Source organism: Bradyrhizobium sp. 164, from assembly GCF_023073715.1.
In the GTDB taxonomy this organism is placed as follows: domain Bacteria; phylum Pseudomonadota; class Alphaproteobacteria; order Rhizobiales; family Xanthobacteraceae; genus Bradyrhizobium.
Genome location: NZ_JADPKA010000083.1, coordinates 114,391 through 341,937 on the forward strand (window position 1 = coordinate 114,391; position 227,547 = coordinate 341,937).

General features: G+C 64.6%; 203 protein-coding genes, 1 other RNA gene, 4 pseudogenes and 1 riboswitch (2 of these 209 cut by a window edge). Of the genes and pseudogenes, 108 read left to right on the plus strand and 100 right to left on the minus strand.

Annotated features, from left to right (window positions below):
• From IVB01_RS25730 to IVB01_RS25765, 8 genes are all read left to right on the plus strand, one after another.
• On the plus strand, positions 1 to 311 hold the end of the coding sequence (locus IVB01_RS25730; RefSeq protein ID WP_247278499.1) for a UvrD-helicase domain-containing protein. 2,260 nt of this gene lie to the left of the window's left edge; the window shows 311 of its 2,571 coding nt (coding positions 2,261-2,571); its start codon lies beyond the left edge, outside the window; the stop codon is at positions 309 to 311.
• Positions 312 to 402: 91 nt separating this feature from the next.
• Positions 403 to 819 carry a hypothetical protein gene (locus IVB01_RS25735; protein WP_247278498.1) on the plus strand — a complete coding sequence of 139 codons (417 nt, stop codon included), beginning with the start codon at positions 403 to 405 and terminating at the stop codon, positions 817 to 819.
• Positions 819 to 1,487 (plus strand): OmpA family protein, encoded by a 669-nt coding sequence (locus tag IVB01_RS25740; protein WP_247278497.1) that lies wholly within the window; start codon positions 819 to 821, stop codon positions 1,485 to 1,487. The genes IVB01_RS25735 and IVB01_RS25740 overlap by 1 nt, the downstream gene beginning before the upstream one ends.
• Before the next feature lie 172 nt (positions 1,488 to 1,659).
• On the plus strand, positions 1,660 to 2,178 hold the full coding sequence (locus tag IVB01_RS25745; protein ID WP_247278496.1) for an Mpo1-like protein: 519 nt from the start codon (positions 1,660 to 1,662) through the stop codon (positions 2,176 to 2,178).
• Positions 2,179 to 2,208: 30 nt separating this feature from the next.
• Positions 2,209 to 3,240 carry an NAD-dependent epimerase/dehydratase family protein gene (locus tag IVB01_RS25750; RefSeq protein WP_247278495.1) on the plus strand — a complete coding sequence of 344 codons (1,032 nt, stop codon included), beginning with the start codon at positions 2,209 to 2,211 and terminating at the stop codon, positions 3,238 to 3,240.
• A 27-nt stretch (positions 3,241 to 3,267) separates the two neighbouring features.
• Entirely contained in the window at positions 3,268 to 3,894 is a 627-nt protein-coding gene (locus IVB01_RS25755) for an isoprenylcysteine carboxylmethyltransferase family protein (protein WP_247278494.1), read from the plus strand.
• A gap of 170 nt (positions 3,895 to 4,064) precedes the next feature.
• The gene (locus IVB01_RS25760) at positions 4,065 to 4,274 is read left to right on the plus strand and encodes a hypothetical protein (RefSeq protein ID WP_247278493.1); all 210 of its coding nucleotides are present in this window, start codon (positions 4,065 to 4,067) and stop codon (positions 4,272 to 4,274) included.
• Positions 4,275 to 4,416: 142 nt separating this feature from the next.
• Positions 4,417 to 5,718, plus strand: coding sequence for a sorbosone dehydrogenase family protein (locus IVB01_RS25765; RefSeq protein ID WP_247278492.1), 1,302 nt, complete (start codon positions 4,417 to 4,419; stop codon positions 5,716 to 5,718).
• 4 nt (positions 5,719 to 5,722) lie between these two features.
• Here the strand turns inward: IVB01_RS25765 and IVB01_RS25770 are convergent, their stop codons facing one another.
• A complete protein-coding gene (locus IVB01_RS25770) occupies positions 5,723 to 6,547 on the minus strand; it encodes an aspartate dehydrogenase (RefSeq protein ID WP_247420289.1) in 825 nt (274 codons plus the stop codon).
• A gap of 142 nt (positions 6,548 to 6,689) precedes the next feature.
• Between IVB01_RS25770 and IVB01_RS25775 the strand changes: the two genes are divergently transcribed.
• Positions 6,690 to 7,763, plus strand: a complete 1,074-nt coding sequence (locus tag IVB01_RS25775) for a tartrate dehydrogenase (protein WP_247278491.1) — start codon at positions 6,690 to 6,692, stop codon at positions 7,761 to 7,763.
• 155 nt (positions 7,764 to 7,918) lie between these two features.
• On the opposite strand, the gene IVB01_RS25780 is transcribed toward IVB01_RS25775, so the two are convergent.
• Both IVB01_RS25780 and IVB01_RS25785 read right to left on the minus strand, forming a co-directional pair.
• Positions 7,919 to 8,860 carry a LysM peptidoglycan-binding domain-containing protein gene (locus IVB01_RS25780; RefSeq protein ID WP_247278490.1) on the minus strand — a complete coding sequence of 314 codons (942 nt, stop codon included), beginning with the start codon at positions 8,858 to 8,860 and terminating at the stop codon, positions 7,919 to 7,921.
• 180 nt (positions 8,861 to 9,040) lie between these two features.
• Positions 9,041 to 9,475 (minus strand): MarR family transcriptional regulator, encoded by a 435-nt coding sequence (locus tag IVB01_RS25785; RefSeq protein WP_247278489.1) that lies wholly within the window; start codon positions 9,473 to 9,475, stop codon positions 9,041 to 9,043.
• Positions 9,476 to 9,593: 118 nt separating this feature from the next.
• Here IVB01_RS25785 and IVB01_RS25790 point away from each other — a divergent pair, with 118 nt between their 5' ends.
• Positions 9,594 to 10,772: a cytochrome P450 gene (locus IVB01_RS25790; protein ID WP_247494980.1), complete on the plus strand. Its 1,179-nt coding sequence runs from the start codon at positions 9,594 to 9,596 to the stop codon at positions 10,770 to 10,772.
• On the opposite strand, the gene IVB01_RS25795 is transcribed toward IVB01_RS25790, so the two are convergent.
• Positions 10,769 to 11,488 (minus strand): hypothetical protein, encoded by a 720-nt coding sequence (locus IVB01_RS25795; RefSeq protein WP_247278488.1) that lies wholly within the window; start codon positions 11,486 to 11,488, stop codon positions 10,769 to 10,771. The genes IVB01_RS25790 and IVB01_RS25795 overlap by 4 nt on opposite strands.
• 289 nt (positions 11,489 to 11,777) lie before the next feature.
• On the opposite strand from IVB01_RS25795, the gene IVB01_RS25800 reads away from it, so the two are divergent.
• The 4 genes from IVB01_RS25800 to IVB01_RS25815 all read left to right on the plus strand — a co-directional run bounded on the left by IVB01_RS25800 (position 11,778) and on the right by IVB01_RS25815 (position 15,637).
• Complete coding sequence (locus IVB01_RS25800; protein ID WP_247278487.1) at positions 11,778 to 12,701, plus strand: ABC transporter ATP-binding protein; 924 nt, start codon at positions 11,778 to 11,780, stop codon at positions 12,699 to 12,701.
• The gene (locus tag IVB01_RS25805) at positions 12,698 to 13,459 is read left to right on the plus strand and encodes an ABC transporter permease (protein ID WP_247278486.1); all 762 of its coding nucleotides are present in this window, start codon (positions 12,698 to 12,700) and stop codon (positions 13,457 to 13,459) included. The genes IVB01_RS25800 and IVB01_RS25805 overlap by 4 nt, the downstream gene beginning before the upstream one ends.
• Before the next feature lie 339 nt (positions 13,460 to 13,798).
• A complete protein-coding gene (locus IVB01_RS25810) occupies positions 13,799 to 14,584 on the plus strand; it encodes a L,D-transpeptidase (protein WP_247278485.1) in 786 nt (261 codons plus the stop codon).
• A 69-nt stretch (positions 14,585 to 14,653) separates the two neighbouring features.
• Positions 14,654 to 15,637 (plus strand): glycerophosphodiester phosphodiesterase, encoded by a 984-nt coding sequence (locus tag IVB01_RS25815; protein ID WP_247278484.1) that lies wholly within the window; start codon positions 14,654 to 14,656, stop codon positions 15,635 to 15,637.
• 134 nt (positions 15,638 to 15,771) lie between these two features.
• Here IVB01_RS25815 and IVB01_RS25820 read toward each other — a convergent pair whose 3' ends face one another.
• Complete coding sequence (locus IVB01_RS25820) at positions 15,772 to 18,051, minus strand: fused MFS/spermidine synthase (RefSeq protein ID WP_247494981.1); 2,280 nt, start codon at positions 18,049 to 18,051, stop codon at positions 15,772 to 15,774.
• A 268-nt stretch (positions 18,052 to 18,319) separates the two neighbouring features.
• Here IVB01_RS25820 and IVB01_RS25825 point away from each other — a divergent pair, with 268 nt between their 5' ends.
• Positions 18,320 to 19,930 (plus strand): NAD(P)/FAD-dependent oxidoreductase, encoded by a 1,611-nt coding sequence (locus IVB01_RS25825; RefSeq protein ID WP_247278482.1) that lies wholly within the window; start codon positions 18,320 to 18,322, stop codon positions 19,928 to 19,930.
• 271 nt (positions 19,931 to 20,201) lie between these two features.
• Here the strand turns inward: IVB01_RS25825 and IVB01_RS25830 are convergent, their stop codons facing one another.
• Entirely contained in the window at positions 20,202 to 20,366 is a 165-nt protein-coding gene (locus IVB01_RS25830) for a Flp family type IVb pilin (RefSeq protein ID WP_247278481.1), read from the minus strand.
• Positions 20,367 to 20,520: 154 nt separating this feature from the next.
• Here IVB01_RS25830 and IVB01_RS25835 point away from each other — a divergent pair, with 154 nt between their 5' ends.
• Complete coding sequence (locus IVB01_RS25835; RefSeq protein WP_247278480.1) at positions 20,521 to 21,408, plus strand: 50S ribosomal protein L11 methyltransferase; 888 nt, start codon at positions 20,521 to 20,523, stop codon at positions 21,406 to 21,408.
• Positions 21,409 to 21,474: 66 nt separating this feature from the next.
• On the opposite strand, the gene IVB01_RS25840 is transcribed toward IVB01_RS25835, so the two are convergent.
• A complete protein-coding gene (locus IVB01_RS25840) occupies positions 21,475 to 21,654 on the minus strand; it encodes a hypothetical protein (RefSeq protein WP_247278479.1) in 180 nt (59 codons plus the stop codon).
• 187 nt (positions 21,655 to 21,841) lie between these two features.
• On the opposite strand from IVB01_RS25840, the gene IVB01_RS25845 reads away from it, so the two are divergent.
• Both IVB01_RS25845 and IVB01_RS25850 read left to right on the plus strand, forming a co-directional pair.
• Complete coding sequence (locus tag IVB01_RS25845; protein ID WP_247278478.1) at positions 21,842 to 23,671, plus strand: aminopeptidase P family protein; 1,830 nt, start codon at positions 21,842 to 21,844, stop codon at positions 23,669 to 23,671.
• Between the two features lie 302 nt (positions 23,672 to 23,973).
• Positions 23,974 to 25,245: a multidrug effflux MFS transporter gene (locus IVB01_RS25850; protein ID WP_247278477.1), complete on the plus strand. Its 1,272-nt coding sequence runs from the start codon at positions 23,974 to 23,976 to the stop codon at positions 25,243 to 25,245.
• A 145-nt stretch (positions 25,246 to 25,390) separates the two neighbouring features.
• Here the strand turns inward: IVB01_RS25850 and ligA are convergent, their stop codons facing one another.
• Positions 25,391 to 27,541, minus strand: coding sequence for an NAD-dependent DNA ligase LigA (gene ligA / locus IVB01_RS25855; protein WP_247278476.1), 2,151 nt, complete (start codon positions 27,539 to 27,541; stop codon positions 25,391 to 25,393).
• A gap of 112 nt (positions 27,542 to 27,653) precedes the next feature.
• Between ligA and IVB01_RS25860 the strand changes: the two are divergent.
• Positions 27,654 to 27,940, plus strand: a pseudogene (locus IVB01_RS25860) (GIY-YIG nuclease family protein).
• Between the two features lie 88 nt (positions 27,941 to 28,028).
• Here IVB01_RS25860 and recN read toward each other — a convergent pair.
• From recN to rsmH, 18 genes are all read right to left on the minus strand, one after another.
• Positions 28,029 to 29,702 (minus strand): DNA repair protein RecN, encoded by a 1,674-nt coding sequence (recN, locus tag IVB01_RS25865; RefSeq protein ID WP_247278475.1) that lies wholly within the window; start codon positions 29,700 to 29,702, stop codon positions 28,029 to 28,031.
• A 13-nt stretch (positions 29,703 to 29,715) separates the two neighbouring features.
• The gene (locus tag IVB01_RS25870) at positions 29,716 to 30,606 is read right to left on the minus strand and encodes an outer membrane protein assembly factor BamD (RefSeq protein WP_247278474.1); all 891 of its coding nucleotides are present in this window, start codon (positions 30,604 to 30,606) and stop codon (positions 29,716 to 29,718) included.
• Positions 30,607 to 30,848: 242 nt separating this feature from the next.
• Complete coding sequence (lpxC, locus tag IVB01_RS25875; RefSeq protein ID WP_247420297.1) at positions 30,849 to 31,811, minus strand: UDP-3-O-acyl-N-acetylglucosamine deacetylase; 963 nt, start codon at positions 31,809 to 31,811, stop codon at positions 30,849 to 30,851.
• Positions 31,812 to 32,175: 364 nt separating this feature from the next.
• On the minus strand, positions 32,176 to 33,972 hold the full coding sequence (gene ftsZ / locus IVB01_RS25880; protein WP_247278472.1) for a cell division protein FtsZ: 1,797 nt from the start codon (positions 33,970 to 33,972) through the stop codon (positions 32,176 to 32,178).
• A gap of 90 nt (positions 33,973 to 34,062) precedes the next feature.
• Positions 34,063 to 35,385: a cell division protein FtsA gene (gene ftsA / locus IVB01_RS25885; RefSeq protein WP_247278471.1), complete on the minus strand. Its 1,323-nt coding sequence runs from the start codon at positions 35,383 to 35,385 to the stop codon at positions 34,063 to 34,065.
• A complete protein-coding gene (locus IVB01_RS25890) occupies positions 35,382 to 36,410 on the minus strand; it encodes a cell division protein FtsQ/DivIB (RefSeq protein WP_247278470.1) in 1,029 nt (342 codons plus the stop codon). Before IVB01_RS25890 ends, ftsA begins: the two co-directional genes overlap by 4 nt.
• 345 nt (positions 36,411 to 36,755) lie before the next feature.
• The gene (locus tag IVB01_RS25895) at positions 36,756 to 37,742 is read right to left on the minus strand and encodes a D-alanine--D-alanine ligase (protein WP_247278469.1); all 987 of its coding nucleotides are present in this window, start codon (positions 37,740 to 37,742) and stop codon (positions 36,756 to 36,758) included.
• Positions 37,743 to 37,847: 105 nt separating this feature from the next.
• Positions 37,848 to 38,768: a UDP-N-acetylmuramate dehydrogenase gene (gene murB / locus IVB01_RS25900; RefSeq protein ID WP_247278468.1), complete on the minus strand. Its 921-nt coding sequence runs from the start codon at positions 38,766 to 38,768 to the stop codon at positions 37,848 to 37,850.
• Positions 38,769 to 38,772: 4 nt separating this feature from the next.
• Positions 38,773 to 40,176 (minus strand): UDP-N-acetylmuramate--L-alanine ligase, encoded by a 1,404-nt coding sequence (gene murC / locus IVB01_RS25905; protein WP_247278467.1) that lies wholly within the window; start codon positions 40,174 to 40,176, stop codon positions 38,773 to 38,775.
• A gap of 123 nt (positions 40,177 to 40,299) precedes the next feature.
• Entirely contained in the window at positions 40,300 to 41,400 is a 1,101-nt protein-coding gene (murG, locus tag IVB01_RS25910; RefSeq protein WP_247278466.1) for an undecaprenyldiphospho-muramoylpentapeptide beta-N-acetylglucosaminyltransferase, read from the minus strand.
• Between the two features lie 164 nt (positions 41,401 to 41,564).
• Positions 41,565 to 42,716: a putative lipid II flippase FtsW gene (gene ftsW / locus IVB01_RS25915; protein WP_247278465.1), complete on the minus strand. Its 1,152-nt coding sequence runs from the start codon at positions 42,714 to 42,716 to the stop codon at positions 41,565 to 41,567.
• Positions 42,717 to 43,332: 616 nt separating this feature from the next.
• Positions 43,333 to 44,733, minus strand: coding sequence for a UDP-N-acetylmuramoyl-L-alanine--D-glutamate ligase (gene murD, locus IVB01_RS25920; RefSeq protein ID WP_247278464.1), 1,401 nt, complete (start codon positions 44,731 to 44,733; stop codon positions 43,333 to 43,335).
• Positions 44,734 to 44,740: 7 nt separating this feature from the next.
• Complete coding sequence (gene mraY, locus IVB01_RS25925; protein ID WP_247278463.1) at positions 44,741 to 45,844, minus strand: phospho-N-acetylmuramoyl-pentapeptide-transferase; 1,104 nt, start codon at positions 45,842 to 45,844, stop codon at positions 44,741 to 44,743.
• A 170-nt stretch (positions 45,845 to 46,014) separates the two neighbouring features.
• Entirely contained in the window at positions 46,015 to 47,394 is a 1,380-nt protein-coding gene (gene murF / locus IVB01_RS25930) for a UDP-N-acetylmuramoyl-tripeptide--D-alanyl-D-alanine ligase (RefSeq protein ID WP_247278462.1), read from the minus strand.
• Positions 47,391 to 48,848, minus strand: coding sequence for a UDP-N-acetylmuramoyl-L-alanyl-D-glutamate--2,6-diaminopimelate ligase (locus IVB01_RS25935; protein ID WP_247278461.1), 1,458 nt, complete (start codon positions 48,846 to 48,848; stop codon positions 47,391 to 47,393). Before IVB01_RS25935 ends, murF begins: the two co-directional genes overlap by 4 nt.
• Positions 48,849 to 48,931: 83 nt before the next feature.
• A complete protein-coding gene (locus tag IVB01_RS25940; RefSeq protein ID WP_247278460.1) occupies positions 48,932 to 50,686 on the minus strand; it encodes a penicillin-binding protein 2 in 1,755 nt (584 codons plus the stop codon).
• Positions 50,683 to 51,075: a hypothetical protein gene (locus IVB01_RS25945; protein ID WP_247278459.1), complete on the minus strand. Its 393-nt coding sequence runs from the start codon at positions 51,073 to 51,075 to the stop codon at positions 50,683 to 50,685. Before IVB01_RS25945 ends, IVB01_RS25940 begins: the two co-directional genes overlap by 4 nt.
• A 3-nt stretch (positions 51,076 to 51,078) precedes the next feature.
• Positions 51,079 to 52,068, minus strand: a complete 990-nt coding sequence (gene rsmH, locus IVB01_RS25950) for a 16S rRNA (cytosine(1402)-N(4))-methyltransferase RsmH (protein ID WP_247278458.1) — start codon at positions 52,066 to 52,068, stop codon at positions 51,079 to 51,081.
• 444 nt (positions 52,069 to 52,512) lie between these two features.
• On the opposite strand from rsmH, the gene IVB01_RS25955 reads away from it, so the two are divergent.
• On the plus strand, positions 52,513 to 53,376 hold the full coding sequence (locus tag IVB01_RS25955; RefSeq protein WP_247278607.1) for an N-acetylmuramoyl-L-alanine amidase: 864 nt from the start codon (positions 52,513 to 52,515) through the stop codon (positions 53,374 to 53,376).
• Positions 53,377 to 53,468: 92 nt separating this feature from the next.
• Here the strand turns inward: IVB01_RS25955 and IVB01_RS25960 are convergent, their stop codons facing one another.
• Together IVB01_RS25960 and IVB01_RS25965 are read right to left on the minus strand one after the other, a co-directional pair.
• Positions 53,469 to 54,704 (minus strand): RNA polymerase sigma factor, encoded by a 1,236-nt coding sequence (locus IVB01_RS25960; RefSeq protein ID WP_247494993.1) that lies wholly within the window; start codon positions 54,702 to 54,704, stop codon positions 53,469 to 53,471.
• A 132-nt stretch (positions 54,705 to 54,836) separates the two neighbouring features.
• Positions 54,837 to 55,190 carry a YciI family protein gene (locus tag IVB01_RS25965; protein ID WP_247459037.1) on the minus strand — a complete coding sequence of 118 codons (354 nt, stop codon included), beginning with the start codon at positions 55,188 to 55,190 and terminating at the stop codon, positions 54,837 to 54,839.
• A gap of 149 nt (positions 55,191 to 55,339) precedes the next feature.
• Here IVB01_RS25965 and rnpB point away from each other — a divergent pair.
• Positions 55,340 to 55,770: RNase P RNA component class A (gene rnpB, locus IVB01_RS25970), an RNA gene on the plus strand.
• 163 nt (positions 55,771 to 55,933) lie between these two features.
• Here rnpB and IVB01_RS25975 read toward each other — a convergent pair.
• Complete coding sequence (locus IVB01_RS25975) at positions 55,934 to 56,647, minus strand: alpha/beta hydrolase (protein ID WP_247278456.1); 714 nt, start codon at positions 56,645 to 56,647, stop codon at positions 55,934 to 55,936.
• Between the two features lie 74 nt (positions 56,648 to 56,721).
• On the minus strand, positions 56,722 to 57,150 hold the full coding sequence (locus tag IVB01_RS25980) for a DUF983 domain-containing protein (RefSeq protein ID WP_247278455.1): 429 nt from the start codon (positions 57,148 to 57,150) through the stop codon (positions 56,722 to 56,724).
• A 79-nt stretch (positions 57,151 to 57,229) separates the two neighbouring features.
• Here IVB01_RS25980 and IVB01_RS25985 point away from each other — a divergent pair, with 79 nt between their 5' ends.
• On the plus strand, positions 57,230 to 58,600 hold the full coding sequence (locus IVB01_RS25985) for a PLP-dependent aminotransferase family protein (protein WP_247278454.1): 1,371 nt from the start codon (positions 57,230 to 57,232) through the stop codon (positions 58,598 to 58,600).
• A gap of 7 nt (positions 58,601 to 58,607) precedes the next feature.
• On the opposite strand, the gene IVB01_RS25990 is transcribed toward IVB01_RS25985, so the two are convergent.
• Entirely contained in the window at positions 58,608 to 58,880 is a 273-nt protein-coding gene (locus IVB01_RS25990) for a hypothetical protein (protein ID WP_247278453.1), read from the minus strand.
• 230 nt (positions 58,881 to 59,110) lie between these two features.
• On the opposite strand from IVB01_RS25990, the gene IVB01_RS25995 reads away from it, so the two are divergent.
• Entirely contained in the window at positions 59,111 to 59,854 is a 744-nt protein-coding gene (locus tag IVB01_RS25995) for a sulfite exporter TauE/SafE family protein (protein WP_247278452.1), read from the plus strand.
• A 48-nt stretch (positions 59,855 to 59,902) separates the two neighbouring features.
• On the opposite strand, the gene IVB01_RS26000 is transcribed toward IVB01_RS25995, so the two are convergent.
• The 4 genes from IVB01_RS26000 to IVB01_RS26015 all read right to left on the minus strand — a co-directional run bounded on the left by IVB01_RS26000 (position 59,903) and on the right by IVB01_RS26015 (position 66,867).
• Complete coding sequence (locus tag IVB01_RS26000) at positions 59,903 to 61,309, minus strand: MATE family efflux transporter (protein ID WP_247459038.1); 1,407 nt, start codon at positions 61,307 to 61,309, stop codon at positions 59,903 to 59,905.
• 53 nt (positions 61,310 to 61,362) lie between these two features.
• Positions 61,363 to 63,162 carry an ABC transporter ATP-binding protein gene (locus IVB01_RS26005; protein WP_247278451.1) on the minus strand — a complete coding sequence of 600 codons (1,800 nt, stop codon included), beginning with the start codon at positions 63,160 to 63,162 and terminating at the stop codon, positions 61,363 to 61,365.
• Positions 63,163 to 63,751: 589 nt separating this feature from the next.
• Positions 63,752 to 65,338 carry a DHA2 family efflux MFS transporter permease subunit gene (locus tag IVB01_RS26010; RefSeq protein WP_247420351.1) on the minus strand — a complete coding sequence of 529 codons (1,587 nt, stop codon included), beginning with the start codon at positions 65,336 to 65,338 and terminating at the stop codon, positions 63,752 to 63,754.
• 212 nt (positions 65,339 to 65,550) lie between these two features.
• The gene (locus IVB01_RS26015; RefSeq protein WP_247278450.1) at positions 65,551 to 66,867 is read right to left on the minus strand and encodes an HlyD family secretion protein; all 1,317 of its coding nucleotides are present in this window, start codon (positions 66,865 to 66,867) and stop codon (positions 65,551 to 65,553) included.
• Between the two features lie 192 nt (positions 66,868 to 67,059).
• Here IVB01_RS26015 and IVB01_RS26020 point away from each other — a divergent pair, with 192 nt between their 5' ends.
• Entirely contained in the window at positions 67,060 to 67,695 is a 636-nt protein-coding gene (locus tag IVB01_RS26020) for a TetR/AcrR family transcriptional regulator (protein WP_247278449.1), read from the plus strand.
• Between the two features lie 55 nt (positions 67,696 to 67,750).
• Entirely contained in the window at positions 67,751 to 68,086 is a 336-nt protein-coding gene (locus IVB01_RS26025; RefSeq protein ID WP_247278448.1) for a DUF6665 family protein, read from the plus strand.
• Positions 68,087 to 68,135: 49 nt separating this feature from the next.
• On the opposite strand, the gene IVB01_RS26030 is transcribed toward IVB01_RS26025, so the two are convergent.
• On the minus strand, positions 68,136 to 69,347 hold the full coding sequence (locus IVB01_RS26030; protein WP_247278447.1) for an extensin family protein: 1,212 nt from the start codon (positions 69,345 to 69,347) through the stop codon (positions 68,136 to 68,138).
• Between the two features lie 455 nt (positions 69,348 to 69,802).
• Between IVB01_RS26030 and IVB01_RS26035 the strand changes: the two genes are divergently transcribed.
• Positions 69,803 to 70,579 (plus strand): DUF2147 domain-containing protein, encoded by a 777-nt coding sequence (locus IVB01_RS26035; RefSeq protein ID WP_247278446.1) that lies wholly within the window; start codon positions 69,803 to 69,805, stop codon positions 70,577 to 70,579.
• Positions 70,580 to 70,742: 163 nt separating this feature from the next.
• Here the strand turns inward: IVB01_RS26035 and IVB01_RS26040 are convergent, their stop codons facing one another.
• Together IVB01_RS26040 and asd are read right to left on the minus strand one after the other, a co-directional pair.
• Entirely contained in the window at positions 70,743 to 71,300 is a 558-nt protein-coding gene (locus tag IVB01_RS26040; RefSeq protein ID WP_247278445.1) for an NUDIX hydrolase, read from the minus strand.
• A 58-nt stretch (positions 71,301 to 71,358) separates the two neighbouring features.
• Positions 71,359 to 72,222, minus strand: coding sequence for an archaetidylserine decarboxylase (gene asd, locus IVB01_RS26045; RefSeq protein ID WP_247278444.1), 864 nt, complete (start codon positions 72,220 to 72,222; stop codon positions 71,359 to 71,361).
• Positions 72,223 to 72,257: 35 nt separating this feature from the next.
• Between asd and IVB01_RS26050 the strand changes: the two genes are divergently transcribed.
• A complete protein-coding gene (locus IVB01_RS26050) occupies positions 72,258 to 73,922 on the plus strand; it encodes an aminotransferase class III-fold pyridoxal phosphate-dependent enzyme (protein WP_247278443.1) in 1,665 nt (554 codons plus the stop codon).
• A 197-nt stretch (positions 73,923 to 74,119) separates the two neighbouring features.
• Here IVB01_RS26050 and IVB01_RS26055 read toward each other — a convergent pair whose 3' ends face one another.
• The 3 genes from IVB01_RS26055 to IVB01_RS26065 form a co-directional block, all read right to left on the minus strand.
• Positions 74,120 to 74,779, minus strand: a complete 660-nt coding sequence (locus IVB01_RS26055; RefSeq protein WP_247494982.1) for a hypothetical protein — start codon at positions 74,777 to 74,779, stop codon at positions 74,120 to 74,122.
• 241 nt (positions 74,780 to 75,020) lie between these two features.
• Positions 75,021 to 75,710 carry a methyltransferase domain-containing protein gene (locus IVB01_RS26060; RefSeq protein ID WP_247278441.1) on the minus strand — a complete coding sequence of 230 codons (690 nt, stop codon included), beginning with the start codon at positions 75,708 to 75,710 and terminating at the stop codon, positions 75,021 to 75,023.
• A 33-nt stretch (positions 75,711 to 75,743) separates the two neighbouring features.
• Complete coding sequence (locus IVB01_RS26065) at positions 75,744 to 76,796, minus strand: glycosyltransferase family 1 protein (RefSeq protein ID WP_247278440.1); 1,053 nt, start codon at positions 76,794 to 76,796, stop codon at positions 75,744 to 75,746.
• Positions 76,797 to 77,069: 273 nt separating this feature from the next.
• Here IVB01_RS26065 and IVB01_RS26070 point away from each other — a divergent pair, with 273 nt between their 5' ends.
• The 3 genes from IVB01_RS26070 to IVB01_RS35750 all read left to right on the plus strand — a co-directional run bounded on the left by IVB01_RS26070 (position 77,070) and on the right by IVB01_RS35750 (position 78,675).
• Positions 77,070 to 77,786: a L,D-transpeptidase gene (locus IVB01_RS26070; RefSeq protein ID WP_247278439.1), complete on the plus strand. Its 717-nt coding sequence runs from the start codon at positions 77,070 to 77,072 to the stop codon at positions 77,784 to 77,786.
• 100 nt (positions 77,787 to 77,886) lie between these two features.
• On the plus strand, positions 77,887 to 78,312 hold the full coding sequence (locus tag IVB01_RS26075) for a c-type cytochrome (protein ID WP_247278438.1): 426 nt from the start codon (positions 77,887 to 77,889) through the stop codon (positions 78,310 to 78,312).
• A gap of 258 nt (positions 78,313 to 78,570) precedes the next feature.
• On the plus strand, positions 78,571 to 78,675 hold the full coding sequence (locus IVB01_RS35750; RefSeq protein WP_346015506.1) for a hypothetical protein: 105 nt from the start codon (positions 78,571 to 78,573) through the stop codon (positions 78,673 to 78,675).
• Positions 78,676 to 79,023: 348 nt separating this feature from the next.
• On the opposite strand, the gene IVB01_RS26085 is transcribed toward IVB01_RS35750, so the two are convergent.
• Entirely contained in the window at positions 79,024 to 79,302 is a 279-nt protein-coding gene (locus tag IVB01_RS26085; RefSeq protein ID WP_247278437.1) for a hypothetical protein, read from the minus strand.
• Positions 79,299 to 80,093, minus strand: coding sequence for a DUF899 domain-containing protein (locus IVB01_RS26090; protein WP_247449839.1), 795 nt, complete (start codon positions 80,091 to 80,093; stop codon positions 79,299 to 79,301). Before IVB01_RS26090 ends, IVB01_RS26085 begins: the two co-directional genes overlap by 4 nt.
• 150 nt (positions 80,094 to 80,243) lie before the next feature.
• Here IVB01_RS26090 and IVB01_RS26095 point away from each other — a divergent pair, with 150 nt between their 5' ends.
• The 8 genes from IVB01_RS26095 to IVB01_RS26130 all read left to right on the plus strand — a co-directional run bounded on the left by IVB01_RS26095 (position 80,244) and on the right by IVB01_RS26130 (position 89,943).
• The gene (locus IVB01_RS26095) at positions 80,244 to 81,464 is read left to right on the plus strand and encodes a helix-turn-helix domain-containing protein (protein ID WP_247278435.1); all 1,221 of its coding nucleotides are present in this window, start codon (positions 80,244 to 80,246) and stop codon (positions 81,462 to 81,464) included.
• A 29-nt stretch (positions 81,465 to 81,493) separates the two neighbouring features.
• Positions 81,494 to 82,132, plus strand: a complete 639-nt coding sequence (locus IVB01_RS26100) for a PQQ-binding-like beta-propeller repeat protein (protein ID WP_247449837.1) — start codon at positions 81,494 to 81,496, stop codon at positions 82,130 to 82,132.
• Between the two features lie 141 nt (positions 82,133 to 82,273).
• Positions 82,274 to 83,842, plus strand: a complete 1,569-nt coding sequence (locus IVB01_RS26105; protein WP_247278433.1) for a DUF4403 family protein — start codon at positions 82,274 to 82,276, stop codon at positions 83,840 to 83,842.
• A 114-nt stretch (positions 83,843 to 83,956) separates the two neighbouring features.
• Positions 83,957 to 85,066, plus strand: a complete 1,110-nt coding sequence (locus IVB01_RS26110) for an ABC transporter ATP-binding protein (RefSeq protein WP_247494983.1) — start codon at positions 83,957 to 83,959, stop codon at positions 85,064 to 85,066.
• Positions 85,067 to 85,141: 75 nt separating this feature from the next.
• Positions 85,142 to 86,200: an ABC transporter substrate-binding protein gene (locus tag IVB01_RS26115; RefSeq protein ID WP_247278431.1), complete on the plus strand. Its 1,059-nt coding sequence runs from the start codon at positions 85,142 to 85,144 to the stop codon at positions 86,198 to 86,200.
• A 280-nt stretch (positions 86,201 to 86,480) separates the two neighbouring features.
• On the plus strand, positions 86,481 to 87,743 hold the full coding sequence (locus IVB01_RS26120) for an ABC transporter permease (protein WP_247278430.1): 1,263 nt from the start codon (positions 86,481 to 86,483) through the stop codon (positions 87,741 to 87,743).
• Complete coding sequence (locus IVB01_RS26125) at positions 87,740 to 88,570, plus strand: ABC transporter permease (protein ID WP_247278429.1); 831 nt, start codon at positions 87,740 to 87,742, stop codon at positions 88,568 to 88,570. The genes IVB01_RS26120 and IVB01_RS26125 overlap by 4 nt, the downstream gene beginning before the upstream one ends.
• 158 nt (positions 88,571 to 88,728) lie before the next feature.
• On the plus strand, positions 88,729 to 89,943 hold the full coding sequence (locus IVB01_RS26130) for an ABC transporter substrate-binding protein (RefSeq protein ID WP_247278428.1): 1,215 nt from the start codon (positions 88,729 to 88,731) through the stop codon (positions 89,941 to 89,943).
• A gap of 97 nt (positions 89,944 to 90,040) precedes the next feature.
• Here IVB01_RS26130 and IVB01_RS26135 read toward each other — a convergent pair whose 3' ends face one another.
• Complete coding sequence (locus tag IVB01_RS26135) at positions 90,041 to 90,565, minus strand: PRC-barrel domain-containing protein (protein WP_247278427.1); 525 nt, start codon at positions 90,563 to 90,565, stop codon at positions 90,041 to 90,043.
• A gap of 238 nt (positions 90,566 to 90,803) precedes the next feature.
• Between IVB01_RS26135 and IVB01_RS26140 the strand changes: the two are divergent.
• Positions 90,804 to 90,988: pseudogene (locus tag IVB01_RS26140) on the plus strand (two-component sensor histidine kinase); the annotation flags it as partial.
• Between the two features lies 1 nt (position 90,989).
• Here the strand turns inward: IVB01_RS26140 and IVB01_RS26145 are convergent.
• Positions 90,990 to 91,190 carry a hypothetical protein gene (locus IVB01_RS26145; protein WP_247278426.1) on the minus strand — a complete coding sequence of 67 codons (201 nt, stop codon included), beginning with the start codon at positions 91,188 to 91,190 and terminating at the stop codon, positions 90,990 to 90,992.
• Positions 91,191 to 91,418: 228 nt separating this feature from the next.
• On the opposite strand from IVB01_RS26145, the gene IVB01_RS26150 reads away from it, so the two are divergent.
• From IVB01_RS26150 to IVB01_RS26185, 8 genes are all read left to right on the plus strand, one after another.
• On the plus strand, positions 91,419 to 91,997 hold the full coding sequence (locus IVB01_RS26150; RefSeq protein ID WP_247278425.1) for a lytic transglycosylase domain-containing protein: 579 nt from the start codon (positions 91,419 to 91,421) through the stop codon (positions 91,995 to 91,997).
• Between the two features lie 155 nt (positions 91,998 to 92,152).
• Positions 92,153 to 92,281, plus strand: a riboswitch (TPP riboswitch).
• A complete protein-coding gene (locus tag IVB01_RS26155; protein ID WP_247278424.1) occupies positions 92,269 to 93,279 on the plus strand; it encodes an FAD-dependent oxidoreductase in 1,011 nt (336 codons plus the stop codon). (Overlaps the previous riboswitch by 13 nt.)
• The gene (gene thiS / locus IVB01_RS26160) at positions 93,270 to 93,467 is read left to right on the plus strand and encodes a sulfur carrier protein ThiS (RefSeq protein WP_247278423.1); all 198 of its coding nucleotides are present in this window, start codon (positions 93,270 to 93,272) and stop codon (positions 93,465 to 93,467) included. Before IVB01_RS26155 ends, thiS begins: the two co-directional genes overlap by 10 nt.
• A 153-nt stretch (positions 93,468 to 93,620) precedes the next feature.
• A complete protein-coding gene (locus IVB01_RS26165; RefSeq protein ID WP_247278422.1) occupies positions 93,621 to 94,403 on the plus strand; it encodes a thiazole synthase in 783 nt (260 codons plus the stop codon).
• On the plus strand, positions 94,390 to 94,998 hold the full coding sequence (locus tag IVB01_RS26170) for a thiamine phosphate synthase (RefSeq protein ID WP_247278421.1): 609 nt from the start codon (positions 94,390 to 94,392) through the stop codon (positions 94,996 to 94,998). Before IVB01_RS26165 ends, IVB01_RS26170 begins: the two co-directional genes overlap by 14 nt.
• A gap of 170 nt (positions 94,999 to 95,168) precedes the next feature.
• Positions 95,169 to 97,067 carry a phosphomethylpyrimidine synthase ThiC gene (gene thiC, locus IVB01_RS26175; protein ID WP_247278420.1) on the plus strand — a complete coding sequence of 633 codons (1,899 nt, stop codon included), beginning with the start codon at positions 95,169 to 95,171 and terminating at the stop codon, positions 97,065 to 97,067.
• A 124-nt stretch (positions 97,068 to 97,191) separates the two neighbouring features.
• Positions 97,192 to 97,749, plus strand: a complete 558-nt coding sequence (locus IVB01_RS26180; RefSeq protein ID WP_247278419.1) for a mismatch-specific DNA-glycosylase — start codon at positions 97,192 to 97,194, stop codon at positions 97,747 to 97,749.
• Between the two features lie 235 nt (positions 97,750 to 97,984).
• The gene (locus IVB01_RS26185) at positions 97,985 to 98,635 is read left to right on the plus strand and encodes a glutathione S-transferase family protein (RefSeq protein ID WP_247278418.1); all 651 of its coding nucleotides are present in this window, start codon (positions 97,985 to 97,987) and stop codon (positions 98,633 to 98,635) included.
• A gap of 98 nt (positions 98,636 to 98,733) precedes the next feature.
• On the opposite strand, the gene IVB01_RS26190 is transcribed toward IVB01_RS26185, so the two are convergent.
• Entirely contained in the window at positions 98,734 to 99,168 is a 435-nt protein-coding gene (locus IVB01_RS26190; RefSeq protein WP_247278417.1) for a hypothetical protein, read from the minus strand.
• Between the two features lie 441 nt (positions 99,169 to 99,609).
• Here IVB01_RS26190 and IVB01_RS26195 point away from each other — a divergent pair, with 441 nt between their 5' ends.
• The 3 genes from IVB01_RS26195 to IVB01_RS26205 all read left to right on the plus strand — a co-directional run bounded on the left by IVB01_RS26195 (position 99,610) and on the right by IVB01_RS26205 (position 100,903).
• Positions 99,610 to 99,993, plus strand: a complete 384-nt coding sequence (locus IVB01_RS26195) for a RidA family protein (protein WP_247278416.1) — start codon at positions 99,610 to 99,612, stop codon at positions 99,991 to 99,993.
• Between the two features lie 157 nt (positions 99,994 to 100,150).
• Positions 100,151 to 100,411, plus strand: a complete 261-nt coding sequence (locus IVB01_RS26200) for a hypothetical protein (RefSeq protein ID WP_247278415.1) — start codon at positions 100,151 to 100,153, stop codon at positions 100,409 to 100,411.
• 240 nt (positions 100,412 to 100,651) lie between these two features.
• Positions 100,652 to 100,903 carry a hypothetical protein gene (locus IVB01_RS26205; RefSeq protein WP_247278414.1) on the plus strand — a complete coding sequence of 84 codons (252 nt, stop codon included), beginning with the start codon at positions 100,652 to 100,654 and terminating at the stop codon, positions 100,901 to 100,903.
• A gap of 89 nt (positions 100,904 to 100,992) precedes the next feature.
• On the opposite strand, the gene IVB01_RS26210 is transcribed toward IVB01_RS26205, so the two are convergent.
• Positions 100,993 to 101,478, minus strand: coding sequence for a J domain-containing protein (locus IVB01_RS26210; protein ID WP_247278413.1), 486 nt, complete (start codon positions 101,476 to 101,478; stop codon positions 100,993 to 100,995).
• Positions 101,479 to 101,589: 111 nt separating this feature from the next.
• Here IVB01_RS26210 and fabG point away from each other — a divergent pair, with 111 nt between their 5' ends.
• The 3 genes from fabG to IVB01_RS26225 all read left to right on the plus strand — a co-directional run bounded on the left by fabG (position 101,590) and on the right by IVB01_RS26225 (position 103,575).
• Positions 101,590 to 102,357 (plus strand): 3-oxoacyl-ACP reductase FabG, encoded by a 768-nt coding sequence (fabG, locus tag IVB01_RS26215; RefSeq protein ID WP_247494984.1) that lies wholly within the window; start codon positions 101,590 to 101,592, stop codon positions 102,355 to 102,357.
• Between the two features lie 340 nt (positions 102,358 to 102,697).
• Positions 102,698 to 102,946, plus strand: coding sequence for a helix-turn-helix domain-containing protein (locus IVB01_RS26220; RefSeq protein WP_247278411.1), 249 nt, complete (start codon positions 102,698 to 102,700; stop codon positions 102,944 to 102,946).
• Between the two features lie 107 nt (positions 102,947 to 103,053).
• The gene (locus tag IVB01_RS26225; protein ID WP_247278410.1) at positions 103,054 to 103,575 is read left to right on the plus strand and encodes a collagen-like protein; all 522 of its coding nucleotides are present in this window, start codon (positions 103,054 to 103,056) and stop codon (positions 103,573 to 103,575) included.
• An 8-nt stretch (positions 103,576 to 103,583) separates the two neighbouring features.
• On the opposite strand, the gene IVB01_RS26230 is transcribed toward IVB01_RS26225, so the two are convergent.
• Both IVB01_RS26230 and IVB01_RS26235 read right to left on the minus strand, forming a co-directional pair.
• Positions 103,584 to 103,796 (minus strand): hypothetical protein, encoded by a 213-nt coding sequence (locus IVB01_RS26230; protein WP_247278409.1) that lies wholly within the window; start codon positions 103,794 to 103,796, stop codon positions 103,584 to 103,586.
• A gap of 97 nt (positions 103,797 to 103,893) precedes the next feature.
• Positions 103,894 to 104,160 carry a DUF2277 domain-containing protein gene (locus tag IVB01_RS26235; protein WP_247278408.1) on the minus strand — a complete coding sequence of 89 codons (267 nt, stop codon included), beginning with the start codon at positions 104,158 to 104,160 and terminating at the stop codon, positions 103,894 to 103,896.
• Between the two features lie 124 nt (positions 104,161 to 104,284).
• Between IVB01_RS26235 and IVB01_RS26240 the strand changes: the two genes are divergently transcribed.
• Entirely contained in the window at positions 104,285 to 105,346 is a 1,062-nt protein-coding gene (locus IVB01_RS26240; RefSeq protein WP_247278407.1) for an alpha/beta fold hydrolase, read from the plus strand.
• A 231-nt stretch (positions 105,347 to 105,577) separates the two neighbouring features.
• Positions 105,578 to 106,180 (plus strand): MSMEG_1061 family FMN-dependent PPOX-type flavoprotein, encoded by a 603-nt coding sequence (locus tag IVB01_RS26245; RefSeq protein WP_247278605.1) that lies wholly within the window; start codon positions 105,578 to 105,580, stop codon positions 106,178 to 106,180.
• Between the two features lie 69 nt (positions 106,181 to 106,249).
• Here the strand turns inward: IVB01_RS26245 and bfr are convergent, their stop codons facing one another.
• From bfr to IVB01_RS26260, 3 genes are all read right to left on the minus strand, one after another.
• The gene (bfr, locus tag IVB01_RS26250) at positions 106,250 to 106,738 is read right to left on the minus strand and encodes a bacterioferritin (protein ID WP_247278406.1); all 489 of its coding nucleotides are present in this window, start codon (positions 106,736 to 106,738) and stop codon (positions 106,250 to 106,252) included.
• Positions 106,739 to 106,874: 136 nt separating this feature from the next.
• On the minus strand, positions 106,875 to 107,147 hold the full coding sequence (locus IVB01_RS26255) for a (2Fe-2S)-binding protein (protein ID WP_247278405.1): 273 nt from the start codon (positions 107,145 to 107,147) through the stop codon (positions 106,875 to 106,877).
• A gap of 160 nt (positions 107,148 to 107,307) precedes the next feature.
• Entirely contained in the window at positions 107,308 to 107,583 is a 276-nt protein-coding gene (locus IVB01_RS26260; RefSeq protein ID WP_247473290.1) for a hypothetical protein, read from the minus strand.
• A gap of 105 nt (positions 107,584 to 107,688) precedes the next feature.
• Between IVB01_RS26260 and IVB01_RS26265 the strand changes: the two genes are divergently transcribed.
• Positions 107,689 to 108,012 carry a hypothetical protein gene (locus IVB01_RS26265; protein WP_247278604.1) on the plus strand — a complete coding sequence of 108 codons (324 nt, stop codon included), beginning with the start codon at positions 107,689 to 107,691 and terminating at the stop codon, positions 108,010 to 108,012.
• A 211-nt stretch (positions 108,013 to 108,223) separates the two neighbouring features.
• On the plus strand, positions 108,224 to 108,505 hold the full coding sequence (locus tag IVB01_RS26270) for a hypothetical protein (RefSeq protein WP_247278404.1): 282 nt from the start codon (positions 108,224 to 108,226) through the stop codon (positions 108,503 to 108,505).
• A gap of 77 nt (positions 108,506 to 108,582) precedes the next feature.
• Here IVB01_RS26270 and IVB01_RS26275 read toward each other — a convergent pair whose 3' ends face one another.
• Positions 108,583 to 109,809: a lytic murein transglycosylase gene (locus IVB01_RS26275; RefSeq protein ID WP_247278403.1), complete on the minus strand. Its 1,227-nt coding sequence runs from the start codon at positions 109,807 to 109,809 to the stop codon at positions 108,583 to 108,585.
• A 7-nt stretch (positions 109,810 to 109,816) separates the two neighbouring features.
• A complete protein-coding gene (gene ettA / locus IVB01_RS26280; RefSeq protein ID WP_247278402.1) occupies positions 109,817 to 111,466 on the minus strand; it encodes an energy-dependent translational throttle protein EttA in 1,650 nt (549 codons plus the stop codon).
• Between the two features lie 233 nt (positions 111,467 to 111,699).
• Here ettA and IVB01_RS26285 point away from each other — a divergent pair, with 233 nt between their 5' ends.
• Both IVB01_RS26285 and IVB01_RS26290 read left to right on the plus strand, forming a co-directional pair.
• The gene (locus tag IVB01_RS26285; protein WP_247278401.1) at positions 111,700 to 111,915 is read left to right on the plus strand and encodes a hypothetical protein; all 216 of its coding nucleotides are present in this window, start codon (positions 111,700 to 111,702) and stop codon (positions 111,913 to 111,915) included.
• Between the two features lie 131 nt (positions 111,916 to 112,046).
• Positions 112,047 to 113,009 carry a D-2-hydroxyacid dehydrogenase family protein gene (locus IVB01_RS26290; RefSeq protein ID WP_247278400.1) on the plus strand — a complete coding sequence of 321 codons (963 nt, stop codon included), beginning with the start codon at positions 112,047 to 112,049 and terminating at the stop codon, positions 113,007 to 113,009.
• Between the two features lie 55 nt (positions 113,010 to 113,064).
• Here the strand turns inward: IVB01_RS26290 and IVB01_RS26295 are convergent, their stop codons facing one another.
• Both IVB01_RS26295 and IVB01_RS26300 read right to left on the minus strand, forming a co-directional pair.
• Entirely contained in the window at positions 113,065 to 114,033 is a 969-nt protein-coding gene (locus IVB01_RS26295; RefSeq protein WP_247278399.1) for an NAD-dependent epimerase/dehydratase family protein, read from the minus strand.
• Positions 114,034 to 114,195: 162 nt separating this feature from the next.
• A complete protein-coding gene (locus tag IVB01_RS26300) occupies positions 114,196 to 115,389 on the minus strand; it encodes a L,D-transpeptidase (protein ID WP_247278603.1) in 1,194 nt (397 codons plus the stop codon).
• Positions 115,390 to 115,756: 367 nt separating this feature from the next.
• On the opposite strand from IVB01_RS26300, the gene IVB01_RS26305 reads away from it, so the two are divergent.
• On the plus strand, positions 115,757 to 116,563 hold the full coding sequence (locus IVB01_RS26305; protein WP_247278398.1) for a hypothetical protein: 807 nt from the start codon (positions 115,757 to 115,759) through the stop codon (positions 116,561 to 116,563).
• A gap of 2 nt (positions 116,564 to 116,565) precedes the next feature.
• Here IVB01_RS26305 and sseA read toward each other — a convergent pair whose 3' ends face one another.
• From sseA to IVB01_RS26320, 3 genes are all read right to left on the minus strand, one after another.
• On the minus strand, positions 116,566 to 117,420 hold the full coding sequence (sseA, locus tag IVB01_RS26310; protein ID WP_247278397.1) for a 3-mercaptopyruvate sulfurtransferase: 855 nt from the start codon (positions 117,418 to 117,420) through the stop codon (positions 116,566 to 116,568).
• Between the two features lie 244 nt (positions 117,421 to 117,664).
• Complete coding sequence (locus tag IVB01_RS26315) at positions 117,665 to 118,078, minus strand: rhodanese-like domain-containing protein (protein WP_247278396.1); 414 nt, start codon at positions 118,076 to 118,078, stop codon at positions 117,665 to 117,667.
• A gap of 132 nt (positions 118,079 to 118,210) precedes the next feature.
• Positions 118,211 to 119,386, minus strand: coding sequence for a VWA domain-containing protein (locus IVB01_RS26320; RefSeq protein WP_247278395.1), 1,176 nt, complete (start codon positions 119,384 to 119,386; stop codon positions 118,211 to 118,213).
• Between the two features lie 113 nt (positions 119,387 to 119,499).
• On the opposite strand from IVB01_RS26320, the gene IVB01_RS26325 reads away from it, so the two are divergent.
• Together IVB01_RS26325 and IVB01_RS26330 are read left to right on the plus strand one after the other, a co-directional pair.
• Positions 119,500 to 119,745 (plus strand): GlsB/YeaQ/YmgE family stress response membrane protein, encoded by a 246-nt coding sequence (locus IVB01_RS26325; RefSeq protein ID WP_247278394.1) that lies wholly within the window; start codon positions 119,500 to 119,502, stop codon positions 119,743 to 119,745.
• A gap of 96 nt (positions 119,746 to 119,841) precedes the next feature.
• The gene (locus IVB01_RS26330; protein WP_247278393.1) at positions 119,842 to 120,684 is read left to right on the plus strand and encodes a MoxR family ATPase; all 843 of its coding nucleotides are present in this window, start codon (positions 119,842 to 119,844) and stop codon (positions 120,682 to 120,684) included.
• A 1,147-nt stretch (positions 120,685 to 121,831) separates the two neighbouring features.
• Here the strand turns inward: IVB01_RS26330 and IVB01_RS26335 are convergent.
• From IVB01_RS26335 to IVB01_RS26350, 4 genes are all read right to left on the minus strand, one after another.
• Complete coding sequence (locus tag IVB01_RS26335) at positions 121,832 to 123,478, minus strand: GMC family oxidoreductase N-terminal domain-containing protein (RefSeq protein WP_247278392.1); 1,647 nt, start codon at positions 123,476 to 123,478, stop codon at positions 121,832 to 121,834.
• 111 nt (positions 123,479 to 123,589) lie between these two features.
• Positions 123,590 to 124,189, minus strand: coding sequence for a GNAT family protein (locus IVB01_RS26340; RefSeq protein ID WP_247278391.1), 600 nt, complete (start codon positions 124,187 to 124,189; stop codon positions 123,590 to 123,592).
• Positions 124,190 to 124,395: 206 nt separating this feature from the next.
• A complete protein-coding gene (locus IVB01_RS26345) occupies positions 124,396 to 125,322 on the minus strand; it encodes an SMP-30/gluconolactonase/LRE family protein (protein ID WP_247278390.1) in 927 nt (308 codons plus the stop codon).
• 142 nt (positions 125,323 to 125,464) lie between these two features.
• Positions 125,465 to 126,298: an AraC family transcriptional regulator gene (locus IVB01_RS26350; RefSeq protein ID WP_247278389.1), complete on the minus strand. Its 834-nt coding sequence runs from the start codon at positions 126,296 to 126,298 to the stop codon at positions 125,465 to 125,467.
• A 176-nt stretch (positions 126,299 to 126,474) separates the two neighbouring features.
• Between IVB01_RS26350 and IVB01_RS26355 the strand changes: the two genes are divergently transcribed.
• Entirely contained in the window at positions 126,475 to 127,578 is a 1,104-nt protein-coding gene (locus IVB01_RS26355) for a mandelate racemase/muconate lactonizing enzyme family protein (RefSeq protein ID WP_247278388.1), read from the plus strand.
• Between the two features lie 9 nt (positions 127,579 to 127,587).
• On the opposite strand, the gene IVB01_RS26360 is transcribed toward IVB01_RS26355, so the two are convergent.
• Positions 127,588 to 127,944, minus strand: coding sequence for a hypothetical protein (locus IVB01_RS26360; protein WP_247420449.1), 357 nt, complete (start codon positions 127,942 to 127,944; stop codon positions 127,588 to 127,590).
• Positions 127,945 to 128,129: 185 nt separating this feature from the next.
• Here IVB01_RS26360 and IVB01_RS26365 point away from each other — a divergent pair, with 185 nt between their 5' ends.
• Complete coding sequence (locus IVB01_RS26365; RefSeq protein WP_247278387.1) at positions 128,130 to 128,354, plus strand: hypothetical protein; 225 nt, start codon at positions 128,130 to 128,132, stop codon at positions 128,352 to 128,354.
• A 292-nt stretch (positions 128,355 to 128,646) separates the two neighbouring features.
• Here the strand turns inward: IVB01_RS26365 and IVB01_RS26370 are convergent, their stop codons facing one another.
• On the minus strand, positions 128,647 to 129,303 hold the full coding sequence (locus tag IVB01_RS26370) for a glutathione S-transferase family protein (RefSeq protein WP_247278386.1): 657 nt from the start codon (positions 129,301 to 129,303) through the stop codon (positions 128,647 to 128,649).
• Between the two features lie 165 nt (positions 129,304 to 129,468).
• Between IVB01_RS26370 and phaZ the strand changes: the two genes are divergently transcribed.
• Positions 129,469 to 130,692 (plus strand): polyhydroxyalkanoate depolymerase, encoded by a 1,224-nt coding sequence (gene phaZ, locus IVB01_RS26375; protein WP_247278385.1) that lies wholly within the window; start codon positions 129,469 to 129,471, stop codon positions 130,690 to 130,692.
• A gap of 4 nt (positions 130,693 to 130,696) precedes the next feature.
• Here the strand turns inward: phaZ and IVB01_RS26380 are convergent, their stop codons facing one another.
• Genes IVB01_RS26380 through IVB01_RS26405 form a run of 6 tightly spaced genes read right to left on the minus strand, consistent with a single transcriptional unit; the run spans position 130,697 to position 138,425 of the window.
• Complete coding sequence (locus IVB01_RS26380) at positions 130,697 to 132,565, minus strand: ABC transporter ATP-binding protein (protein ID WP_247494985.1); 1,869 nt, start codon at positions 132,563 to 132,565, stop codon at positions 130,697 to 130,699.
• 9 nt (positions 132,566 to 132,574) lie between these two features.
• Positions 132,575 to 133,501 (minus strand): glyoxylate/hydroxypyruvate reductase A, encoded by a 927-nt coding sequence (locus tag IVB01_RS26385; protein ID WP_247278383.1) that lies wholly within the window; start codon positions 133,499 to 133,501, stop codon positions 132,575 to 132,577.
• A gap of 6 nt (positions 133,502 to 133,507) precedes the next feature.
• The gene (locus IVB01_RS26390; protein WP_247278382.1) at positions 133,508 to 134,836 is read right to left on the minus strand and encodes an FAD-binding oxidoreductase; all 1,329 of its coding nucleotides are present in this window, start codon (positions 134,834 to 134,836) and stop codon (positions 133,508 to 133,510) included.
• Positions 134,837 to 134,876: 40 nt separating this feature from the next.
• Positions 134,877 to 135,752: an ABC transporter permease gene (locus IVB01_RS26395; RefSeq protein WP_247278381.1), complete on the minus strand. Its 876-nt coding sequence runs from the start codon at positions 135,750 to 135,752 to the stop codon at positions 134,877 to 134,879.
• A 3-nt stretch (positions 135,753 to 135,755) separates the two neighbouring features.
• Positions 135,756 to 136,706, minus strand: a complete 951-nt coding sequence (locus tag IVB01_RS26400; protein WP_247278380.1) for an ABC transporter permease — start codon at positions 136,704 to 136,706, stop codon at positions 135,756 to 135,758.
• Between the two features lie 27 nt (positions 136,707 to 136,733).
• Positions 136,734 to 138,425 carry a peptide ABC transporter substrate-binding protein gene (locus IVB01_RS26405; RefSeq protein ID WP_247278379.1) on the minus strand — a complete coding sequence of 564 codons (1,692 nt, stop codon included), beginning with the start codon at positions 138,423 to 138,425 and terminating at the stop codon, positions 136,734 to 136,736.
• Between the two features lie 219 nt (positions 138,426 to 138,644).
• Here IVB01_RS26405 and IVB01_RS26410 point away from each other — a divergent pair, with 219 nt between their 5' ends.
• Positions 138,645 to 139,277 (plus strand): cupin domain-containing protein, encoded by a 633-nt coding sequence (locus IVB01_RS26410; RefSeq protein WP_247420462.1) that lies wholly within the window; start codon positions 138,645 to 138,647, stop codon positions 139,275 to 139,277.
• Positions 139,278 to 139,331: 54 nt separating this feature from the next.
• Here the strand turns inward: IVB01_RS26410 and IVB01_RS26415 are convergent, their stop codons facing one another.
• Positions 139,332 to 140,357, minus strand: a complete 1,026-nt coding sequence (locus IVB01_RS26415; RefSeq protein ID WP_247494986.1) for an AraC family transcriptional regulator — start codon at positions 140,355 to 140,357, stop codon at positions 139,332 to 139,334.
• Positions 140,358 to 140,544: 187 nt separating this feature from the next.
• Here IVB01_RS26415 and IVB01_RS26420 point away from each other — a divergent pair, with 187 nt between their 5' ends.
• From IVB01_RS26420 to IVB01_RS26430, 3 genes are all read left to right on the plus strand, one after another.
• Complete coding sequence (locus tag IVB01_RS26420; protein ID WP_247278376.1) at positions 140,545 to 140,994, plus strand: cupin domain-containing protein; 450 nt, start codon at positions 140,545 to 140,547, stop codon at positions 140,992 to 140,994.
• Between the two features lie 105 nt (positions 140,995 to 141,099).
• Positions 141,100 to 142,590 (plus strand): NAD(P)/FAD-dependent oxidoreductase, encoded by a 1,491-nt coding sequence (locus tag IVB01_RS26425; protein WP_247494987.1) that lies wholly within the window; start codon positions 141,100 to 141,102, stop codon positions 142,588 to 142,590.
• Positions 142,591 to 142,682: 92 nt separating this feature from the next.
• Positions 142,683 to 143,747 carry a hypothetical protein gene (locus IVB01_RS26430; RefSeq protein ID WP_247278374.1) on the plus strand — a complete coding sequence of 355 codons (1,065 nt, stop codon included), beginning with the start codon at positions 142,683 to 142,685 and terminating at the stop codon, positions 143,745 to 143,747.
• Positions 143,748 to 143,782: 35 nt separating this feature from the next.
• Here the strand turns inward: IVB01_RS26430 and IVB01_RS35755 are convergent.
• Positions 143,783 to 143,860 (minus strand): annotated as a pseudogene (locus IVB01_RS35755) (amino acid ABC transporter substrate-binding protein); the annotation flags it as partial.
• A 129-nt stretch (positions 143,861 to 143,989) separates the two neighbouring features.
• Between IVB01_RS35755 and IVB01_RS26435 the strand changes: the two are divergent.
• On the plus strand, positions 143,990 to 145,183 hold the full coding sequence (locus tag IVB01_RS26435; protein ID WP_247278373.1) for an efflux RND transporter periplasmic adaptor subunit: 1,194 nt from the start codon (positions 143,990 to 143,992) through the stop codon (positions 145,181 to 145,183).
• A gap of 40 nt (positions 145,184 to 145,223) precedes the next feature.
• On the plus strand, positions 145,224 to 148,382 hold the full coding sequence (locus IVB01_RS26440) for a multidrug efflux RND transporter permease subunit (protein ID WP_247278372.1): 3,159 nt from the start codon (positions 145,224 to 145,226) through the stop codon (positions 148,380 to 148,382).
• A gap of 196 nt (positions 148,383 to 148,578) precedes the next feature.
• Here IVB01_RS26440 and IVB01_RS26445 read toward each other — a convergent pair whose 3' ends face one another.
• Positions 148,579 to 150,840, minus strand: coding sequence for a cation:proton antiporter (locus IVB01_RS26445; RefSeq protein WP_247278371.1), 2,262 nt, complete (start codon positions 150,838 to 150,840; stop codon positions 148,579 to 148,581).
• A 509-nt stretch (positions 150,841 to 151,349) separates the two neighbouring features.
• Positions 151,350 to 152,522 (minus strand): MFS transporter, encoded by a 1,173-nt coding sequence (locus IVB01_RS26450; RefSeq protein WP_247278370.1) that lies wholly within the window; start codon positions 152,520 to 152,522, stop codon positions 151,350 to 151,352.
• 59 nt (positions 152,523 to 152,581) lie between these two features.
• On the opposite strand from IVB01_RS26450, the gene IVB01_RS26455 reads away from it, so the two are divergent.
• On the plus strand, positions 152,582 to 153,382 hold the full coding sequence (locus tag IVB01_RS26455) for a helix-turn-helix transcriptional regulator (protein ID WP_247278369.1): 801 nt from the start codon (positions 152,582 to 152,584) through the stop codon (positions 153,380 to 153,382).
• Positions 153,383 to 153,673: 291 nt separating this feature from the next.
• Positions 153,674 to 155,026: a malonyl-CoA decarboxylase gene (locus IVB01_RS26460; RefSeq protein ID WP_247278368.1), complete on the plus strand. Its 1,353-nt coding sequence runs from the start codon at positions 153,674 to 153,676 to the stop codon at positions 155,024 to 155,026.
• Positions 155,027 to 155,513: 487 nt separating this feature from the next.
• Here IVB01_RS26460 and IVB01_RS26465 read toward each other — a convergent pair whose 3' ends face one another.
• The 6 genes from IVB01_RS26465 to IVB01_RS26490 all read right to left on the minus strand — a co-directional run bounded on the left by IVB01_RS26465 (position 155,514) and on the right by IVB01_RS26490 (position 159,849).
• Positions 155,514 to 155,801 (minus strand): GIY-YIG nuclease family protein, encoded by a 288-nt coding sequence (locus IVB01_RS26465; RefSeq protein WP_247278367.1) that lies wholly within the window; start codon positions 155,799 to 155,801, stop codon positions 155,514 to 155,516.
• Between the two features lie 218 nt (positions 155,802 to 156,019).
• Positions 156,020 to 157,189, minus strand: coding sequence for a mandelate racemase/muconate lactonizing enzyme family protein (gene tarD, locus IVB01_RS26470; protein WP_247278366.1), 1,170 nt, complete (start codon positions 157,187 to 157,189; stop codon positions 156,020 to 156,022).
• 144 nt (positions 157,190 to 157,333) lie between these two features.
• Positions 157,334 to 157,576 (minus strand): DUF3297 family protein, encoded by a 243-nt coding sequence (locus tag IVB01_RS26475; protein ID WP_212431912.1) that lies wholly within the window; start codon positions 157,574 to 157,576, stop codon positions 157,334 to 157,336.
• An 11-nt stretch (positions 157,577 to 157,587) separates the two neighbouring features.
• Complete coding sequence (locus tag IVB01_RS26480) at positions 157,588 to 158,064, minus strand: glutathione peroxidase (protein WP_247278365.1); 477 nt, start codon at positions 158,062 to 158,064, stop codon at positions 157,588 to 157,590.
• 2 nt (positions 158,065 to 158,066) lie between these two features.
• Positions 158,067 to 159,467 (minus strand): amidase family protein, encoded by a 1,401-nt coding sequence (locus tag IVB01_RS26485; protein WP_247278364.1) that lies wholly within the window; start codon positions 159,465 to 159,467, stop codon positions 158,067 to 158,069.
• A 124-nt stretch (positions 159,468 to 159,591) separates the two neighbouring features.
• Positions 159,592 to 159,849, minus strand: a complete 258-nt coding sequence (locus tag IVB01_RS26490) for a hypothetical protein (protein ID WP_028177529.1) — start codon at positions 159,847 to 159,849, stop codon at positions 159,592 to 159,594.
• A 247-nt stretch (positions 159,850 to 160,096) separates the two neighbouring features.
• Between IVB01_RS26490 and pqqA the strand changes: the two genes are divergently transcribed.
• The 10 genes from pqqA (at position 160,097) to IVB01_RS26540 (ending at position 170,103) form a co-directional block, all read left to right on the plus strand.
• Positions 160,097 to 160,177, plus strand: a complete 81-nt coding sequence (gene pqqA / locus IVB01_RS26495) for a pyrroloquinoline quinone precursor peptide PqqA (protein WP_007595659.1) — start codon at positions 160,097 to 160,099, stop codon at positions 160,175 to 160,177.
• Between the two features lie 129 nt (positions 160,178 to 160,306).
• Positions 160,307 to 161,236, plus strand: coding sequence for a pyrroloquinoline quinone biosynthesis protein PqqB (gene pqqB, locus IVB01_RS26500; protein ID WP_247278363.1), 930 nt, complete (start codon positions 160,307 to 160,309; stop codon positions 161,234 to 161,236).
• Positions 161,233 to 162,012, plus strand: a complete 780-nt coding sequence (gene pqqC / locus IVB01_RS26505) for a pyrroloquinoline-quinone synthase PqqC (RefSeq protein ID WP_247278362.1) — start codon at positions 161,233 to 161,235, stop codon at positions 162,010 to 162,012. The genes pqqB and pqqC overlap by 4 nt, the downstream gene beginning before the upstream one ends.
• Positions 162,013 to 162,024: 12 nt before the next feature.
• A complete protein-coding gene (pqqD, locus tag IVB01_RS26510; protein WP_247278361.1) occupies positions 162,025 to 162,336 on the plus strand; it encodes a pyrroloquinoline quinone biosynthesis peptide chaperone PqqD in 312 nt (103 codons plus the stop codon).
• The gene (gene pqqE, locus IVB01_RS26515; protein WP_247278360.1) at positions 162,333 to 163,532 is read left to right on the plus strand and encodes a pyrroloquinoline quinone biosynthesis protein PqqE; all 1,200 of its coding nucleotides are present in this window, start codon (positions 162,333 to 162,335) and stop codon (positions 163,530 to 163,532) included. Before pqqD ends, pqqE begins: the two co-directional genes overlap by 4 nt.
• Positions 163,522 to 164,508 carry a prolyl aminopeptidase gene (pip, locus tag IVB01_RS26520; RefSeq protein WP_247278359.1) on the plus strand — a complete coding sequence of 329 codons (987 nt, stop codon included), beginning with the start codon at positions 163,522 to 163,524 and terminating at the stop codon, positions 164,506 to 164,508. The genes pqqE and pip overlap by 11 nt, the downstream gene beginning before the upstream one ends.
• A gap of 13 nt (positions 164,509 to 164,521) precedes the next feature.
• Entirely contained in the window at positions 164,522 to 165,199 is a 678-nt protein-coding gene (locus tag IVB01_RS26525) for a DUF4286 family protein (protein ID WP_247278358.1), read from the plus strand.
• 235 nt (positions 165,200 to 165,434) lie between these two features.
• Positions 165,435 to 167,234 (plus strand): FAD-dependent oxidoreductase, encoded by a 1,800-nt coding sequence (locus IVB01_RS26530; RefSeq protein WP_247278357.1) that lies wholly within the window; start codon positions 165,435 to 165,437, stop codon positions 167,232 to 167,234.
• Positions 167,204 to 169,051 carry a 2-oxoacid:acceptor oxidoreductase subunit alpha gene (locus tag IVB01_RS26535; protein ID WP_247278356.1) on the plus strand — a complete coding sequence of 616 codons (1,848 nt, stop codon included), beginning with the start codon at positions 167,204 to 167,206 and terminating at the stop codon, positions 169,049 to 169,051. The genes IVB01_RS26530 and IVB01_RS26535 overlap by 31 nt, the downstream gene beginning before the upstream one ends.
• On the plus strand, positions 169,048 to 170,103 hold the full coding sequence (locus IVB01_RS26540) for a 2-oxoacid:ferredoxin oxidoreductase subunit beta (protein WP_247494988.1): 1,056 nt from the start codon (positions 169,048 to 169,050) through the stop codon (positions 170,101 to 170,103). Before IVB01_RS26535 ends, IVB01_RS26540 begins: the two co-directional genes overlap by 4 nt.
• On the opposite strand, the gene IVB01_RS26545 is transcribed toward IVB01_RS26540, so the two are convergent.
• On the minus strand, positions 170,104 to 170,553 hold the full coding sequence (locus IVB01_RS26545; protein ID WP_247278354.1) for a DUF4399 domain-containing protein: 450 nt from the start codon (positions 170,551 to 170,553) through the stop codon (positions 170,104 to 170,106).
• Between the two features lie 17 nt (positions 170,554 to 170,570).
• Entirely contained in the window at positions 170,571 to 172,088 is a 1,518-nt protein-coding gene (locus IVB01_RS26550; RefSeq protein ID WP_247278353.1) for an SUMF1/EgtB/PvdO family nonheme iron enzyme, read from the minus strand.
• Between the two features lie 325 nt (positions 172,089 to 172,413).
• On the opposite strand from IVB01_RS26550, the pseudogene IVB01_RS26555 reads away from it, so the two are divergent.
• The 5 genes and pseudogenes from IVB01_RS26555 (at position 172,414) to IVB01_RS26575 (ending at position 174,777) form a co-directional block, all read left to right on the plus strand.
• Positions 172,414 to 173,018, plus strand: a pseudogene (locus tag IVB01_RS26555) (hypothetical protein).
• Positions 173,019 to 173,322: 304 nt separating this feature from the next.
• Entirely contained in the window at positions 173,323 to 173,646 is a 324-nt protein-coding gene (locus IVB01_RS26560) for a metalloregulator ArsR/SmtB family transcription factor (protein WP_247449812.1), read from the plus strand.
• Positions 173,643 to 174,074 (plus strand): SRPBCC domain-containing protein, encoded by a 432-nt coding sequence (locus IVB01_RS26565; RefSeq protein ID WP_247278351.1) that lies wholly within the window; start codon positions 173,643 to 173,645, stop codon positions 174,072 to 174,074. The genes IVB01_RS26560 and IVB01_RS26565 overlap by 4 nt, the downstream gene beginning before the upstream one ends.
• A gap of 42 nt (positions 174,075 to 174,116) precedes the next feature.
• Entirely contained in the window at positions 174,117 to 174,320 is a 204-nt protein-coding gene (locus tag IVB01_RS26570; RefSeq protein WP_247278350.1) for a hypothetical protein, read from the plus strand.
• Between the two features lie 13 nt (positions 174,321 to 174,333).
• Positions 174,334 to 174,777 (plus strand): DUF1801 domain-containing protein, encoded by a 444-nt coding sequence (locus tag IVB01_RS26575; RefSeq protein WP_247278602.1) that lies wholly within the window; start codon positions 174,334 to 174,336, stop codon positions 174,775 to 174,777.
• 227 nt (positions 174,778 to 175,004) lie between these two features.
• Here the strand turns inward: IVB01_RS26575 and IVB01_RS26580 are convergent, their stop codons facing one another.
• From IVB01_RS26580 to IVB01_RS26590, 3 genes are read right to left on the minus strand one after another with little or no spacing between them, the layout of a single operon-like run.
• Positions 175,005 to 176,540, minus strand: a complete 1,536-nt coding sequence (locus tag IVB01_RS26580; protein ID WP_247278349.1) for a SpoVR family protein — start codon at positions 176,538 to 176,540, stop codon at positions 175,005 to 175,007.
• A complete protein-coding gene (locus IVB01_RS26585) occupies positions 176,537 to 177,814 on the minus strand; it encodes a YeaH/YhbH family protein (protein WP_247278601.1) in 1,278 nt (425 codons plus the stop codon). The genes IVB01_RS26580 and IVB01_RS26585 overlap by 4 nt, the downstream gene beginning before the upstream one ends.
• Before the next feature lie 19 nt (positions 177,815 to 177,833).
• Positions 177,834 to 179,777 (minus strand): PrkA family serine protein kinase, encoded by a 1,944-nt coding sequence (locus tag IVB01_RS26590; RefSeq protein WP_247278348.1) that lies wholly within the window; start codon positions 179,775 to 179,777, stop codon positions 177,834 to 177,836.
• A gap of 838 nt (positions 179,778 to 180,615) precedes the next feature.
• Between IVB01_RS26590 and IVB01_RS26595 the strand changes: the two genes are divergently transcribed.
• Genes IVB01_RS26595 through IVB01_RS26620 form a run of 6 tightly spaced genes read left to right on the plus strand, consistent with a single transcriptional unit; the run spans position 180,616 to position 188,155 of the window.
• Complete coding sequence (locus tag IVB01_RS26595) at positions 180,616 to 183,465, plus strand: bifunctional transaldolase/phosoglucose isomerase (RefSeq protein ID WP_247278347.1); 2,850 nt, start codon at positions 180,616 to 180,618, stop codon at positions 183,463 to 183,465.
• Between the two features lie 13 nt (positions 183,466 to 183,478).
• Positions 183,479 to 184,477 (plus strand): phosphogluconate dehydrogenase (NAD(+)-dependent, decarboxylating), encoded by a 999-nt coding sequence (gene gnd / locus IVB01_RS26600; protein ID WP_247278346.1) that lies wholly within the window; start codon positions 183,479 to 183,481, stop codon positions 184,475 to 184,477.
• Between the two features lie 44 nt (positions 184,478 to 184,521).
• Positions 184,522 to 186,033, plus strand: coding sequence for a glucose-6-phosphate dehydrogenase (gene zwf / locus IVB01_RS26605; protein WP_247278345.1), 1,512 nt, complete (start codon positions 184,522 to 184,524; stop codon positions 186,031 to 186,033).
• Entirely contained in the window at positions 186,033 to 186,782 is a 750-nt protein-coding gene (pgl, locus tag IVB01_RS26610; RefSeq protein ID WP_247278600.1) for a 6-phosphogluconolactonase, read from the plus strand. The genes zwf and pgl overlap by 1 nt, the downstream gene beginning before the upstream one ends.
• The gene (locus IVB01_RS26615) at positions 186,769 to 187,299 is read left to right on the plus strand and encodes a gluconokinase (RefSeq protein WP_247278344.1); all 531 of its coding nucleotides are present in this window, start codon (positions 186,769 to 186,771) and stop codon (positions 187,297 to 187,299) included. Before pgl ends, IVB01_RS26615 begins: the two co-directional genes overlap by 14 nt.
• Positions 187,300 to 187,342: 43 nt before the next feature.
• Positions 187,343 to 188,155 carry an HAD family hydrolase gene (locus IVB01_RS26620; RefSeq protein ID WP_247494989.1) on the plus strand — a complete coding sequence of 271 codons (813 nt, stop codon included), beginning with the start codon at positions 187,343 to 187,345 and terminating at the stop codon, positions 188,153 to 188,155.
• A 184-nt stretch (positions 188,156 to 188,339) separates the two neighbouring features.
• On the opposite strand, the gene IVB01_RS26625 is transcribed toward IVB01_RS26620, so the two are convergent.
• Together IVB01_RS26625 and malQ are read right to left on the minus strand one after the other, a co-directional pair.
• Positions 188,340 to 190,139, minus strand: coding sequence for a glycoside hydrolase family 15 protein (locus IVB01_RS26625; RefSeq protein ID WP_247278342.1), 1,800 nt, complete (start codon positions 190,137 to 190,139; stop codon positions 188,340 to 188,342).
• A gap of 18 nt (positions 190,140 to 190,157) precedes the next feature.
• Positions 190,158 to 192,119: a 4-alpha-glucanotransferase gene (gene malQ / locus IVB01_RS26630; protein ID WP_247278341.1), complete on the minus strand. Its 1,962-nt coding sequence runs from the start codon at positions 192,117 to 192,119 to the stop codon at positions 190,158 to 190,160.
• A gap of 205 nt (positions 192,120 to 192,324) precedes the next feature.
• On the opposite strand from malQ, the gene IVB01_RS26635 reads away from it, so the two are divergent.
• The 6 genes from IVB01_RS26635 to treY are packed head-to-tail and all read left to right on the plus strand — an operon-like array spanning position 192,325 to position 206,328.
• Positions 192,325 to 194,271: a maltotransferase domain-containing protein gene (locus tag IVB01_RS26635; protein ID WP_247278340.1), complete on the plus strand. Its 1,947-nt coding sequence runs from the start codon at positions 192,325 to 192,327 to the stop codon at positions 194,269 to 194,271.
• An 11-nt stretch (positions 194,272 to 194,282) separates the two neighbouring features.
• The gene (gene treS / locus IVB01_RS26640; protein WP_247278339.1) at positions 194,283 to 197,576 is read left to right on the plus strand and encodes a maltose alpha-D-glucosyltransferase; all 3,294 of its coding nucleotides are present in this window, start codon (positions 194,283 to 194,285) and stop codon (positions 197,574 to 197,576) included.
• Positions 197,569 to 199,707, plus strand: a complete 2,139-nt coding sequence (gene glgB / locus IVB01_RS26645) for a 1,4-alpha-glucan branching protein GlgB (RefSeq protein WP_247278338.1) — start codon at positions 197,569 to 197,571, stop codon at positions 199,705 to 199,707. The genes treS and glgB overlap by 8 nt, the downstream gene beginning before the upstream one ends.
• A gap of 3 nt (positions 199,708 to 199,710) precedes the next feature.
• A complete protein-coding gene (gene glgX / locus IVB01_RS26650) occupies positions 199,711 to 201,789 on the plus strand; it encodes a glycogen debranching protein GlgX (protein ID WP_247494990.1) in 2,079 nt (692 codons plus the stop codon).
• Positions 201,786 to 203,540: a malto-oligosyltrehalose trehalohydrolase gene (gene treZ, locus IVB01_RS26655; RefSeq protein WP_247278336.1), complete on the plus strand. Its 1,755-nt coding sequence runs from the start codon at positions 201,786 to 201,788 to the stop codon at positions 203,538 to 203,540. Before glgX ends, treZ begins: the two co-directional genes overlap by 4 nt.
• Position 203,541: 1 nt before the next feature.
• Entirely contained in the window at positions 203,542 to 206,328 is a 2,787-nt protein-coding gene (gene treY / locus IVB01_RS26660; RefSeq protein ID WP_247278335.1) for a malto-oligosyltrehalose synthase, read from the plus strand.
• A 2-nt stretch (positions 206,329 to 206,330) separates the two neighbouring features.
• Here treY and IVB01_RS26665 read toward each other — a convergent pair whose 3' ends face one another.
• Positions 206,331 to 206,645: a polyhydroxyalkanoic acid system family protein gene (locus IVB01_RS26665; RefSeq protein ID WP_247278334.1), complete on the minus strand. Its 315-nt coding sequence runs from the start codon at positions 206,643 to 206,645 to the stop codon at positions 206,331 to 206,333.
• Between the two features lie 178 nt (positions 206,646 to 206,823).
• Between IVB01_RS26665 and IVB01_RS26670 the strand changes: the two genes are divergently transcribed.
• Positions 206,824 to 206,988, plus strand: coding sequence for a DUF3309 family protein (locus IVB01_RS26670; RefSeq protein WP_018318514.1), 165 nt, complete (start codon positions 206,824 to 206,826; stop codon positions 206,986 to 206,988).
• A 123-nt stretch (positions 206,989 to 207,111) separates the two neighbouring features.
• On the opposite strand, the gene ligD is transcribed toward IVB01_RS26670, so the two are convergent.
• Positions 207,112 to 209,796 carry a DNA ligase D gene (gene ligD, locus IVB01_RS26675; protein WP_247278333.1) on the minus strand — a complete coding sequence of 895 codons (2,685 nt, stop codon included), beginning with the start codon at positions 209,794 to 209,796 and terminating at the stop codon, positions 207,112 to 207,114.
• 116 nt (positions 209,797 to 209,912) lie between these two features.
• On the opposite strand from ligD, the gene IVB01_RS26680 reads away from it, so the two are divergent.
• Entirely contained in the window at positions 209,913 to 210,797 is an 885-nt protein-coding gene (locus tag IVB01_RS26680; protein ID WP_247278332.1) for a Ku protein, read from the plus strand.
• Between the two features lie 49 nt (positions 210,798 to 210,846).
• Here the strand turns inward: IVB01_RS26680 and IVB01_RS26685 are convergent, their stop codons facing one another.
• The 6 genes from IVB01_RS26685 to IVB01_RS26710 form a co-directional block, all read right to left on the minus strand.
• Positions 210,847 to 211,536, minus strand: a complete 690-nt coding sequence (locus IVB01_RS26685; RefSeq protein WP_247278331.1) for a response regulator transcription factor — start codon at positions 211,534 to 211,536, stop codon at positions 210,847 to 210,849.
• Positions 211,533 to 214,256 carry a sensor histidine kinase KdpD gene (locus IVB01_RS26690; protein WP_247278330.1) on the minus strand — a complete coding sequence of 908 codons (2,724 nt, stop codon included), beginning with the start codon at positions 214,254 to 214,256 and terminating at the stop codon, positions 211,533 to 211,535. The genes IVB01_RS26685 and IVB01_RS26690 overlap by 4 nt, the downstream gene beginning before the upstream one ends.
• Before the next feature lie 37 nt (positions 214,257 to 214,293).
• A complete protein-coding gene (locus IVB01_RS26695) occupies positions 214,294 to 214,896 on the minus strand; it encodes a K(+)-transporting ATPase subunit C (protein WP_247278329.1) in 603 nt (200 codons plus the stop codon).
• Positions 214,897 to 215,004: 108 nt separating this feature from the next.
• The gene (gene kdpB / locus IVB01_RS26700) at positions 215,005 to 217,119 is read right to left on the minus strand and encodes a potassium-transporting ATPase subunit KdpB (protein ID WP_247278328.1); all 2,115 of its coding nucleotides are present in this window, start codon (positions 217,117 to 217,119) and stop codon (positions 215,005 to 215,007) included.
• A 17-nt stretch (positions 217,120 to 217,136) separates the two neighbouring features.
• Entirely contained in the window at positions 217,137 to 218,840 is a 1,704-nt protein-coding gene (gene kdpA, locus IVB01_RS26705; protein ID WP_247278327.1) for a potassium-transporting ATPase subunit KdpA, read from the minus strand.
• A gap of 111 nt (positions 218,841 to 218,951) precedes the next feature.
• A complete protein-coding gene (locus tag IVB01_RS26710; protein WP_049823729.1) occupies positions 218,952 to 219,041 on the minus strand; it encodes a K(+)-transporting ATPase subunit F in 90 nt (29 codons plus the stop codon).
• Positions 219,042 to 219,633: 592 nt separating this feature from the next.
• On the opposite strand from IVB01_RS26710, the gene IVB01_RS26715 reads away from it, so the two are divergent.
• The 4 genes from IVB01_RS26715 (at position 219,634) to IVB01_RS26725 (ending at position 222,886) form a co-directional block, all read left to right on the plus strand.
• Positions 219,634 to 220,101, plus strand: a complete 468-nt coding sequence (locus IVB01_RS26715; RefSeq protein ID WP_247278326.1) for a hypothetical protein — start codon at positions 219,634 to 219,636, stop codon at positions 220,099 to 220,101.
• A 246-nt stretch (positions 220,102 to 220,347) separates the two neighbouring features.
• The gene (locus IVB01_RS35515; protein WP_256464592.1) at positions 220,348 to 220,476 is read left to right on the plus strand and encodes a hypothetical protein; all 129 of its coding nucleotides are present in this window, start codon (positions 220,348 to 220,350) and stop codon (positions 220,474 to 220,476) included.
• A 170-nt stretch (positions 220,477 to 220,646) separates the two neighbouring features.
• Positions 220,647 to 221,282 (plus strand): uracil phosphoribosyltransferase, encoded by a 636-nt coding sequence (gene upp, locus IVB01_RS26720; RefSeq protein ID WP_130216606.1) that lies wholly within the window; start codon positions 220,647 to 220,649, stop codon positions 221,280 to 221,282.
• Positions 221,283 to 221,314: 32 nt separating this feature from the next.
• Positions 221,315 to 222,886: an AMP-binding protein gene (locus IVB01_RS26725; protein WP_247278325.1), complete on the plus strand. Its 1,572-nt coding sequence runs from the start codon at positions 221,315 to 221,317 to the stop codon at positions 222,884 to 222,886.
• 33 nt (positions 222,887 to 222,919) lie between these two features.
• On the opposite strand, the gene IVB01_RS26730 is transcribed toward IVB01_RS26725, so the two are convergent.
• On the minus strand, positions 222,920 to 224,086 hold the full coding sequence (locus tag IVB01_RS26730; RefSeq protein WP_247278324.1) for an acyl-CoA dehydrogenase family protein: 1,167 nt from the start codon (positions 224,084 to 224,086) through the stop codon (positions 222,920 to 222,922).
• A gap of 228 nt (positions 224,087 to 224,314) precedes the next feature.
• Here IVB01_RS26730 and IVB01_RS26735 point away from each other — a divergent pair, with 228 nt between their 5' ends.
• Together IVB01_RS26735 and IVB01_RS26740 are read left to right on the plus strand one after the other, a co-directional pair.
• Positions 224,315 to 224,767: a MaoC family dehydratase gene (locus IVB01_RS26735; RefSeq protein WP_126255091.1), complete on the plus strand. Its 453-nt coding sequence runs from the start codon at positions 224,315 to 224,317 to the stop codon at positions 224,765 to 224,767.
• A complete protein-coding gene (locus tag IVB01_RS26740) occupies positions 224,767 to 225,618 on the plus strand; it encodes a CoA ester lyase (RefSeq protein WP_247420958.1) in 852 nt (283 codons plus the stop codon). Before IVB01_RS26735 ends, IVB01_RS26740 begins: the two co-directional genes overlap by 1 nt.
• Positions 225,619 to 225,690: 72 nt before the next feature.
• Here IVB01_RS26740 and IVB01_RS26745 read toward each other — a convergent pair whose 3' ends face one another.
• From IVB01_RS26745 to IVB01_RS26755, 3 genes are all read right to left on the minus strand, one after another.
• On the minus strand, positions 225,691 to 226,074 hold the full coding sequence (locus IVB01_RS26745) for a hypothetical protein (protein ID WP_247278322.1): 384 nt from the start codon (positions 226,072 to 226,074) through the stop codon (positions 225,691 to 225,693).
• 150 nt (positions 226,075 to 226,224) lie between these two features.
• Complete coding sequence (locus IVB01_RS26750; RefSeq protein ID WP_247494991.1) at positions 226,225 to 227,016, minus strand: fumarylacetoacetate hydrolase family protein; 792 nt, start codon at positions 227,014 to 227,016, stop codon at positions 226,225 to 226,227.
• Between the two features lie 125 nt (positions 227,017 to 227,141).
• On the minus strand, positions 227,142 to 227,547 hold the 3' portion of the coding sequence (locus IVB01_RS26755) for a trypsin-like peptidase domain-containing protein (protein WP_247278320.1). 698 nt of this gene lie beyond the right edge of the window; the window shows 406 of its 1,104 coding nt (coding positions 699-1,104); its start codon lies off the right edge, out of view — the gene reads right to left on this strand; its stop codon occupies positions 227,142 to 227,144.

Sequence of the window (227,547 nt, forward strand, 5' to 3'; positions counted from 1 at the left end):
GCAACCGCGGCGGTCAAGGTCGCAATGGCGGTGGCCGCGGCGGTTTCGAGGAAGAGACCGCCTCGTTCTCGTCTTCCTCCTCGCCCGATTTCGGCAGCTTCTCCTCGCGCCGCCGCGGGCCCCTGACCATCGAGGGCGAGCTGGTCGCCAAATCCACCGGCACGACGTCCGAATTCTCGCTGGAAGACCGCGTCTTCCACCAGAAATTCGGCTACGGCCGCGTCACCAAGATCGACGGCAACAAGCTCACGATCGCCTTCGACAAGGCCGGCGAGAAGAAGGTCGTGGACAGCTTTGTGCAGCGGGCGTGAGCGCCCGTCCCTGTTGCAGCGGTGTTACGCCGCCGCGTTTCTTCCGCTCGCCCCTTGACCATCACGAACTTCCCCGTATCAGATGAAGCCCATGGTCCGGGGCTCCATCACATTGATCGTGCTTGCATTGGGAATGCCGCCGCTCGCAGCGGCGGAGACCATGAGCTTTGGCGATGCGATCGGCAAGCTGGCGGCGAGTTGCGGCGCGGAAATCGTCGCCAATTGCCGCGGCGTCAATCCGGACTCGACCCGCCTGAAGGAGTGCCTGTCGCGCAACCGCGACGTGCTGTCGCCGCAGTGCCAGAGCGACTATCTCGGCGTCTTCGACGCCATCCAGAAACGCGTTTCGGCGCGCGTCACGGTGGCGAACGCCTGCCAGCGCGAGATCGTCAAGGTCTGCGGCGGCTCGACCAGGGAGACCAGCAAGTCGATCCCCTGCCTGGTCTCGACCCCCAAGGGCATCAGCAACAATTGTCTGAAGGCCATCGACGACGCGGGGTATCGCTGATGCGCGCGAAGGGGCTCTCCACCGCCGGACTAGGCATCGCGCTGAGTTTCGTCCTGCTCGCGAGCGCGGCCGGCGCGCAGACGGCGGCACCGACCCGCGACGACATCGTCGGCAAGCTCAACCATTTCGAGGAAGCCGCCGAGGTCGATCTTCCCGCGCTGAAGCAGCAGGTGATGGAGCGCGCCAAGGCCAGGATCAAGAATGATCCCGGTCCGGTGAACCGGCCGTTGATCGCGCCCGATCTTGCCAAGCTGCCCGCCTTCAACGCACAGATTCAGTTCGACGCCGACACGCCGATCATCCAGCCGGCGTCTTACCAGACGGTGGGCCGCATCGCGGACGCATTGGTGCATTCCTCGCTGCTCCCCTACACGTTCCTGATCGTCGGCCATGTCGAGTCCAATTCGAAGACGCGCGAGGCCAACGCGATCCTGAGCCAGCGCCGGGCAGATGCGATCCGCGACGTGCTGGTGAACACGTTCAAGATCTCGACCAAACGGCTGCATCCGATCGGCCTCGGCGAAGAGCAGTTTCTCGACCGGGCCAAGCCGACGTCCGCCGTCAACGGCCAGTTGCAGATCCTGACCTATGCCAAGTTGCCGGAAGAGCCTGCGCACCCTGCTGCGGCACCTGCGCCTGCGGCGAAAAAGCCCGCCAAGAAGCGCTGAGCGCGTGCATCCCAGCGTCCGACGGAACCCTTTGAAGTTTTGACCATTTTGTGACCTGTCTCACAGCGCAACAGCACGGTTTCGCGCGACAATAGGGCCGGTTTGTGACCGCCCGGTCAGGTGCTATAGGCTTTTTTCGTCCTTCCCCGACCCTGTGCTGAACGAGAGCGAGATGGCTGGCTATTTTCAACGCCAACTGGCCGACTACGTCGAATATCATCGCGATCCCTGGAACTGCGCGATGCACGTGGTCGGCATCCTGCTGCTGTTCACCGGCGCCGTGCTGCCGCTGACCCTCGTGCATGTCTCCGTCTTCGGGATCGAGGTCAGCTTGGCGGTGATCATGGCGCTGCCCGTGCTGGTCTACTGGCTGATGCTGGACGCCGGGATCGGGTTCGCCATCCTGGTCTCGATGATCGTGCTGCTTTCAGTCGCAACCGCAATCGGCAATCAGGTCTCGGTCGCCATGATGTGGTCGATTTTTGCCGTGCTGATCGGCATTGGCGTCGCAGCGCAGATTGTCGGTCACAAGGTTTTCGAGGAACGGCAGCCGTCGATGGTCGATCACCCCACGCATTTCCTGCTTGGACCGATGTTTGTCATGGCGAAATTATTCATTGCATTGGGCTTCCGTCGCGACCTTGCCGCGATTCTGGCGCCTCTTCCGGCCAATTCCCTTTCGACCCGATAACTTCCAGAAGCGAAACAGCAAACCGTCTTCATGGCTCTCGTACTGGTTACCGGTGGCAGCGGCTTCATCGGACATCATCTCGTAGAAGCGCTCCGCGCCCGCGGGCAGCAGGTGCGTGTCCTCGATGTCCGGCCGACGGCCGCGGCGCACGCGGACGTTGAATATGCCCATGGCTCGGTGCTCGACCGCGATGCGGTCGATGCCGCGCTGACCGGCGTCGATCAGGTCTATCACCTCGCCGGCCTTCCCGGCATGTGGGTCGCCAACAAGCAGGACTTTCATGAGGTCAATTGCCGCGGCACAGAAATCGTGCTCGCGGCCGCGATGAAGCGCAGCGTGTCGCGCTTCCTGCACTGCTCGACCGAATCGATCCTGTTCCCCTATTCCGACCTCAACGGTGTTCCCGCCGAAGAGGCTCTGCAGCCTGCCGAAGCGATGCCCGGCGCCTATACGCGCTCGAAGTCGCTCGCCGAGCATTGCGCCGCAAAGGCCGCAGCAAGTGGCTTTCCGCTCGTGATCGGCACGCCGACCATGCCGATCGGTGCCGCCGACCACAATCTGACGCCGCCGACGGCGATGCTGTGGTACTTCCTCCAGAAGAAGGTGCAGCCGCATCTCAACTTCCTGGTCAACCTCGTCGACGTCCGCGACGTCGCCATGGGCCTCGTGCTGAGCATGGAACGCGGCCGGGTTGGCCAGCGCTACATTCTGGGCGGCGACTGCGTCCCGCTCGGCAACATCCTGCGGATGATGTCGGCGATGAGCGGCCGACGGCAGTTTCCAATCATCGTGCCCGGCAGGATCGCCGAGCTCTCCGCGATCATGCTCGAATACATCGCCGATCGCATCACGCGCCGGCCGCCCAACGGCACTGCCGAGGGCGTGCGCATTGCGCTGGCCGCGAGCGACCTCTCGATCGGCAAGGCGCGCACCGAACTCGGCTATTCGCCGCGTCCGATCGAGCCTGTGCTGCGCGAAACCATCACCCATCTTCTCGCCCGCAACGGTCAGTCGGCCTCCGGCTCGCTCGAGCATCACGCGCTCTCCTCGCGCGCGAGCTGAGCTCTCGGCCCAACGCAAAGAACCTTCATGTCCTTCGATTTCAGCAAGCTTCTCTCTGTCGCCTGGGGTGGTTGGACCACGACCTGGCCGACGCAACTGCTCGCCCTGATCTGGCTCGCCTGGCTCGTAAGCTGGGTCGGCGCCTCGTTCTGGCAGGGCCGCACCCAGAAGCAGGTGATGACGCTGGAATCCGGCCGCTATCGGATCCCGATCCTGGTCGGCGGCATCCTGTTCACGCCCTGGACGGCCGAAGTGCTGAACGAGAAGCCGCTCTGGGTGTTCAGCAACACCGGCGTCTACATCACGGCCCTGATCGTGCTCGCCGGCATCTCCTTCACCTGGTGGGGGCGGCTGCATCTCGGCAAGTTCTGGTCCAACACCATCACCCATAAGGAAGATCATCGCGTCGTCGACACCGGCCCCTACGGCATCGTGCGCCACCCGATCTACACCGGCCTGATCGCGGGCATGCTGGCGACCGGCATCGCGGTCGGCACCGTCACCGCAATCCTCGGCGCCATCCTGATCTCGCTCGGCATGTGGCAGAAGGGCCGGATGGAAGAGGTGTTCCTGTCGAAGGAACTGGGCGAAGACGCCTATGGCGCCTATTGCCGCCGCGTGCCGATGATTATTCCGTTCCTGTCGCCGCGGTGACGTAACCAGCCGCCATATCCGCCGTTGTCATCCTGGCGAAAGCTTGGCTTTCGCCAGGACGACGCTGGGGAAGCAGTGCGTGGGACCGCATCAACCCTGCCTGTTATGAGGAACCACCGCTCCCTGCGCCCGTTACCCACGACGCCTGCAACTAGCCGCAGAGCATCGCCATGTCTGATGCCTACGATTATTTTCGCGAGCACGCGATTGCCGCCGTCCGTAAGGCGCGGGCGTTGCCGCCCGGGCGGCCGAAGCGAAAGCAGCGCACGGTGGCGCGGGTCTATCACCTCCTGTCCAAGGAGGCCGCGCTTGCGCCGAACATCCATCATCTCGATGATTTTCGCGCGGTACGGCGGCTCGAGCGGCAGATCGGCCGCTGATCTCCCCGCACAGCCCGTCGGCGCTCGTCCCATGCAAATTCGATCGGCTGCCATTCCAATGGAATAGACCCTGACGACGCACCGCACAGGTTGACGTCCGAGCCGCCAGCCAGTTGGATGCGCGCGCAAACAGGGGCTTCTCATGACGTTTTCAGGCATCTTTGCGCAGTTCGTTGCGCTCCTCGGCGGCATCGCGCTGCAATGGCGGAAGCTATCGGGCACCGAGCCCGCACCCGCCTGGGGAGAGAAGCCAGCGATCCCCGAGGCCAAGCCGCAAGGCACGATCCCGACGCTCAAGATGCCGACCGCGCGCGGCTGGAGCGCGGGCCAGAAGCCGTCCGTCGCGCCCGGGCTCCAGGTCAATGCGTTTGCGACCGGCCTCGATCATCCGCGCTGGATCGAGGTGCTGCCCAATGGCGATGTGCTGATCGCGGAAGCGACGCAGATCGCCAGCCCTCCGCGCACCGTGTTTCACTACGCGATGCAAGCGACGATGCGGCGCGCCGCCGCGCTCGGCGTTTCCGCCAACCGCATCACGCTGCTGCGCGACAGGGACGGTGACGGCGTTGCGGAGGTTCGCGGCGCCTTCATGGAAAACCTCCGCCAGCCGTTCGGCATGGCGCTGGTCGGCGACACCTTCTATGTCGGCAACACCGACGGCGTGATGGCGTTTCCCTATGTCGCGGGCGCCGATCGCATCACTGCGCCGGGCAAAAGGCTCACCAATTTCAAGCCGGGCGGCCACTGGACCCGTAGCCTGCTTGCGAGCCCCGACGGCAAGAAGCTCTATGCCGGCGTCGGCTCGCTCAGCAACATCGCCGAGATGGGGATGGAGGTCGAACAAGGCCGCGCCGCGATCTATGAGCTCGACCTCGCCGCCGGCGCGCATCGCATTTTTGCTGCCGGCCTGCGCAATCCGGTTGGCCTGGCTTGGGAGCCCACGACGGGCGTGCTCTGGACTGTCGTCAACGAGCGCGATGGGCTCGGCGACGAGACACCGCCGGACTATCTGACCTCGGTGCGCGACGGCGGTTTCTATGGCTGGCCCTATTGCTACTGGGGCAAGACGGTGGACGACCGCGTGCCGCAGGATCCGGCGATGGTCGCCAAGGCGCTTCAACCGGACTATGCGCTCGGCGGCCACACCGCTTCGCTCGGCCTGTGCTGGATGCCCGCGGGCACCCTGCCCGGCTTCCCGGACGGCATGGTGATCGGTCAGCACGGCTCGTGGAATCGCAGCAAGCTGTCCGGCTACAAGGTGGTGTTCATCCCGTTCGAGAACGGTCGTCCCTCCGGCCCCGCGCGCGACATCCTCTCGGGCTTCCTCGCGCCCGATGAGAAGGAATCCTACGGCCGCCCGGTCGGCGTCGCGATCGGCCCCGACAAGTCGCTATTGATGGCCGACGACGTCGGCAACGTGATCTGGCGCGTGACGGGCGCTTAGAGGATCACGTCCCAACGCAGAGCGTAGCGCGCTGCTTGCGCAGCAGCGCGATCACCGACAGCGCCGTGATCAACCCCGTCTTGGGATTTTCGGACGGGATGTTCTCGATTCCCATCGAGAAGCGTGCGGAATCTGCCTCAACCTCGATGCGGTGAACGTTGCGCGTCACGGTCGGGTCGGCCCAGATCTGCACTTGGGTGCGATCCGGCCCGACGCCGGCAAGCGACAGCGCGACCGCGACGTTGAGATTGGCCGGGAAACCCTTTGCGGCCTCGCGCGCGGTGCCTTCGAATAGCTTGAGCGGCTCGCGCAGCTTGTCGATATCGATGCTGTTCTCGAGGATGAACGGCGCGCCCTTCAAGCCGTCGATCGGCTTGCGCGTCACCATCTTCACCGAATGAATGGTGCCGATTGCGGCCGCGTTGACGGCGTCGAGCCCGATCAGCGCGCCGGTCGGCACGATGATGCGGCCGCCATTGGCGCGGGCGACATCGACGAGATCGAAATTGTCGAGCAGCCCGCCGACGCTGACCACGAGCGCGGCCTTGCCGCGCCTGACCGCGGGCTCGACGATCTCGCGCAGATGCCGGCTCGGTGCACATTCCACCACGATGTCGGCGGCATCGCCGAGCTGATCAATCGATAGCACGGATGGTGCCCGCCGCAGGCCGCTGAGAAACGCCCGATGCTTGACGGGATCGCGCACCGCCACCGCCGACAATGTCAGTCCCTCGATGCCTTGATCCAACGCAGATGCGATCTTGGTGCCGATCGAGCCCAATCCCGCGATGGCAATCCGCAAATCGCTCGAAGCCTTATGTTCGGTCATCGCATCCCACTTTCTGGCTGGATTGATGTCATAGCGTATCGTTTTCTGTATAAGCCAGTGCGAATTGAGTTCGCCTTACCGATCCCCGGCATGGCGTGGACTGTGATCCGCCGCCGCAATCCCACTGATACGGAGTATTCTCATGCGCACCCATTCGATCGCAGCCATTCCCGCCGACGGGATCGGTCCCGAGGTCATCTCGGCCGGAATCCGCGTGCTGGAGGCTCTGGCAAAACGCAGCGGCGACCTCGCCTTCAACGTCAAAACGTTCGACTGGGGCTCGGACTATTACAAGAAGCACGGCGTGATGATGCCGGCCGATGGGCTCACCGAGCTGAAAAAATTCGATGCGATCTATTTCGGCGCGGTCGGTGCGCCTGACGTGCCTGACCACATCACGCTGTGGGGGCTGCGCCTGCCGATCTGCCAGGGCTTTGACCAATACGCCAACGTGCGGCCGACAAAAATCCTGCCGGGCGTCGCCTCGCCGCTGCGCAATGTCGGCGTCGGCGATCTCGACTGGGTGATCGTGCGCGAGAATTCGGAAGGCGAATATGCCGGCATGGGCGGCCGCGCCCACAAGGACCTGCCGGAAGAGGTCGGCACCGAAGTCGCGGTCTTCACCCGCGTCGGCGTTACCCGGATCATGCGCTATGCGTTTGAGCTCGCGCGATCGCGTCCGCGCAAGCTGCTCACGGTCGTGACCAAGTCGAACGCGCAGCGCCATGGCATGGTGATGTGGGACGAGATCGCGGCCGAGGTCGCCGCTGATTTTCCCGACGTCAGCTGGGACAAGATGCTGGTCGATGCCATGACGGTGCGCATGACGCTGCATCCGAAGAGCCTCGACACGATCGCGGCGACCAATCTCCATGCCGACATCCTCTCGGATCTCGCCGGCGCACTGGCGGGCAGCCTCGGCGTGGCGCCGACCGGCAACATCGATCCGCAGCGCCGCTTCCCCTCGATGTTCGAGCCGATCCACGGCTCGGCCTTCGACATCACCGGCAAGGGCATCGCCAATCCGGTCGCAACGTTCTGGACCGGCGCGCAGATGCTCGAGCATCTCGGCGAGAAGGATGCGGCGAGCCGACTGATGGCCGCCGTCGAGCGCGTCTGCGCAGCCGGCGTGCTGACACCCGATGTCGGCGGCAAGGCGACGACGAAGGAAGTGACGGATGCCGTGATCGACGCGATCCACGGGTCGAACGTCTGATCGCCACTCTCCGTGATGGCCGAGCTTGTCCCCGGCCATCCACGACCTTTTCGTGCGGCACCAAGAACGTGGATGCCCGGGACGAGCCCGGGCGTGACGAATTTGCGGAACAGCCGGACGCTCAATGAATGCTGCTTTCGCAGCGATGATGCGCTCTACCTCCGCCCCGCGGGAGCCGCCGGCGGCGTCGCCATCGCGGCGGCCGGCGCCGGAGGGGTGAGGTGGCGCGGAACGATGATGGTCTGGCCCGGGACGAGCTGCGCGTTCTCCGGCAATGAATTGCTCTGCGCGAGCGACCACAGCGGCACGCGGTTGGCAGCGGCGATGCTCTCCATGGTGTCGCCCCGACGAACCGGCAGCCGAACTCCGCTATCCCACAACTCGACCAGTGCATCGCCGGGCACGAGATAGCGCAGCGGCACGGCATCAGCCTGGGCCTGCGGTGGGATGCGCGGCAACTGCGTCACCATCTCGACGATCTGGCGATGGATGTCGTCGGACTTCTCGATGTTGATGTGCGAGACGCGCGCGTTTTCCTTCAGATCATAGCTCGCGTAATGACCGCGAAAACCGGGCACCGCCACGACATCGCCGCCCCCCAGCACGCTGTCGGACAGGAAGATGTTGATGAAGCGCTCGACATTGAGCGGGACGTCGCCGGTCGCATGCGCGGGATCGATGGCGATGACGAGGCTGATCGGGACGTTCTCCTTCGCCGCCATTTCGGAGATGACGATCGAGCACAGCCCGCCCATGGAATGGCCGACCAGCACGATCGGTGCCGCCTTCTCCTTGTAGCTGGCGATGACACGGTTGCCGATCAGCCGGCACAGGGTGAATTCATAGACATCGGCCGAGAAGCCGGCCTGGGTCAGTTTCTCGCCGAGCCGGTCCATGCCGGTCGAGAAGATCGGGCCCATGGCACCACGGAACAGGTAGACCCTCGGCGGCGGCAATGGCTCGAACGGGGGCGGCGGCGGCGCGGCGGGGACGGCCGCGGTGGCCTTGGACTTGGCCGGTGAGGTCGCGGCCACGCCGCTGCTCATGGCGAGCAGCGCAACCGCGGCCAGCGCGACTAGTCGCCTCAAACGAATCATCAGTCCACCAGTCCCACCACGGAAGGCAACGGCCTTCCCTGCCGGGCTTAGTGACCACCGATTGGGTGGATTTTGGGGCACGGAACCGGCTGCGGCCCCTCGCAAATCCATCGAGCTGCCGCGTATCCGCGGGAGATGACAGGCTTTGCGACGATCGGCCTCAGGCCGGCGTCGCGAGAGCTAAAGCGGCAGAATCCGGTTCAATAGGTCGAGCAGCGTGCGCTGCTCCGCGTCGCTGAGCGGCGCCAGCATCCTTTCATTGTAGGGCTGCGTCAGCCTTGCCCCCTCCTGAATGAGCTTTGCGCCCTTTGGCGTCAGCATGAACTCGACGGCGCGGCGATCCGACTTCGAGCGGTTGCGCTTGATGAAGCCGGATGACTCGAGCTCGTTCAGGATCTTGATCAAGTTCGGCAGACGCAGGCGGAGCAGGCTGGCAAGGCTGCTGGGGGGAACGCCGGGATTGTCGCGAATGACGACGAAGATCGCATAGGTCGCGGGCGTCAGGCCCAACGCGGCGAACTCCTCGTAGAAGCCTTCGAAGAACTTCAGCTGCGCCAGGCGCAGCATGAAGCCGGGTGTCCGCTGCAGCGCCCGCAGATCCAGCGATGTCTCCAAGTCGACCTCCACTTGGGATCTGCTGAAGGTCGTCGCCACGATCAAGGCGAGGACGCGTTCCGCTCCGAGAGCGACGGTCAGTGCCCGCTGGCGAAGCAATAGCGGTTGGGAGCTGACCATGAGCGGCATTGCATCGAGTCCGGTCGACCCGTTTGCGCCCGATTTCCTGATCGACCCCTATCCCGCCTATGAGGCGTTGCGCGCGCTCGGGCCTGCGTTCGCACTGGAGCGTTACGGCGTGTGGGCCATGGCAGGCTGTGCCGAGGTCGAACCAGCCCTGAAGGACTGGAAGACGTTCATCAGTGGCGAGGGCGTCGGGCTCCACGGCATGAACCCGGCACTCCCGAAGCCGCTGACGCTCCAGATCGATCCTCCCGACCACGACAAAGGCCGGCGGGTTCTCGGCCGTACGCTGTCTCCGGGTCTCGCAAGAAAGCTGCGCGAGACGTTTCAGCGTGAAGCAGAGAAGAAGGTGTCGGAGCTTATCGACAAAGGCACATTCGATGCCGTAACCGATCTCGCCGAAGCCTATCCCATGAAGGTGTTTCCGGATGCGATCGGCATCAGGCCGGATGGCCGTGACAAGCTGCTGGCCTGGAGCACGTTCGTGTTCGACAGCTTTGGCCCTGACAACGAGATGCTGGCCGCATCGCGGAAGGAAGGTCTCGCCGCCCAAAGCTGGATCATGGAATGCTGCGCGCGAGATGCGCTACGGCCCGACGGGCTCGGCATGATGATCTACCAAGCGGCCGACGAGGGCGAGATCAGCGAGCACGAGGCAACGCATTTGGTGCGGCCGTTCCTTACCGCGGGGATCGACACCACCGTCAACGGAATCGGCAACACCCTGCTTGCGCTAGCCACCCATCCGGATGAATATCGCAAGCTGCATCACAAACCGGAGTTGGCGCGCAATGCTTTCGAGGAAGGACTGCGCTACGATTCACCGGTGCAGACGTTCTTCCGCACCACCTCGCGCGATGTCGAGATTGGCGGCGGCGTGATCCCGGCGCATCGCAAGGTGCTGCTGTTCATGGCTTCCGCTAACCGCGATCCCGCACGCTGGGACAGAGCCGACCGCTTCGACGTCGAGCGGGTTGCGACGGGCCATGTCGGCTTCGGCGCCGGCATCCACGCCTGCGTCGGCCAGATGATCGCGCGCCTGGAAGGCGAATTGATCTTCAGCGAGCTCGCAAGGCGCGTGAAGACCATCGAGCTCACGGCAGAGCCGAGGCGCAGGCTCAACAATTCGCTGCGCGGCCTTGCGAGCATGCCGGTGCGGGTGATGGCGGCCTAGTTCCTGGCCGGAGCCGCTGCGGCCGCCGAGCGCGCTGACCGCGGCACACCGGGCTCCGCGACCGGCACAGCCGGGGCGCGCGAGCGCATGATCGCGGCGTTGATTTCCGCGATGACGCGGCGCTGGATCGCCTCGTTCTTGTCGATCGAGATGTGGCCAACACCGGTGCCGCGAACATCGACATTGTCAAGCTTGCCCCGCAGGCCAGCCGCGGCCCGCACCGGCTCGCCGGGACCATCGCCGATATAGATGTTGATGTAGCGCTCGGCGCCGGTCGAGAGCTTGGTCTTGAACACGGAGTCGAGGCCTATCGCGAGCTTCACGGGAACGCCGAGCTGGTTCAGCTTGGCGATCATGTCCGGCAGCGCGGTCGCGCCCGAGGAATGGCCGACCAGGATGATGGTCTTGAGGCGGCCGGCCTTGTAGGCGGTCGCCGCTTCATCGGCGAGCGAGGACCACGAGACGAAGTTGGCGACGGTCACCGGGATGCCCTGCGCCTGGAGCCGGGCGCCAATCGTGTCGAGCCCGAGCGAGAAGATGTTGAGCACGCCACGAAGCAGGTAGACATGCGTGGTCGCTGCCGCTGCCTGGCTCGGCGCGGCCTTGGCGCCGGTCGGGCTTATGGCAACAGCTGACAGCAGAAGCAGGCCCATCGCCCACATGCGGAGGGCGGGCAACTGGCTGGCGCCGGCGGTGTGACGGCCGTTCGGTCTCATCGATGTTTTCCCTGGGGACAATACGCTTCGCGATTGGTCGGAATCGTAGCCACGGCCCGCTCGCAGACGCAACAAAGAGCCGCGTGAGCGACAATCTTAGCCGCGCTCCGTGACCATCGCGCAACACTTGGCTGAAACCTGCCACTGAAGGGCCTGTTTTGAGACCATTTTTCTCTGAGCAATTGCGACCCGGCAACGGCGTTCCTATCTCATGGCTCCGCTGACCCGCCCTCCCGGGACGGGTTCCAGCCTCCCTCCCCAGCCTTTGCCCCTCAGCCTTGCGGCCATCATGTCCTCTATCATTTCCGTCGCCAATCTGTCGAAAACCTATGGGTCCGGCTTCAAGGCGCTCAAGAACGTCAGTCTCGACATCAAGCGTGGCGAGATCTTTGCGCTGCTCGGCCCCAACGGCGCCGGCAAGACCACGCTGATCTCCATCATCTGCGGCATCGCCAACCCGAGCGAGGGCCGCGTCCTCGTCGCCGGCGAGGACATCCAGACCTCCTACCGCAAGGCGCGCTCTCTAATCGGCCTGGTGCCACAGGAGCTGCACACCGATGCCTTCGAGAGCGTGTGGGCGACCGTGAGCTTCTCCCGCGGCCTGTTCGGCAAGCCGAAGAATCCTGATCACATCGAGAAGGTCCTCAAGGACCTCTCGCTATGGGACAAGAAGGACAACAAGATCATCACGCTCTCCGGCGGCATGAAGCGCCGCGTGATGATCGCAAAAGCACTGTCGCACGAGCCGCAGATCCTGTTCCTGGACGAGCCCACCGCCGGCGTCGACGTCGAGCTGCGCAAGGGCATGTGGGAGGTCGTGCGCGGCCTTCAGCAGTCCGGCGTCACCATCATCCTCACCACGCACTACATCGAGGAAGCCGAGGAGATGGCCGACCGCATCGGCGTCATCAACAAGGGCGAGATCGTGCTGGTCGAGGACAAGACGACCTTGATGCAGAAGCTCGGCAAGAAGCGGCTGACGCTGCATTTGCAGGGCAAGCTCGACGCGCTGCCGCAGAGCCTCAGCCATTATAAGCTCGACCTGTGCGATTCCGGCGCCACGCTGGTCTACGACTACGACACCAAGGGTGATCGCACCGGCATCACCAGCCTGCTCAGCGACCTCCGCACCGCCGGCATCCGTTTCAACGATCTCGACACGACGCAATCGTCGCTCGAGGACATCTTCGTCGATCTCGTGAGGACGTCATGAATCACCGCGCCATCCGCGCCATCTACCTGTTCGAAATGGCGCGCACCTGGCGCACGCTGCTGCAAAGCATCGTCTCGCCGGTGGTCTCGACCTCGCTCTATTTCGTGGTGTTCGGCGCCGCGATCGGCTCGCGCATCAGTCAGGTCGAGGGCGTCAGCTACGGTACCTTCATCGTGCCGGGCCTGATCATGCTCTCGGTGCTGACGCAGAGCATCGCGAATGCCTCATTTGGCATTTACTTCCCGAAATTTACCGGAACGATCTACGAAATCCTGTCGGCGCCGATCTCCTATTTCGAGATCGTGCTCGGCTATGTCGGCGCCGCCGCGACCAAGTCGATCATCCTCGGCCTGATCATCCTCGCCACCGCCGGGCTGTTCGTTCCATTGCATATTCACCATCCGGTCTGGATGCTGGCCTTCCTGGTGCTGACGGCGGTGACGTTCAGCCTGTTCGGCTTCATCATCGGCATCTGGGCCGACGGCTTCGAGAAGCTGCAGATGATCCCGATGCTGGTGGTGACGCCGCTGACCTTCCTCGGCGGCAGCTTCTATTCCATCGACATGCTGCCGGCCGGCTGGCGCACGGTGGCGCTGCTCAACCCAGTCGTCTATCTGATCTCGGGCTTCCGCTGGAGCTTCTACGAGATCGCGGATGTCAGCGTGTCCGTCAGCGTCGGCATGACGCTGGCATTCCTGGTGGCCTGCCTGATCGTGATCTGGTGGATTTTCCGCACGGGGTATCGGCTGAAGAATTGAGCCTGCCGTCATTCCGGGCGTGCGAAGCACGAGCCGGAATCCATCGTGCAGCAGAGTTGGTCGATGAATAGATTCCGGGTTCGCCACTGCGTGGCGCCCCCGAATGACGAGGTGGGGTACCAATTGCCCCTTTGCCGGCGTTGTGAATCCACGTCCGGCTCGCGAAAATGTCAGCGCTGCCGGGCGCCGTGCGGCACAAGACGGCCTTGCTTACATCAGGCATGACGTTAACGATGGACAGGCAGGCCACTGGAACCAACGCCGAATGACAGGCATAATGCACGCCGGGGACGGAGAGCCGCGGCGCCTAGCGTGAACAGGCCGGAGGCCGGAAGTCAGATGCGTACATTTTTGATTGCTTTCACATCCCTGATGCTTTTGAGCGCGGGCGCCGCGCACGCCAAGGTCGAGATCACCGTCGACAAGGACAACCAACAGATGACCGTCGCCGTCGACGGCGTCGCGCGCTATCACTGGCCGGTGTCGACCGGCATCCCCTCGCGCGAGACGCCGAACGGCGCGTTCCGCGCCTTCCGCATGGAAGAGGATCACTACTCCAAGGAATTCGACGACGCGCCGATGCCGCACGCGATCTTCTTCACCAAGGTGGGGCACGCCATCCACGGCACCGATTCGGTCGGCCGGCTCGGCTCGCCGGCTTCGCATGGCTGCGTGCGGCTGTCGCGTCAGAATGCCTCGACGCTCTATGCCTTGGTGCAGCAACAGGGCGTGCTCAACACCACGGTGACGTTGACCGGCTCGGCGCAGGTGGCGCTGGCGCGCAATCCGCGCGGCCGCAATCCCACCGCCGTCGCCCGCGCTCCACAGCCCGCCGAAGAACAATACAGTGCCGCAGGCGATCCCGTGAACTTGACGCCGCCGGCGCAGCCCGCCCGCCGCTACATGCCGCAGGACGACAATTACATCTATCCGGCCGACGGCAGCGACACCGGCGCACGCTATCCGGCGCCGCGCTCGGCCAGCCGCCCGCTCTATGACGCGCAGGTCTATCAGCAGCAGCAGCCGCGCCCCTATTACGACCAGGGCTATAGCCAGCAGGGCTACTCCTATCAGCCACAGCCCCGGCACGTTTATCAGCCGCGGGGCTATTATTATCAGAACTGACGCTCGCAACCATTTCCGCCAACCGCGCTCGGCGATCAGCACGACCAACAGATTGCCATTCGAGGCATCATGCCGCCACGTGCCACGACCATTCTGCCTGTGCTCTGGGCTTTGCTAGCGGGACCGGCGATGGGATTCGACCTCGAAGCGCATCGCGGCGGGCGGGCGCTGCTGCCGGAAAATACCCTGCCGGCCTTCGCCAACGCGCTGTCGATGGGCGTGGACACGCTCGAGCTCGACGTCGGCGTGACTGCCGACGGCGAAGTCGTCGTCTCGCATGAGCGCGGGCTCAATCCGGATCTCACGCGCGGCCCCGACGGGGCCTACATCACTCCGCCCGGCATGCCGTTCGTGAAACTGCGGCTCGACGAGGTCAGGACCTACGACGTCGGCCGGATCCGGCCGGATAGTGGGTACGCAAAGCAATTCCCCGATCAGCGCGCCTTACCGGGGACACGCATTCCCACCTTGAGCGAGCTGTTCGCGCTGGTGCGCAAGTCCGGCAACATGCGCGTGCGCTTCAACATCGAAACCAAGATCGATCCGAACCATCCGGACGAAACGCTCGACCCGCAGGCTTTCGTCACCAGGCTGCTCAGCCTGATCGAGGCCGAACAGTTTTCCGAGCGTGTCATGATCCAGTCGTTCGACTGGAGAACGTTGCTGCTCGTGCAGCAGCAAGCACCGAAAATACCAACCGTGTACCTCACGCTCCAGCGCGGGTCAGGCCAGACGGTGGCGCTCGACAAAGCCACCAACTGGACGGCGGGCTTCAGTCCTGCGGATCACGGCGGCTCGCTGCCGCGGACGATCAAGGCCGCCGGTGGCGCGGTCTGGTCGCCTTATTTCGGCGATGTGACCGGGGCGCTCATCTCGGAGGCCCGCGGACTTGGGTTGCGCGTCGTAGTGTGGACGGTCAACAAGCCCGACGACATGGCGCGGATGATCGAGCTCGGCGTCGATGGCATCATCTCCGACAGGCCGGACCTGTTGCGGCAGATCGCCGGCGAGAAGGGAATTGCGTTGCCGGCGGGGACGCCGGTGGCGCCGTAAGGTTTATCCGTCTTCATGGCCGGGCCTGTCCCGGCCATCCACGCGTTCCGTCGTCGTCCGAAGAACGTGGATGCCCGGCACAAGCCCGGGCATGACGACCTCTTGTGGATCTGCGCGCCATACCTTCGCCTGCCCTACTCCCCGTCCCGCAAGCGCCGATACAGCGCACCCAGAATATTGGAATAGTCGTCGGTCCAGACCCGCATCCTGTCGTCAGCTTCGGTCTGCTCCCATGACTTCGAGGAAGCGAGCCTGCCGATGTCCGCCTCCTCCCGCGCGGAGATGACGACGTCGGTCGAGAAGATGTAATCGGAATCGCGCCCGGAATCCTCGTTGAAGACCCAGCTCGTGAGATCGTTGGCATCGGCAATGCCGACCACGACGGTCTCGAGATCGAGATGCCGGTTGGAGACGTGCATCACCACGGCGCCATACGGGGCGAGCTTGTCCTTGTAGATCTTCATCGCCTCCTTGGTCGCAAGGTGAATCGGGATCGCATCGGACGAATAGGCATCGACAATGATGAGGTCGTAGGCGCCGTTGGGCTCCTTTGCGAAGGTGAGCCGCGCATCGCCGATCACCGGCTTCATATCCGGCAGGCAGCTCGAGATGTAGCGGAAATTCCTGGGGTCGCGCGCTGCGTCGACCATGGATTGGTCGATCTCGAAGAATTTCCAACTCTCGCCGGGTTCAGCAGCACAGGCAAGCGTGCCGGAGCCGACACCGATCGCAGCAACCTTCAGTGGCGCGCCCTTGCGCTCGCGGATCGCGCTGACCGCCTGACCGATGCCGCCGTCCTTGTGATAGTAGGTGATCGGCTCGGGCCGGCCGACGACCGGCGTGCCATCATTGTTGCGGAAGCGCTCCGCGCCGTGGATCGTGGTGCCGTGCATCAGCACGTGGAAATAGCCGCCGGGCGTCACCACGATCTTGTGCACGCCGAAGAAGCTGCGCACCGTCGTGACGCGTCCCTCGTCTGCGGGATAGACCCGGATCAACGCCAACGCGAGGGCGACGGTCGCAAAAATCTTCCAGCGGCCGGCATTGAGCGTCAGCGCCAGAAGAGCTGCCAGCCCGCCGACGGCACCGGCGATCCAGACGCGATGGTCCTCGAACCAGGTCGAGAGGTCGCCCGTCGTAGTGGAGGGCGCGACGAGCGCCACCGCGAGCGCGGCGAGCGCCGGCCAGTACCATTTGACGATGCCCGCCAGCCGCTCGTTCGCCGACGGCCGGCATAGCGCGGCGAGCGCAATCAGGATCGGGTATTCGGCGATCCACGAGAAGGTGAACGGCGCGACGAGCCCTGCGAACAGGCCGCCGACCATGCCGCCGAACGACAGCGCGACATAGAAGCCGGTGAGATATTTGGCTGCCGGCCGCGTCCGCGCCAGTTCGCCGTGGCAGGCCATGGCGATGAGGAAGAAGCACAATTGATGACCGCCGAGCGTGAGCAGCAGGTTCTGCTCCCCGCCGAAAGCCAGCAGGACAACCACGCCCGCGATCGCGACCGGCTGGAGCATCAGCATCCATTTGTGCGGCAGCAGCGGACGCGACTGGAACACGACGACCCAGGTGAGCAGATACAGGGATAACGGCAGCACCCACAGAAGCGGTGCCGCCGCGACATCGGTGGAGATGTGCGCGGTCACCGCGATGAGCAGACCCGACGGCACCGCGGCCAGGAAGATCCAGCGCAGCCGCGTCACCAGACCGGGCGCCGGCGCATTGACCTCCTCCGCTCGCGCATCGACCACCGTCAGCTGCGGCGAGCGCAACAGCAGCACGCCGCAGGCGGCGATCAGCAGGATCAGGAGGCCATAGCCGGCGGTCCACAACCGGTTCTGCGTGTGCAGCGTGAACATCGGCTCCAGCAGGAACGGATAGGACAAAAGCGCGAGGAAGCTGCCGATGTTGGAGGAGGCATAGAGGAAATAGGGATCGTGCCCGGCGGGATGGCCGGTGCGGACGAACCAGGCTTGCAACAGTGGATTGTTGGCGGCGAGCGCGAAGAACGGCAGGCCGATCGAGACCACGAACAGGCCGAGCAGCCAGACCGCATAGCCCGAAGCGGGCGGCTCGCCATAGGCGGAGGCGATGCCGAGCGGCAGGGTCGCCAAGGCCGCGATCAGCAGCACCAGATGCACTGCGACCGGAACGATGCGGCTTTTGACCTGCATCAACAGATGCGCATAGGCGTAACCCGCCAGCAGCAGCGACTGGAAGAACACCATCGCGACCGACCACACCGCCGGCGAGCCGCCGAGCCGCGGCAGCACCATCTTGGTGAACAGCGGCTGCACCGAGAACAGCAAGAGCGCGCTGACGAAGATCGCGGCGGTGTAGACCGTCAGCAACAGCCGGTTGCGTGATGAGGACGGCTGCTCCGTGGCGGCGGGTTGCACGATCGAATCCATGGAAGCTCCGGCAAAAGCGTTTTCCAGCGAAGTGGGCACCGGTTCGCGCGACAGAACGCGTCGGACGATGCCCCCGGCGGGCGCCGGACGGCCGCAATGGAGCACAAGGCGCCTGAACGGGCAATAAAGGCGCTCCTGATGTTGCGGCGAGGAATGCTTGATATACAGATGTCGTACGGGGCGATGCGAAGCATCGAACCTGGAACCTCGAAATTCCGGGTTGCGCTCCGCGCGCCCGGAATGACGGTGGATTGGACTTGAACACTTCATGACAGAAACCGACGTCGTCATCATCGGCGCTGGCCATAACGGCCTCACCTGCGCAGCTTATCTCGCGACGGCAGGTCTACGCGTGCGCGTGGTCGAGCGCCGCAAGGTGATCGGCGGAGCGGCGGTCACAGAGGAATTTCACCCCGGCTTCCGAAATTCGGTCGCGGCCTACACCGTGAGCCTGCTCAATCCGCAGGTGATCCGCGACTTGAATCTTGCGGAACAAGGCTTGCGCATCGTCGAACGGCGCGCGCAGAATTTTCTACCCGCACCCGACGGCAGCTATCTCCTCACCGGCGAGGGGCGGACGAAGGATTCCGTGGCGCGGCTGAACGCGCATGACGCCGATGCGCTCGACGGTTTCACGCGCGAGCTGGAAGAGATTGCCGACGTGCTCAGGCAGTTCGTGCTGCGCGCGCCGCCGAACCTGCTTGACGGCTTTGGCACGAGCGCGATCCGCGAGGCCGTGAATGCGTTAAAGACGGCCAACATTCTGCGTGGGCTGACGCTGGAGCAGAGCCGCAGCCTGCTCGACCTCTTCACCCGCTCCGCCGGCGAGATGCTGGACGAGCGTTTCGAGCATGATCTTGTCAAGGCGCTGTTCGGTTTCGATGCCATCGTCGGCAATTATGCCAGTCCCTACGCGGCGGGTTCGGCCTATGTGATGCTGCATCACGCCTTCGGCGAGGTGAACGGCAAGAAGGGCGTCTGGGGCCACGCCATCGGCGGCATGGGCGCGATCACGCAGGCGATGGCGCGCACTGCGCGCGATCGGGGCGTCGCGATCGATACCGACGCGGGCGTGCGCGAGATCATCGTCGAGCGCGACCGCGCGGTCGGCGTAGTGCTGGAGAACGGCACCGCCATCCGCGCCAAATATGTCGCAGCCAACGTCAACCCAAAACTGCTCTATACGCGGCTGGTTGCGGCCGACGCCCTGCCCCAAGACTTCCTCGCCCGTATCCGGCACTGGAAGAATGGCTCCGGCACCTTCCGCATGAACGTGGCGCTGGACCGCCTGCCCTCGTTCACGGCGCTCCCCGGTCAGGGCGATCATCTCACCTCGGGCATTATCCTGGCACCGAGCCTCGGCTACATGGACCGCGCGTATCACGATGCGCGCGCGCAGGGCTGGAGCCGTGAACCTGTCGTCGAGATGCTGATCCCCTCGACGCTGGACGGCACGCTGGCGCCCGAAGGCAAACATGTCGCGAGCCTATTCTGCCAGCACGTCGCGCCGGAGCTTCCCGATGGAAAGTCCTGGGACGACCATCGTGACGAGGTCGCCGATCTCATGATCGCGACGGTGGACAAATATGCCCCGGGCTTTGCGGCGAGCGTGCTCGGCCGCCAGATCCTCTCGCCGCTCGATCTTGAGCGGCAGTTCGGCCTCTTGGGTGGAGACATCTTCCACGGCGCGCTGACGCTGAACCAGCTGTTCTCGGCGCGGCCGATGCTGGGCCATGCCGATTATCGCGGCCCGCTGAAAGGCCTCTACCATTGCGGCTCCGGCGCCCATCCTGGTGGCGGTGTCACCGGCGCTCCCGGCCACAACGCCGCACAGGTGATCTTGAGGGATCACCGGTCGCTGTTCGGAAGCCGTGGATAGGTCTGTGGACGAGCTGTGGATCGCCTGTCGAGATGCCTGCGCACGGCGGAGCGCCACAGGCTGGTCGATAGGCGGTGGAGAACTGCGGGGCCACTGCCGGAAAAGTCCGTGGATAGGCGTCGTACAAGGTGCGGATAACCTGTGGAGACTGCTCGATAGCCACATGTCGCAAAACGACCTCGCCCGCCAGGGGGTAATCCCCCTCGCGGGCGCTGGGTCAAAAACAGCCTATGAAGAAAAGTAGCCCCCGCTGGGAAATGGGAGGCGGAAATTACTTCAAAGAGGTGCTAATCGAACCGAACTTCTCGTTCAGGCTGGTGCCCAGGCTGTTCACCACGGTGATGATCGCGAGGGCAATACCGGCTGCGATCAAGCCGTATTCGATCGCAGTTGCACCGGACTCGTCCGACCAGAACTTCTGAACCATGCGCTTCAAGATTTGCCTCCGTTCCATTTCAAGCTGTGTTGGCGCCGCCAAACATCCGGAAATTTACGGCATGCGACCTACGGTCCGGTTAATCTGAGAGCTGCAACTTGTGCTGAAAATTGGGACTAAAAACTGCAAAAATTGAACCCGACGGAACCTTAGAATGCAGCCCGCCCCTACCCATCGCGCCAGCTTCTCGATCGGCAGCGAGGCCGCCGCCAGGCGTGTCGTCGACCTGCTCACCGAGGTGTTTTTCGAGGGGGATGCGGCGGTCGCTGCTTTCGAGCGGCCGGACGGCCGATGGGACGTCACCCTGCATTTTGCCGCCGCGCCGGACCAAGCATGGCTGCGCGAACTGGTTGCAACTTCAGCAGGAAATGAGATCGCACAGACGCTAGCCTTCGATATCGTCGAAGCCAAGGACTGGGTCAAAGCGAGCCTGGAAGACCTCGTCCCCGTCCCGGCCGGCCGTTTCGTCGTGCACGGCAGCCATGACCGCGACCGCGTGGCAGCGAACAAGCTCGCCATCGAGATCGAGGCGGCGCTCGCCTTCGGTACCGGCCACCACGGCACGACCCGCGGCTGTTTACTGCTGCTTGACCATGTCCTGAAGAGTTCCCGGCCGCGCAACTTGCTCGACCTCGGTACCGGCACCGGCGTGCTGGCGATTGCAGCCGCGAAGGCGTTGCATCGGGCGGTGCTTGCCTCCGACATCGATCCGCCCTCGGTGCGGGTGGCGGCCCAGAACGCGGCGCTGAATGACGTCGGCAACCATGTGCGGGTGATCCGCGCCACCGGCTTCGCCGCGGCGGAGTTCGGCAAATGGGGTCCGTTTGACCTGGTGTTGGCCAACATCCTCGCCAATCCATTGCGGCAATTGGCGAGTCCGATGGCGCGGCATCTCGCAGCCGGCGCCTACGTCATCCTCTCCGGCCTGTTGACGCATCAGGCCACCGCCGTGATCGCCGCCTACCGCGCGCGCGGCCTCGTGCCGCTGCGGCACCTGCGCATCGAGGGATGGAGCAGTCTGTTGCTGCGGAAGATGGGGTGACTGGTCGAAGCTGCCCTAGGTTGGGCCAAGCGCAGCGTGTCCACCAACCTCATTCGCGAACGCCCACTACTCCCCCGGCTTCTCGTTCTGGCGCGTCGCGCGCTCGTCCTGCAACGCCCGCCTCGCGCGGCGTTCGGCGAATCGATCGATCATCTGGCTGATGAGGCCGCGCGGCTTCTTCGGTGTCGCCGTAGCCGGCGCGCGGCGCACCGGCGGCGAAATCTTCTCAAACGTGAATGATGGCATCGTGTGTCCCCTCGCCGTTGAGATGAACCACCTGCTCGAATTTCCCTGTTATCCGGACGAAGCGCAACTGCCGCACCCTTTACTCCACTCAATTCGAATGGAACCATTTCAAGCACAGTCCATGCCAGATGCGACGCAAATGCGTCTAGATTGCGGACTGATCCCCATCATCCTAAAGTGATCCACCATGTTCGAAGCGCACTTCCAAACATTCGAGGAGCCCGAGGCCGGCGTCGCATTGGCGGCGCGCCTCGCTGCGCTCCGCGAAGAACTCGCCCGCCGCAAGCTGACAGGGTTCGTGATCCCACGCGCCGACCAGCAGCAGAATGAATATGTGCCGCCGTCGGAAGAGCGGCTCGCCTGGTTGACCGGCTTCACTGGATCGGCTGGATTGGCGGTGGTGCTGACCCAGGAGGCCGCGATTTTCGTCGATGGCCGCTATACGCTCCAAGCCGCCAAGCAGGTCGATGCCAGGGCTTGGGCGGTGGAATCGCTGATCGATCCGCCGCCGGAGAGCTGGGTGTCGGCGCACTTGAAGCCCGGCGAGCGCCTCGGATTTGATCCATGGCTGCACACTTCTTCAGCAGCCGAGCGCCTGTCCGCTGCCTGCGGCAAGGCCGGCGCCGAGCTGGTTGCGGTCGACAACAATCCCGTCGACGCGATCTGGCAGGACCGACCGCAACCTCCCCTCGCGCCGGTGACCGTGCACGGAATGCAACATGCCGGTCTCACTGAAGCCGACAAGCTGACCCAGATCAGAGCCGAGATCGACAAGCTCGGCGTCGACGCGCTGGTGGTGTCGGACAGCCATGCCGTGGCCTGGACCTTCAACATCCGTGGCGCCGACGTTGCGCATACGCCGCTGCCGCTGTCCTACGCGCTGGTGCCGAAGGACGGACGGCCAACGATCTTCATCGACCAGCGCAAGCTCTCCAACAGCACGCGCGACCATCTCGAACAGTCCGCCGACGTCCGTGAGCCCGATGCGATGGCGCCGACGCTGATGGCGCTCGCCAAGAGCGGCGTCGCAATCGCGCTCGACAATGCCACCGCAGCCGACGCGCTCAGCCGGCTGATTGCAGGCGCCGGCGGCAAGCCGGTGCGCGGCAGCGACCCGATCGCGCTGCTCAAGGCGGTGAAGAACGCAACCGAGATCAAGGGCACGAAGACGGCACATGTGCGCGACGCCGTGGCGCTGGCGCGCTTCCTCGCGTGGATCGATCGCGAGGCACCGAGCGGCAAGCTCACCGAGATCGACGCGGTCGAGGCGCTGGAGACATTCCGCCGCGACACCGGTGCGCTGAAGGACGTCTCGTTCCCGACCATCTCGGGCACTGGCCCGAACGGCGCCATCGTGCACTACCGCGTCACCCGCAAGAGCAACCGCCGGATCGCCCCCGGCGACCTGCTGCTGATCGATTCCGGCGCGCAGTATGAAGACGGCACCACCGACGTCACCCGCACGATGGCCGTGGGCGAACCGACGGCGGAGATGCGCGACCGCTTCACCCGCGTCCTGCGCGGCCATATCGCGATTGCGCGCGCGGTCTTTCCCGACGGCACCACGGGCGCGCAGCTCGATACGCTCGCGCGGCAATATCTCTGGGCCGCCGGCGTCGATTTCGAGCATGGCACCGGCCACGGCGTCGGCAGCTATCTCTCGGTGCACGAGGGGCCAGCGCGGATCTCGAAGCTCGGCACCACGCCGCTGAAGCGCGGCATGATCCTGTCCAACGAGCCGGGCTACTATAAGACCGACGGTTTCGGCATCCGCATCGAGAACCTCGAACTGGTGGTCGCCGCCGACATCAAGAGTGCCGAGAAGCCGATGAATGCATTCGAGACGCTGACACTGGCGCCGATCGACCGCCGACTGATCGATGTGGCGATGCTGGCCAAAGACGAGCTCGATTGGCTCAATGCCTACCACGGCCGCGTCCGGACCGAGGTGCGGCCGGGGCTGGACGAAGCGACGAAGACCTGGCTCGATCAGGCGACGGCGGAGCTGAGGGCGTAATGCGCATGGCGCCGCACGCGCTACGCAACTCTCCTCGCCCCACCGAGCTGTCATGCCCCGCGAAGGCGGGGCATCCAGTACGCCGCGGCGTCTCCGCATAGCACGACTGCCTCTGGAATGCTGGATTCCCCGCCTTCGCGGGGAATGACAACTAGAGTGGCGCACGGGCAACGCGCCCAATCGATCGCGATCACCCTCACCATAACCCTCCCGGAATCCGTATAGCCGCATTCCGAAACACCGATATCCGCCTTGCGCGAGCAAGCTACAGTCCGACTCGCATTTTGAAGAGACGGATACGCATGCACGGCATGATCAGCAAGCCGCCGGGAGCGGCGACCCTCGCGACGTCGCGCTTGGTGCTGCTGCTCTTGGTGGTCATGACCGGGATCGCGCCGATCTCGCTCTACATGCTGGTTCCGGCACTGCCGGTGCTGGCGAGCAATTTCGGCAGCGACATCTCGATCGCGCAGATGACAGTGTCGCTCTACATGGTCGGCATCGCGCTGTCGCAGCTCATCATGGGGCCGCTGTCGGACAGGTTCGGCCGGCGCCCGGTGCTGCTTGGAGGGCTGGCGCTGATGATCGCGGCGAGCGTTGCCTGCATCTTCGCGCAAAATCTGCCGCAGTTGATCGCCGCGCGCTTCTTCCAGGCATTGGGCGGAGCCGCCGGCATGGTGGTGAGCCGCGCCATCATCCGCGACATCTATGAGCGCGACCGCGTCGCCTCGATGATCAGTCTCGTGGTCGCTGCTCTGATGATCGGACAGATGGTCTCCCCGCTCACCGGCGGCTTGATCGAGACCGCGTTCGGCTGGCGCGCGATCTTCTACGCCATCACGATCGCCGCGATCATCGTCGCCGTCGGCATCGCCGTCGCACTGCCCGAGACGCGCCGCACCCGTGCCGCCGGCAGCGGCTTTCGCCGCGACGTCGGCATCCTGATCCGCAACCGCGCCTTCGTGGGTTACGTGATGTGCCAGGTGCTGGCCTCGCAGATCATCTTCACCTTCGCCGGCGGCGGCCCCTATATCGTGGTGACGCAGATGGGCCGCAGCAGCGCGGAATACGGCGCATGGTTTGCGACGACGGGTTTCGCGTATCTTGTCGGCAATCTGCTTTGCGTGCGCTTTGCGCCGCGGCACTCGCTGGAGAAGCTGATCTGGTTCGGGCTTGCCCTCCAGCTCTGCGGCAGCCTGCTGAACCTATTATGGAGCTTCGCCGGCTGGAACGAAGCGCCCGGCTGGCTGTTCGGCACCCAGATGATCGTGATGGTCGGCAATGCCTTCGTGATGGCGAATTCGGCCGCCGGCGCCATCAGCATCCGTCCCGAAGCCGCCGGAACCGCCTCGGGCGCGATGGGCTTCCTTCAACAGGGTATCGGCGCACTGATGTCGCAATTCGGCGCCTATCTCGGCGGCCACTCCGCCACCACGCTGCCGCTGACCTCCGCGGTCCTCGCGATCTCGCTGCTCTGCGCCTGCATGATGATATTCGTCGTGCCCCACCGGGAGATGGTGGTGAGCGAGACCCTGATCGGGCAAGCGGAAGAGGAAGAGAGCGGGATGATGTGAGGGACGGCTTGCCGCCTCGCGGTCATCGCGAGCCGACGGTTCCGCGCGAAGCGCGGCCCGATGATAGGCTCCGCGAAGCAATCCAGACCGTCGCCGCGGAAAGACTCTGGATTGCTTCGCTGCGCTCGCAATGACGAAGAAAACCTCATTCGCCGATCAGCTTCAGCCACTCGTCCTCGGTCAGCACCTTGACGCCGTGCTTGTTGGCTTCCGCGAGCTTCGAGCCTGCGCCGGGACCGGCGACCACGAGATCGGTCTTCTTCGACACCGATCCCGACACCTTTGCACCCAGCCGCTCCGCGGTTGCCTTGGCCTCGTCACGCGTCATCTTTTCCAGCGAGCCGGTGAACACCACGGTCTTGCCGGCGACGGCCGAATTGCTCTTCGGCTTCTCGGCGTCGACGATCTCGACTTCCTTGGTCAGCCGCTCGACGATGCCGCGATTGTGGCTCTCGCCGAAATAGTCGGCGATGCTCTTGATCACGGTGTCGCCGATCTGGTCGAACGCGTCCATGTCCGCCATCGCCTCCTCGTCGCCCTTGGCGACCTTGAGGCAGGCGTCGTGAAAGGCGTCCCAGGAGCCGTAGCCGCGTGCGAGGGCCAGCGCCGTGGTCTCACCGACATGGCGCATGCCGAGCGCATAGACGAAGCGCTCCAGCGCGATTTTCCGGCGGCTCTCGATGGCGTCGAACAGATTTCGCACCGACGTCGCGCCGTAACCCTCGATCTCTTCAAGCTTGAGCTTTGAGTTGCGCTTCTCCAGCGTGAATATGTCGGCAGGCTCCTTCACCCATCCCTCGTCGAAGAAATACTGGAGCTGCTTCTCGCCGAGACCGTCAATGTCGAAGGCGCGGCGGGAGACGAATAGCTTGAGATGCTCGATCTTCTGATAGGGGCAGGCGAACTCGCCGGTGCAGCGGGCGCGCGAGCCCTCCTCGCCGGTCGCCGTCTCCTCACGCACGACGTCGGTGTGCAGCGGACACGGGCACTTCTTCGGGAAGTGAAATTCCTTGGCGGTCTTCGGCCGCTTGTCGAGGACGACATCGACCACCTGCGGGATGACGTCGCCGGCGCGTTGAATCACGACCGTATCGCCGATGCGGATGTCGCGGCCCTCGCGCAGCACCTCGCCCTTGTTGCCGATGCCCTTGATGTAATCCTCATTGTGCAGCGAGACGTTCTGCACGATCACGCCCCCGACACCGACCGGTTCGAGCTTGCCGACCGGCGTAAACGAGCCGGTGCGGCCGACCTGGATCTCGATGTCGCGCAGCACGGTCATGGCACGTTCGGCCGGGAATTTGTGCGCGATGCCCCAGCGCGGCGTGCGCGAGACGAAGCCGAGCCGTTCCTGCCAATCGATACGGTCGACCTTATAGACGACGCCGTCGATGTCGTAGTCGAGTTTTGCGCGCTGCTCCTCGATTGCGTGATGGAACGCCAGCAGCTCCTCGACGGAGTGACACAGCTTGGTCAGCGGATTGGTCTTGAAGCCGCAACGCTCGAACCAGGCGATCATGCCGCTCTGCGTGCCCTCGGGCATCGCGCTCATCTGGCCCCACGCATAGGCGAAGAAACCGAGCGGACGCGAGGCGGTGATGGTGGGGTCCTTCTGCCGCAAGGAGCCTGCGGCCGAGTTGCGCGGATTGGCGAAGACGGTGCCGCCCTCCGCCTTCTGCCGCTCGTTGAGCGCCAGGAACGCCATTTTGGTCATATAGACCTCGCCGCGCACCTCACAGATGTCGGGGACGTTGCGGCCCTTCAGCTTCTGCGGCACGTCTTCGAGCGTGCGGATGTTGGCGGTGACGTCCTCGCCCACCGCACCGTCGCCGCGGGTTGCGGCGGTGACGAGCTCGCCGCCCTCATAACGTAGTGACATCGAGAGACCGTCAATCTTCGGCTCGGCGGAGAAATTGACCTGATCGTCGTCGAGCTTCAGGAAGCGCACGATGCGGCCGACGAAGTCGCGCACGTCCTCTTCGGCAAAGGCGTTGTCGAGCGACAACATCGGGACGGCATGCCGCACCTTCCTGAAGCGGCCCGACGGCGCCGCGCCGATCTTCTGTGACGGCGATTCCGCGCTGACGAACTCCGGAAAGCGCTTTTCGATGGCATTGAGGCGCTGGCGCAGCGCGTCATATTCGGCGTCGCTGACGGTGGGCGCGTCCTCTTGATAGTAGCGCCTGTCGTGCTCGCCGAGCTCAAGCGCGAGCCGCATGTGCTCGACCTTGGCCTGCGCCTTGGTGAGCTCGGCGACGTCACGAAGCGGTGTTGCTTTGGATTTTGCTCTGACCATTATACTTAAGGTTGCGTCTCGTCGTTCCGGGATGGTCCGGAGGACCAGACCCGGAACCTCGAGATTCCGGGTTCGCACGTCGTGCGCCCCGGAATGACAGTGGGAGGGGCTCGTGGCTTATTACGTCTATATTCTAGCAAGCCGACGGGATGGGGCAATCTACGTCGGCATCACCAATGACCTTGTGCGTCGCGTCTATGAGCATCGAATCAAGGCGGTGCCGGGCTTCACGACCAAGTACAACATCACACGGCTGGTCGGTTTGAGACTTATGATGATCCAATAGCTGCAATCTCACGCGAGAAAGAACTCAAGAAGTGGAAGCGGGTCTGGAAAACTCAGCTGATCAAGAAGGAGAATCCAAACTGGAATGATCTCTACGAGTCGATCTGCAAATGACGCGTCATTCCGGGATGGTCCGCAGGACCAGACCCGGAATCTCGAGATTCCGGTTCGGCTCTTCGAGCCGCCCCGGAATGACGGATAACTAAGCCGTCGCCGCCTTGAGCAGCCGTTCCGCGGCCGCCCTGGCTTCGGCCGTGATTTCCGCACCCGCCAGCATCCGCGCGATCTCCTCGCGGCGGTGATCGGCGGCCAGTGCGTTGACGCGGGTGGCGACGCGCTTGCCCTTGTCAAGGGCGTCCTTGGATATCAAGAGGTGCTGGTCGGCGCGGGCGGCGACCTGTGGGGCGTGGGTCACGGCCATCACCTGGACCTTGCCGGCAAGCCGCGCCAGACGGCCGCCGATGGCGTCGGCGACCGCCCCGCCAACGCCGGTGTCGATTTCGTCGAACACCAGGGTCGGCGCCGAGCCGCGATCTGACAGCACGACCTTAAGCGCCAGCAGGAAGCGCGAGAGTTCGCCGCCGGAGGCGACCTTCATCAGCGGACCCGGCTTGGTACCCGGATTGGTCTGCACCCAGAACTCGACGCGGTCGAAACCCTGCGGTCCCGGCGCGGCCTCGTCGGTCTCGACCTGAGTCATGAATTTTGCGCGTTCGAGCCTGAGCGGCGCGAGCTCGGCATTGACCGCCTTGTTGAGCTTCTCCGCCGATTTCTGCCGCGCCAGCGACAATTTCTTGGCGGCGGCCGCATAGCGCGCATCCGCCTCGATCGCGGCCTGCTCCAGCTTCTTCAGCTGCGAGGCACCGGCATCGATCAGCGCGACGTCGGCGGCATATTTGGCGGCAAGCGCGGCGAGCCCGTCGACCGGCGTCGAATATTTGCGTGACGCCGCACGCAAAGCGAAGAGCCGCTCCTCGATGCGCTCGAGCTCGGCGGGATCGAAATCGGTTGCCGCCAAGGCCGCCTGAAGGTGCTGGTCGGCTTCCTCCAGCGCGTTGATCGCGGCGTCGATCGCTTTCACCGCGGGCTCGACCAGCGCCGGCGAGTTGACGCCGCGGCGCTCCAGCCGTCGCACCGCGGCGGACAGCGCCGCGACCGGCGAATGATTGCCGCCAACCGCCTCCTGCGCCTCGCGCAAATCGGAGGCAATCTTCTCGCCCTGCATCATGGTGGTGCGGCGCGAAGCCAGCGATGTCTCTTCGCCGTCCTTGGGCGCGAGCTGCTTCAGCTCGTCGGAGGCATGGCGCAGATAATCTGCCTCGCGGGCGGCGCGCTCCATGCCGGCGCGGTGCTCCTCAAGCCCGGTGTTGGCGGTGCGGCGCGCGTCCCATAGCATCTCGACCGCGGCGACGTCCTTTTCGAGGCCGGCGAAAGCGTCGAGCAGGCGACGATGGGTGGCGGCATCGACCAGCGCACGCTCATCGTGCTGGCCGTGGATCTCGACCAGGGCGGCGCCCACCGCCTTCAGTGTCTGCACGCTGATCGACTGGTCGTTGATGAAGGCACGGGTGCGGCCATCGGCGAGCTGCACGCGGCGGAGAATCATCTCACCGGTATCGTCCAAGCCGTTCTCGGCCAGGATCTTCGTCGCGGGGTGATTTTTGGGGACATCGAACACGGCGGTGACCTGCCCCTGCTCCGCACCGTGGCGCACGAGGCCGGCGTCGCCGCGGCCGCCGAGCGCCAGCGCAAAGGCATCGAGCAGGATGGATTTGCCCGCACCGGTCTCGCCGGTCAAAACCGCAAGGCCGGTGGCGAATTCGATATCGAGCCGTTCGATCAGGACGATGTCACGGATCGACAGACGCGCCAGCATGGAACCAAATTTCCTAGCCGAGACCCATCTTCTTGAAGGTCCGGCTGATCCAAGACCCCTGATTCTCGCTCGGTTCGAGACCGCCGGATTTTACAAGATTATAGGCGTCCTTGTACCAGCGGCTATCAGGAAAATTGTGCCCGAGCACGGCCGCCGCGGTCTGCGCCTCGCCGACGATGCCGATCGCCATATAGGCCTCGGTGAGCCGGAACAACGCCTCCTCGACGTGGCGGGTGGTCTGGTACTGCGTGACGACGGTCTTGTAGCGGTTGATCGCAGCCGTGTAGTCGCGCTTCTGCGCGTAATAGCGGCCGACATTCATTTCCTTGCCGGCGAGCTGGTCGCGCGCGCCCTCGATCTTGGCCTTGGCCGAGGTGGCGTATTCCGAGTTCGGATATTTGCGCACTACCTCTTCCAGCGCGGCAATGGCCTTCTCGGTGCGGGCTTGGTCGCGGCTGATGTCCGGGATCTGGTCGTAATGCGAGGCGGCGATCAGGTATTGTGCATAGGCCGCGTCCGGGCTGCCGGGATGCAGCGTGACATAGCGGGTGGCGGCGCCGATGCAGCCGTCATAGTCGCCGCCCTGGTAGGACGCGTAGGCCGACATCAGCAGCGATTTGCGGGCCCATTCGGAATAAGGATGCTGGCGGTCGACCTCTTCGAACTTCTTGGTCGCCGCCTTCATGTCCTTCTTCTCGTTCATGAGGTACAGGCCCTCATTGTAGATCTTGTCGGCGGGCTCCTCGACGAAGGTGTCGTCCTTGGCGGTGAACTTGTCCCAGAGTGCGCCGGTGCCGCAGCCGGCCAGCGGCAGCGCGAGCAGGATGAAGGTGACGGCGTGAAGCAGGCCGCGGGCTCGAGACGAGACCGGGAGATATCCGCGCGTCATACGCTGTGCCGACATGAGTTTTGCCTTGACGCCCTGTGATGCGGTGCCCGCCAGCCCATGACCCCCGTCATGGGCGCGAAATGTGACCGTGGTGCCTGCCATACGACCACGCCGATCTATCCGAAAAACGATCGTTACCAACCGGATAGGCAGGCATTTCGCCCGGATTAAGGCGAACGTGCCGCAATGCTAGTCGATCATGGTTACCAGGAATTTCCCGGGGTCGGTCGCAAGCCGTGGCTGCGACAACAGGTCTGTCAGGACACGTCCGGCCCGTAGGCTGCGGCGATCCGGCCGCCGACGATACCGCGACCAACTTCGCCCTGCGGACGCGTGGTGCGGCGGGCCGTTTCGCCTTCGACCACCCGCCAGGCGGTACGGTCGGCCAGCAGCGCGGTCAGGACGGCATGGTTGAGCTTGTGGCCGCCACGCACCGAGCGGTAGGCGCCAAGCAGCGGCAGCCCGGCCAGCGCGAGGTCGCCGATCACATCCAGCACCTTGTGGCGGGCACATTCGTCGGCATAGCGCAGGCCCTCGGTATTGAGCAGCCGCTCGTCGTCGAACACGACGGTATTGTCGAAGGAGGCGCCGAGGGCATAACCCGCGCTCCAGAGCCGCGCGACATCGCCCATCAGCCCGAAAGTCCGGGCCCGGCCGACTTCGCGGCGGAAACGTTCGGGGCTGAGGTCGAAGGCGTAGCTCTGCTGGCCGATGACGGGGTTGGTGAAGTCGATCTCGACCTCGGTGCGGAACCCATTGGCGTAGGGCCTGATCTCGCCGAAGGAGTCGCCGATCTTCACCGAGATCGGCTTCAAAACCTGAATGAAGCGGCGCTGGGCCGATTGGGTGACGATGCTGGCCTGGTCGATCGCGGCAATGAAGGCGGCGGCACTGCCGTCCATGATCGGCACTTCGGGCCCGTCGATCTCGATCGTGGCATTGTCGACACCCATCCCGCGCAGTGCAGCAAGCACATGCTCGGCGGTGGAGACCAGCGGGCCGTCGCGATCGCCGAGGACGGTGGCGAAGTCGGTCGCGATCACCTGCTCGGCGGTCGCTTGAACTTCGCGGTCACTTCCCTCAAGCCCGGTGCGGACAAAAACAAAGCCCGCGTCGACAGGCGCAGGCCCAAGCGTGAGAGTGACGGGAAGACCGGAATGAACGCCCACGCCTGCCACCGAGGCTTGCGCACGAAGCGTTGTTTGCCGGCTAAATTTCATCAGGAACCCGCCCCACTACGACCACCGCGACTTATACGAGACCCGCCCGGCCGGCCAGTGCCGACGTCCCGCGAATCCGTATCCCCAAGTCACGGGCAAACCATAGTCACTGCCCCAAACAGCGCCAACTCACGCTTTTTTACCGATTGTTACCCCAAACCCGCCGTATTCGCGCCAAGGCTTAACCAAATTGCACTGAGGTCTGGGGGCCGTCATAGGCAGTTTCACTGAACCATCAACTGCGGAATTAATGATTTAAAATCAGCTACTTAGTCGTGCAATCCGGGCATGGACGGGACAAAAGAAAAGGTCCCGGCAAACGGGTTGCCGGGACCTTTTTTCGTCTGGCTCGGTGTAACAATCCTCAGGTCGCCTGCCGCCGCAGGAAGGCCGGGATATCAAGATGGTCGTCTCCCTGTGGCGCCGGCGCAACAGGCGCGGGACGACCGTGCATGTCCAAGCCCTGCGGCGCCGGACGGCGGGCATACTCCGATACCGGCTCGCTCGTCGCGATCTGCTGCGCGACGGTCTTCTGCGGTCGGCGCTCGGGCAGCGGTGGCATCGCGGGACCAGCGGTGCGGGCGGCGATCGGCGCTTCGCTCTCCTCGTCGCGACGGCCGAGGCCGACATTGGCGAGACGCTGGAGCAGCGACAGACGGCTCTTCTGGGGGGTCTCTTCCTCGACCTCGCCGCGGGCCTGGCGAATCTCGGCTTGGGCCGGCATCGGCAGTTCCTCAAGGCGCGGCATCCGCGGCGCGCGAACCGGCGGGCGCTCGGCCTGTGGCGGGATGAAGTTTTCGGGCGTCATCGGCTCCTGCATCGCGATCGGGGCCTGCTCCGGCTCCGGGAACAGGGTCGGCTTCTGCGCGATCGGGCGCACGGTGACATCGCCGTAGGTCTGCACCGGCGCGGGCGCCTGCGGGACGTCCGCGACGGCGGCGGCGATGGCGGCGAGCGCAGCGCGCTCGACGTTCTGACGGGGCGCGGCACCGGCCGGAGCCGGCGCGGCCGCCGGGGCCTGCGCGTCGAGCTTCTGGGCGCGTTCGGCAAGACGCTGATTGTCGGCACGGAGCCGCGCGGTCAAATCGGCAAGACGGCTCTCGGCAGCGACGGCCGGAGCAGCGGCGGCCTGCTGTGCCTGCGGAGCCGGGTTCGCGACAGGAGCGGAGGTCGCCTGGCTGTTGCGGGCGATCGCGGCCTGCTCGATGCCGGTGGCAACGACCGAGACGCGGATCAGACCATCGAGCGCTTCGTCGAAGGTCGCGCCGACGATGATGTTGGCGTCCTGGTCGACCTCCTCGCGGATGCGGGTCGCGGCCTCGTCGACCTCGAACAGAGTGAGGTCCTTGCCGCCGGTGATGGAGATGAGGAGGCCCTTGGCGCCCTTCATCGAGCTATCGTCGATCAGCGGATTGGCGATGGCAGCTTCTGCGGCGGTCAGCGCGCGCTTGTCGCCCGACGCCTCGCCGGTGCCCATCATCGCCTTGCCCATCTCGCGCATGACGGCGCGGACGTCGGCGAAATCGAGATTGATCAGGCCTTCCTTGACCATCAGGTCGGTGATGCAGGCAACGCCGGAATAGAGCACCTGATCGGCCATCGCGAAGGCGTCGGCGAAGGTGGTCTTCTCGTTGGCGACCCGGAACAGGTTCTGGTTCGGGATGATCAGGAGCGTGTCCACGACCTTGTGCAGCTCGTTAATGCCCGCCTCGGCGGTGCGCATGCGGCGGCCGCCCTCGAAGTGGAACGGCTTGGTCACGACGCCGACGGTGAGAATGCCCATGTCGCGCGCGGTCTTGGCGATCACGGGTGCAGCGCCGGTGCCGGTGCCGCCGCCCATGCCGGCAGTGACGAACACCATGTTGGCGCCCGAGAGATGGTCGCGCAGTTCGTCGATCACCTCTTCCGCCGCCGCGGCGCCGACGTTCGGCTGCGAGCCGGCGCCGAGGCCTTGGGTGACCGCCGTGCCCATCTGCACGATGCGCTGCGCTTTCGACATCGTCAGCGCCTGCGCGTCGGTGTTGGCGACCACGAAGTCGACGCCCTGGAGGCCCGCCGTGATCATGTTATTGACGGCATTGCCGCCGGCGCCGCCGACGCCGAACACGGTGATCCGGGGCTTCAGTTCGTGAATATCAGGAACATTGATGCTGATGGTCATGGTTGCTGCCTCTCGATCACGCGCGCGTGGGTTCGCCCCGGCCGGCGGCCGCGGGAGTTGGTGAAAATCGACAATTGCGGAAAGCAGTCATCAGAAGCCCTCGCGTAGCCATCGTCCGACCTTTCCGAAGTATCCGCCGGTCCCTGTCTTGACCTGCTGCCGCGTATGCCGCGGTTCGACATGTTCGAGGTGAACATATTGCGGGTAGACGAGAAGTCCGGCCGGCACCGCGAACGCGGCGTTCTTCGCCTCGTTGGGCAGCCGACCGAAGCCGAGCGGACGTCCGACCCGCACGGGCCGGCCGAGAATTTGGGTGCCGAGCTCGACGAGGCCGGTCAGCTGCGAGGCGCCGCCCGAGAGCACGACGCGGCCGTTGGGCTCTGAGGCGAAAGGCGAATCCTTCAGCTTGTCCCGAACCATTTCGAAGACTTCCTCGGCACGGTGCTTGACGATGTTGGCGATCGTGGCGCGGGAGACGATCTGCGGCAGATCCTGCTCGTCACCGGCTGTCGGCACAGACATCAGCTCACGCGAGTCCGATCCGCCGGTGATAACGGTCCCGTATAACGTCTTGATTCGCTCGGCATCGGCAATGGTCGCGGAGAGTCCGCGCGCAAGATCCATCGTGATGTGTTGCCCGCCGACCGCAAAACCGGCCGCATGCACGAAACGGCCGCCGGAATAGACGGCGATCGTGGTGGTGCCTGCGCCCATCTCGACCACGGCAGCGCCGAGATCGGCCTCGTCATCGGTCAGCACCGACAGGCCGGCGACATAGGGGCTTGCCGCCATGGCTTCGACATTGATGTGGCAGCGCTCCACTGCCAGCATCAGGTTCCGCGCCACGGTGGCGTCGCAGGTGACGACATTCATGTCGACGCCGAACTGGTGCGCGACCATGCCACGGGGATCGCGGATGCCCTTGACGCCGTCGAGGGTGTAGCCGACCGGGAGCGCGTGCAGCACGGTGCGGCCTTCGCCCGTGGCATGGCGCATGCCGGTCGAGGTGACGCGGCTGACATCGGCCGGGGTCACAGCGCCGCCTCGGATGTCGGCGGCAGCCTCGACCAGCTGGCCGGAGAGCCGGCCGCCGGAGACCGACAGCAGCACGGACTCGACCCGCACCTTGGCCATCGTCTCCGCGAGCCCGACGGCCTGTCGCACCGCCTGCTCGCATTCGGTCAGGTCGATCACCGCGCCGGCCTTCATGCCGCGCGACTGGATCTGGCTGTAGCCGATCAATTCCACGGCATGGGTGCGGCCGCGCAACGCCTCGCTCGGCGGCGACGGCTTCAGCCGCGCGATCATGCAGGCGATCTTGCTGGTGCCGATATCGAGGCAGGCGACGATGCCGCCGCGTTTGTGCGGCATCGGGCGTGTCTTCGGCGTCTGGGTGCGATCGAGACCGGTCATGCGGAATCCCCGGCCTTCTTTTTCTTCTTGTCCTTGAACTGCTCCTCGCGCGCCTTGGCGGCGTCGTCGGACAGCTGCACCACCAGACGATCAGGCAGGCGCATGTCGACAGCGACGATGTCGCGGGAGAACAGCCTGTCCTCCTTGTCGAGCTTGGACAGCATCGCGAGCGCGTTGCCGACGTCCTGCTCGGGCAGGCGGATGTCGAGACCGTCCTTGAGCCTCAGATTCCAGCGCCGCTCGCCGACATAGATCGCGGCTTTCGTCACCGAATTGACCTGCGGATAACGCGCCAGCAGGGCGAGGAAATCGCGAGCCTGCGCCTCGGCGCCCTTGCCGACCACGAGCGGCAGCGACAGGAAGCGGCGCGAGACATAGGGTTCGAGCACGGCGCCGTCATCGGCGATTACGGAGAGCCGGCCGGCCTCCTGCCACAGCGCGAACGGCTTACGTTCGGTGAGCTCGATCATGAGCTGGCCCGGATAGAGCTTCAGTACGGTCGCGTCCGCAATCCAGGGATTGGCCTTGAGCTTGTCGCGCACCGCCTCGGCGTCGAGGAACAGCAGCGAGGAGCGACCACTGACGCCGCCAATCGCGAGGATCTCGTCCTGGGTCAGCTGCTTGCGGCCGTTGATCACGACGGAGGTGATGCGGAAGCCGGCGGAATTGGCTAGCGCGTTGCGGGCATCGTTCACCGCGGTGATGAAATCCTGGAGATGGCCGCCCTTGACGATGCCGAAGCCGCAGCTTCCGATCAGGAGCAGCACGGTCATGCTGATCCCGACCCGGCGCGGCAGATAGCGCTCGACGAGCGCGACCACACGCGGCGGCGGCTCGCGCTCGACGACGGCCTTCACCCTGGCCTTGGTCTTGATCTTGTCCTTGGCGGCGGCGCGCGCCTCGGCGTGCTTGTCCTGCACCCACTCGCGCAGAAGCACGACCGCTCCGATAGCGGCCGCTTTCAGGTCAGCTTGGGGCCTCAGCGATCTCAGAAGCGACCGGGTGAGGCTTCCTGCACCATCCATTGCACGAGCTCAACAGTTTGCCCGCGACATCGCGCGGATCCTGGCGAACATGACGTCTCGGGCCTGCCGGACCGGGAGGCTGGTCTTCAGAAGAAAACCTCTCCCCTTCAAAGCGTTCGCTGGAGGTGACATCACCCGCAACAGCTCACGCGCCGGCAACCAAAGCGCCATATGCGCCGCCAGCGTTAACCTTCGGACGTCCTGGTAAACAAAAGGTAAAATTCGTTAACGCGGGATGCTTTTTGCCTCGCGATGTGAGGCATTTATGCCGCGATGTCCGGCATTTTGCCGGCTTTCGGCCCCAAATCGGGTCGTTTCGGCGGTTCGGCCGTTAACCAGTCCTAATTATTTCCGGGCCCGCCGCTCGGCGAGCTCGATCAGGCCGCGCAGGAAGTCGACGAACGCGATGCCCTCGGCCTTCAACGCCTTGGGGTAGAGTGAAGAGTTGGTCAACCCGGGGAGCGTGTTGGTTTCGAGATAGACGAGGCCCTTGTCCGAGACGATGAAGTCCGAGCGGGAATAGCCATCACAGGACATCGCCCGATGCGCCAGCATCGCCTGCTCCCTCAGCGCAGCGGTGATCTCGGGTGCAAAACGGCCCGGGCAGATCTCCTGGGTCGACTTCGAAAGATATTTCGCGGCGTAGTCGAAATTGCCCTCGCCCGGAATGATCTCGATCGGCGGCAGCGCGATGATCGAGCCATCGGTGCGCTCCAGCACGCCGCAGGTCGCCTCGACGCCGGCGACGTAGGGCTCGATGACGTACTCTTCGTGCTTCGCCGCGTTGCGGACCGCGACGAGATCCTGCTTGGCGTTGACGAAGATCAGGCCGTAGCTCGATCCGTCGCGCGCCGGCTTTGCGATCAGCCGGCCGTATTCGGCGAAAGCCTCGTCGATGTTGTCGAGCGCAACGTTGGCCGGCGGCGTCACGCCGCCGAGCGCAGCAAACCGCTTGGCCGCGATCTTGTCGAAAGCGAGATGCGAGGAGGCCGAGCCCGATCCGGTGAAGGCCACGCCGCGCGCCTCGCACATCAGCTGCAATTCGCCGTTCTCGGCACGCCCGCCATGCAGGCCGAGCACCAGCACCCGGCCTTCCGCCTTGGCCTGGTCGAGCGCCTGCGCCAGCGGAATGCCGCGCGTACCGGGCTTGAACTCGTCCTCGAACGGACGGGCATGGTCGAGCAACTGCTTCGACTGCACGACATGCACCTTGTCCTCGACATCCCACCACCACAGATCGGCCTCGGGCAGCGCCTGGTGCAGCGCCTGGGCCGAGGCGACCGAAACCAGACGTTCGCGGTTGGAGCCGCCGAAGAGGATGGTGATGCGCATGGTGTCTCGTCGCCTCTGTCTTTTTGTCATTCCGGGGCGCGCAAAGCGCGAACCCGGAATCTCGAGGTTCCGGGTTCGGCGCCGCGCACCGCCCCGGAACGACAATTATACGGAAACCCCGATCCGCTTGATTTCCCAGTGTAGCTCAATTCCGGAATTCGCCTTCACGCGTTCGCGCACGGTCTCGCCCAGAGTCTCGATATCGTGCGCGGTGGCCTCGCCGGTGTTGATTAGGAAATTGCAGTGCATCTCCGAGACCTGCGCTCCGCCGACGCGCAAGCCCCGGCAGCCGGCCGCGTCGATCAGCTTCCAGGCGGAATGGCCGGGCGGATTCTGGAAGGTCGAGCCGCCGGTCTTCTCGCGGATCGGCTGCGCGGTCTCGCGATGGCTCTGCACCTCCGCCATGCGCGCGCGGATCGCATCGGTATCCCTGATCTCGCCGCCAAATCGCGCGGAGGTGAAGATGATGGACGGATCGACCCCGCTGTTGCGGTAGGCGAATTTCATCTCGGCATTGGAGAAGACATGCTTCGTGCCGTCGCGGCCGACGCCTCGCGCCTCGATCAGCACGTCCTTGGTCTCTCCGCCATTGGCTCCCGCATTCATGCGCAGCGCGCCGCCGATGGTGCCGGGAATGCCGAAATAGAATTCGAGGCCGCCGATATTGGCGGCGGCCGCGACTTCCGCCACGCGCTTGTCGAGTGTCGCCGCACCCGCGGTGACGACATCGCCGCTCGCGCTCGTCTCGCCGAAGGCGCGCGGTGCAAGACGAATCACCACGCCCGCAATACCGCCATCGCGCACAATAAGGTTGGAGCCGACGCCGACGACATAGACCGGAATGTCGGTAGCGAGATGCGCAAGAAAGTAAGCGAGGTCGTCTTCATCCGCCGGCGTGAACAGCACCTGCGCGGGACCGCCGACGCGAAACCAGGTGAGTTCGGCCAGCGACTGATTGGCGAGCAGCCGACCGCGCAGTTGCGGCATCGCGGCTCTGAGTGAGGGCGTGATGTCGGGAAATTCCACCGCCCTACCCCAGCGCCTTCAACTCATCCGGCAAGGAATATGCCCACTGTGTGATGTTGCCGGCGCCAAGGCACACGACGAGATCGCCTGATTTCGCCAATCCCTTGACGATGCCGGCGAGTTCCGACGCCGCCGGCAGCGGAATCGCCTCGCGGTGGCCGTGGGCGCGCAGGCCTTCGACGAAATGGTCGCGATCGATGCCTTCGATCGGCGCCTCGCCGGCGGCATAGACGTCGGCGACGATCACCGCATCCGCATCGTTGAAGCAGGTGCAGAATTCCTCGAACAACGATTGCAGGCGGGTGTAGCGATGCGGCTGCACCACGGCGATTACCTTGCCGGTGTAGGAATCGCGCGCCGCTTTCAGCACGGCGGCAATCTCGACCGGGTGATGGCCGTAATCGTCGATGACGGTGACGCCGTTCCACTCGCCGGTCTTGGTGAAGCGCCGCTTAACGCCGCCAAAGGCTGCGATGGCACTGCGGATCTTGTCATCGGGAACACCGAGCGTGTGCGCGACCGCAATTGCCGCCGCCGCATTCGAGGCGTTGTGCCGGCCCGGCATCGGCAGCGCGAGGTCGGCGATCTCGTGCACAGCCCCGCTCTTGCGGTCGCGGATCACGACCTTGAATTTCGAGCCGCCGCCGCCCGCCGTGAGGCCGACCAGCCGCACGTCGGCTTGCGGATTCTCGCCGTAAGTGATGATGCGACGATCCTCGATCCTGCCGACGAGGCTCTGCACCACGGGATGATCGATGCACATCACGGCAAAGCCATAAAACGGCAGGTTCTCGACGAAATGACGGAACGCATCCTGCACGGCATCGAAGGTCTTGAAGTGATCAAGATGCTCGGGGTCGACATTGGTGACGATGGCGACATCGGTCGGCAGCTTCAGGAACGTGCCGTCGCTCTCGTCGGCTTCCACCACCATCCAGTCGCCGGCGCCAAGACGTGCGTTGGATCCGTAAGCATTGATGATGCCGCCGTTGATCACGGTCGGATCGAGCCCGCCGGCATCGAGCAGCGCTGCGACCATCGTGGTCGTCGTGGTCTTGCCGTGGGTGCCGGCAATCGCGACGCAGCTCTTCAGCCGCATCAGCTCGGCCAGCATCTCGGCGCGACGCACCACGGGAATGCGCCGCTCGCGCGCAGCCATCAGCTCCGGATTGTCGCGCTTGATCGCGGTGGAGACCACAACGACCTCGGCGCCGTCGACGTTCTCGGCCTTGTGGCCGACCGAGACTTTCGCGCCCTTCTTGCGCAGACGGTCGAGATTGTAATTGTCGGCGGCGTCGGAACCCTGCACGGCATAGCCGAGATTGATCAGCACCTCGGCGATGCCGCTCATGCCGATCCCGCCAATCCCGACGAAGTGGATGGGTCCGATCTCGCGCGGCAGTCTCATGCTCTGTTCCCTGACCTCGCCGCCCGCGAAGGCGGCATCTGGCGAAGGTCACGGCCAAATCAGCCGCGCGCCTTTCCTACTGGATGCCCCGCTTTGGAAGGCGATGACAAGGGCTTTTTCGCGTCAGATTCCCGCGACTTTGACCACCAGATCGGCGAGCCGCTCAGCCGCATCGAGCCGGCCCGCGCTGCGGGCCGCTTCGGCCATGGCAGCAAGACGCCCCGGCTCGGCGGCGAAGGCGGAGATTTCGGCGGCAAGGCGATCCGAGCTGAACTCGGTCTGCGGGATGCGGATGGCGCCATCGACCTTCGCCAGCACGCCGGCATTGGCGAACTGGTCCTGGTCGATCGAGCCGGGGAGCGGCACCAGGATCGAGGGCCGCCCGATCGCGGCAAGCTCGGCGACCGTACCCGCGCCGGAACGCGACACCACCAGATGGTTGGAGGCGAGCCGTGCCGGCAGATCCGTGAAGAAGGGTGCGAGCTCGGCCTTGATCTTGAGCTTGTCGTAAACCGCGCGAACGCGATTCATGTCCTCCTCGCGCACCTGCTGGGTGAGGACGAGGCGGCTCCACAGCGCAGGCTCGAGCCGCTCGATCGCGCCCGGCACGATGTCGGCCATGATGCGCGCGCCCTGGCTGCCGCCAACGACGAGCAGGCGCAGCGGGCCGCTCACTTCAGGCGCGACATATTTCACCGCTGCAGCCGCGAGGATCGCGGGCCGCATCGGCGTGCCGACCGTCGTGGTCTTGCCCGATAGCGCCGGATCGCGGTCGAGCACGCCGGGCAAGGACGTCGCGATGGCGCGGACGCGGCTCGACAGGAACCGGTTGGCGCGGCCGAGCACAGCGTTGGCGTCGTGGATGATGCCGGGCACGCCGGCGAATTTTGCCGCAACCAACGGCGGCAACGTCGGATAGCCACCAAAGCCGACGACGGCAACGGGCTTCAATCGCTTGATCAGAGTGTAGGCGGAAAGCGTGCCGGCGGCGAGCGTGAGGCCGGCATAGGCAAGCTGGAACGGATTGCGACCGCGCGCAGTCTCGCTGCTCACCACGTCGATCATGTCCTTGCTGAAGAGGCCGCTATAGCGCAGTGCGCGCTCGTCAGTGACGAGGCGGACGCGAAAGCCGCGCCGGATCAATTCGACGCCGAGCGCCTCGGCCGGGAACAGATGGCCGCCGGTGCCGCCCGCGGCGAGAAGAATCAGGGGGGACGTGTCCATAACTGCCCTTTTACAAGTCCTCCGCTGTCATTGCGAGCGCAGTCGGCCGGACTACCAGTTCCTCATCCTGAGGAGCGCGGAACGCGCATCTCGAAGGATGAAGGCCCGACCGGTGGCCGCGCCCTTCGAGACGCTGCGCGAAGCGCGGCTCCTCGGGCTGAGGATCACGCGTAGCTGCGCATGGCCTCGGCGTGGCCGCTTGCCTCAACCTCGGTGCGCGGACGCAGCCGCGTCAGCGCCAGCATCATGCCGACGCCATACGCCAGCGACACGATCGAGGAGCCGCCATAGGAGATGAACGGCAGCGTCATGCCCTTGGCAGGGATGAGCTGGAGATTGACGGACATGTTGATCGCCGCCTGCACGCCGAACAGGATGGCAAGGCCAGAGGCCGCAAAGCGCGAGAACATGTCCTCATTGGCATAGGCGCGCGACAGCGTGCGGATGACGACGAAAGCGAACAGCGCCAGCATGGCCAGGCACAGAATGATGCCGAACTCTTCGGCGGCGACCGCGAACACGAAATCGGTATGGCTGTCCGGCAGGCTGCGTTTTGCTATGCCCTCGCCCGGTCCGAGCCCGAACCAGCCACCATTGTAGAAGGCTTCCATGGCAGTATCGACCTGGAAGGTGTCGCCAGAGGCCGGGTTCATGAAGCGCCTGATGCGACCCGCTACATGGGGAACAAAAAGGTAGGCGCTGAACAGGCCGGCCGCGCCCAGGCCTGCAAGCCCGAACACCCAGACCATGCGCATGCCGGCGATGAAGAACAGCGAGCCCCACACCATCAGGATCAGCATGGTCTGGCCGAAATCCGGCTCCATCACCAGCAGCGCGACCAGCATCAAGAGCAGCACCAGCGCCATCGAGGTCGCCGGCATCTCCGGCCGCCTGGTCGATTCCGCGAACAGCCAGGCGGCGATGACGACGAACGACGGCTTTGCGATCTCGGAGGCCTGGATGTTGACGCCGAGCAGCGTGATCCAGCGCCGCGAGCCCTTCACCTCCGGGCCGATAGCGAGCGTGAGCACGATCAGGATGATGCTCGCTGCGAAGATGATCAGGGCCGAGCGGCGGATCGCCCGCGGCGAGAGGAAGGAGACGCCGACCAGCACCAGGCAGGACGGCGCCAGGAACAACACATGACGGCCGAAGAAATGGAAGGGATCGAGGCCGATGCGGGTCGCAACCGGCGGACTCGCCGCCAGCGACAGGATCACCCCGGTCAGCATCAGCGCCAGGATGGCGCCCATCAGCGGCTTGTCGACGGTCCACCACCACTCGGAAAAGGGGGTGCGTTCTTCACGGGAGAGCATGGGCGGCCGCTTTCGGACAGAGATAGTCCATTGGTCGCCGAGGTTGGTTACCGGGGGGTTAATGGAAGTGGATGAAGTTGTGAACAGTCTCGTGCCCCGGACGCAGCGCAGCGCGCCGCCTCTTCGCGGCGTGGTGCGCTGCTGAGCCGGGGCCCAGCGGCTTGTGGGTCCCGGCTCTGCGGAGCGTCACTTCGTGCCGCACCGCGTCCGGGACACGATAGCGCTACTCGTAATTGATCGTGATGTCCCCCGCGCGCTGATCGCGCTTGTAGACCTGGTTTGGACCGGGAATGAAACCGATCCTGACAGCCCGCTCATTACTCCAGGCGACGACGGGATCAAGGTGCCCGCGCACACTAAGAAACGTCGGCGTACTCTCAGGCGAGAACGTCCGACCGCGAGCCACGATGCTGGCCTGCGTGCTGTCGGGTACCGTGGCTCCGCACTCCTTCCAGACCACGACAACCAGCTTACTGCCGCTGGGGGAAGCGAACGACGCGGCACGCGCCGAATCCGCTCATGACGTTGTCAATGAGGACAGCAAAGAAGAAACCCGCGGCGACCGGGACAGCAAGAGCAGCGACGATAATTCCAGTCCAGCGTCGCCGCGACATCCTCACACCACCGGCTTCACGCCCGGCAGCGCCTGCACCAGTTCGCGGAACTTGGTGCCGCGGATCTCGAAATTGCGGTACTGGTCGAAGGAAGCGCAGGCGGGCGACAGCAGCACGACTGCGTCGGTGAGCCCTGAGGCTTCCGCATCGCGCGCGGCATGCTCGACCGCGACGTCCAGCGTCTGGCTGATCTCGTGCGCAACCTCGCGGCCGAGCGTGCCGGAGAATTCCTGCGCGGCCTCGCCGATCAGATAGGCCTTGCGGATACGCGGGAAGAAGGAGGTCAGGCTGGTGATGCCACCCGCCTTCGGCTTGCCGCCGGCGATCCAGAAGATGTCGGCGAAGGACGACAACGCGTGCGCGGTGGCGTCGGCGTTCGTTCCTTTGGAGTCGTTGACGAACAGCACGTTACCGCGGCGACCGACCTGCTCCATGCGGTGCGCAAGGCCGGGAAAGCTGCGCAGGCCGTTCTGGAGCACATCAAGATTGATGCCCATCGCGAGCGCAGCGGCCGCGGCGCAGGCCGCGTTCTGCGCATTGTGCTGGCCACGCAGCGACCCGATACCGCCGAGCGCAGCGACTTCGCTGCGGGCGCCACCCGAGGTGCGCACGATGTTCCCGTGCTCGACATGGATGCCGCTCGCCAGCGGGTTCTTGACGGAGATACGCACTACGTTCTTGCCGGCGCGGTCGAGCCGGTCGGCGATGTCGCGGCAAAACCCATCGTCGACGCCGACGATCGCGGTGCCGCCCGCCTGCACACCGGCGACGAGACGCTCCTTCACCGCGGCGTAATGCGCAATCGTGCCGTGGCGGTCGATGTGGTCCTCGCTGACATTGAGCAGGATGCCGACGGAAGGATCGAGCGAGGGCGCGAGGTCGATCTGGTAGGAGGACATCTCGATGACGTGGACGCGGCCCATGCGCGGCGGCTGCAGCGACAGGATCGCGGTGCCGATATTGCCGCCCATCTGGGTGTCGTAGCCGGCCACTTTCGTCAGGTGCGCGATCAGCGCCGTCGTGGTCGACTTGCCATTGGTGCCGGTGATGGCGACGAACGGGGCATCCGGCGCGTGGCGGCGCCGCTCGCGGCAGAACAGCTCGATGTCGCCGATCACCTCAATGCCGGCCTCGCGCGCCTTCAAGACGCTCCAATGCGGCACCGGATGGGTCAGCGGCACGCCGGGCGCGAGCACCAATGCGGCAAAACTCGCCCACGAGATGTTGCGCAAATCCGCGGTGACGAAGCCGGCTTGCGCCGCCTTGGCGATGTTCTCGGCATTGTCGTCGGCGGCGATCACCTCGGCGCCACCGGCTTTCAACGCATGGCAGGAGGCGAGCCCCGAACCGCCGAGGCCGAACACAGCGACAGTCTTGCCGGCAAAGGACGTGACCGGAATCATCGATCCATCACCGCAGCTTCAGCGTCGACAGGCCGGCGAGCGCCAGCATCACCGAGATGATCCAGAAGCGGATCACGATCTGCGGCTCGGTCCAGCCGAGCTGCTCGAAATGGTGATGGATCGGCGCCATCCTGAAGATGCGTTTTCCCGTGAGCTTGAACGACACCACCTGCACGATGACGGAGACCGCCTCCAGCACGAACAGGCCACCGATCACCGCGAGCACGATCTCGTGCTTCACCGCCACCGCGATGGCGCCGAGCATGCCGCCGAGCGCGAGCGAGCCGGTGTCGCCCATGAAGATCGAGGCTGGCGGTGCGTTGAACCAGAGGAAGCCGAGACCGGCGCCCAGCAATGCGCCGCAGAGCACCGCGAGCTCGCCGGTACCGGCGACATATTTGATCTGGAGATAGTCGGCGAACACGGCGTTGCCGGCGAGATAGGCGATCATCGCAAAGCTCGCCGTCGCGATCATCACCGGCACGATGGCAAGCCCGTCGAGGCCGTCGGTGAGGTTCACGGCGTTGCCGGCACCGACAATGACGAAGGCGCCGAACACGACGAAGAACCAGCCGAAATGCAGCACGGTGTCTTTCAGGAACGGAATCGTCAGCGCGGTCGACGCCGGATCGCGATTCAGCCGCACCAGCGCGTAGCAGGCAACCAGCGCGATCACCGCCTCGATCAATAGGCGAAGCTTGCTGCCGAACCCGGTCGTGGTCTGCTTGGTCACCTTGAGGTAATCGTCATAGAAACCGACGAAGCCGAAACCGAGCGTCACCGCCAGCACGATCCAGACATAGGGGTTGAGCGGATTGGCCCACAGCACGGTACCGACGGTCAGGCCGGACAGGATCATCAGCCCGCCCATGGTGGGCGTGCCCTTCTTGGCGAGGTGCGATTGCGGACCGTCGGTGCGGATCGGCTGGCCCTTGCCCTGACGGATGCGCAAATGATCGATGATCCAGGGACCGAACAGGAACACGAACAGCGCGCCGGTGACGATGGCGCCGCCGGTGCGGAAGGTGATATAGCGGAAGACGTTCAGGAAGGTGCGAAACGCACCGAATCCCGGAAATGTGTTGGAGAGCTCGATCAGCCAGTAAAACATTCAGACGGTCCTATGACGCCTTTGCACACGCGGCCTTGGCTTTGTTGTTGGCCTCAACGTGCTCACGCGCATTCGCTGGTTTTCATCATCGGATCGGTCGCGACCTCAGGGAAAACGGACGGTTTTGCGCCGCAAAGGGCGGGATTCGGGAGCAGCGCCTTCCAAGCAGTTTACGCCTTTGCCTGCAAGGCGGCCACCAGGCCCGGCACAAACTTGTTGACCCAGAACATCTTCTTGCTGCCCTTGACAACCACGACGTCGCCTGCCTTCAGCAGGCTCGCAACCTCGTCCGGCTTCAGCGTGGCGGGATCGTCGTGCCAGCCGAGGCCCTTGCCTGATGGCAGCACGTCGAAGAGGTGGCGCATCAAGGGGCCGACACAATAGACGCCATCGATACCTTCGAGATGCTTGGCAAGGCCGGTGTGGTAGGTTGGCGCGTCAGCGCCCAGCTCCAGCATGTCGCCGAGCACCGCAATGCGACGGCCGCCGGTCACGTTGCGCGCCTGCAAGCTTTGCAGCGCAGCTGCGATGCTGGCCGGATTGCCGTTGAAACTGTCGTCGATCACGGTGATACCGCCGACCGCCTGCTCGACGCCGCGGCCGGTCATGATGCCGACCCGATCGAGCTTGATCGCGAGCGTCGCCGCATCGAGGTTCGCTGCGCGGATCGCGGCGAGCGCGGCCAACGCATTCTGCACGCGGTGCGGCGCGCCCGGCGTCAGGCTGAAGGCGATCTCCTTCTTGCCGAGCCTGGCCACGACCTGCCAGCTCTCGCCGTGCGGGGCGTGCGCGACTTCATGCACCTCGGCATGCTCACCAAAGCGCACCACCTTGCCCTTCCATTCCGGCGCCTTGATCCCGGCGGGCAACACCAGCACGCCGTCCTCGGGCAGGCCACGTACAATCGACACCTTTTCGCGCGTGATGGCTTCGAGCGAGCCGAGCTTTTCCAGATGCACCGGCTGGACATTGACGACGAGCGCGACCGTCGGCCGGGTCAACTCGCTGAGCCGCGCGATCTCGCCGGGCTGGTTCATGCCCATCTCGACGACCCACACGCTGGCATCTAGCCTCGCATTGCACAGCGTCAGCGGCACGCCCCAGAAATTGTTGAAGCTCGAGGGGCTGGCATAGGCGTTGGGATAAGCGGCCAGAAACTCCTTGGTGCTGGTCTTGCCGGCGCTGCCGGTCAGCCCGATCACCGCACCACGAAAGCGCGTGCGTGCGGCGCGCGCGAGGCCCCAGAGGCCGTCGATCAATGTGTCCTTCACGACGATCTGGGGAATGCGGATGCCCGCGATCTCGTGCGGCACGATCATCGCGACCGCTCCGGAAGCTTCCGCCTTGTCCGCGAACTCCCAGCCGTCACGCGCGCTGGCGAAGGCGGAGACGAAGCCGCCGCTCGGTGTTCCGCTCAGCGCGACGAACAGGCTGCCCGGCTTCACCAGGCGGCTGTCCTGGGTGACGAAATCGATCGGCGTATCCGGGAACGATCCGCCGACGCCCAGCGCACGCGCCACCTCGGCAACCGTCCATATCGGCGCGCTCATGCAACCCTCGATGCTAATGCGGCGGCGACCGCCTCGTGATCACTGAAGGGCAGCACCTCGCCACCGACGATCTGTCCGGTCTCGTGGCCCTTGCCGGCGATGAGCAGCGCGTCGCCCTCCTGCAAGTCCTCGATCGCCGCGCGGATCGCAGCAGTGCGGTCGCCGATTTCGCGGGCGCCCTTCGCGGTGGCGAGGATCGCCGCGCGGATCGCTTCCGGCTTCTCGCTGCGCGGATTGTCATCGGTGATGATGATGCCGTCGGCGTTCTCGGCCGCGATTTCGCCCATGATCGGCCGCTTGCCGGCATCGCGATCGCCACCGGCGCCGAACACGACGACCAGCTTGCGCCTGGCGTAGGGACGGAGCGCCTGCAAAGCTTTCGCCAGCGCATCGGGCTTGTGCGCATAGTCGACGAAGATCGGTGCGCCGTTGCGCTCGCCGACCCGTTCGAGACGTCCCTTGGCGCCTTCGAGATGTTCGAGGCTCGCGAACACATCGGCTGCATCGCTGCCTGTGCCGATGGCAAGGCCGGCCGACACCAGCGCGTTCTCGATCTGGAACTCGCCGACCAGCGGGAGACGGACCGCGTAACACTTGCCGCGATGCTCGATCGCGAGCGCTTGCGAAAAGCCCTCGACCTCGGCGCCGGCGAGACGAATGCCCTCGCTTGCCCCGTCCCCATTGCGGCCGACCGCCATCACGCGCAGGCCGCGCGCCTTCGCTGCGTCGAGGACGTCCGCCGAGCAATCATGATCGGCCGAGATCACAGCCGCGCCGTCAGGGGCGACCAGCTCGCGGAACAGCCTGAGCTTGGCCGCAAGGTAATGCGCGACGGTCGGATGGTAATCCATGTGGTCGCGCGAGAGATTGGTGAAGCCGGCGGCCGAGACGCGCACGCCGTCGAGGCGGTACTGGTCGAGCCCGTGCGAGGACGCCTCGAAGGCGAGATGCGTGACGCCGTCGCGCGCGATGTCGTCGATCTGCCGGTGCAGCGCGATCGGATCCGGCGTCGTCAGCGAGCCGTAGACGGTGTGCTTGGGCGAGACGAGACCGATGGTGCCGATGCTGGCGGAGGCATGCCCCAGCCGCTCCCAGATCTGGCGCGTGAACGCCGCAACCGAGGTCTTGCCGCTGGTACCGGTGACCGCGGCAATCGTCGAAGGCTGCGCAGGGAAGAATTTTGCCGCCGCCAGCGCCAGCGCACGACGGGGGTTGGCGACCGTCACGAACGGCACCTTGCGGCCATCAGGCGCATGATCGCCGACGACGGCCGCCGCGCCGGCCGCGACCGCAGCATCGACGAAGCGCGCACCGTCCGTCTTGCTGCCCGCAAGGGCGAAGAAGAGATCGCCCGGCCTGACCTGCCGGCTGTCGAGGGCAAGGCCGGTCACATCGAGCGCCGCGGCAGCGGGCTCAATTACGACATCATTGCCTAGCAGTTCGCGCAGCTTCATGGTCTTCCAGCCGACACGCCGTGCCGGAAAGCCGAATCTTCGGAAAAGCCCGACTCAGCAGCGGCAATGGCCTACCCGGTTGATTACTGGGTTGTTCTGGATGCTGCAAGAATAAGGCGGTCCGCAGGCGGCAGATCGAACCGGGGCTCGACGCCCAGAAGCGGCGCGATCCGCTCGATCACCTTGCCGCCGGTCGGCACCGCGTTCCAGCCCGAGGTGATGAAACCCTTCGTTTCAGGAATGGCCTGCGGCTCGTCGAGCATGATCAGGACGTGATATTTCGGATCGTCGCAGGGCAGGATGGCGGTGAACGAGTTGAGCACACGCTTCTTGGCGTAGCGGCCGTTGATGACCTTCTCGGACGTGCCGGTCTTGCCGCCGACGTAATAGCCCTTGATGTCGGCGGTCTTGGCGGTACCGATCTCGGCATTGAGCCGCATCAGATACCGCATCTTGTCGCTGGTGTCCTGCTTGATCACGCGCTTGGCCAGCGCCGCCGCTTCGGCTTCGCTGCGCTTCATGAAGGTCGGCGGAATGAGGTAACCGCCGTTCACCAATGCATTGATGCCCATCACCGCCTGGAGCGGCGCCACCGAGAGGCCCTGGCCGAACGCAGCCGTGACCGTGTTCAGCTCACTCCAGCGGCGCGGGATCAGCGGCGCCGCGCTCTCCGGCAGCTCGGTACGCAGCCGCGTCAACTGGCCCATCTTGGCGAGAAACGCCTTATGCGCCTCGACGCCCTGGTTAAGCGCGATCCGTGCCGCGCCGATGTTGGACGAATAGGTGAACACTTCCTTGGTGTTGATGAAGCGCCCGAGCGGGTGGCTGTCGTGGATGGTGAACTTGCCGTAGTGCAGGTTCCCGCGCGCATCCCACGACGAGTTCAGATTGATCTTGCCGGAATCGAGCGCCATCGCCAGCGTGAACGCCTTGAAGGTCGAGCCCATCTCGTAGACGCCGGTGGTCAGGCGATTGATGCGGTCGGGGTCGTGCGCTTCCTTCGGATTGTTGGGATCGAAGTCCGGCAGGGACACCATCGCCACGATCTCGCCGGTCTTGACGTTGGAGACGATACCGGAGGCGGCCTTGGCGTGAAACTTGTCCTTGGCCTTCAACAGTTCGTCGCGGAGCGCATGCTCGACGCGCAGATCGACCGAGAGCTCGATCGGCTTTTGCAGCCGGTCGGTGGCAAAGCCGGCGCGGTGGAGATCGGCGAGCCCCTGGTTGTCGAGCCACTTCTCGAGACCAGCGATGCCCTGGTTATCGATATTGACGAGACCGATCAGGTGGGCGACCTCGTTGCCGGTCGGGTAGACGCGCTTGTTCTCGCGCAGGAAGCCGATGCCGGGAATGCCGAGCTTGTGGATGTCCTGCTGCTGCTTCGGCGTGACCTCGCGTTTGAGCCAAACGAAGCCCTTGCGCGTCTTCAGGCGCTCGCGCACCTCGGCCTCGTCAAGATCGGGGATGGTGGCGGTCAGAAGCTCGATCGCCTCGTCCTTGTCGATGATGCGGCGCGGCTCGCCGAACAGGCTCGCCGCCTTGACGTCGGTTGCCAGGATCGCGCCGTTACGGTCGACGATGTCGGGCCGCGCGGTTGCGACCACCTCCTGCGCCGCGGCGCGGCGGGCACCGTGAGCGTCGGCCCCGATCGCGAACATCACGAGGCGGCCGCCGATCAGGGCGTAGACCGAGGCGAAGGCGAGCATCGCCAGGCCAACGCGCGCGCGCGCCTTCGCGGCGCGATCGACGTTGCGCCCGTAGAGCAGGCTGCGGATCAGCCGCTGCCGCCAGGGCTCGGTGGGCTTTTCTGTGGGTTTTGCCGGGATCGGAGCGCTCATTGATTGTCCTCCGGCTGAGGCACGGAGCCCGTCACAGTGTCGGGATCGCTCGCGGCTTCGATAGTATTGAGCATCGCTCCGATCGGGTCGGGCTCGCCCGGCCTGAACATCCGCGGCGGGCGCTCCGGCAGGTTCTTCAGCGAGTCATATTGCGTGCCGTTGACCGGCTTCAGCGATAGATGCCGGTCGGACAGTCCTTGCAGGCGCAGGGGCGCATCGAGCTTGGCCCATTCAGCGCGCAGCGAGGCGATCGCATCGCGCTGCTCCCGGATCTCCGCATGCAGGCGCAGCACCTTCTCGGTGCGCGCGGTGGAGTCCATCTTGATCCGGTAGACATGGGCTGCCGCGAAGATCAGCGCGCCGATGACGAGGAGGTGGATGAAGCGCATGCGCTAGCCGCCCCTCATGACGTCGGAGAGTCTTGGCCAGGACGATGGCTCGCCATCATGATGCGCGGGCGCCGAGGTACGCTCGGCGGCGCGCAGCTTTGCGGAGCGCGCACGTGGATTGAGCGCAACTTCGTCCTCACCGGCGACGATCGGCCGCCGCGTCAGCAGCTGGAAGCTCGGCGCGGCTTGCGCCACCTCTGGCAGATGCCGCGAACCGCCGCCGCTCTTGGAACGTGAGGCGAGAAAATTCTTGACGATGCGGTCTTCCAGCGAATGGAACGAGACCACGACGAGGCGGCCGCCGGGCTCGAGCACGCGCTCGGCCGCAGCGAGCGCCGTCTGAAGTTCCTCCAGCTCTTCGTTGACGAAGATGCGCAGCGCCTGGAACGTCCGCGTCGCCGGGTGAATGTCCCCGGGCTTCGAGCGCACGACCCTGCCGACGAGATCAGCGAGTGCGCGCGTGGTCGTGAACGGCGTCTCCTGCCGGTCTGCCACGATGGCGCGGGCGATGCGCCGCGAATGCCGCTCTTCGCCGAAGAGATAGATGATGTCGGCTAGATCGCCTTCGGAAGCGCGGGCGACGACGTCTGCCGCGGTCGGCCCCGTCTGCCCCATCCGCATGTCGAGCGGTCCGTCGAGACGGAAGGAGAAGCCGCGGCCGGCCTGATCGAGCTGCATCGAGGACACGCCGACATCCATCACGACTCCGTCGATCGCCTCGACGCCCTGCCCCGCGCAGACTTCGGCGAGGTTCGAGAAGCGATCTTCGACCAGCGTGAGCCGGCCCGCGGAGCGTTCGACGAGTTCGGCACCGCCAGCGATCGCAGTGCGGTCACGGTCAATGGCAATGAGCCGGGTTCCCGGCACGTCGAGAATGGCACGGCTGTAGCCGCCGGCGCCGAAGGTGGCGTCGACATAGATGCCGCCCGCGCGCGGGGCGAGATGGTCAACGGCCTCGCGGCCGAGAACGGGAATGTGCGGAGCCGAGCTCATGCGCCACGCCTGCCGAACACCCAGCCCGGCGTCGATGCCAGATTGGGGACGAAGCAGCCCATGACGCCTCGAATGATTCTGCGTCGCGGCGGTTCCACGACAAAGCCCTCGTCTAGCACGGTTCCCAAGCCCGGCTGTCCCGGGCCGCAAACCCAGTGTTCCCAGTGGAATTTGTCGGGCAGCCATGGGATTTCGAGCCAAAATACGCTTTGGCCGCCTCCGGACGCGGGTCGGCTCTTCATCTCTGAGTAACGGCCCTTAGCGTTAAGAAAGCGTTGATCGGCTCGCGACAAGTCGAAAAGGTGACGCCGTGGTGATGCTTCATCCACACACATGCGCCAAAATGCATCCGTTAACCGCGCCGCGCGATTGCGCGCGGCCGAAGGGTAAAGGAATAGTAAAGAGAAGGGCTTGGCCCACACTCTCGTCCAACTCGAGCTGTTCATGCCGTCCGGTTCGTCCACGCCGTCTGGAGCTGATTCGAAGCGTCAACGCGTTCTCCCGGTTCCCAAAGCCGCGGCGGGCATGCGAACGTTCGATCCCGATTCCTCGATCGTCTCCGACATCATCCCCTCGCCGAACCATGGCGAGCGCGCCAAGGGACGGCAGCCCGACATGATCGTGCTGCACTACACCGGCATGCCCGATGTCGAGGGCGCGCTGGCGCGGCTGTGCACGGCGGGGACCGACGTGTCGGCGCACTACGTCGTGCTGGAGGACGGCCGCATCGTGCAATGCGTGCCCGAGGCCAGGCGCGCCTGGCACGCCGGCGTCTCGTCCTGGGCCGGCGAGGATGACATCAACTCCTGCTCGATCGGCATCGAGATCATCAATCGCGGCCATGACTGGGGCTATCCGGAGTATCCGCTGCGCCAGATCGCCGCCGTGATCGCGCTATGCCGCGGCATCATGCTCCGCCGCAAGGTGCCGCCGCACCGGGTGCTTGGCCATTCCGACGTCGCACCCGCGCGCAAGAAGGATCCCGGCGAAAAATTTCCGTGGCATTCGCTGGCCAATTCCGGCGTTGGCCATTGGGTGACGCCCGCCCCGGTCGTGCGCGGCGAGAGCCTGATGCTTGGCACCATCAGCGACGCCGTGCTGAGCATGCAGCAGGCGCTCGCCCGGTACGGCTATGGCGTGCCGCTGACCGGCAAATACGACGCCGCGACAATGGAAGTCGTCACCGCCTTCCAGCGCCACTTCCGCCCGGCGCGGCTGGATGGTATCGCCGATCATTCGACGCTGTCGACATTGCAGGCGCTGCTGGCGAGCTTGCCCGCGGAAGGGACGGCGGTCGCGTCGAAGTGATGGCATAGCCGTCATTCCGGGGCGCACGACGTGCGGACCCAAAATCTCGAGATTCCGGGTTCGATGCTTCGCATCGCCCCGGAACGACGGTGCTAGTTACCCATCTCCTTGATCCTTCGCGCGTACAGCCGCCGCAGCGGCTCCAGCTGCGTCGCCTCCGTCGCCGCGCGATAAGCTTCGCGCGCCTCGTCCTTGCGGCCAAGCCGCCGCAACAGATCCGCGCGTACGGCGGGCAACAGCTCGTAGCCAGCGAGCCCGCCGCGGGCGGTGATCGCATCGACGAGAGCGAGCGCACGTGAAGGACCATCGACCATCGACACCGCCGCGGCATGGTTCAGCTCGATCACCGGTGACGGGTTGACGCGCAGCAGGACCTCATAGAGCCCCGCAATCTGCGGCCAATCGGTCTGCGCAAAGCTGGTCGCGCGAGCATGCAACGCCGCGGTCGCGGCTTGCACGGCATAGGGATGCGGCCGGCCCGGCACGCGCAGGGCGTCATCCACCAACCGCAGGCCTACCTCGATCTGCGCGCGGTCCCACAGCCCGCGATCCTGCTCTTCGAGCAGCACAATATCGCCGGCCGCTGTCTCGCGCCCGGCGCGGCGCGCGTCGTGCAGCAGCATCAAGGCCAGCACGCCCTTCGTGCCGGCGCGATCGGGCATCAACCGGTCCAGCAGGCGGCCAAGCCGGATGGCCTCGGCGGCGAAATTGGGCCGCATCAGGTCCGCACCCGACGTCGCGACGTAGCCTTCGGTGAAGACGAGATAGATCACGGCGAGCACGCCGTCGAGCCGCAGCGCCAGCGCGTCGCGCTCGGGCACTTCGTAAGGAATACCGGCAAGGCGGATCTTCTGCTTGGCGCGAACGAGCCGCTGCGCCATTGCCTCCTCGCTGACGAGAAAGGCGCGCGCGACCTGCGCGGTGGAGAGCCCGCAGACGGTGCGTAGCGTCAGCGCAACCTGGACTTCGGCTGCGAACGCGGGATGGCAGCAGGTGAAGATCAACCTGAGCATGTCGTCGTCGAGCATGGCCGGCGGCTCGTCAGGCGCTTGCGCATTCAGCTCGAGCTCATGCACCAGCGCTTGCTGCTTGCCGCGAAAGACGGCCTGACGGCGAATGCGGTCGATCGCCTTGTTGCGCGCGACATTGACCAGCCAGGCGCGCGGATTGTCGGGGATCTCGCATGCCGGCCAGCGTTCCAGCGCGACGGCAAAGGCATCCTGGAGCGCATCCTCAGCGAGATCGAAATCGCCGACGAGGCGGATCAGCGTGGCCAGCGCCCGCCCCGCCTCGTCACGAAAGATGGCTTCGATCTCGGAAGGGGTCATGCGATCACCACCTCCAACGTCATTGCGGGGCGTTGCGCCAGCGACGAGCCCGGAATCCATAATCCGGATCGTGGTCATGGATTCCGGGCCTGCGCCTTGCGGCGCATCCCGGAACGACGAGGGTGCGATCATTCACTTGTCATAGACCCAGATCGGCCGCACCTCGATCGATCCGATGCGCGCGGAGGGAATCCGCGCCGCAATCTCGATCGCGGCATTCAAATCCTTGGCTTCGACCAGATAGTAACCGCCGAGCTGCTCGCGCGTCTCCGCGAACGGGCCGTCAGTCGTCAGCGTTTTGCCATCGCGCACGCGCACGGTCGTCGCCGTCGTCGTCGGCTGCAAGCGGTCGCCGGCCTTGAAGTTGCCGCTCTGGATGATGGATTGCGTGAAGGCCTGATATTCCGCCAGCATCTTCTGGCTGGTCGCCGCATCGTTCTTGGCGTACTCGACCTCGTTCTGGTAGATCATCAGCAGATACTGCATTGCTTTACTCCTGTGGTTCGGCTGTGTTGCCGACATCCAGTCGAACGGGGCACGCACCAAACGACATCTTCAGGATAAATTATTTGAAGCCCGCACGCGCGGCGATATCGGCTTGACGGAACCGTCACAAATGCTCCATGCGTAAGCCGTCAGTCGGCCGGACGGCCGCTCCGGCAGGGGCCGAAAGGCCGCCGGGGAGGAAAGTCCGGGCTCCCTTGACATGCGGTGCCGGATAACGTCCGGCGGGGGTAACCCCAGGGAAAGTGCCACAGAGAACGAACCGCCCGCCTTCGCCCCTTCGGGGCTTCGGCGAGGTAAGGGTGAAAAGGTGCGGTAAGAGCGCACCGCGGATCCGGCAACGGAGCCGGCATGGCAAACCCCACCGGGAGCAAAACCGAATAGGGACGGCACAGCGGGCCGTTCGCGCAAGCGATAACGCCGCGGGGCAATGTCAGGCCCGCCGTCCGGGTAGGTTGCTCGAGGCCATGTGCAAACATGACCCCAGAGGAATGGCCGTCACGTACCGTTCGCGCAAGCGGGCGGTGCCTTACAGAACCCGGCTTACAGGCCGGCTGATATCTTGCAACGAGGGGTTCGGCGTGAATGCGCCGAGCCCCTCACCATTTTAGAGGTGTCATTCCGGGGCGATGCGCAGCATCGAGCCCGGAATCCATCGGGCAGCAAATTCAGGCGATCGATGGATTCCGGGCTCTCGCTTCGCGAGCCCCGGAATGACGAAGACACTAACCGACGATCTCTTGCAACACCGCCATCAGCGCCTCCGGTGCAGTCACATTCGGCGCGTGGCTGGCGTCGAGCTCGACATAGCGCCAGCCATCCTCGCTCTTGGTACGCCTCGCAAACTGCCCGAATACATCGCCGGGCGGAATGCGCGTGCAATAAATGTAGCTGCGCGGCACTGTCGCATCGCCGTGCGCGAGCTTCAGCCGCGCCTCGAAGCACTTGATCGGCATTGGGACGCGGCGCGCATTGAGCCAGTCGAGATCGGCCTGCGGCGTGTCAGGCGGCGGTGGGTTTGGCGGGATGCGGTAGCCGTCACCGCCGGCGGCCGCCCTTCGCATCGGCTCGCGCCCGCCTTCGTTGAGGTCGAACAGCGACTGGCCGTCACGGGGCACGAAGGCATCGAGATAGATCAATTGTGTCACGCGCTCGCGTGCGCGGTCGGCGACGCCGGTGGCGACCATGCCGCCATAGCTGTGGCCGAGCAGAACGATGTCGCTGAGGTCCTCGAAAGCGATGACGTTAAGGATGTCCTGGATATGCGTGTCGAGATCGATCGAACGACTTGCCAGATGCGCGCGCTCGCCGAGACCCGTGTAGGTCGGCGCGACCAGCCGGTGGCCGGCCTGCGCCATCAGCGGGTGCATGTTCTTCCAGGCCCAGCCACCGGACCATGCGCCATGACAGAGCAGAAAAGTCTTCGAGCGTGCGGACATCGGCGTTTCCATCGTTCTTGTTTGTCCGACGGAGTGTAACGGCCGAACGCGCGATGTAAAACGCTGCGGCCGCTTTAGGCCCCGCGCGTGTCCGCCCTCACCAACACCGGTGCAAGCGCATTGCCTTCGCGCCGCAGCTTCTTCGCCTCGAAACCGTGCATGCCGAGTTGCCATTGCAGCCCGACGATGGCCCCCTTGGTCGGTTGCAGTAATGCGAGCGACGCGAACAGCGTCACCGGCAGCCACACCGCGAGTTGCAGCCACTCCGGCGGCGCATAGGCGGTCTCAACCGCAAGGATCGCCGGCACCACGAGATGACCGACCACGACCATCACGAGATAGGCCGGAAAGTCGTCTGCGCGCTGGTGCAACAGCTCCTCGCCGCAATGATCGCAAGCGTCAGCCACTTTCAGGAAGCGGCCGAACATGTGCCCTTCCCCGCAATTCGGACATTTGCCGGTGAAACCGCGCCACATCGCCTTCGCCAGAGAGACCGTCGCCATGACCACACCTCTTCCTTTTCCACGATCCATACAATAATGTATTGCATCCATACATTCAAAGGATATGGAGCCAAATTGCATGGATTGGACCCCGACAATCTCCGAGCTTTCCGGCCCGCGCTACCAGCGTATCGTCGAGGCCATGGAGGCCGACATCGCCGCGGGCCGACTGGTGCGCGGCCAGCAATTGCCGACACAGCGCGCGCTCGCAAAAGCGCTCGGCATCGACCTCACCACGGTGACGCGCGCCTACACCGAGGCGCGGCGCCGCGGCATCATGGAGGCCCGGGTCGGACAGGGCTCGTTCGTGTCGGAGACCAGCGCGCGCCGCGCGGTCGACCTGCCCCACCCAGTCGCGATCGACCTCTCGATGAACGTGCCGCCACAGCCGCTGGAGGCACAGCTCGACGAGCGCATCATCGCCGGAATGGGAGCCATCCGCGCGCAATCGGGCCTGACGGCGCATCTCAACTACCAGCCGCCCGGCGGCAGCGCACATGAGCGCGAGGTTGCGGCACGCTGGATGCGCGCCCGCGTTGCGCATGCGCATGCCGACAAGCTCGTGATCTTTCCCGGCGCGCAGACGATCCTGTTCAACCTGCTCAGCCATCTCGCACGGCCCGGCGACATCGTTCTGACCGAAGCGCTCACCTTTCCCGGCATCAAGGCCGCCGCGGCGCGGCTTGGTATCAAGCTCGTCGGCGTCGCCATGGATGACGGCGGGATCCTGCCCGACGCGCTGGCAGACGCTTGCCGCACCCACAGGCCGAAAGCCGTCTATCTCATTCCGACGCTGCACAATCCGACCACGGCGACGCTATCCCCCGAGCGGCGCAGCGCGATCGCAAAGATCATCTGCGATGCCGGTACGACACTGATCGAGGACGACGCCTACGGGCTGCTCGACCGTTCGGCATCGCCGATCGCGAACCTCATTCCCGAACGGACCTATCTCGCCACCACGCTGTCAAAATGCATCGCGCCGGCGCTTCGCGTCGCCTATCTGCTGACGCCCGACAACGATGCACAGCAGACGATGCGCAGCCATTTGCAGGCCACCGTGCAGATGCCGGCACCGCTGATGGTGGCGCTGGTGACGCATTGGATCGAGACCGGCATTGCCGATCGCATCATCGCCGCCATCCGCAACGAAGCGGTTGGCCGCCAGCAGCTCGCGCAGCGCGCGCTGAAAGGATTTCAGTTCCTGGCCAGGCCCGCCGCCCATCATCTCTGGCTGAGGCTGCCGGAGGGCCGGTCCGATGTCGCGGGGCATCTCTTGCGGAATGGACTCGCACTGGTCGCCGGCGAAGCCTTCACCGTCGATGGGATGCCGCCGCATGCGGCGCGAGTCTCGCTGGGCGCAGCGCGCAACAGGGCGGAATTGACCGAGGCGCTGCGCATCCTGGTCAGCGCGCTGCACAAGCCGGCCGACACCAGGCAGATCGTCTAGCGAAAACCTATCGATGCTGACGGCGATGGCGCGCGCGAAGCGCAGGCACAGCGGGTGACGGATAGGCCTGCGATGCATAGGCGTCGCGCGGGATGCCCTGCTGGCCGAGCGCGGCGCGCGCTGCCGGCGTGAGCTGTCCGCCATTCAGCACGTCGCGGTCGGGATGGGCGGCCTGATAGGCCGCAGGTTCGGAAAGCTGCGCCTGCGCTATTGTCGGCATCAAGGCCGCCGCCGACATCAGCGCGGCCGCAACGGCAATGTTCATGCGGGTCACCGTCATTCTCCATCATCTTGTGCGGGACTGACCGAACGGAGCGCACGATGGCGTCGGACGGGCCGCAGGATTGAAGTACTGAAGTACGACCGTCATGTAGGCGTGTCTTTCGCGAAAGCCCGAACCCCGTAGATCACGCTTGCGTGCAGCACGGATTGACCGGCACGGCAGCAAGCGTGCTATGCGGGCGCTGGTGATCAACAGTTCGGGATCGCCATTGCAACAAGGATGATCCGTTGGAAACGCTCACCTACGTCCTGCTGTTGTTCGGCGCGCTGGCCGGCGGCTTCGTCTCGGGACTGGCCGGCTTCGGCACGGCGCTGATGGCGCTCGGCATCTGGCTCTACGTCCTGCCGCCATCGCTTGCGGTGCCGTTGGTGCTGATCTGCTCGGTAATCGCCCAGACCTCGACGCTGCCGTCGATGTGGAAGAGTTTTGACCTCTCGCTGGTCTGGCCGTTCCTGATCGGCGGGCTGGTCGGCGTGCCGCTGGGAACGATGATGGTCGCCTCGGCCGACCCAAAAGTTTTCAAGCTGAGCGTCGGTGTGCTGCTTCTGATCTTCTCGAGCGCGCTGTATCTGAACAAGAGGTCGCTCGCGATCAAATTCGGCGGCAGGATCGCAGACGGCGCGATCGGCTTTGCCGGCGGCATTCTTGGCGGCCTCGCCGGATTGTCGGGGCCGCTGCCGATCCTGTGGGCCAACATCCGCGGCTGGAACAAGCACGAGCGGCGCGGCATCTTCCAGCTCTTCAATTTCACGGTGCTCGCGACCGCGCTGGCGTTGCAGACCGCGTCGGGCCTCGTCGCTTTCAAGGTGGTCTGGCTCGCGCTGGTCGCCTTTCCGGGCACGCTGATCGGCGCATGGGCCGGCGCACGCGTCTATCACGCGTTGAGCGACAAGCATTTTGGCGATGTCGTGCTCGGCCTTCTGTTCCTGTCCGGCCTCGGCCTCGTCTCGAACAGTGTTGGTGCATATTAGCCCCACGGCGCCGCAAATTATCCGGCGCCGCTGGGGAGGTGACTGCCGCTACGCAGGCGCACGCGCGGGAGGTGCAAGAGAGTCAGCTTCGACCTGCCCAGGAGCCCCGACCTGCCGGAGCGGCGCCAGGCGCCTTTCGAACTCGCGGCGTAACAACCACAAGCTCAGCGCAGCCTGGAGCGTCGTCGCTGCGATCGACAAGTACCACACGTGCTCCATGCGGAAGCCGGGCCGCGTTGACAGCCAGATTGCCGGCAAGGAATAGGTGAACACGCGCGTCGCCGAGCTCAAGAGCACCGGCTTGGTATTGCCGAGGCCCTGGAACATGCTCGAGCAGGTGAAGATCAGGCCCTGCGCCACCATGTTGAGCGAGATGATCCGCAGGAACAGGAAGGCGATCTCCATCGTCTCCCGGTCGTTGGAGAATCCGGCGAGCAGCAACTCCGGCTTCGCTTGCGCAAGGATCATGAAGCCGATCATCACGGCTGTGGTGATTAGCGCCGCCTTGACGAAGGTCTCCCGCACGCGCGCGCCGTTTGCGGCGCCGACGTTCTGGCCGGCGATCGGCCCGGCCGCGAGTGCGACCGCAAGCGCCGGCATCTGGATCAGGCCGAGCACCCGCTGCCCGATGCCGAATCCCGCCTGCGCCGCCGCACCGAAATCGCGCAGCACGTAATAGACCACGGCCATGAAGATGAACATCATCGCGAACTCGCCGCCGGCCGGCAGACCGACATTGAGAATGCGCTTCAAATGGCGCGGCTGCGGGCGCCACTGCGCCGCGTTGAACGCGACGTAGCGCTCGACCTGGCGGAAGTACGCGAGCAGCATCAGAACGCCGATCGCTACCGCGATCGAGCTCGCCAGCCCGGCGCCGGCAACGCCGAGCGGATAGCCCGTGCCCCAGCCTGCGATCAGCACCGGCGCCAGCGCGATGTTGATGACCACCGCGAGCGCCTGCACCAGCATGGCGGGACGGACAATGCCGGTCGCGCGCAGCGCAGACGCCATCACCTGAGTGGCAAACTGCAGCGCGAGCGCGGGCATGAACCACAATAGATAGATGGTCCCCGCCTCGATCGTGGGCTGATCCGCGGCGATCGAACGCATGTAGAGACGCGACAAAGCTGCGCCCGCGGCCAGGGTCAGCAGGCCGAACAGCACCGACAGCGCGATCGCCTGGTTGAAGATCAGATTGGCATCCTGCCGATCCTTGCGTCCCACGGCGTGCGCGATCAGCGCCACCGTGCCGACGCCGAGCACCTGCATCAACGCGTTGACGAGAAATCCGGCATTGCCGGCCGTGGCGACACCCGCGACGGCAGCATCGCCCAATCCCGAGACGAAGTAGAGATCGACCAGCTGGCAGACCATAATCGTGATCATGCCCACCATGATCGGCGGTGCCATGGCCAGGATGTGTCTCACGATGGGGCCGTTCGTCAGGTCTTTCATGTCATTCACCTCCGGCGGCGTGGCGTCGGGACTTCGCCCCGCCGCCGCGCGCCTCATTCCGCTGCTGCGATACGTCCGAGCTCCACCACCTGCCGTTCGAACAGGCCGCGATAGATGCCCCCTCGCTTGCCCGCGAGCACGGCATGCGTGCCCTGCTCGACAATCTCGCCGCGATCGAACACCAGGATGCGATCGAGGCTCTTCACGGTGGACAGCCGGTGCGCAATCACGATCGAGGTGCGGCCTTTCATCAGCCGCTCCATCGCCTCTTGGATCAGCGCCTCCGACTCCGAATCGAGGCTCGAGGTCGCCTCGTCCAGGATCAGCACCGGCGCATCCGCCAGGAAGGCGCGCGCCAGCGCCACGCGCTGCCGCTCGCCGCCCGACAACTTCACGCCGCGCTCGCCGACCAGCGTGCCGTAGCCCTTGGGCAGGCGCAGAATGAAGTCGTGCGCGTTCGCAAGCCGCGCCGCCTGCTCGATCGCCTCCAGGCTGGCGCCCGGCCGGCCATAGGCGATGTTTTCGGCGAGCGAGCGGTGGAACAGGATCGGCTCCTGCTGCACGATCGCGATCTGGCTGCGCAGCGATTGCTGCGTGGCGCGCGCGATGTCCTGCCCGTCGATCAGCACGCAGCCACTGGTGACGTCGTAAAGCCGCTGCACCAGCTTGACGAAGGTCGTCTTGCCGGAGCCGGAGCGGCCGACGAGGCCGACACGCTCGCCGGCGCGGATCGTCACCGACAGCCCGTCATAGAGCGGCGCGCGGTGGCCGCCATAATGGAACGTGACGTCGTCGAACACGATCTCGCCGCCCTCGATCGCGATCGGACGCGCATCGGAAGCATCCGCAATGCCGATCGGCTCGTCGTGGATCGCCACCAGCTCGTCCATGTCGTTGACCGAGCGCTGGAGATTGTTTATGTGCATGCCGACGTCGCGCAAATAAGCGTGGATGACGTAATAGCTCGTCAGCACATACGTGACGTCGCCGGGCGAGGCATGACCTGACATCCACAGCAGCACCGAGCCGCCGATCACGGAGGCGCGCAGGCACAGCAGCAAGGAAAGCTGCGACATCGCCGTGTAATTGTAGCGAAACCAGGTCCGCCGCACGCGCACGCGCCAACGGTTGATGACGCGCGCGAGCCGCGCATCCTCGCGCGCTTCGGCACCGAACGACTTCACCACGGCGTTGCAGGTCAGCGCGTCCGCCAGCGTGCCTCCGACCTTGGTGTCCCAGGCATTGGAGACGCGGGCTGCCGGCGCGATGTAGCGGGTCGAGAACACCACCGTGATGGTGACGTAGACGACCGCCCCGAGCGCGATCACCAGGCCGAGCGAGGCCCAGTGCACGCCGAGCAGGACCATCGACCCGATCAGCACGACCAGCGAAGGCAGAAGCGCGAGCAGAATGGTGTCGTTGAGCAGGTCGAGCGCCCACATGCCGCGGGTGATCTTGCGCACCGTGGAGCCGGCAAAGGAGTTCGCGTGCCAGTCGGTCGAGAAGCGCTGCACGCGCGTGAACGCGTCCTGCGCGACGTCGGACATGGTCGTCAGCGTGAACGGCACGATCGCCTGGAGGCCGACGAGCCGCAACACCATCGAGGCCGCGCCCAGCGCCACGATGGCGCCGAACGCCGTGAGCGCCGCGTGGCGCGCGTCCGGGTCGGACGGGCCGCGCGTCAGCGCATCGACCAGATGCCCTGAGAACACCGGCATGAACAGGTCGGCGAGAGTCGCGCCCAAGACGCCGCCGGCCACAACGAGGCCGCGCCCCGGCTGCTTCAGCCAGTGGCGGAACACGAAGGGCAGCACCACGCGAATTGCGGCGGGCTTTTTAGACAGAGCGGTCATGACATCATCCGGCCGCACGCGCGGGCCGGCTCCATCGATGGACACAGACCGGCCACGAGGGCCGAGACGGCGTCACTCAAAACTGACTTTGACTTGGGAAGCGGAGCGATCGGGGCGCTTGGTCGAAACCTTGGCCCAATCGAAGCTGGCGGAAAGGGCCTCTACGAGGCCAAGCACATACCGAGCCAGAACATCGAGCGCGGGCGTGCGATCTGCGAATGCGTCGAAGTCATGCAAATCCCTCCCGGCTCGATTGAATGAGGTGCGCTTTATAGATGTGTCGCAAGCGCTTTGCAACGGGGCTCGCGCGAGATCACGCACGAGTGTTGCAATTTGGTACGCGACGCCGTCCGCATCGCTGGTTGCGCGCTGCCACCCCAATCTTCGCCGTCATGCCCCGGCTTGACGGGGCATCCAGTACGCCGCGGCGAATGTGGTGCGAGAGCGAGCTCTGCAACCGCCTGCCTCTGGAATACTGGATCGTCCGGTCCCGGCTCCGCCAACGGCTTCGCCGGGCATTCGGTGTTGGGCCGGCGAAGCTTCAGCGAAGACGGCAAGCCGGCGATGACACCGAACACGCGGAGTTGCGTCAATGCGCGTCGCCGCCGGCACCAAACGGCGAAGGCGGCTTCTTCAGCAGCGCGACCAGGAGGCTGAGCGCGAGATAGAACAGCGTCAGCACGAAGAAGGCGTCGCCAAAGCTCATCACCACGGCCTGGCGATGAACCAGCTGGGAGAGCTGCTTCATGGCCATCAGCGTGGCATCGCCAAGCCCCTGAAACTTCTGCATGAACATGGTCAGCGTTTCGGTCGCGGTCGCATTGCCCCACGTCACGCGCTCCTGGAGGCGGGTGATGTGGAGGTCGGTGCGATCGTTGAGTACGGTGTTGATGACGGCGAGGCCGAGCGCGCCGCCGAGATTGCGCATCAGGTTGAACACGCCGCTCGCGTTCTTCACCTTCTCGGGTGCCAGCGTACCGAGGGCGACGTTGTTGGTCGGCACCATCGCGAACATCATGCCGATGCCGCGCAGGATCTGCGGCACCAGTAGTTCATAGAAATCATAGTCTCGCGTCATCCAGGTCATCTGGTAGGAGCCGAGCGCGAACACGACAAGACCGAACGCGATCATGTAGCGCATGTCGACCTTCGCCATGAGCCGGCCGACCAGCGGCGCGACCAGGAACATGGTGATGCCGGAGACGAACATGGTGTCGCCGATCATCAACGCGCTGTAGCCGCGCACTTCGGCGAGATAGCGCGGATAGATATAGGTCAGGCCATAGAGCCCGATCCCGATGCAGAACTGCAGCGTGCAGCCGACGGCGAAATTGCGGTCCGAGAAGGTGCGCAAGTTCACGATCGGCTCGGCCGCGGTGAAGACGCGCCAGAAGAAGGCGATTCCCGAGATTGCACAGATCCAGGCGCAGATCGCGACCGAGGTGTCCTGCATCCATTCATATTGCGGCCCCTCCTCCAGCACATATTCGAGCGTGCCGAGAAAGCCGGCCATGAACAACAGGCCCCACCAGTCGAAGCGGTCGAGCAGTTCGAGATGCGGCTCGTCGAAATCGACCAGCGCCAGCACGCCGACGGTGATGCCGATGCCAGGCAGAACGTTGATGTAGAACAGCCAGTGCCAGGACATCGCGTCGGTGATGTAGCCGCCGACCGTCGGCCCGATCGTGGGTGCGAGGGTCGCAACAAGCCCGATGATGGGGCCGACGATGTGGAATTTCGAGCGCGGAAACACGGTATAGGCCGAGGCGAATACCGTCGGGATCATGCCGGCGCCGAGGAATCCCTGGAGCGCGCGCCAAAGGATCATCTCCTCGATGGTGCTGGCAAAGCCGCAGAGCAGGCTCGAGGCGGTGAAGCCGGCCGCCGAGATCGCGAACAACAGCCGCGTGCCAAAGGCGCGCGACAGGAATCCCGAGAGCGGAATGGCGATGACCTCGGCTATCAGATAGGCGGTCTGGACCCAGGAGACTTCGCTGGAGCTCGCCGACAATCCGGCCTGAATCTCACTCAAGGAGGCCGAGACGATCTGGATGTCCAGGATCGACATGAACATCCCGAACACCATGATGATGAAGGCAAACAGCCGCTTCGGCGCGATCCGCTCGGAAGCCGGGGCCGCCATCATGGCAGGTGAAGCAGTGGTGGTGTCGGCCATTCTCTTACCCGGCTCGCGCGAGAGTGCGCGGTCCACCTCTCCCCATCGGGGAGAGGTCGATTTGCGCAGCAAATCGGGTGAGGGGCCGCAGCTCCCACGAGAGAGCGTAAGCCCTCACCCGGATCGCATCTTGCGATGCGATCCGACCTCTCCCTTCGGGAGAGGTGAAGGACGAAGCGGCGCTCGTCTTGAACATGATTCGCCTACCGGCACTACTGCGGGTGAACCGCGATGGGATCGTCGAGATCGACCTCGCTGTCGGCGTCGGCGGCACCCTTGTTGGTGTCGACGGTCGCGTAGACCGACATACCGGCGCGGAGCAGGTTCTGCTTCGCCACCGATTTCGGCACGCGGATGCGCACCGGCACGCGCTGCACGATCTTGGTGAAGTTGCCGGTGGCATTGTCAGGCGGCAGCAGCGTGAACACCGAGCCCGCGCCCGCCGCGATGCTATCGACGACGCCGGAGAACTTGCGCATGCCATAGGCATCGACCTTGATCGTCACCGGCTGGCCGGGGCGAATGCGCTTGAGTTGCGTTTCCTTGAAATTGGCGTCGATATAAACGTCGTCGAGCGGCACGATGTTGCCGAGGCGCTGGCCGACCGCGACGAAGTCGCCCGTATTGACCAGGCGATTCGAGAACGTGCCGTTGACCGGCGCGCGCACCGCGGTGAATCCGAGATCGCGCTCAGCCTTGGCGAGCGTGGTCTTGAGCTCGGCGAGCTGCGCCTGCGCCTCGGCCTGCTGCGCCTTGGCGACGTCGACATTGCTGACCGCGACGTCGTAGGCGGCCTGCGCGGCCTTGACCGCGGCCGCGCCCTGGTCGCGTCCGGCTTCCGAGCTCTCGAAGGTGGCGCGCGAGGCAAAGCCCTTGCTGCTCAGCGCCTGCTGGCGCTCATAGTCGAGATCGGCACGCTTGAGGCCCGCTTCAGCCGAGACGAGCTGCGCCTTTGCTTGCGCGACCTGGCTATCGAGTGCTGCGACCTGACGGCTGATGCGGTCAATCGTGGCCTGCTGGGTCGCGATCTTGGTCGCGGCGGCATCGACTGCGATCTTGTAGTCGCCGTCGTCGATGCGGAAGACGACGTCGCCCGCGCGCACCGGCGAGTTGTCGCCGGCCAGGACCGCGGAGATGTGACCGGCGACGCGCGCACCGAGCATGGTGTTGTTGGCACGGACATAGGCATCGTCGGTGGAGATGTAGAAGCGGCCGACCAGCGTGTAGTAACCGGCATAGCTCGCGACCGCGAGCGCCAGCAGCAAGCCAACCCCCATCAGGACGAATTTGCGTTTGCCGGATTTGGGCGCGGCGGCAGCAGCGCTATGGGCAGGGGCAGCCCTGTCGGTCGCGGGCTTCTCGGCCACCTCGACGCTGCGGTGCTCGTTTTCCTCGACCACATGAGAGCGCAATTTCTCAGCCAGGACGGCGGATTTCTCGGGCGCAGCGTCACCGCTCACCTGCTCCGGCGTCGTCTCCACCGCTTCCTGGCGAAGGACGCGCGCAGCCTGGTCTCTCGATACGGCCATAAAGGCCTCCCCAAAAGCGCGAGCAGGGATGGCCGCCACGGCACGCCCCTTTTTCGCTCGTCCTAAATACCTTGACCGAACGGTTCGGTCAATCTACATAATATTCCCGGTGTCATCTTAATAGCCCGAATCCTTTATTCGGGTTTCATAGCCCCAGACGCGGATCCAAAAACCTTCCGAGACCCTAAACCAATGGTTGTAGCTGCCAGCGAACGTCTTCACATCGTCCCGGAGGAGGACAGCTCCAAGCGACGTCAAATCCTGGACGGTGCTCGCAAAGTGTTCATGGCTCTCGGTTTCGACGGCGCCAGCATGGGCGAGATCGCGCGCGCGGCACAGGTTTCCAAGGGCACGCTCTACGTCTATTTCGCCGACAAATCCGCGCTGTTCGAAGCCATTCTCGAAGAGGAGGCGCTCCAGCACGGCCAGGTCGTGTTCAATTTCGATCCCGCGCGCGATGCCGAGACCACGCTAAAGGATTTCGGCCAGGCCTATATCCATTTACTCTGCCGGCCCGGCGGCGGATCGGCAATCCGCACCGTGATGGCAATCGCCGAGCGCATGCCCGACGTCGGCCGCCGTTACTATGCGCGGGTGCTGGACAAGACCATCCACCGGTTGTCCGATTATCTCAAAGCCCATGTCGCTTCCGGCGATCTCGATATCGACGATTGCGATCTTGCCGCCTCGCAATTCATGGAACTGTGCAAGGCCTCGCTGTTCCTGCCGTTCGTCTTCCAGGCTGCTCCCGCACCGTCGCAAGAGCGCATGACCGAAGTCGTCGATAGCGCGACGCGGATGTTCCTCGCGACGTATCGGGCGAAGTAACCGCAAGCGGGCTACGCGTTGCGCAGGCGCGTCGCGGGCGGTTATATTTGCGTCCATGCCTCGTGATCTTCGCCCCCCTGTCGATATTCTCCATTATGAGATCGTCCAGGAGCAGGCCTCGGCGCTTGGACGAATGGGCCGCGCGCTGGAACAGAGCCTCACGCGTTTGCGCGAGTTCGACGCCGCCCACGCGGCCTCGGGGGTACCGGCCTCACTGCAACCGGCCAGACGTAGGCTGGTGCATGAAGCCGGCCATGCGCTGTGGATGTTCGTAGTGCAACGCGAGGCGTCCGGTCTTCGCGACAGCCGCCACATCATGCGAACCTACAACGTCCCTGGCGAGGTGCAGCGGTGCATGGGCCTCCCGCCGTCGAAGCCGGTCTCGAAATGACTTGCTGGCGGGCTACGACCCCATCGTAGCCACGGGTTTTGCGCAAGCCTCAATCGTCGGCGTACTCGTCTTCTTCGCGCTTGTGCGCGGCGCTCTTGCGGCCGAGCGAACCAGTCACGGAAGGATCGCGTGCATTCGCATAGGGGCTGCGTGACTGCGCACGCGCGGCGACCTCATCGCCGGAGACGGCGGCGGGCTGGCAGATCAGGCGACGGCTGGCGCGGCGCATCAGATCGACGTGGATGTGATCGTAATGATAGACGTTGGAGCCGGGCGCGAGCACCGTCGTGAAATGCGCGCAGGCACCGGACTGCACGTCGCGCAAAAATCCCTGCTCTTCCGGCATGCCGCGCCAGCCGTCCTTCACAGTGACGCGGCGGCCGTCGGCGAGCACGAAGGCGGAAATATCGAGCGCATTGCCGAAGGCGTGCTCGGAAATGTGGGCGCGCGAGTTGCCGTTCATGCCACGGCAGGAATAGGCGGAGATCTGCTTGATCTCGGCGACGCGGACGCCGAACCAGCGCATGGCCGAGGGCTGCACGGTGTCGGCGAGCCAGCGGTCGAGCTCGGACACGATCGGACAGGCCAGCGTCGCGGTCGGCTTGATCGCAACGGGACCAACGGCGGTAACGGGATTGCCCTGCGCCGGGCCAAGACGCGGCAGCGGCTGCTGCGCGGGCGGTTGCCCGTAGGGTGCCGCACCGGCCGGCCGCGCCGGATAGCTCGGCGCGTTCATGTAGCGCGCGGCCCCCGCGGCATCGGTGCCCTCGGGCGGCAGATCGATCTCGTCTTCCTGCGGCACCACGCCGGGCGCGTTCAGCGACATCGGTCCGGTTGAAGTGCCATAGCCGGAAGGCTGCTGCAGTGCGCTCTCCGGATAGTTCGATCGCGGCGGGTGGGAGGGTGCCGGATAATTCTGGCTCTGCGGATAGTTCGATCGCGGCTGCGTGACCGGCCAGCGCGGCTGGTTGCCGATGCTCACCGGCGGACGCAGCTCCTCGTCGGCAAAGCCATAGCTGCTGGAGGCTTCGCCGATGGCGGCGACCTTCAGCGGAAATTCGGCGCCACATTGGCCAGGGCCGGAGATCGGATCGATGCGGACGATGTCCGCACTCTCCTTGACCGCTCCCGATTTCAGGCACGCCGCTTCCGCCTCGGCCCGCCACGGTTCGCGTTCGGCCTGGAAGAAGCCGCGTCCGCAACCCGCAAGCGAAACAAGGACGAAGGAGCCGACGAGATACAAACGAACTCCGCGCGTCATGAACGCACGTTCGGTGAATTTACTTAAAGACTCTTCAACGTGTCGTTTCAGCCTTCTTTAACCATGCCGGCCCGCGTGCGCCGAAATGCTGCCAGACTGAGCGACAGGACGACTGACTTTTTCGGAAGGAGACTCTCTGTTAACCATAAAGCTCGCGCAACGCGGCGCGACAGCGGGAGCGATCTCATGACGTTCGCCGGCAGACTAAGCATTATCACCGCGTACCTCGCCATGGCCTTCGTCGGCGCCATCGTGCTCGGCATCATATAGGGCCGCGCTCCATCTCATGGATCGTTACCGACATTAGGCCAAGATAGCCGAATGTGCGCCGGCTCACGCAGGCGACGGCCAGATGTAGTGATGTCCATCACGGAAGAAGGGACAGCCGGGGCGTAGGGTCGAACTACGCTCAGTCCACCAGCGACATCAGTCCATACGGGGACACGGAGGTTATCATGAACAAGCTCACCATCGCCGCCACGGCGCTCTTCCTTGCTTCGACCGCCGCCGCGCATGCCGGCAATTCGATCTCGTTCCAGATCGAAGGCCAGCACATCCGCATCGAGACGCCGCGCAATTGTACCTCGCTCAATTGCGTGACCATCGTGGCGCCGGGCCTGTCGGACAAGCCGATCAAGCTGAACAACATCAACCTCAAGGGCCTGGGCGGCTCCAAGGATGATGACGTCGACACCACGCCGGCTCCGGCGACCACGAATGCGCAGCCCGCGCCGGCTCCGGTGCAGCAGCAGCCAGTGCCACAGGCGCCGGTCCAGGCAGCTGCGCCCGCCGCAACGGACCCGACGGCTCCCGGCACCCCGTCCGCCGGCCTCGACACCACGCAGCCTGCACCTGTTGCGGCGCCTGCTCCCGTCGCCGCACCCGCTCCCGTTGCTGCTGCTCCCGCGCCGGCCTCGGCTCCGGTTGCCGCGGCGGCCGTGCCGGCACCAAACTCGCCGATCGGCGTGTGGGCGACCGAGGAGAACAAAGGCAATGTCCGTGTCGAGCAGTGCGGCGCCAATCTCTGCGGTTATGCCGTGAAGACCAACGAGCGCATCCTGATCAACATGAAGCCCGACGGCTCGAAGTGGAGCGGCCGCATCCACGATCCCAACTCTGGCCGCAATTACGACTCGACCATCGCGATGAAAGGTCCGAATGCAATGCGCGTGCAGGGCTGCGCCTTCGGCGGCATGTTCTGCGGCGGCCAGACCTGGAAGCGCGTGAGCTGACACCGAAGGTGTCATCCTCGATTGCGCAATGCCAGCTTAGCTGCTTGCGGCGTACAGCCGGGCAGCATCCAGCTTCAAGGCGGATTCCCGCTGTCGCAAGGAGCTGGCGTTACTCGCGACCGCACTAACTTGCGGATGCCGTCTCGACCAGCGTGCGGCGCGCTCACGCCTCGCCGCGCAGCCACGCCCTCACCTTCTGCAACAGGCCGTGCCGCAATTCGTCGACCGAGGCGGCTTCGGCTGGTGTCAGTGTCTGCAAGGCCGCATCGATATGATCGGCCGGCGCCGTCGGCTCGGGCGAAGGCGCAACACCGGCAGCGGCGAGCGCAATCGGACCGATCTGTGCCAGGAACGCGCGCTCATATTCGCGCGACAGCCGCGCGATTGCGTCGTCCAACGTCAGCCAGTCCACCGCCTTGATGTCGTTCATCGGTTTGCGGACCGGCCCGCCATCGGCCTCCATACGCCAGAAATGCACGACCTTGGTGCGCCCGCCCGATTGATAGCCCAGCGTGCCCAGAAATTCGTGCACCGCGATCTCGTGCCCGGTCTCTTCTAGCACCTCGCGATGCGCGGCCTCCTTCGGCGTCTCGCCGTCGTCGAGCTTACCCTTGGGCAAGACCCATTCGTTGCGCTTGCGCTGGCGCACCACGGCGATCAGCGGCGTCGAACCTCGCCGCAGCACGATACCACCCGCCGCCATCACCGGCACCCGCGCCATCACTCACATCCAGTTGTCCCCGCGGACGATATAGGCGGCGGGCGCGGCGGATTGAAGGCTACTCTCTCTTCAGCAGCGCTTGACCGGCGCGGATGCGCGTGCCCTCCGTGATGCCGTCGCAGAACGTGAAATCGCCGGGCGCCAGGATGATGATGGTCGAGCCGTGCTCGAACCAGCCGAGCTCCTCGCCTTTAATCACGTTGACGTCGCAGGGAAAATTGACGGGGCCACGGGTCTGCCCGTTCAGCACCATGTCGAGAAAGTGCAGGCGGATGCTCGCGACCAGGATGGCGGCGACCGGCACCAGCGTCACCGCCTCGCCGGTCGGCAAATGCGTGCGAATGACCGCGCGCTCGTTCTTGCAGAACAGCCGCTCGACGCGCTTCAGCGCGATGGGGTTAACGTTCCAGACGTCGCCATGGATCAGCGTGACGCGCTCGATATGCGCATCATAAGGCGCGTGGAAACGGTGATACATGCTCGAGGTCAGCCGCAGCGTGACGAAGCTTCCATTGCGGTGCTGGTCGACCAGAGCGGAATCGCCGACGAGATCGAGCAGCGAATAGGGCGCGCCTTTGACCTGAAACAGTTCGGTGTCGACGATCCGGCCATGGGCGCCAACAATGCCGTCGGAGGGGCTCGCGACCACCGCCGGGTCCGGATCGAACGGCCGCAGACCCGGCTTGAGCTCCCGGGTGAAGCAGTCATGCAGACTCTTGAAATGGGCCTTGCGCGCCTCCGACAGGTCGAGGTCGGAGAACAGCTTCCACAGCGCGATCGAGAAGTCCCGCACAAACGGGTTCTCGATCTTGGAGAACCAGCCCATGAAGCGGGTCAGGGCCGCGCGCGGGATGCGGTTGGTCAACAAGAAGTTGAGGTCTTCCTGCTGGGTGAAAGAGGCGATGAGGGCTTTGACTGTCATGAATCTGTCAGCTCGCGGGGTTAGCGCTTGTTGTCATGGAAACGACACTCCCGATTCTCTCGATGTCCGTGGCCGCCGCAGCGTCCGCTGCCGCCGCCTTCCCGAAGCTCAAGGCGCGCATCGAGCTCTCCCGCGCCAAGCACCGCTCGCTCTCCGGGCATTCCAAGATGTCGCGCCGCGTGGCGCGGCTGATCCCGTTCTACGAGTTCGGAAACGACGACTACTTCTCCTGCGATGGCGCGCCGGCGAACATCGCGGCTCAGCGCAAGGAGGGCTTCTTCCGCCTCGCCGGCCTCTACGCCGAGCGCTATCCCAGGGGACGCGCGATGACGAAGGAGGCCGCGGAGAGGATCTCCGATCTGAACTTCACCGAGAGCTACCGCGTGCCGTTCCAATTCTCGCGACTGGTCCGCGAGCATCTGGGCACCTCGACCTTCATGGAATCCTCGCGCGGCGTCACCGTCACGGATGTCGACGGCAACAGCTTCTACGACCTCACCGGCTCCTACGGCGTCAACATCTTCGGCAACGACTTCTACAAGGACTGCATCGAGGGCGCCGAGAAGCGCGCGCACGCGCTCGGCCCCGTGCTCGGCCCCTACCATCCCGTCATCCTCGACAACGTGCAGCGGCTCTGCCGAATCTCGGGCCTCGACGAGGTCTCGTTCCACATGTCCGGCACCGAAGCCGTGATGCAGGCGGTGCGGCTCGCGCGCTACCACACCAAGCGCACGCATCTCGTCCGCTTCGCCGGCGCCTATCACGGCTGGTGGGGCGACGTGCAGCCCGGCGTCGGCAATCCGATTCCCGCGCACGAGACCTACACCCTCGCCGAGATGTCGGAGAAGACCCTGCACGTGCTGCGGACCCGCAAGGACATCGCCTGCGTGCTGGTCAACCCGCTGCAGGGCCTGCATCCGAACGCCAATGCCCCCGGCGATTCCTCGCTGGTCGATTCCTCCCGTGGCGGCAATTTCGACCGCGCGGCGTACACCGAGTGGCTCAAGAAGCTGCGCGAGGTCTGCGACCAACGCGGCATCGTGCTGATCTTCGACGAGGTGTTCGTCGGCTTCCGTCTCGCCGCCGGGGGAGCCCAGGAATATTTCGGCGTGCGCGCCGACATGGTGACTTACGGCAAGAGCCTCGCCGGCGGCCTGCCGGTCGGCGTCGTCTGCGGCAGACGCGAATTGATGCGCCGCTTCCGCGACGACCGTCCCGCCGACATCTGCTTCGCCCGCGGCACCTTCAACTCGCATCCCTACGTCATGATGGCGATGGACGAGTTCTTGAGCCGCCTCGCCAGCCCCAATTTCCGCGCCGTCTATGACGGGCTGGAGGCGACCTGGAACGGCCGCGTCCAGAAGCTCAACCACATGATGACCGATGCCGACCTGCCGGTGCGGTTCGCCAACTTCTCCTCGATCTGGACAGTGAAATACACCACCCCGTCCCGCTACAACTGGATGCTGCAATATTATCTGCGCGCCGAGGGCCTGGCGCTGAGCTGGGTCGGCACCGGACGGCTGATCTTCAGCCTCAACTACACCGACGCCGATTTCACCGAGGTCGCCGAGCGCTTCGTCCGCGCGGCCGAAAAGATGAAGGCCGACGGTTTCTGGTGGCACGACGGCGCGCTCACCAACAAGAGCATCAAGCGGCAGATCCTGAAAGAGATGCTGGCCACGCGGTTCGGGCGTTGAGGCCGATTCTTTCCACATAACCACCGTCATTCCATGCGCAGCATCGAACCCCGAATCCTGGGATTCCCGGTTCGGTCCTGCGGACCGTCCCCCGCACGCGGGAAGAGGCGAAGACGCCCCCAAGACGTGGATGCCCGGGACGAGCCCGGGCATGACGCAAGCATCAGACATCAGAGTATTGGATATGCGCAGCGCGCTCAGGCGTGCTGCTCTTCGAGCGTCGGCTCGCCGATGAGGCCCAGCGTGTGCTCGGGGTTGAGGTGCAGGCCGGGGTCCATCAGCTCGCCACGCATCAGCGCGAGCGGAGCCTTGCGATAGAGCATCAAATCATGGAACGGATCGGTCAGGATCTTGGTCATCCAGACGAGACCGGTCTCGACGTCGCGGATGAAGAACAGGTGCACGGTACGGAACAACAGACCGCCGCCACCGACCACGAGCCAGATCTTCGCGACCTGCCGCATGAAGTCGGCCGCGCTCGCCCAGGGCGTGAACAGGCCGAACAGCGTGGGATCGACGAACAGCACCAGCGGCGAGAGCGCCCAGATCGCCATCAGCACCACCTTGCGCTGAAGGTTGTAGCCGACCTTGATCTCTTCCTTGTGCTTGTGCGTCGCCTGGTTGATGTGGTCGTAACCGTGCGGCTCGAAGAAGAAGTGACCGGCCTGGCGCGAGGTCATCGAGACCAGCCAGCCGACCAGCGCGGACACTACGGGGTCGATGAACAGCCAGACATAGGCAAAGAGAAAGCTCAGCGCGCTGACGAAGTGCAGGCTCTGATTGATGCGGCTGTGGTGATAGTAGCGATGGTCGTCCCAGCGCTGGATGCGCAGCTGCTCGAGATAATTCTTGATCATGCTCTTCCCCAAGATGCTTTCGGGTACGGGATTTAAACGGATTCGATGTAGGCCGTGTGACATCATCATCTTGTCATGTGACGATGTGCAGCGGCGCGATGACGCACGGTCACTCTCTCCCCTCACCCTGAGGCGCTTGCCTAGCAAGCGTCTCGAAGGGGCGAGGCCCGTCTGCAGCAGGCGGGACTTCATGGTCCGAGACGGCGCTTGCGCCTCCTCACCATGAGGGGCAACAGCAATGCTACGCCGCCTTGGCGACGTCGACCTTCCGGAAGCGCACCAGCGAGAAGTGGCCGAGCGGCGGAATCAGACGGCGCTCGGCGAGCTCGATGCCGCGTGCGCCGGCCAGCCACTTCGCATAGCGCGACCAGGCGAACTCGGCGGTGCGGAAGCCGAGCGGACGCACCACTGGCTGCAGCTTCTGCTCGATGAAGCGGCGCATGCCGGTATCGGCGCTGACGCGGGTGAGGATGATCAGCTCGCCGCCCGGGCGCAGCACGCGGACGAATTCGTCGAGCGCCTTCTCCGGATTGGGCACGGCGGTGACGACGTATTGCGCCATGACGACGTCGAAGGAGTTGTCGGGGAATTCGAGCTTCTCGGCGTCCATCACCGCGAGGCCCTCGACGTTCTTCAGCTTCTGCTCGCTCACGCGGCGGCGCGCCTTATCGAGCATCGCCTCCGAGATGTCGGTGCCGAAGATGCGCAAGTTCGGCGCGTAGAGCGGCAGCGAGATGCCGGTGCCGACGCCGACCTCGAGCACCCGCCCGCCGATCTTGTTGGTGGCCGCGATCGCCGCCTGCCGGCCCTTGGCGAAGACGCCGCCGAACACGAGGTCGTAGACCGGCGCCCAGCGGTCATAGGCCTGCTCGACCGTGCCGCGGGTGAGGTCGAGCTGCTGCGTGCCGTCAAGGTTCATGATCTTAGCCATCGATGAGGTTCTCGCTGTGGTTCAAATGGACGATCAACCGCGCACCGGCCGCCGCGCCATGCGAGGCGAGGCGCGCAAGGTGCGGCTGGGCTGAAGTGAGGTGAGATTGCCGACGAACTGGCGCGCGCTGTTTTCCCAGGAACGCTCCAGCGCGAAGTTGCGGCAGGTCTGGCGCGACATCGTGAGCGCGCGCAGGCACGCGGTGCGCAGATCATGGTCGATCGCGCCGATCGGATGATCGGCGATGACGTCCTTGGGGCCCGTCACCGGGAACGCCGCAACCGGCGTGCCGCAGGCGAGCGCCTCGAGCTGCACCACGCCGAAGGTGTCGGTCAGGCTGGGAAACACGAAGACGTCGGCGGCGGCGAGGTGCGCGGTGAGATCCGCCGCCTTCTTCTCGCCGAGGAAGACGGCGCCGGGATATTTCTTTTCCAGCGCAGGCTTCTGCGGGCCGTCGCCGACGACGACCTTGGTGCCGGGCAGGTCGAGCGCGAGGAACGCTTCGAGATTCTTCTCCACCGCGACCCGGCCCATCGTCATGAAGATCGGCCGTGGCAGGTCGAGAGCTGCTGGGCTGTCGGGATGGAACAGCTCGGTGTTGACGCCGCGCGTCCAGAAGCCGAGCCGCTTGAAGCCACGTTCAGACAGCTCCTGCCGCAGCGAGGGCGTCGCCACCATGGTCATCGCGGCGGCATCGTGAAAGTGGCGCAGCACGGCATAACCGATGTTCGCGGGGATGCCGGTCCGCACCGAAACATATTCGGGAAAGCGCGTTGTATAGGATGTGGTGAAGGCGAGCCGGTTGCGCCGGCAATAGGCCCGCGCGGCCCAGCCGATCGGGCCTTCGGTCGCGATGTGCAGCGCCTCGGGAGCGGCCTTCTCGATCCGCCGTGCGATTTCCCTGAAACTCGGCAACGCGATGCGCAGGCCCGGATAGGTCGGCAGCGGCCATGACGGAAAACCGTCCGGGGTCAGGAAGTCGATCTCGACATCGAGGGCCTTGGCCGCGCTCGCCAGCGAGGTCAGCGTCCGCACCACGCCGTTGACCTGCGGATGCCAGGCGTCGGTCGCGATTAATACCCGCATGGGACAATCCCGAGAGTTTGATGATTCTCGGTTTCCGACCATCAACGAAGGATATTTCAGGCGTATGACGTCACAGAAGTGTCGGCGCTCTGTTTTGTTCGTTAACGGGCCCGCGCGGCCACGAAACTGTCATGAAACAATTCTTGCCGCCCCGAAGCCGTTTTCGGTTTTCCACGCAAATGTCCCGAAATGTTTTGCCGTTAGTGATCACCCCAACGGAGCACCGAAACGGTGCCGCGGTGATCAACAACACCGAGCAAACAGGGGCGATCAATGATCAATCTGGACACGTTCAAGAACTATTCGCGCGCCGTTGCGATCAGTGCAGTCGCGATCTCTGCAATCGCGTTCGCAGGTACAGCCGACGCTGCGCCGGTGCAACTCTTCCCCTTCTTCCAGCCGCTGCCGCCGATGACGGCGCCGCAGCCGCTCCAGCCGTACCAGCCCTACCAGACGATGCCTTATCAGGCCGCGCCGTCCGAGGATCAGGACGCGGTCGAGATGCCGGCCCGCTTCCGCCGCCAGACCGTTTCCTACGCAACGCGGGAGGCGCCAGGCACGATCATCATCGACACGCCCAACACCTATCTCTACTACGTGCTCGGCAACGGCCAGGCGCTGCGCTACGGCATCGGCGTCGGCCGCGACGGCTTCACCTGGTCCGGCATCCAATCGGTGAGCCGGAAGGCCGAATGGCCGGCCTGGACTCCGCCGCCGGAAATGATCGCCCGCCAGCCCTATCTGCCGCGCCACATGGCCGGCGGCCCCGGCAATCCGTTGGGGGCCCGCGCCATGTATCTCGGCAGCACCATCTACCGCATTCACGGCACCAACGCGCCCGAGACCATTGGCAAGCACGTCTCGTCCGGCTGCATCCGCATGACCAATGACGACGTCACCGACCTCTACACCCGCGTCAATGTCGGCACCAAGGTCATCGTGCTGCCGATGACGGAGCGGCGAGCCGAGCTTGGAGCTGCGACGCGCTGAGCGACAGGACATTGTGACGCAAACGGCCCCGGAACCCACCGGGCGCCGTGTTCGTTTGCTCTCGACATCCCGAAGCGCGCTTGCTGCAGCGCGATCCCTGATGGAGGCGCAGATGCAAGCACGCCGGCAACGTTCGTCAAGGGCATGGCTGCGCGCGATCGGCACCGGGGCATTGACGTTGTTCTTGTCACTGCCCCTCTCGCTCGCGCAGCAGCCGGCGAGCGACGACGCAGCCCAGCAGGCCTTCAACAATTCCTGCCGCACCTGCCACTCCATGAAAGAGGGCGACAATCGCCTCGGTCCCAATCTTAACAAGATCGTCGGACGCAAGGCCGGCGCGCTGCCGAACTACAATTACTCGTCGTCGATGAAGGAAGCCGGCTTCATCTGGGACCAAGACAAGCTCACCCGCTTCATGGTCAAGCCGGACGAGGTCGTGTCCGGCCACAAGATGCAGCCCTATGGCGGCATCTCGGCGGAGGAGGCGGCCAAGGTGGTTGCGTATCTGCAGGCAGCTTCGCAGTAACGACCTAGGCTAAGCGCGTCATTTTTGCTTGGTGTCGGTGATCGTGGCTATCCTTCGAGACGCCGCCTGCGGCGGGCTCCTCAGGATGAGGTCGGACTACGCGGCCGCCAATCCATACGGAACCCTTGCACCAAACTGCAGATGCCCGTTAGCCTCATCCTGAGGAGCGCGCCCTTGCGCGCGTCTCGAAGGACGAGGCGTTCACGATGACCGAAGGCGTACCTCTACATTCTCAGATGCGCCGATGGCAGTTACTACATCGGCACAACGCGCACCGCGCTCGACATCAGGGTCGCGCAGCACAACGCCGGCACGTTCGAAGGCTATACAAAGGCGCGTCGGCCCGTGACGCTGGTCTTCTGACAATGGTTCGATCGCATCACCGAGGCGATCGAATGCGAACGCAAGCTCAAGAAATGGAGCCGCGCCAAGAAAGAAGCCTTCATGCGCGGCGACCTCGCCGAGCTGCATGAGTTGGCGAAGCGCGGATCACATCATCCTTCGAGACGCCCGCCTGCGGCGGGCCCTCAGGATGAGGAGCGGAGTTCGCGGCAGCGCTCTAGCCCCGACTCTGATGCCGATTAGCCTCATCCTCAGGATGAGGGCGCAGGTGTGGCAGCAGTTTCAACGGGCCCGATGCCGATTAGCCTCATCCTGAGGAGCGCGCTTGCGCGCGTCTCGAAGGACGAGGCGTTCACACCGGGCGGTGCGTTACCGCTCGCCGCCGCGCCTTCGCTCCGCAATCAATCTCAGCCACGCCGCGGAATGAAACGCGCTCATCAACAGATACATCGGAAGCATGCCAACGAGCACGGATCCTTGTCCCGCGGAGCAGAGCATGTCCGCCGCACCGCCGCCGAGCGCGGCGGTCAGCAAGGCCATGATCGCGAAGGTCGGCGTGGCCGCCAGCCCCAGCCATCGGGCGAGGTGACGCGCGGCCGCGACGCTGTCGCGGTTGACGCTGGCGGCCGCGCTTGCGGCAGCGGTCATTTCCGTTCTCCCGCAGCCTCCTCGCGAAAAGCCTTCTCGCCGGCGGTCGAGATCTCGACCCACTTCTCGTCGGGTGCTGCACCTTCCGTGTAGCTGTCGTGCCAATTCCACCATTTGTAGGTCGGGGTCTGCGGATAGCCTTTCGGCGAATCCTCCCAGACCTCCTGGCGGCCGAGCGGCGTGATGTCGAGATAGTTCCAGGTACCGCCCATCTGCTCATCGCCCCGGCTCTTGACGAAATAGGTGCGGAAGACGCGGTCGCCGTCACGGTAGAACACGTTGGTCCCGTGCCATTCGTCAACGCCGAAATCAGCATCGAAGCTGTCAGTGATGGTGACCCAGGGCATGATCCAGCCCATCCGCTGCTTCAGCCGCGCGATATCGGCCTGCGGCGCGCGCGAGGCGAAGACAAGGGTGGTGTCGCGGGCATTGAGGTGCGCGACATGGGCGACCTGGTCGGCAACCATGGAGCAGCCCCGGCACGCATGGTCGGGCCAGCCGAACACCCCCGGCTCGAAGAAGGCACGGTAGACGATCAATTGCCGCCGGCCCTGGAATAGGTCAATTAGACTGAGCTTGCCGCCGGGGCCCTCGAACGCATAGGTTTTGTCCACCGCCATCCAGGGCATGCGCCGCCGCTCGGCGGCCAGGGCATCGCGGGCACGGGTATGCGCTTTTTCCTTTACGAGCAGTTGCTGACGGGCTGCCTCCCAGTCCTGCGGCGACACCACAGGCGGTGTTTGCATGGCGGAATGTGCGTTCGTCCCTGCGTTCTCAACTGATGTCATCATGGCTCTCCAAACCTCTTGCCTGGGCGATCATTCCGCATCGCGTTATGACAGACGCGGAACCCCTGGCCCTTCACCGCACATCGTCGGTCGTAAACTGTTTCTGGCATCTCGCGGTTGCGGAGTGGGAGTAACAAGTGTGGCGGGATTAGAATGGAGTCGCTGATCACGGCCGCGGCGCGCGCGCTCGAGGCGGGCGATCCGCTCGGTGCGCTGAACCGCGTTGCGCTGCGCAACGACGCACCGTCGCTGGCGCTGCGCGGCATCGCGATGGCGCAGCTCGGCGATTTCGCCAAGGCCAAGACGCTGCTGCGGAGCGCCGCACGCGCCTTCGGTCCGAGAGAGGCGGTGGCGCGCGCAAGGTGCGTCGTGGCCGAGGCCGAGATCGCGCTGGTCTCGCGCGACCTGAGCTGGCCGGCGAAGACGCTCGCAGCGGCGCGCGCGACACTCGCAAGGCACGGCGATCTCGCCAATGCCGCCCATGCCGGTCACATCGAGGCCCGCCGCCTTCTTCTGCTCGGGCGCCTCGACGAGGCCGAGCGCACGCTGGCGGAGCTCGGCGCAGGCGCTCTTCCGCCTGCGTCTCAGGTCATCCGTGAACTCGTGGTCGCCGGCATCGCAATCCGGCGGCTCAAAACCAAAGTTGCGCGCGCGGCGCTCGACCGCGCCGCCGACGCGGCACGGTCGGCTGGGATTCCAGCGCTGACGGCCGAAGTCGAAGGCACGAACCTCGTGCTCGACACGCCCGCGGCGCGCCTGATCGCACGCGGCAAGGAGCATCCGTTGTTGCTCGGACAGGTCGAAGCGCTGGCGGCGTCTCAAGCGCTCGTCGTGGACACGTTCCATCACACCGTTCGCAAAGGAGGCATCGTCGTGTCGCTGGGAACGCGGCCGGTGCTGTTCGCGCTCGCCCGCCCCCTGGCGCAGGCGTGGCCCGCGGACGTGTCCCGAGAGGCTCTGATGACCGCCGCGTTTCGCGCTAGGCACGTCGATGAATCGCATCGCGCCCGGCTACGGGTCGAGATCGGTCGGCTCCGCGCCAAGCTCAAGCCTCTTGCCGATGTGAGCGCGACCAAACACGGCTTTGCGCTGACACCGCGCAAAACGCGACAGGTTCTTGTGCTGGCGCGTCCGGTCGAGGAGAAGCACGCCGCAGTGCTCGCCTTCCTGTCCGACGGCGAGCCCTGGTCGAGCTCGGCGCTCGCGCTGGCGCTCGGAACGAGCGCCCGCACCGTGCAGCGGGCCCTCGACGATCTGGCACGATCACACAAGGTGCAGTCCTTCGGACATGGCCGGGCGAAGCGTTGGATGACCCCGCCCGTCCCGGGTTTCCCGACAGGCTTGTTACTCCCCACGCCGCTCCTGAAGACGTAGGGTGAGGTCACATCACAGGGATCGAGCACATGAAGCGTACAGCCGCCGAGATCATCAAGGAGTATGGGCCTTTCGCGGGCGTCGAAGCCGTGCATGGCGTCACCTATGACGGCAAACATGTCTGGTTCGCGTCCGGCGACAAGCTGAACGCGGTCGATCCGGCCGACGGCAAGATTGCACGCTCCATCGATGTCGCCGCGCATGCGGGAACGGCGTTCGACGGCCGGCACCTGTTCCAGATCGCCGAAGATCGCATCCAGAAGATCGACGCCGCCACTGGCAGGGTGCTCAGCACCATTCCGGCGCCCGGCGGCGGTGGCGATTCCGGATTGGCCTGGGCCGAAGGTTCGCTCTGGGTCGGGCAATATCGCGAGCGCAAGATTCATCAGGTCGATCCCGAAACGGGAAAGGTCCTCCGCACCATCGAGAGCAAGCGCTTCGTGACCGGCGTGACCTGGGTCGATGGCGAGCTCTGGCATGGCACCTGGGAGAACGAAGAAAGTGACGTGCGGCGGATCGACCCCGATACGGGCAAGGTTCTCGAGCAGCTCGACCTGCCCGCCGGGACGATGGTCTCAGGTTTGGAGTCGGACGGCGGCGATCGCTTCTTCTGCGGCGGTGGCGGTCGCGGCAATGTGAGGGCGATCCGCCGTCCCCGACGCAGCTAGCCTCGCGATAACGATTTGAACGCGCGGCAACGGGGCGTTCGCAGCCGTTAACCTGTTCGCCCCAATTCCACCCCACCTGTGCGCTCTAGCGCCCTCCGCGCCAGCCCTGTAAAACCCCCGTCGGGGCGGCTTGGGGGATTGATGCGACTGACGTTGAATCTGAAGACGATCCTGATCGCCGTCGCAGTGCTCGCGGCGTCGTTCTTCATCAGCCTGAAGGCAATGGACTTGCTGTCGCCGCGCGTGACCAATTCGGCGCCGACGGTCGCGCAACTGCCGCCGTTGCCGCCGGCCTCGAAGAGTTCCATCGTGATCGCGCCGGTCGCGATCGCGCTGTCGGTGATCCGCGAGCAGGCCGAGAAGGCTTCGCCGCGCAATTTCGCAGGAAAGGCCGACAACCCGATCTCGCAGATCCTGGAGAACGCCGACATCGGATGGACGGCGGCGCGCGGACCGATGGCGGCAACAGGCGACAAGGACGTGCTGACGCTGTCGACGCCGCTCACCGGCAGGCTGAACGTGACGGGATCGCTGTCCTCGAAGGCCACCGGCGCGCTTGGCGACGCGCTCGGCAGTGTGCTCGGCGGCGACGCCGCGAAACGGATCGGCGCGGTCAACATCAAGAACCTGAACGCCAGCGCCGAGATCAAGGGCAACGTGGTCGTCACCTCGCGCCCGAAGCTCGCGGCCAACTGGTATCTCGAGCCCAATCTCGGCGCCCAGGTTAACCTCGGCGACACCAACGTTGCCGTCGCGGGCGCCAAGGTCAACGTGCCGGCGCAGGTGAAGCCATTGATCGACAAGAATGTCGGCGAGCAGATCAACGCCGTCTCCGAGCGCATCCGCAACGATCCCTCGCTGCGGGAGAATGCCAGGGTGCAATGGGCCAAGGCGTGCCGCTCGATCTCGCTGCAAGGCTCGGGCTCATCGGCCGCACTGCCGCCGCTCTGGCTCGAGATGAAGCCGGTGCGCGCAATCGCGGCGCAGCCGCGCGTCGATGCACAGGCCGTGACGCTGCTGCTCGGCCTCGAGGCCGAGACACGCGTGACCTCGACGCCGACCAAGCCGGAGTGTCCGTTTCCCGACAAGATCTCGATCGTGCCGCCGACCGGCACGGGCGTGAACATCGGCGTGCCGATCGACGTGCCCTTCACCGAGATCAACAAGCTGATCGCGGCGCAGATGGTCGGCCATACCTATCCCGAGGACGGCTCCGGCCCGGTCGACGTCACTGTCAAGACCGTCAACGTGACCCCCTCGGGCGACCGCCTGCTGATCTCGCTGCTGGTGCGCGCCAAGGAGAAGAAGAGCTGGTTCGGCCTCGGCGCCGAGGCGACCGTGCACATCTGGGGCCGGCCGATGCTCGACCAGGCGCAGCAAACGCTGCGGCTCGCCGACATCCAGCTCGCGGTGGAATCCGAGGCGGCGTTCGGTCTGTTAGGAGCCGCGGCGCGTGCCGTGGTGCCGCAGATGCAACAGGCCCTGCTGCAGAAGGCGACGCTCGACCTGAAGCCGATCGCCGCCAACGCCCGCGAGAAGATCGCAGCCGCGATCGCCGACTACCAGAAGAGCGAGGATGGCCTCAAGGTCGAAGCCAAGATCGACAGCCTGACGCTTGCCGACATCGCCTTCGATTCCAAGACCCTGCGCGTCGTCGCCGAAGCCGGCGGCTCGCTGAAGGTGGTTGTGACCAAGCTGTCGGGGATGTAGCCCGCCTTCGCTCGTCGCTTGCACCGCTGGCATTCTCATCGGAGGATGCTAAGCTGTTCCTCGCAAGCTCGAACGAGGCGCTGACAGCATCGTAGCTGATAACGCGAGGACGACATGGAAGCCGGCATGGTCACGCCTGCGCCGGCACTGGTACGCTTTTCAGGCATTCAGAAGACCTACGATGGCGAGCACCTCGTGGTGAAGAACCTCGACCTCGAGATCAAGAAGGGCGAGTTCATTACCCTGCTCGGCCCGTCGGGCTCGGGCAAGACGACCACGCTGATGATGCTCGCTGGCTTCGAGGTTCCGACCCATGGCGAGATCTACCTCGCTGACCGGCCGATCAAGAACGTGCCGCCGCATAAGCGCGACATCGGCATGGTATTCCAGAACTATGCCTTGTTTCCGCATCTGACGATTGCGGAGAATATCGCCTTCCCGCTATCCGTTCGCAAAATCAAGAAGGCGGAAGCGCAGGAGCGCGTCGGCGCGGCGTTGCGCATGATCAAGATGGAAAGCCTGGCGCACCGACGGCCCGGGCAGTTGTCCGGCGGTCAGCAGCAACGCGTCGCACTGGCCCGTGCGCTGGTCTTCAATCCGCAACTCGTGCTGATGGACGAGCCCTTGGGCGCGCTGGACAAGCGCCTGCGGGAACAGATGCAGCTGGAGATCAAGCAACTTCACGAGACAATGGGCATCACGATCGTCTACGTGACCCACGATCAGAGTGAAGCGCTCACGATGTCGGATCGTATCGCCGTATTCAACGACGGCATTGTGCAGCAGATCGATACGCCCGACTCGCTTTACGAGAATCCGGTGAACAGCTTCGTCGCCCACTTCATCGGCGAGAACAATGTGCTGGCTGGCACTGTCGAAACGATCGAAAATGAATATTGCCGCGTCGCGTTGGCCGGTGGCGGCGCCGTGACCGCGCGGGCGGTCAATGTATCACGCGCAGGCGCATCGACTTCCCTGTCGGTGCGGCCGGAGCGGATCTCCATTGTCCCGGATGGCACCTCCAGTGACGGACCGAACCGCCTGCCGGCCAAGGTGCAGAGCACCATCTATCTCGGCGATCACGCGCTGGCTGTGCTCGATGTCGCCGGCAATTCGGAGTTCATGGTCAAGCTTCAGCCCGTGGCGCATCACAGTCTGAGACAAGGCGAAAGTGTGTCGATCACCTTTCGGCCGGAGGACTGCCTGGCCCTCGATCCCGTCTGATCCACCCTGCAGCCTTCATCCAAAACAAGCGGTCGGGCATCTCAATGCAACTCACATGAAGAAGGAACAAGGACCATGCTGAACCGCAAGATTGGCAAGATTGCCTTGGGTTTCGCCGCGGCGCTCACCGCCAGCGCCGCGCTGACGACAATGTCGCAGGCGCGTGACCTCACCGTCGTGTCGTGGGGTGGCGCATATCAGGATGCCCAGAAGAAAGTCTATTTCGAGCCTTTCAAGAAGGCGGCCGGGATTGCGATGAACGACGAGTCCTGGGACGGCGGCATCGGGGTGCTGCGCGCCAAGGTGCAGGGGGGCGCCGCCACATGGGATGTGGTCCAGGTCGAAAGCGACGAACTCGCGGTCGGCTGCGAGGAAGGCCTGTTCGAGAAGTTGGATTATTCCAGGATCGGCGGCGAGTCCGCCTATATCCCACCGGCGGTCAATCCCTGCGGCGTCGGCGCGATCCTTTATGATTTCGTTCTCGGCTACGACAAGGACAAGCTGAAGGAGGTGCCGAAAGGCTGGGCCGACTTCTTCGATACCAAGAAGATTCCCGGCAAACGCGCCTTGCGCCAGGGCCCGAAGACCACGCTGGAGATCGCTCTCATGGCCGACGGCGTCGCACCGAAGGACGTCTACAAGGTGCTGGCGACCGACGAGGGCATCGATCGCGCCTTCAAGAAGTTGGACACGATCAAGGGCGACCTCGTCTGGTGGAAAGCCGGCGCCCAGCCGCCGCAATTGCTCGCGTCCGGCGAGGTGGCGATGACCTCGGTCTACAATGGCCGCATCGACACCGCGAACAAGAACGAGAAGAAGAACTTTGGCATGGTGTGGGACGGAGCGCTCTTCACTCTCGACAGCTGGGTCATCCTGAAGGGGAGCCCGAACAAGGACGCCGCCTACAAGTTCCTGGACTTCGTCGGCAAGGCGGAGAACCAATCAAAATTGTCGGAGAACATTGCTTACGGCACCTCGAACAAGGACGCAGCCGCGCGGCTACAGCCCGCCGTTCTGAAGGACCTGCCGACGGCGTCTGACAACATCAAGAACGCGGTCGAGATCAACGTTGCCTTCTGGCTCGAGAACATCGACCGCCTGACCGAGCGCTTCAACAAATGGGCGGCGAAGTAGCGCGCGGCGGCAACCGACTTACGCAGCAGGTAGAGGGTGCGTGGCGGACAACTCGCCCGTGGCGCATCCTTCGAGACGCCCGCCTTCGGCGGGCCCTCAGGATGAGGTCTGAGTCTGTGGCAGCGACCTTACAGGCACCTATGTCAATAAGCCTCATCCTGAGGAGACCGCGAAGCGGTCGTCTCGAAGGACAAGGCGCTTGCACCGGCCGCTCCAAAAGGCCACATGCGATTGACCTACCCAAATTAGCGAGGGATATCCGTTCAAAGGGGCTCTTGCCGTGACGGATGCGCTCCTGACCGGCGCCAATGCGTCGACCGAGGTGCCGCTCAAGCGCCGGCTGAGGCGTGCTGAGCGGACACGGCAGGTCAAGGCATTGGCGCTGGTGGCACCGCTTCTCGTCTTCCTGCTCTTCACGTTCGCCGGGCCCATCGTCGGCATGTTGTGGCGCTCGGTCGAGGACAGCGAGGTGCGCCAGGTCTTCCCCCACACGGTAGCTGCTCTGGCCAGTTGGGATGGCAGGGACCTGCCAGACGAAATGGCTTATGCGGCGCTGGCCAGCGACATCCTGGCGGCGCGCGCCTCCGGCACCATCGCCATTGCGGCCAAGCGGCTGAACTACGCATTGAATGGCTTCCGCACGATCCTGACCAGCACGGCACGCAATCTGAAGGCGGTGCCGGAGCCCGGCACGGCCAAGGAGACGCTGGGCAAGATCAATCCGGCCTGGCGCGAACGCGCCACCTGGACGACGATCAAGGACGCCAGCGGTCCGGTGACCGGCTTCTACCTTCTGGCGGCGCTCGACCTGACGCGAAACGCGGACGGCGCGATCGTCGCGGCCCCGCCGGATCAGGCCATTTACCGCGATGTTTTCGCCCGCACCTTCCTCATCAGCATCAGCGTCACGGCACTCTGCCTGATCCTCGGCTTCCCGGTCGCCTACCTGCTGGCGACGCTGCCGCCCGGCCGGTCGAACCTGCTGATGATCTTCGTCCTGCTACCGTTCTGGACTTCGCTTCTGGTCCGCACCTGCGCCTGGATCGTGCTGTTGCAGAGCAAGGGCGTCGTGAACGACAGCCTGCACTGGATTGGCATCATCGACGAGCCGTTGCGCCTGATCTACAACCGCTTCGGTGTCTGCGTGGCGATGACCCACGTTCTCCTGCCGTTCATGATCCTGCCGCTGTACAGCAGCATGAAGGCGATCTCGCCTGCTTACATGCGTGCCGCCGCTTCGCTTGGTGCGCCACCGCTGACCGCTTTCCTGCGCATCTACCTGCCGCAGACCCTGCCCGGCATCGGCGCGGGAAGCCTGCTCGTCTTCATCCTGGCGCTCGGCTATTACATCACGCCGGCCCTCGTCGGCGGCGCCGCCGATCAGATGATCAGCTACTTCATCGCGCTCTACACGACCGAGACGGCCAATTGGGGCCTTGCCTCGGCGTTGGGCGCGGTGCTGCTGCTGGTCACTCTTCTGCTCGCTCTCGTCTACGGAAAGCTGGTGCATGGCCAGCAGGTTACGGGAGGAATGAAGAATTGAGCGACAATTCCCTCCTCCGCACGACCAGCCAGCGCATCGCGTGGACCGCGACAATCATTGTCTCCACGCTGGTGTTCATCTTCCTGATCGCGCCAATCCTGGCGATCATGCCGCTGTCCTTCAGCTCAGGCTCCTACTTGACCTATCCGCTGCCCGGCCTCTCCTTGCGCTGGTACGACGATTTCATCAATTCGCCGCGCTGGATGAATTCGCTCAAGAACAGCATGATCATAGGCGTCGCTTCGACCGTGCTATCCATGGTGCTCGGCACATTGGCCGCCCTGGGACTGGCGCAGTGGAGGAGCCGGTTCAAGCCGCTCGTGCTGGCCTTCGTGCTGTCGCCGGTCGTGGTACCCGGCGTCATCACCGCGGTCGGCCTGTATTTCTTCTTCGCGCCGATCGGACTGACCGGCAGCTATCTCGGCTTGATCCTGGCCCATACGGCGCTGGCGACGCCGTTTGTGGTGATCACGGTCGGCGCGACGCTGCAAAGCTTCGACACCAACCTGGCGCGCGCCGCCGCCTCACTCGGCGCCTCGCCGCTTCAAGCGTTTCGCCGCGTGATCCTGCCGCTGATCCTGCCCGGCCTGGCGTCGGGTGCGCTGTTCGCCTTCGCGACCAGCTTTGATGAGGTGGTGATCGTGCTGTTCATGGCAGGTCCCGAGCAGCGCACCCTGCCGCGCGAGATGTTCGCCGGCATCCGCGAGAACATCAGTCCCACGATCACGGCAGCGGCGGTGGTGCTGACGGCGGTATCGGTCATCCTCCTCGCTACCCTGGAAGGCTTGCGTCGGCGCAACGAACGGCTCAAGAGCAGCAGCGCCTGACCGGCGTCGCCAAGCGATCTCGAAGAATTCCCTATTCCCCGCTCAGCCCCCGCCTTTTTGCATTCCGCTACGGCGCTCCTGGCTTAGCCGGCGGTGCCGATTGCGGCTAGAACAGGCGCGCAACAACACCCAAACAACAACACGCAGGGAGAAAGAACGTGCAAAAACTCATCGCCGCGGTCGCAGCGGGCTTCACGCTTGCCGCAACATGCAGCACCGCACAGGCCCAGATTTCCGATGACATCGTCAAGATCGGCGTGCTCACGGACATGTCGAGCCTCTATGCGGACGCGACCGGCAAGGGCTCGCTCGCCGCGGTCGAGATGGCGGTCGCTGATTACGGCGGCAAGGTTGCGGGCAAGCCGGTTCAGGTCGTCGCCGCCGATCACCAGAACAAGCCCGACGTCGGCGTCAACATCGCCCGCAACTGGTACGACAACGACAAGGTCGACGCGATCTTCGACGTGCCGACGTCCTCGGTGGCGCTGCCGGTCTCGGCGCTGACACGCGAGAAGAACAAGATCCACATCAATTCCGGCGGCGGCTCGTCCGACATCACCGGCACCGCCTGCTCGCCCAACACGGTGCACTGGACCTACGACACCTATGCGCTGTCGAACGTCGCCGGCAAGGCGATGGTCAAGCGCGGCGAGGACAGCTGGTTCTTCGTCACCGCCGACTACGCCTTCGGCATGGCGCTCCAGCGCGACGCCGCCAACGTGGTGAAGGAGAGCGGCGGCAAGGTGCTCGGCGAGGTCCGCCATCCGCTCAACTCGTCGGACTTCTCCTCCTTCCTGCTCCAGGCCCAGGCCTCCAAGGCCAAGGTGGTCGCGCTGGCGAATGCCGGCGGCGACACCACCAACGCCTTGAAGCAGGCTTCCGAGTTCGGCCTGACCCAGGGCGGCCAGAAAATGATCGCGCTGTTGCAGGAGATCACCGACACGCATTCGCTCGGCATCAAGGCGACCCAAGGCCTGATCGTCACCGACGCCTTCTACTGGGACATGAACGAGGAGACGCGCGCCTTTTCCAAGCGCTTCAACGAGAAGGTCGGCCACATGCCGACGATGATCCAGGCCGGCCTCTACTCGGCAGCCATGCACTATTTGAAGGCGATCGACGCCATCAAGTCCGACGAGGCGCCGAAGGTGATGGAGGAGATGCGCAAGACACCGATCAACGACTTCTTCGCCAAAGGTGGCAAGATCCGCATCGACGGCCGCATGGTCCACGACATGTATCTGTTCGAGGTCAAGAAGCCCGAGGAATCCAAGGGCGAGTGGGACCTCTACAAGCTGATCGCCACCGTGCCCGGCGACGAGGCTTTCCGTCCGCTCGACAAGGGCGGCTGCCCTCTGGTGAAGGGGCATTGAACTGCGTCGTCATACGCAAGTTCGCCGCAATGACGAAAAGACACGACAGCGCGCCCGGGAAAACCGGGCGCGCTTCGTTGAGGCGTTTAGAAGTTCATTACTCCGTGTACTTGAACTCCGGCATGTTCTTCAGCTCGTCCTTGCTGGCGTTGAACACGGCGTGGTCCGGATACCATTTCGACGCCGACGAGGTCGTGGTCGTCGCGGTCTTGTCGGTGCCGGTGGCTGCGCCAGTCGTCGTGGTCGCAGCCGGCCGGCCGGGCGGGTTGGTGGCTCCTGTGCCGGAGTAGGCGACGGCCTCGTTGACGAACTTCAGCTTCTCATAGGGCACCGCGACCAGATGCTCGCCCATGCCGAGGAAGCCGCCGACGCCGATCACGGCAATCTTGATGTTACCGCTCTTGTCCATCAAGAGGTCGTTGATCGAGCCGATGTTCTCGTTAGCCTCGTTATAGACCTTGACGCCCGACATTTTCGACACGCGCCACTGGTCGGACGCGCTCGTCGTCGTGGCGGCGGCCGCGGTCGGCGCCTTGTCGGTGGTGGCGGGCGGCGTTTGCGCGAACGCAGCGGTCGCGAGCAGTGCTGTGCCGGCAAGGCCGGCAACGATCGACTTCATCATGTTGTCCTCTCCTTCGACAGAAACCTTGTGCGGAGAAAACAGCGCTGATCACGCCCAGTTCCGTGCGGGCGGCAATTTCGTCGCGCGATGCGCGAGCCGAAAAGCGCCCAGGGCATGTTCCTGCGTCACCCAGGAACATATTGCGGCGCACCGTTCCGACGATCATGCGCGCCGGTCGACGTGCTGCTGGTCGAATCCGTCGTGGACGACGAATCCGCAGAAGCATCCTCCGGCGGGCAAGATGCTGGAGCCGTTCGTGCGCGGCGACGACGCCTCCACCATGGACGCGCCAACGGCTTCGGGCTTGGCCCGTCAATCGCGCTCGCCCATGGCCGCGAGTTGTCACTGCATGACCGCGAGCCGCATGGCTTGATCGTGCGGATGCAATTGCCGGTGTGGCAGGAGCCGCTGCTGGCGGCGTAGCTCAAGCCGCGAGCGGCGGGTGCTTGATGGCGTGCTCATCGAAGATCGCCACCGCCTCGAAGCGGTAGCCGCAGGCGTGGCAATTCCAGAGATAGGAAACGCGGCCTTCGCCCGGCTCGATCCAGTCCGGGAACGGAATCGGCGTGCCGCACTGTGCACAGGGGTTCTGCGTGGGAATGTCGTCGATGTCTCGCGGGGTCATGGACGTCCTCCCGAATGCTGTTTTGAAAGCGATTTTTGGGCGGAGACACGAATGGACAGACCAGCTGTCGCGTAAGGCGCTCTGCCAGCTCCAAGCTTAACGTGAGTTTGAGTCGTAAAAGCGACGGCCCAACGAAAATCGCCGAAGGCGGCGTTTCGCCACATCATCGCCGTGTTCCCACGGCCTAACCCGCATGGGTGCAGGTCCGTTCTGCCAAGGAATATTTCGATGAAAATTTTACGCGTTGCCGCGCTGCTCGCAACCGCACTGATTTTGCCGCAGGGCGCATTCGCCGGCCAAGCTGAATACGCCGAGATGGTCGCAGCCCATGCCCGCGCCAACGGCGTGCCGGAGGCGCTGGTCCACCGCGTGATCATGCGCGAGAGCCGCTATCAGCCCGGCCTGGTCGGCCGCGGCGGCACCATCGGGCTGATGCAGATCAAGCTCGCGACCGCCCGCGGCGTCGGCTACACCGGCGATGCCGCAGGCCTGCGCGATCCCAACACCAACCTCACCTATGCGGTCAAATATCTCGCCGGCGCCTATCGCGCTGCCAACGGCGACCATGCCCGAGCCGTGCGTTATTTCGCGGGCGGCTATTACTATGCGGCAAAGCGGCAGCGGCAGGAGGCCGTGCAGGTCGCCACTATGGGCACGACCAATATGGGCGAGACCAATTTTGGCGAGACCAATTTGGGCGAGACTTGGCTCGAGCCGAACGGCAACCCGCAGCCGATGCTCGGCGCCACGCCGCCCAGGAAGCTCGTCCAGCGCGTCCGCAACGCCCGGGCGCAAGTTCCTCACTAGAGATCGTCATTCCGGGGCGGTCCGCAGGACCGAACCCGGAATCTCGAGATTCTCAGGTGCGCAATTGCGCACCATAGTTCGATGCTTTGCATCGCCCCGGAATGACGGCCGTGTGGCTTAACGCGTTGACACCGCCCGTCACTGGCATACATTAGAGCCGTTCCGAGGGGTGCTCCGAGGAGGAGCTGAGATACCGCTAAATGGGCAATACCGCCCAGGACCGCGGTGACCCTTTGAACCTGATCCGGGTCATGCCGGCGAAGGGACAGGGATGTTGCAGACCACCAAGCGACCGGATTCACCGGTATCCATCATCGGCGCAGGCATCGCAGGCGCCTGGCAGGCCTTGCTGTTCGCGCAGGCCGGCCATGTCGTGACGTTACACGAGCGTGGTGACGCCGCCATGACCGATGCCACCAGCCATTGGGCCGGCGGCATGCTCGCGCCCTATTGCGAGGCGGAGGTGGCCGAGCCCATCGTCAGCCGCCTCGGCCTGCGCTCGCTCGAGATCTGGCGCCGCGAATTGCCGGAAACGCCGTTCAACGGCTCGCTCGTCGTCGCCCATCCCCGCGAGCGCAACGATTTCGAGCGCTTTGCCCGCATGACGGAGGGTCACGAGCGGCTCGATGCGGCCGGTCTTGCCGCGCTGGAGCCGTCGCTGGAGGGCCGCTTCCGCGAAGCCCTGTTCTTCCCGAGCGAGGGCCACGTCGAGCCGCGCCGCGTGCTGCCGAAATTGCACGAGCGCATCCGCGCCGCCGGCGGCACCATCAAGTTCGAAAGCCGCGTCAGCGCCGCCGAGCTCGATGGCATCGTGATCGACTGCCGCGGCCTTTCCGCGCGCGACGAGCAGCCCGAGCTGCGCGGCGTCAAGGGCGAGATGATCCTGATCGAGACGGACGAGGTGCACCTTGCGCGTCCGGTGCGATTGATCCATCCGCGCTGGCCGCTCTATGTCATCCCGCGCGAGGACAATCTGTTCATGCTGGGCGCGACCTCGATCGAGGCTGAGGACACCGGCGTCAGCGTGCGCTCGGCGCTCGAGCTGCTCGGCGCGGCCTATGCGGTGCATCCTGCCTTCGGCGAAGCCCGCATCGTCGAGTTCGGCTCGGGCCTGCGCCCCGCTTTTCCCGACAATTTGCCGCGCATCGGCATTCGGGGCGAGAAGATCGCCGTCAATGGCCTCTACCGCCACGGCTTCCTGCTCGCGCCGGCGCTCGCCGAGCTGACACTTGCCTATGTCCAGCGCGGCCAGATCGACAATGAGGTGATGCAGTGCGGGTGATCGTCAACGGTGAGCAGCGCGAAGTGAGCTCGGCCAGCGTCGACGCGCTGCTCACCGAGCTCGACTACGAGGGCACCCATTTCGCCATCGCGCTCAATTACGACGTCGTGCCGAAAAGCCGCTGGGCGGAGACGCAGCTGAAAGCCGGCGACGAGATCGAGATCATCACGCCGCGGCAGGGAGGGTGATGTGATGCAGGCGAGCTCTCTTCACGACGACGGCTCTTTTTGGCTCGTCATTCCGGGGCACGCGAAGCGTGAACCCGGAATCTCGCGCCGCAACTTCGAGATTCCGGATCGGACCGCGTCCCGCGGCCCGTCCGGAATGACGGGGAATTCATCATGGTGACCTTCTACGGCAAGACCTTCGCCTCGCGCCTGCTGATCGGCAGCGCGCTCTATCCCTCGCCCGCGATCATGCAGGCCGCGATCCGCGCCTCCGGCGCGAGCATTGTCACCGTGTCGCTGCGCCGCGAATCCGCCGGCGGCAAGACCGGAGACGCGTTCTGGAAGCTGATCCGCGAGCTTGACGTCACCGTGCTGCCGAACACCGCCGGTTGCCGCAGCGTGCGCGAGGCGGTGACGACGGCAAAACTCGCCCGCGAATTGTTCGGCACGTCCTGGATCAAGCTCGAAGTGATCGCCGATAACGACACGCTGCAGCCCGACGTCGTCGGCCTGGTCGAGGCCGCCAGCATCCTGATCAAGGACGGCTTTGAGGTGTTCCCCTATTGCACCGAGGATCTCTCGGTCGCCAACCGCCTGGTCGATGCCGGCTGCAAGGTGGTAATGCCATGGGCAGCCCCCATCGGCTCGGCCCGCGGCATCACCAACCGCGACGCGCTGAAACTGCTGCGCGAGCGGCTGCCCGACACCACGCTGGTGGTTGACGCCGGCTTAGGGGCGCCCTCCCACGCGGCCCACGCACTGGAGCTCGGCTACGATGCCGTGCTGCTCAACACCGCGATCGCAAAGGCCGCCGACCCGGTTGCGATGGCCAACGCCTTCCGTCTCGGCGTCGAGGCCGGCCGCACCGCTTACGAAGCCGGGCTGATGGACGCCCGCGACTTCGCCTCCCCCTCCACCCCTGTCGTTGGGACCCCGTTCTGGCATGCCGTATCCTGATCCTTTCTATCCCGTCGTCGACAGCCTCACATGGGTCGAGCGCCTGACGAAACTCGGCGTCGGCACCATCCAGCTGCGCGCGAAAGAGCTGAACGATGCCGACGCGCTGCAGATCGTCACCGATGCGCTGGCGATCACCAAGGACACGCAGGCCAAGCTGGTCGTGAACGACTATTGGCGCGCCGCGGTCGTCGCCGGCGCAAAATATCTGCATCTCGGCCAGGAGGATCTGGCGGATGCCGATCTCAAGGCCATCCGCGAGGCCGGGCTGTCGCTCGGCATCTCCACCCATGACGACGACGAGCTTGCGACCGCGCTCAAAGCCAAACCCGACTACGTCGCGCTCGGCCCGATCTTCTTCACCACGCTGAAATCGATGCGCTTCGAGCCGCAGGGCATTCCAAAAATCACCGAATGGAAAAAGCGCATCGGCGATATTCCGCTGGTCGCGATCGGCGGCATCAAGTTCGAGCACGCCGCGGAGATTTTTGCCGCAGGCGCGGATTCCATCGCCGTGGTTTCCGACGTCACGCAAAATCCCGACCCGGATGCGCGCGTGCGGCAATGGCTCGACCTGTCGAAGGAGGCTGCGTGATGATCGCTCCGCTCTCACCACCCGTCATTGCGAGCGAAGCGAAGCAATCCAGGAACTTTCCGCGAAGGCGGTCTGGATTGCTTCGTCGCAAGGGCTCCTCGCAATGACGGAGCAAGAATTCACCGCAGTCGCGCCAACGCACGCAGAACAGAATTAACCGGAGAATCCCCATGAACATCCGTTCCAACCCCGACAAGACCGTCCCCGCCGTCACCACCGGTCCCCTTCCCTCCTCGCGAAAAATCTTCGCGACGCCCGACGCCGCGCCCGACCTGCGCGTGCCCCTGCGCGAGATCATCCTCTCCGAAGGCGCCGGCGAGCCGAACCTGCCGGTCTACGACACCTCGGGTCCCTACACCGACCCGAGCGTGACCATCGACGTCAACGCCGGCCTTGCGCGCAACCGCAAGCAATGGGTGCTGGAGCGCGGCGGCGTCGAAGAATATGACGGGCGCCAGATCAAGCCGGAGGACAATGGCAGCGTCTCCACCGACAAGGCCGCGCGCGCCTTCTCGGCCTATCACAAGCCGCTGCGCGGCCTTCCCGGCCACAAGATCACGCAGCTCGAATTCGCCCGCGCCGGCATCATCACCAAGGAGATGATCTACGTCGCCGCCCGCGAAAATCTCGGGCGCAAACAACAGCTCGAGCGCGCGGACGCCGCGCTCGCCGACGGCGAGAGCTTTGGCGCATCGGTGCCCGCCTTCATCACGCCGGAGTTCGTGCGCGACGAGATCGCGCGCGGCCGCGCCATCATCCCCTGCAACATCAACCATTCCGAGCTCGAGCCGATGATAATCGGCCGCAACTTCCTGACCAAGATCAACGCCAATATCGGCAACTCGGCGGTGACCTCTTCGGTCGAGGAAGAGGTCGAGAAGATGGTGTGGGCGATCCGCTGGGGCGCCGACACCGTGATGGACCTCTCGACCGGACGCAACATCCACACCACGCGCGAATGGATCTTGCGCAACTCGCCGGTGCCGATCGGCACCGTGCCGATCTACCAGGCGCTGGAGAAGTGCAATGGCGATCCGGTCAAGCTGACCTGGGAGCTCTACAAGGACACCTTGATCGAGCAGTGCGAGCAGGGCGTCGACTATTTCACCATCCACGCCGGCGTGCGCCTGCAATACATCCATCTCACCGCCAGCCGCGTCACCGGCATCGTCAGCCGCGGCGGCTCGATCATGGCGAAGTGGTGCCTGGCGCACCACAAGGAGAGCTTCCTCTACACGCATTTCGACGAAATCTGCGACCTCATGCGCAAATATGACGTCTCGTTCTCGCTCGGCGACGGCCTGCGGCCCGGCTCGATCGCGGATGCCAATGACCGGGCGCAGTTTGCCGAGTTGGAGACGCTCGGCGAACTGACGAAAATCGCGTGGGACAAGGGCTGCCAGGTCATGATCGAAGGCCCCGGCCACGTGCCGATGCACAAGATCAAGATCAACATGGACAAGCAGCTCAAGGAGTGCGGCGAGGCGCCATTCTACACGCTTGGACCGCTGACCACCGACATCGCGCCGGGCTACGACCACATCACTTCAGGCATCGGCGCTGCCATGATCGGCTGGTTCGGCTGCGCCATGCTGTGCTACGTCACGCCGAAGGAGCATCTCGGCCTGCCCGATCGCAACGACGTCAAGACCGGCGTCATCACCTACAAGATCGCCGCCCACGCGGCCGACCTCGCCAAGGGCCACCCCGCCGCGCAACTGCGCGACGACGCCCTCTCCCGTGCGAGGTTCGAATTCCGCTGGACCGACCAGTTCAACCTCGGCCTCGATCCGGACACCGCAAAGAGCTTCCACGACGAGACCCTGCCCAAGGAAGCCCACAAGGTCGCCCATTTCTGCTCGATGTGCGGCCCAAAATTCTGCTCGATGAAGATCACGCAGGACGTGCGGGATTATGCAGCGACGCTGAACGATCCGAACAGCGTGGGGATGTCGATGGCCGGCACGGTCGAAGACGGCATGGCGAAGATGAGCGAGAAGTTCAAGGAGATGGGATCGAGCGTGTATCTGGATGCGGAGAAGGTGAAGGAGAGTAATCGGGTGTTGTAATTCTCCGCTCGTTATGCGCGGGCTTGCTCGAGCATCCATCAGGAGCGAGAAGCCGGGCGAAAGCTCGGCTTCTTTTTAGAGCGCAGCGTAGCCAGGGTGACGTCCGGGATTGACAGCGGCCCGGATGTCGCTGACGCTCTGTGCAACGCTAAGGTTGGTCGATTTGCCCACCCCTACCCTCCACCGCCTCCCCGACCAGCTCCGTCCCAATCTCCGCCTCGTCTTCGTCGGCACCGCCGCCTCGACGCGCTCGGCTGAACTCGGGCACTACTACGCCCATCCCGGCAACCGCTTCTGGCGCGCCATCCATGAGGCCGCGATCACGCCGCGGCGCTATCAGCCGAGCGAGTTCGCATCGCTGCTCGCGCTCGGGATCGGCTTCACCGATCTCTCCAAGTCGGGCGCCGGGATGGATCACCAGATCGCGGCGGAGACGATCGACGTGCCGGGCTTCAGGGCCAAGATCGAAAAGTATCGGCCGCGGACGATTGCGTTCACGAGCAAGAAGGCGGCGAGCTTGTTTTATGGCCGGCCGTCGGCTGCGATTGCGCTGGGGCGACAACCGCGCGATGCCAGCCTGCCGGAGGTCTTCGTGCTTCCCTCGCCGTCCGGTGCGGCGTCCGGGCATTGGACGATCGAGCCGTGGCGCGAGCTGGCGGCGTGGATCGATCGCGCGCACTGAATAGTTTCCTCGCGGAACGCCTCCGCTCTCGTGTCCCGGGCAAGCGGAGCGCAGACCCGGGACCCAGAGGCTCCGGTACGGATCCGCCATGGGCCCCGGCTCTGCAGCGCATCACGCCGCAAAAAGCGGCGCGCTGCACCGCGTCCGGGGCACGCCGCCACTCGCCTTGCGCTAGCCTGTCGGAAACTGCGTCGGTCGTTCGTCCTCTGGAAACAGACCACCCCGGAGCCTACGCATGCCGCCCACCATCACCGCCTTCGAAAACTCCCCCGACCGCGGCCGGGGGCAGGCGCGCGACATGCGGGTGCGCTGGGCGCTGGAGGAGGTCGGCCAGCCCTACGATGTGCGTCTTGTTTCATTCGAGGCGATGAAGGCACCGGCGCACCTTGCGCTGCATCCGTTCGGGCAGATCCCGACCTATGAGGACGGCGATCTCGCGCTGTTCGAGTCCGGCGCGATCGTACTCCATATCGCCGAGCGCCACGATGGCTTGCTGCCGAAGGATGCGAATGCGCGGAGCCGTGCGATCGCGTGGATGTTTGCCGCACTCAGCACGGTGGAGCCGCCGATCGTCGAGCTCGCCATGGCGATGCTGTTCGAGCGCGACAAGAGCTGGTACGCGGAGCGCCTGCCCATGCTCCAGGACCGGGTCCGTGTCAGGCTCGGCGAATTGTCCCGCCACCTCGGCAGTGCCGACTGGCTCGACGGCACGTTCAGCGCCGGCGATCTCATGATGGTGACGGTGCTGCGCAGGCTGAACACATCGGGCTTACTCGACGAATATCCTGCCGTTGCCGCCTATGTCGGCCGCGGCGAAGCGCGGCCGGCTTTCAGGCGGGCGTTCGATGCGCAGCTTGCGGTGTTCAACGCTGCGTCGCGACCGTAGGGTGGGCAAAGCGAAAGCGTGCCACCAACTGTTTTGTATTGTGCTGACACCAATGGTGGGCTCGGCGCTTGCGCGCCTTCCACCCTACGGCACCTCGCCTACCGCATCGTGATCGCAAGCCCGCTGAGATCTGCATTCGCCATCAACCCGACCTGCTGGCCGGTCAATTCCAGCACCGCGCCCTTCTGGTTTGTCAGCACGATGGCACGGGCGCCGCGGCCGACGGCAAGGCCGGCACCGGCGGCGCCGTAGACGCCAGCCACATCCGAGGGACGGTTGATGTTGGAGACCCGGCCGCGCAGTACGGTTTTCGAGCCGCCGAACACGAGGCCGTAATCGAGGCCGCCGGTGGAGAGCCCATAGGTGCGGCCGCGGAAGCTGAGCGCGCCGCTGCCGCCCGAGCCGCCGATGATCCAGCCCGCCTTGTAGATCGTCAGCGTCACGAAGCCGCTGTCGGCCCGTGCCGCAGTCGCGAGGCCGGCCAGGGCGATGATGGCGACCAGCGCGGCGCGGAAGGTGGATGCGAACTTCATGGGTGTCTCCGGGGGGCTATTTTTCAGGGGGATCGAATCAGACGCAGCGAATCTATCCGATCGATCGCGGCGGCAACATGATGGGAGCAGACGTGACGTGCAAGATGCAGCATCCAACTGTCATCGCCCGCGCAGGCGGGCGATCCAGTATTCCAGAAGCGGTCATGGTTGAGCCGAGAGGCCGCGGCGGCCGCCGAAGCTTTAGCGAAGGCGGCAAGCCGGGGCATGACGGTGGAGTTTGAAGCTACAGGGCATTGTCGCCATGATGCCATTCTGCCAGTGTTTTGCCCGACGGGTCAACGATTATTTCGGACTTCCCGAATACATTGACACGTCTCGGCTTTTCTACTGTGCATGGGGTTGTTTTCGCATATTTTGTTTTGAGCGGCCCCGGCCTGCCGCTACGCTCGTGAAACACGAGAAAACCGACCGAGGTGATCCATGCCGATTCAGCATTTCGCGCCCCCGCCGCACGTCAAGGCGCCGCCGCTGTCCTTTGCCACGCGCGTCGGCGACCTCCTGTTCGTCTCCGGCATTCCCGGCTTCGATGCCAATGGCACGCTGCCCGATGGGTTCGAGGCGCAGTTCGCCAACGTCGTCGTCAACATCAGACGCGTGCTCGACGAGGCCGGCGCGACCATCCGCGACCTCGCCAAGGTCAACGTGCTCTTGACCCGCGCCGCGGACGTTGCCGCCATGAACGCGCTCTATGCCGGCGCCTTCGGCCCGCCGCCCTACCCCGCGCGCACAACTTGCGTGGTGCAGGCGCTGCCCGATCCGAAGATGCTGATCGAGATCGAAGCGGTGGCATCGCTGTCGAAGTGAGCCGCACGAAGTGCGTGTGACTTGCCGGGCACGCGGCCAAACCAAATGCCCGGCGCTGTCTGACATGTCCGTGAACGGCCGCTCCCCGGCTTGCCAAGAACCTGCTTTTACCGCACGAATTTTCGCGTCACACACTTCCCCCACAAGGAGATACTTCATGCGTCGCGCACTCGCGCTCTGTGCCGTTGCCGGCATCGCTTCTTCCGTGTTCGCCGTGCCCGCTTCGGCGAAGGCCGGCTATTACGTGATCCGGTGGGACAACACCGGCATCTGCCAGGTCTGGAACGAGGACCTGCAATACAAGCCGTTCCAGTTCGGCGTGTCGACCTACAAGGTCGTCAGCAAGCCGCTCCCGACCTTCCAGGCCGCCTCCGACCTCCAGATCAAGCTGCGCTCGGAGCGCCGCTGCACGCTCTGAAGCTGACGCAACGGACCGGGCTTGAAGGGCGGATCGCAGGAGCGATTCGCTCTTTTCTTTTCGGAAGAGGCTCACGTTTTCCGGGCCAAATTCACGCATTTTCCCGCGTGTCCGCTTTGAACCCGATCGGCCGGCGGACCTACTCACATCTTGTCCGGGGCGTATGCCAAAAACGTCCCGCACCGCCCCTCCCCGTCATTGTCGGGAGGCGCATCCCATCTTTCATTTGAGGAGCTGATCATGCATCGTATTTCCGTGCTCTGCGCTGCCGTCGGTCTTGCCGTCACTGCGTTCGTCGCTGCGAGCCCTGCCGAGGCCGGCTATCACCTGATCCGCTGGCAGGACACCGGCTTCTGCCAGATCTGGGACGAGAGCATCCCGACCATGCCCTGGCCTTCCGACTATGCCCGCGTCAGCGCGACCGTCCCGACGTTCGGCGATGCGTTGATGGTGAAAGATCAGGCGCTCAGGAACGGCCATTGCACCTGGTAACGATTCGATCGGCGGACGAAGAGCCGTGCAAGGACGCCAGCGTTCTTGCCCGGCCGTTTTTTTTTGCGTGAACGTGAGCTGACCCGCTCTCACGCGTCCTTGTGTGCACCCGGATGAATCAGGATGTCGCGCGCGGCGGCGAGGTCGATGAAGGCTTGCGCGCTGCCGCCATGGTCGGGATGCATGCCCTTGGCAGCGCGGCGATAGGCCCGGTTGATATCGTCGCAAGTGAGCTGCACGGCGAGCGGCAGGCCGAGAACCTTGCGGGCGCGATCCTCGCTCGACAGCTTCTTCGGCATGGCATTGCGGCGACCGAAGCGCGGCGCGGTCAGATCATGAATGACATCGAGGACCACACCGACGCGGCGCTGGGCCGCCAGCGTGACGCTGTGATCGTCGTTGTCCGCGGCCTGGCGCAGCACCGGCAGCGCCTGCTCCGCCGCCCGGCGCAGCGTGACGTCGCTGCTCATCCGCGCGATCTCGGTCACCAAGCGGCCCGCCTCGGCCCAATCGGCAGACTGCGCCGACCGCAGGCGCTCGAGCGCCAGTTTCCAGGATTCAAGCCGTTCCATCATGCGCGCAACGTTTAGCAATCAAGATCAGTATGCCAAGGCCGCCGTTTCCGACCCCTTAATTTCGAGTTAGCTTTTCGTGAAACTTCGCAAAGAAATCGGGAGGAAACTGTCATGGCATTGCTCGCAAACCACATCGCCGTGGTCACCGGCGCCGGTTCCGGCATCGGCCGGGCGATTGCGGCCGGCTACGCGCGGGAAGGCGCGCAAGTGGTGCTGCTCGACGTCAATGCCGACACGGTGGCGGAGTCCGCCCAGGAGATCCGCAAAGCTGGGGGCAAGGCCGAGAGCTTTGCGCTGGACGTGACCAGGCGCGAGGATTGCTTCGCGCTGGCACAGCAAATCGCCGACAAGGTCGGGCAGGTCTCGATCCTCGTCAACAATGCCGGCATCACCCGCCGCAACGCCTTCACCGCCGAGACGGAGACGGTGGCGAAGGATTGGAACGACATTATCTCACTCAATCTCAACGGCGTCTTCAACATGACGCAGGCGTTCCTCGCGCCCTTGCGCGCGAGCAAGGGCCGCATCGTCAATATCGGTTCGATCCAGTCCTTCGTGCATCTGCGCACGCCGAGCTCGGCGGCCTATACCACCTCGAAACACGGCGTGCTCGGCTTCACCAAGGCGCTCGCGGTCGAGCTCGGCAAGGAAGGCGTGCGCGTCAACGCGATCGGGCCCGGCTTCATCGAGACCAACATCAACGCCAATGTGCGCGCGACCAATCCGGCGCTGGTGCAGGCCTTCGTCGATCACACCCCGCTGGCGCGCACCGGCAAGCCCGAGGACATCGTGGGACCGGCAATCTTCTTGGCCTCGGATCTGTCGGCCTTTGTCACGGGAACGATCGTGATGGTGGACGGCGGATATCGGACGGTGTGAACGAGGGACCAAGCTGCATCCATATACGCGCTGTCACCGCCCGCGCAGGTGGGCGATCCAGTATTCCAGAGAGTCTGATGTCTCACGAGGTGCCGCGGGGTACGGGATCGTCCGCTTTCGCGGACGATGACACGGTGTGTGACGCGAGATCGACCCGCATCAGCTCCCATCCCGCGCCAATCGCGGCGGCTTCGCGGCATTGCTGAGGTCAATTGGTGCGATCGTCCACGGTTAACCTTTCGTTAACCAAACCCGACCACCGTACATCTACAGCTTGGGGGTCGTTTGTTCTCGATCCGCTTCCAATGATGGAAGCGGGCGTTGATCGGGGAGTATGTTGATGACCACTGTTCATGTCGCCGCGTCCCAGCCGGACGCGCAATTCCTTGCACCCAACCAGATCGTTCCGTTGCTGATCGGCGCGACCGTCGACGAAGTCGAGCGCGAGCTCGTGCTCCAGACCCTGGCGCGCTGCGACGGCAACCGCACGCGTGCCTCGCGCGTGCTCGGCCTGTCGGTGCGCACGCTGCGCAACAAGATCCGGCTCTATGCCGCCTCCGGAATCGACGTGCCCGCCTATCAGGATTAGTGCGCGGTGCCGATTGATGTTGGCCGATCCCGTGCGAGACGCGGGCGGAATTGCTGCTGTCGTCAAACGCCGCTAAGTAGCTTGCTTCCGTGACAGGGAGCAGCGGCGTGGCAGACGATCAGGGACGACGGCAGGGACCTCAGGGACCGCGCGGGCGGCAGGGTGAGCCGGGACGGCCGGGACCACAGGGTCATCCGGGCCGGCGCGGCCCCGACGGCGCGCGCGGCAAGCCGGGTCCGCAAGGCAAGCCGGGGCCGATCGGAAAGGCCGGACCGCCAGGCAAGCCTGGTCCGCAAGGCAAGCAAGGCGAAGCCGGTCCGCGCGGACCGGCCGGCGCGCAGGGGCCTGTCGGACCGCAGGGGCCGGCGGGGCCGCAAGGCCCGCGTGGCGAGGCCGGACCGCCCGGCCAATTGCCGTCGGTCGAACAGGTGCTGCCGTGGCTCGAGCAACTCTTCGACGCCTGGGACGAACGCCGCCGCCAGCGCGAGCATGAAGCCGCCGAGCGCGAGGCGCTGGAGGCCGCCGTGCAGGAGCCTGACGAGCCGATCGCCGATGACGGAAGCGACGACGGCGAAGACGAGGTCGATAGGAAAAAGAAGAAAAAGAAGAAGCACGGCAACAAGGGTTAGCAGACAGCCTATTCTTTGTTTTCGCGTCGCGGCAGCATGCCCATGCGCTCGAACTGCCAGCGCATGGCGCGATACCAGAGATAGCCCACTGCGGCGCCGCACAGGGCGAGGATGATCATGTTCATGCTCGAGAAGGAGCCGCCCCACCACATCATCCAGGCAGTCCACAGCACTGTGAGGACGATGGCACCTGCTTTCAGAGGAAGAAGGGGGCGGCTCATGATCCTGCTCCGGGCTGTCGAAATCCCGGCGGTCATCATCGCGCAGTAGGATTCTTGCTTCCGTGAGCCAGATCACGGAATGGGCTATCGGGAAAACCTATCCGAACCGCAGCCGCGAGCGCTCCTTTGCCTTTTCCGCCTCGACCTCGCGGTCGCGCGCCGGCGCATGGGTGTGCAGCGAGGCCAACAGCCGCCGCGCCGCCTCCGAGACTTCCGCCACCGCGCGTTCGAACACCTCCTCATTGGCCTGCGATGGCTTGTTGAAGCCGGACAGCTTTCGCACGAACTGGAGCGCGCTGGCGTGGATCTCGTCCTCCGTCGCCGGTGGTTCGAAGTTGAACAGCGTCTTGATGTTGCGGCACATGCAGTCTCTCCGGATATATCCCCAAGGACGGTTGGCAACGGCGAAATCCTACATCCTTCCCCGCACTTCTGTTAAGTTCCGCGGCAACGCGGCCGCCCAATACGTGCCGCATGGGGAGAGAAACATGAAAGCTTCTTGCGCGGCCTTGTCGGCCGTTCTGCTTTCCATCTCAACGTCAGCATGGGCAGCCGACTATCCGGCGCCCAACCAAGGCGACTGGATCGCCAGGGATTTCAAGTTCCACACCGGCGAGACCATGCCGGAGCTGAAGCTGCACTACACCACCGTCGGCGAGCCGAGCGGCCAGCCCGTGCTGGTGCTGCACGGAACAGGCGGCTCGGGCGCGAGCATGCTGGCGCCCGCCTTTGCCGGCGAGCTGTTCGGCCCAGGGCAACCGCTCGATGCCTCCAAATACTACATCATCATTCCCGACAGTATCGGCCATGGCAAATCATCAAAGCCGTCCGACGGCATGAAGACGAGCTTTCCGAAGTACAATTACGACGACATGGTCGAGGCGCAACATCGCCTGGTGACGGAGGGCCTCGGCGTCAAGCATCTGCGGCTCGTCATCGGCAATTCGATGGGCGGCATGCACACCTGGCTATGGGGAGAAAAATACCCGAGCGCGATGGACGCGCTGATCCCGATGGCCTCGCAGCCGACCGAGATGGCCTCCCGCAACTGGATGCTGCGGCGGATCATGCTCGACACCATCCGCAACGATCCCGATTACAATGGCGGCAATTACACCAGCCAGCCGCGCATGATGAAATACGCCATCACGGCCTATGGCATCGCCAGCATCGGCGGCACGCTGGCCTATCAGCAGCAGGCGCCGACAGCAGCGAAGGCCGACAAGATCGTCGACGATCGGCTCGCGACGCCGATCACTGCGGATGCCAACGACTTCGTTTATCAGTGGGAATCCTCGCATGACTACAATCCCGGGGAGAAGCTGGAGCAAATCGAAGCCCCGCTGCTTCTGATCAATTCCGCCGACGACGAGCGCAACCCGCCCGAGACTGGCATTACGGACGCTGCGATGAAGCGGGTCAAGAACGGTCGGCTCTTCCTGATCCCAGCGAGCACTGAGACGCGCGGCCACGGCACCACTGGCAATGCGAAATTCTACAGCGAGCAGATCCGGCAATTTCTGCAGACGGCGCCGCAGCGGACGATGTAGGAGCGGCACACGCGCCGTCATCTCGCCAGGCATCATAGGCAGGGCCTCGACGCCGCATATGATTTGAGCAATGCATTGCGCTGACAGCTCGGTTAATCGCGCCGACGATACGAATCGACGCGCGGGACAATCGCGCCTTTCGTCGGCGGGTGCGGTTTAGCGCGATGGATTTCGTTGGCTGGAGGCGCCTGATCGGGCAGCTTGAGGCAAACCAGAAGCGGAGGCATGCCGTTGACCGATCTTTGCGCCGAAGACCTCGCAACCATCTATGCCAAGCCATCGCCGCGCGTCATTGCGAAAGCGCGGCCCGCGATCGATGCGCATGCGAAGAAATTCATCGAGATGTCGCCGTTCTGCGTGCTCGCGACATCGGGAGCGGACGGCAGCGTCGACGCTTCGCCCCGCGGCGGCAGCATCGGCTTCGTCCACGTTGCCGGTCCCAACCAGCTGTTGATGCCCGATCGCTCCGGCAACAACCGGATCGACAGTTTTCGCAACGTCGTCGAAGGCTCGGGCTTCGTGCACCTGTTGTTCTTCGTACCAGGGATCGACGAGACGCTGCGCGTCGGCGGACGCGGCACGTTATCGGCTGATCCGAATCTGGTTGCCTCGATGATGGAATTCGGCAAGCCGCCGCGCGCGGTGCTGAACGTCGCCGTCAGCGAGGTCTATTTCCACTGCGGCAAGGCGCTGATGCGCTCGAAGCTATGGTCACCGGAGAAGGTGCAGCGCTCGGTGATGCCGAGCATCGTCGAAATCATCCACGAGCAGACCAGCCTCGGTGAGCCGCAGAGTCAGGAGATCGTGGAGGAGCTCTACAAGACGCAGCTGTAGCTGGCGCGACCGGTGTCGTCCCGGCGAAGGCCGGGACGACAGTGGGGAATGCAGCGCTAACGCGCCAGATTAATGCCCCTCGCCTTCGAGCCCGCCGACGTGCTTCTGCGTGTAGAGTTCGATGCCAATACGGCCGATCAGGTCGAGCTGGGTTTCGAGGAAATCGATGTGGTGCTCCTCGTCGCTCATCAGCTTCTCGAACAGGTCACGCGTGACGTAGTCCTTGACGCCATGGCAGTAGGTCGCCGCTTCCTGGTAGAGCGCCCGGGCGCTCATCTCGGCGGCGAGGTCGCATTCGATGATCTCCTTGACGTTCTGGCCGATGCGCAAGGGATCGAGCACCTGCATGTTCGGAAAGCCGTCGAAGAACAGAATGCGCGCGGTGAGCTTGTCGGCATGCTCCATCTCCTCGATCGACTCCTTGCGCCAGACCTTGGCCATGTCCAGCAGGCCCCAATTGTCGAGGAAACGGTAATGCAGCCAATACTGGTTGATCGCAGTCAGTTCGTGACGCAGTGCCTTATTGAGATATTCGATGACCTTTGCGTCGCCCTGCATGGTTCACTCCAGCTCTTGCAGTCCAAATCGGCCCTAAACCGAATTTAGAATGTTTCTAAATGAGTTTGCGGGCGAGGGCAACCGGCTAGTGGGCACGCAGCCGGGGGGAAAAGCTCAGCAGACCATATGGAAGGTTTCAGCAGGCTGCGAGCGCGAACTGAGCGGGTTCGACCGTCTCGTCGTTGGCGGCCACAGTGTGGCTGTGCGGACAGCCGGCACAGCAGGATTGGGCACAAGGACCAAGCGCTTCGTCGATGATGGTTTTGATGGTCCGGGCACAGCGGCCGCATTCGGCGTTACAGCCGAGGCACCCATAAACCTGCTTGGCATGGCGCACGGCGTCGTCGGACTCGGCGACGGCGGCGCGGATGTCGTCATCGCTCAGCACGTTACAAGAACAAACGATCATGGAAGCGGCAGGCCCTTCGGTGATGCGTCAACATCGATATTTAAGGGGGCGGCCGGATGCAAAAGGAAAAATCGGAATTTGAAGCTATTCCAAACTGGCTCGCAACGGCCTAGAACGGCTCTAAAATAGGGCGTTGCGCTGGATCAAGATTGCAGCGGACCTAGTCGCCGCCATCGCTGCTGGAACAGCTGCCGCCGTCAGTCGAGCTCCCCGAACTGTCACTGGAAAACCAGCTTCCCAGCGAGAAGCCGTCGCTCGTCCCCGAGTAGCTATCGCCGCTGCTACTGCCTCCATCGCTAGCGGCTGCTGCGCGGGACCGGCGTCCGCGGTTCTGGAGATATGTGATCCAGCCGTAGCCGATCGCGAAGACGATCCCGGCCGCAATCAATGCATTTGCCAACGCGTTGCTCATCATCGCCTCGGAGCTGCGGTCCATACCAATTGGTCGTACCCGGCAAGGGCGCCGTTCATTGATCATTCAAGCGAAGTATGGAACTCTGCCCCCAAAGAGTTCCGCATGATTGTGCGAAAGGTCAAGCCAATGAAGAAGTCGCTCGTGGCAGCCGCTGCCATCGTCACTCTGGTCCTGACGGCCGGAGCACCCGCCCATGCGCAACGCGGCGTCGCTGCGGGCGTGGCGGCCGGGATCATCGGCGGCGCCATTGTCGGTGGCGCGCTGGCATCTCCGTATTATTACGGACCTGGCCCCGGCTATTACGAGCCCGGCTACTATCCGCCCCGCTACTACGCTCCGGGCCCGGGCTATGTCGCCGACGACTATTACGGCGGCGGGTGTGTCTGGCAGAAGCAGCGCTTCTGGGACGGCTACGCTTGGCGCGCCCGCCGCGTCAGGGTCTGCGGCTGAGTCGCCGTGAACCGGTTCATTACGGAGGCGCCGTTCATCTTGGAGCCTGAAAAAGACCGCTTTTTCTCGTCACAGCTCCGTGTGCGTTTACCGTGGATTGACCATTTGCGCGCTTCCTAGCCCAACGGTCAATTCCATCAGAGTGTGCGTGAACCTTTGAAACCCGGGCGCCTCTAACAAGGTGAGCCCATCTCCCAGGAGAGCCCTGAGCATGAAGAAGACTTTAGTTGCTGCCCTCACGGTTGCGACAGTCGCCGGTTCGCTGGTGACCGCGACACCGTCCGCGAAGGCGCATGATGGCGTCGGCGCCGGCATCGCGGCCGGCCTGATCGGCGGCGCGATCGTCGGCGGCGCCATCGCGTCGAGCCGTCCCGCCTATGGCGGCCCCGTTTACGTGGCTGAGCCCCCGCCGCCCGCGCCCTGCTACTGGCGGCGTGAGCGGTATTGGGACGGCTACGGCTGGGTCGTCCGCCCGGTCCGCGTCTGCTACTGATCCGATCGCGTGGCGCTCAGACGCGCCGCGAACGAAGCCCGGCCGAGCATCTCGGCCGGGCTTTTTCTTTTGCTGCGCTATCGCGCAGCCTGGATCGAGCGCAGCACCTCTTCGTTCGGCCAGCAATCGACCTTGAGGCCCGCCGACTTCTGGTAGGCACCGAGCGCGGCGCGGGTCTGCATGCCCGCCTTGCCGTCGATCTTGTCCTTGTAGAGCCCGATGCGCGTGAGACCGCGCTGCATGGTCTCGACGTCCTTGGTGCGCAACTGCTTCGAAGCTGACCAGGGCGTTGCGAAAGGCAGCGGGCTGGTCATGCGGTCACTGAGATGGCCGACGAACAGCACGTAGAGATCGGAGAAATTGTACTCCTTGATGACGAAGTAGTTTTTCGTGGTCAGGAACGACGGGCCGTAGATCCCTTCGGGCTGGAGCAACGAGGCCGGCTGCGCCTGCTCGGCCGCGCTGAGTTTCTGCCCGCGCACCGGCACGAAGCCTTCGCGCAGCCACTGGCCGATCGGCTTCGTCACCTCGGGCACGCCGGTGGTGCAATCGAGCTTGGCCGGCGCCTGCACCTCGTAGGCCCAGCGCACGCCACTTTGCCAGCCCTTGTTGACGAGTTGCTGCGCGGCGGACGCCAGCGCATCCGGCACCGAATGCCAGATATCGATGCGGCCGTCGCCGTCGAAATCGACGCCGTGCTTGTAATATTCGGACGGCAGGAACTGAGTGAGGCCGGTCGCACCGGCCCAGGACGAGCGCATGTCCTTGCGCGTCACCACGCCCTCGCCGAGGATCTTCAGCGAGAGGATGAACTCGTTGCGGTACTGATCCTTGCGGCGTCCGACATAGGCCTGTGTCGCCAGCACGCGGACGAGATCGTAAGGCAGCGTGTAGCGGCCGTAATCGGTCTCACGGCCCCAGATCGCGAGCATGACGGTCGCAGGTACACCGGATTTCTTTTCGATCTCGGTCAGCGCGGTGCGATATTTTTGCAGCAGCCGCTGCCCCTCGCCTGCAAGCCGTGCGATTGAGGCTTCCTTGACGTAGTCGGCGGGCACCTGCACGAACTCGGCCTGCGACGGCGCACCGGTGGCGGGCCGACCCGGCAGGATCAGATCGGGCAGCTTGTAGTCGGGCTCGAGCCCGCGCGTCTGTTCCTCGAAGGTCGCGCGCGAGACGCCGGCGGCCTGCGCCTCGGGCCACAGCGAGGTGATGAACTGTGTGAAAGCTGCGTCGGCGGCGCGGGCGGGCGACAGGCCACAAGTGACAGTGATCACCGCAGCGATGAGCGCCCGCCACATCATGCCGGAATCACCGCGTCAGCTTCTTGTACTTCACGCGGTGCGGAATGATGCTGTCCTGGCCGAGTCGGCGCATCTTGTCCTTCTCGTAATCCTGGAAGTTGCCCTCGAACCATTCGACATGGCTGTCGCCCTCGAACGCGAGGATGTGCGTCGCGATGCGGTCGAGGAACCAGCGATCGTGGCTGATGATGACAGCGCAGCCGGCGAAATCCTCCAGCGCCTCTTCGAGCGCGCGTAGCGTATCGACGTCGAGGTCGTTGGTCGGTTCGTCGAGCAGCAGCACGTTGGCGCCGGACTTGAGCATCTTGGCGAGGTGCACGCGGTTGCGCTCTCCGCCGGAGAGTGCGCCGACCTTCTTCTGCTGGTCGGCACCCTTGAAGTTGAACGCCGAGCAATAGCCGCGCGAGTTCACTTCCTTCTTGCCGAGCAGGATCAATTCGTTGCCGCCGGAGATCTCCTCCCACACGGTCTTCTTGCCGTCGAGCGCATCGCGCGACTGATCGACATAGCCAAGATGCACGGTCTCGCCGACCGTGATCGTGCCGGAGTCCGGCTTCTCCTGGCCCGTGATCATCCTGAACAAAGTGGTTTTGCCGGCGCCGTTGGGACCGATGACGCCGACGATACCACCTGGCGGCAGCTTGAACGTGAGGTCGTCGATCAGGAGACGATCGCCGAAGCCTTTGCTGAGCCCCTCGAAATCGACCACGTTGGCGCCGAGCCGCTCGGCGACCGGGATGATGATCTGTGCGGTCTGGGTCTGCTTCTCGCTCGCCTTCTTGAGCAACTCCTCATAGCGCTGGTAGCGCGCCTTGGACTTGGCCTGGCGCGCCTTCGGCGAGGAGGCGACCCATTCCTGCTCGCGGGCGAGCGTCTTCTGATGCGCGGCGTCCTCGCGGCCTTCCTGCTCGAGGCGCTTCTGCTTCTGCACCAGCCACGACGAGTAATTGCCCTCATAGGGAATGCCGCGGCCGCGGTCGAGCTCGAGGATCCAACCCGTCACGTTGTCGAGGAAATAGCGGTCGTGGGTGACGATCAGGATCGCGCCGGGATAATTGCGCAAATGCCCTTCGAGCCACGACACGGACTCGGCATCGAGATGGTTGGTCGGTTCGTCCAGCAGCAACAGCTCGGGCTGGTCGAGCAGCAGCTTGCATAGCGCGACGCGGCGGCGCTCACCGCCGGAGAGTTTCGTCACATCGGCATCGTCGGGCGGGCAGCGCAGCGCGTCCATGGCCTGGTCGACCTTGCTGTCGAGGTCCCAGAGGCCCTGGACCTCGATCTCGTCCTGGAGCTTGGTCATCTCGTCCGCGGTCTCGTCCGAATAATTGACCGCGAGTTCGTTGTAGCGGTCGAGAATCGCCTTCTGCTTGGCGACGCCCTGCATGACGTTCTCGCGCACAGAAAGCTTGGGATCGAGCTGCGGCTCCTGCTCGAGATAGCCGACGCGGGCGCCTTCGGCGACCCAGGCCTCACCGGTGTATTCCTTGTCGAGGCCGGCCATGATCTTGAGCAGGGTCGACTTGCCCGAGCCGTTGACGCCGAGCACGCCGATCTTGGCGTCCGGGTAGAAGCTCAGATGAACGTTATCGAGCACCTTCCGGGTCGGGTAGCTCTTGGTCAGGCCCTGCATGAAATAGATGAACTGGCGCGCCATCGGTCCCGTGAAACCTTCGATTTGAGGAAATTTGCTGCCGCCGATGTAGCGATCCCGCCCCCAAAGGGCAATGTTTTCCGTCCGTTCACCACGGTTGAATACGGAACGGACACCATCCGGCCACCGATCCGGACAATTGAAACCATCTTTTAATAAATCAGGCCAAAGCTCGGTGTCGCGCGGAAACAGCGCCACCCGCTCAGAATGAACGGCGAGCACAGCGAGACAGCGTCATGGCCATGATCGAGACCAACTCTCTCCCTGGTCCGGCAGACGCCGGGCAGGTCTCCGGATTCGTTTCGGAGATCCAGAGCTTCTGGAAGCGCTTTTTCGCCACCGCCTTCAACCCGTACCGGCCCGAATTGCACTATATGCGCGGCCCTGGCCCGGCCTGGCGCGCCAAGCACGGCATGGATGCGCCGTTCCGCCTGAAGCCCCGCGACCTCTGAGCCTGCCCCCAACGATTTTTTGAAGACGTCAGCTGCTTGCGCGCAGGCATGATTGCGCGCAACCATGGCCCGGCTCCGACGAGGGCGCCCCCTCGCTCGCGCCGTCACCTCTCGCCATGGATGAAATGCTGATGACGCGGCTGCGCTGTGCAATTCTCGACGATTATTTCAACCTCGCCCTCGACGTCGCCGACTGGCCAAAGCTCTCCGACCGCGTCGATGTCACCGTGTTCAGCCACCCATTTGCGTCCGAGCAGGCCGCGGCGAGCGCGCTGGCCGACTTCGAGATCATCTGCGCCATGCGCGAGCGCACGGCATTTCCGAAGAGCCTGCTCGACAAGCTGCCGAAGCTGAAGCTGCTCTTGACCTCCGGCATGCGCAACGCCGCCATCGACATGGAGGCCGCGAAGGTGCGTGGCGTCGCCATCGGCGGCACGCAATATTCGCGCGATCCGACCGCCCCGCTCGCCATGGGCCTGATCCTGGAACTGACCCGCGGCATCGGCCGCGAGAATGCGCGCATGCATGCCGGCGAGCCCTGGCAGACCTTTGCCGGCATCGAGATCGAGGGACTGACGCTCGGCATCGTCGGGCTCGGCAAGCTCGGCAGCAAGATGGCAGGGATCGCCAAGGCGTTCGGCATGAACGTGATCGCCTGGAGCCCGAACCTGACGCCGGAGAAGTGCAAGGAGGCCGGCGTCGGCTACGCCAGCAAGGATGAGCTGTTCGCGAAAGCCGACATCGTCACCATCCATGTGGTGCTGAGCGAGCGCTCGCGCGGGCTGGTCGGCCGCGCCGATCTCGCGCGGATGAAGCCGACCGCCTTCCTCGTCAACACCGCGCGCGGGCCGATCGTGGACGAGCAGGCGCTGCTCGAGGCCTTGCAGCAGAGGAAGATCGCAGGCGCCGGCTTGGATGTGTTCTCGGTCGAGCCGCTGCCGGTCGATCATCCCTTCCGCAAGCTCGACAACCTCGTGTTGACGCCGCATCTCGGCTACGCCACTGCGGACGGCCTGCGCATCCATTACGGCCAGATGGTCGAGGCGATCGACGCCTTCACCAGGGGCGGCAAGCTGCCGCGCAAGCTGGCCTGAAACGCCATGAAATCGGGATGATCATCGCTCGCTGCAAGCGTTGTTGAGCATGATCTCAGGCCGCCGAGCGCTGGCCGGCGGAAGAGCTTGCGGCGTCGGCAAAGCCATCACGCCAGGACGGGTGTGCCGGCAGCCAAGCCAGTTCGCGCTTGGCCTTGGCGTTGGAGGCGCCGCGCACCTCGGTCATCATCGCCGTCATATGCTCGCCCGCAAGCAGCCGCCCGAGCCATGCGGGCACGTGAAGCGGCGGCTTGGCACCGAGCAATTCGGCGAGCGCCGGCAGCCAGTCCCTGACCAGGGCCGGACGGTCGTCGACGATATTGTAGATCTCGCCCGCGCGTCCGCGCTCGATGGCGGCGACCGTCGCAGAGGCGGCATCTTCGGTGTGAATGAATGACCAGTAGCCACCGCCATCGCCGATCACCGGCACGCGCCGGCGACGAAGCTGCTCTCTCATCTGCGGCGACAGCGTGCCGGTGTCCGGGCCATAGAAGAATCCATAGCGCAGCACGATCCCTTCGGGCGCAGTCGATGCCAGCACCGCGCGCTCCAGGTACTGGATAGCTTCCAGGGTGCGGCGAAGTTCCTGCGGCGGATTGGGGTCAAGCTGATCCGCTTCTGTCTTGATCGCTCCCCCGTCGGGGCTGAAGGTCCAACCGCAGAAGCTCTGGGCAATGAAGCGCTTGGCGCCGGCCTCGCGCGCGGCCGCGAGCAGAATGTCCGTTCCGCGAGTGCGCAACTCGTTGGTTCTCGCGAACGCGCGATCGAAATGCCGCAGGTCGGTAGCTGCGGCGAGATCGGTCATCTCATGGATGACCACGTCCGGCCGTGCCGCCTTTACGGCCGCGCGCATGCTCCCCGCATCGAGACCATCAGCAACGACGGATTCGGCACCAAGCTCCTCGAGAAGGCCGGACTTCGCGGCGCTCCGGGTTGAGGCGATGACCGAATGACCGGTGGCGACAAGGAGGGGGACGAGCTTGCGACCGACGGCACCGGTGGCGCCCGCAACAAAGATTCGCATCTTGTGTTTCTCGCATTCGTGGCAACCAGCCGGGACGTAGTTGACCCCGGCCCGGATTCAAGCGAGCGAACGTGCGGACGCGGCGGAAAGGATGCGTCAAATGATTACGGCGCGTGGCCGAAGCGCACGCGCCGTTTCTCGATCGATGTTTGAGCGATCGGCCTAGCGCACGGTGACCGGCGCAGGCAACGGCGGCACCACCGTCGGCTGCGTGCCCGGGACGGGACCGGCCTGGGCGGCCATCGGAGCCGGACCGGCAGCACCCGGCGTCGGCGCAGCGGATGCGGTCGCCGTTCCCGGCGGCGGGCCGCCCGGCAGCACCACCACGCGGGTGCCGACCTTGACGCGGTCGAACAGGTCGGAGACGTCCTCGTTCAGCATGCCAATGCAGCCGGAGGAGACGAACTTGCCGATCGTCGAGGGCTGGTTGGTGCCGTGGATGCGGTAGACGGTCGAGCCGAGATACATCGCGCGGGCGCCGAGCGGATTGCCGGGGCCACCGGCCATGAAGCGCGGCAGATAGGGCTGGCGCTCGATCATTTCGGTCGGCGGATGCCAATCCGGCCACTCGGCCTTGCGGGTGATCTTCTGCACGCCGGTCCAGGTGAAGCCGTCGCGGCCGACGCGGACGCCGTAGCGGATCGCGCGGCCGTTGCCGAGCACGTAATAGAGGTAGGTGTGTGGCGTATCGACCACGAGCGTGCCGGCCGGCTCCTTGGTCTGGAACGCGACTTCCTGGCGGCGCAGGTTCTGAGGCAGCTGCGCGGGAGCAGCATCCGGCTGCTCCTCGGGCGGTAGCGACGCGATCGTCATCGGCCGGCCATCGGCGCCGACGGGCGGCTGGCCGGCCTGGACCGTACCGGTCGCGGCGGGACCACCAACGGCCTCCGGCGGACGCAGGCCGTCATTGGCCGGTGCCTGGCCCGGACGATTGGCATAGATCACCGGCGGCGGACCGGCGGGCCGGCCGTAACGGGGATCGTCGGGCGACATCACGGGGCCTTGGGGCGGCGCTGCCGAGTAGACCGGCGGAGCGCCGGCCGGGCGGCCGTAACGCGGATCATCCGGCGACATCACCGGGCCCTGCGGGGCGGCCGAATAAACCGGCGGCGCGCCGGCCGGACGGCCGTAGCGCGGATCGTCCGCCGGTCCGGGCGGCGGCAGCGAGGCCTGCGGCATCGCGTCGTCGTCTTCGTCCAGGGCGTCGAAGTTCGGCGTGCGATCGCCCGGACGATATTCAGCCGGAGGGCCATAGCCCGGCGCCTGCTGGACCGGATAGCTCTGAGCTTGAGCGAGCGAGGTTCCCGCCGCAGCGACTGTCGCGGCAGCGCATATCGTCAGAAAGTGTTTGATCATCATCGCTCTTGTATAGTCCCCAAGCCCGATCGGACCGTTAACGGCCAGATGACGGAAGATAGCGGCACATTCAAGACGTATCAGGCTCATTTGCGCCGGATTTGCCGATTTGTGATCCGCAAGACTACCGTTGCCCCGTTGCATCACGGGGGCGGAAATCGCATCGCGCCGTCAATTGCCGCGGTGTTCGGCCTCGAATTTAACGAAGCGATGCCGAGCGTTGCGATATGGTCGAATCAGCCTGATTCGTCACCTTTTGAGCTCCGATCCCGGCGTGGCGAACGCGGCACTCAGTACCGTCACCGCGTTCAGATGGCTCTTGGGCCCTGGCCATTTGGTCGCCGGGGCGGAAATTCGCAACCCCTCGATGCTTCCCGGCTTTCGCTTCCTGTTTGCCGCGATCCTGCTGTCAACCTCCATCCTGGTGTTCGGCCTAGGGGCCGCCGCGCTGCTGCGGGCGAGCCATGAGCAGTATGTCAGCAGCCCCTCCTGGCGAAACGGCCCGCAGGAGAAGGTGTTTGCGCAGGCGCCAGAGCCGGCTCAGCCCGTGCTCGCGGTCTTACAGGCGGAGCCGGAGATCACCGCCGATCCCGCACCCTCGGTGCGCGACCAGGTGCCGACGATCGGGCTGCCGGTGAGTGAGCCCGAGCCGCTGGTCGCAGCAACGAGCGAGACCGACGTTCAGCCGGAGGTCACTGAAGCCGCGCCCCAGGCCCAGGCTCCGACCGCCGAACCCCTCACGGCCGAGACCACGCCGGACGCCGCAGCGCCGGCTCCCACCGACACGCTCACCCCTGCCGACACCACGGCATCGGTCCCCGAGACGCAGCCGGCCGCTGCCGTAACAGTCAGCGAGCCGCCGGCTGATTCCAGTGTTGCCTTTGATTCCAGTGTTGCCCTGACCTCCTCGGCGCTCGCTGTCGCCGCGACCAAGAGGGCCGCGGTAGACGCCCCGGCGACGACGGCGATGAAGGATGCCCCGGCGAAGCCCAAGGCCGAGGGCAACAAGACGGGGAGCAGCGCCTCCGACAGCAAGGCGACCAAGCGCAAGGCGAAGGTCACGAAGCGGCACCGCGTGGTGCGGCGCCCGCCGCCTCAGCAGTTGCAGCAACAGCTCGATCCGTTCGGACAGCGGCAGACGCTCGCAACAACGGTCACACGCACCCGCCAGTAAGGTCACGCCGGCCCGGTCGCGATCGGCGGGCCGCCGGCCTGGCCCCATTCCGACCACGAGCCGTCATAGAGCGCGGTGTCGGTGATTCCCAAGCGATAGAGCGCGAGCGTCAGCACGCCTGCCGAGACGCCGGAGCCGCAGCTCGTCACGATCGGCGCATCCAACTTGACGCCGGCGGCGGTGAAGGCGGCGCGGAGCTCGTCAAGCGGCTTCATGGTGCCTGTTTCCGCATCGAACAACAGATTATAGGGCACGTTGCGGGCGCCGGGAATGTGGCCGGAGCGGATGCCCGGCCGCGGCTCCGGCGCGCGGCCCTCGAAGCGGTCGGCGGCGCGCGCGTCGATCACCTGCTCGGCCCGGCTTTCGACATTGGCGATCAGCTGCTGCATGCTGCGCACGCGCTTTGCATCATAGCTCGCCTTGAATGTCGCCGGCTTCGGCTTCACCTCGCTGCTCTCGACCGGACGGCCCTCAGCGCGCCACTTCTTCAGGCCGCCATTGAGGATGCGCACATTGCTGTGGCCGTAAGACAGGAACATCCACCACGCGCGCGGCGCCGCGACCCAGCCGCCGGCATCGTAGATCACCACCGTATCGGCATTGGAGATGCCGAGATTGCCGACGTCGCGGCCGAACTGCTCGGCGCTCGGAAACATGTGCGGCAACGGGTTCGAATGATCCGACACCGCATCGACGTCGAAGAACACAGCGCCCGGCAGATGCGCGGCGAGATAGTCGTCCTTCGGCAGCGGCAGCACGCCGGGCAGCTTGAAGCTGGCGTCGAGGACCTTGACGTTGGTATCGTCGATGTGGGCGGCGAGCCATTCGGTGGAGACGAGGGGGTCGGTGGCGGTCATGCGAGGTCCTTCCTTGTGGTCATTCGGGCGCGCGTCGCGCGAGCGAGGACGATGCAGCGTCTCCGCTGTCATCGCCCGGCTTGCCGCCTTCGCCAAGGCTTCGGCGGGTCGAGCACTCCTATGGGCCTCGGCGTAGCCTTGGCGGAGCCGGGGCCGGGCGATCCAGTACTCCGAGACGGGTGTGATTCAACCGATAGGCCGCAGCGTACTGGAATCCCCGCCTGCGCGGGGAATGACGAGGCCCTCATCCCTTCTTCTTCGGCACCCATTGCTCGGTCGGCCCACCGGCATCGCGCCAGGCGGCGTAGCCGCCGGCGATGTGGGCGACGGGCTTGAGGCCCATGTCCTGCGCCGTCTTGGCGGCGAGCGCGGAGCGCAAGCCGCCGGCGCAATGGAAGACGAACTTCTTGTCCTCCTGGAAGATCGGTTTTGCGTACGGGCTCTGCGGATCGATCCAGAACTCGAGCATGCCGCGGGTGCAGGCGAACGCGCCGGGAATGCGGCCGTCGCGCTCGATCTCGCGGGGATCGCGGATGTCGACGATGACGACATCGCCGTTCTTGGAGATCTCGATGGCGTCCTTGGCGGAGAGCGTTTCGATCTCGGCATTGGCCTCGTCGATCAGCGCCTTGATGCCGCGGGTGATGGTCTGGGGCATGTTTGTTCCCTTCTTCTCTTCCGTCATTCCGGGGCGATGCGCAGCATCGAACCCGGAATCTCGATCGTCACACGCCATCTCGAGATTCCGGATCGGCCGCGCTGCGGCCGTCCGGAATGACGGTGGATCGCATCAGTGCGTCAATTCCTTCATCGCACCTTCCAGCCCCTCGATCGTGATCGGATACATGCGATTGGCAAAGATGCGTTTGATGATGGTGGTCGATTCTGAATAGTCCCAATGCTTCTGCTGCACCGGGTTGAGCCACACCGCATGCGGATAGGTGCGGATGATGCGGTCGAGCCAGACCGAGCCGGGCTCCTCGTTGACGTGCTCGACCGAGCCGCCCGGCACCATGATCTCGTAAGGCGACATCGAGGCGTCGCCGACGAACACGACCTTGTAGTCGTGAGGATATTTGTGCAGCACGTCCCAGGTCGGGGTGCGGTCGGTGAAGCGGCGCTTGTTCTGCTTCCACACGCCTTCGTAGAGGCAGTTGTGGAAATAGAAATATTCCATGTGCTTGAACTCGCTCTTCGCCGCCGAGAACAGCTCCTCGACCTGCTCGATATGCGCATCCATCGAGCCGCCGATGTCGAAGAACACTAAAAGCTTCACCGCATTGCGCCGCTCGGGCCGCATGTGGACGTCGAGATAGCCGTGATTGGCGGTCTCGCGGATCGTGGTGTCGAGATCGAGCTCGTCCGGCGCGCCGGTACGCGCGAATTTGCGCAGGCGGCGCAGCGCCACCTTGATATTGCGAATGCCGAGCTCGACATTGCCGTCGAGATCCTTGAACTCGCGCCTGTCCCACACCTTCACGGCACGGTTGTTGCGGTTCTTCTCCTGGCCGATGCGCACGCCTTCGGGATTGTAGCCGTGGGCGCCGAACGGCGAAGTGCCTGCGGTGCCGATCCACTTGCTGCCGCCCTGGTGCCGTCCCTTCTGCTCCTCGAGGCGCTTCTTCAGCGTCTCCATGAGCTTGTCCCAGCCCATGGCCTCGATCTGCTTCTTCTCTTCCTCGGTGAGATACTTCTCGGCGAGCTTCTTCAGCCACTCCTCGGGGATCTCCGCCTTCTCCATGGCGTCGAGCAGGTTTTCCAGCCCCTTGAACACGGTGCCGAAGACGCGGTCGAACTTGTCGAGATTGCGCTCGTCCTTCACCAGCGAGGCGCGCGACAGATAGTAGAAGTTCTCGACCGTGTAGTCCGCGAGGTCAGCGTCGAGCGCCTCGATCAACGTGAGGTATTCGCGCAGCGTCACAGGGACCTGCGCGTCGCGCAGAGAGGTGAAGAATTGCAGGAACATGGGTGACAGATTGCCCGTCGGGTGCCGAACGTCAAGAGGGCGAAGAACGCCGCGGGGCGCTGGACCGGGTGGCTTTTTGCTCTAGAATTGGCGGCCATAGGGGGACGTTTGCAATGGGAATTGTCGCCGCGCTCATCATCGGCGCGATCGCAGGCTGGCTGGCGGGCAAGATTGTCCACGGGGCGGGATTTGGGTTGATCGGCAACATGGTCGTGGGCATCATCGGCGCGCTGGTCGCGAGCTGGGTGCTGCCGCAGCTGCATATTGCGCTCGCCACCGGCACGGTCGGCGCTATCGTGGACGCGACGATCGGGGCGGTGATTGTGCTCGTCATCCTTTCGCTGATAAAACGGGTCTGAAAGCCTGACCGAACCAGGAACGGCCGCTATGTGCGGCCGTTCGTTTGTCGCGGCCGGGGCCGACGCCCCTCGCTGACAGCTACCTAAGGACACGCAATGAAATTTACCGGCACCAAGGACTATGTTGCGACCGACGACCTCAAGGTCGCCGTCAATGCCTCGATCGTGCTGGAGCGCCCGCTGCTCATCAAGGGCGAGCCCGGCACGGGCAAGACGGTGCTGGCGGAGGAAGTGGCGAAGGCGCTGAACGCGCCGCTGCTGACCTGGCACATCAAGTCCACCACCAAGGCGCAGCAGGGCCTCTACGAATACGACGCGGTGTCGCGCCTGCGCGACAGCCAGCTCGGCGATACCAGGGTGTCCGACATCAGGAACTACATCAAGCGCGGCAAGCTGTGGGAGGCCTTCACGAGCGAGCAGCGCCCGGTGCTGCTGATCGACGAGATCGACAAGGCCGATATCGAATTCCCCAACGACCTGCTGCTCGAGCTCGACCGCATGGAATTCCATGTCTACGAGACCGGCGAGACCATCAAGGCCAAGCAGCGCCCGATCATGATGATCACCTCCAACAACGAGAAGGAGCTGCCCGACGCCTTCCTGCGCCGCTGCTTCTTCCACTACATCAAATTCCCCGACGCCGACACGATGGGCCGCATCGTCGACGTCCACTTCCCCGGCATCAAGAAACGCCTGGTCGAAGAGGCGCTGCGCATCTTCTTCGAGGTGCGCGAGGTGCCCGGCTTGAAGAAGAAGCCATCGACGTCCGAACTGCTCGACTGGCTCAAGCTCTTGCTCAACGAGGACATGAGCGCCGAGCAGCTGCGCGAGCGCGACCCGCGCAAACTGATCCCGCCGCTGCACGGCGCGCTGCTCAAGAACGAGCAGGACGTGCACCTGTTCGAGCGGCTGGCGTTCCTGAGCCGGCGGGAAGTGTAGAGGTCTCGTGTCCCGGACGCGCCGCAACGCGCAATCGTTGCTGCGCAGAGCCGGGACCCAGAAGGCGATCCGGATTGCTCGGAGACATGGGCACCGGCTCTGCAGCGCATCGCTGAAGAAGCGCTAGCTTCGTCCGGGGCACGAGAGTACGGCATGACGCACCACTGCCTCCCCATCGTCATTGCGAGCGCAGCGAAGCAATCCAGAATCTTTCCGCTGAGGCAGTCTGGATTGCTTCGCTGCGCTCGCAATGACGGAGCAAGGGGCATCGGCGTCGTTCTCCAATTCGCATTTGCGTTGCAGACACACGTCCGCATCCTCGCGGCGCATTTCGCCCGAGCTTTGCTTCGTCGCTCCACCCTCAAAACGGCCGAGGGCGCAGGGAAGGCCGGGTGCTGACCTGGCACCCACGGTCCGCCGTGCGAAGGCACGCGCAGAAAAACTGCACAGCGGCATACAGGTGAAGCCCAACACACGGCCTTCCCTGCGCAGTGGTTGGACGGCTTATGCCGTGCTCTCCCGGGAGCCGAATTCCTTCTGGCCTCCCTCACCCCAGCGAAAGTCGCCGACACCGCGCCGGTTGACGCGCATGCCGCATTCGCCAGGGCTTGACCGTAGCAACGACGGCCAGGACCACACGGTTTTGCCGTACGCACGACCCGTTTTTCGCCGCATTATCCTCCGGCGTTGTCGACGTTGCCGGAAGAATGCTGGCGAGACGAACCTGACAGCGCCGCTCGTCCGCACGCGGCCTCGGGCTCACGGAGAGCAATCCGCCCTGCCCTTGATCTCGCGTGCCGACGCTGCCGCGTCCACCGCAACCCGGCCCGCGTTTCGAACGACAGGCGAGACGCCCCTCATCATCGGGCCGGGCTGTCTCGATCTATGCCGCAATTCCGAATTTCGGTAAAGTGGAATATTTTCGCGGGAAGGGATTGACAGCGCCCGGGTGTTTTGCCCGACGTATCGAGTTGCAACGCACACGTGTCCCGGACGCGCTGCAGCGTGCAACGCTGCTGCGCAGAGACAGGACCCAGGAGCCGCGTTGAGATCGGTGGTGAGATGGGCCCCCGGGCTCTGCAGCGCACCGCTCCCGCACGATGCTTCGCATCGCCTAGAGAGCGCTGCGTCGGGGCTCGGGACCTTCCTACGCCACCGCCGCCTCCGGTATCCGCGCGGCTTCCATCGGCTGCTTGCCGCGGATCAGGTCCGAGGCGCGGTCGGCGATCATCATGGTGGAGGCGTTGAGGTTCGCCGAGATCATGCGCGGCATGACCGAGGCATCGATGACGCGCAGGCCTTCGAGGCCGTGGACGCGGAGCTGGTCATCGACGACCGCCCAGGTGGAATCCGCCGGACCCATGCGGCAAGTGCAGCCGGGGTGGAAGGTGGTGGTGCCGCGCTGGGTGGCGGCGTGCAAAAATTCCTCATCGGTGTTGACGTTGGGGCCGGGGAAATCTTCGTAGGCGTAATAAGGCGACAGCGGTGCGGACTTGAGAAGTCTGCGTGCGAGCTTCATGCCGGCGACGATGACGCGGCGGTCGAGCTCGGCGTCAAGATAATTGGTCTGGATGATCGGCGGCGCGAACGGATCGCTGGAGCGGATGCGCACATAGCCGCGGCTTTCCGGGCGCTGCTGCCAGGAGGCGACCGTCATGCCGGGCTCGTCCTCGAGCTGGCCCTGCACGCCTTCTTTGTAGGAGGCCGGCGTGAAGGTAAGCTGGAGATCGGAGCTCTCTGCGGTCTCTCCGGAATGCCAGAAGCAATAGACCATGGTCGGCGACAGCGAGAGCAGGCCGCGGCGTGCCGTCGCCCATTTCGCTGCTTCGACCCAGAGCCGCCAACCGCGGCGAAGCTCGTTGATGGTCTTGATGTCCTTGACGCGCGCGACCGTGCGCGGGGCGTAATGGTCCTGGAGGCCCTCGCCGACGGGGAGCGCGTGGCGCACTTTGATGCCGTGGGCCTGCAACAGATCGGGCGAGCCGATGCCGGAGAGCTGCAGCAGCTGCGGCGAATTATAGGCGCCGCCCGAGAGGATCACTTCCTTGTTGGCGCGCACCTCGACAGGCGTGCCGCCACGGCCGCCCTTCATGTAGCGCACGCCGACGGCGCGCTTGCCCTCGAAGATGATCTCGGTCGCGTGCGCATGGGTGTGCACATGCACGTTGGGGCGCTTCATCGCGGGCTTGAGGAATGCGGTGGCGCCGGAGACGCGCAGGCCGTTGTTGATGGTGCGCTGGCAGTAGGAGACGCCTTCCTGAGTCTTGCCGTTGTAATCGGGGTTGCGGGGGATACCGAGCGAGACCGCGCCTTCCATGAAGGCCTCGCAGAGCGGATCGCGCCAGTTCATGGTCGTGACGATGAGGTTGCCGTCGCGGCCGCGATAGGTGTCCTCGCCCTCGCCGATCCGCTTCTCCAGCCGCCGGAAATAAGGCAGCACGTCGGCATAGCCCCAGCCGCGATTGCCCATCTGCGCCCAGGTGTCGAAATCCATGCGCTGGCCGCGATTGTAGATGTGGCCGTTGATCGAGGACGAGCCGCCGAGCGTCTTGCCGCGCGGCGCGTAGATGCTGCGCCCGCCGGTCCAAGGCCCCGGCTCCTGCTGGTAGGCCCAGTTGATGCTCTTCATGTGGAAGGTCTTGATGAAGCCCGCCGGCAAATGGATGTAGGGATGCCAGTCGGACGGACCTGCCTCCAGCACGCAGACGCTTGTGTTGGGATCCTCGCTCAACCGGCTGGTGAGCACGCAACCGGCGGAACCCGCGCCGACGATTACATAATCAAATCTGTCCATGGTGCCTCAGCCGCCTAGGGTGTCGTGAAGTTGAGTGACGTGCAGCGGCGCTCGCGATCACCTCTCCCCGGAGGGGAGAGTTGATCGAGCGCACCGCAAATCCAGTGTACATCATAACTGGCGCGGCTTGTCGTTGAGTTGAAATTCGAGATGCGCCTGTACGGTCGGCCATTCGGCCGCGGTGATGCTGTAGACCACGGTGTCGCGCAAGCTGCCGTTCGGCGCGACCTGATGGCTGCGCAGGATGCCGTCCTGCTTGGCCCCCAGGCGCTCGATGGCGCGGCGGCTCTGGTGGTTGAAGAAATGCGTGCGGAACTCGACGGCGATGCAGTTCAGGGTTTCGAAGGCGTGCCGCAGCAGCAGGAGCTTGCATTGCGTGTTGAGCGGGCCGCGCTGCGCGCTCTTGCCATACCAGGTCGAGCCGATCTCGACGCGCCGGTTGGCGGCGTCGATGTTCATGTAGGTCGTCATCCCGACGATCCTGCCGGCGGCGTCGAACACCGTGAACGGCAGCATCGAGCCCGCGGCCTGTAGCCCCAAGCGGCGGTCGATCTCCTTGCCCATGTTCTCCGGCAGCGGGATCGCGGTGTACCAGAGCTTCGACAGCTCGCCGTCCTTGACGGCCTCGGCCAGCCCCTCGAGATGCTGGTGCGACAGCGGCTCGAGACGGGCGTGCTGTCCACGCAGGGTGATGGGGTCGGGCCAGGGCATGGAAGTCTCTCCTTACGTCATTGCCAGCGAAGCGAAGCAATCCGGACTGCCAACCCCTCATCCTGAGGAGCGCGGAACGCGCGTCTCGAAGGATGAAGGCGCGGCTGGTGGCCTCGCCCTTCGAGACGCGCGCTAAGGGCGCGCTCCTCAGGGTGAGGGTCAGGCAGGTGCTTTGCCTCGCTCTCGATGACGGTAACTAGCACCGTTCATTTGTTTAGGAAATTGAGCGGCAAACCGCCGCGCGGCCAGTCCATGCCGATCAGTTCGCCCTTGCCCGATAGGGTGATGTAGGCGGTCTTCAGCTCGGGGCCGCCGAAGGCGATGTTGGTGGTGACGCGGTCGCCGGTCGGCACCTGCTCGACCAGGGTGCCGTCGGGCGCGATCACCGAGATGCAGCCGGAGACGAGGGTGGCGACGCAGATATTGCCATTGGCTTCCACCGCGAGCGAGTCGAACATCTGGTAGCCGCCGAGGCCGCAGATCGGCTTGCCCCGTTCGCCGCGATAGATCACCTCGCGCGGCTTGAGCGTGCCCGGCGCCGAGAGCTCATAGGCCCAGAGCCGGCCCGTCGGGGTCTCCGCGATGTAGACGGTGTTCTCGTCCGGCGACAGCCCGATGCCGTTCGCCGGCAACACGCCGTGCACGACTTCCACGATCTCCTTCATGCCGGGCTTGAGGTAATACATGCCGCCGACATCCATTTCGCGCGCGCGGCGCTTGCCGAGGTCGGAGAACCACAGGCCGCCCTGCTTGTCGAACACCAGATCATTGGGCCCGCGCAGATCGTGCTCGCCGCATTTGGTCACGACGGTCTCGACCTTGCCGGATTGCAGATCGACGCGCTGGATCGAGCCGCCGAGATAGTCGTCGGGCTGCGGGCCCGGCATGATCATGTTGCGGGTTGGGATCCAGGAGAAGCCGCCATTGTTGCAGATGTAGATCTTGCCGTCGGGACCCAGCGCAGCACCATTCGGGCCGCCCGGCACCTTCGCGACGATCTCCTTGCGGCCATCGGCATGAACGCGGGTCAGGCGCTGGCCGCGGATCTCCACCAGGACGACCGAACCATCCGGCATCACGACCGGCCCTTCTGGAAATTCGAGGTCGGTGGCGAGAACGCGGACGTTGGACATGTTGGGACCCTCCCGGCTGCTTGTTATGACTTGCACGGGATGTCCGGCACGGGCCCCACACGCAAGATTTGCCGGCGGTTATGACAAAGTCACCGGCGCTTGCCAAGCAAGCCGGATGGTATGCCAGCGTTGCGGAAGCCCCCTATTCCCTGACCGGGACCCAGATCTCGAAGCCGCCATTGCCGGTTGCTGGATCGAACTTTTCGTCATAGCGCTCGAAGCTCGGTGCGTCCGCGGCTTTAAGACCGGAGGCCGGCAGCCATTGATTCCAGATCGTGTTGACCGTACGCCGGATCGAGGCGACGTGATCGGTGTGGGTGAAGACCGCGTAGCGCTGCTCGGGGATGCGGATGCGGCTGAAGCGACGCGGCAGGTCCGAGAAATCGGCGACCTCGACGCCGGCGATGTAGTCGAAATTGCCGGCATCATCGCCATTGCAGCAAACGCCGTAGGCGACGTTACCGACGCGCGCGGGAATGTCGGCGACTTCCTGGTGAAAGCGGTGCCATAGACCGGGAATGATGGCGCCATTGTCGCAGGAGATGCGCTCGGCGGGACCGGCGACGAGGAAGGCCTTTGCAGTCTCGAAACGCGGCGGGGCAAGATGGTCGAGCATGGTGGAGTCCATGAGGATCGGCTCCTGAAGCGTGAGGTGGCTGACGCATGTCGCGGCCCTCACCGCTTCGGGCGTGGTGCCGAACTGGTCGCGGAACGCGCGGGTGAATGCTTCGTGCGAGCCGTAATCCGCCTCCAGCGCCAGTGACAGGATGTCCGGCGCACCGTTGGCAAGACTGCGCGCAGCTTCCGTCAGCCGTCGCGCGCGCACGTAACGCATCACCGGAAGCCCGGTGGCTGCCGCAAACGCACGCACGACGTGGAACCGCGACACGCCGGATATCTGCGCGATCTCGTCGAGCGTCATCGGCTCGGCCAGATGGCTCTCGACATACCAGAGCGCGCGCTGGGCTGGGTTCATGGCGATTCAGGCCCTCGTTCGAAACGCGGCGATGGTGCGCCGGTCACGCCCGCTTCGCTTGATCGGCGTTGCTGTCCTCGCATGAGGATAGTTCGGGAATGGCCACTGGCAACGCCCTCGCGTTCGTGGCTACACTGCCTGAAACCGCTCACCAGAAAGCACGGAGGAACCGCGTCATGGAAGTTACCGATGTGCGGGCGCACCATATCCGCATCCCCTATGACGCCGGTGTCGCGAGCTTCCGCCAGGGCGCTTCCGCAATCACAGCCCTCGACATGGTGCTGGTCGAGGTCACGACCGATGCCGGGCTGACCGGCTGGGGCGATGCCTTCGCCTATGTCTGCCCTCGTACCACGCGCAGCGCCGTCGAGGAGATGATTGCACCCCAAGCGCGCGGGCTGAAGGTGCCTGATGCGGCCGGCATCCCTGGGGTCATGGAGCAGATCCAGCGCAATCTGCATCTGTTCGGCCGCTACGGCATCACCATGTTCGCGATCTCCGGGCTCGATATCGCGCTGTGGGACCTTGCCGCCAAGATGGAGGGCGTGCCGGTCCACCGCCTGTTCGGCGAGACCAGGCGCACGGCCATCCCGGCCTATGCCAGCCTCTTGCGGATCGGCTCGCCCGAGGCCATCGCTAACGAATGCAGGAAGGCGCTGGCGCTCGGCTATGGCGCCATCAAGCTGCACGAGACCACGCTACCTGCCGTGTTCGCCGCACGCGAGGCGATCGGGCCCACCATTCCGCTGATGGTCGACATGAACTGCCCGCTGACGAGCGAGCAGGCGATTGCGTTCGCGAAGACATGTGCAGACGCAAGACCCATGTTCCTGGAGGAGCCGGTATGGCCGCCGGAGGATTTTGCTGCGCTCGCCGACGTTCGCAGCAAGGGCGGGCTGAATATCGCCGCCGGCGAGAATGCCTGCACGGAATATCAATTCCGCCAGATGATGAATGCGGGCGCGGTGAGCCACGCCCAGCCCTCGGTGATCAAGGTCGGCGGCATCACGGAATTTGTGAAGGTGGCGGCGCTGGCCGATCAGCTCGGCGTCAAGATCGTCCCGCACTCGCCCTATTTCGGTCCGGGGCTGCTCGCGACGCTGCATCTGCTGGCGACGCGCGAGGATGGGCTCGTCGAGATGTTCTATCTGAAACGCGAGGCCTGCCTCTGGGGCGGCCGCGCCGATGTCGATGCGACGGGCCATGTCGCAGTGCCGAGCGGCCCTGGACTTGGCTACGAGCCAGATCGCGGCGTGATGGAGCGTTATCGCGTCGCCTGATCGCCGCCCCTATTTCGCCGCGTCCTTCGCCGCCGGCGCATCCTGCTTCTTCTTCAGATCGTCGGCGGTCTTGGCTTGCGCAGCCTGGAGATCGGCGAGCGTCTTCTGCAAGCCGGCGAGGCTCGTCTTCAACGCGTCGATCTGGCGATTGGCCGCATCCAGCCTCTGCTGATGATCGAGGCTGAGCTTGGTGATGGTCTTCTGGAGGAAATCGACATTGCTCTGGAGGCAGCTCGTGCGCCGTTCCATGGTCTTCTCGACCGTGCAGATCTCGATGCCGGGCACGTCCTGCGCGTGCAGCGGCAGCGGCGCCAGCGTGGCGAGCAGCAACATTGCGAAACAAACGCCGGCGCTTCGGAGCAGCATGAAGGTTCCTCGTCAATTCGATCACGGCAATGTGCGCCGTTTGCGCGCAGTCGCGGGAGGCTACCACACTCGTACCGCATTCTCGCGTTGAGCTTGCGCCCGTTCCCTCGGACGGGGAACGATGATCGGCACGCGGAAAGAAGTGGGCGTTCTTTCCGCGGCTTTGTTTAGGGGAGATTTTTGGAATGGCAACGCGCGATAGACGTCTGGCGGAATTCGACGGCGCCGGAGAACCACCAGCTGGCCTGCCACTCGAGGTGCTGTGCGAGGACCACAGCGGAACGTATCAGCTGCCGTTCGCCTGCCGCTATGTGGAGGGACGCTGGCAGAATCACGAGGCCGGCATCGCGGTTGAAGCAACCGTCATCGGCTGGCGCCTGCCCCGCATGAAGCAGCGCGGGGCGGCCTGACGGCGATTCGTGTTTCAAAATGCGACGGGGCCGCGCTTCGCCTTAACCTTCGGAACGCGGCCCGAACGAATCACGTCCGAATCGGCCGTAGGGGCCCGTACGCACCTGTTCACGGCTAGATGTCGCGAGCCGCCTGGTTCGCGCGCACAAGATCTGCGCAGGGCAGGATTGGGTTTGGGCCGGGTATTGGCGGCAGAAGTTAACCGCGTCAGGGACATGGTGGGGGCAAGCCGCGTGCCTGCCGGGCGACGGTCCCCAGCCGCCGAAACAGGCAAGACAGCGCGAGACCTGCCTAATATTCGACCTCGAGCTCCTCGATCTCGGCCGGCTCTTCCCGCGCCGCCGCGATCCATTCCTGCATCTCCGGCATGGCCATGATGGTGTCGGCATAGGCCTTCAGCGGCGCCGCGAGCTTGACGTCATACGTCATGAAGCGCGTCACCACAGGGGCGTACATCGCATCGGCCATGGTGCGCCGCTCGCCGAACAGGAAGGGGCCGCCCGATGTCTCCAGGCAGTCGCGCCAGATGAAGCAGACGCGGTCGACGTCGGCCTGTGCGCGCGACCAGATCTTGAAGCCGGGAAAGTGTCCTTTCAAATTGACCGGCAGCGAGGCACGCAGCGTGGCGAACCCGGAATGGATTTCGCCTGAGATCGAGCGGCAATGCGCGCGCTGGATGCGGTCGGCCGGCAACAGCCCGGCGTCCGGCATCACCTCGTTGAGGTATTCGGCGATCGCCAGCGTATCCCAGACCACGGCGCCCTCGTGCCGCAGGCACGGCACCAGGATCGACGACGACAGCAGCAGGATTTCAGCGCGCGCGGACGGATCGTCCGGCGCGGTGACGATTTCCTCGAAATCGAGCCCGGAAAATTTCGCCAGCAGCCAGCCACGCAGCGACCAGGACGAGTAGTTCTTGCTGCTGATGGTCAGTGTCGCCTTCGCCATTGGCCTTCCCTACGCCTGATCTCGACACCCGCCCGGCCGGCGGGCGTGCCCATGAGCTGTGCTTCCTTCAAAATGAGAGCAAGCGATGTGCCAGTTTTGCGGGCGGTTCAGCTCCCGCTTGGCTTCGATATTGCATAATGGCAGGGGTCAGGTGGGCGTTTCAGTATGATGTCGATGTATTATCAGGCCTTCCAGAACCATATGGACCTGACCGCGCCATGGCGGGCGGGGGCCTCGTCCGCGCTCAAATTCCTCAACCTGGTGCCGCAGGGCGTGTCGGATCAGCTGGTCGGCCGGCTCTCGGCGGCGCTCGAGCTGATCTCGCGCTCCACCCTCACCTATGATCGGCCGGCCTACGGCATCGACAGCGTGATGGTTGGCAATCGGGAAATTCCCGTCACCGAGGAGATCGCCTGCGCGACGCCGTTCGGCTCGCTGCTGCACTTTCGCAAGGACGGCGTGAGCGAGCAGCCGCGCATGCTGCTGGTGGCGCCGATGTCGGGCCACTTCGCGACATTGCTGCGCGGCACCGTGCAGACGCTGCTCCAGGACCACGACGTCTACATCACAGACTGGCACAATCCGCGCAACATTCCGCGCAGCAAGGGCCGCTTCGGGCTCGACGACTATACCGAGCATCTCATCGAATTCCTCGGCCAGCTCGGCCCGCGCCCCCACATGGTGGCGATCTGCCAGCCATCGGTCTCGGCGCTCGCAGCCGCCGCGATCATGTGCGAGGACAACCACCCCTCGCGGCCGGCGACGCTGACGCTGATGGCCGGACCGATCGACACCCGCATCCAGCCGACTAGGGTCAACGAATTCGCCAAGAGCAAGCCGATCGAGTGGTTCGAGCGCAACCTGATCAATTACGTGCCGGTGCAGTGCCGCGGCGCCTTGCGCAAAGTCTATCCGGGATTCGTACAGCTCACCGCCTTCGTCGCGATGAATCTGGAGCGCCATATCAAGCAACATCTGGACCTCGCCAACCACATCGCCAAGGGCGAGAAGCAGAAGGCCGCCAGCATCAAGACCTTCTATGATGAATACTTCGCCGTGATGGACCTTCCTGCGGAATTCTACATCGAGACCGTGCGCGACGTGTTCCAAGAGCACCTCTTGCCGCAGGGCCGACTGATGCATCGGGGACGCCCGGTGAACACCAAGGCCATCAGCCGCATGGGGCTGATGACGGTCGAGGGCGAGAAGGACGACATCTGCTCGATCGGCCAGACGCTCGCCGCGCAGGACCTCTGCACCGGCGTACGCGCCTATCGCCGCGTCCATCACATGCAGGCCGGCGTCGGCCATTACGGCGTGTTCTCGGGCAAGCGCTGGAACAACGAGATCTATCCGCTGCTGCGGGATTTCGTGCACGTGAATTCGTGAAGGCTCAGACGGACCATTCCTCGCCCCAGACCTGAACGAAATGGCCGGGCGACACTTCGCGATATCGCCGGCGAGGCGGCTGGTAATCCGGCGCGCGCATCGGGCTTCTGATCTCGTCGTTGGAGACGTCGCGGCGCGTACCGCGGCGCGATGGATCGGGCACCGGCACGGCAGCCATCAGCTTCTTGGTGTAGGGATGTTGCGGATTGCCGAACAATGCCGCGCGCGGGCCGATCTCGACGATCTCGCCGAGATACATCACCGCGAGGCGGTGGCTCATGCGCTCGACCACGGCGATGTCGTGGGAGATGAAAAGATAGGCAAGGCCCATGTTGGCCTGGAGATCGAGCATCAGGTTCACGACTTGGGCCTTGACCGAGACGTCAAGCGCGGAGACCGCCTCGTCCGCGACGATCAGCTTCGGCCCGAGCGCAAGCGCACGCGCAATGCAGATGCGCTGGCGCTGGCCACCGGAGAATTCGTGCGGAAAGCGCGCGGCCATATCGGCAGTCAGGCCGACGCGGACGAGAAGGTCTGCGACCTTGTCGCGCGCCTGCGACGTCGACGCGAGCCCGTTGGCGAGCAACGGAGCCGCGATCGCCGTCCCCACCGACATGCGCGGATTGAGGCTCGCGAATGGATCCTGAAAGACGATCTGCATCTGCTTGCGGAAATCGCGCAAAGCTCGGCCGTTCATGGCGAGCACGTCCTGGCCGTCGATCAGGACGGTGCCGCTGTCCGGTTCGAGCAACCTGAGAATCGAGCGGCCCGTGGTCGACTTGCCGCAACCGGATTCGCCGACCAGCGCAAGCGTCTCGCCGGCGCGCAAGGTGAAGGAGACGTTCTCGACCGCGTGGACGCGCCCGGAGATCTTGCCGAACAGGCCCGAGCGGATCGGAAAGCGCGTGGTGAGGTTTGCAACTTCGAGCAGCGGACGCTCGGCGGTCGAGACCGTGTCGGGCGTTTCCACCGGCTCGTCCGAGGTGCCCGTGAGCTTGTCGATGATGGGAAAACGCATCGGCCGCGCGCGCCCATCCATCGAGCGGAGGCGCGGCACGGCGGCGAGCAGTGCGCTTGTATAGGGATGCGACGGTGCGGCGAAGATGCGCGACGTCGCGTCGGTTTCGACCGCCTGCCCGCCATACATCACTACGGTCCGATCAGCGATCTCGGCGACCACGCCCATGTCGTGGGTGATGAAGAGGATCGACATTCCCTCCTCCTGCTGGAGCTCCTTCAAGAGCTCCAGGATCTGGGCCTGGATGGTAACGTCGAGCGCAGTGGTCGGCTCGTCCGCGATCAGGAGCTTCGGCTTGCAGGCCAGCGCCATCGCGATCATCACGCGCTGGCGCATGCCGCCGGAGAAGCGATGCGGATGCTCGTGGAAGCGCGATGTCGCCGCGGGAATGCGGACGCGATCGAGCAGGCGGATGGTCTCGGCCTCCGCCGCCGCGCGCGACAGGCCGCGATGCTGAATCAGCGCCTCGGCGATCTGGAAGCCGATGGTGAGCACCGGATTGAGGCTCGTCATCGGCTCCTGGAAGATCATGGCAATGTCATTGCCGCGGATGCCCTTCATGCCCGTTTCGGGCAGCGCGAGGAGATCGCGGCCAGCGAGCGTCACGCATCCCTCGATGCGGCCACTCTCCTTCGGAATGAGCCGCATGATGGAGAGCGCGGTGACGCTCTTGCCCGAACCGGACTCCCCGACGATCGCGACGGTTTCGCGCGGCGCGACGTCGAATGAGACATTGCGGACGACCGGGATCCATCGTCGTTCGCGCATGAAGGAGGTGGTGAGGCCGGCGACCGACAGCACCGGCGCCTGCGCCTCGGCAACGCTACGATCGATTCCGCTTGCGCCCTTGCTCATGCAGTTGCCCTAATAGCCACGCGTGCGATCGACGAGGCCCGGCAATTCCTCGCCGCGGCGGTGACATGCGATGACGTCGAGCACGAAATCGACCGCCGTATCCGGCATGGTCATGCTGGCATTGTGCGGCGTCAGCAGGATGCGCGGGTGGCTCCAGAACGGATGGCCAGCGGGCAGCGGCTCGGGCTCTGTGACATCGAGAACGGCGCCCGATAGCAAGCCGGTATCGAGCGCCGCGAGGAAATCGGCTTCGACGAGCTGCGGACCACGCCCGACACTGACGAGCCCTGCGCCGCGCGGCAGGCGCGCGAACAGATCGGCATTGAGGATGCCCCGGGTCTCTTCGGTCAATGGCAGCAGGCAAATGAGGATGTCGGTCTGCGACAGGAATCTTGGCAAGGTGTCAACACCGACGTAGCAGGTCACGCCCGGGATCTCGCGCGGCGAGCGGTTCCAGCCGAACAGCGGAAAGCCGAATGCCCTGAGCCGTTCGAGCACGGCGTGGCCGAGCTGGCCGAGCCCCATCACGCCGACACCCCGCCGCTTCGCCGGCGTGATCCGGATCTCGCGCCAGACCTGCTCCCTCTGCTGGGCGATGAAGTGCAGGAGATCGCGATGCAGGCCGAGCACCGCCATTGTGACATATTCCACCATGGTCTCGGCAATGCCGGGCTCCAGCATCCGGATGAGCGGAAGGTGCGGCGGAAGCTTCGTGGCGTCGAACTGATCGACACCCGCGCCAACCGAGAAGACCAGCTCGAGATGGGGGAACGTCGTGGCGATATCCTCCGGCGGCACCCACGCCACCAGATAACGAATATCGGCGGGATTGCCGATGTCGGGCCAGAGCCGGAACGGCAGATCGGGCGCGCGCTCGGCAAAGAAGCGCGCCCACTCGGCGCCGCGAACCATGTTGGCCTTGTAGAGAACCGTCATGCCGCCTCAGAACGGGCTGACCGGCGCGAGCCGCCGGCCGTCGATCATGCGCTTGTGGCTGTAAGCCACCGGGTCGACCAGCGGCGTCGAGCCGGTCACGATGTCGGCGGCGAGCTTGCCGGCCGCGGGACCAATGCCGAAGCCGTGACCGGAGAAGCCGGTGGCGAGGAAGAAGCCGGGCAAGGCATCGACCGGCGAGATCACCGGGATTGTGTCGGGCGTGCAGTCGATGGTGCCGCCCCAGGCCTCCGCGATCTCGATGTCCTTCAATTCCGGGTTCGATCGGATCAGCGACGCCAGCGCCGCACTGACCAGCGACATGTCGGGGGCCGGATCGCGCACGCGCTCAGTCTCGAACGGCGACGGCTTGTCAAAGCTCCAGCTGCTGCCGCGCACGAGCTGATCGAAGAACGACTTGCCGAACGACAATTTCAGTCCGTTCTTACGATGCTGATACGTCGGCCAAAAGGCGCGGGCGTACCGGAATAAGTCGGGCGACAGCTCGACCGTGCCGCGGTTGCGCAGCGCCAGCGTAAAGCCGCCGTCGAGACGGCGACGGATGCAGTAGAGGTCGGTGCCGAGCGCGCCGGAGGTGATCTCAGGTCCTGGGGTGGTCCGGCAAGCCGTGGCGTTGACGAGACCGATCGGCAGCTCGATGCCGTGACGGCGGCAGAACAGCGACGACCATGCCCCGCCCGACAGCAGCACCGATTGCGTGCGAATGGTGCCCTTCTCGGTGACGACGGCGCTGACCCGTCCTCCCTGAGTCTCCAGTCCGCGCGCGGCGCAGCCTTGATGGATGGTGACGCCGTGCTTTCGCGCGGCAGTGGCCAGCGCGGGCACGGCCATCGACGGCTCGGCGCGGCCGTCGCTCGGCGTGTGCAGGCCGCCTACCCATTTGTCGGCATTGCCGGGCATGCGTTCAGCGACCTCCGCCGGCGTCAGGATGGTGGAGTGGACCTGCTGCTCGCGCGCGATCGCCGCCCAGCGCTCCCAGCCGGCGAGCTCATCCTTGCTCTTGGTCAGGAACAGCACGCCGGTGCGGCGGAAACCGGCATCGACGCCGGCATCGTTCTGCATGTCCTCCCAAAGCCGCAGCGCCTCACGTGCGAGCGGAATCTCCTCGCGCGCGCGGCCCTGCTGGCGGCACCAGCCCCAATTGCGGCTCGACTGCTCGCCGCCGACATGGCCCTTCTCGACCAGTGCGACGGAAAGGCCCTTCTTCGCCAGGTGATACGCCGCAGATACGCCGATCACGCCGCCGCCGATGACGACAACGTCTGCCTGCGCCGGCAGGCGTTCATCGCTGTTGATACGATTGAGCGGCGGGGACATGGGGCACTCCTGGTATTCAGTTCAAACGGACCTAGGCTCGTTATGGGATGTTCATTCGCGGATCGAGCGCATCGCGCAGGCCGTCGCCAAGGAAATTGAAGCTCGTCACCGCCAGCGTGATGGCGACGCCCGGTACGATCGCGAGCCACGGTGCGCTGGTGAGATAGATCTGCGCGTTGTTGAGCATGTTGCCCCAGCTCGCAGCCGGCGGCTGGATGCCGTAGCCGAGATAGCTGACATAGGATTCGAGCAGGATCGCCTTGGCGACGTTCAGCGTGGCCGCGACCACGATCGGGGCAATTGCGTTGGGCACGAGCTCGCGGAACATGATGCGCAGGTTTGACGAGCCGAAGGCGAGCGCTGCAACGGCGAACTCCCGTTCCCGCAGCGAGCGCACCTGGGCCTCGACGACGCGGGCGACGCTCATCCACGCCGTCGCCGCGATCAGCACGGTGGTGGTGACGAGGCCGGGTTCGGTGAGCGCCGCCAGCGCCAGCAGCAGGAAGATGGTCGGGAAGCACAGCACGGCGTCGACCAGCCGCATCAAGACCGCGCCGACCACGCCGCCATAGAACCCGGCGAAGGCGCCGACGACGATGCCGACCGCCATCGCGATCACCATCGCCACGATCCCGATCGAGAGCGAGACGCGGCCGCCCATCATCAAGCGCGCAAGCACGTCGCGGCCGAGCTCGTCGGTGCCGAGGATGTGCGCGCCCGACAGCGGCGGCGCGAACCGCTTCATGATGTCAATATAGGTGTCGTCGAAAGGCAGCAGATAAGGACCGAACGCGGAGCCGAGGACGAGCACCAGAATGATGACGGCGCCGGCGAGCGCCAGCCGATGGCGGCGGAACCGCCGCCACGCGGCTTGACCGGGGGCGAGCTGAACGGTGGAGAGGGTGGCCGTCGTCATCGCCTAGCCCACCCGAATGCGCGGATCGACAACGGCATAGAGGATGTCGGCAAGCAACGAGCCGATCAGCACCATCGTCGCCGAGAACATCAAGACGCCCATCACCACGGGATAGTCGCGATAGCCGATGGAATCGAGGAAGAGGCGCCCCATGCCGGGCCAGGTGAACACGGTCTCGGCCACCAGCGCGCCACCGAGCAGCGTCGGAAACTGGAGGCCGGCGACCGTGATCATCGGCAACAGCGCGTTCCGGAGCGCGTGCACGGTGAGGATGCGCCATTCCGGCATGCCCTTGGCGCGGGCAGTGCGGATGTAATCCTGGTTGATGACCTCGAGCATGGAGGAACGCATGAAGCGGCCCCACATCGCGGTCTCGACCAGCGCCAGCACCAGTGCCGGCGCGATGAGATGATGCAGCAGGTCGAGAAAGGAGCCGTCGCCGACGGTGTGCCGATTGCCGGCCGGCAGCCAGCCGAGCCTCACCGAGAACACGTAGATGGTAACGAGGCCGAACCAGAAGGTCGGGATCGACAGCGCGATCATGGCGCCGACGGTGGCGAGGGTATCGAACAGCGAGTAGCGGCGCAGCGCACCCAGCACGCCGATCCAGCAGCCGAGCAGCACCGCGATGATCGTCGCCGTCGCCATCAGCTCGAGGGTGGCGCCGAGATGCGAGGAGATCACGGACAGCACCGCCTCGCCGTCGCGGTAGGAGCGGCCCCAATCGCCCCACAGCATGCGGCTGAACCAGTCGAGATATTGGATCGGCAGCGGGCGATCGAGACCGAGCTGCTTGCTGACGCGGTCGAGATCCTCCTGCGTCATCTGCGCAGAGGCCGCGAATTGCGAGAGCGGGCCGCCGGGCGCCAGGTGCAGAATGGCAAAGCCGATCGCCGAGACGATCACCAGCAGCATGATCGACTGTGCCAGGCGGTTGACGACGTAACGGGCCACGTCAGGCTGCCCTGCGCACCTGATCCATCAGGCCCAGTACCATTCGCGGATGTTCCAGCAATTGATCGAGGTGTTGACGTTGGGACGGAAGCCTTGCAGCCCCTCCTTCACGCCTTCTGCGATAAAGCCTTGGAACAGCGGCAGGATGGCGAGATCGTCGCGGATCAGCTTTTGCAGGTCGCCATAGGTCGTCTTGCGCTGTGCGATCTCAAACTGCTTGGCGCCGTCGGCGAGGAGTCGATCGGCCTCCGGGCTCTTGTATTGATAGGTGTTGTAGCCTCGCCCGCCCTTGGCGGGAATGGCGCCGGAGCCGAAGCGCGGCGTCACGTCGGGGTCGCTGCCGAGCATGAAGTTTACGGACACCAGCACCGAATTGAATTTCGACTGCTGCCAGAAATCGCCCCAGATCACCGCGGCCGGCATGTTGTTGACGCGCATCGCGGCGCCGATCGCACGCCAGTCCTGGATCAGGAGCTGCTGGGTCTGCTCGCGCACCGCGTTGCCGGATGTCGTCGAATTGGTGAACTCGAGCTTGACGCCGCCCTTCTCGCGCACGCCACTGGTGCCGCGAACCCATCCCGCCGCATCGAGCAGCGCGTTGGACTTGGCGGGATCGTATTTGTGTTGCGGCAGCCCCTGTTGGAATGACCAGGCTTGCTGCGGCACGAAGCTCTCGGTCTGCGTCGGCAGGCCATAATAGAGCGCATCGATGATCGCCTGCTTGTTGATGGCGAGATAGAGCGCCTCGCGCACGGCGCGATCGGCAAAGGGACCGAACTCCAGATTCGGTGCGATATGCTCCACGGAGGACGTCGAGGAGACCACGATCCTGCGGCCCTTCAGCGTCTTCGCCTCCTGCACGAAGTTCGGCAAGATGCCTTGCAGGCCGGTGTAGTCGACTTGGCCGGTGCGGAACTGGGTATAGAGAACGGTGAGATCGGGGATGTATTTGAAGACCACGCGTTCGACGTACGGCCCCTTGCCGTGATAGCCGGTGTGGGCATTGAGCAGGATGTGGTCGCCGGGCACGCGCTCGCCCCAGCGGAACGGCCCGGTGCCGACAGGCGCATTGTGGAACGCCGAGGCGTTCGGATCGGACACCTTCTCCAGGATGTGCTTGGGCACGATGAAGGTCAGCGATCCCAGGATTGACATGTAGGGCGAGTAAGGCGCTTCCATTCGCCAGTGGATCTCGTCGGGCGCGACGACCTTGATGTCCTTGACCAGGCTATGGCCGACGCGGCTGCGGGCGCGAAAATCGGGACTGTTGATCAGTTCGAGCGAGAACTTGACGTCGTCGGCCGTGAACGGCGTGCCGTCATGCCACTTCACGTCGCTGCGCAGCTTGATTTTCCAAGTCAGGCCGTCGGGCGACAGGCCGCCATTCTCGATGGTCGGAACTTCGCGTGCGAGGTCAGGAACGAAATTGCCGGCGGGATCGATGAACCAGAGCAGCGAGAACACCTGCCACCAGATGCCCTGATCGACCTCGATGCCAGGCATCAGCGGATGAAAGACGGTCGGCTCCTGCGACAGCGCTGCGATCACCTGCCCGCGCGGTTTGTCCGGCGGATTGGTCGGGCGCTCAACTTGCGCAAAAGCGTTGCCCGCAAGAGTCCATCCTGCCGCGGCGCCGGCCCCAAGCTGGAAGAGCTGGCGGCGATTCGGAATGCCGAGATGCACTGCTCCAACGCCGAACTTGGCGGTGCCGTCTGCCATGGCCACTCTCCATTGCCGCGCACGCGGCACCGTCTCCCGCGCCCCTAGACCCCGGCGGAGGGACAGGAGTGGGCTTTAGTGCTTCTAAATTTTTCAGCCAAAATTTCATCATGACTAAATACAGCTGTCAATCGCATTGCTAGTATGCGCGACCTTTTCACTCCGACTAAAGCTCGATCCGATGCGGTCCGGGGCTGAGATGATGCATGGGAGAGCGACATGGATGGTCGCGGCGATACGAACGGTCCGAAGGACGTCCCGACGATCCAGGTCGACGATGCGGTCGACCAGCGCCTCGGCGAGTCCGTGCGGCTGCTACGTCAGCGCGCCGGGCTTTCGATCCAGGACGTCGCCAACAAGACCGGCCTCTCCACCGGCATGATCAGCCAGCTCGAACGTGCGCGGGCCATGCCGTCGATCCGCACGCTGCGTCTGCTCAGCATCGCACTCGACGTTCCCATTTCGTATTTCTTCGAGAGCAGCGATCCGGCCGACGTACAGCGCTACATCGTGCGCAAGAATAACCGGCGGCTGCTGCGGCTCACCGCCAGCGGCGTCGTCAAGGAAGCGCTCACGCCTGACGGCAAGGGCCAGCTCGAACTCTACGAGCTCACGCTCAATCCCGGCGCCTCCTCCGGCACCGACTTCCTGCAACACAACGGCGAGAAGGCCGGCTATATCCTCTCGGGGAGCCTGCGGCTGTGGCTGGACAACCAGGCCCATCTGCTGGAGGCCGGCGACAGCTTTCGCTTTCCGAGCATCGTGCCGCACATGTTCGACAACCCGACCCAGCAGGTGGCGCGCGCGATCTGGGTCACGACGCTGCGCCAGACCGATCCGCCGGCGGGATGACACGCGGCTTCCATTGCTGGTGACACGGACCGCCGCGCCTGGCTTCGTCGCGCTCTAGCTGATCCGGCGCCGCAGCGTGGCCGACGGCGACTCGCCGAATTTTTCGCGGTAGGCGCCGGCCATGCGGCCGAGATGGGTGAAGCCGAGGTCGAAGGCGATCTCGGTGATGGAGGCATCGGGCGCGGCATGCGCGAGCCGGACGTGAAGGCTGGCGAGGCGCATGTCGAGCAGCATCTGCGAGATCGACAGGCCGAAGTGACGGCGGAAGCCGAGCTGGAGCGCGCGGATGCCGATGCCGGACGCGCAGGCGAGCTGCGCGAGGTCGAGCGGTTCGCCGGCATTATCCGCGAGATGGTCCCGCGCAACGCGCAGCGCACGCGGCAGACGCTCGGCCTGGCCCGAAAACGTCCTGATCGCATCCGACAGGCCATGCCGCTGGCCATTGAGGAGGTGATCGAGCAGAACCTCGCGCCAATCGGCCATCGCGACCGCTGACAGCCTGCCGGCGGGACCGAAACGTTCGGCGAGCGTGATCAGCTCGGCAAGGCTGGCTCGCAACGCCCGCCCGGACGGCGCGTCGAGGTCGATCACAGGATCGAACTCCATCGTGCTGGCTGCCCTGCCCGACAGTGCCGCGGCGCGCTGCTCGACCAAACGGCGGTCGAGCAACAGGATCGCTTGGGCGCAGTCGGCCCAAATCATCCGCGTCGGGATCGTCGGCGACAGCAGTGACGCGGTCCGGTCAGGCGCCGCGTCGAGCTCACAGATGCCGACCCGAATGCTGGCGCTGCCCGTGAGCGGGACCTGCACCAGGAAGAAGCGCTCGAGACAGCCCGGATCGATGCTGACCGATCCGCCATAGGCGACATAGTTGATGGAAAAGCCGTCGAACGCCGCGCAATTGTGCCGGGCGGAGAAGCCGGCGGCGCGTGCACACATCGGCTTGAGATCGTGCGGACAGAAGATGCGCCCAATCTGCTCGGCCGCTTCATCGACGTCATCTGTGGTAACGCGGGCGAAATCCGAAAGCCGTTCGGCTGCGGATGGTCTCGCGCTCATTTCCAGCACGGCTGCGGACATCGTCGACCACGCTTCGCGTCACGGAATTGCTTTAAGCCTATAATAGTTCCCCAGAGGCGAAAAGGGCCGCATCCGCAAAATCGTCGTGCTGCACGGCAATAGCCGCGTGCAGATTCGTTTGGCGGATAGACAGGCGGCCACGAGCGGCCGAAGCTCCATCCCCGCCGGAATCCATGAGGAGGCGCGCATGACTGCACTCGAAAAGGGCATTACCGCAAACGGCACGGGCTATGGCGGCAAGAGCTGGAACATCCTTGGTCAAGTCTATTTCCCCAAAGCCGTCACCGACTCCACCTTCGCATTCGAGACCAACAGCGATCCCGGCCAGTTCGTGCCGGTGCACATCCATCCGACTCAGGACGAGTTCATCCTGGTGCAGGAAGGCACGCTCGACCTCAAGCTCGACGGCCAATGGGTCAAGGCCCACGCCGGCGATCTCGTGCGCATGCCGCGCGGCATCCCGCACGGCTATTTCAACAAGTCCGACAAGCCCTGCCGCGCGTTGTTCTGGGTCTCGCCGATGCAGAAGCTGGAGGCGCTCTTCAACCGGTTGCACAATCTGACCGACCCTGCCGAAGTGGTGCGTATCTCGGCGCTGCACGAGGTGGACTTCCTGCCGCCCGAGGCCAACGACTAGGCGTCCGCGTCCCATCCACGTTCATCAGCTTGCAGCTCCGACGGCCGCGCCTTGCGGCCGATCGTTGCCGCTTGCGCGCGAAACACATTGGTTGCGAGCAATCCCATGGTCAGCCCCAAGCATGTCTGCGTGATCGGCGCCGGTGTCTCCGGCCTGGCCGCCGCAAAGGCGTTCTCCATCCGCGGTCACCGCGTCACCATCATCGAACGCAGCGGCGATCTCGGCGGCGTCTGGGAGCCGGCGCGCTCCTATCCCGAAGTGCAGACGCAGAGCCCGAAGGAGCTCTACCGCTACACCGACCGCGCCATGCCGGACGCCTATCCGGAATGGCCGACCGGGCCACAGGTCCACGCCTATCTCGTCGATTACGCGAGGAGCTTTGGCCTCGACCGCATGCTGCGCCTCAACACGGCGGTCGCCGGCATGGCGCGCCGTGCCGACGGCAAGCCCGGCTGGACACTCGCGCTCAGCGGCAAGAATGGCATGACAACGAACGAGGACTTCTATTTCGTCGCTGTCTGCACCGGCCAGTTCAACGAGCCGCGCGAGCTGCATTGCCCCGGCGAGGACGGCTTTCTGGCCCAGGGCGGCCAGATCCTGCATTCGTCGAAATACAACGATGCCGCCCTGGCAAAGGGGCGCCGCGTCGTCGTGCTCGGCGGCTCGAAGTCGGCGACCGACATCGCCGTGAACGCGGTAAACGCAGGCGCGCGCGAGGTGACGATCGTGATGCGCGAGCCGGTCTGGCGCATTCCCTATTTCATCGGCGGTCTCGTCAACTTCAAGCGCATCCTCTACATCCGCGTGCAGGAGGAGATGTTTCCCGGCTGGGGCATCAGCACGATGGCCCGGCTCGCCCACCGACTCGCCGCGCCGCTGGTGTGGGCGAACTGGCGCGGGCTGGAGAGCCTGTTGAAGGCGCAGCTCAAGCTCAGTCGGTGCAACATGGTGCCGAAGGAGCGGATCGAGGACGGCGTCAACTGCTCGGTGCCGATCGCAACGCCAGGCTTCTATCCGATGGTCGCCGACGGCCGCATCAAGGAGGTGTTCGGCACGTTCGATCATTTTGACGGCGACAGCATCGTAATGAGCGGTGGCGAGCGCGTTCCAGCCGATATCACCGTGCTCGCGATCGGCTACAAGCTCGGCGTGCCGTTCCTGCCCGCGGCCTATCAGCAGAAACTGGTCGATGCCGACGGGCAGTACCGGCTCTATCGCCTGATCGCCAACCCCGACCTGCCCGAGCTCGGCTTCGTTGGCTTCAACTCGTCGTTCTGCACGGTACTCTGCGCCGATCTCGCCGCCAACTGGCTGGTGCGCTATGCCGACGGCCAGCTCGCCAACCAGCCGACGGCGCAAGCCATGCATGCCAACATCGAGATGATGCTGCACTTCAAGCGTGTCGAACGGCCGGCCGCGGGCGTCTATGGCGGCCTCTGCGTCGCACCCTATCACTACCGTCATTTCGACGAGCTGATGGCCGACATCGGCGCGAAGAACCAGAAGTGCGGCGGGCTCAAAGGGCGTTTCCTGCCGCCGGACGCCGATGCCTATGCCAAGTTCCTGGCCACGGCGCCGGATTATCGCGTGGCGTAAGAGGACGGATCGGGGCTGAGCGAGATTTGCTCGCCAGCCCGCGCGTCCGATGCTTACGATCTTCCTGGCCAACGAATCGACAGGAACCGGCCATGGAGTTCAGACGTCTTGCCGCCGGAGCGCTTGCGGCGCTCGCCTTCCTTGTCACGGCACCCGCCAGCGGACAGCAGGGCACGCTCACGTCCCGGCAATCCGAGGCGCTCGCCGCCTACCAGCGGGCGCTGGCCGACTTCAAATCGATCCTGGCCGAGCGGCGGCGCCAGATCGAGGCGAAGCAGCCGCTGCCGAGCCTGCCGGGCCAGCCGCTGTACCTGGCGCGCATCGCCGTCATCAGCACCTACAAGGATCTCACCGACGCCATTCCGTCCAGAATCGGAAAGCCCAACAAGTTCGAAATTCCCCCGGCCTATTTCGATGCAGATATCGAGCCGCTGATCGACGAATATTCGAGGCTATTCGACATCATGGAGGCACCGCCCGCCGGAGCGCAAAACTCGCCGACGCCGTTCAAGGACGTCGCCGATCTCGCCTTCGCGATCGCGCGCGCCAAGGGGCTTGCACCTGAACACGCGGAAGTCGCGGGGCGCATCAGCCTCGGCCTGTTCTTCGCCGAGACCAACGGCAAGCAGAATGTCCGCAATGCGCGCTCGAACACCTATATGGGCAGCTTCCAGACCGGCCCCTCCGAGGACCGCAACGGCCGCAGGAAATGGGAAGCCCTCAAGGGGGCGATCGATCCCGAACTGAGCGCGCGCCACGACAAGGAGGAGGCGCGCACCCGCGGCACCGATCAGCGCTTCAATCACTGGACCAATGTGCGCAACGGCGTGATGAACGCGCATGCCGATCTGTTCCGGGATATCCCCGGGATCGTGAAGACGCTGCCCGACCCGATCGACCAGATGAAGCTGTTCGAGCTGATCCAGATCGTGCCCACCCCGACCAGATCCGCGCTCAAGTCGGGGGATCTCCTGAATTACCGGGTGTCCAGTCCAACGGTCATGAAGCACCTGCGCAACAACAGCATCTTCGCGTTCGGACAGGCCGATCGATCGCGAAGCTCGGCCAGCTTCCGGGAGATTCTCGCTGCGATGTGGCTGTTCAACCGCAAGTTCGAGCGGGCCATGGGGAAATATGCCGAGATCAGGGTGCGCTGAGGGTTCGGCGCACTACAACGTGGAGAACCATCATATTCCGTCCGGATCGGCGCATCCTTCAGGCCGTTGTTGTCATAGGGCTTGCGCAGCGTGCCGTTCGTCGCGGCCTCATGACAAACCTGTCAAAGGGCATGCCACCGTTTGCAGCGCAAGGCCTTTGACTGCCATGGCTATGGTGTTCCACGGCGGGGCATTTGTTGGTAGCCTGCCGCACCGACAGACAGCAATCGGGGGGCCACCGAATGACGCGCGCGAATCCCGCATCTCCCGCACGACGTAACGAAGGGTGGAGACATGTCGCGCGGGCCTTGGCAACGGCAAGCGCCGTTGTGCTGCTCGCCGGCTGCGAGGACAAGAACACGTTCGTGGCCCCACCGCCGCCCAAGGTGGACGTGGCAACGCCCGTGCAGCGCGCCGTAACGCGCTATATCGAGGCGACCGGCAACACCGCCCCGATCAAGAGCGTCGATCTCGTCGCGCGCGTGCAAGGTTTTCTGCAATCGATCGACTATCAAGACGGCACCTTCGTCAAGCAGGGCACCCAGCTCTTCACCATCGAGCCGGAGACCTACAAGCTCAAGCTCGAGCAGGCGCAGGCGGCCGAAGCCGGCGCGCAGGCCTCGCTCCGGCAGGCGGAAGCCGACTACAAGCGGCAAGCCGAGCTGGTGCAGCGCCAGGCGGTGTCACAGGCGACACTCGACACCTCAACGTCCAACCGCGACAACGCGCAGGCCAGTCTCCAGCAGGCGCAGGCCAACACCCGAATTGCCGAGGTCAATTACGGCTACACCAAGGTGACCGCGCCGTTCGACGGCGTCGTCAGCGCCCACATGGTCTCGATCGGCGAGCTCGTCGGCGTGTCCTCCCCGACCCAGCTCGCCACCATCGTCGCGATGGACCCGATCTACGTGAACTTCACCGTCAACGAGCAGGACGTACTGCGCATCCGCGCCGAGGCGGCTCGCCGGGGACTGACGCCGGCCGACCTCAAGCAATTTCCGATCCAGCTCGGCCTCCAGACCGAGACCGGCTATCCGCATGAAGGCCATCTCGACTACGTCTCGCCGACCCTCAACCAATCGACGGGCACGCTGGCGGTGCGCGGCCTCGTCCCCAATGACAAGCGGGTGCTATTGCCCGGCTATTTCGTCCGCGTTCGCGTGCCCTTCGATCAGGAGAAGACCGCGCTGCTCGTTCCCGACACCGCGCTCGGGAGCGACCAGGGTGGCCGCTATCTGCTGGTGGTCAACAGCGACAACGTCGTCGAGCATCGCAAGGTGCAGATCGGTCCCGTCGACAATGGCCTACGCGTGATCGAGAGCGGCCTGAAGCCGGAGGACCGCGTGGTCATCGCAGGGTTGCTGCGGGTGATTCCGGGTCAGAAGATCGACCCGCAAACAACGAAGATCGAGCAGCCGCAGGCGTCTGCCAAGTAATATCTGCCAAGTAAGTTCTGCAAGTGAGGGGTCGCCAGCCATGATCTCAAAGTTCTTCATCGAGCGGCCGGTCCTCTCGAACGTAATCGCGCTTCTGATGATCCTGATCGGCGGCGTCGCGCTGTTCAACCTCGCGATTGCGCAATATCCCGACGTGGTGCCGCCGACGGTGCAGGTCACCACCCGCTATCCCGGCGCCAGCGCCAAGACCGTGATCGACACCGTGGCGCTGCCGATCGAGCAGCAGGTCAACGGCGTCGAGGACATGCTCTACATGCAGTCCTACAGCGGCTCCGACGGCACTTATACGCTGACTGTCACATTCAAGATCGGCACTGACCTCAATTTCGCGCAGGTGCTGGTGCAGAACCGCGTCTCCAGCGCGCTGTCGCAACTGCCGCAGGCGGTGCAGAACCAGGGCGTCACCGTGCAGAAGCGGTCGACCTCGATCCTGCTGTTCGTGACCCTGACCTCGCCCGACGCGAAGTACGACAGCCTGTATTTGAGCAACTACGCCACCATCAACATTCGCGACGAGCTCTCGCGCCTGCCCGGCGTCGGCAACGTCACGGTGTTTGGCGCAGGCCAATATTCGATGCGAGTCTGGCTCGATCCGAACAAGCTGCAGGTCCGTGGCCTCGTGCCGCAGGACGTCATCCAGGCGATCCAGCAGCAGAGCCAGCAGGTCTCCGCCGGCCAGGTCGGCGCGCCGCCGACGCCGCCGGGCCAAGCGTTCCAATACACACTCAACGTCAATGGCCGGCTCGACGACACCAGCCAGTTCGAGAATATCATCGTCAAGACGGGCAGCAGCGGCGACGTCACGCGCGTGCGCGACGTCGGCTGGGTCGAATTGGGCGCGCAGACCTATAGCCAGATCTTCTCGCTCAACAAGCAGCCGGCAGTCGGCATCGGCGTATTCCAGTCGCCCGGCGCCAACGCGCTCCAGGTCGAGCAGGCGGTCGAGAAGAAGATGGCGGAACTCGCCAAGCGCTTCCCGGAAGGCATCAAGTACGACACGCCGTTCGACACCACCAAGTTCGTGGAGGCCTCGGTGCACGAGGTCTATATGACGCTGATCGAGGCCGGCTTGCTCGTGCTGGTCGTGATCCTGGTTTTCTTGCAGGATTGGCGCGCGATGCTGGTTCCGGCGACCACCGTGCCGGTGACCATCATCGGCGCATTCGCTGCGATGGCGGCGCTCGGCTTCACCATCAACATGTCGACGCTGTTTGCGATCGTGCTCGCGATCGGCATCGTCGTCGACGACGCCATCGTCGTGGTCGAAGGCGCCGCCCACAACATCGAGCAGGGCATGAACGGCCACGACGCCGCGATCAAGGCGATGGATCAACTGTTCGCGCCGATCGTCGGCATCACCCTGGTGCTGATCTCGGTGTTTCTGCCGGCCTCGTTCCTCGCGGGGCTGACCGGGCGCATCTATTCGCAATTCGCGCTGGTGATCGCCGCGACCGCTCTTCTATCCGCCATCAACGCGGCGACGCTGAAGCCGACGCAGTGTGCGCTCTGGCTGCGGCCGGCGGTGCCGCCGGAACAGCGCAATTTCTTCTACCGCGGCTTCAATGCCGTCTATAACAGGCTCGAACGCGGCTACACCCGCTTGATCGGCTTCCTGGTCAGACACGCCACTGTCTCGGTCGCGGTAGCGCTGGTCCTGATCGGGATCGGCGGCTATGGCCTGTCGCGGGTGCCGACCGGCTTCCTGCCGATCGAGGACCAGGGCTATCTGATCGCGGCCGTGCAGCTGCCCGACGGCGCCGCCCTGGAGCGGACCCAAGCCGTGCTCGACAGAGCCAGCGAGCTGATCAAGGACACGCCCGGCGTCCAGCAGGTCATCACCATCGCCGGCATCTCCGCGCTCGACAACAGCGCCAGCCTCGCCAATACCGGCGTCGCCTACATCATCCTGAAGGATTGGGAGGCGCGCAAAGGACCCGGAGAGGATTTGCGCTCGCTGGTGTACGGGCTCAACGACAAGCTCGCGACTATCATGGAGGCGCGCACCATCGTCTTGCCGCCGCCGCCGATCCAGGGCATCGGCAATGCCGCCGGCTTCTCGATGCAGGTCGAGCTGCGCGACGGCAATAGCGATTTCGCCAAGCTGCAAGCGATCACCGGAGCGATGGTCAGTAACGGCCAGAGTCAGAGCGCGCTGCAGCGCGTGCAGTCCTCTTTCCGCTCCTCGGTGCCGCAATTCAACGTCGAGATCGACCGCGTCAAGACCCAGACGCTGCATGTGACCACCGATCAGGTGTTCTCGGCGCTATCGACCTATCTGGGGTCGTCCTACGTCAACCAGTTCAACAAGTTCGGCCGCGTGTTCCAGGTCTACACCCAGGCCGATCCGGCCTTCCGTGTCACCGAGCGCGACATCGCCAACATGCAGGTCCGCAACTCGAACGGCGACATGATCCCGATCGGCACCGTCGCCAAGATCACGGCGGCCACCGGTCCGTCGCTGATCAGCCTCTACAATCTCTATCCGTCCTCGACCGTGATCGGCCTGCCGGCGCAGGGCTATTCCTCCGGGCAGTCGCTGAAGCTGATGGAGGAGATCGCGGATAAGACGCTGCCGCCGGGCACCGGCTATGAATGGACCGCGATGTCCTACCAGGAGAAGGCGGTCTCTAACCAGATCTACTGGGTGTTCGGCCTCGCCATGCTGCTGGTCTATCTCGTGCTCGCCGGGCAGTATGAGAGCTGGTACGCGCCGATCTCCGTGATCCTCGCCGTGCCGCTGTCGCTGCTCGGGCCGATGCTGATCCTCAGCGGGCTCAAGATCGACAACAACCTCTATTGCCAAATCGGGCTGATCCTGCTGATCGCGCTCTCGGCCAAGAACGCGATCCTGATCGTCGAGGTCGGGCTCGAGCTGCACGGCCGCGACGGCAAGCCGATCCTGGACTCCGCGATCGAGGCCGCGCGCGCCCGCTTCCGTCCGATCCTGATGACGTCGTTCGCCTTCATCCTTGGGGTGGTGCCGCTAGTGCTGGCCACCGGTGCCGGCGCCAGCGCGCGCAAGTCCATCGGCATCACCGTGTTCTCGGGCATGCTGGCCTCGACCTGCCTCGCGGTGTTGTTCGTGCCGGCCTTCTTCGTGGTGGTGCAGCGCTTCGAGAACTGGCGGGCGTCGAAGAAGGTGGTGAAGGTGAAAGCGGCGGCGGAGGTGAAGCCTTAAGCGCCGTTGGGTGCACCGGCGAGGCTCCGGGCTCGCTGCGACCTCTCCCGCTTGCGGGAGAGGTCGACGCGCGGAGCGCGGCGGGTGAGCGCTCTCTCCTCTTGGGGAGTGTCCCGATGAGGAGACACCCTCTCCCCGACCCTCTCCCGCAAGCGGGAGAGGGAGCGCACCGTCGGCGCGGCTCCAGTCCACCCCACTAAGCCTTCTCCGCCGGCGGCCGCTGCGCCTCGCCGCTCGACACCAGCAGCACCGAGGCCTTCGACTGCCTCAGCACGGCGGCGGCGACGCCGCCGAAGGAGAGATGATTGGCCTCGATCCGGTCGACGCCCATGACCACGAGGTCGACGTCGGTGGTGTCGATCTCGCGCAGGATCGCCGCCTCCGGCGCCCGGTTCACGCGCAGCGTCGTGGTGATGTCGACCTCGTAGCGGGCGGCGAGATCGCTGGTGTCCTTGAGGATGCCGGTCTCCTGGCTCAATCCGCGGGAGGTGCCCCGCTGCGCGCCCTTGTCGCGCGTCGTCGCCACATAGATCACGCGGAGCGAGCCTGAGCCGGCCTGCGCCAGCGCCACCGCGACCTCGGCGCCGCGCTTGGAGATGCCGCTGCCGGAAACCGGAACGAGGATGTTGAGGGCGTCGGGTATCGGCTGCTTCAGGTGCTTGCCCTTGGCCGCCACGATCGCGAGCGGCCCCTCGAACTCGGCGGCGATGTCCTCGATCTTCCGATTGAAGCGATCCTTGGCGGCAGCGACCTTGTCGATGCCGACGACGAGGAGATCAAAGCCCTTGCGTGCTTCGTCGGCAATGGTTTCGGCCAGCTCTGCGCGCCTGGCCCGGGTAACGACATCGACGCTGCCGGCATTCCCGTCACCACTGGCGGAGACGGTTTCGGCGGCCTTCTTCACCACGGCTTCGTGGCTCTCGTCCTCGCCCTTGTCCTTTTCCTTGGCGCGCTCGCCGATGTGCAGAACGGTGATCGGCAGGCCGCGCATGCCGGCGATCAGGCCCGCGACGTGGGCGGCGAAGGTGGCGTTGACGCTGTCGTCGACAGCGAGCAAAGGACGTTCGAGATTGGCGATGAAGCCGCGTCTCTCGAATTCTTCCCGCTCCAGCCGCTCCCTCTCCTCTTGGTTCATCGGCAGCTTTGCCAGCGCCGCGCGCAGCATCGGCGGCATCGCCATCGTGGTCAAGATCGCCATGGTCACGATCATCGTGAACAGGTTCTGGCTGAGCACGCCGATGGAGAGGCCGATGGTCGCGATGATGACCTCGGTCGAGCCGCGCGCGTTCATGCCGCTGGCGAGCGCCAGCGATTCCCTCGCATTCAACCCGCCCACGGTGCCGCCGACGAACGCGCCGCCGAACTTGCCGACGCTGGCGATCACGACCAGCAGGCCGGTGAGCATCAGCAGATTGGGGTCGCGAAGCACCGAGAGATCGGCGCTGAGCCCGGCGAGGCCGAAGAACACCGGCATGAAGAAGCTCGAGATCAGGCCGCGCAGGCGCTCGTCGATCTGCCGGGTCAGGATCGGGGACTCCCCGACCAGGATGCCGGCGACGAAGGCACCCAACACGGTGTGCACCCCGATCAGATGCGTGATCATTGCCATGACGCTCATCAACAGCAGGATCACCGTGATGACCGCGGCTGCGCTGACGAGATTGTCGTTGGCCCAACGGATCAGTTGGAACACCAGGCGGCGGCCGATGGTGAAGCTGACGGCCAGGAAGGCGAGCGTCCCCAGCACGGCTTTCGCCACGGAGCCGAAGTCAAGCGTGCCGTGCGAGGCCAGGCTGAAGATGACGGCGATAATGATCCAGCCGATGGTGTCGTCGATGACGGCGGTCGCGACGATGATCTGCCCGACATTGCGGCGCATGAAATTCATCTCGCGCACGACCACGGCGACGATCTTCACAGACGAGATCGACAGCGCCGTGCCCATGAACAGCGAGGCCACGAGGCGCGCTTGCGGATCGGGCAGCAGCGCATCGGGGAGGAATTCGCCGAGCGCAAAGCCGCAGGCGAAGGGCACGAGGATGCCGGCAATCGAGATCGCGATCGCCGCCCTGCCGACCTTCCGGACCAGCTTGAGGTCGGTCTCCATGCCGGTCAGCAGCAGCAGCAGCAGAATGCCGAACTGGGCGATGCCGTCGATCATCGCCTTCTGTTCGGGCGTCTTGGGAAAGATCGCGTGCTGGGCCTCGGGCCAGATCCAGCCGAACAGCGACGGCCCCAGGATGATGCCGGCGAGCAGTTCGCCGATCACCGAGGGCTGGCCGATGCGCTGCATGAGCTCGCCGAGACCGCGGCCGACCGCGATCAGCAACACGATCTGCGCCACCAGGAGGAATTCGGACGGGCCGGCCGATTTGCCGCCCTCGGCACTCGCCGCAATGGTGGTGAGGACAAGCGCCGCGGGGACAAGGCCGACCGGTCGGAGCAGGCTCCACTGCATGCAGGTGTCATTCCCCCTTCATCTGTCCGGCGCAGCGCCGGGGCGAGAGGGGTAGAACCCGCAGGAGGCGGAGCGGGTTCCGCGCGCGCGGCGGAGTCAAAAAACGAAAAGTGCGAAAACAACCCCATGCACAGTAGAGATGGAGTTGAGAAACCTCACGAAATCTCGATTTTACCGAAACGGCTTGCTACGTCGGGCAAAACACTGGCAGAATGGCATCGTAGCTGGCATGGGCCGGGTGCCTCCTCATCTTCCGTCATTGCGAGGAGCTCTTGCGACGGAGCAATCCAGAGTCCCTCTGCGGCAAGATTCTGGATTGCTTCGCTTCGCTCGCAAAATGACGATGTGGAGAGAGTCCCCGCCTTAGGCCCGTTCGTGCCGCGGACGCAGCGCGTAGCCGGGATGAAGCGCAGCGAAATCCGGGTTCTAGCCGCGCGGTGAAACGCCTCGGATTGCGCTTCGCTCGATCCGGGCTACGGGACGGAGCCACGCGGCGCGAGTCGGCTACCTCACGCCGCCTGCGATGTCCGGATCTCGCGCGGCAGGATTAGCGCGGCGGCGATCGCCAGCAGGCAGAGGGCGGCGAAGGCGTGCAGCATGGTGACGAAGCCGCCCTGCTCGTAGAGCCAGGCGACCAAGCCGACCGAGGCGCCGGCCGCGGTGAAGCCGACGAAATAGCGCACCGCATAGGCGCGCGAGCGCCACTCCTCCGTCGTGTATTTGCCGACCATGGCATCGTTCACCGTGACCTGCCCGAACGCGCCCATGACGATGCCGATCGAGACCACGATCAGCGGCAGATTGGACATGCTGGCGGCCAGATACAGGAATGGCGCCAGCATGAAGGACAGCGGCAGCGCCACCGTCTTCAGCGAATAGCGGTCGAGCAGCCGCCCGATCGTATACTGCGTCATCGCGCCGAACACGTAGACGCCGGCCGCGATGACACCGAGCAGCGCCGGGCTCTTGGTCAGGTCCGAGAGCCGCTCGGCAAACAGCTTTGGCAGCGCCACCGTAACGGCGTTGAAGGTCGTCGAGATCGCGATCACCACGATCAGCAGCGCCAGGATCACGCGCCACATGTCCTGCTTGGCGACGCGCGCCTGCGCCGCCGCCTGCTTGGCACCCTTGCGGTCCTCATGCACGACCGTCAGCGCAAAGGCGATGCCGATCAGGATGGTGACGACGCCGGGAACGATGAAGGCGAAGCGCCAGCCGAGATATTGGCCGATCACGCCGGTGACCAGCGCTGAGGAGGCAACGCCGAGATTGCCCCAGACGCCGTTGAGCCCCATCTCGCGGCCGAGCTTATCGGCATAGGACACGATCATCGCGGTGCCGACAGGATGATAGATCGAGGCAAAAATGCCGATCGCGAGCAGTGCCGCGCCGAGCTGCGCCGGGCTCGTCGCGAAGCCGACCGCGATCATGGACGCGCCGATGCCGACGAAGAAGATCAGCATCATGTGGCGGCGGCTCCAGCGGTCGCCAAGCCAGCCGGTGAGCAGCGAGCCTGCACCGAAGGCGACGAAGCCCGGCGTCGCATAGGGCAGAAGTTCCGAATAGGCCATGCCGAGCGCCGGCCCCATGATGATCACGGCGGCGGCAAAGATCAGCATCGCATAATGGTCGATGAAATGGCCGGCATTGACGAAACTGATGACCCGGCTGGGGTTGTTCATACGAATCCTCTCCTGCACCGAAATCAGTTATATGTCGGGCGAATGATGGGATGCCGCCAATGAGTGTCGTCGAAACGCCAATCCTCCGGGAGGTCCGGGGCAACCGCCGCTCGACCGCGGGCGTGCACCTGGTCGCGCGCGACTATCCCAAAGGCTTGCGGCTCGATCCGCATCTGCACCGCGAGGCGCAGCTGGTCTATGCCGCCAAGGGCACCATGCAGGTGACGACGCCCGGCGGGCGCTGGCTGGTGCCGCCGGACCGCGCGGTCTGGGTCCCGGCCGGGCTCGAGCATGCCATCGACCTGCTCGCCGACATCGAGATGCGCACGCTGTATTTCGACCTGCCCTGGCTCAAGCGCGAGCAGCGTTACGAGGGACTGACCAAGGAGTTCGTGGTGCGGGTGTCGCCGCTGCTGCACCAGGCGATCCTGGCGCTGTTCGACGCCCGCAACACCGAGGCGCGAACCGAACTGCTGGTTCGCCTCGTGATGCTGGAATTGCACCAGGCCGAGGATTCCGCGACCTTCGTGCCGTTGCCGCGCGAAGTGCGATGCCGCCGCGCCGCGATGATCGTGCTCGACGATCCCACCGGCCTGCACGACATCGACACGCTGGCGCGCGAGGTCGGAACCTCCGCGCGCACGCTGTCGCGGCTGTTCTCGACGGAAACGCAGCTCAGCTTCAAGAGCTGGTGCCAGCGTGCCCGCATCGCCGCGGCGATCCAGCTTCTGTCGACCGATGCCACCGTATCGGTGAAGCAGCTCGCCACATCGCTCGGTTATGCCAGCGTGCCGGCGTTCTCGGCCGCGTTCCGGCAGGTGACGGGGCGCACACCGACGGAATTTGCGGGGAAGGGGTAAGGCGGCCGTACCCTCCGAACCCGTCATTGCGAGGAGCCCTTGCGACGAAGCAATCCAGACTTTCTCGGCGGAGGGACTCTGGATTGCTTCGCTGCGCTCGCAATGACGGTGTTTGAGGGAGCTTCGTTCTTCTCCAAATGTCACCGGATGCCCGCTCCCACCGGGCATGCCGCCATTCTCCCAACGCAGTGCCCGACGAAAGATGCCGCATTCCCCTGCTTGATTGTGATCGGCTTCGGCCTAAATCCGATGTAAGCTCCCGCATCGCACAAACCTGACACGAAAGCCCAGATGGCCAACGCCTTCTTCTCCGACCTGCTCGCCACCATCTCCGAGCGCGGCCGCACGCTGCTTCGCCGCAGCGACGGCTTGAACACCAGACGCGATGCCGCCGGGCTGATCGCGCTTTGCGACGCGCTGCTCTCGGGCCGCGGCGAAGCCTCGGGCACCGCGATGGCGCGCGAGGTGCTCGACCTCTACCGGGAATTGGATGCGGCCGGACGCCGTGCCTTCTTCGAGGCGCTGGTGCGCGATTTCGGCCCGGATCGGGAACGGCTGTCCAGGGCGATCGAGAAATGGCGTGCCCAGCCCACCGATGAGGACGCGAGCTCGCTGCATTTCGCTTCCGAGCCGCGGCGGCAGGAGCTGATCCGCCGCCTCAACCGCGCGCCGGGCGGCACCGGCGATCTCGTCAGCATGCGGGCCGACCTGCTCGGCATGATGAACGGGCACACCGATCTCGCCGCGCTCGACCGCGACGTCTCGCATCTTCTCTCTTCGTGGTTCAACAGGGGGTTTCTCGTGCTGCGCAGGATCGACTGGTCGACCCCGGCCAACATCCTCGAAAAGATCATCCGTTACGAAGCCGTGCATGAGATCTCCGATTGGGACGATCTGCGCCGCCGCATCGATCCGGTCGACCGCCGCTGCTACGCCTTCTTTCACCCCGCGATGGTCGACGAACCCCTGATCTTCGTCGAGGTGGCGCTGACCGAGACCATTCCGGGGGCAATCGCGCCATTGCTTGCGGTCGATCGCCAGCACCTGCCGATCGAGCGCGCGCGCACCGCGGTGTTCTATTCGATCTCCAACACCCAGCGCGGCCTGGGCGGCATTTCCTTCGGCAGCTTCCTGATCAAGCAGGTGGTGGAGGAGCTGCGCCGCGAGCTGCCGAAGCTCGACACTTTCGTGACGCTGTCGCCGGTGCCGGGCTTCATGCCATGGGTGAAGCAGGACAAGGAGCTGCCGCTATCGGACGAGGACCGTGAGATGTTGAAGCGTCTCGACGATCCCAAATGGTTCGAGAACCCTGAGACGACCACGCTGCTCCGCAGCGTTCTGGAACCGCTCGCGGCGCACTATTTCCTGAAGGCGCGCACGCCGAAGGGCAAGCTGATCGATTCCGTCGCCCGCTTCCATCTCGGCAATGGCGCCAGGCTCGAGCGCATCAACTGGTTAGGGGACCTCTCGCCCAAGGGCGTGCGCGAGTCCGCCGGCGTCATGGTCAACTATCTCTACCGCCTCGACGACATCGAGAAGAACCACGAAGCCTACGCCAACGACGGCGAGGTCGTGGCGTCGAGCGCGGTGAAGAAGCTGCTGAAGGGCGAAGGACGAAGGCTGCTGGATATGCGGTTGTCGTAGGGGGGCGCTTGCTCGCGCCACACCGTCATTGCGAGGAGCTCTTGCGACGAAGCAATCCAGACTGCCTCCGCAGAGAGACTCTGGATTGCTTCGTTTCGCTCGCAATGACGGAGTGCGTTGCAGCAACTCGCCTATCCCGACCTGCCATTCGCGGAGGACCAAGGCGTCCGCGTGGCTCTCGCTCTCTCCACCGTCATTGCGAGGAGCCCTTGCGACGAAGCAATCCAGACTTCCTCCGCAGAGAGACTCTGGATTGCTTCGCTTCGCTCGCAATGACGGAGTGCGTTGCAGCAACTCGCCTATCCCGACCTGCCGTTCGCGGAGGACCAAGGCGTCCGCGTGGCTTTCGCTCTCTCCACTGTCATTGCGAGGAGCCCTTGCGACGAAGCAATCCAGACCGCTGCCGCGGAACGATTCTGGATTGCTTCGCTGGCGCTCGCAATGACAGGGTGCGTGGCGACTGTCTCGCCCAGCCGCCCCCCTGCAGTCAGATCAGCGTCTCGTACAAATCCATCCAGTCTGGATTAGCGCTCTCGATCAGCGCGAGCTTCTTGGCCCGGCTACCGCCCTTGATCTGCTTCTCGCGTGCTATCGCGTCGGTCATGGTCGCGTGCAGCTCGTACCAGACGAGGAGCTTGCAACCGTACTTAGACGAGAACCCCTTCACCAGACCCTCGCGATGCTCGAACGCACGACGCGGCGGATTCGAGGTGACGCCCGTGTAGATCGTCCCGTTGCGCCGACTGGCGAACATGTAGACGCAGGGCTGCTTCATGACCACCCTCTTTTGCGAGAGAAGGCTATCACAACCAAGAGGCGATTGCGAGCACAGGCTGCGAGTGGCGCGACAAAGCGCACGCTGTCACCACCTCGTCATTGCAAGGAGCGAACCGACGAAGCAATTCAGACTGCTTCCGCCGAAGGATTCTGGATTGCTTCGCTGCGCTCGCAACGACGGAGATTGTAGCGCGGCCGTCGCGCCTCAACCCAACACTACTCCGCCAGCGCCTTCATCTCCTTGTAGAGGTCCGACTTGCCTTCGAAGCCGATGCCGGGGAGGTCGGGCATGGTGATGTGGCCGTTCTCGACGCGGACGCCGGCCGGGAAACCGCCGTAAGGCTGGAACAGGTCGGGGTAGCTTTCGTTGCCGCCGAGGCCCAAGCCGGCCGCGATGTTGAGCGACATCTGGTGGCCGCCATGCGGGATGCAGCGGCTGGGGGACCAGCCGTAGGTCTTCAGCACCTCCAACGTGCGCTGGTATTCGCACAGGCCATAGGACAGCGCGCAGTCGAATTGCAGCCAATCGCGGTCGGGGCGCATGCCGCCGTAACGGATCAGGTTGCGGGCGTCCTGATGGCTGAACAGGTTTTCGCCGGTCGCCATCGGGCCCGGGTAGAACTCGGCGAGCGCGGCTTGCAGCGCGTAGTCGAGGGGATCGCCGACCTCCTCGTACCAGAACAAGGGATAATCGCGCAGCATTTTTGCGTAGGCGATGCCGGTCTCGAGGTTGAAGCGGCCGTTGGCGTCGACGGCGAGCTGCGCGTCCCTGCCGATCTCCTTCAGCACCGCCTCGATGCGGCTGCGGTCCTCCTCGATCGCCGCGCCGCCGATCTTCATCTTCACGACGTTGTAGCCGCGATCGAGATAGCCGCGCATCTCGCCACGGAGCATCGACAGATCCTTGCCGGGATAATAATAGCCGCCGGCGGCATAGACGAAGACGCGCGGATTGGCGGTCACGCCGTGACGCTCGGCAAGCAGGCGAAACAGCGGCTTGTCGGCGATCTTCGCCACCGCGTCCCACACCGCCATGTCGATGGTGCCGACCGCGACCGAGCGCTCGCCATGGCCGCCCGGCTTCTCGTTGGTCATCATCGCGGCCCAGACCTTATCGGGGTCGAGATTGTCGCCCGCGGCATCGAGCAGCGACTTCGGATCGGCTTCGAGAATGCGCGAGGCAAAGCGCTCGCGGATCAGGCCGCCCTGCCCGTAGCGGCCGTTGGAGTTGAAGCCGTAGCCGACGACGCGTTTTCCCTCGCGCACGACGTCGGTGACGACGGCAACCAAGCTCGTCGTCATCTTGGTAAAGTCGATATAGGCGTTGCGGATCGGCGAGGAGATCGGTTTTGTGATCTCGCGGACGTCGACGATGCGGACGGACATGGGGGTCTTCCTGGCTGGATCTCTCCGCTCGTCATGGTCGGGCTTGACCCGGCCAGCCACGTCTTTGCCACGGAGCAAGTTCGAAAATGTGGATGCCCGGGTCAAGCCCGGGCATGACGACAGAGTGTGGGGCGAACGGCGTGCTTACTTCTTATCCCGGAAGTACGGCTCGACCGGCCCGTGCACCTTGATGGTCAGCGGGTTGCCATAGCGATCCTTGGCGTTGCCGGCGGCGACGCGGACCCAGCCTTCACTGATGCAGTATTCCTCGACATTGGTTTTCTCGATGCCCTTGAAGCGGATGCCGACATCGCGCGCCAGGATGTCCGCGTTGTAATAGGGGCTGTTCGGATCGACCGACAGGCGGTCTGGAAATTCGTCGCTCATGATTGTCTCGCTCACAACAGTGTTTCGATTTGATTCCGCAATCCTTCGGGCCGCGCGGTCGGCGCGTAGCGCGCGACCACCTTGCCGGCACGATCCACCAGGAATTTGGTGAAATTCCATTTGATGGAGGCGCCGAGAAGTCCGGATTGCTGCCGTTTCAGGTACTCATACAGAGGGTGCGCATTGGCGCCGTTGACGTCGATCTTCTCGAATAGCGGGAAGGTGACATCGTAGTGGGTCGAACAGAATTCCTGGATCTCGCTCGCCTGTCCCGGCTCCTGCGCGCCGAACTGGTTACAGGGAAAGCCGAGCACCGAAAAGCCGCGCGGCGACAGATCGCGATAGAGATCCTCCAGACCGCGATATTGCGGCGTGAAGCCGCATTTGCTCGCGGTGTTGACGATCAAGAGCACCTGCCCCTCGAAGCGGCGCATCGGCACCTCCTCGCCGGCAAGCGAGTTGGCCTTGAAGTCATAGATGGCAGTCATCGCTAGCCCACGGGATCGATCGGCGACGGCGGCACGCCGCCGGCCTCGATCGCCTCGCCCGCGAGCAGGCACAGATCCTCGCGATAGCGGCCGGAGACGATGTGTACGCCGACCGGCGCCTTGCCGACGAGACCGGTGGAGACCACGAGGCCTGGCAGGCCCATGAAGGGAATCGCGATCTGTGGCAGCTGCGCTTCCCAGACGCGCTTGAAGGATTCATCGCCCTTGCGGTCGAGATGATCGGGGAACGGCAGCTCGCCAGAGACCGGCGTCAGCAGCACCGCATATTGTTCGAAGAACAGCATCCATTCGCGGGTCAACGTGGCTCTTCGGGTCAGCGCCTTCGCGTAATTCGCCTGGTCCATTGGTGTTACCCTGCTGCGGTTGCCGCGCAGGCACGCCAGCGCGCCGGGATCGCCCTCGCGCTCGGCCATCTCAAGCTGCGCCTCATAGCCATCGCCGAGCCAGAGCTTGATCTGCCACTCGACCGCTTCGCGCATCGGCGGCGTGTCCTCGATGATGTCGACGGTCCAGCCCGCGCGCTCCAGTCGCTTGCCGGCATCGCTCACCGCGGCCTTCACCTCCGGCGCGGTAGCAAGGCCGCCCGGATTGAGGCAGAGCGCGGCGCGCTTCGGCCTGGCCGGGCCTTCCAGCGGCACCGGCACGAACCAGGGATCACGGACGTCGCGGGCCGACATCGCGGCGAGTGAAATTCGCAAGTCGTTGACGGTGCGCGCCAGGGGGCCGGACACGGCCATGATCTGCGGCCCGATCGGGCGCTCCGGCAGCGCCGGATTGAAAGCGGGAATGCGGCCGAGCGTCGGCCGCAGGCCGTGCACGCCGCAGGCATAGGCGGGATAGCGGATCGAGCCGGCAATGTCGGTGCCGTGGGCGATGTGGCCGATGCCGGCTGCAACCGCCGAGCCGGCGCCGCCGGAGGATCCGCCTGGAGTCAGCGAGGCATCGCGGGGGTTCTTGGTGTCGCCATGGATCAGATTGGTGGTGAACCAGCGATAGGAGAAGGCGGGGCAATTGGTGCGGCCGAGCAGGATGGCGCCCGATTTCCGGAAATTGGCGACCACCGGATTGTCCTCGCGCGCGATCACGTCGCGCTGGAGCTTTAAGCCGTTGGTGGTGGCAAAGCCCTCCTGGTCGACATTGGCCTTGATGGTGACGGGCACACCGGCGAGAACACCGGGGTCCTCGCCCCGCGCAATGGCGGCATCGACGGCGTCAGCCTGCTTGATCACGTCGTCCGGGCGGTGGTCGATCACCGCATTGAGCGCGGGATTGACGGCGTCCAGGCGGGCGAGACCAGCTTGAGCTGCCTCCCTGGCGGACACCTTTTTGGACTTGACGAGAGTGGCGAGGTCGGCGGCCGACAGGCGCCAGAGATCTTGCATGACATGCTCCGTATGACCGGGGTCTTTTAGCGCCGGGAAGGCGGCAAAGCCATGCGGATTTCGCAGGGATGAAGGCCGGGTGCTAGTGCGGATTGGATTGGCCGACCGGGCTGCTCGCGAGCGTCTAATGCCGCGTCGCGGACTGGTCGGGTATGTCCAGCAGCGCCTCGGTGAAGGGAAACTCCAGCACGATTTCCCCGTCGTCGTCGGTCACCTCGATGACGGCCTCGAGCAGGGCCGGCTGGGCGCCCTCCGACTTCACCACCTCCAGGATCATCTGGCGCGCGACCTCCCAGGCGCGATCGGGATTGCGCAGATCCTCGCCGTCGGGATCCACGATCAACTCGTCGCCGATACGGGTGTTGAAGAAATATCTGGGCATCACCGAGTTCCAGTTTGGGTCGCCGGTACCGGATTGAAAGCTGCACTGCACTCACAACCGCTTTATCAGGACAGGGTTCGCGACCGAATGCGCCATGCGCAAGGCAGGGTCATCAGAAGTGACGTTCCCCGACATTTTTCGCGATGCAACATGGGCTTCTCGGGAAAATTTCACTGGCGAACTTTTGCGCCCGCATTACTTTACCAGCGGGCGGATACGTCCGATTTCGCGAAAATGGAGAGCCAAAATGGCCTGGAAAGCCCCGAAAATCGTCGAAGTGCCCTGTGGCATGGAAATCAACATGTATGTGAGCGCCACCCGCAAGTAAGCGGTAGGCGATTGCGTTCAGCGCAGGTGGATCTTTCGGTCACAATAGGTTGCCGGAAGACACGATGTGTGTCGGCGTTCGGTGTCGACCCGAGATCCACCTCGCAGCGTTCCCTCCAGGAGACGGATCATGCTTCGCGTCGTCGTCCTGGGCGCCGCAGCCGGCGGCGGAGTGCCGCAATGGAATTGCGGCTGCGAGGGCTGCCGAGCAGCCCGTGCCAGCGGCCATGAGCTTCAGCGAACCCAGGCGTCGGTCGCCTTCAGCGGCGACGGCGAGCACTGGTTCCTGATCAACGCCTCCCCCGACCTCCGCCAGCAATTGAACGCCACGCCGCAGCTGCACCCGAGGGCGGGCGCGCTGCGCCATACGCCGATTGCGGGCGTGATCCTCACCAACGGCGAAGTGGACGCGGTCGCAGGCCTGCTGTCGATGCGCGAGGGCTCGCCTTTCACGGTCTATGCGCATGAGAAGGTGTTGGCGATCCTGAAAGCCAACAGCATCTTCAACGTGCTGAACGAGAAGAACGTGCGGCGCCAATCGATCGGAATCGGCGAGCCGTTCGAGCCGCGGCTGCCTGACGGCGCGCGCTCGGGGATCGAGGTGCTGCCGTTTGCGGTATCAGGCAAATCGGCCTGGTATCTGGAAGGCAAGGCGCATCCCGGCGGGGCGACCGGCGACGGCGACACGCTGGGCCTCAAGGTCACGGACAAGACAACCGGCAAGTGCTTCTATTTCATCGCCGCCTGCGCCGAGGTGACCGACGCGCTCAAGGGCGAGATCGACGGCGCAGCGCTGGTGTTCTTCGACGGCACGGTATGGCGCGACGACGAGATGATCAGGGCCGGGCTCGGCCACAAGACCGGCAAGAGCATGGGCCATGTCGCGATGTCCGGCGACGACGGCGCGATCGCGCGGCTTGCCGATCTCGCTATCGACAGGAAGATATTTCTGCATATCAATAACTCGAACCCGGCACTGCTGCCCGCTTCACCCGAGCGGAAAGCCACTGAACAAGCGGGCTGGCAAATACCCGCTGACGGAACGGAGATCGTGCTGTGAATGCCGCGTCACTGACAGGAATGACCGCGCTCTCGATCGGCAAGGACATCAAGCTCAACTCGGCCGAGGAGCTCGAGGCGACGTTGCGCCATATCGGGGCGACGCGCTATCACAGCCTGCATCCGTTCCATAAGCTCTTGCACGGCGGCAAGCTGAACAAGGGCCAGGTGCAGGCCTGGGCGCTCAACCGCTACTATTACCAGAGCACGATCCCGATCAAGGACGCGGTGGTGATCTCGCGCTTCCGCGACCGCGCCACACGGCTGGAATGGCGCCACCGCATCGAGGACCATGACGGCGATCTCGGTAGCGAGGGCGGCATCGAGCGCTGGCTGAAGCTGACCGAAGGCCTCGGGCTCGACACGACTTACGTGGAATCGACGGAAGGCATCTTGCCGGCGACGCGCTTTGCGGTCGAGGCCTATGTCCATTATTGCCGCGAGAAGAGCCCGCTGGAGGCGATCGCCTCCTCGCTCACCGAGCTGTTCGCGCCCAACCTGCACGAAGAGCGCATCTCCGGAATGCTGGAGCACTACGACTTCGTCAATCCCGATATCATGAGCTACTTCGAGCGGCGCCTGGCGCAGGCGCCGCGCGACGCCGGCTTTGCGCTCGACTACGTCAAGGCGCACGCCAAGACGCCGGAGCAGCGCGCGCAGGTCTGCAATGCGCTGATCTTCAAAACCAATGTGCTGTGGGTGCAGCTCGATGCACTCTATCATGCCTATGTCGAGGGCCACATTCCACCGGGCGCCTTCGTGCCCAAAGCGAGCTGAAGAGGAACTGTAATGGCCGGGCCGCGGAACATCAGCGTCAGCGAGGCAAGCCGCCCCGTGCTGCCGCGGCACGCCAAGCTCAAATATGACGAGACCCGAAAGGTCTGGGTGATCCTAGCACCGGAACGGGTGCTGGCGCCGGACGAGATCGCAGTCGAGGTCTTGCAGCTTTGCGACGGCCAGCGCAATGTCGGCGAGATCGCCGATCGGCTGGCGGCGAAATACGCCGCGCCGCGCGAGGCGATCCTCGCCGACGTCATCGTCATGCTCCAGGATCTCGCCGAGAAGGGCTTTCTCACTGAGGCCCGGGAGAAGACGCCATGAGCGATGTGCTCGGCATTCCTACCATCCCGCCAGACGCCAGCGACAGCCTCGCGGTGCTGGAGAAGCAGCGCTCGACGGCGGAGACGTTTGGCATTCCGCTCGCGGTGCTGCTCGAGATCACCCATCGCTGTCCGCTGCAATGCCCCTATTGTTCCAATCCGGTCGAGCTCGACCGCGCGGGCAAGGAGCTGACCACGGATGAGTGGAAGAAGGTGTTGAGCGAGCTCGCCGAGATCGGCGTGCTCCAGGTCCACTTCTCTGGCGGCGAGCCGACGGCGCGGAAGGACCTGGTCGAACTGGTCAAGCACGCGAGCGATGTCGGGCTCTACACCAACCTGATCACCTCGGCCGTGCTGTTGACGCGCGAGCGGCTGAGCGATCTCGCGGATGCCGGGCTCTGCCATGTACAGATCAGTTTTCAGGGCGTGGAGGAAGGCCTCGCGGATCGAGTCGCCGGCTACAGGAATGGCCACCGCAAGAAGCTGGAAGTGGCGAAGTGGACGCGTGAGCTCGATTTGCCGCTCACCGTGAACGCGGTCATGCACCGGCAGAACCTGCATCAGCTCCCCGACATCATTCAGATGGCGGTCGATCTCGATGCCGACCGGCTCGAGGTCGCCAACGTGCAATATTACGGCTGGGCGCTGAAGAATCGCGCCGCCTTGATGCCGACGGTGGCGCAGCTCGACGAGTGCACTGAAATCGTCGAGGAGGCGCGCGAGCGGCTCAAGGGCCGGCTTACGATCGACTACGTCGTTCCCGACTATTACGCGCTGCGGCCGAAGAAGTGCATGGGCGGCTGGGGCCGGCAGTTCTTCAACATCTCGCCCGCCGGCAAGGTGCTGCCGTGCCACGCCGCCGAGAGCATCACCGGGCTCGAGTTCGAATCCGTGCGTTCCAATCACTCGATCGCCTGGATCTGGCAGAACTCCGACGCCTTCAACCGCTATCGCGGCACCGGCTGGATGAAGGAGCCGTGCAAGAGTTGCGAATTCCGCGAGATCGATTTCGGCGGCTGCCGCTGCCAGGCCTTCGCGCTGACTGGCGACGCCGCCAACACCGACCCGGCCTGCGCGCTGTCGCCGCTGCACGAAACCATCTTCAAGCAGGCCGAGCGCGAGGCCGAGGGCGAGACCAACCGCTTCCTCTATCGCAACTTCGCCGGCGGCACTCTGGAATCCGAGAATGGGACCTGACGCCGACGCGGCCGCATCCGCCAGACGCGCCGATCCCTTTGCGCCGCTGACGTCCGACATGCTCGATGTCGGCGAGGGTCACGAGCTCTATGTCGAGAGCGTCGGTCGCGCGGACGGCATTCCCGCGGTCTATCTGCATGGCGGACCCGGCAGCGGCTGCCAGCCCGATCATCGCCGCCTGTTCGATCCCGACCGCTTCTGCGCGGTATTGCACGACCAGCGCGGCTGCGGCCGCAGCCGGCCGAAGGGATCGCGCGAGCACAACACGACGGCGCACCTCATCGCCGACATCGAGAAAATCCGAGAGAAGTTCGGCTTCGACCGCTGGATCGTGGTCGGCGGCTCCTGGGGCGCGACGCTGGCGCTGGCGTATGCAGAGGCGCATCCCGAGCGCGTCTCTGGCATCGCGCTGCGCGCGACGTTCCTCGGCACGCGGGCAGAGGTCGAAGCGGCGTTCACGTCGCGCCTGTCGCAGTTCCATCCTGCGCTCTACGAGGATTTTCTTGGCGTGCTGCCGCTCGAAGAGCGCGCGCGGCCGGTGGAGGCCTATTGGCGCCGCATCCTTGATGCTGATCCCGCCGTGCACGGTCCGGCCGCGCGGGCTTGGCACGACACCGAGCGCACCTTGTCCGAGCACAAGCCCGCAAAGACGCGGCTCGATCTCGCATCGCTGAACGTGTGGCGCACGCTGCCCGCGACCCCATTCATGGAGGCGCATTATTTCGTCAGCGACAGCTTCATGACCGAGAGCCAGCTGTTGCGCAATGCGGGGCGGCTCAAAGGCATCCTTGGCATCATCGTCCAGGGCCGCTACGATCTGTTGTGCCCGCCCGAGACGTCGCAGGCGCTCGCGAAAGTTTGGCCGGGTTCCGAGCTTCGCATCGTGGAAGAAGCCGGCCATTCGCTCTATGATGCCGGCGTGAGAGACGCGGTCATGAAGTCGATCGCAGACCTCGCCTCGAAGACCGCGCGATAACAGGATAAGAAAAATGCCGCTCGCCGGGAAAGGCATGCTGCTGACCTCGATGAACATCGAGGCGGCCGACGAGGCCGATTTCAACCGCTGGTACGATCGCGAGCATCTGGAAGAGCGCGTCGCGATCGACGGCTTCCTGGAGGCGCGGCGCTATGTCGCGCATGCCGCCAATCCCAAATATCTCTGCCTGTATTCGACCGCCACGCTCGACGTGCTCGACAGCCCGGCTTACCGCGCGCGGCTTGCGAGCCCGACCGACTGGTCGCGGCAGAGCATGGCGCGTTTCAAGGACATGCTCCGCGTCGTCGCGCGCATCACCATCAGCAACGGCACCGGACGCGGCGCCGCGCTCGGCGTGGTGCGGCTGCGGCCAAGGCCCGACAACGCAGCGCCATGGCGTGATGCACTGCAAGACAAGCTGGCGCCGGACACGTGCGACGGCATCGTCTCCATGCACCTCCTGGAGAGCGAGCCCGAATTGTCGGGTGCAACGGCGGAAATTCCAGCGGTACGCCATGAAGGCGCGCGCGACTGGTTCGTGCTGATCGACGGCACCCATGTCGGCGCGGTCTCGGCCGTGATCGCCGAGCGCTTCACCGGTCCCGCCGCGGCGCCCTTTCCGCTTCCGATCTCCGTCGGCACCTATTGCCTGATGTGGGACCTCGCGAAGAGTGACCTTACGCGCAGCTAGCGCGCACACGCATCGCAACATGTTGCACCGCACGCACCTCGCGCGCCGCGTTGATGCTGTGCGCGCGTGGCTCCTATGAAAGGCGGTGATCGCGTAAATTTGCCGTTGTACTTCGGAGCCGTTCTAATAAGCTAACCCAATGATGCCATTCAGAAACCAGATCGAGACGCAATAAGCGTCCGCCAAGCTCAAGAAAAGGCCGCGGGGTCTTTGAGCCTGCGCGGACAGGGTAGGAATGAAACCGACCGATATCGCGGCCCCCGACTACTTTCACAAAGTGGTCGATTGCCAATGGGCCTGTCCTGCGCACACCCCGGTTCCCGAATACATCCGACTGATCGCACAAGGCCGCTACAGCGACGCCTACATGATCAATTGGAAATCGAACGTGTTTCCCGGAATTCTGGGACGCACCTGCGACCGTCCATGCGAGCCGGCGTGCCGCCGCGGACGCGTCGAGGAAACTCCGGTCGCGATCTGCCGCCTCAAGCGCGTCGCCGCCGACTTCAAGGACGATATCAAGCAGCGCCTGCCGCGACCCGCGCCGAAGAACGGCAAGCGCGTTGCGCTGGTCGGCGGCGGTCCCGCCTCGCTGACCGTGGCGCGCGATCTTGCCCCGCTCGGCTATCACTGCACCGTGTTCGATGCCGATCCGGAAGCGGGCGGCATGATGCGCACGCAGATCCCGAAATTCCGCCTGCCCAATTCCGTGATCGACGAGGAGACCGGCTACATCCTGGCTCTCGGCATCGAGTTTAGAGGCGGCCATCGCATCGATAGCATGCAGGCGCTGCTTGGGGAGAATTATGACGCGATCTTCGTCGGCTCCGGCGCGCCGCGCGGCCGCGAGCTCGACATTCCCGGCCGGAAAGAGGCAGCCGCCAACATCCATATCGGCATCGAGTGGCTGGCCTCGGTGTCGTTCGGTCATACCGACAAGGTCGGCAAGCGCGTGATCGTGCTCGGCGGCGGCAACACCGCGATGGATTGCTGTCGCACAGCGCGCCGCCTCGGCGGCGAAGACGTCAAGGTCGTCGTGCGCTCCGGCTTCGAGGAAATGAAGGCCTCGCCCTGGGAAAAGGAGGACGCGCTCCACGAGGACATCCCAATCCTCAACTTCCTCGTTCCCGTCGCCTTCATCCACGACAATGGCAAGCTCACTGGCATCACCTTTCAGAAAGTGAAGGCCGAATACGACGCCAAAGGCCGCCGCAACCTCGTTCCATCAGGTGAGCCCGACCAGACCTTCGAATGCGACGACGTCCTGGTCGCGGTCGGCCAGGAGAACGCCTTTCCGTGGATCGAGCAGGATTGCGGCATCGAGTTCGACAAATGGCACATGCCCAAGGTCGATCCGAAGACCTTCGTCTCGACCAATCCAAAAGTCTTCTTCGGCGGCGATGCGGCGTTCGGCCCGAAGAACATCATCTGGGCGGTCGCGCACGGCCATGATGCCGCGCTGTCGATCCACAAGATGCTCTCGGGCGAGGCTATCGAAGATCGCCCGCTGCCGGAGGTGCACGTCTCCTCGCAGAAGATGGGCATCCACGAATGGAGCTATGACAACGACATCTCCATCGACAAGCGCTTCAAGGTGCCGCATCGCGACAAGGTCGTCGCGTTGAAGGACATCCGCGCCGAGGTCGAGCTCGGCTACGACGTCAAACTCGCGCTCGGCGAGGCGCATCGCTGCCTGAACTGTGACGTGCAGACCGTGTTCTCGACATCGCTCTGCATCGAGTGCGATGCCTGCGCCGACATCTGCCCGATGGATTGCATCACCTTCACTGACAACGGCGAGGAAAGCGACCTGCGCCAGCGCCTGAAGGCCCCCGCGCCGCATCCCGACCAGGACCTCTACGTCTCCTCGGATCTCAAGACCGGGCGCGTGATGGTGAAGGACGAGGATGTCTGCCTGCATTGCGGGCTGTGCGCGGAGCGTTGTCCCACCGGCGCCTGGGACATGCAGAAATATTTCATCGAGATGACCCACGCAGGTTCAGCATGCCCGACAAAAAGCCGATCAGCAGCGTAAACGACTTCGTCGTCCGCTTTGCCAACGTCAACGGCTCGGGCTCGGCCAGCGCCAACGAGATGTTCGCGCGCGCGATCCTGCGCCACGGCGTTCCGGTCTCCCCACGCAACATCTTCCCCTCCAACATCCAGGGCTTGCCGACCTGGTACGAGGTGCGGGTGACGGAAGACGGCCATCTCGGCGCCCGCGGCGGCGTCGACATGATGGTGGCGATGAACCCGCAGACCTGGGACAAGGACGTCGCGGGCATCGAGCCCGGCGGCTATCTGTTCTACGATTCCACCAAGCCGATGCCGTCGAGCAAATTCCGCGACGACATCACCGTGATCGGCGTGCCGCTCACCGCGATCACCAACTCGACCTACACCGATCCGCGCCAGCGCCAGCTGTTCAAGAACATCATCTATCTCGGCGCACTCAGCGCGCTGCTCGACATGGATCCGAAGCTGATCGAGCAGCTGATCGGCGAGCAGTACAAGGGCAAGGAGAAGCTCTTGTCCTCCAACGTCCACGCGCTGCATCTCGGCCGCGACTGGGCACTCCAGAACCTGAAATGCCCGATCGGGCTGCGCGTGAAGAAATCGGACAAGGTCGGCGACCGCATCTTCATAGAAGGCAACAGCGCCGCCGCGCTCGGCGCCGTCTATGGTGGCGCCACGGTGTGCGCCTGGTATCCGATCACGCCGTCGTCGTCGGTGGCGGAGGCCTTCACCGCCCATTGCAAGAAGTACCGGCATGATCCTGAGACCGGCAAGGCGAAATACGCGATCGTGCAGGGCGAAGACGAACTGGCTTCGATCGGTATCGTCATTGGCGCCTCCTGGAACGGCGCGCGCGCCTTCACCGCGACCTCCGGCCCCGGCATCTCCTTGATGACCGAGTTCATCGGCCTCTCATATTTCGCCGAGATTCCGGCCGTGATCATGAACATCCAGCGCGCCGGCCCTTCCACGGGCATGCCGACCCGGACCCAGCAATGCGACATCATCGCCTGTGCCTATGCTTCGCATGGCGACACCAAGCATGTGCTGCTATTCCCGGAAGATCCGGCGGAAGCGTTCGAGTTCGCGGCTGCCGCGTTCGACCTCGCCGAGCGGCTCCAGACCACGATCTTCCTGATGCTCGATCTCGACATCGGCATGAACCACCGCCTCTGCCGTCCGCTGAAGTGGGACGATTCAAGGCAATACGACCGCGGCAAGGTGATGACCGCGGAAATGCTGGAGGAAGGCCGCGATTTCGGCCGCTATCTCGACGTCGACGGCGACGGCATCCCCTACCGCACCTATCCCGGCACACATCCTACCAAGGGCTCCTACTTCACCCGCGGCACCTCGCGTGACCGTTACGCGCGCTATTCCGAGGAAGGCACGGTTTATGCCGACAACATGCAGCGCCTGGTCCGCAAGTTCGAGACCGCCCAAGACCTGGTCCCGCGGCCGCTGCAGGCCAATGCGGAACGGCCGACCAAATACGGCGTGATCTATTTCGGCTCGACCTCGCCGGCGATGGACGAAGCCATCGGGCTGTTGGAAGCGCGCGGGCATCAGCTCGACCGCCTGCGCATCCGCGCCTTCCCGTTCCACTCCAGCGTCGCCAGCTTCCTCGCCGAGCACGACTTCGTCTACGTGGTCGAGCAGAACCGCGACAGCCAGCTGCGCCAGCTCATCGTCAACGAGAACGGCATCGACCCGGTCCGGCTCGTGCCGATCGTGCATTACGACGGCACCCCGATCACCGCCCGCTTCATCGCAAAAGCCATTGGCGACCATCAGGATCACCTCAAGGTGACCCCGCTCCGCAAGGCCGTGTCATGACCTACATTGCTAAGCCGAAATTCCATCATCCCGGACTGAAGCAGAACGAGCTCGGCTACACCCGCCGCGATTACGAAGGCAAGATTTCGACACTGTGCGCCGGCTGCGGCCACGATTCGATCACCGCCTCGATCATCGAGGCCTGCTATGAGCTCTCGATCGGGCCGCACCGGGTCGCAAAAATCTCCGGCATCGGCTGCTCATCGAAGACGCCGGACTATTTCCTCGGCAACTCACACGGCTTCAACTCCGTGCACGGCCGCATGCCCAGCGTGCTGACCGGCGCCAACCTCGCCAACCGCGATTTGATCTATCTCGGCGTCTCCGGCGACGGCGATTCCGCCTCGATCGGCTTCGGCCAGTTCGCGCATTCGATCCGGCGCGGCGTCAACATGACCTATATCGTCGAGAACAACGGCGTCTATGGCCTGACCAAGGGCCAGTTCTCGGCGACGGCAGACCGTGGCTCGAAATCCAAGAAGGGCGTCACCAACACCGACAACGCCATCGACCTCGTCGCGATCGCGCTGCAACTCGGAGCCACCTTCGTCGCGCGCTCGTTCTCCGGCGACAAGAGCCAGCTCGTGCCGCTGATCGCGGCCGCAATCCGGCACAAGGGCGCGTCCTTCATCGACGTCATCAGCCCCTGCATCGCCTTCAACAATCACGCCGGCTCGACCAAGAGCTTCGACTATGTCCGGGAGCACAACGACGCGGTGAACCGGCTCGACGTGCTGGTCGGCCGCGATCCGATCGCGGTGGACTATGCGCCGGGCACGGTGCAGCTGGTCGAGCAGCATGACGGCAACAAGATCGCCCTGCGCAAGATCGATGCCGATTACGACCCGCACGACCGTCTCGGCGCGATGACATTCCTGCAGAAGCACGCCGCCAAGGGCCAGATCGTCACCGGCCTGCTCTATGTCGACCCCGACGCGGACGATCTGCACGAGCACCTCAACACCGTCGAGACGCCGCTCAACTCGCTGGAGGCGGATACGCTCTGCCCAGGCTCGGCAGTGCTGGACAAGATCAATGCCAGCCTGCGGTGATCATTTGCTCCGCGCCGAGACCGTCGGCCGGATGCGTATCGTGATCTTCTCCGACGCGACGGGGGGCTCGAACGGATAGTGCTTGGCGTCGCCGAGCACCAATTGGAGCGTGTGAGTCCCCGGTGGAAGGTCGAGCATGGTTTCGGTCTGCCCTGCACCGAAATGCAAGTGCGACTTATCCTGCGGGATCGGCTCCTTGGGATCGATGGGATCGTTGACGTCGACCAGCAGATGGTGATGACCGGCGTTCTGGTAGTCGTCGCCGGCATGCGTCACGCCCATGTTGCGCAAGCCGAACCGGACCCAGAATGCACCGCGAATCTTTTGTCCGTCGCGCGGCGTGATGAAGTACAGCTTTGCATCCTTCGGCGCGGTCTTGCCCTGCGCACAGGCTGCGCCCGGGAGCAATGCGATGGCCGCCGCCAGTGCGACACAAGAAATGATCTTCATCAAATTGACTCCTGCACTTACGGACTGAGTGCGACACGGAATCCATGCGTGGGGTAACGGACATTGGTGTCGTAACCATCGCGGTTTGACGGCCGCACATATCTTGAGTCGTTCTTCCAAGAGCCCGACCTCAGGACATGAGAGCTGCAATCTCCGCTGCTCCACGCCGAGCCGTCGCTCGGCGCGCCCTGATAGGTCCTGTGCCAGCAGTCCTCGACCCACTGATCGATGCCGCCGCCCATGTCATAGAGCCCGAATGGATTCGGCTTGAAGCTGCCGACCTTGGCCGGCTGCTCGGTCGCAAGATCACCGCAATCCTTGCACCCGGCCATGCCCGGCTGAAGCTTGTCGCCCCACCAATATTTCGTCTGCGTTCCGCCGCGCGCCGCATATTCCCATTCGGCTTCGCTCGGAAGCCGGTAGGGCTTCTTCGTCGCCTGCGCAAGCCACGTGACATATTGCTGCGCATCGGTCCAGCTCACATTGCTGACCGGGGCATCGTCCTTGCCGGTGGCCGTGAATCCGCACGCCTTGGCGGCGGCGCATTCGTTCCACTCCTGCACCGTCACCGGATATTTGCCGATCGAGAACGGCTTGACCGTGACCTGGTGGACAGGCCGTTCGGTCGGATCGTCATTGCTTCCCATCGCGAAGCTGCCGCCGCGAATGGCGATCATCCCGGGTTCGCGGGGCGGCGCCGCCGATGGGCTGGGTGCCGGTGACGGCGACGCAGCCAATGACGGAGATGGTTGCGGCGTCTGGGTCGCCGCCTCGCGCGGCAGCGGCTGGGGGATCGGTGATGCGGCCGGAGAAGCGGTTGGCGTGGCGGCGTGCTCGTCGATCCTGCCGGGCTGCGCCAAGAAATACCAGAGCACGCCTGTGGCGATCACCATGACGGTAATGCTCAGGAGGAAGATCAGGACATTCTCGCGCCGGCCTCGCGTCCTGCCGACAGCATCTGCGTCCGGCAGCACGCGATAGACGCGCACCGGATCGGTGATGTTCTTGACCTTGCGGTCCCCAAGCGACTCATAGCCGCACACCACCTTGTGCTTGATCTGCTCGTAGATCGCGCCCGAAATATAGACCTGACCGGGCTCGGCAATGCCCTCAATGCGTGTGGCAATGTTGACGCCATCGCCGTAGACATCGTCCGGCTCTACGATCACGTCGCCGAGATTGACGCCAATTCGGTATTCGAGCCGCGAATGCTTCGGAAGCGAGGCGTTGCGGCCGAGGAGATTTTGTTGAATGACAATGCTGCATCGAACGGCCTCAACAGGACTGTCGAAAATGGCGATGAAACCATCGCCCGTCGTCTTCACCAGACTTCCGTGGTGCTCGACGATGCTGGGCTGGATGATATCCCGCTCGATCCGCTTGACCCGGGCATGCGTTCCCTCCTCGTCAGCCTGCATCATGCGGCTGTAGGAGGCGATGTCGCCGACGATGATCGCCGCGAGACGACGAGGCATGGGGCCGTGCGGGGGCGGCCCATCCTGATTTCCGGATCTGAAGTTGCGAATTTCGCCCATTGCGGGGGGACTCCACAAACTTACAAGGCAGCCCCAGCTTACGACAGCCAAGGCCGTCGTTCTGTGAAGGCTACCACATTGACGAACCGAGACAATGTCGCAGCAATCGCCAGCATCGAGTTCCGAAGGATCGAAGCGCAACACCGCTTGAACCTTCTTGATCCCGCCGATGACTAAGGCCCGGCGCGAAAGCACAGGGCCGAGGCCGCGCCGCCGATGGTCGCACGAGCGACTTGCTCAGCTTGAACGCGGTGCGCCTCGCCTGCGTCTAACAGACAGCAGTTCTGTCCGGGTGCGGTCGAGTTGTCACGCGCTCGAGGGCATCATGAAGCTCTCGATCGTTGCTGCCCTGACTTTGGCTGCGCTGAGCAGCGTCGCCCGTGCCGACAAGGCCGACGAATATCCGTGAGGCCAGCAAGGCCGAAGCCGAAACCTTCAATGCGCGCATGTATGCCGGCGCGCCCGGCAACAAGGCCTATGCCTGCTTCGTGCGGCGCTACGATACCGAGCACCTGGCGCGGCACCCGAAGCAGAAGGTCGCCGCGATGAAGCTGCTGATCTCCGCAGAGATCGAGGAGGACCAGGAGCTCCACAACTCCTTCCGCCTCGGCTTCAGGTACCGTCACCGCCCCGGCGATTTCGATTCCAGCGGTTCGTGTAGCCACGCCGTGTTCACCAAGAGCGGCAACGAGGTGCGTCGACTGCGAGGGCGGCGGCATCGGTGTTGCGCTATCGAAGGACGACAAGTCGGCAATCGTGCGGCTCGAACGGGTGCGGGTCTAGCAGAACAACAAGCCGGACCACGAGGCCGAACAATCGCTGGTGGCCGGCGCGGACGACAGGATTTTCCGCCTCGACCGTACCGACACGAGCGAGTGCGCCTCTCTCGTGACCGACCGCAAGGAACTCGCCGCATTGCGTCACGACTGATATGTCTCCGGCGAATTCGGTCAGTCGAGCGAGATCGCCGTGAACCGCCGCAACCTCTTGTGGAGCGCCGTCTCGGCGCTGGGCGCGGCGCTTGAGCCCTCGCCTGCACAAGCCGCCACCGAAGCCAGCGCGGGCAGCAGGTTGAGGACCTCACCCGACGCTTCGCGTCGACCTCTCCTGCAAGCAAGCGGGAGAGGTTAGAGGGAGCCCCCGGTGCCGACTTCTCACTCATTCGCATCGCACTTGACGCATCCATAACTCTATGGTTATGAGTTCATCATAACTTATGAGTTATGGATCCTCCATGTCCGCCGCTCACGACCTCCTATTCAGGACGCTCGCCGATCCGACGCGGCGGGCGATCTTCGAGCGGCTGTGCCGCGAGGGCGAGCAGACGGTCGGAGCACTGACCGCGCGATCCGGCGTGTCACAGCCGGCGGTCTCGAAACATCTCGGCGTCTTGAAACAGGCCGGGCTGGTGCGCGACCGCCACGAGGGACGCCAGACCCATTACAGCGCGCAGCCCGGCGCGCTCAATCCGCTGATCGACTGGACCAGCCAGATGGCCGGCTTCTGGCAGAGGCGGCTCGACGCCCTCGACGATCTCCTGAAGAGGATGGACCAATGAACGAAGCCTCAAGCGAAACGCGCTCCGTGGTGATCGAGCGCGAATTTGCCGCCCCGGCGGAGCGAATCTGGCGCGCGCTGACGCAGCCGCATCTGATCGAGGAATGGCTGATGAAGAACGACTTCAAGCCCGTCGTCGGCCACCGCTTCAATCTTCGCGGCGAATGGGGCGGCGTGCTGGATTGCGAGGTGCTCACTATCGAGCCGGAAAAGACGCTCGCCTATACCTGGAATTTCTCGCATCAGGATGCGGCGTTCGACCTGAAAAGCGTCGTGACCTTCACGCTGACACCGACGGGCGCAGGCACTCATTTGCGTGTCGAGCAGGCGGGCTTCAGCCCGACGCAGAAGCAGGCTTATGGCGGCGCGCATGCCGGCTGGAAGCAGTTCTTTGCCAAGCTGGACGAGCTGCTGGCGCGGGCAGGCTAGCTCCGTCGGCGTCCATCCGATCCATTTCAAAAGGAGGTCCCAATGAGCACGCATATCTGGATTCGACAGATTCATCGCTGGCTGTCGATGGCTTTCACGCTCGCCGTCATCGCGAACATCGTCGCCATGGCCATGCAGGTCCAGGCGCTCTGGATCGGCTTCCTGGCGCTCGTCCCGCTCATTCCGTTGCTTGCGACCGGGCTATATTTGTTCGCGCTGCCCTATGTCAGCCGCAGCAACGCGTGAACGAGGCGAGATGATGAAAAACGTTGGCAGCGCGAAGAAGCACAGCACGACAGACTCGACTGAAGCTTCACCCTCCAAGCTGATCGATGGCAGGATCAAGGAGCTTGGCGACTGGCGCGGCGAGATGCTGGGGCGAATTCGCGAGCTGATCAAGGAGGCCGATCCTGATGTCGTCGAGGAGTGGAAGTGGCGCGGCGTTCCCGTGTGGGAGCACGACGGCATCATCTGCACCGGCGAGACCTACAAGGCTGTGGTCAAGATGACGTTCGCCAGGGGCGCGGCGCTGGAGGATCCGGCGGGCCTGTTCAATTCCAGCCTCGACGGAAACGTGCGGCGCGCGATCGATATTCGCGAGGGCGAGAAGCTCAACGAGAAAGCGTTGAAGGCACTGATCCGCGCGGCGGTAGAGCTGAATGCGAGCAAGGTGAAGAAGAGACCGGTGAAGCGGCCGGCTTAGAATACAACGGCCATGTTGGTCACTTGAGCAGCCGCGGGCTCGCTTCAACCTCTTCCGCTTGCGGGAGAGGTTGGCGCGTAGCGCCGGGTGAGGGCTCTCTCGTCTGGGGGAGTCCCACTGCGGAGACACCCTCTCCCCAATCCTCCCCCGCAAGCGGGGAGCAAGCGCACCTTCGCCGGCGTCTAGCTGAGTCTCAGCCAATCAGGCGTCGCGCGTACCAAACCGCCTCAGGCCGCCGCGGTGATCGGGCGCGGGCTCACGACATATTCGCGCAGGACCTTGTCGTTCGCGTCGACCTCGATCAGTGCGACGTCATACGTCCAGAGATCGGCCAGGTGCTGGAGCACGCGCTTGGCGTCGGTCTCGTTGAGCTGCGAGCCTTTGATGACGTGGTGATGCAGGATCAGCCGGCGGTCGCCGGAGAGATCGACGTCGACGACCTCGATATTGGCGTCGATGTAGCCGACATCGTGCTGCCGTGCCAGCTCGCGGCGGACGCGGCGGAAGCCGCGCTCATCGTGGATGGCGTCGACCCGGATCCCCGCGCGCTCCTCGGGATCGTCATGCAGGTGGAACATGCGGAAGTGCCGCATCAGCTTCGGGCTCAGGAACTGGCCGACGAAGCTCTCGTCGCGGTAATTGGCCCAGACGTCGCGCAGCACGCCCATCACGTCGTTCTTGCCGGCGATATCGGGGAACCATTCGCGGTCCTCATCTTCCGGCCTGGTGACGATGCGCTCGATGTCCTGCATCATGGCGAAGCCGAGCGCATAGGGATTGAAGCCGGAGAAGCGCGGATCGTCGAATTCTGGCTGGAACACCACGTTGGTGTGCGACCCCAGGAACTCGAGGAAGTTGCCGTCGGTGATGCGGCCCTGCTCGTGCAGCTTGGTCATGATGCGGTAGTGGACGTAGGTCGCCGTCCCCTCGTTCATGACCTTGGTCTGGCTCTGTGGATAGAAATACTGCGCGATGTGGCGGACGATGCGCAGCAATTCGCGCTGCCACGGGGCCAGCCGCGGTGCGCTCTTCTCCAGGAAGTACAGCAAATTCTCCTGCGGCAAGCCGAGCAGCTTGCGGCGGCGTTCGACGCTGAGTGCGGACCGGCTCTTGGCAACCCCCTTCGGGACCGTGCGCCAGAGATCGTTGAAGACCTCCTCCTCATGCTGACGGCGGCGCCCTGCCCGCTTCTCTTCAGCGCGCAAATCGAGCTTCTTCTTGCCGGGATAGCGGTCGATACCGTGCGACATCAGCGCGTGCGCAGCGTCGAGCGTGCGCTCGACCTCGATGCGGCCGTAGCGCTCCTCGCAGCTCGCGACATAATTCTTGGCGAAGTCGAGATAATCCAGGATGCCGTCGGCGTCGGTCCACTGCTTGAACAGATAATTGTTCTTGAAGAAGTGGTTGTGGCCGAAGGCCGCGTGCGCGATCACCAGCGTCTGCATCGTCGCCGTGTTCTCCTCCATCAGGTAGGAGATGCAGGGCGAGGAGTTGATCACGATCTCGTAGGCGAGTCCCATCAGGCCCTTGCGATAGGAGGCCTCATGGAACGCAAAATGCTTGCCGAACGACCAGTGCTTGTAGAACAGGGGCATGCCGACCGACGAGTACGCGTCCAGCATCTGCTCGGCGGTGATGACCTCGATCTGGTTCGGATAGACGTCGAGCCCGAGATCCTGCAACGCCACCTCCTCGCAGGCATCGGTGATACGCTGCAAGGTGTGGAAATCCCAATCCGCGCCTTCGAACAAGCGTTCCGTCATGGAGCGGCCTTCTCCTGGCTGGTTTCGCGGCGTTGGAACAGGTCGTGGAACACCGGAAAGATCTCGCTGCGCTCCGAGACCTTGCGCATCGAGAGCGGTGCGCCGCTGCTGCGCAGGCGCTCGTAAAGGGTCCAGAGCGAGGAGTCGGAGAGATCGAAGGCACTACCGCCGGACTCGCCGACCTCGAGATAGGCAAAAAACTGACAGACCGGCAGGATCTTATCGGTCAGCAGCAGGCCCGTGAGCTCGCCGTCGGAATAGGAATTGTCGCCGTCGGAGGCTTGCGCGGCATAGATGTTCCAGTCCGCCGGATTGAAGCGCTCGCGCACGATCTCGTGCATCGCCTGGAGCGCGCTGGAGACCAGCGTGCCGCCCGAGGCCGGGCCGTAGAAAAAGGTCTGCTCGTCGACCTCTTCGGCGCGGTCAGTGTGCCGGATGAAGACGATCTCGACATGCTTGTAGCGGCGCTTCAGAAATACGTAGAGCAGCATGTAGAAGCGCTTGGCGAGATCCTTCATGTGCTCGGACATCGAGCCCGAGACGTCCATCAGGCAGAACATCACCGCCTGCGCCACCGGCCGCGGCACCGTCTCGAAGCGGCGGTAACGGATGTCGAGCGGGTCGATGAAAGGGATGCGCTTGGATTTCGCCTTGAGTTTTGCGAGCTTGTCGAGCAACTCGACGCGAACCTCCTCGTCGGTGCAGGCGGCGATCTCGGCCTCCAGCTCCTCGATCTCGCTCTTGCGGGGACGCCGGAGCGCGATGCGGCGGGCGAGTGCGAGCTGAACCGTCCGGCTCACTGAGATGTTGGCCGGCGAGCCCGAGGTGGTGTAGCCGGCGCGCTGGATGCCCTCGCTCTCGGTCTGCGCGATCTTGCGCTTGGCAAGATCGGGCAGTTCGAGGTCGTCGAGGAAAAGGTCGACGAACTCGTCGCGGCTCAGCACGAACCGGAAGGCATCCTCGCTGTCGCCCTCGCCCGGACCGGAATCCTTGGCGCTGCCCTGGCCCGAGCGCTGGAGATAGTCGCCCTCGACGAACTTCTTGTTTCCGGGCAGCACCATGTCGCGCGTGCCGCCCTCCCGGCGGAAGCGCGGCTCGTGCATTCCGTCGAGCGGGATCGTGACCTCACCACCCTCCAGGACGTCCTTGATGTCGCGTTCCTGCGAGGTCTTCTTGACGGCGCCCTGCACCAGGGATTTGGCCCGACGCAAGAACCGCTGCCGGTTCTCAAGACTCTTGCCGCCTGGATTCAGGCGCCTGTCAATAATGTGAATGGCCACTTTCCCATCCGCCTCAACCGGCCTGCTTCACGCGCATGTACCATTCGACGAGCCGGCGAACCTGACGCTCGGTGTAGCCGCGCTCCACCATGCGTGCGACGAACTCGCCGTGCTTCTTCTCCGTCTCGCCGTCCTTCTTGGACCCGAAGGAGATGACCGGAAGCAGATCCTCGACCTGGGAGAATATCCGCTTTTCGATCACATCGCGAATCTTCTCGTAGGAGGTCCAGGTCGGGTTCTTGCCGCCGTTCTGGGCCCGCGAGCGTAACGAGAATTTGACGACCTCGTTGCGGAAGTCCTTCGGGTTGGCAATGCCCGCCGGCTTCTCGATTTTGGTCAGTTCCTGGTTCAAAAGCTCGCGATCGAGCAGCTGGCCGGTGTCGGGATCCTTGAAGTCCTGATCCTCGATCCAGGCGTCGGCGTAATCGACGTAGCGGTCGAACAGGTTCTGGCCGTAATCGGAGTAGGATTCGAGATAGGCCTTCTGGATCTCGTTGCCGATGAACTCGGCATAGCGCGGCGCGAGCTCCGCCTTGATGAACTCGAGATAACGTTTCTCGGTTTCCTCCGGAAGCTGCTCGCGGCGGATCGCCTGCTCCAGCGCGTACATCAGGTGCACGGCGTCGGCGGCGACCTCCTGCGGGTCGTGATTGAAGGTCGCAGCCAGGACCTTGAAGGCGAAGCGGGTGGAGACACCGTCCATGCCCTCGTCGACACCGGCGGCGTCGCGATATTCCTGGACGCTGCGCGCCTTCGGATCGGACTCTTTCAGGCTCTCACCGTCATACACCCGCATCTTGCCGAACAGCGTGGAGTTCTCGTGCTTGCGCAAGCGCGACATCACCGAGAACCGCGCCAGCGTCTCCAGTGTCGACGGCGCGCAAGGAGCCGATGCGAGCTCGGAACCCTGGATCAGCTTCTCGTAGATCTTCTGCTCTTCGGTGACCCTGAGGCAGTACGGCACCTTGATGACGCAGATCCGGTCGATGAAGGCCTCGTTGTTCTTGTTGGCCTTGAAGCTCGCCCACTCGGCTTCGTTGGAATGTGCGAGGATGATGCCGGTGAAGGGGATCGCGCCGATGTTCTCGGTGCCGATATAGTTGCCTTCCTGCGTCGCGGTCAGCAGCGGATGCAGCATCTTGATCGGCGCCTTGAACATCTCGACGAACTCGAGCACGCCCTGGTTGGCGCGATTGAGGCCGCCGGAATAGCTGTAGGCGTCCGGATCGTTCTGCGCATAGGTCTCGAGCTTGCGGATGTCGACCTTGCCGACCAGCGAGGAGATATCCTGGTTGTTCTCGTCACCGGGCTCGGTCTTGGCGATCGCGATCTGCCGAAGCCGCGACGGCTGGATCTTGGCGACGCGGAATTGCGAGATATCGCCGCCGAAGGCTTCCAGCCGCTTGTAGCACCACGGGCTCATCAGTCCGGTGAGGCGCCGGCGCGGAATTCCGTACTTCTCTTCCAGCATCGGCCCGAGCTGATCGGGATCGAACAGGCTGAGTGGGCTCTCGAACACGGGCGAAAGTTCATCGCCGGCCTTCAGCACGTAGATGGGGTGCACTTCCATCAGCGACTTCAACCGCTCGGCGAGCGAGGATTTGCCGCCGCCGACCGGGCCGAGCAAATAAAGGATCTGCTTGCGCTCCTCCAAACCTTGCGCGGCGTGGCGGAAGAAACCGACGATGCGCTCGATGGTTTCTTCCATTCCGTAGAAGCCGGCGAAGGCCGGATAGGTGCGGATCGTGCGGTTCAAAAAAATACGGCCAAGGCGTGGGTCCTTGGCCGTGTCAATCGTCTGGGGTTCGCCGATGGCAGCTAGCAGGCGTTCGGCCGCGTTCGCGTATTTCATGGGATCGCTTCGACACGATTCCAGATATTCCGCCATCGATAAGTCGTGCTGGCTTCTCGCCTCGAACGACCGAGCGAAAGCGTTGAATAGAGAATCGTTGTACATGATCCCTCTCCGCGTGAGTTCCGCTACAAGCTGAAACGAATGCAGTTACCGGACCGTTCCTCAGGCCGTTTCGAATCAGCGTGAGCACATCACGATCATTGGACACCCGGGTGCCGGCTCGACGCAACGCACAACGTAGGCACTCGTTGAGTTACGAACAGGCACATGCCTGTAATTTGAGCGAATCTACATCCATATTGGCTCATTTCCAGAAAATGTCACTTGCTCGCAACATCCGGGCATTACCGGGGAGAAAGCTCATCCGGCGCTGCAGCATAGCGGTCTGCCAGCGGCGATCTTATGACGCTTGTACGGCGAAGCCTTGAGCGCCGCGTTCATCTTCCTGCTGCAATGCGGTGCGTGGACCGGCGGCAGCAATCGGGACAAGCGTGCAGCGACGTATCCAAATCGGTCGAACGGCTCTCCGATCGAAGACGATGCGATTGCCACGCGCAGATTTCTGCGCGCCGCGATCAACAGCCGCAGTGCGTCACGGGTTACGTCACTTCAGGATCGCAGCAGCCTCGATGCTCGTGGCCGGCGCAACGGATTGCGGAGCTTGGCAACGACGAGCATGAGAACGTCAGGATGTGCTGCATGCTTCTCAGCACAGCCATTTCGCCGCCGCGCGACAGACGGATCGGAGGCCGCCGGTGGCACTCCATGTCGCTGCCGGCTGCTGCCGCCTGGATCGCCATGATCGCGGCCCAGTTACACCTGAGGGTATGACTCCCGTCCCCTTGATTGGTTCCCTCGCGGGGGCATGTAAGCTAGAGCATAGCGCGTCAGGACCGGCGCGGAAACCCCTCGCCCGCAGGCTTGGAGATAGATAAACATCATGAATCCCGTCAAAGAACTGGAAAAGCACGGACAAGCCGTCTGGCTCGACTTCCTGGCCCGCGGCTTCATCGCCAAGGGCGACCTGAAGCGACTGATCGATACCGACGGCGTCAAAGGGGTCACCTCCAATCCCTCGATCTTCGAGAAGGCAATCGGCAGCTCGGACGAATACGATGCGCCGATCGGCAAGGCGCTGAAGCGTGGCGACCGCGCCGTGGCCGACCTGTTCGAAGCCGTTGCGGTCGAGGACATCCAGAACGCCGCCGACGTGCTGCGCCCGGTCTACGACCGCCTCAAGGGAGGCGACGGCTATGTCAGCCTGGAGGTCTCGCCCTATCTGGCGATGGACACCGCCGGCACGGTCACCGAGGCGCGGCGGCTCTGGAAGGACGTCAACCGCAAGAATTTGATGGTGAAGGTACCGGCGACGCCGGAGGGCCTGCCGGCGATCGAACAGCTCATCGGCGACGGCATCAGCATCAACATCACGCTGCTGTTCTCCAGGGACGTCTACCTGAAGGTCGCCGAGGCCTATCTCGCCGGTCTGGAGACATACGTCGCCGGCGGCGGCGACCCGTCGCATGTTGCGAGCGTCGCGAGCTTCTTCGTCAGCCGGATCGACTCGGTGGTCGACAAGCAGCTCGACGAGAAGATCGCCCGCGCCAACGATCCCTCCGAAAAGGAACGGCTCGCCGCGCTCAAGGGCAAGGTCGCGATCGCCAATGCCAAGATCGCCTATCAGGATTTCAAGCGCCTGTTCTCGGGGCCACGCTGGGACAAGCTCGCCACCAAGGGCGCCAAGCCGCAGCGCATGCTGTGGGCGTCCACCGGCACCAAGAACAAGGATTACAGCGATGTCCTCTATGTCGAGGAACTGATCGGCCCCGACACCATCAACACGGTGCCGCCGGCGACGCTGGACGCGTTCCGCGATCACGGCAAGCCGCGCGACAGCCTGGAAGAGAATGTCGACGACGCCCGCCGCGTGCTCGAGGAGCTGGAGCGCTCCGGCATTTCGCTCGATGCGATCACCGAGGAGCTGGTCAAGGACGGGGTCAAGCAGTTTGCCGATGCCGCCGACAAGCTCTATGGCACCGTCGCGCACAAGCGGGCCGTGGTGCTCGGCCCGGCGCTCGACGGCCAGCTGCTCTCGCTCGGCGACGGGCTCGGCAAGAGCCTGGCCAAGAGCACCGAGGAATGGCGCGCATCTGCCAAGATCCGCAGGCTGTGGGCGCGCGACAAGTCGGTCTGGACCGGCACCGACGAGGACAAATGGCTGGGCTGGCTCGACAGCGCGGCAAGGGCCGACATCGCCGACTACGAGGACTATGCGGGCCGCGTGAAGGGGCAGAAATTCTCCGACGCCGTCGTGCTCGGCATGGGCGGTTCGAGCCTCGGGCCGGAGGTGCTGGCCGAAACCTTCGGGAAAAAGCCCGGCTTCCCAAAACTGCATGTGCTGGATTCCACCGACCCGGCCGAAGTGCGGGCAGTGGAGGCCAGGATTGACATCGCCAACACCGTCTTCATCGTCTCCAGCAAGTCCGGCGGCACCACCGAGCCGAACGCGATGAAGGACTATTTCCATGAGCGGGTTGCCAAGGCGGTTGGGCCGAAGGTGAAGACCGGCCACCGCTTCATCGCGGTGACCGATCCGGGCTCGTCGCTGGAGAAAGCCGCGAAGAAGCTGAAATACGCCCGCATCTTCCACGGCGAACCCACGATCGGCGGCCGCTATTCGGTGCTCTCGCCGTTCGGCCTGGTGCCGGCGGCAACCGCAGGCATAGACGTCAAGACCTTCATCAAGCATGCGCTGGCGATGGCCCGCTCCTGCGGACCGGACGTGCCGCCATCCGAGAACCCGGGCGTGCAGCTCGGCCTCGCCATGGGCCTCGCCGGCCTTGAAGGCCGCGACAAGGTGACGATCCTGGCATCGAAGAAGATCGCCGATTTCGGCGCCTGGGCCGAGCAGCTGATCGCGGAATCGACCGGCAAGGAGGGCAAGGGCCTGATCCCGATCGAGGGCGAGCCGCTGGGCGAACCCGCGATTTACGGCGACGACCGCTTCTTCATCGACATCCGCATCGAAGGCGAGGCGGACGCGGCCCATGATTCCAAGCTTGCCGCGATCGAAGCCGCCGGGCATCCCGTGGTGCGGATCGTCATGAAGTCGATCGACCATCTCGGCCAGGAGTTCTTCCGCTTCGAGATGGCGACGGCCGTGGCCGGCAGCATTCTCGGTATCAACCCGTTCGACCAGCCGGACGTGGAAGCGGCCAAGATCAAGACCCGCGAGCTCACTTCAGAGTTCGAGAAGACCGGCGCGCTGCCGGCCGAGCAGCCGGTGGTCAGCACCGATGAAGCTGACCTCTACACCGATGAAGCCAACGCCACGGCGCTGCGCGCCGCCGGCGCCAATGGCGACCTTACCTCATGGCTGAAGGCGCATCTGTCGCGCTCGGGCCACGGCGACTATGTCGCCCTGCTCGGCTACATCGCGCGCGACAAGACCACCATCGACGCACTTCAGGCCATGCGGCTCGAAGTGCGCGAGAAGCGGCATGTCGCGACCTGCGCCGAATTCGGACCGCGCTTTCTGCACTCCACCGGGCAGGCCTACAAGGGCGGGCCAGATAGCGGCGTGTTCCTCCAGATCACCGCCGACGACGCCAAGGATCTGCCGGTGCCGGGCCAGAAGGCGAGCTTTGGGGTGATCAAAGCGGCGCAGGCGCGCGGCGATTTCGACGTGCTCACCGAGCGGGGCCGGCGCGCGCTGCGCGTCCACCTGAAGGGCGGGCTCAAGAAAGGTCTCGCGGCGCTCAACACGGCGCTTAACGACGCATTGGACTAAAGGAAGCTCTCACATGCAACTCGGCATGATCGGCCTCGGCCGGATGGGCGGCAACATCGTTCGCCGCCTGATGCGTCACGGTCATTCGACCGTGGTCTACGACAAGGACGCCAAGGCCGTCGCCGGCCTTGCCGCAGATGGCGCGATCGGCTCCGCGACGCTCGAGGAATTCATCTCGAAACTCGAGCGGCCGCGCACCGCCTGGGTGATGCTGCCTGCGGGGCGTATCACCGAGACCACGATCGAGACGATCGCGGGCGTGATGCAGGCGGGCGACGTCATCATCGACGGCGGCAACACCTTCTGGCAGGACGACGTCCGCCGCGGCAAGGTGCTGAAGGAGCGCGGCATCCACTATGTCGACGTCGGCACGTCCGGGGGAGTGTGGGGGCTCGACCGCGGCTATTGCATGATGATCGGCGGCGAGAAGCAGGTGGTGGACCGGCTCGATCCGATCTTCGCCGCGCTCGCGCCCGGCGCCGGCGACATTGCGCGCACGCCGGGGCGCGAGGGCCGCGATCCCCGCATCGAGCAGGGCTACATCCATGCCGGCCCTGTCGGTGCCGGCCATTTCGTCAAGATGATCCATAACGGCATCGAATACGGTCTGATGCAGGCCTATGCCGAAGGTTTTGATATCCTCAAGAATGCCAATATCGAGGCGCTGCCGGCGGACCACCGTTACGATTTCGATCTCGCCGACATTGCCGAGGTGTGGCGGCGCGGCAGCGTGATCCCATCCTGGCTGCTCGACCTCACCTCGACGGCGCTCGCCGACAGCCCGGCATTGGCGGAATATTCCGGCTTCGTCGAGGATTCCGGCGAAGGACGCTGGACCGTGAATGCGGCGATCGACGAGGCGGTGCCTGCCGAAGTGTTGACCGCGGCCCTCTACACACGTTTCCGCTCCCGCAAGGAACACACCTTCGCCGAGAAAATTCTCTCCGCAATGCGCGCCGGGTTCGGCGGCCACAAGGAGCCGAAGCAGCCCGGCGTGCCGAAGTCCAAATAGTTCGAAGCTGCAGTGAAACGTACTCAAGCGAAGGCCAACAATTCGTGACAAAAGACCCGCAGCCAAAGCGCAAGCCGGAAAATTGCGCCTTCGTCATCTTTGGCGTGACCGGAGATTTGACCCATCGGCTGGTGATGCCATCGCTCTACAATCTCGCCGCCGAAGACCTTTTGCCGGAGAAATTCTGCGTCGTCGGCGTGGGCCGCAAGGCACAATCGGATGACGAGCTGCGCGACAGCCTGATGAAGGGCCTGCGCGAGTTTGCAACGCGCCCGGTTGACGACGTCGTCGCAAAACAGCTGCTGCAATGCGTGACCTTCGTCGAGGCGGATGCGAAGGATCCGCCGTCGTTCGACCGCTTGGGCGAGCATCTCGACACGCTGGAATGCTCAGAAGGCACCGGCGGCAACCGGCTGTTCTATCTCGCCACCCCGCCAGCGGCTTTCGCGCCGACCGCGCGCGAGCTCGGCCGCACCGGCCTGATGAAGCAGAACGGCACCTGGAGGCGCCTCGTGATCGAGAAGCCGTTCGGCACCGACCTCGCCTCGGCGCGCGCGCTGAACGCCGAACTTTTGAAGATCATGGATGAGCACCAGATCTACCGGATCGATCATTACCTCGGCAAGGAGACGGTGCAGAACATTCTGGTGCTGCGCTTTGCCAACGGCATGTTCGAGCCGATCTGGAATCGCAACCATATCGACCACGTTCAGATCACGGTAGAGGAGAAGCTCGGCGTCGGCCATCGCGGCGGCTTCTACGATGCCACCGGTGCGCTCCGCGACATGGTACCGAACCATCTGTTCCAGTTGATGTCGCTGGTGGCGATGGAGCCGCCGAGTCGTTTCGACGCCCATTCCGTCCGCTCGGAGAAGGCCGAGGTTCTCACCGCGATCCAGCGGCCGAGCCAGCAGGAAGCGTTGAGGAGCTCGGTGCGCGCGCAATATCTCGCCGGCCGCATCGGCGACGAGGAGATTCCGGACTATCGCAAGACGGCGGACGTCAAGCCCGGCAGCACCACCGAGACCTATGTCGCGCTCAAACTGATGATCGACAATTGGCGCTGGGCCGGCGTCCCCTTCTATTTGCGCACCGGCAAGGCGCTGAGCCACAAGCGCACGGAGGTCGCGATCAAGTTCAAGCAGGCGCCGCTGTCGATGTTCTCAGGCACGACGGTCGACCGCCTGTCGCAAAACTTTCTCACCATTGGCATTGCACCGACCGAGACCATCGAGCTCCAGTTCAACGCCAAGATCCCGGGACCGAGCGTCACCGTCGACGGCGTCGAGATGAAGTTCCGCTATGGCGATTATTTCCACGCCGATCCCTCGACCGGCTACGAGACACTGATCTACGATTGCATGATCGGCGATAACATCCTGTTCCAGCGCGCCGACGGCATCGAGGCCGGGTGGGATGCGGTGCAGCCGTTCCTGGACGCCTGGCAAAGCGCGGGCACCAACGGCATCGAGACCTACAAAGCCGGCAGCGACGGCCCGGCCTGCGCGGACGAGCTGCTCCGGCGCGACGGACGAAGCTGGCGGAAGTACTCGTGATGGAAGCAGCCGAGCAGCCGAAGCTGATCGTCGCGGCCGACGCCGAGGCGTTGGCGCTTACCGCGGCCGAACGGGTTATGGCGCGGATCGCCGCCAATCCCTCGCGCATCGCAATCTGCCTCACCGGCGGCTCCAGCCCGAGGAAGCTCTATCAATTGCTCGGCAGCGATGCCTGGCGCGAAAGAATTCCGTGGGAGCGCGTGCACTGGTTCATCGGCGACGAGCGTTTCGTGTCGGAAAGCGATCCCCTCAACAACATGGCGGCCGCCCGCGCGACCTTCCTCGATCGCAGTGCGCCCTCAGGCCATATCCATCCGATCCCAACCACGGCCGAAAATCCTGATCGCGCCGCCGAGGCCTATGCTCGCGAGCTGCAAGCCTTCTATGGCGCTGACCGGCTCGATGCGGCACGGCCGCTGTTCGACATGGTCCTGATGGGCGTAGGCCCGGACGGCCACACCGCTTCGCTGTTTCCCGGCTATTCCGAAGTTGAGGAGACCGAACGCTGGGTCGTCGGGGTGCCCAAGGCCAGTGTCGCGCCGTTCGTCCCGCGGGTCTCGCTCACCCTGCCCGTTCTGGCATCCTGCCGCGAAATGCTGTTCGGGATCGCCGGGCACGACAAGCGGCCGATCTTGACGCGCCTCCTCAATGGCGAGACTCTGCCGGCGTTGCGCGCGCGTTCGAATGGTGAGACCGTTTGGCTGGTGGACCAGGCCGCGCTTCCGGAGGGAATTCGTGGCGGGCGTTGAAGCACCTTGTGCATTGATCGTGATGGGCGTGTCTGGCTCGGGCAAGAGCACGATTGCGGCGGCGCTCGGCGAGCGCCTCGGCTGGCGCTTCAAGGACGGCGACAGCTTTCATCCCGCCAGCAATGTCGAGAAAATGAAGGCGGGCCATCCGCTCACCGACGAAGACCGCTGGCCTTGGCTCAATGCCATCGCCGACGAGATCGCGCGGGTCTGCGGACGCGGCGAGCACGTCATCATCGCCTGCTCGGCGCTCAAACACGCCTATCGTGACGTGCTGCTGCGCGGACGCGACGACGTCCGCTTCGTCTTCCTGAAAGGCACGAAGGAGCTGATTGCCGAGCGGCTCGCCCACCGCAAGGGTCATTTTATGCCGCCCGAGCTGTTGACCAGCCAGTTCAACACGCTGGAGCCGCCGGAGGCGGGCGAGCACGTCATCACCGTCTCGATCGACGAATCCGTCGAGGCGATCGTGGACGGCGTGGTGCGGCAATTGAGGTTGGGCGGGGCGAAGCGCTAAGGCCAAGATATCTGAATAAGAAAACCTGAATTAAGGTCCTGCCATGACGAAGATCTCACTGGTCGTCTCCGACGTCGACGGCACGCTGCTGACCAAGGACAAGACGCTGACGGAGCGCGCGAGGTCTGTCGTGCAGCGGCTGCACCAGGCAGGCATCGGCTTCACCATCACCTCCAGCCGCCCCGCGATCGGCATGCGCTTCCTGATCGAGCCGCTGGCGCTCTGGCTTCCGGTCGGGCCGTTCAACGGCTCCTCGATCGTCGATCCCGAGATGAGACCGGTCGAGCAGCACCTTATCCCGGCGGGCGCGGCCGAGAGATCGCTGCGGATCCTCCGCGAATACGGCGCCGACGTCTGGCTCTTCACCACCGACAAATGGCTGATCGACAATCCCGAGGGCAGCTACGTCGCGCATGAGCAGCGCACGATCCGCGCCGATCCGACCATCGTGACGGATTTTTCGCCGTACCTTGCGAGCGCCTGCAAGATCGTCGGCGCCAGTGCCGATGCCGCCGGCCTCGAGCGGTGCGAGAAGGCGATGCAGGAGGCGCTCGGCAACGAGGCCACAGCAGTACGTTCGCAAACCTACTATCTCGACATCACCCCGCCCGACTTCAACAAGGGCACCTTCGTGCAGGCGATGGCCAATCGCCTCGGCATTTCCACCGACGCGGTCGCCACCATCGGCGATATGCAAAACGACCTCGCGATGTTCCGCGTCAGCGGCGTCTCGATTGCCATGGGTAATGCCGCTGACAACGTCAAGGACCACGCCACTCACGTCACCGCGACCAACGAGCAGGACGGTTTTGCGGAGGCGATAGAGATGATCTTGAAGCGGAATGGGGTGGGCTGAGTTTGCCGCCAGCTGGTTTCAACCTCTCCGCTTGCGGGAGAGGTCGCCGCGTAGCGGCGGGTGAGGGTTCTCTCCTCTTAACTGTTTTCGCCCAGCGGAGACACCCCCCGCAAGCGGGAGAGGGAGCGCACCTCCGTAGCGGAAGCAATTAACCTACTCTCGGCAGGCGCCCGCTGCGTCACTACTACTGCGAGCGCTGCACGGCCGGCTTCTCGCTCTCCTGCCTGGCCGCCGACAGATTATGCGCAGTGTTGATCAGCGCGATGTGGGTCAGCGCCTGCGGGAAGTTGCCGGTCTGGCGCCGTGCCACGGAATCATATTCCTCCGCCAGCAGCCCGACATCGTTCGCAATGCCCACCACGCGATCGAACAACACTTGTGCTTTGTCGAGATCGCCCGACAGCACATGAGCATCGGCCAGCCACAGCGTGCAAGCCAGGAACGCGCCTTCGAGCGGCGGCTGCCCCGCCGGCAGCTCGCGCGGGTCATGCCGCAGCACGAAGCCGTCGCGCATCAGCCATTTCTCGACAGCGGCGATGGTGCCGCGGATCCGTGGATCCAATGGCGACAGGAACCCGACGGCAGGCAACAGCAGCACGCTGGCATCGAGCAGCTTCGAGCCGTAGGACTCGACGAACGTGTTTTCGCCCGCATCGAAGCCGTGGTTGCAGACGTCACGATGAATGGCCTCGCGCAAGGCCTGCCAGTGCAACAGCGGCGCCTTGAAGCCGAAGGTCTCGGCACTCTTGATGCCGCGATCGAAGGCGACCCAGGTCATGACCTTGGAGAAGACGTAGTGCTTGGGCTGCCCGCGGCGCTCCCAGATGCCGTGATCGGGCCGGTCCCAGACCTCGGCGAGATGATTGAGCACCGCGCATTCCAGCGCCCAGGTCTCCTCGTCGAGCTTGAGCTTGGCCATGCGCGACTGGTGGAAAGCGTCAATCAACTCGCCATAGACGTCGAGCTGAAGCTGCGCATGCGCGGCATTGCCGATGCGCACCGGCTTGGCGCCCTCATAGCCGTCGAGCCAGCCCGCCTCCCATTCCAACAGCCGGCGCTGGCCCCAGATGCCGTACATGATCTGCATGTTCGACGGCGAGCCGGCGGCGGCGCGCAGGAGCCAATTGTGCCACGCCAAGGCCTCCTCGGTGTAGCCCGAGTTCATCAGCGCCAGCAGCGTGAAGGTGGCATCGCGCAGCCAGCAGAAGCGGTAGTCCCAGTTCCTGCTGCCCCCGAGCTTCTCCGGCAATGACGTGGTCGGTGCCGCGACGATGCCGCCGGTCGGGGCGAAGGTCAGCGCCTTCAGCGTGATCAGCGAGCGCATGATGAGATCGTGATAGTTGCCATCGCGGGTGCAGTGGCTGCACCAGTCCTGCCAGAACCTTTCGGTCTCCTCGAGCGCGATCTCTGGATCGATCGACTCGGCCGGCGGCAGATGCGAGGGGCCGTAGGTCAGCACGAACGGTACGGTCTCGCCGGCCGTCACCTTGAAGTCGGAAACCGTGGTCAGATTCTCCCCGCGGGTCTCAACAGGCGTGCGCAGCACAGTCATGTCCTGGCCGGCAATTGCCATCAGGGAATGGTCGATCCGTCGCACCCACGGAATGTCGGCCCCGAAGCCGAAGCGGATCACGAGCTCCATCCGCATCTTCACCGCACCCTTGATGCCGCGGACCAGCCGCACGATATCAGACGCCTTGCCGCGCGGCGGCATGAAGTCGATCAGCGCGACCGTGCCACTGTCCGTTTCGAAGCGGGTTTCGAGGATGAGTGAATCGCCAAGATAACGGCGCGACGTAGCCGTGACATCCTCGCTGGGTGCAATCAGCCAGCGGCCGTTCCTGTGGGTGCCGAGGATCGCGACAAAGCAGGCGTCGGAATCGAAGGCCGGCCAGCACAGCCAGTCGATCGAGCCGTTGCGCCCGACAAGCGCGGCCGTCTCGCAATCGCCAATCAGCGCATAGTCCTCGATCTTCTGAGACAAAGTCGTCGAGCCTAGATTTCAGCTTCCGCCATTCAATGAACGTTCCCGCGTCGCGGCCTTCAAAGCCGCGAGATCGATCTTGGACGCGATCTTGTCGAGCGTAACAGGGAGCCGCTGGCGCCAGTTCGGATGCTCGTCGATCGTGCCGGGAATGTTGGGCTGGTCGATCACGCCGAGCAGATCCTCCAGCGACACCGCGAGCAGCCGCGACGGCGTGCGCGACAGGAAGGCGAGCACCGAATAGAGGTCGTTCGCATTGATGCCGTTCTGGCGCAAAATCTCGTCGAGCCTGCCGAGCGCATCCCAGCGCGCCTGATCGTTCTCGCCGGGATCGATACCGAGCGAGCGCTTCATCCTGAGATCGCCGAACGAGCGCCAACCGGCATAGGTCGACAGGTCATGGGTGTTCAGCGTGACCAGTGCGTTGGGCCGGTAGTGGTCGACGTTGCGGAAATGGCCGGTATCGTCGCGCTCGAACATCATGACGAGGTAGGACCAGATGCCGAAATCCTGCATCATCTCGCGGAAGCCTTCCGGCACGGTGCCGAGGTCCTCGCCGATCACGATGCATTTATGGGCCGCGCTCTCGCACGCCACCGCCGCCAGCAGCGCCTCGAACGGCATCTGCACATAGGCGCCGTTGTCGGGCTTGAAGCCGCGCGGCACCAGATAAAGCCGCTTCAAGCCGAGCACGTGATCGAGCCTGATGGCCCCAGCATGGCGCATCGAAGCGGCGAGCATGTCGGCGAACGGCACGAAGGATTGAGCTTCCAGGCCGCCTGCGTTGAAGCCGGCAAGACCCCAGTCCTGGCCGACGGTATTGAGCACGTCGGGCGGCGCACCGACGGCGAGATGGCGGGAAATCGCCATCTGCTCGTTCCAGGCATCGAAGCCGTTGGATTGCACGCCGACGGCAACGTCGAGATAGAGTCCGACGCGCATGCCGAGCTGGCTCGCCAGCTCCTTGGCCGCGTGCAACTGGCTGTCAGCCGTCCATTGCACGAATTCGACGAACTCGACGTCGCGCTTGTCGGCCCCATTGCGCAGCTCGGCGCATTGCGCATCGTCAGGCTTTTGCCATTCCACCGGCCATTCCCACCATGGCGCGGTGAAGCGATGACGCAGCACCTCGAAGCAGGCAAAGCGGGACAACAGCGGCGCGCGGGCGGCGCGGAAAGCGTCGAACTCCTTGCGGCGCGCTTCGCTCGCGCTCGTCACGAAACTGTTGTAGGCAGCGCGCAGGCCCAGCCATTTCAACGCCGCCATGTCCGTATAGGGCACACGGTCGCCTTCGCGCAGCCGCGCTGCAGTCGCGGCGGCATCCGGCACGAGGTCGGCCGAGAATTCCGGGATCGCCTCGACGTCGATATAGAGCGGATTGAGAAACAGGCGGCTGTTCGGCGAATAGGGACTGCAATCGGCCGGGTGGTCGTCGAACAGCACATGCAGCGGATTGAGCCCGACACCGTCGGCTCCCAATTGCTTGGCGAGCCGGACGAGATCGGCCAGGTCGGTAAAATCGCCGATGCCCCAATTGCGGCTGGAGCGGACGCTATAGAGCTGCACGGCAAGCAGCCAGCCGCGGTCGAAATCGCCGCCGAACGCGCGCTCGGGCGCCACGATCATCGGCACCTCTTCCGTCACGCCTTCCGCGTCGGTCAGAGTCAAACGATGATAGCCGAGCGGCAGGCCGGCAGGCCAGGCGATCACGGGCTCGCGCGTCTCGCCTTGCGCGATCATTTTGCCGTTTGCCGTCAACTTCCATTGCAGGGGTGGCGCACCGATGGCCGCCAATTCCGTTCGCGGATGCCCTAAGGCGCGCACCACGACCGGCCCGCCGACAAAGCGGTAAACCCGCTTTTCCGGCAGGGCGTCGAGGATCGATTTGAGGGCCACGGGGTCGGTGACCCGCAGCTTTCCCAAGGCATCAACGAATTCAGATTGAACGCCCTTGATCCGGGCTTGAGCTAAAAGATCCATTCGGCACGCAGCTTGCAAGCCACCCACTCGCCGGGGGCATCGATTTTAACGAGGCAGCGGAAGACGTTAGTCGGGCTTAACTCACAAACTGCGCCTGCCGTTCCCAGGGGGAACTAATGACACACAAGCGGCTTTCTATATAGGTCTCAAGCGTAGGTTCCCGACAAGGGAAACGGGCCCCTGCTTTCTTGTCAATGGCATCACCGTGAACAAGACAATTCAAACTGTCGAAAGTGCCGCAGCCGGCAGCGCTTTCCTCATCGAAGACGTCTATCCCTCGATTGAGGGCGGCCGCTTTGCAGTGAAGCGGATCGCGGGCGACCGGGTCGATGTCTGGGCCGACATCTATCGTGACGGTGATGCCGTGATCGGCGCCGCGCTGCTATGGCGCCGTGAGCAGGACCGCGAATGGCAGCGTGAGCCGATGACCCATCACGGTAATGACCGCTGGTCGGGCGCCTTCGTCCCGACCGAGGCCGGGCAATACATCTACGCTATCGAAGCCTGGACCGACGAGTTCGCCACCTGGTCCCACGGCATCGCGCGCAAGCAACGCTCCGGTGCGGACGTCACCCTCGACGCCATCGAGGGCGCCGGCCTGTTGACCAAGGCGCATGGCGCGCAACAAGACGCAGCACTGGTTATCCTCAGGCAGTGCGAGGATTTTCTTCAGAGCGGCGACGTCGGCCCGCTGCTCGCAACCGAGCTCGGCGAAGCCATGGCCGAGAGCCAGTCGCGGCCCGACCTCACCCGCTCAGCTTCTTTTCCGCTGATCATCGACCGCGATAGGGCACGCTTTGGCGCCTGGTACCAGATGATGCCGCGCAGCCAGAGCCGGATCCCCGGCCGGCATGGCACGCTGAGAGACTGCATCGCCCGCGTGCCCGACATCGCCGCGATGGGGTTCGACGTGCTCTACTTCACGCCGATCCACCCGATCGGCCACACCCGCCGCAAGGGCCGCAACAATGCGCCGGTGGCGGGTGAAGGCGATCCCGGCTCGCCCTATGCGATCGGCACCACGGAAGGCGGACACGATGCGCTGCATCCCGAGCTCGGCACGATCGAGGATTTCCGCGCACTGGTTGCGACCTGCCTGGAGTACGGTCTCGAGCTCGCGCTCGACTTCGCCGTGCAATGCTCCCCGGACCATCCCTGGCTGACGCAGCATCCGGAATGGTTCAGGTGGCGGCCGGATCGCTCCGTGCGGACGGTGGATGGCGCCTATTCGGATATCGTCATCCCCGATTTCAACTCCGTCGACAGGGCTGGGCTGTGGAACGCGTTTCGCGATGCCATGCTGTTCTGGATCGATCATGGTGTGACCATTTTCGCCATCGACAATCACGACACCGCGCCATTTCCGTTCTGGGAGTGGCTGATCCGCGACATCCGCCGCCGACATCCCGAAGTGATCCTGTTCTCCAAGACCTTCGCCCGACCGAAGCTGATGAAGGGGCTCGCCAAGCTCGGCTTCGCGCAGTCCTTCACCTATTTCCCCTGGCGCACCTCGCGGTGGGAGCTGGAGCAATATCTCGGCGAACTGACCCGTTATCCCGAACGCGACTTCTATCGCCCGAACCTGTTCGTCAACACAGCCGACCTGCTGCCCTTTCACCTCCAGAGCGGCGAAGCCTGGGCATTCAAGTCGCGCCTTGCGCTGGCCGCGACGCTGTCGGGCAGTTACGGCATCTACAGTGGCTTCGAGCTGCTTGAGCACACGGCGATCCCCGGCCGTGAAGAATATCTGGATTCCGAGAAATACCAGATCAAGCAGCGCGACTGGGACACGCCCGGCAACATCAAGCCCTACATCACCGCGCTCAATCGCGTCCGCAACGAGAATGCGGCGCTCCAGCAAACGGCCAATTTGCGCTTCCTCGGTATCGAGGACGGCGAAACCATTGCCTTCGTGAAGGAGGCCGCCGAGCCTGCCCACACCGTCGTCGTCGTAATCGCGCTGTCGCGCCATGCGCGCGAATTCTGGCTGCCGCTCGGTGACGTCACTGTTGACGCCAGCGGGCAGCGACATCATGTTGCGGCACTCGAAAACCTCCTCACCGGCGAACGGTCCTGCATCGAATGGGGCGGGGTCAGGTTGCGTATCGATCCCGATCGCGATCCGGCGCTCCTGTTCCGCGGCCTGGCGTAAGGGTTCACGCCATGAATGTTCTGTCTTCCGTCGACACCAGGAAAGCCGAGGCTGCCGAGATCGTGGATGAGCTCTGGTACAAGGACGCCATCATCTACCAGCTCCACGTCAAGGCCTTTGCCGACAGCAACAATGACGGTATCGGCGACTTCGCCGGGCTGACCGAGAAGCTGCCCTATCTCCAGGAGCTCGGCGTCACCGCGCTGTGGCTGCTGCCGTTCTACCCCTCGCCCGGCCGCGACGACGGCTATGACATCGCCGATTACGGCGCGGTCAACCCCGATTTCGGGACGATGAAGGATTTCAAGCGCTTCATCCAGGAGGCGCAGAAGCGGGGCCTGCGCGTCATCACCGAGCTCGTCGTCAACCACACCTCGGACCAGCACAAATGGTTCAAGCGCGCGCGCCGCAGCCATCCGGGCTCGAGCGCACGCAACTGGTACGTCTGGAGCGACACCGATCAGAAATACCAGGGCACGCGCATCATCTTCACCGACACGGAGAAGTCGAACTGGACGTGGGATCCCGAGGCTGGCGCCTTCTACTGGCACCGCTTCTTCTCGCACCAGCCGGACCTCAATTTCGACAATCCGCGCGTGGTGAGCGCCATCATCCAGGTGATGAAGCGCTGGTTGGATGCCGGTGTCGACGGCTTCCGATTGGACGCCATTCCCTATCTGTGCGAGCGCGAGGGCACCTCGAACGAGAACCTGCCCGAGACGCATGCGATCATCAAGCGCCTGCGCCAGGAGCTCGACGCCTACTCCAAGGGCAAGCTGCTGCTGGCCGAGGCCAATCAATGGCCGGAGGACGTGCAGGAATATTTCGGCCGTGGCGACGAGTGCCACATGGCCTACCACTTCCCGCTGATGCCGCGCATCTACATGGCGATCGCGCAGGAGGACCGTTTCCCGATCACAGACATCCTGCGCCAGACTCCGGACATCCCGGCGAGCTGCCAATGGGCGCTGTTCCTGCGCAATCATGACGAACTTACGCTGGAGATGGTCACCGACGTCGAGCGCGACTATCTCTGGACCACCTACGCCAACGACCCACGCGCGCGGATCAATGTCGGCATTCGCCGACGTCTTGCGCCGCTGATGGACAATGACCGCCGCAAGATCGAGCTGATGAACTCGCTGCTGCTGTCCTTCCCCGGCACGCCGATCATCTATTACGGCGACGAAATCGGGATGGGCGACAACATCTATCTCGGCGACCGCAACGGCGTCCGCACGCCGATGCAGTGGAGCCCGGACCGGAACGGCGGCTTCTCGCGCTGCGATCCGGCCCGCCTCTATGCGCCGCTGATCATGGACCCGGTCTACGGCTATGAGGCGGTGAATGTGGAGGCGCAGTCGCGCAGCCTGTCTTCACTGCTCAGCGCCACCAAGCGGCTGATCTCGGTGCGCAAGTCGACGCTCGCCTTCGGCCGCGGCACCATGACCTTCATCCGCCCCGCCAACCGCGCCGTGCTGGCCTATGTCCGGCAATATCGCGACGAGGTGATCCTCTGCGTCGCCAATTTGTCGCGCGCCGCGCAGGCAACCGAGCTCGATCTGTCGCCCTGGAAGGACCGCATCCCACAGGAAATGCTCGGCCGCACGCGCTTTCCTCCGATCGGTGAACTGCCCTACATGATCACGCTGGGGCCCTACGGCTTCTACTGGTTCCAGCTTCAGGAGCGCGACAAGTCCGAGCCGGTGACGCCGCGCGCGGTGCCGGAGTTCGAGACCTTGGTGGTGCCGGTGAACTCGAATTGGGTGTCGCTCGCCCGCGAGCGTGGCGTGTTCGAGCGCGATGTGCTGCCGGGGTTCCTCTCGCGGACGCGGTGGTATCCCGAGCACAATGCCAAGCACATCAAGACCGCGTTGACATCGGCGGTGCCGTTCTGCGACATCGGCGACAACCGGCCCTGGATCGCGTTCTTCGAGACCAACCAAGGAGACGTGGCGACACGCTACGTGCTGCCGTTGCAGATCGAGTGGGTGCGTTTCGACCGCGAGCGCTTCAATCCGAAGGCGCTCGCCGCCGTGCGACAGGGCGCGCGCGAAGGCACGCTGCTCGATGTCGCGACCGACCAGATCTTCATCGGCCTGTTCCTGCGCAATTTGTCGCAGAACCTAGTGGTGGAGGAGAACAATCTGCGGCTGGAGTTCAAGGCAACCAGCCGGTTTGCCGATTACATCATCAAGGAGCCCGAACGCATCCGCGCGATCGAACAGTCGAACAGCACGGCGCTGGTCGACAACCAATACGTCGCCAAGATCTATCGGCGGCTCGAAAGCGGCGTCAGTCCCGAGATCGAGATCGGCCATTACCTCACGGAGGTCGCACGCTTTGCCAATACGCCGCCGCTGCTGGGCAGCGTCGAGCTGGTCGAGGGCGAGCAGCGCAGCACGCTCGGCGTGCTGCATGCCTATGTCGAGAACCAGGGCGACGGCTGGACGATGACAACGGGCTATCTCGATCGCTATATCGACGAGCAGCGCGTATTGCCAGCGGGCGAAACGCTGCGCGAGACCCAGGAGCAGGCACCTTATCTGCACTTCGTGGCGCAGATCGGCCGGCGGCTCGGCGAACTGCACGTCGCTCTGGCCGCGGCAACGCCGGACGATCTCGCTCCGGAGCCGATCGGCTCCGCGTACGTCAAGCACCTCGTATCCGACCTCAAGGCGCGCGCCGAGCAGGTTTTCGAACGGCTGGCCGAGAGCCGCGACGGCCTGCGGGAGGCGGACCGGCCGCTGATCGATCAGCTCACGGAGGCGCGCGCGACCCTGCCCGACCGACTGAATGCGCTATTGCCTTCCGGGATCGGCGGGTTGAACATCCGTCATCATGGCGACTTCCGCCTCGGGCAAACTCTGATCGTGAAGGACGATATCTTCATCATCGACTTCGACGGCGATCCGCGTGTTCCATTGGCCGACAAGCGGCGCAAGGCGCCGGCCGCGCGCGACGTCGCGGGCCTGATCCACTCGATTGATGTTTCGGTTAACACGGCTCTCGGTCGCGCGCTCACAGGCGCCTCCGACGAGCAGGGCCGGCTCACGGCCGCGCTCGACGAATGGCGCGAGCGCGCCACCGCAACCTTCCTGTCCGCCTATCGCGAAGCCATGACCGATCGGCGGCTGTGGCCGGACAATCCGCAATCCGCGCAAGGCCTGTTAAGGTTCTTCCTGCTTGATCAAGCGTTCGACGAAGTAGAGTACGAGCTGTCCCACCGGCCTGAGGGGCTCCATGCGCCGCTGACCGGACTGCTTCGCATTCTGTCCAGTGCCGAGGGCGAAGCCCATGCCTAAACTGCCTGCCGAGGCCTACGCGATCATCGAGGGCCGCCACTCCGATCCGTTCCACTATCTCGGGCTGCACCCCGAGGGCGGTAGAAGCGTGGTGCGCGCCTTTCTGCCCGAAGCCTCCAATGTCGAGGTGGTCGGCGAGCATGGCGAAGTCGCCCCGCTCGACCGCGTGCACGATTCCGGCCTGTTCATCGGGGCGCTGCCTAACGCCTCGAAACGTTATCAGCTGCGCGCAAAATTCGGAGGCAACGTCGTCGAGTTCGAGGATGCCTACCGCTTTCCGCCGATCCTGACCGATTTCGACCTTTATCTGCTCGGCGAAGGCACTCACCAGCGCCTTTACGACAAGCTCGGCGCCCATCCGATGCGGCACGAAGGTGTCGATGGCATCGGCTTCGTGGTGCTGGCGCCGAATGCGCGGCGCGTCTCCGTGGTCGGCGATTTCAATTTCTGGGATGGCCGGCGCCATCCCATGCGCGTACGCGGTAGCGGCTATTGGGAACTATTCATCCCGCATGCGAAGGTTGGTGATCACTACAAGTTCGAAATCATCGGCCCGCACGGCCATCTGCTTCCGCTGAAGTCCGATCCGCTGGCGTTCGCGAGCGAGGTGCGGCCGAAGACCGCCTCCATCGTGTTCGACGAGGCGCATCTGCCGCGGCCACGGCCGGCGCCCGACGGCATCAACGCGCTGTCGGCGCCGATGTCGATCTACGAGGTCCATCTCGGCTCGTGGCGGCGCAAGAACGGCAATGAATGGCTCACCTATCGCGAGTTGGCCGAGCAGCTACCGGCCTACGCGCGCGACATGGGTTTCACCCATCTCGAATTCCTGCCTGTCAGCGAGCATCCCTTCGACGGCTCGTGGGGCTACCAACCGACCGGCCTTTATGCGCCGACCAGCCGCTTCGGCACGCCGGAGGATTTTGCCGCGCTGGTCGATGCCTGCCATCGCGAGGGCGTCGGCGTGCTGCTCGACTGGGTGCCCGGCCATTTCCCGGACGATCCGCATGGCCTCGGCAGCTTCGACGGCACCGCGCTCTACGAGCACGCCAACCCGCTCCAGGGTCGCCATCTGGATTGGGGCACGCTGATCTACAATTACGGCCGCACCGAAGTGACGAACTTCCTGGTGTCGAACGCTCTGTTCTGGCTGGAGCGCTACGCGATCGACGGGCTGCGCGTCGATGCGGTGGCATCCATGCTCTATCTCGATTACAGCCGGCCGCCCGGAGCGTGGATTCCGAACCAGTACGGCGGGCGGGAGAACATCGAGGCGATCAACTTCTTGCGCCGCTTCAACACGGAAGTCTTCGCCCGCTTCGCGCAGGCGACCACGGCGGCTGAGGAGTCCACCGCCTGGCCTCAGGTCTCGCGCCCGGTCGAATTCGGCGGGCTCGGCTTCGGCTACAAATGGAACATGGGCTGGATGCACGACACGCTGAGCTACATCAGCAAGGATCCGATCTACCGCAAGCACCATCACGGCGAGATCCTGTTCGGCCTTCATTATGCGTTCTCGGAAAACTTCATCCTGCCGCTGTCTCATGACGAGGTCGTGCACGGCAAACGCTCGATTCTCGGCCGCATGCCAGGCGACGAGTGGCAGCGCTTTGCGAACTTGCGCGCCTATTACAGCTTCATGTTCGGCCATCCCGGCAAGAAGCTGTTGTTCATGGGCGCGGAGATCGCGCAGAGCCGCGAATGGAACCACGACCAGTCGCTCGACTGGCACCTGCTCGAATACAAGTACCATTCCGGCATCCAGGCGCTGATCCGCGATCTCAACCGGCTCTATCGCGCGGTGCCGGCGCTGCATCAGATGGATTGCGACCAGGCCGGCTTCGAATGGTTGATCACCGACGATGCCAACCGCAACGTCTTCGCCTGGCTGCGCAAGGGTTTCGACGAGCAGGCGCGATGCCTGGTGATCGTCAACTTCTCGCCGAACGTCTATCAGAATTACCGCGTACGCGTGCCCTTTGGCGGCAAGTGGAAGGAAGTGCTCAACTCGGATTCCGCCCATTATGGCGGCAGCAATGTCGGCAACATCGGCGAAGTTCACGCCGAGGGCGGCGAGCTCCGCCTCACGATTCCGCCGCTTGCCGCAATCTTCCTCGTTCCGGAAAGCTGACACATGCGCCTGACTGCTGGATCGCCCGCACGCCTCGGCGCAAGCTGGGACGGACGCGGCACCAATTTCGCGCTGTTCTCCGCCAACGCGCAGAAGGTCGAGCTCTGCCTGTTCGACACACAGGGCCGCCGCGAGCTCGAACGCATCGAATTGCCTGAGAGGACCGAAGACGTCTGGCACTGCTATCTCAACGACGTCTCGCCCGGCCAGCTCTACGGTTACCGCGTGCACGGCCCCTACGAGCCCGAGCACGGCCACCGCTTCAACGCCAACAAGCTGCTGCTCGACCCCTATGCCAAGCGGCTTGCAGGACGGTTGGTCTGGAGCGATGCGCATTTCGCCTACCGCACCGGGTCACCACGCGAGGACCTGTCGTTCGACCGGCGCGACAATGCGCGCGGCATGCCAAAGGCCGTCGTCGTCGACGAGACCTTCAACTGGGGCCGGCGTGAGATCAGGCCCAACATCCCCTGGGAAGACACCATCATCTACGAGGCCCACGTCAAGGGCCTGACGCAGAAGCGCGATGACGTGCCGCCGAACCTGCGCGGCACCTATGGCGGTCTGTCATCGCCGGCGATGATCGAGCATCTGAAGAGGCTCGACGTCACCACGATCGAGCTCCTGCCGGTGCACAGCTTCGTCGACGACCGCATCCTGGTGGAGAAGAAGCTTGCCAATTACTGGGGCTACAATACGCTGTCCTTCTTCGCGCCCGAGCCGCGCTACGCGCAGGACAACGCGCTCGATTCCTTCCGCACAACGGTCGCGCGGCTGCACGACGCCGGCATCGAGGTTATGCTGGACGTCGTCTACAACCACACCGCCGAGGGCAATCACCTCGGGCCGACACTGTGCTACCGCGGCATCGACAACGCCTCCTATTACTGGCTGAACCGCGAGAACCCGCGCTATTACGACGACTTCACCGGCTGCGGCTCGTCGGTGAACCTCACCCATCCGCGCGTGCTCCAGATGGTGATGGATTCGCTTCGCTACTGGGTCGAGGTCTGCCATGTCGACGGCTTCCGTTTCGACCTCGCCACCACGTTGGCGCGCGGCCCGAACGGTTTTGATCGCGGTAGCTCGTTCCTGACCGCGGTCCGGCAGGATCCCGTGCTGGCGACCGTCAAGCTCGTCGCCGAACCGTGGGATCTCGGGCTCGGCGGCTACCAGGTCGGCGCCTTCCCCTCGCAATGGTCGGAATGGAACGATCGCTACCGCAGCGCCATGCGCCGCTACTGGAGCGGCGAAGGCAGCCTGATTGGCGACATCTCCAGCCGTATGACGGCGTCATCCGACCTCTTCAACCATGACGGAAGACGGCCGCGCGCCAGCATCAACCACATCACCGTGCATGACGGCTTCACGCTCGCCGACCTCTTCAGCTACAACGAGAAGCACAACGAGGCTAACGGCGAGGACAATCGCGACGGCTCCAATGACAACCACAGCAACAATTGCGGCGTCGAGGGCCCGACTGACGACCTCCAGATCCTCGGTCTGCGCCGGCAGCTTCGCAAGAACGTGCTGGCCTGCCTGATGCTGGCGCAAGGCGTTCCGCTGATCCTCGCCGGCGACGAGGTCGGCAATTCGCAAACCGGCAACAACAATGCCTATTGCCAGGACAACGAGGTCGGCTGGATCAATTGGGACAATCTCGGCAAAGAGGACGACGACATGGTCGATTTCGTCGCCCATCTCGCCGACATCCGCCGCCGGTTCTCGCAACTGCGCAGCCATCGCTGGCTCGATGGCCGCCCGAAAGACGGCATCTCCTACGGTGCGCTGTGGCTGACGCCGGCCGGCGACGAGATGACGGAGAACGATTGGAAATTCCCGGAAGGGCGGTTTCTCTCCTATGTGATGGGACCGATGGAACCGGGCAGCGCCGCGATCTTTATCGTTCTGAACGCCGCTCCTGAAGAGATCGCATTCAAATTGCCCAAAATGACCGAATACAAGAGCTGGCAGCAGATCCTCAACACGACCGAGGCCAGGCTGAACTCGATCGACTTCCTGCCCGGAAGCGACAGCAAAGCGCCGCCGCGATCCGTGCTCGCCTTCGCGGGGGCGCTATGAGGCCATCCTTCGGGGCGAGGCCGACCAAGGACGGCGTGTCGTTCCGGCTGTGGGCGCCCGGCGCGCGCCGTGTCGACCTCCTGCTCGACAGAAGGCACGCGATGCAGCGCCGGCAGGATGGCTGGTACGTGGCCGATATTGCCGGGCTGCGCGCCGGTAGCGATTACAAATTCCGGATCGACGACGAGATCGAGGTGCCCGATCCGGCCTCGGCATTCCAGCCGGCGGATGTGTTTGGCCCGAGCGAGGTGATCGATCACGACGTCTTCGCCTGGCGCGCGCGCGATTGGCGCGGCTGCCCTTGGGAAGAGACGGTGCTGATCGAGACCCATGTCGGCACCTTCACGCCGGAGGGCACGTACCGCGCCATGATCGACAAGCTCGATCATCTCACAACGACCGGCATCACTGCACTGGAATTAATGCCGCTGGCCGATTTCGCCGGCCGCCGCGGCTGGGGCTATGACGGGGTGCTGTGGTATGCGCCCGACAGCACCTATGGCCGGCCCGAAGACCTGAAGACGCTGATCGACGAGGCACATCTGCGCGGGCTCATGGTGTTCCTCGACGTCGTCTACAATCATTTCGGTCCCGAGGGGAATTACCTGGGCCGCTATGCGCCGACCTTCTTTACCGAGGCACACACGCCCTGGGGCAGCGCGATCGATTATCGCGTGCCCCAGGTGCGCGCATTCGCGGTCGAGAACGCGCTGTCCTGGCTCAGCGACTACCGCTTCGATGGCCTGCGGCTGGATGCCGCCAACCACATCATGGCAGTGCCCGGCGAGCAGTCGATGCTGCAAGACCTCAGCGTCGCCGCCGGCGAGCTCGCCAAGGCCACGGGACGGCACATCCATCTCGTGTTGGAGAACGGCGACAACCGTGCGAGCCTGCTCGATGCCGCCCAGGAGCCGCCGAACGGCAAATATCGCGGTCAGTGGAACGACGACTATCACCACGTCTGGCACGTGATGCTGACCGGCGAGCTCGCCGGTTACTATGCCGACTACCAGACCCCGCGCATGGATCTTGCGCGCGCGCTCGCATCGGGCTTCGTCTACCAGGGCGAGATCTCGGAATTCTGGGGCAAGAAGCCGCGCGGCGAGCCGAGCGGCGAGCTGCCGCCGGCGACCTTCGTCAATTTTCTCCAGAACCACGACCAGATCGGCAACCGCCCACTCGGCGACCGGCTCGAGAGCCTGGCAGGATCAAAGCAGATCGAAGCCGCGCTCGCGGTGACGCTTCTCGCACCGATGATCCCGATGCTGTTCATGGGCGAGGAATGGGGCTCGACAGCGCCCTTCCCGTTCTTCTGCGATTTTCAGGGCGGCCTTGCCGATGCCGTCCGCAAGGGGCGCAAGCAGGAATATGCCTGGGCTTACGAGAAATATGGCGACGAGGTACCGGATCCGCTCGATCCGGCCACGCTGCAATCGGCCGTGCTCGACTGGACCGGCCGCACCTCCGAACAGAAGGCACGACTCGCGCTGGTGCGCGAGCTGCTCGCCGTCCGCCGCCAGGAGGTCATGCCCCGCCTGAAAGGAGCGAGTTTCGGCGATGCCGAGGCAGCGGATACGGGCTTGCTCACCGCGCATTGGCGAATGGGCGACGGCACGACTCTGCGCTTGGCCGCCAATCTCTCGGACAAGGATATCGCGTATTCCAACCTCAATTCGGGCACGCCGATCTGGGGCGGCGAGGCCGGCGAGCGGCTTCCGCCCTGGTCGGTGGTCTGGCGTCTCGGAGGCTAGCATGCCTCCGGCCATTCCGCTCGCGACTTACCGGCTCCAGCTCACCGCGGATTTCGGCTTCGACAAGGCCGCCGCGGTTGTGCCCTATCTGAAGGCGCTCGGGATCACGCATCTCTACGCCTCCCCGGTGATGAAGGCTCGCAAGGGCTCGACCCACGGCTATGACACGGTCGATCACAGCCAGCTCAGCCCCGAACTCGGCGGCGAGACCGGTTTCGCGCGGCTGAGCGAAACATTGATCCATCACGACCTCGGACTCATCATCGACTTCGTGCCCAATCACGTCGGCGTGCATTTTGCCGACAATCCCTGGTGGCTCGACGTGCTGGAGTGGGGCCAGGCTTCACCGCATGCGGTCTCATTCGACATCGACTGGGATCAACTGGCCTTCCGCGCCCGCGGCGGCGTGCTGCTGCCGATTCTCGGCGCGCCCTATGGCGATGCGCTCGAGCGCGGCGAGATCGAGCTGCGTTATGATCCGGACCAGGGCAGTCTTTCCGCCTGGTATTTCGAGCACCGCTTACCCGTCGCGCCGGAGCGCTATGGCGAAGTGCTGCGGATGATCGTCAAGGAGGCGGATGCGGGGGAAACGGAGCCCGGCAAGCGCCTGCTTGCGCTCGCGGCGCGCTACACCGGACTGCGCCGTCCCAACCGCAAGGAAGCTCCCGCGTTCAAGGCAGAACTCAAGGACATTGCGGGCGCTGCCGACATCATCGCGCGCGGACTTGCCGCCTATCGCGCTGCCAAGGACCGTCCCGCCCAGACGCTGGCGCTGCATCATCTGCTCGAGCGCCAGCACTACAAGCTCGGGCATTGGCGCCTCGCCTCCAGCGACATCAACTATCGCCGCTTCTTCGACGTCAACGGCCTCGCCGGCTTGCGCGTCGAGGATCCCGGCACGTTTGCCGCCACGCACCGGCTGGTCAAGCAGCTCATCGCCGACGGCAGACTGCAAGGCATCCGTCTCGATCACATCGACGGCCTGCGCGATCCCGCACAATATTGCCAGCGGCTGCGCCGGCTGGTCCGCGACGCCCAAGGCAACACAAAGCCATTCTATACAGTGGTCGAGAAGATCCTGTGCGAGCACGAGCGCCTGCCGCATTTCGCCGGGGTCCAGGGCACCACCGGCTATGAATGGATGAACGTCATCACCCAGGTGCTGGTCGACGCCAAGGGGCTGACGGCGTTGGACGAGACCTGGCGGCAGATCAGCAACCGGCCGCCCCGGCTTGCGCCTTACGTCAAGGACGCCAAGCGGCGGGTGCTGGAGACGCTGCTCACCAGCGAGTTCACCGTGCTGACGCGCCTTTTGGCGCGCATCGCCAACGGGCATTACTCGACGCGCGACTTCTCGGCCGACAGCTTGCGCCAGGCCCTCGAGCTCTATGTGCTGCATTTCCCGGTCTACCGCACTTACCTCACGACGAGCGCGCCGACCGCACACGATCGCAAGCTGATCGATGAGACCATCGAACGCGCCCGCGGAGAATGGTTCGCCGCGGATGATGGCATTTTCGACTTCCTCCGCGACGCTCTGACCATGGACCTGCTCAAACCTGGGCGTCCCCCACACAGCGCGCCGCGCGTACGCCGCTTCGCGCTGAAGGTGCAGCAATTCACCGGACCGATGATGGCGAAGTCGCTGGAGGACACCGCGTTCTACCAGTTCCACCGGCTGCTCGCGCTGAACGAGGTCGGCGGTGATCCCGCGAGCATCGGCCTCACTATTCCCGCTTTCCATCAGGCCATGCAGGCCCGTGCCAGGGAATGGCCGCACGGCATGACCGCCACGGCCACCCACGACACCAAGCGCGGCGAGGACGCCCGCGCGCGGATCGCGGCGCTCAGCGAGATTCCCGGCGAATGGACCAGCGCGGTGGCGCGCTGGAAGGTGTTGAACGCGCCACATCTCACCCACCGAGATAGTTTCCGCGCGCCGTCGGCGACATTCGAGTACATGCTCTACCAGACCCTGCTCGGAGCCTGGCCGCTCCAGGGGCCGGTCGGTCCTGATTTTGTCGAGCGCATCCAGGCCTATGCCCTCAAGGCCGCGCGTGAAGGCAAGGAGGAGACGAGCTGGCTCAATCCGCATGAAGCATATGAAAACGGGGTCAAGAGCTTCATCGACAAGATCCTCGACCCCGCCCAGTCCGCAGAATTCCTGGAGGCTCTGCAGACCCTGGCCCGCCGCGTCGCACTGCTCGGCATGTTGAACTCGCTGAGCCAGCTCACGCTCAAGGCGACGCTGCCAGGCGTGCCAGACTTCTACCAAGGCACCGAATTCTGGGACCTCTCGCTGGTCGACCCCGACAACCGGCGGCCGGTGGACTTTGCCGCGCGCCGCAGGGCGCTGACGTCCTTGGAAGCTCCGGACTGGAGCGACCTGATCAAGGCCTGGCCGGACGGCCGGCTCAAGCTGGCCTGGACGCGTCACCTCCTTAAGCTCCGCAATCGGCTCCCCGACATCTTCGTCCAGGGTGACTATCAGCCACTCGAGGTTCACGGCGGGCATGCTGAGCACGTCATCGCGTTCGCCCGCCGCCATGGCCGGGCGGCCGCGATCGTCGCGGTCGGGCGTCACTTTGCGCCGTTCACGCAAGGAGGTCGGGAATGGCCGGCGCTGGAAGGCTTCGATGCAACCGTCGATATCACCGGCTACACCGCGGCAGGCTTTGCAGGCGATGAACTGCCGCTCGCGCGGGCCCTGCGCGATCTTCCCGGGACCGTCATCGAGGCGCGCACCGCCAGTGCAGCAAAGCCGATGCGGCAGCGCGTGCGCGCCTGAGGCTACTTTCCGTCCTTGGTCAGCAGCAACTGTCCGCGCTTCCTGATCGCGCCCTGGGCCATCTCGGCAAAGCGTTGCAACAGCCGGGGCAGCACCACCTCGACCCGGACGTGATCTTCGGCAACGTCGACCTTGCCGGTCGCGATCTGCCCGAGCGCGCGGATGCGAAAATTCATGCAGTCGCCGCTCCAACGCTCCTCTTCGACCTGCATCACGGGAATGCTTGCTGCGGCGCGGCCAAGCCCCGTCTTGAGCCGGCGTACCGCCTCGTCGCGGCCGAGACGATGCGGAATTGAGACGACGAGCGGTTCTGCCATGGCCGTGACCCTGCTGCTGATCCTCACCTCATCATGCCGCATGGAAAGGCAAAAGTTCCAAACTGCTGAAGCAGGAACCCGCATTGCGAAGCCGGAACTTTAAAACCTGCGGCAAGTTGCCCCCGGATAACGGGACAGGTCAGACGACCCTTTCAAGAAAGGGCTGGAGGAGACTCGCATGTCTATCGGCACGATCATTCTGATCATCTTGGTCATCGCCCTGCTCGGCGGCTTCAGCGGCATCGGCGGCGGGCCGTTCTACGGCACCGGTTATTACGGCGGCGGCGGCCTCGGTCTCGTCATCGTCATCCTGCTGATCCTGCTCCTGATGGGACGCATATAGCCGAGGCGGATCGCGTAGGGTGGGCAAGGCGAAAGCGTGCCCACCACCGTTCCGCGACGAGAAAGAAAATGGTGGGCACGCGCCGCTTTGCCCACCCTACGCGCGACGCGCGGTAGCACAAACCTACTTCACCTTTCCCGCCAGCTTCTTGATCGCCGCCTTGATCGATGCGGCGGCATCCTCATAGCCCTCCCACGCTTTCGATCGCGCCAGCAGGCCCGGCACCGTGCGCATCGTATATCGCTTCGGATCGAGGTCGCTCTTCACCTGCGCCCAAGTCACGGGCATCGACACCGTGGCACCGGTGCGCGCGCGCGGCGACAGTGGGGCAACCGCGGTCGACATGCGGTCGTTGCGCAAATAGTCCAGGAAGATCTTTCCCTTGCGCAGCTTCTTCGACATGTTGAGCAGATAGCGTTCGGGATCGTCATCGGCCATCCACTGGCAGACGCCTTGCGCAAACGCCTTGGCCTCCTTCCAGCTCACCTTGTCGCGCGCGCCGTGGAGCAGCGGCACCACCACGTGGAGGCCCTTGCCGCCTGTGGTCTTGCAGAAGCTGTCCATGCCGATATCGCTCAGCCGCTGCCGCATCTCCTTGGCCGCCTCGACGACGTCGGCGAATTCGACGTCGGGCGCCGGATCGAGATCGAATACCAGCCGGCCCGGCGTGTCATAGGCATAGGGCGCGCAATTCCAGGGATGCAGCTCGACGCCGCCGATCTGCGCCACCGCCGCGAGCCCTTCGATCCGATCGATCTGCAAATACGGCTTGCGGTCGCCGGAGACTCTTGCGAGCTCCAGGAGGTTCGACGTCCCCTGCATGGCATGGCGCTGGAAGAAGCACTCGCCCTTGATGCCGTCAGGGGCGCGGATCAGCGAGCACGGCCGGCCCTTGAGGTGCACGATCATCCATTCGCCGACGGCTTCGAGATAGCGCGCGAGGTCCAACTTGGTCACGGCATCGCCATGTCCGTCATCGGGCCACAGCTCCTTGTCCGGCTTGGAGATGACGACGCCCATGACCTCGGCGTTGCTGCCGCCCAGGGCCGACTGCGCACCTGGCCGCGCTTTTGCGCGCTTCGCTCCTTTGGCCGAGGGTTCGGCGAGCTCGGTATCGACCGGCGTCTCCGCCTCAACCTCCTTGGCCGGCTTGTCCTGCCGCAGTCCCTTGAACGCGGCCTGACGGATATTGCCGTCGGCGGTGAAGCCGGCGAACTCGATCTCGGCGACGAGCTCCGGCTTCAGCCAGTGCACCTCGCGGGTCTTCTTCGGCGCGTTCTTGCCGCCGAAGGGGCTTTGCTTGGCCTCCATGGCCTTCAGTGAAGGCATGAGGCGCTTGACCTTGTCGGCGCCAAAGCCTGTGCCGACCATGCCGACGAAGGCGAGATGATCGCCGCGCTGCACGCCCGCCATCAGCGAGCGGAACTTGCCGTTCGTGGTCTTGTAGCCGCCGATCACCACCTCATGGCCGGCGCGACATTTCGACTTGACCCAGCTCTCGGTGCGGCCGGAGCGATACGGCGCATCCAGCTTCTTCGACACCACACCCTCGAGCTCGAGCTTGCAGGCCGATTGCAGCACGGCATCGCCCCCGCTCTCGAAATGCTCGACATACCGAATCTGGCTCGTTTTCCGCTTGCGTGATTCCAGAAGCTCCTTCAGCCGCGCCTTGCGCTCGCCAAGCGGCAGCCGACGGTAATCCTCGCCCTCGGCGAAGAGGAGGTCGAAGGCAAAGAAGATGAGCTCGTCGGTCTTGCCGTCCGACAACGCAGCCTGAAGCGAGGAGAAGTTCGGCGCGCCGTTGTGGTCGAGCGCGACGATCTCGCCGTCGATCAGCACATCCGGCAGCGCCCCCGCTTCCTTGGCAATGGAGACGAATTTGCCGGTCCAGTCGAGACCCTTCCGCGTCTTGAGCGTCGCCTCGCCGTCCTCGACCCGGAGCTGGACGCGATAGCCGTCGAACTTGATCTCATGGCACCAGCCACCATCGGCCGGCGGCCGCTCGACCAGCGTGCAGAGCTGCGGCGCCACGAAGTCCGGCATCTCCGAGACCTTCTTGGCGCTCGCTGCTGTCGTGGCTGTCTTCTTCGCCGTCGGTCTAGCCTTCAACGCCGTGCGCGGCGCGGGAGTCACTGTGCGCCCTTTCGTCTCCTCGGCGCGGTTGGATTGCCAGACTGCGTCGGCCTTGCCCTTCGGCCCCTTGGCCAGCATGAAGGGCTTGGGCGCGCGGCCCTTTCCTTCAGCGATTTGCTCCATCGCGCGACCAGAAGCAACGGACTTGTCTTGCTCGAGGATGTCGTTGTCGTTGCCCTCGCGCGCATATTCGTCACGATGCTTGATGAGCAGCCAGTTTGTCCGCTTACCGCCGGTGCGGTCGTTGCGCATGCGCACCAGCACCCAGCTTCCCTGTAGCTTCTCGCCATGGAGGGTGAACTTGAGATCGCCCTTCTTGAAGCCGGCTTCCGGATCTTCCGATTCCCAATAGCCTCGATCCCACAGCATCACGGTGCCGCCACCATACTGGCCTTCGGGGATCGTGCCTTCGAAATCACCATAGTCGAGCGGATGGTCCTCGACCTCGACCGCCAGCCGCTTGTCATGCGGATCGAGCGAGGGCCCCTTCGTCACGGCCCAGGATTTGAAGACACCGTCGAACTCGAGTCGGAGGTCGTAGTGCAGCCGGCTCGCATCGTGCTTCTGGATCACGAAGCGCCGCTGCTTCGACGGCGCCACGGCGGTCTTGCCCGATGGCTCGGGCGTTTTCTCGAAATCACGCTTCTGTCGGTAAGTGGAGAGTTTTTGCAGCACGACCGGTCCCGCTCTCTTTCGGCATTCAAGCCTATCACGGCCAAAGTCCCACCCGGAACCAAAACCCCATGGCCGGGTTGGGGTTCCAAAACGCCTTGAAAACGCTGGAGAATGGAATGGCCCCGCGTGCCTATTGGAAGGGAACGTTGAAGCTCTCGCTGGTCAGCTGCCCCGTCGTGCTCTACCCCGCTGCAACCGCCGCCGAGAAGACGCGGTTTCATCTCATCAACCGCGAGACCGGGAACCGGCTCAAGCAGCAGATGATCGATTCCGAGACCGGCGACGTCGTCGAGAGCGACCAGAAGGGCCGCGGCTACGAGCTGCGCAAGGGCAAGTATGTCGAGATCGAGCCGGAGGAGCTCGAAGCGGTGCAGATCGAGAGCAACCACACCATCGACATCGAGAGCTTCGTGCCGCGCGAGGAGATCGACAAGCGTTACCTTAACCACCCCTATTACATCGCGCCCGACGGCAAGGCCGCGGCCGACGCCTTTGCCGTGATCCGCGATGCGATGAAGGATCAGGACCGCGTGGCCCTCGCGAAAATCGTGCTCACCAATCGCGAGCACGTGATGGCGATCGAGCCTCTCGGCAAGGGCCTGCTCGGCACCACGCTGCGCTATCCGTACGAGCTGCGCGACGAGGACCAGTTCTTCGATGACATCAAGAGCCCGAAGATCACCAAGGACATGGTCGAGCTCGCCGGTCACATCCTGCACAGCAAGGCCGCGCATTTCGACCCTAGCGAATTCAAGGACGAGTACGAGAACGCGCTGAAGGCGCTGGTGAAGCGCAAGGCCAGCGGCAAGAAGATCGAGCTGCCGCAGCCCGAGGAGCGGCCGAGCAACGTCGTCAGCCTCATGGACGCGCTGAAGCAGAGCCTGAAGGGGCGCGGAGGCGGGAAGACATCGGCGAAGCCCCACGCGCGCCGGTCGACCGGGCGGCATCGCAGCGCGAAGAAGGCGCACCGGTCGACGGCAAGGCATCGCAAGGCAGGCTGACTGTCATTCCGGCGCGACGCAAGGCATCGCCCCCGGAATGACGGCTGGTCTAATCACCCGCCTTCAGCCTGTATCCGATTCCCGTCTCGGTCAGCACATAGTGCGGCCGTTCCGGGTCGGCTTCGATCTTCTGGCGGAGCTGGCGGACATAGACGCGCAGATATTGCGCGTCGGTCAGCTCGTCCCAGAGCTCCTTGAGCAGGAAGCGATGGGTGAGCACCTTGCCGGCGTGCTGCACCAGGACGCGAAGGAGATCGTATTCCTTCGGTGACAGCTTCACCTCGCGCTCGCCGACCTTGACGATGCGGCGGACGAGATCGACGGAGAGATCGCCGGTGCGAAACACAGGGCGCTCGCCTTTGACTTGAAGCTGGTGGCGCAGCGCGGCACGCAAGCGGGCCAGAAGCTCTTCCATGCCGAACGGCTTGGTCAGGTAATCGTCGGCGCCGAGATCGAGCGCCTGCACTTTGCCGGCCTCGTCGCCGCGGCTCGACAGCACCACGATCGGCACCTCCTCGTTGCGGGCGCGGATGGTGCGCAGCAGCTCGTGTCCCTGCACGTCGGGCAGGCCGAGATCGAGGATGATCAGCGCCGGCTCCTCGGCAAGCCTGTCCAGCGCGGTCTTGCCGTTCGACGCCTCCAGAATCTCATAGCCCTGCGTCGTCAGCCCCATCCGCAGCAGTTTACGGATCGGCGGCTCGTCATCGATGACCAGGACCTTGATCGGGGCAGCACTCACGCGGCGGTATCCAATGCGTGGGTCTGCACTGGGACGGGCAGACGGATGGTGAGGATCGCGCCGCTCCGGTCGCTGCGGTTGGCGGCCGAGATCGTGCCCCGCATCGCCTCGACGAAACCACGGGAGATAGCGAGGCCGAGGCCGGTACCGGGCCGGATATGATCACCCTTCTGCACGCGATAGAACTTGTCGAACACGCTCTCGAGCTCGTCGGGTGGGATGCCGCCGCCCTCATCGGCGATCTGGAGAACGATCTCATCCCGCTCGCGCTGACTGCGGATCGCGATCGTGGTGTCGGGCGCCGAGTATTTCGCGGCGTTGTCGAGCAGGTTGAACAGCACTTGCTCGAACAGCACGGCATCGAGCTCGAGCATCGGCACATCGGCCGCCAGCGCAAGCTCGACCTTGTGAGCAGCGAGGATCTTGGCCGCTCGCCGCAGCGCGCTACCGACGATCTCGCCGAGATCGTGCAGCGCCGTATTGGGCACGATGGCGCCGGATTCGAGCTTGGTCATGTCGAGCAGATTGGCAATGAAGCGGTTGAGCCGTTCGGACTCGTCGATCACGGTCGCGAGCAGGTCGCGCTTCTCGGTGTCAGAGAGCGCGCCGTCGAGGTCGCGCATGGTGGAGGCCGCCCCAAGGACCGAGGCGAGCGGCGTCTTCAAATCGTGCGAGATCGAGGTCAGGAGCGCCGAACGCAGCCGTTCGGATTCGACAGTGCGCTTGACGCGATCCATGTCCTCGACCAGCAGCACGCGTTCGATTGCGAGCGCGCCCTGGTCGACCAGCGCATCGAGCAGCCGGCGCTGGTCCGGGGTCAATAGCGGGCCGGTGCGGTCGTTGTCGATGCCGATGACGCCGATCGGACCACGGCCGGTGCGCATCGGCAGGAACAGCCGTTTCGCACCCGGCAGGGTGTCCGAGCCGCGGCCTGCGGTGCGGTCGTTGCTCCAGGCCCAATTGGCGGCGGCGAGGTCGGCCTGATCGAGCTCATCCTCCGGCGGATAGCCGGATTTCACCGTGAGCAGGCCCTCTTCCGGCAGCAGCAACACGACGCGGACCTTCAGCATCAGCGCGATCTGATAGGCGGTTGCCCACAACACATCGTCGAGCGTGCCGGTGCCGGCGAGCTTGCGGCTGAAGGCATGGAGCTGCTCGGTCATCCGGATCCGGCCGATCGCGGTGTCGGCCTGGATGCGCACACGTGCCGCGACATTGGAGACGATCATCGCCACCACCACGAACAGCACGAAGGCGGCAACGTTGGTCGGGTCGGTGATCGTGAAGGTATAGATCGGCGGCAGGAAGAAGAAATTGTAGCACAGCGAGGCCGCGACGGTCGCGAGCAGCGACGGCCACAGGCCGTAGCGGACCGCAACCGCGACCACCGCCGTCAGCAGCACGAGGTCGACGTTCTCGATGCCGAACCGGGGCTGGACCAGCTCCGCGGCGCCGAGCCCGATCAGCACGATCCCGAGCGCCTTCAGATAGGGCAGCGGGTTGAACGGCTCCGCGCGCGCAGCGGTCTGTACCGCGGTCTTGGGCACGGCCTCGCCGGGCAGCTCGTCACCGGCGATGACGTGGACGGTGATGTTGCCGGCGCGGCGCACCAGGTCATGCACGACTGAGCCGCGCGCTATCTCGAACCAGCGCGAGCGGGTCGACTTGCCGATCACGATCTGGGTGACGTTGTTGCCTTGTGCGAAGTTCACGACGTCGTCGGCGATGCGGCGGCCCACAGCGGGAATCGTCAGCGCCTCGCCGCCGAGCGATTCGGCAAGCCGCAGCGTATCGGCCAGCCGGTCGCGCTCCTCGTCGGAAAGCTGGAGCGAGCGGCGCGTCTCGATCGAGAGCGCGGTGAACGGGGCATGCAGCCGATCGGCCAGCCGCTTGGTATAGCGCACCAGCCCGGCCGCGCGCGGATCCTCGCTGACGCAGACGAGGATACGTTCGCCCGCAGCCCAGGGACCGGCGATGGCGTTCGCCTGCATGTGGGTGAGGAGCTGCTCGTCGACCCGCTCGGCCGTGCGCCGCAAGGCGAGCTCGCGCAACGCGGTCAGATTGCCCGGCGAGAAATAATGCTCCAGCGCCCGCTCGGCTTGCCTCGGCACATAGACCTTGCCCTCCTTCAGCCGCTGAATCAGGTCGTCGGGCGTGAGGTCGATCAGCTCGATCGCATCGGCGCGATCGAACACCGAATCCGGCACCGTCTCGCGCACCCGCACATGGGTAATCTGGGCGACGACGTCGTTCAGGCTCTCGATGTGCTGGATGTTGACGGCGGTATAGACGTCGATGCCGCGGGAGAGCAGTTCCTCGACATCGAGATAGCGCTTGGGGTGGCGGCTGCCGACCGCGTTGGTGTGGGCGAGTTCGTCGACCAGCGCAATTTGCGGCCGCCGCGCGATCACGGCATCGAGGTCCATCTCCTCGACGATCTGGCCGCGGTAGTCGATCCTCTTGCGGGGGACCATTTCGAGCCCGCGCACCAGCGCCTCGGTCTCAGCCCGGCCGTGGGTCTCGACGAAGCCGACCACGACGTCGATGCCGGCTTTGCGCTTGGCGTGGGCGCTTTGCAGCATCTCGTAGGTCTTGCCGACGCCCGGGGCGGCGCCCACGAAGATCTTCAGCTTGCCGCTCGCGCTTTCTGCCCGACGCGCGGTTTCCAGCAACGCATCGGGCGACGGACGTTGTTCGGGATCGCGGCGCGGTTGAACCATCAGGCCAATATAATCATCCCGGCGTGCTGAGCCTAGACTACTTCGCGGCGCGGTCGAGCGCGAGATTCAGCGCCAGCACGTTGACGCGGGGCTCGCCGATCAGGCCCAGCAAACGGCCTTCGGTATTGGCAGTCACGAGCTGCCTGACCTGGTCCTCCGGCACATTCCGTGCCTTCGCCACGCGCGGCACCTGGAATTGCGCCGCTTCCGGCGAGATGTCGGGATCAAGACCGCTAGCTGACGTCGTCACCAGATCGACCGGTATCGGCGCGGATGGATTTTCTACCTTCAGCTTGTCCACATCTTCCTTCAGCCGGTCGGCCAGCGCCTTGCTGGTGGGGCCGAGATTGGAGCCGCCCGAATTGGCAGCGTTGTAGGGCGCCGGCACAGTTTTGGTCGAATCATTGGGATCGGGCGCCAGCGTCGCCGAGGGACGACCGCGGAAATATTTGTCGTCCTTGAACTCCTGCCCGATCAGAGCGGATCCGACCACCCTGCCGTCCCTTTCGATTAGGCTGCCCTGCGCCTGCACCGGAAACAACGTGCCGGCGATGGCAGTCATTGCGAGCGGATAGGCAAGGCCCGTAATGGCGGTGAGCACCAGCAAGAGCACGATGCCGGGGCGAATTTCTCTGAGCATGATGGGTCTCCAGTTATTTCATCATTACAAGCGAAGCGAAGCAATCCAGAGTTTCTCCGCGGCGGCAGCCAGGATTGCATCGTCGCTTCGCTCCTCGCAATGAGGGGACTAAGCCAAATGCAAGGCGGTGACGACGAGGTCGATCGCCTTGATGCCGATGAAGGGAATAACGATGCCGCCGAGGCCGTAGATCAAGAGGTTGCGGCGGAGCAGCGCGCCGGCACCGACAGCGCGGTAGGCGACGCCCTTCAGCGCCAGTGGAATCAACGCCACGATGATGAGGGCATTGAAGATGATCGCCGACAGGATGGCGCTCTGCGGGCTCGACAGGCTCATGACGTTGAGCACGTTGAGTTGGGGGTAAAACGCCAGGAACATCGCCGGGATGATCGCAAAATACTTGGCGACATCGTTGGCGATGGAGAACGTGGTCAGCGCACCGCGCGTCATCAAGAGCTGCTTGCCGATCTCGACCACCTCGATCAGCTTGGTCGGGTTGGAGTCGAGATCGACCATGTTGCCGGCCTCACGGGCGGCCTGGGTGCCGGTGTTCATGGCGACACCGACATCGGCCTGCGCGAGCGCCGGCGCATCGTTGGTACCGTCGCCGCACATGGCGACCAGCTTGCCCTTGGCCTGCTCATCGCGAATCAGCCGGAGCTTGTCCTCGGGGGTGGCCTGCGCCAGGAAGTCGTCGACGCCCGCTTCCGCCGCGATCGCGGCCGCCGTCATCGGGTTGTCGCCTGTAATCATGATGGTGCGGATACCCATGCGGCGCAGCTCGGCGAAGCGTTCGCGGATGCCGCCCTTGACGATGTCCTTGAGCTGGATGACGCCGAGCAGCTTGCCGTCCCTGGCGACCGCGAGCGGCGTGCCGCCGGCCTTCGAGATATCATCGGCAATAGTCTGGATCTCGCGACCGAGATCCGACAGGGCGGCCGGCTGGGTCGCCCGCGGCACGTTGCCGGAGGCAATCGCCAGCGGCGCGCCGCCGTCAACATAGTTCAGCATGGCGTCGACAGCGCCCTTGCGCACCGACGCGCCACCGGCATCAACGCCGCTCATGCGGGTCTGCGCCGTGAATGGGATGAAGGTCGCGCCAAGCTCGGCCATGTCCCGGCCGCGAATGCCGTATTTCTCCTTCGCCAGCACCACGATGGAACGGCCTTCCGGAGTCTCGTCCGCGAGCGAGGCCAACTGAGCTGCATCCGCCAGCTCCTGCTCGGTCACTCCGCGCACGGGACGGAAGGCGGTCGCCTGCCGGTTGCCGAGCGTGATGGTGCCGGTCTTGTCCAGCAGCAGTGTGTCGACGTCGCCGGCCGCCTCGACCGCGCGGCCGGACATCGCCAGCACGTTGAAGCGTACCAGACGGTCCATGCCGGCGATGCCGATCGCCGACAACAGCGCGCCGATGGTGGTCGGGATCAGCGTCACGAACAGCGCGACCAGCACGATCACCGAGATCGAGCCGCCGGCATAGGCCGCATAGCTGGGGATGGTGACGGTGGCGAACACGAAGATGACAGTGAGACCGGCGAGCAAGATGTTGAGCGCGATCTCGTTCGGGGTCTTCTGCCGCTCGGCGCCCTCGACCAGCTTGATCATGCGATCGATGAAGGTCGAGCCCTGGGCTGCCGTGATACGGACGCGGATCCAGTCCGACAGCACCTGCGTGCCACCCGTGACCGCAGAGCGGTCACCGCCGGATTCGCGGATCACGGGCGCGGACTCGCCGGTGATGGCGGCCTCGTTGACGGAGGCGACGCCCTCGATCACCTCGCCGTCGGAAGGGATGGTGTCGCCGGCCTCGACCAGCACGATGTCGCCTACTTTCAGGCTCGTGCCCGGCACGAGCTTGAAATTCTCGCCAGCACCAGTGAGGAGCTTGGCCTGGCTTTCCGTGCGGGTCTTGCGCAGCGATTCGGCCTGCGCCTTGCCGCGGCCTTCGGCCACGGCTTCGGCGAAATTGGCGAACAGCACCGTGAACCAGAGCCAGACGATGATCTGGAAGGTGAAGCCGAGGTTCGCGCCGCCAATGACGAGGTCGCGCAGGGAGATCACAGTCGTGAGCACTGCAACGACCTCGACAACGAACATGACGGGATTCTTCACCATCAGACGCGGATCGAGCTTGGCGAAGGAGGCGCGGATCGCGGGCATCACGATTCTGGGATCGAGCATTGCCGACATCGGCGCACGTTTTTGCAGTTTCATCGTATCCATGGAGGTCACTCCAACAATCAGAACAGGTTGCCGGCGTTCATCGCCAGATGTTCGACGATCGGGCCGAGCGCGAGCGCCGGGAAGAAGGTCAGGCCGCCCATAATCAGGATGACGCCGACCACGAGGCCGACGAACAGGCCTCCGGTGGTCGGGAACGTGCCCACGGACGCCGGGATCGATTTCTTCTCCGCAAGCGAGCCCGCGATCGCCATGGCCGGGACGATCATGAAGAAGCGGCCGACGAACATCGCGCTTGCCAGCGTCAGGTTGTAGAAGAAGGTGTTGCCGGTGAGCCCGGCGAAGGCCGAGCCGTTGTTGCCGGCCGCCGATGTGAAGGCGTAGAGCACTTCGGTGAAGCCGTGCGGGCCGGCATTCGCCATGGAGGCGACTGCCGTCGGATAGACCACGCCGACGGCGGTCCAGCCGAGGATCATCAGCGGCAGCACCAGGATCGCCAGCATAGCCATCTTGACCTCACGCGCCTCGATTTTCTTGCCGACATATTCCGGGGTGCGGCCAACCATAAGGCCCGCGACGAAGATCGCGAGGATGACGAACAGCAGCATGCCGTACATGCCGGCGCCAACGCCGCCGACGATGATTTCGCCGAGCTCCATGTTGATCAGCGGGATCATGCCGCCGAGTGCGGTAAAACTGTCATGCATCGCGTTGACAGCGCCGCACGAGGCGGCGGTGGTGACGACGGCAAACAGCGAGGATGCGATGATGCCGAACCGGACCTCCTTGCCTTCCATGTTGCCGCCGGTCAGGCCCAGCGCATGGAGCGTCGCGGTGCCGTTTGCTTCCGCCCAACAGGTGATGGCGACGCCAGCCAGGAACAGCACGCCCATCACGGAGAGGATTGCCCAGCCCTGGCGCTGGTTGCCGACCATGCGGCCGAATACGTTGGTGAGTGCGGCGCCGAGTGCAAAGATCGAGAGCATCTGCACGAAATTCGACAGCGCGGTCGGGTTCTCGAAGGGATGAGCGGCGTTGGCGTTGAAGAAGCCGCCACCGTTGGTGCCGAGCATCTTGATCGCGACCTGGGAAGCGACCGGCCCGACCGCGATGGTTTGCTTGGCGCCTTCGAGCGTCGTCGCCTCGATATACGGCCCGAGCGTCTGCGGCATGCCCTGCCAGACCAGGAACAGCGCATAGACGACGCAGATCGGCAGCAGCACGTAGAGCGTACACCGGGTGACGTCGATCCAGAAATTGCCGACCGTGCGCATCGAGGCGCGCGAGAAGCCGCGGATCAAGGCCATCGCCAGCGCGATGCCGGTCGCGGCCGACAGGAAGTTCTGGTGCGTCAGGCCGAGCATCTGCACGAGATAGGACAGCGTGCTCTCGCCGCCGTAGTTCTGCCAGTTGGTGTTGGTGATAAAGGAGACCGCGGTGTTGAAGGAGAGATCCTCGGCGACCGCGCCCTGCCCGGCCGGATTGAACGGCAGCACGGCCTGAAGGCGCATCACGCCGTAGATGATGAGGAAGCCGCCGACATGGAACAGCAACATGGCGACCGTGTAGGTCAGCCAATGCTGCTCGCGCTTCTCGTCGACGCCGGAAATCCTGTAAATGCCGGCCTCGATCGGACGCAGTACCGGCGAGAGGAAGGTGCGCTCGCCGTTGAACACGCGCGTCATGTACCCGCCGAGCGGTTTTGCGAGCGCAACGATAATGGCGCAAAACAGAATGATCTGGAGCCAACCGATCATAGTCATGGAATCAACCCTTCAGGCATGGTTCCGGCGTAGCAGAGGCAGAAGCACCGTCAGCAGGCCGGCGACGAGCATGGCGTCCGCCAGCAACAATTCGAGAATCAGCAGCACGGCTCAGAACCGCTCGGGCCGCAGCAGCGCGTAGGTGAGATAGGCCAGGAGGCCGAACGAAACGGCACCGGCGAGGGCATAATCGAAGATCATGATCCGCTCCGTCACAGCCGTTCGCAGGTATAGGTGTAGCCGATCGCGAGCGCGAACAGGCCGAAGGCCAGGGCCAGCATCACAATGTCCATCATGGAGATACTCCTCGTTGCGCCCTGATGTCAGGCGCAACCGCTTCTCGGGGATCCGACGAGCTCGAAGGAAACGCAGGCGCATTTCCGCGGGGCTCCGGCCGGGACTTTTGACCGCGCTGAAGTGACACCACGGGCATAGGTTTTCGAGATGAGGCCCATGGCGACGTTATAGGAATCTCATAAAGGCCGTAGCCGCCACACCGACATATCATTCCGGGCGATCGTTCCGGACAGGCACGCGGCGATGCAATCCGATCATCGCTTGCGCTGCCGATCGTTACGTCAGGCGGACTCCGGGGTTTCCAAAAAGCCCTGCTTCTATAAGTCTCCACCTGCGGCGCAGCCGACAGTCGCATCTGTCGCTCCTACCCGGAAGACTCCATGCACTTATGAAATCCATATATCTCTCGCCCGATCCTCATCTCGCTTTCAAATACCCTCCCGGCCATCTTGGCAATGCCGGCCGACTGACCGACGCAAATTCCAGGAGGCCTGATATGACCGCCTCACTCCGACGCCTTGACCCGCCTTCCCTGAGCGAGCGGCTTCGCGCGGCACCGGCGATGACACGGGCGCTGATGCTCGACATCATCGAGCACGCCTGCCGGCGCGTTCCCTCGCTCGGGCAAAGCGAACGCACCACACGGATCGTGCGCCTGATCGACGTCGAGGCCTGGGCCGATGCGGCGCTGGCGCTGGTGGAGCTCGAGCTGCCGAGGTGGCAGGTCCGCCGTATCGCCTATGACGAGGGCGAGTGGCATTGCGCGCTGTCGCGCGAACGCGAGTTGCCGGACTGGCTCGACACCGCGGTCGAGGCGCGCCATGTCGACCTTTCGCTTGCCCTGCTGTCGGCCTTCGCTGAAGTCCGGACCGAGCGTGCGGAGACACCGCGACCGAGCGTTTCTTCTGTCCGTCCGCTGCGAGAGCCACTCTACCAGCCGATCACGTGCGACAATTTCGGCTAGACGCTCCTAATGGAAGGACACCAGAAATGTCGACGCTGCGCAGAGCCCGGCTCAAACGTATCGTCCGGCATGGGCTCGCCGTCCTCTCGATGGGCAGCGTGCTCACAGCGCTGATCGCGCTGAGGACAGCAATTCTGTGCCTCGCGAGATAACGCATGATCGGACTCAAGATCATCATCCTGGCATTGATGGCTGCACTGCTGCTCGGCATGCGCATCGGCGCGGCGCCCGCCCCGGACAAGTAGCATGCATCCCTTCAAGGGACACCTGGAGCACGTGATCACCACGACCGTCCTGACCAAAGCGTTGAGCCTGATCTGGGGCGCGATCCTGACGCTCGTGATCACGCTTCTGGCACGCAGGCTCGGCGCCTAGCTGCTCACGGGCCATGCGCATGGCGATCGACCGCGAATAGACCACGTCTGCCTATGAGGCGAGCAACCGGGCACGCAGCGCAGTACGCGATGCCCAGTTGAGGCGGCATATCCCGCGGAAAAGACTCGGCCGATCTGGCGCAATTTCACGGAACCGTGTAGAGCGGTTTTATGAGCACAAGCAGCGTCAACGTGGTCGCCCACCCCCTGGTCCAGCACAAGCTCTCCTTGATGCGCGAGAAGGACCGCTCGACCAAGAGCTTTCGCGAGATCCTGAACGAGATCGGGATGCTGCTCGGCTACGAGGTGACGCGCGACCTGCCGCTGGAGCTGGTGGACATCGAGACGCCGATCGCCCCGATGCAGGCGCCGAAGATCGCCGGCAAGAAGCTCACCCTGGCGCCGATCCTGCGCGCGGGCGTCGGCTTCCTCGACGGCATGCTGGCGCTGATGCCCTCGGCGCGCATCGCTCATATCGGGCTCTACCGCGACCCCGAGACGTTGCAAGCCGTGGAATATTACTTCAAGGCACCGCAGGACCTGTCCGATCGCACCGTGATCCTGATGGATCCGATGCTGGCCACCGGCAATTCGGCCTGCGCCGGCGCGTCCCTGCTCAAGGCGCGCGGTGCCCGCGACATCCGCTTCGTCTGCCTCTTGGCCGCGCCCGAGGGCATCGCGCAGTTCCAGAGCGAGCATCCCGACGTGCCGGTCTGGACCGCCGCCATCGACGAGCGGCTCAACGACCACGGCTATATCGTGCCGGGCCTGGGCGATGCCGGCGATCGGATGTTCGGCACCAAGTAGACAGCTTTGCACGATCGGGTTACTCCGATTGCATGCTGATCGACAGATGTTCGCTGCAATCGCTGCTCCCGACCGAGACCGCCAGTCGCGTCCTCATGTTCGATGGCACGCCGATCTCGCGTGCGGAGCTCTCAGGAAGGATCGAGCAGACCGCCGCCTGGCTGGCCGCGCAGGGCATCGGGAGGGGCGACGTCGTCGCCGTCTGGCTGGTCAACCGGATCGAATGGCTCGCACTGCTGTTCGCCGCCGGCCGCCTGGGCGCGGTCGTCGCCGCCGTCAATACGCGCTATCGCAGTGCGGAGGTCGCGCATCTGCTCCGCCTGTCCGGTGCCAAGCTGATGGTGGTCGAGGCCGCGTTCCGCTCGATCGATTTTGCCGCCATTCTCGCCGGTGTCGCCAAGGACGAGGTGCCCGCGCTGCAACAGCTTGCCGTGGTGGGCAAGACCGCGATCCCCGCGCAATGGCCGAGTGTGCGGTTCGATGCCTTCGACAGGTCTTATCCGCCTGCCCCGCCGGCTCAGGAGGACGTCGATCTGCCCGTCCTGCTGTACACGACATCGGGCACGACGAAGGGCCCGAAGCTCGTCGCCCATTCGCAGCGGACGCTGGCGACGCATGCCGCGTCCGTCGCCAAGGCGCTGCAGCTTGATCCGCAGCGCCATTCGCTGCTGGCGATGCTGCCGTTATGCGGCACTTTTGGCATGACAAGCATGCTCGGTTTCATCGCAGCGGGCGCGACCATCCATGTACTCGATGCTTTCGAGGCGGCGCCGGCCGTGAGGATCCTCGGCGAGTGCAGGATCACGCATTCGTTCGGCTCGGACGAGATGTTCCGCCGCATCCTCGCGCTCACCGATGCACCACGACCGTTTCCGCATCTCGAAATCTGCGGCTTCGCCGCATTCCAGCCCGGCTGGCGCGAGTTGGCCGCGGAGGCCGAAGTGCGCGGTATGCCGCTGTTCGGCTTGTACGGTTCGAGCGAGGTGCAGGCGCTGTTCTCGATCGGCCGCGGCAGCGATGCCTTCGCCGATCGCATCGAAGGCGGCGGCTGGCCGATGTCGCCGGACGCGAAAATCCGCATCCGCGATGTCGAGACCGGCGAGCTTGCGGCCCGGGGCGGCTCCGGCGAGATCGAGATCAGCGCGCCGTCATGCTTCCTCGGCTACTTCAACAATCCCGAGGCGACGCGGGAAGCGATCACCGCCGATGGCTTCTTCCGCACCGGCGACATCGGCCGGCTGCGCGGGGATGGTTCGTTCGTCTACGAGACCCGTGCCGGCGATGCGATGCGGCTCGGCGGCTTCCTGGTCGCGCCCGGCGAGATCGAAGACGAGCTCAAATCGTGCGCGGGTGTCGCCGACGCCCAGGTGGTCGCGATCGACCTGAAGGGACAGGCCCGCTGCGTCGCCTTCGTAATTCCAGCTGGAGAGCCACCACGACAGGAAGCGCTAATCGCCCATGTGCGCGAGCGGCTCGCCGGCTACAAGGTGCCGGCGCGGGTCTATGTCGTGGATGCCTTCCCCGTCACCGACAGCGCCAATGGCGTCAAGATTCAGCGCGCCCGGCTTCGTGCCATGGCCATGGACCGGATCGCCGCTGAATAGGAACAGCCTTTTGAGCTTGCGCCCGAAGGTCGCTCAGTAAGACTTGGCGAGGCCAAGCACCTTTTCCGCGATGAAGCTGAGCGCGAGCTGCGGACTGACCGGCGCGATGCGCGGAATCAGGATCTCGCGCAAATAGCGCTCGACATGGAATTCCTTGGCATAGCCGAAGCCGCCATGGGTCATCACCGCCTGCTCGCAAGCCGAGAAGCCTGCCTCGCCAGCGAGATACTTTGCCGCATTGGCGGCGGCGCCGCAGGGCATGCGCTTGTCGTATTGCCAGGCCGCCGACATCACCATCAGCCAGGCCGCCTCGAGCTCGACCCAGTTCACCGCCAGCGGATGCTGGATGCCCTGATTCTTGCCGATGGGCCGGTTGAACACCACACGCGTCTTGGCGTATTCGGTCGCACGCGATAGCGCGAGCTTGCCGAGACCGACCGCTTCCGCCGCGATCAGGATACGCTCCGGGTTCATGCCTTCGAGGATGTACTCGAAGCCTTTGCCTTCCTCGCCGATCCGATCCTCCATCGGGATTTCAAAATCCTCGAAGAACAGCTCGTTGGAATCGACGATCTTGCGGCCCATCTTCTCGATCTCGTGGACCTTAATCTTGTTGCGGTCGAAATCGGTGTAGAACAGGCTGAGGCCGTGGGTCGGCGAGCGCACCTGTTCCAGCGGGGTGGTGCGCGCCAGCAGCAGGATCTTGTGCGCGACCTGCGCGGTCGATATCCACACCTTCTGGCCGTTGACGATGTAGCGATCGTTCTTGGCGACCGCGCGGGTCTTGAGCTGGGTGGTGTTGAGACCGGTGTTGGGCTCGGTAACCGCGAAACAGGCTTTCTCGCGACCCTCGACCATCGGCGGCAGCATGCGCTTGCGCTGCTCCTCGGTGCCGAACACGACGACGGGGTTGAGTCCGAACACGTTGATATGCACCGCGGACGCGCCGGACATGCCGGCACCTGATTCCGCGATGGTGCGCATCATGATCGCGGCTTCGGTAATGCCTAGCCCGGAGCCGCCATACTCCTCCGGCACGCAGATGCCGAGCCAGCCGGCATCTGCCAGCGCCTTGTGAAAGTCGTGCGGGAAGCCGCCGTCGTGATCCTTCTTCAGCCAATAGGCATCGGGAAAGCCTTCGCAGATCTTGGCGATGGCGTCGCGAATGGCTTCCTGCTGATCGGTGAGCGCGAAATCCATGTTCTTGATCTCCGTGCTAGGAGCCGCGGCGACTCACGTGCCCGATCTTTGAGCCCACCCAACCGGCGATGGAAGATTGCCGCGCCGGACCTTCCCTCGCTTGCGTTCTTTAGCTCGAAAAACTCAGTACAGATACGTGAATTTGCCTGCCAAGTGCGTGTACCATGCATAGGGTCATGCGGCGCGACGGTGCGAGCGCGTCGTTATTTCGCAAGGAGGGAAACCGCGATGGCCGGACTTTATTTCGAGGACTTCTCCGTAGGCCAGGAGTTCAGGCATCCGCTGACCCGGACCGTCACGGAGATGGACAACACCATGTTCAGCCTGCTGACGCTCAATCCGCAGCCGCTGCACATCGATGCGCATTTCGCCGAGAAGACCGAGTTCGGCCAGCGCATTTTCAACAGTCTTTACACCCTCGGTATCATGATCGGCATGACGGTCTATGATACGACCCTCGGGACCACTGTTGCCAATCTCGGCATGACCGACGTCACTTTTCCAAAGCCGGTCTTCCACGGCGACACGTTGCGGGCGACGACGAAGGTGCTTTCGTTGCGGGAATCGAAATCGCGCCCGAGGGCAGGCATCGTCGAGTTCGAGCACCACGCCCTCAACCAGAACGACGAGATCGTCGGCAAATGCCGGCGCATGGCGATGATGCACAAGAGGCCGGTCTGATGCGTTCGATGCTGTTCGTGCCGGGTGATTCCCCGCGCAAATTCGAGAAAGCGAGCGAAGGCAAGGCCGACGCGCTGATCATAGACCTCGAGGATTCCGTCGTCGCCGAGAAGAAGGAGCAGGCGCGCGGGTTGACGCTGGCGATGCTGAAGGGCTCTCGCGGCCCGCACCAGCTCTATGTCCGTGTCAACGCGCTCGACACCGGCATGACGCTTGTCGATCTCGCCACGGTGATGCCGGGCAAGCCCGACGGCATCGTGCTGCCGAAATCGCAAGGCGGCGACGATGTGCGGCAGGTGGCGACCTGGCTCGAAGCGTTCGAGGCGGCGGCCGGCATCGCGGTCGGCGCGACGCGCATCGTCTGCGTCGCGACGGAGACCGCCGGCTCCATCTTCGGGCTTGGCAGCTACAAAGGCTGCTCCCCTCGCCTCGCTGGACTGATGTGGGGTGCCGAAGATCTCTCGGCTTCGCTCGGCGCCACCGAGAAAGCCTCGGGCGGCGTGTTCCACAGCCCCTATCGGCTCGCGCGCGATCTCTGCCTGATGGCGGCGGCCGCGGCCGAGGTTGCGCCGATCGACACCGTCTATACCGACATTGACAATCTCGCCGGCCTCGACGCCGAGACGCGCGCGGCACGGCGCGACGGTTTTGCAGCCAAGGCGCTGATCCATCCCAAGCATGTCGATGTCGTCAACGCGGCCTTCGAGCCGACGGAGGCCGAACGCACATGGGCGGAGAAGGTAATCGCGGCATTCGCGAGCAATCCGAATGCCGGCACGCTGCGGCTCGACGGCCAGATGATCGACAAGCCGCATCTTCGCGCCGCGAAGAAGATCCTGGGCCAACCCTAGATCGCCGTCACTTCGGCTGACCGCGCGGGCGACCTTCAACCTGCCGAAGGTGTGTCGGTTGAAGCCGCGCCGTCAGTCGAACCCCTGAACGGGCGGAGCCGAGGTCTGCGCCGGCACGGCAGGCTCGGCTTGAACCGGCGGGGTCGGGTTGCCGGCAGCGCTCGTCTGGCCATTGGCAGCCATCGCCTCGCGCGTGCGCGGTGGGACGCGGGTCGCGGCAGCGCGACGTGGCGGCTGCGGGTGTCTTGCCGACTGCGAACCACTCAGGCCCCAGGACCGGGCGATCGAAGGTCCGGCGGTGTAACCAACCAACGCTCCGGCGACGGCTCCGACCGGGCCAAGTACGACCGCACCGGATAAGGCGCCGAGCGCTGCATCGCCCGCGCGCTCCTGCGCAACTGCGCTCGCCGGCACACAAGCCAGCATTGCAATAGCGGTGATCACAGCCTTGTTCATCGGAGCGCCTCCCTCGCGGCAGATCACTCCTGCTCAAATATGGCCGTACCAAGTTCGCTTGCCGGCCAACCAAGGGCAATCGATGGAACTCGGCGTTCGCAGCTCTTGCGCCCTCAACCGGGGCTCCACGCGGGCCACTCAGAGCAACTGCTAGACGATCCTGATCGACACGTCCGGCAGGCCCTCGAGCTTGCACAACAGCACGTCGCCCTTCACCACCGGGCCGACATTCTCCGGCGTGCCGGAATAGATGATGTCGCCCGCCTTCAGCTCGAACGCTTCCGACAGCTTTGCGATCTGCTCGGCGACGCTCCAGATCATCTTGCTGAGATCGGAGTTCTGCCGGACGGCGCCGTTGACTGCCAGCGAAATCGCACCCTTCTCGAAATGGCCGGTCTTGCTTGCCGGGCGAATCGGACCGAGCACGGCCGCATGATCAAAGCTCTTGCCGATCTCCCAGGGCTTCTTCTCCGCGGCCATGCCGTTCTGAAGATCGCGCCGGGTCATGTCGAGCCCGAGCGCATAGCCATAGACATGGTCGAGCGCCTTCTCGACCGGAATGTTGGTGCCGCCCGATTTCAGCGCCGCAACCAGCTCGACCTCGTGATGATAGTTCTTGGTCAGCGACGGATAGGGATGATCGGCGACCTCGCCGATCGCGACGTTCTGAATCGCGTCGGTCGGCTTCTGGAAGAAGAACGGCGGCTCGCGGTTCGGATCCGAGCCGCGCTCGATCGCGTGCGCCGCGTAATTGCGCCCGATGCAGTAGATGCGGCGCACCTGAAACACCTGGGTCTCACCGACGATCGGGATCGTCACCATCGGCACCGGAAAGATCGGCTTGGGTCCGGCCTGCGCGGCGGCCGGTGCGACCCCGGTCATCGAAACGGCGGTAGCCGCCGCAGCGGTTGCGAGCAAATCACGTCGCGTGGGTGAGGTCATCTCGGATGCTCCCTTTGCCTTTGCTTGGGCAGCGTCATGCGCGCCGATCCGGCTGATAGTCGATATTTGGTGTGCCAGCAACATGGATCGGCGCGGCTTGCTGGATACCGCGCGGTGCGAACCCGCTAACGGACGAAACGGTTGCCAGCGGCGGCACTGCTTGGTTCGGGCGCGGGAGCGACTCTCACGACCGCCGTTAGCGGGGCGCCATTGCGCAGCAGGACGAGTTTGACTTCCTCGCCGATGCGCGCAAGGCCGATCGTGTTGCGGAGCTGGGCGGCGGTGCGGATCGGGCGGTCGTCGGCCCTGATGATGATATCGCCCTTGCGCAGGCCTGCCTGTTGCGCCGGCGAATCCGCCGCAATGTCCGCGATGACGGCACCTTCGTTGAATCCCTTGTTGACTGATGGATGCAAGTCCTTCAGCGAAATGCCGATCCGGCCGCGCTCGACGCGGCCCTTGGCGACGATCTGCTCCATCACCTTCCGCGCCATGTTGACGGGAATTGCAAATCCGATGCCGACATTGCCG

Bases quoted from the DNA above. Each gene is read 5' to 3' on its own strand.
- IVB01_RS26525 (WP_247278358.1), top strand. From the start codon at position 164,522: ATGCCGCTCGCCGGGAAAGGCATGCTGCTGACCTCGATGAACATCGAG.
- rsmH (WP_247278458.1), bottom strand. From the start codon at position 52,068: ATGAGCTCGGCTCCGCACATTCCCGTTCTCGGCCGCGAGGCCGTTGAC.
- IVB01_RS25750 (WP_247278495.1), top strand. From the start codon at position 2,209: ATGGCTCTCGTACTGGTTACCGGTGGCAGCGGCTTCATCGGACATCAT.
- fabG (WP_247494984.1), top strand. From the start codon at position 101,590: ATGGCATTGCTCGCAAACCACATCGCCGTGGTCACCGGCGCCGGTTCC.
- IVB01_RS25740 (WP_247278497.1), top strand. From the start codon at position 819: ATGCGCGCGAAGGGGCTCTCCACCGCCGGACTAGGCATCGCGCTGAGT.
- glgB (WP_247278338.1), top strand. From the start codon at position 197,569: ATGCCTAAACTGCCTGCCGAGGCCTACGCGATCATCGAGGGCCGCCAC.
- IVB01_RS26295 (WP_247278399.1), bottom strand. From the start codon at position 114,033: ATGCGAATCTTTGTTGCGGGCGCCACCGGTGCCGTCGGTCGCAAGCTC.
- IVB01_RS26195 (WP_247278416.1), top strand. From the start codon at position 99,610: ATGCCGATTCAGCATTTCGCGCCCCCGCCGCACGTCAAGGCGCCGCCG.
- IVB01_RS26240 (WP_247278407.1), top strand. From the start codon at position 104,285: ATGAAAGCTTCTTGCGCGGCCTTGTCGGCCGTTCTGCTTTCCATCTCA.
- mraY (WP_247278463.1), bottom strand. From the start codon at position 45,844: ATGTTTTACTGGCTGATCGAGCTCTCCAACACATTTCCGGGATTCGGT.
- IVB01_RS26570 (WP_247278350.1), top strand. From the start codon at position 174,117: ATGAGCACGCATATCTGGATTCGACAGATTCATCGCTGGCTGTCGATG.
- IVB01_RS26550 (WP_247278353.1), bottom strand. From the start codon at position 172,088: ATGGGCGAAATTCGCAACTTCAGATCCGGAAATCAGGATGGGCCGCCC.
- IVB01_RS26230 (WP_247278409.1), bottom strand. From the start codon at position 103,796: ATGAGCCGCCCCCTTCTTCCTCTGAAAGCAGGTGCCATCGTCCTCACA.
- IVB01_RS26325 (WP_247278394.1), top strand. From the start codon at position 119,500: ATGGGAATTGTCGCCGCGCTCATCATCGGCGCGATCGCAGGCTGGCTG.
- IVB01_RS26540 (WP_247494988.1), top strand. From the start codon at position 169,048: ATGACCTACATTGCTAAGCCGAAATTCCATCATCCCGGACTGAAGCAG.
- IVB01_RS35515 (WP_256464592.1), top strand. From the start codon at position 220,348: ATGCATCCCTTCAAGGGACACCTGGAGCACGTGATCACCACGACCGTC.
- IVB01_RS26000 (WP_247459038.1), bottom strand. From the start codon at position 61,309: ATGAAAGACCTGACGAACGGCCCCATCGTGAGACACATCCTGGCCATG.
- IVB01_RS25795 (WP_247278488.1), bottom strand. From the start codon at position 11,488: ATGAGACCGAACGGCCGTCACACCGCCGGCGCCAGCCAGTTGCCCGCC.
- IVB01_RS26390 (WP_247278382.1), bottom strand. From the start codon at position 134,836: ATGTCCCCGCCGCTCAATCGTATCAACAGCGATGAACGCCTGCCGGCG.
- asd (WP_247278444.1), bottom strand. From the start codon at position 72,222: ATGACAGTCAAAGCCCTCATCGCCTCTTTCACCCAGCAGGAAGACCTC.
- IVB01_RS26200 (WP_247278415.1), top strand. From the start codon at position 100,151: ATGCGTCGCGCACTCGCGCTCTGTGCCGTTGCCGGCATCGCTTCTTCC.
- IVB01_RS25760 (WP_247278493.1), top strand. From the start codon at position 4,065: ATGTCTGATGCCTACGATTATTTTCGCGAGCACGCGATTGCCGCCGTC.
- IVB01_RS26355 (WP_247278388.1), top strand. From the start codon at position 126,475: ATGGAAGTTACCGATGTGCGGGCGCACCATATCCGCATCCCCTATGAC.
- glgX (WP_247494990.1), top strand. From the start codon at position 199,711: ATGCGCCTGACTGCTGGATCGCCCGCACGCCTCGGCGCAAGCTGGGAC.
- IVB01_RS26710 (WP_049823729.1), bottom strand. From the start codon at position 219,041: ATGATCTTCGATTATGCCCTCGCCGGTGCCGTTTCGTTCGGCCTCCTG.
- IVB01_RS26715 (WP_247278326.1), top strand. From the start codon at position 219,634: ATGACCGCCTCACTCCGACGCCTTGACCCGCCTTCCCTGAGCGAGCGG.
- IVB01_RS25935 (WP_247278461.1), bottom strand. From the start codon at position 48,848: ATGAAGCTGCGCGAACTGCTAGGCAATGATGTCGTAATTGAGCCCGCT.
- IVB01_RS26030 (WP_247278447.1), bottom strand. From the start codon at position 69,347: ATGACGCGCGGAGTTCGTTTGTATCTCGTCGGCTCCTTCGTCCTTGTT.
- IVB01_RS26575 (WP_247278602.1), top strand. From the start codon at position 174,334: ATGAAAAACGTTGGCAGCGCGAAGAAGCACAGCACGACAGACTCGACT.
- IVB01_RS26485 (WP_247278364.1), bottom strand. From the start codon at position 159,467: ATGCAAGATCTCTGGCGCCTGTCGGCCGCCGACCTCGCCACTCTCGTC.
- IVB01_RS26405 (WP_247278379.1), bottom strand. From the start codon at position 138,425: ATGGCAGACGGCACCGCCAAGTTCGGCGTTGGAGCAGTGCATCTCGGC.
- IVB01_RS25965 (WP_247459037.1), bottom strand. From the start codon at position 55,190: ATGCAGTATCTGCTGATGATCTACCAGAACGAGGTCGAGTACGCCAAG.
- recN (WP_247278475.1), bottom strand. From the start codon at position 29,702: ATGCTGGCGCGTCTGTCGATCCGTGACATCGTCCTGATCGAACGGCTC.
- IVB01_RS26185 (WP_247278418.1), top strand. From the start codon at position 97,985: ATGCCGCCCACCATCACCGCCTTCGAAAACTCCCCCGACCGCGGCCGG.
- IVB01_RS25870 (WP_247278474.1), bottom strand. From the start codon at position 30,606: ATGTCGGCACAGCGTATGACGCGCGGATATCTCCCGGTCTCGTCTCGA.
- IVB01_RS25850 (WP_247278477.1), top strand. From the start codon at position 23,974: ATGCACGGCATGATCAGCAAGCCGCCGGGAGCGGCGACCCTCGCGACG.
- IVB01_RS26345 (WP_247278390.1), bottom strand. From the start codon at position 125,322: ATGTCCAACGTCCGCGTTCTCGCCACCGACCTCGAATTTCCAGAAGGG.
- IVB01_RS26530 (WP_247278357.1), top strand. From the start codon at position 165,435: ATGAAACCGACCGATATCGCGGCCCCCGACTACTTTCACAAAGTGGTC.
- sseA (WP_247278397.1), bottom strand. From the start codon at position 117,420: ATGACCGCCACCGACCCCCTCGTCTCCACCGAATGGCTCGCCGCCCAC.
- IVB01_RS25960 (WP_247494993.1), bottom strand. From the start codon at position 54,704: ATGACCCCTTCCGAGATCGAAGCCATCTTTCGTGACGAGGCGGGGCGG.
- IVB01_RS26410 (WP_247420462.1), top strand. From the start codon at position 138,645: ATGGATGGTCGCGGCGATACGAACGGTCCGAAGGACGTCCCGACGATC.
- IVB01_RS26015 (WP_247278450.1), bottom strand. From the start codon at position 66,867: ATGGCCGTATCGAGAGACCAGGCTGCGCGCGTCCTTCGCCAGGAAGCG.
- IVB01_RS25805 (WP_247278486.1), top strand. From the start codon at position 12,698: ATGAATCACCGCGCCATCCGCGCCATCTACCTGTTCGAAATGGCGCGC.
- IVB01_RS26010 (WP_247420351.1), bottom strand. From the start codon at position 65,338: ATGGCCGACACCACCACTGCTTCACCTGCCATGATGGCGGCCCCGGCT.
- IVB01_RS26695 (WP_247278329.1), bottom strand. From the start codon at position 214,896: ATGCTCAGAGAAATTCGCCCCGGCATCGTGCTCTTGCTGGTGCTCACC.
- IVB01_RS26070 (WP_247278439.1), top strand. From the start codon at position 77,070: ATGATCAATCTGGACACGTTCAAGAACTATTCGCGCGCCGTTGCGATC.
- treY (WP_247278335.1), top strand. From the start codon at position 203,542: ATGCCTCCGGCCATTCCGCTCGCGACTTACCGGCTCCAGCTCACCGCG.
- pqqB (WP_247278363.1), top strand. From the start codon at position 160,307: ATGCTTCGCGTCGTCGTCCTGGGCGCCGCAGCCGGCGGCGGAGTGCCG.
- ftsA (WP_247278471.1), bottom strand. From the start codon at position 35,385: ATGACCGGTCTCGATCGCACCCAGACGCCGAAGACACGCCCGATGCCG.
- murD (WP_247278464.1), bottom strand. From the start codon at position 44,733: ATGATTCCGGTCACGTCCTTTGCCGGCAAGACTGTCGCTGTGTTCGGC.
- IVB01_RS26105 (WP_247278433.1), top strand. From the start codon at position 82,274: ATGCGACTGACGTTGAATCTGAAGACGATCCTGATCGCCGTCGCAGTG.
- IVB01_RS26055 (WP_247494982.1), bottom strand. From the start codon at position 74,779: ATGATCAAGAATTATCTCGAGCAGCTGCGCATCCAGCGCTGGGACGAC.
- IVB01_RS26085 (WP_247278437.1), bottom strand. From the start codon at position 79,302: ATGACCGCTGCCGCAAGCGCGGCCGCCAGCGTCAACCGCGACAGCGTC.
- kdpB (WP_247278328.1), bottom strand. From the start codon at position 217,119: ATGGATACGATGAAACTGCAAAAACGTGCGCCGATGTCGGCAATGCTC.
- IVB01_RS26350 (WP_247278389.1), bottom strand. From the start codon at position 126,298: ATGAACCCAGCCCAGCGCGCGCTCTGGTATGTCGAGAGCCATCTGGCC.
- IVB01_RS25820 (WP_247494981.1), bottom strand. From the start codon at position 18,051: ATGGATTCGATCGTGCAACCCGCCGCCACGGAGCAGCCGTCCTCATCA.
- IVB01_RS25775 (WP_247278491.1), top strand. From the start codon at position 6,690: ATGCGCACCCATTCGATCGCAGCCATTCCCGCCGACGGGATCGGTCCC.
- IVB01_RS26730 (WP_247278324.1), bottom strand. From the start codon at position 224,086: ATGGATTTCGCGCTCACCGATCAGCAGGAAGCCATTCGCGACGCCATC.
- IVB01_RS25800 (WP_247278487.1), top strand. From the start codon at position 11,778: ATGTCCTCTATCATTTCCGTCGCCAATCTGTCGAAAACCTATGGGTCC.
- IVB01_RS26090 (WP_247449839.1), bottom strand. From the start codon at position 80,093: ATGATGACATCAGTTGAGAACGCAGGGACGAACGCACATTCCGCCATG.
- IVB01_RS26065 (WP_247278440.1), bottom strand. From the start codon at position 76,796: ATGCGGGTATTAATCGCGACCGACGCCTGGCATCCGCAGGTCAACGGC.
- IVB01_RS26465 (WP_247278367.1), bottom strand. From the start codon at position 155,801: ATGAAGCAGCCCTGCGTCTACATGTTCGCCAGTCGGCGCAACGGGACG.
- pgl (WP_247278600.1), top strand. From the start codon at position 186,033: ATGGAAGCAGCCGAGCAGCCGAAGCTGATCGTCGCGGCCGACGCCGAG.
- thiC (WP_247278420.1), top strand. From the start codon at position 95,169: ATGAACATCCGTTCCAACCCCGACAAGACCGTCCCCGCCGTCACCACC.
- IVB01_RS26285 (WP_247278401.1), top strand. From the start codon at position 111,700: ATGGCCATGATCGAGACCAACTCTCTCCCTGGTCCGGCAGACGCCGGG.
- IVB01_RS26305 (WP_247278398.1), top strand. From the start codon at position 115,757: ATGCTTCCCGGCTTTCGCTTCCTGTTTGCCGCGATCCTGCTGTCAACC.
- IVB01_RS26170 (WP_247278421.1), top strand. From the start codon at position 94,390: ATGCCGTATCCTGATCCTTTCTATCCCGTCGTCGACAGCCTCACATGG.
- IVB01_RS26050 (WP_247278443.1), top strand. From the start codon at position 72,258: ATGGAAACGACACTCCCGATTCTCTCGATGTCCGTGGCCGCCGCAGCG.
- IVB01_RS25810 (WP_247278485.1), top strand. From the start codon at position 13,799: ATGCGTACATTTTTGATTGCTTTCACATCCCTGATGCTTTTGAGCGCG.
- IVB01_RS26040 (WP_247278445.1), bottom strand. From the start codon at position 71,300: ATGGCGCGGGTGCCGGTGATGGCGGCGGGTGGTATCGTGCTGCGGCGA.
- IVB01_RS26300 (WP_247278603.1), bottom strand. From the start codon at position 115,389: ATGATCAAACACTTTCTGACGATATGCGCTGCCGCGACAGTCGCTGCG.
- lpxC (WP_247420297.1), bottom strand. From the start codon at position 31,811: ATGAAATTTAGCCGGCAAACAACGCTTCGTGCGCAAGCCTCGGTGGCA.
- IVB01_RS26190 (WP_247278417.1), bottom strand. From the start codon at position 99,168: ATGAAGTTCGCATCCACCTTCCGCGCCGCGCTGGTCGCCATCATCGCC.
- IVB01_RS26725 (WP_247278325.1), top strand. From the start codon at position 221,315: ATGCTGATCGACAGATGTTCGCTGCAATCGCTGCTCCCGACCGAGACC.
- IVB01_RS26435 (WP_247278373.1), top strand. From the start codon at position 143,990: ATGACGCGCGCGAATCCCGCATCTCCCGCACGACGTAACGAAGGGTGG.
- IVB01_RS26210 (WP_247278413.1), bottom strand. From the start codon at position 101,478: ATGATGGAACGGCTTGAATCCTGGAAACTGGCGCTCGAGCGCCTGCGG.
- IVB01_RS25990 (WP_247278453.1), bottom strand. From the start codon at position 58,880: ATGACGGTGACCCGCATGAACATTGCCGTTGCGGCCGCGCTGATGTCG.
- IVB01_RS26460 (WP_247278368.1), top strand. From the start codon at position 153,674: ATGGCCAACGCCTTCTTCTCCGACCTGCTCGCCACCATCTCCGAGCGC.
- IVB01_RS26380 (WP_247494985.1), bottom strand. From the start codon at position 132,565: ATGAGCAAGGGCGCAAGCGGAATCGATCGTAGCGTTGCCGAGGCGCAG.
- IVB01_RS26740 (WP_247420958.1), top strand. From the start codon at position 224,767: ATGCGTTCGATGCTGTTCGTGCCGGGTGATTCCCCGCGCAAATTCGAG.
- IVB01_RS25840 (WP_247278479.1), bottom strand. From the start codon at position 21,654: ATGCCATCATTCACGTTTGAGAAGATTTCGCCGCCGGTGCGCCGCGCG.
- IVB01_RS26335 (WP_247278392.1), bottom strand. From the start codon at position 123,478: ATGGACAGATTTGATTATGTAATCGTCGGCGCGGGTTCCGCCGGTTGC.
- IVB01_RS26360 (WP_247420449.1), bottom strand. From the start codon at position 127,944: ATGCTGCTCCGAAGCGCCGGCGTTTGTTTCGCAATGTTGCTGCTCGCC.
- IVB01_RS26385 (WP_247278383.1), bottom strand. From the start codon at position 133,501: ATGACGGTTCTCTACAAGGCCAACATGGTTCGCGGCGCCGAGTGGGCG.
- IVB01_RS26490 (WP_028177529.1), bottom strand. From the start codon at position 159,849: ATGCCCAGATATTTCTTCAACACCCGTATCGGCGACGAGTTGATCGTG.
- IVB01_RS26145 (WP_247278426.1), bottom strand. From the start codon at position 91,190: ATGACCCCGCGAGACATCGACGACATTCCCACGCAGAACCCCTGTGCA.
- IVB01_RS25940 (WP_247278460.1), bottom strand. From the start codon at position 50,686: ATGAGCGCTCCGATCCCGGCAAAACCCACAGAAAAGCCCACCGAGCCC.
- IVB01_RS26095 (WP_247278435.1), top strand. From the start codon at position 80,244: ATGGAGTCGCTGATCACGGCCGCGGCGCGCGCGCTCGAGGCGGGCGAT.
- IVB01_RS25845 (WP_247278478.1), top strand. From the start codon at position 21,842: ATGTTCGAAGCGCACTTCCAAACATTCGAGGAGCCCGAGGCCGGCGTC.
- IVB01_RS26020 (WP_247278449.1), top strand. From the start codon at position 67,060: ATGGTTGTAGCTGCCAGCGAACGTCTTCACATCGTCCCGGAGGAGGAC.
- IVB01_RS26750 (WP_247494991.1), bottom strand. From the start codon at position 227,016: ATGACCTCACCCACGCGACGTGATTTGCTCGCAACCGCTGCGGCGGCT.
- gnd (WP_247278346.1), top strand. From the start codon at position 183,479: ATGCAACTCGGCATGATCGGCCTCGGCCGGATGGGCGGCAACATCGTT.
- IVB01_RS26235 (WP_247278408.1), bottom strand. From the start codon at position 104,160: ATGTGCCGCAACATCAAGACGCTGTTCAACTTCGAACCACCGGCGACG.
- IVB01_RS25735 (WP_247278498.1), top strand. From the start codon at position 403: ATGGTCCGGGGCTCCATCACATTGATCGTGCTTGCATTGGGAATGCCG.
- IVB01_RS26340 (WP_247278391.1), bottom strand. From the start codon at position 124,189: ATGCCCTGGCCCGACCCCATCACCCTGCGTGGACAGCACGCCCGTCTC.
- IVB01_RS26260 (WP_247473290.1), bottom strand. From the start codon at position 107,583: ATGGACCGCAGCTCCGAGGCGATGATGAGCAACGCGTTGGCAAATGCA.
- IVB01_RS26445 (WP_247278371.1), bottom strand. From the start codon at position 150,840: ATGCAGTGGAGCCTGCTCCGACCGGTCGGCCTTGTCCCCGCGGCGCTT.
- ligA (WP_247278476.1), bottom strand. From the start codon at position 27,541: ATGGTCAGAGCAAAATCCAAAGCAACACCGCTTCGTGACGTCGCCGAG.
- IVB01_RS26365 (WP_247278387.1), top strand. From the start codon at position 128,130: ATGGCAACGCGCGATAGACGTCTGGCGGAATTCGACGGCGCCGGAGAA.
- IVB01_RS26415 (WP_247494986.1), bottom strand. From the start codon at position 140,357: ATGTCCGCAGCCGTGCTGGAAATGAGCGCGAGACCATCCGCAGCCGAA.
- IVB01_RS26320 (WP_247278395.1), bottom strand. From the start codon at position 119,386: ATGTTCCTGCAATTCTTCACCTCTCTGCGCGACGCGCAGGTCCCTGTG.
- upp (WP_130216606.1), top strand. From the start codon at position 220,647: ATGAGCACAAGCAGCGTCAACGTGGTCGCCCACCCCCTGGTCCAGCAC.
- IVB01_RS26535 (WP_247278356.1), top strand. From the start codon at position 167,204: ATGCCCGACAAAAAGCCGATCAGCAGCGTAAACGACTTCGTCGTCCGC.
- bfr (WP_247278406.1), bottom strand. From the start codon at position 106,738: ATGCAGGGCGACGCAAAGGTCATCGAATATCTCAATAAGGCACTGCGT.
- IVB01_RS26155 (WP_247278424.1), top strand. From the start codon at position 92,269: ATGTTGCAGACCACCAAGCGACCGGATTCACCGGTATCCATCATCGGC.
- IVB01_RS26665 (WP_247278334.1), bottom strand. From the start codon at position 206,645: ATGGCAGAACCGCTCGTCGTCTCAATTCCGCATCGTCTCGGCCGCGAC.
- IVB01_RS26430 (WP_247278374.1), top strand. From the start codon at position 142,683: ATGGAGTTCAGACGTCTTGCCGCCGGAGCGCTTGCGGCGCTCGCCTTC.
- IVB01_RS26025 (WP_247278448.1), top strand. From the start codon at position 67,751: ATGCCTCGTGATCTTCGCCCCCCTGTCGATATTCTCCATTATGAGATC.
- IVB01_RS26475 (WP_212431912.1), bottom strand. From the start codon at position 157,576: ATGAGCGACGAATTTCCAGACCGCCTGTCGGTCGATCCGAACAGCCCC.
- IVB01_RS25815 (WP_247278484.1), top strand. From the start codon at position 14,654: ATGCCGCCACGTGCCACGACCATTCTGCCTGTGCTCTGGGCTTTGCTA.
- IVB01_RS26180 (WP_247278419.1), top strand. From the start codon at position 97,192: ATGTCGCTGACGCTCTGTGCAACGCTAAGGTTGGTCGATTTGCCCACC.
- IVB01_RS26420 (WP_247278376.1), top strand. From the start codon at position 140,545: ATGACTGCACTCGAAAAGGGCATTACCGCAAACGGCACGGGCTATGGC.
- pqqA (WP_007595659.1), top strand. From the start codon at position 160,097: ATGGCCTGGAAAGCCCCGAAAATCGTCGAAGTGCCCTGTGGCATGGAA.
- IVB01_RS26620 (WP_247494989.1), top strand. From the start codon at position 187,343: ATGACGAAGATCTCACTGGTCGTCTCCGACGTCGACGGCACGCTGCTG.
- IVB01_RS26440 (WP_247278372.1), top strand. From the start codon at position 145,224: ATGATCTCAAAGTTCTTCATCGAGCGGCCGGTCCTCTCGAACGTAATC.
- IVB01_RS25945 (WP_247278459.1), bottom strand. From the start codon at position 51,075: ATGCGCTTCATCCACCTCCTCGTCATCGGCGCGCTGATCTTCGCGGCA.
- ettA (WP_247278402.1), bottom strand. From the start codon at position 111,466: ATGGCGCGCCAGTTCATCTATTTCATGCAGGGCCTGACCAAGAGCTAC.
- IVB01_RS26560 (WP_247449812.1), top strand. From the start codon at position 173,323: ATGTCCGCCGCTCACGACCTCCTATTCAGGACGCTCGCCGATCCGACG.
- pip (WP_247278359.1), top strand. From the start codon at position 163,522: ATGGGACCTGACGCCGACGCGGCCGCATCCGCCAGACGCGCCGATCCC.
- IVB01_RS26330 (WP_247278393.1), top strand. From the start codon at position 119,842: ATGAAATTTACCGGCACCAAGGACTATGTTGCGACCGACGACCTCAAG.
- IVB01_RS26075 (WP_247278438.1), top strand. From the start codon at position 77,887: ATGGAGGCGCAGATGCAAGCACGCCGGCAACGTTCGTCAAGGGCATGG.
- IVB01_RS26425 (WP_247494987.1), top strand. From the start codon at position 141,100: ATGGTCAGCCCCAAGCATGTCTGCGTGATCGGCGCCGGTGTCTCCGGC.
- ftsZ (WP_247278472.1), bottom strand. From the start codon at position 33,972: ATGACCATCAGCATCAATGTTCCTGATATTCACGAACTGAAGCCCCGG.
- IVB01_RS26545 (WP_247278354.1), bottom strand. From the start codon at position 170,553: ATGAAGATCATTTCTTGTGTCGCACTGGCGGCGGCCATCGCATTGCTC.
- IVB01_RS26735 (WP_126255091.1), top strand. From the start codon at position 224,315: ATGGCCGGACTTTATTTCGAGGACTTCTCCGTAGGCCAGGAGTTCAGG.
- IVB01_RS26165 (WP_247278422.1), top strand. From the start codon at position 93,621: ATGGTGACCTTCTACGGCAAGACCTTCGCCTCGCGCCTGCTGATCGGC.
- malQ (WP_247278341.1), bottom strand. From the start codon at position 192,119: ATGGATCTTTTAGCTCAAGCCCGGATCAAGGGCGTTCAATCTGAATTC.
- treZ (WP_247278336.1), top strand. From the start codon at position 201,786: ATGAGGCCATCCTTCGGGGCGAGGCCGACCAAGGACGGCGTGTCGTTC.
- IVB01_RS26255 (WP_247278405.1), bottom strand. From the start codon at position 107,147: ATGATCGTTTGTTCTTGTAACGTGCTGAGCGATGACGACATCCGCGCC.
- IVB01_RS26690 (WP_247278330.1), bottom strand. From the start codon at position 214,256: ATGGTTCAACCGCGCCGCGATCCCGAACAACGTCCGTCGCCCGATGCG.
- IVB01_RS26370 (WP_247278386.1), bottom strand. From the start codon at position 129,303: ATGGCGAAGGCGACACTGACCATCAGCAGCAAGAACTACTCGTCCTGG.
- IVB01_RS26205 (WP_247278414.1), top strand. From the start codon at position 100,652: ATGCATCGTATTTCCGTGCTCTGCGCTGCCGTCGGTCTTGCCGTCACT.
- IVB01_RS25755 (WP_247278494.1), top strand. From the start codon at position 3,268: ATGTCCTTCGATTTCAGCAAGCTTCTCTCTGTCGCCTGGGGTGGTTGG.
- IVB01_RS25835 (WP_247278480.1), top strand. From the start codon at position 20,521: ATGCAGCCCGCCCCTACCCATCGCGCCAGCTTCTCGATCGGCAGCGAG.
- IVB01_RS26135 (WP_247278427.1), bottom strand. From the start codon at position 90,565: ATGATGAAGTCGATCGTTGCCGGCCTTGCCGGCACAGCACTGCTCGCG.
- pqqD (WP_247278361.1), top strand. From the start codon at position 162,025: ATGGCCGGGCCGCGGAACATCAGCGTCAGCGAGGCAAGCCGCCCCGTG.
- IVB01_RS25770 (WP_247420289.1), bottom strand. From the start codon at position 6,547: ATGACCGAACATAAGGCTTCGAGCGATTTGCGGATTGCCATCGCGGGA.
- IVB01_RS26455 (WP_247278369.1), top strand. From the start codon at position 152,582: ATGAGTGTCGTCGAAACGCCAATCCTCCGGGAGGTCCGGGGCAACCGC.
- treS (WP_247278339.1), top strand. From the start codon at position 194,283: ATGAATGTTCTGTCTTCCGTCGACACCAGGAAAGCCGAGGCTGCCGAG.
- IVB01_RS25955 (WP_247278607.1), top strand. From the start codon at position 52,513: ATGCCGTCCGGTTCGTCCACGCCGTCTGGAGCTGATTCGAAGCGTCAA.
- murG (WP_247278466.1), bottom strand. From the start codon at position 41,400: ATGGACACGTCCCCCCTGATTCTTCTCGCCGCGGGCGGCACCGGCGGC.
- phaZ (WP_247278385.1), top strand. From the start codon at position 129,469: ATGATGTCGATGTATTATCAGGCCTTCCAGAACCATATGGACCTGACC.
- tarD (WP_247278366.1), bottom strand. From the start codon at position 157,189: ATGTCCGTCCGCATCGTCGACGTCCGCGAGATCACAAAACCGATCTCC.
- IVB01_RS26395 (WP_247278381.1), bottom strand. From the start codon at position 135,752: ATGACGACGGCCACCCTCTCCACCGTTCAGCTCGCCCCCGGTCAAGCC.
- IVB01_RS26670 (WP_018318514.1), top strand. From the start codon at position 206,824: ATGTCTATCGGCACGATCATTCTGATCATCTTGGTCATCGCCCTGCTC.
- IVB01_RS26680 (WP_247278332.1), top strand. From the start codon at position 209,913: ATGGCCCCGCGTGCCTATTGGAAGGGAACGTTGAAGCTCTCGCTGGTC.
- IVB01_RS25825 (WP_247278482.1), top strand. From the start codon at position 18,320: ATGACAGAAACCGACGTCGTCATCATCGGCGCTGGCCATAACGGCCTC.
- IVB01_RS26060 (WP_247278441.1), bottom strand. From the start codon at position 75,710: ATGGCTAAGATCATGAACCTTGACGGCACGCAGCAGCTCGACCTCACC.
- IVB01_RS25985 (WP_247278454.1), top strand. From the start codon at position 57,230: ATGGATTGGACCCCGACAATCTCCGAGCTTTCCGGCCCGCGCTACCAG.
- IVB01_RS25975 (WP_247278456.1), bottom strand. From the start codon at position 56,647: ATGTCCGCACGCTCGAAGACTTTTCTGCTCTGTCATGGCGCATGGTCC.
- IVB01_RS26265 (WP_247278604.1), top strand. From the start codon at position 107,689: ATGAAGAAGTCGCTCGTGGCAGCCGCTGCCATCGTCACTCTGGTCCTG.
- kdpA (WP_247278327.1), bottom strand. From the start codon at position 218,840: ATGACTATGATCGGTTGGCTCCAGATCATTCTGTTTTGCGCCATTATC.
- IVB01_RS26315 (WP_247278396.1), bottom strand. From the start codon at position 118,078: ATGCCCCAGACCATCACCCGCGGCATCAAGGCGCTGATCGACGAGGCC.
- IVB01_RS26270 (WP_247278404.1), top strand. From the start codon at position 108,224: ATGAAGAAGACTTTAGTTGCTGCCCTCACGGTTGCGACAGTCGCCGGT.
- IVB01_RS25745 (WP_247278496.1), top strand. From the start codon at position 1,660: ATGGCTGGCTATTTTCAACGCCAACTGGCCGACTACGTCGAATATCAT.
- IVB01_RS26745 (WP_247278322.1), bottom strand. From the start codon at position 226,074: ATGAACAAGGCTGTGATCACCGCTATTGCAATGCTGGCTTGTGTGCCG.
- IVB01_RS26580 (WP_247278349.1), bottom strand. From the start codon at position 176,540: ATGACGGAACGCTTGTTCGAAGGCGCGGATTGGGATTTCCACACCTTG.
- IVB01_RS26100 (WP_247449837.1), top strand. From the start codon at position 81,494: ATGAAGCGTACAGCCGCCGAGATCATCAAGGAGTATGGGCCTTTCGCG.
- IVB01_RS25780 (WP_247278490.1), bottom strand. From the start codon at position 8,860: ATGATTCGTTTGAGGCGACTAGTCGCGCTGGCCGCGGTTGCGCTGCTC.
- IVB01_RS26220 (WP_247278411.1), top strand. From the start codon at position 102,698: ATGACCACTGTTCATGTCGCCGCGTCCCAGCCGGACGCGCAATTCCTT.
- IVB01_RS26035 (WP_247278446.1), top strand. From the start codon at position 69,803: ATGAACAAGCTCACCATCGCCGCCACGGCGCTCTTCCTTGCTTCGACC.
- IVB01_RS26290 (WP_247278400.1), top strand. From the start codon at position 112,047: ATGACGCGGCTGCGCTGTGCAATTCTCGACGATTATTTCAACCTCGCC.
- IVB01_RS25890 (WP_247278470.1), bottom strand. From the start codon at position 36,410: ATGGATGGTGCAGGAAGCCTCACCCGGTCGCTTCTGAGATCGCTGAGG.
- IVB01_RS25765 (WP_247278492.1), top strand. From the start codon at position 4,417: ATGACGTTTTCAGGCATCTTTGCGCAGTTCGTTGCGCTCCTCGGCGGC.
- ftsW (WP_247278465.1), bottom strand. From the start codon at position 42,716: ATGCTCTCCCGTGAAGAACGCACCCCCTTTTCCGAGTGGTGGTGGACC.
- IVB01_RS25895 (WP_247278469.1), bottom strand. From the start codon at position 37,742: ATGCGCATCACCATCCTCTTCGGCGGCTCCAACCGCGAACGTCTGGTT.
- IVB01_RS26590 (WP_247278348.1), bottom strand. From the start codon at position 179,777: ATGTACAACGATTCTCTATTCAACGCTTTCGCTCGGTCGTTCGAGGCG.
- IVB01_RS26565 (WP_247278351.1), top strand. From the start codon at position 173,643: ATGAACGAAGCCTCAAGCGAAACGCGCTCCGTGGTGATCGAGCGCGAA.
- IVB01_RS26005 (WP_247278451.1), bottom strand. From the start codon at position 63,162: ATGACCGCTCTGTCTAAAAAGCCCGCCGCAATTCGCGTGGTGCTGCCC.
- IVB01_RS26150 (WP_247278425.1), top strand. From the start codon at position 91,419: ATGAAAATTTTACGCGTTGCCGCGCTGCTCGCAACCGCACTGATTTTG.
- IVB01_RS26595 (WP_247278347.1), top strand. From the start codon at position 180,616: ATGAATCCCGTCAAAGAACTGGAAAAGCACGGACAAGCCGTCTGGCTC.
- IVB01_RS26450 (WP_247278370.1), bottom strand. From the start codon at position 152,522: ATGAACAACCCCAGCCGGGTCATCAGTTTCGTCAATGCCGGCCATTTC.
- murF (WP_247278462.1), bottom strand. From the start codon at position 47,394: ATGAGCGCGCCGATATGGACGGTTGCCGAGGTGGCGCGTGCGCTGGGC.
- IVB01_RS26480 (WP_247278365.1), bottom strand. From the start codon at position 158,064: ATGACTGCCATCTATGACTTCAAGGCCAACTCGCTTGCCGGCGAGGAG.
- IVB01_RS26275 (WP_247278403.1), bottom strand. From the start codon at position 109,809: ATGATGTGGCGGGCGCTCATCGCTGCGGTGATCACTGTCACTTGTGGC.
- IVB01_RS25790 (WP_247494980.1), top strand. From the start codon at position 9,594: ATGAGCGGCATTGCATCGAGTCCGGTCGACCCGTTTGCGCCCGATTTC.
- IVB01_RS26110 (WP_247494983.1), top strand. From the start codon at position 83,957: ATGGAAGCCGGCATGGTCACGCCTGCGCCGGCACTGGTACGCTTTTCA.
- IVB01_RS26115 (WP_247278431.1), top strand. From the start codon at position 85,142: ATGCTGAACCGCAAGATTGGCAAGATTGCCTTGGGTTTCGCCGCGGCG.
- pqqE (WP_247278360.1), top strand. From the start codon at position 162,333: ATGAGCGATGTGCTCGGCATTCCTACCATCCCGCCAGACGCCAGCGAC.
- murC (WP_247278467.1), bottom strand. From the start codon at position 40,176: ATGAGACTGCCGCGCGAGATCGGACCCATCCACTTCGTCGGGATTGGC.
- IVB01_RS25980 (WP_247278455.1), bottom strand. From the start codon at position 57,150: ATGGCGACGGTCTCTCTGGCGAAGGCGATGTGGCGCGGTTTCACCGGC.